This is a genomic window from Bradyrhizobium sp. RD5-C2 (assembly GCF_019972155.1).
Lineage (GTDB): Bacteria > Pseudomonadota > Alphaproteobacteria > Rhizobiales > Xanthobacteraceae > Bradyrhizobium.
The window spans coordinates 56,941-251,561 of the sequence record NZ_BOVL01000013.1; the positions used below are offsets into that span (position 1 = coordinate 56,941).

Annotated in this window: 170 protein-coding genes and 2 pseudogenes (1 of these 172 running past the window's edge); 75 read left to right on the top strand and 97 right to left on the bottom strand. The window is 63.3% G+C overall.

The window, feature by feature from the left end:
• The 3 genes from BraRD5C2_RS17000 to BraRD5C2_RS17010 form a co-directional block, all read right to left on the bottom strand.
• On the bottom strand, window positions 1-58 hold the 5' portion of the coding sequence (locus BraRD5C2_RS17000) for an acyl-CoA dehydrogenase (protein WP_223969868.1). The gene continues 1,157 nt to the left of window position 1, outside the view; 58 of the gene's 1,215 nt are visible here — the first part of the coding sequence; its start codon is at window positions 56-58; its stop codon lies beyond the left edge, outside the window.
• Window positions 59-230: 172 nt separating this feature from the next.
• Entirely contained in the window at window positions 231-1,307 is a 1,077-nt protein-coding gene (gene ribB / locus BraRD5C2_RS17005) for a 3,4-dihydroxy-2-butanone-4-phosphate synthase (protein WP_223969869.1), read from the bottom strand.
• Window positions 1,308-1,489: 182 nt separating this feature from the next.
• Complete coding sequence (locus tag BraRD5C2_RS17010) at window positions 1,490-3,235, bottom strand: cation:proton antiporter (protein ID WP_223969870.1); 1,746 nt, start codon at window positions 3,233-3,235, stop codon at window positions 1,490-1,492.
• A 59-nt stretch (window positions 3,236-3,294) separates the two neighbouring features.
• Here BraRD5C2_RS17010 and BraRD5C2_RS17015 point away from each other — a divergent pair, with 59 nt between their 5' ends.
• Window positions 3,295-3,837, top strand: coding sequence for a DUF3124 domain-containing protein (locus BraRD5C2_RS17015; protein ID WP_374708010.1), 543 nt, complete (start codon window positions 3,295-3,297; stop codon window positions 3,835-3,837).
• A 59-nt stretch (window positions 3,838-3,896) separates the two neighbouring features.
• Window positions 3,897-5,138 (top strand): aminotransferase-like domain-containing protein, encoded by a 1,242-nt coding sequence (locus tag BraRD5C2_RS17020; RefSeq protein ID WP_223969871.1) that lies wholly within the window; start codon window positions 3,897-3,899, stop codon window positions 5,136-5,138.
• Between the two features lie 108 nt (window positions 5,139-5,246).
• Here the strand turns inward: BraRD5C2_RS17020 and BraRD5C2_RS17025 are convergent, their stop codons facing one another.
• Complete coding sequence (locus tag BraRD5C2_RS17025) at window positions 5,247-6,527, bottom strand: amidohydrolase family protein (protein ID WP_223969872.1); 1,281 nt, start codon at window positions 6,525-6,527, stop codon at window positions 5,247-5,249.
• 228 nt (window positions 6,528-6,755) lie between these two features.
• Between BraRD5C2_RS17025 and BraRD5C2_RS17030 the strand changes: the two genes are divergently transcribed.
• Entirely contained in the window at window positions 6,756-6,974 is a 219-nt protein-coding gene (locus BraRD5C2_RS17030) for a hypothetical protein (protein WP_223969873.1), read from the top strand.
• Between the two features lie 92 nt (window positions 6,975-7,066).
• On the opposite strand, the gene BraRD5C2_RS17035 is transcribed toward BraRD5C2_RS17030, so the two are convergent.
• The 4 genes from BraRD5C2_RS17035 to BraRD5C2_RS17050 form a co-directional block, all read right to left on the bottom strand.
• Window positions 7,067-7,885: an aldo/keto reductase gene (locus BraRD5C2_RS17035; protein ID WP_223969874.1), complete on the bottom strand. Its 819-nt coding sequence runs from the start codon at window positions 7,883-7,885 to the stop codon at window positions 7,067-7,069.
• A gap of 164 nt (window positions 7,886-8,049) precedes the next feature.
• Window positions 8,050-9,630 carry an alkaline phosphatase D family protein gene (locus BraRD5C2_RS17040; RefSeq protein ID WP_223969875.1) on the bottom strand — a complete coding sequence of 527 codons (1,581 nt, stop codon included), beginning with the start codon at window positions 9,628-9,630 and terminating at the stop codon, window positions 8,050-8,052.
• A gap of 331 nt (window positions 9,631-9,961) precedes the next feature.
• Window positions 9,962-10,393: a hypothetical protein gene (locus tag BraRD5C2_RS17045; protein ID WP_223969876.1), complete on the bottom strand. Its 432-nt coding sequence runs from the start codon at window positions 10,391-10,393 to the stop codon at window positions 9,962-9,964.
• Window positions 10,394-10,571: 178 nt separating this feature from the next.
• Window positions 10,572-14,045, bottom strand: coding sequence for an indolepyruvate ferredoxin oxidoreductase family protein (locus BraRD5C2_RS17050; protein ID WP_223969877.1), 3,474 nt, complete (start codon window positions 14,043-14,045; stop codon window positions 10,572-10,574).
• A gap of 203 nt (window positions 14,046-14,248) precedes the next feature.
• Here BraRD5C2_RS17050 and BraRD5C2_RS17055 point away from each other — a divergent pair, with 203 nt between their 5' ends.
• From BraRD5C2_RS17055 to BraRD5C2_RS17070, 4 genes are all read left to right on the top strand, one after another.
• The gene (locus BraRD5C2_RS17055; RefSeq protein ID WP_223969878.1) at window positions 14,249-15,199 is read left to right on the top strand and encodes a hotdog family protein; all 951 of its coding nucleotides are present in this window, start codon (window positions 14,249-14,251) and stop codon (window positions 15,197-15,199) included.
• Between the two features lie 47 nt (window positions 15,200-15,246).
• Entirely contained in the window at window positions 15,247-15,801 is a 555-nt protein-coding gene (locus tag BraRD5C2_RS17060; protein ID WP_223969879.1) for a carboxymuconolactone decarboxylase family protein, read from the top strand.
• Between the two features lies 1 nt (window position 15,802).
• Window positions 15,803-16,603: an SDR family NAD(P)-dependent oxidoreductase gene (locus BraRD5C2_RS17065; protein WP_223969880.1), complete on the top strand. Its 801-nt coding sequence runs from the start codon at window positions 15,803-15,805 to the stop codon at window positions 16,601-16,603.
• A gap of 262 nt (window positions 16,604-16,865) precedes the next feature.
• Window positions 16,866-17,084, top strand: a complete 219-nt coding sequence (locus BraRD5C2_RS17070; RefSeq protein ID WP_028334528.1) for a hypothetical protein — start codon at window positions 16,866-16,868, stop codon at window positions 17,082-17,084.
• 37 nt (window positions 17,085-17,121) lie between these two features.
• Here BraRD5C2_RS17070 and BraRD5C2_RS17075 read toward each other — a convergent pair whose 3' ends face one another.
• Window positions 17,122-20,304, bottom strand: a complete 3,183-nt coding sequence (locus BraRD5C2_RS17075; protein WP_223969881.1) for an efflux RND transporter permease subunit — start codon at window positions 20,302-20,304, stop codon at window positions 17,122-17,124.
• Between the two features lie 23 nt (window positions 20,305-20,327).
• Complete coding sequence (locus tag BraRD5C2_RS17080) at window positions 20,328-21,572, bottom strand: efflux RND transporter periplasmic adaptor subunit (RefSeq protein ID WP_223969882.1); 1,245 nt, start codon at window positions 21,570-21,572, stop codon at window positions 20,328-20,330.
• 204 nt (window positions 21,573-21,776) lie between these two features.
• On the opposite strand from BraRD5C2_RS17080, the gene BraRD5C2_RS17085 reads away from it, so the two are divergent.
• Entirely contained in the window at window positions 21,777-22,376 is a 600-nt protein-coding gene (locus tag BraRD5C2_RS17085) for a TetR/AcrR family transcriptional regulator (RefSeq protein ID WP_223969883.1), read from the top strand.
• 12 nt (window positions 22,377-22,388) lie between these two features.
• On the opposite strand, the gene BraRD5C2_RS17090 is transcribed toward BraRD5C2_RS17085, so the two are convergent.
• From BraRD5C2_RS17090 to phnG, 9 genes are read right to left on the bottom strand one after another with little or no spacing between them, the layout of a single operon-like run.
• On the bottom strand, window positions 22,389-23,000 hold the full coding sequence (locus BraRD5C2_RS17090) for a pyridoxamine 5'-phosphate oxidase family protein (protein ID WP_223969884.1): 612 nt from the start codon (window positions 22,998-23,000) through the stop codon (window positions 22,389-22,391).
• 35 nt (window positions 23,001-23,035) lie between these two features.
• Window positions 23,036-23,632 carry a phosphonate metabolism protein/1,5-bisphosphokinase (PRPP-forming) PhnN gene (gene phnN / locus BraRD5C2_RS17095; protein ID WP_223969885.1) on the bottom strand — a complete coding sequence of 199 codons (597 nt, stop codon included), beginning with the start codon at window positions 23,630-23,632 and terminating at the stop codon, window positions 23,036-23,038.
• On the bottom strand, window positions 23,629-24,783 hold the full coding sequence (locus BraRD5C2_RS17100; RefSeq protein WP_223969886.1) for an alpha-D-ribose 1-methylphosphonate 5-triphosphate diphosphatase: 1,155 nt from the start codon (window positions 24,781-24,783) through the stop codon (window positions 23,629-23,631). The genes phnN and BraRD5C2_RS17100 overlap by 4 nt, the downstream gene beginning before the upstream one ends.
• 13 nt (window positions 24,784-24,796) lie before the next feature.
• Window positions 24,797-25,495, bottom strand: a complete 699-nt coding sequence (phnL, locus tag BraRD5C2_RS17105; protein ID WP_223969887.1) for a phosphonate C-P lyase system protein PhnL — start codon at window positions 25,493-25,495, stop codon at window positions 24,797-24,799.
• A gap of 8 nt (window positions 25,496-25,503) precedes the next feature.
• A complete protein-coding gene (gene phnK, locus BraRD5C2_RS17110) occupies window positions 25,504-26,301 on the bottom strand; it encodes a phosphonate C-P lyase system protein PhnK (protein ID WP_050423104.1) in 798 nt (265 codons plus the stop codon).
• Complete coding sequence (locus BraRD5C2_RS17115; RefSeq protein WP_223969888.1) at window positions 26,294-27,178, bottom strand: alpha-D-ribose 1-methylphosphonate 5-phosphate C-P-lyase PhnJ; 885 nt, start codon at window positions 27,176-27,178, stop codon at window positions 26,294-26,296. Before BraRD5C2_RS17115 ends, phnK begins: the two co-directional genes overlap by 8 nt.
• Window positions 27,175-28,278 carry a carbon-phosphorus lyase complex subunit gene (locus BraRD5C2_RS17120; RefSeq protein WP_223969889.1) on the bottom strand — a complete coding sequence of 368 codons (1,104 nt, stop codon included), beginning with the start codon at window positions 28,276-28,278 and terminating at the stop codon, window positions 27,175-27,177. The genes BraRD5C2_RS17115 and BraRD5C2_RS17120 overlap by 4 nt, the downstream gene beginning before the upstream one ends.
• 3 nt (window positions 28,279-28,281) lie before the next feature.
• The gene (gene phnH / locus BraRD5C2_RS17125) at window positions 28,282-28,890 is read right to left on the bottom strand and encodes a phosphonate C-P lyase system protein PhnH (protein WP_223969890.1); all 609 of its coding nucleotides are present in this window, start codon (window positions 28,888-28,890) and stop codon (window positions 28,282-28,284) included.
• Window positions 28,891-28,894: 4 nt separating this feature from the next.
• Complete coding sequence (phnG, locus tag BraRD5C2_RS17130; protein ID WP_223969891.1) at window positions 28,895-29,356, bottom strand: phosphonate C-P lyase system protein PhnG; 462 nt, start codon at window positions 29,354-29,356, stop codon at window positions 28,895-28,897.
• 116 nt (window positions 29,357-29,472) lie between these two features.
• On the opposite strand from phnG, the gene phnF reads away from it, so the two are divergent.
• On the top strand, window positions 29,473-30,198 hold the full coding sequence (gene phnF / locus BraRD5C2_RS17135) for a phosphonate metabolism transcriptional regulator PhnF (protein WP_223969892.1): 726 nt from the start codon (window positions 29,473-29,475) through the stop codon (window positions 30,196-30,198).
• A 78-nt stretch (window positions 30,199-30,276) separates the two neighbouring features.
• Here the strand turns inward: phnF and phnE (BraRD5C2_RS17140) are convergent, their stop codons facing one another.
• The 4 genes from phnE (BraRD5C2_RS17140) to phnC all read right to left on the bottom strand — a co-directional run bounded on the left by phnE (BraRD5C2_RS17140) (window position 30,277) and on the right by phnC (window position 33,912).
• A complete protein-coding gene (gene phnE, locus BraRD5C2_RS17140; RefSeq protein WP_223969893.1) occupies window positions 30,277-31,125 on the bottom strand; it encodes a phosphonate ABC transporter, permease protein PhnE in 849 nt (282 codons plus the stop codon).
• Window positions 31,122-32,006, bottom strand: coding sequence for a phosphonate ABC transporter, permease protein PhnE (gene phnE / locus BraRD5C2_RS17145; RefSeq protein ID WP_223969894.1), 885 nt, complete (start codon window positions 32,004-32,006; stop codon window positions 31,122-31,124). The genes phnE (BraRD5C2_RS17140) and phnE (BraRD5C2_RS17145) overlap by 4 nt, the downstream gene beginning before the upstream one ends.
• Window positions 32,007-32,084: 78 nt before the next feature.
• On the bottom strand, window positions 32,085-33,020 hold the full coding sequence (gene phnD, locus BraRD5C2_RS17150; protein ID WP_223969895.1) for a phosphonate ABC transporter substrate-binding protein: 936 nt from the start codon (window positions 33,018-33,020) through the stop codon (window positions 32,085-32,087).
• A 76-nt stretch (window positions 33,021-33,096) separates the two neighbouring features.
• The gene (gene phnC / locus BraRD5C2_RS17155) at window positions 33,097-33,912 is read right to left on the bottom strand and encodes a phosphonate ABC transporter ATP-binding protein (protein ID WP_223969896.1); all 816 of its coding nucleotides are present in this window, start codon (window positions 33,910-33,912) and stop codon (window positions 33,097-33,099) included.
• A gap of 210 nt (window positions 33,913-34,122) precedes the next feature.
• Here phnC and BraRD5C2_RS17160 point away from each other — a divergent pair, with 210 nt between their 5' ends.
• Genes BraRD5C2_RS17160 through BraRD5C2_RS17170 form a run of 3 tightly spaced genes read left to right on the top strand, consistent with a single transcriptional unit; the run spans window position 34,123 to window position 36,667 of the window.
• Window positions 34,123-34,788, top strand: coding sequence for an LbetaH domain-containing protein (locus BraRD5C2_RS17160; RefSeq protein WP_223969897.1), 666 nt, complete (start codon window positions 34,123-34,125; stop codon window positions 34,786-34,788).
• Window positions 34,785-35,957 (top strand): alpha-D-ribose 1-methylphosphonate 5-triphosphate diphosphatase, encoded by a 1,173-nt coding sequence (locus tag BraRD5C2_RS17165; RefSeq protein ID WP_249788342.1) that lies wholly within the window; start codon window positions 34,785-34,787, stop codon window positions 35,955-35,957. The genes BraRD5C2_RS17160 and BraRD5C2_RS17165 overlap by 4 nt, the downstream gene beginning before the upstream one ends.
• A gap of 20 nt (window positions 35,958-35,977) precedes the next feature.
• Entirely contained in the window at window positions 35,978-36,667 is a 690-nt protein-coding gene (locus tag BraRD5C2_RS17170) for a DUF1045 domain-containing protein (protein WP_223969899.1), read from the top strand.
• Between the two features lie 8 nt (window positions 36,668-36,675).
• Here BraRD5C2_RS17170 and hemC read toward each other — a convergent pair whose 3' ends face one another.
• The 15 genes from hemC to BraRD5C2_RS17245 all read right to left on the bottom strand — a co-directional run bounded on the left by hemC (window position 36,676) and on the right by BraRD5C2_RS17245 (window position 52,977).
• Window positions 36,676-37,647 (bottom strand): hydroxymethylbilane synthase, encoded by a 972-nt coding sequence (hemC, locus tag BraRD5C2_RS17175; RefSeq protein ID WP_223970110.1) that lies wholly within the window; start codon window positions 37,645-37,647, stop codon window positions 36,676-36,678.
• A 103-nt stretch (window positions 37,648-37,750) separates the two neighbouring features.
• Window positions 37,751-38,371, bottom strand: a complete 621-nt coding sequence (gene pncA / locus BraRD5C2_RS17180; RefSeq protein ID WP_223969900.1) for a bifunctional nicotinamidase/pyrazinamidase — start codon at window positions 38,369-38,371, stop codon at window positions 37,751-37,753.
• Window positions 38,371-39,189 carry an aspartate dehydrogenase gene (locus BraRD5C2_RS17185; RefSeq protein WP_223969901.1) on the bottom strand — a complete coding sequence of 273 codons (819 nt, stop codon included), beginning with the start codon at window positions 39,187-39,189 and terminating at the stop codon, window positions 38,371-38,373. Before BraRD5C2_RS17185 ends, pncA begins: the two co-directional genes overlap by 1 nt.
• Complete coding sequence (locus tag BraRD5C2_RS17190; protein ID WP_223969902.1) at window positions 39,189-40,607, bottom strand: M20/M25/M40 family metallo-hydrolase; 1,419 nt, start codon at window positions 40,605-40,607, stop codon at window positions 39,189-39,191. Before BraRD5C2_RS17190 ends, BraRD5C2_RS17185 begins: the two co-directional genes overlap by 1 nt.
• 130 nt (window positions 40,608-40,737) lie before the next feature.
• Entirely contained in the window at window positions 40,738-41,226 is a 489-nt protein-coding gene (locus BraRD5C2_RS17195; protein WP_223969903.1) for a Rid family hydrolase, read from the bottom strand.
• A gap of 19 nt (window positions 41,227-41,245) precedes the next feature.
• Window positions 41,246-41,653, bottom strand: coding sequence for a c-type cytochrome (locus tag BraRD5C2_RS17200; protein WP_223969904.1), 408 nt, complete (start codon window positions 41,651-41,653; stop codon window positions 41,246-41,248).
• Window positions 41,650-43,242, bottom strand: a complete 1,593-nt coding sequence (locus BraRD5C2_RS17205; RefSeq protein WP_223969905.1) for a flavin monoamine oxidase family protein — start codon at window positions 43,240-43,242, stop codon at window positions 41,650-41,652. Before BraRD5C2_RS17205 ends, BraRD5C2_RS17200 begins: the two co-directional genes overlap by 4 nt.
• A gap of 124 nt (window positions 43,243-43,366) precedes the next feature.
• Window positions 43,367-44,119, bottom strand: coding sequence for a 2-amino-5-chloromuconate deaminase CnbZ (gene cnbZ, locus BraRD5C2_RS17210; RefSeq protein ID WP_223969906.1), 753 nt, complete (start codon window positions 44,117-44,119; stop codon window positions 43,367-43,369).
• A 439-nt stretch (window positions 44,120-44,558) separates the two neighbouring features.
• Window positions 44,559-45,779 (bottom strand): ABC transporter substrate-binding protein, encoded by a 1,221-nt coding sequence (locus BraRD5C2_RS17215; protein WP_223969907.1) that lies wholly within the window; start codon window positions 45,777-45,779, stop codon window positions 44,559-44,561.
• Window positions 45,780-45,980: 201 nt separating this feature from the next.
• Window positions 45,981-47,426, bottom strand: coding sequence for an amidase family protein (locus BraRD5C2_RS17220; protein ID WP_223969908.1), 1,446 nt, complete (start codon window positions 47,424-47,426; stop codon window positions 45,981-45,983).
• Window positions 47,427-47,466: 40 nt separating this feature from the next.
• On the bottom strand, window positions 47,467-48,885 hold the full coding sequence (locus BraRD5C2_RS17225) for an amidase family protein (RefSeq protein WP_223969909.1): 1,419 nt from the start codon (window positions 48,883-48,885) through the stop codon (window positions 47,467-47,469).
• A gap of 43 nt (window positions 48,886-48,928) precedes the next feature.
• Window positions 48,929-49,723, bottom strand: coding sequence for a FadR/GntR family transcriptional regulator (locus BraRD5C2_RS17230; protein ID WP_223969910.1), 795 nt, complete (start codon window positions 49,721-49,723; stop codon window positions 48,929-48,931).
• Window positions 49,724-49,796: 73 nt separating this feature from the next.
• The gene (locus BraRD5C2_RS17235) at window positions 49,797-50,297 is read right to left on the bottom strand and encodes a hypothetical protein (protein ID WP_223969911.1); all 501 of its coding nucleotides are present in this window, start codon (window positions 50,295-50,297) and stop codon (window positions 49,797-49,799) included.
• A 357-nt stretch (window positions 50,298-50,654) separates the two neighbouring features.
• Window positions 50,655-51,776, bottom strand: a complete 1,122-nt coding sequence (locus BraRD5C2_RS17240) for an amino acid ABC transporter permease (protein ID WP_223969912.1) — start codon at window positions 51,774-51,776, stop codon at window positions 50,655-50,657.
• A 1-nt stretch (window position 51,777) separates the two neighbouring features.
• A complete protein-coding gene (locus BraRD5C2_RS17245; RefSeq protein WP_374708011.1) occupies window positions 51,778-52,977 on the bottom strand; it encodes an amino acid ABC transporter permease in 1,200 nt (399 codons plus the stop codon).
• A 106-nt stretch (window positions 52,978-53,083) separates the two neighbouring features.
• On the opposite strand from BraRD5C2_RS17245, the gene BraRD5C2_RS17250 reads away from it, so the two are divergent.
• From BraRD5C2_RS17250 to BraRD5C2_RS17270, 5 genes are all read left to right on the top strand, one after another.
• Complete coding sequence (locus BraRD5C2_RS17250; protein WP_223969913.1) at window positions 53,084-53,959, top strand: MurR/RpiR family transcriptional regulator; 876 nt, start codon at window positions 53,084-53,086, stop codon at window positions 53,957-53,959.
• Window positions 53,960-53,964: 5 nt separating this feature from the next.
• Window positions 53,965-55,314, top strand: a complete 1,350-nt coding sequence (locus BraRD5C2_RS17255) for an aspartate aminotransferase family protein (protein ID WP_223969914.1) — start codon at window positions 53,965-53,967, stop codon at window positions 55,312-55,314.
• A gap of 13 nt (window positions 55,315-55,327) precedes the next feature.
• Window positions 55,328-56,338: an amino acid ABC transporter substrate-binding protein gene (locus tag BraRD5C2_RS17260; protein WP_223969915.1), complete on the top strand. Its 1,011-nt coding sequence runs from the start codon at window positions 55,328-55,330 to the stop codon at window positions 56,336-56,338.
• A gap of 183 nt (window positions 56,339-56,521) precedes the next feature.
• Complete coding sequence (locus BraRD5C2_RS17265) at window positions 56,522-57,157, top strand: aspartate/glutamate racemase family protein (RefSeq protein WP_223969916.1); 636 nt, start codon at window positions 56,522-56,524, stop codon at window positions 57,155-57,157.
• Window positions 57,158-57,334: 177 nt separating this feature from the next.
• Window positions 57,335-58,285: a YiiG family protein gene (locus BraRD5C2_RS17270; RefSeq protein ID WP_223969917.1), complete on the top strand. Its 951-nt coding sequence runs from the start codon at window positions 57,335-57,337 to the stop codon at window positions 58,283-58,285.
• Between the two features lie 176 nt (window positions 58,286-58,461).
• On the opposite strand, the gene BraRD5C2_RS17275 is transcribed toward BraRD5C2_RS17270, so the two are convergent.
• The gene (locus BraRD5C2_RS17275; RefSeq protein ID WP_223969918.1) at window positions 58,462-59,796 is read right to left on the bottom strand and encodes an MFS transporter; all 1,335 of its coding nucleotides are present in this window, start codon (window positions 59,794-59,796) and stop codon (window positions 58,462-58,464) included.
• A gap of 313 nt (window positions 59,797-60,109) precedes the next feature.
• Between BraRD5C2_RS17275 and BraRD5C2_RS17280 the strand changes: the two genes are divergently transcribed.
• Window positions 60,110-61,309, top strand: coding sequence for a multidrug effflux MFS transporter (locus BraRD5C2_RS17280; protein WP_374708014.1), 1,200 nt, complete (start codon window positions 60,110-60,112; stop codon window positions 61,307-61,309).
• A 106-nt stretch (window positions 61,310-61,415) separates the two neighbouring features.
• Here BraRD5C2_RS17280 and BraRD5C2_RS17285 read toward each other — a convergent pair whose 3' ends face one another.
• Window positions 61,416-61,874, bottom strand: coding sequence for a DUF983 domain-containing protein (locus BraRD5C2_RS17285; RefSeq protein ID WP_223969920.1), 459 nt, complete (start codon window positions 61,872-61,874; stop codon window positions 61,416-61,418).
• 47 nt (window positions 61,875-61,921) lie between these two features.
• Between BraRD5C2_RS17285 and BraRD5C2_RS17290 the strand changes: the two genes are divergently transcribed.
• Window positions 61,922-63,298, top strand: coding sequence for an aminotransferase-like domain-containing protein (locus BraRD5C2_RS17290; protein ID WP_223969921.1), 1,377 nt, complete (start codon window positions 61,922-61,924; stop codon window positions 63,296-63,298).
• A 107-nt stretch (window positions 63,299-63,405) separates the two neighbouring features.
• Entirely contained in the window at window positions 63,406-64,704 is a 1,299-nt protein-coding gene (locus BraRD5C2_RS17295; RefSeq protein ID WP_374708012.1) for a serine hydrolase domain-containing protein, read from the top strand.
• A 116-nt stretch (window positions 64,705-64,820) separates the two neighbouring features.
• On the opposite strand, the gene BraRD5C2_RS17300 is transcribed toward BraRD5C2_RS17295, so the two are convergent.
• On the bottom strand, window positions 64,821-65,042 hold the full coding sequence (locus BraRD5C2_RS17300) for a hypothetical protein (protein ID WP_223969923.1): 222 nt from the start codon (window positions 65,040-65,042) through the stop codon (window positions 64,821-64,823).
• A 160-nt stretch (window positions 65,043-65,202) separates the two neighbouring features.
• Between BraRD5C2_RS17300 and BraRD5C2_RS17305 the strand changes: the two genes are divergently transcribed.
• Entirely contained in the window at window positions 65,203-66,198 is a 996-nt protein-coding gene (locus BraRD5C2_RS17305) for an NHL repeat-containing protein (RefSeq protein ID WP_223969924.1), read from the top strand.
• A gap of 54 nt (window positions 66,199-66,252) precedes the next feature.
• On the opposite strand, the gene BraRD5C2_RS17310 is transcribed toward BraRD5C2_RS17305, so the two are convergent.
• The 4 genes from BraRD5C2_RS17310 to BraRD5C2_RS17325 form a co-directional block, all read right to left on the bottom strand.
• Complete coding sequence (locus tag BraRD5C2_RS17310) at window positions 66,253-66,720, bottom strand: MarR family winged helix-turn-helix transcriptional regulator (RefSeq protein WP_223969925.1); 468 nt, start codon at window positions 66,718-66,720, stop codon at window positions 66,253-66,255.
• Window positions 66,717-67,142: an EVE domain-containing protein gene (locus tag BraRD5C2_RS17315; RefSeq protein WP_223969926.1), complete on the bottom strand. Its 426-nt coding sequence runs from the start codon at window positions 67,140-67,142 to the stop codon at window positions 66,717-66,719. The genes BraRD5C2_RS17310 and BraRD5C2_RS17315 overlap by 4 nt, the downstream gene beginning before the upstream one ends.
• Window positions 67,139-67,567 carry an SRPBCC family protein gene (locus tag BraRD5C2_RS17320; RefSeq protein WP_223969927.1) on the bottom strand — a complete coding sequence of 143 codons (429 nt, stop codon included), beginning with the start codon at window positions 67,565-67,567 and terminating at the stop codon, window positions 67,139-67,141. Before BraRD5C2_RS17320 ends, BraRD5C2_RS17315 begins: the two co-directional genes overlap by 4 nt.
• Window positions 67,568-67,669: 102 nt before the next feature.
• Window positions 67,670-68,902 (bottom strand): rhodanese-like domain-containing protein, encoded by a 1,233-nt coding sequence (locus tag BraRD5C2_RS17325; RefSeq protein ID WP_223969928.1) that lies wholly within the window; start codon window positions 68,900-68,902, stop codon window positions 67,670-67,672.
• 245 nt (window positions 68,903-69,147) lie between these two features.
• Between BraRD5C2_RS17325 and glgC the strand changes: the two genes are divergently transcribed.
• The gene (gene glgC / locus BraRD5C2_RS17330; protein WP_223969929.1) at window positions 69,148-70,410 is read left to right on the top strand and encodes a glucose-1-phosphate adenylyltransferase; all 1,263 of its coding nucleotides are present in this window, start codon (window positions 69,148-69,150) and stop codon (window positions 70,408-70,410) included.
• Window positions 70,407-71,861, top strand: a complete 1,455-nt coding sequence (gene glgA / locus BraRD5C2_RS17335; RefSeq protein ID WP_223969930.1) for a glycogen synthase GlgA — start codon at window positions 70,407-70,409, stop codon at window positions 71,859-71,861. The genes glgC and glgA overlap by 4 nt, the downstream gene beginning before the upstream one ends.
• Before the next feature lie 7 nt (window positions 71,862-71,868).
• Here glgA and BraRD5C2_RS17340 read toward each other — a convergent pair whose 3' ends face one another.
• The 9 genes from BraRD5C2_RS17340 to BraRD5C2_RS17380 form a co-directional block, all read right to left on the bottom strand.
• Window positions 71,869-72,201 (bottom strand): hypothetical protein, encoded by a 333-nt coding sequence (locus BraRD5C2_RS17340; RefSeq protein ID WP_223969931.1) that lies wholly within the window; start codon window positions 72,199-72,201, stop codon window positions 71,869-71,871.
• Window positions 72,202-72,332: 131 nt separating this feature from the next.
• Complete coding sequence (locus BraRD5C2_RS17345; RefSeq protein WP_223969932.1) at window positions 72,333-73,496, bottom strand: serine hydrolase; 1,164 nt, start codon at window positions 73,494-73,496, stop codon at window positions 72,333-72,335.
• Window positions 73,497-74,023: 527 nt separating this feature from the next.
• Window positions 74,024-74,512, bottom strand: coding sequence for a DUF417 family protein (locus tag BraRD5C2_RS17350; RefSeq protein WP_223969933.1), 489 nt, complete (start codon window positions 74,510-74,512; stop codon window positions 74,024-74,026).
• A 165-nt stretch (window positions 74,513-74,677) separates the two neighbouring features.
• Window positions 74,678-75,895: an ABC transporter substrate-binding protein gene (locus BraRD5C2_RS17355; RefSeq protein ID WP_223969934.1), complete on the bottom strand. Its 1,218-nt coding sequence runs from the start codon at window positions 75,893-75,895 to the stop codon at window positions 74,678-74,680.
• 26 nt (window positions 75,896-75,921) lie between these two features.
• Window positions 75,922-76,896, bottom strand: a complete 975-nt coding sequence (locus BraRD5C2_RS17360; protein WP_223969935.1) for an NAD(P)H-dependent flavin oxidoreductase — start codon at window positions 76,894-76,896, stop codon at window positions 75,922-75,924.
• 2 nt (window positions 76,897-76,898) lie between these two features.
• Window positions 76,899-77,672: a crotonase/enoyl-CoA hydratase family protein gene (locus BraRD5C2_RS17365; protein WP_223969936.1), complete on the bottom strand. Its 774-nt coding sequence runs from the start codon at window positions 77,670-77,672 to the stop codon at window positions 76,899-76,901.
• Window positions 77,673-77,681: 9 nt separating this feature from the next.
• A complete protein-coding gene (locus BraRD5C2_RS17370) occupies window positions 77,682-78,473 on the bottom strand; it encodes an SDR family NAD(P)-dependent oxidoreductase (protein ID WP_223969937.1) in 792 nt (263 codons plus the stop codon).
• Window positions 78,470-80,020, bottom strand: a complete 1,551-nt coding sequence (locus BraRD5C2_RS17375; RefSeq protein ID WP_223969938.1) for a class I adenylate-forming enzyme family protein — start codon at window positions 80,018-80,020, stop codon at window positions 78,470-78,472. The genes BraRD5C2_RS17370 and BraRD5C2_RS17375 overlap by 4 nt, the downstream gene beginning before the upstream one ends.
• On the bottom strand, window positions 80,017-80,673 hold the full coding sequence (locus tag BraRD5C2_RS17380) for a TetR/AcrR family transcriptional regulator (protein WP_223969939.1): 657 nt from the start codon (window positions 80,671-80,673) through the stop codon (window positions 80,017-80,019). Before BraRD5C2_RS17380 ends, BraRD5C2_RS17375 begins: the two co-directional genes overlap by 4 nt.
• 96 nt (window positions 80,674-80,769) lie before the next feature.
• On the opposite strand from BraRD5C2_RS17380, the gene BraRD5C2_RS17385 reads away from it, so the two are divergent.
• Window positions 80,770-81,189: a Zn-ribbon domain-containing OB-fold protein gene (locus BraRD5C2_RS17385; protein WP_223969940.1), complete on the top strand. Its 420-nt coding sequence runs from the start codon at window positions 80,770-80,772 to the stop codon at window positions 81,187-81,189.
• Between the two features lie 18 nt (window positions 81,190-81,207).
• The gene (locus tag BraRD5C2_RS17390) at window positions 81,208-82,347 is read left to right on the top strand and encodes a thiolase family protein (RefSeq protein ID WP_223969941.1); all 1,140 of its coding nucleotides are present in this window, start codon (window positions 81,208-81,210) and stop codon (window positions 82,345-82,347) included.
• Window positions 82,348-82,372: 25 nt separating this feature from the next.
• Here BraRD5C2_RS17390 and BraRD5C2_RS17395 read toward each other — a convergent pair whose 3' ends face one another.
• Window positions 82,373-83,008, bottom strand: a complete 636-nt coding sequence (locus BraRD5C2_RS17395) for a TetR/AcrR family transcriptional regulator (RefSeq protein WP_223969942.1) — start codon at window positions 83,006-83,008, stop codon at window positions 82,373-82,375.
• A gap of 251 nt (window positions 83,009-83,259) precedes the next feature.
• Between BraRD5C2_RS17395 and BraRD5C2_RS17400 the strand changes: the two genes are divergently transcribed.
• The 8 genes from BraRD5C2_RS17400 to BraRD5C2_RS17435 are packed head-to-tail and all read left to right on the top strand — an operon-like array spanning window position 83,260 to window position 92,014.
• On the top strand, window positions 83,260-84,570 hold the full coding sequence (locus BraRD5C2_RS17400) for a phytoene desaturase family protein (RefSeq protein WP_223969943.1): 1,311 nt from the start codon (window positions 83,260-83,262) through the stop codon (window positions 84,568-84,570).
• 5 nt (window positions 84,571-84,575) lie between these two features.
• A complete protein-coding gene (locus BraRD5C2_RS17405; protein WP_223969944.1) occupies window positions 84,576-85,430 on the top strand; it encodes an ABC transporter ATP-binding protein in 855 nt (284 codons plus the stop codon).
• Window positions 85,427-86,218, top strand: a complete 792-nt coding sequence (locus BraRD5C2_RS17410; RefSeq protein WP_223969945.1) for an ABC transporter ATP-binding protein — start codon at window positions 85,427-85,429, stop codon at window positions 86,216-86,218. The genes BraRD5C2_RS17405 and BraRD5C2_RS17410 overlap by 4 nt, the downstream gene beginning before the upstream one ends.
• Window positions 86,218-88,152 carry an AMP-dependent synthetase/ligase gene (locus tag BraRD5C2_RS17415; RefSeq protein ID WP_223969947.1) on the top strand — a complete coding sequence of 645 codons (1,935 nt, stop codon included), beginning with the start codon at window positions 86,218-86,220 and terminating at the stop codon, window positions 88,150-88,152. Before BraRD5C2_RS17410 ends, BraRD5C2_RS17415 begins: the two co-directional genes overlap by 1 nt.
• Window positions 88,153-89,025, top strand: a complete 873-nt coding sequence (locus BraRD5C2_RS17420; RefSeq protein ID WP_223969949.1) for a branched-chain amino acid ABC transporter permease — start codon at window positions 88,153-88,155, stop codon at window positions 89,023-89,025.
• Window positions 89,025-90,071, top strand: coding sequence for a branched-chain amino acid ABC transporter permease (locus tag BraRD5C2_RS17425; protein WP_223969950.1), 1,047 nt, complete (start codon window positions 89,025-89,027; stop codon window positions 90,069-90,071). The genes BraRD5C2_RS17420 and BraRD5C2_RS17425 overlap by 1 nt, the downstream gene beginning before the upstream one ends.
• A gap of 34 nt (window positions 90,072-90,105) precedes the next feature.
• Window positions 90,106-91,266 (top strand): ABC transporter substrate-binding protein, encoded by a 1,161-nt coding sequence (locus BraRD5C2_RS17430; protein ID WP_223969952.1) that lies wholly within the window; start codon window positions 90,106-90,108, stop codon window positions 91,264-91,266.
• A gap of 4 nt (window positions 91,267-91,270) precedes the next feature.
• A complete protein-coding gene (locus tag BraRD5C2_RS17435) occupies window positions 91,271-92,014 on the top strand; it encodes an NAD(P)H-dependent oxidoreductase (protein ID WP_223969954.1) in 744 nt (247 codons plus the stop codon).
• Between the two features lie 432 nt (window positions 92,015-92,446).
• Here BraRD5C2_RS17435 and BraRD5C2_RS17440 read toward each other — a convergent pair whose 3' ends face one another.
• The 9 genes from BraRD5C2_RS17440 to BraRD5C2_RS17480 form a co-directional block, all read right to left on the bottom strand.
• Window positions 92,447-93,640, bottom strand: a complete 1,194-nt coding sequence (locus tag BraRD5C2_RS17440; protein ID WP_223969956.1) for an acyl-CoA dehydrogenase family protein — start codon at window positions 93,638-93,640, stop codon at window positions 92,447-92,449.
• Window positions 93,637-94,572, bottom strand: a complete 936-nt coding sequence (locus tag BraRD5C2_RS17445) for an alpha/beta hydrolase (protein WP_223969958.1) — start codon at window positions 94,570-94,572, stop codon at window positions 93,637-93,639. The genes BraRD5C2_RS17440 and BraRD5C2_RS17445 overlap by 4 nt, the downstream gene beginning before the upstream one ends.
• A gap of 1 nt (window position 94,573) precedes the next feature.
• The gene (locus tag BraRD5C2_RS17450) at window positions 94,574-95,323 is read right to left on the bottom strand and encodes an SDR family NAD(P)-dependent oxidoreductase (protein WP_223969959.1); all 750 of its coding nucleotides are present in this window, start codon (window positions 95,321-95,323) and stop codon (window positions 94,574-94,576) included.
• Window position 95,324: 1 nt separating this feature from the next.
• On the bottom strand, window positions 95,325-96,119 hold the full coding sequence (locus BraRD5C2_RS17455) for an enoyl-CoA hydratase/isomerase family protein (protein ID WP_223969960.1): 795 nt from the start codon (window positions 96,117-96,119) through the stop codon (window positions 95,325-95,327).
• 13 nt (window positions 96,120-96,132) lie between these two features.
• Window positions 96,133-96,630 carry an aromatic-ring-hydroxylating dioxygenase subunit beta gene (locus BraRD5C2_RS17460; protein ID WP_157340290.1) on the bottom strand — a complete coding sequence of 166 codons (498 nt, stop codon included), beginning with the start codon at window positions 96,628-96,630 and terminating at the stop codon, window positions 96,133-96,135.
• Window positions 96,630-97,889 carry a Rieske 2Fe-2S domain-containing protein gene (locus BraRD5C2_RS17465; RefSeq protein WP_223969961.1) on the bottom strand — a complete coding sequence of 420 codons (1,260 nt, stop codon included), beginning with the start codon at window positions 97,887-97,889 and terminating at the stop codon, window positions 96,630-96,632. Before BraRD5C2_RS17465 ends, BraRD5C2_RS17460 begins: the two co-directional genes overlap by 1 nt.
• Window positions 97,890-98,077: 188 nt before the next feature.
• The gene (locus BraRD5C2_RS17470; protein WP_223969962.1) at window positions 98,078-98,587 is read right to left on the bottom strand and encodes a hypothetical protein; all 510 of its coding nucleotides are present in this window, start codon (window positions 98,585-98,587) and stop codon (window positions 98,078-98,080) included.
• Window positions 98,584-99,642 carry a phosphotransferase family protein gene (locus BraRD5C2_RS17475; protein ID WP_223969963.1) on the bottom strand — a complete coding sequence of 353 codons (1,059 nt, stop codon included), beginning with the start codon at window positions 99,640-99,642 and terminating at the stop codon, window positions 98,584-98,586. Before BraRD5C2_RS17475 ends, BraRD5C2_RS17470 begins: the two co-directional genes overlap by 4 nt.
• Entirely contained in the window at window positions 99,642-101,195 is a 1,554-nt protein-coding gene (locus BraRD5C2_RS17480) for an acyl-CoA synthetase (RefSeq protein ID WP_223969964.1), read from the bottom strand. Before BraRD5C2_RS17480 ends, BraRD5C2_RS17475 begins: the two co-directional genes overlap by 1 nt.
• 202 nt (window positions 101,196-101,397) lie before the next feature.
• Between BraRD5C2_RS17480 and BraRD5C2_RS17485 the strand changes: the two genes are divergently transcribed.
• From BraRD5C2_RS17485 to BraRD5C2_RS17515, 7 genes are all read left to right on the top strand, one after another.
• Window positions 101,398-102,621: an ABC transporter substrate-binding protein gene (locus BraRD5C2_RS17485; protein ID WP_223969965.1), complete on the top strand. Its 1,224-nt coding sequence runs from the start codon at window positions 101,398-101,400 to the stop codon at window positions 102,619-102,621.
• 54 nt (window positions 102,622-102,675) lie between these two features.
• A complete protein-coding gene (locus BraRD5C2_RS17490) occupies window positions 102,676-103,791 on the top strand; it encodes an Rv3169 family protein (protein ID WP_223969967.1) in 1,116 nt (371 codons plus the stop codon).
• Between the two features lie 5 nt (window positions 103,792-103,796).
• Window positions 103,797-104,723 (top strand): acyl-CoA thioesterase, encoded by a 927-nt coding sequence (locus BraRD5C2_RS17495; RefSeq protein ID WP_223969969.1) that lies wholly within the window; start codon window positions 103,797-103,799, stop codon window positions 104,721-104,723.
• A gap of 211 nt (window positions 104,724-104,934) precedes the next feature.
• Window positions 104,935-105,168: a hypothetical protein gene (locus BraRD5C2_RS17500; protein ID WP_223969971.1), complete on the top strand. Its 234-nt coding sequence runs from the start codon at window positions 104,935-104,937 to the stop codon at window positions 105,166-105,168.
• A 280-nt stretch (window positions 105,169-105,448) separates the two neighbouring features.
• Window positions 105,449-107,779, top strand: a complete 2,331-nt coding sequence (locus BraRD5C2_RS17505) for a TonB-dependent siderophore receptor (RefSeq protein WP_374708015.1) — start codon at window positions 105,449-105,451, stop codon at window positions 107,777-107,779.
• 1 nt (window position 107,780) lies between these two features.
• Window positions 107,781-108,806 (top strand): extracellular solute-binding protein, encoded by a 1,026-nt coding sequence (locus BraRD5C2_RS17510; protein WP_223969973.1) that lies wholly within the window; start codon window positions 107,781-107,783, stop codon window positions 108,804-108,806.
• Window positions 108,799-110,016 carry a PepSY-associated TM helix domain-containing protein gene (locus BraRD5C2_RS17515; protein WP_223969975.1) on the top strand — a complete coding sequence of 406 codons (1,218 nt, stop codon included), beginning with the start codon at window positions 108,799-108,801 and terminating at the stop codon, window positions 110,014-110,016. The genes BraRD5C2_RS17510 and BraRD5C2_RS17515 overlap by 8 nt, the downstream gene beginning before the upstream one ends.
• Before the next feature lie 9 nt (window positions 110,017-110,025).
• Here the strand turns inward: BraRD5C2_RS17515 and BraRD5C2_RS17520 are convergent, their stop codons facing one another.
• Entirely contained in the window at window positions 110,026-110,553 is a 528-nt protein-coding gene (locus tag BraRD5C2_RS17520) for a DUF4269 domain-containing protein (protein ID WP_223969977.1), read from the bottom strand.
• 225 nt (window positions 110,554-110,778) lie between these two features.
• A complete protein-coding gene (locus tag BraRD5C2_RS17525; protein WP_223969979.1) occupies window positions 110,779-112,407 on the bottom strand; it encodes an isocitrate lyase in 1,629 nt (542 codons plus the stop codon).
• A 144-nt stretch (window positions 112,408-112,551) separates the two neighbouring features.
• Here BraRD5C2_RS17525 and BraRD5C2_RS17530 point away from each other — a divergent pair, with 144 nt between their 5' ends.
• Window positions 112,552-113,991 carry a helix-turn-helix domain-containing protein gene (locus BraRD5C2_RS17530; RefSeq protein WP_223969981.1) on the top strand — a complete coding sequence of 480 codons (1,440 nt, stop codon included), beginning with the start codon at window positions 112,552-112,554 and terminating at the stop codon, window positions 113,989-113,991.
• Between the two features lie 9 nt (window positions 113,992-114,000).
• On the opposite strand, the gene serA is transcribed toward BraRD5C2_RS17530, so the two are convergent.
• From serA to deoC, 9 genes are all read right to left on the bottom strand, one after another.
• A complete protein-coding gene (gene serA / locus BraRD5C2_RS17535) occupies window positions 114,001-115,254 on the bottom strand; it encodes a phosphoglycerate dehydrogenase (RefSeq protein WP_223969983.1) in 1,254 nt (417 codons plus the stop codon).
• A 351-nt stretch (window positions 115,255-115,605) separates the two neighbouring features.
• Complete coding sequence (locus BraRD5C2_RS17540) at window positions 115,606-116,697, bottom strand: ABC transporter ATP-binding protein (protein ID WP_223969984.1); 1,092 nt, start codon at window positions 116,695-116,697, stop codon at window positions 115,606-115,608.
• A gap of 80 nt (window positions 116,698-116,777) precedes the next feature.
• Window positions 116,778-118,217, bottom strand: coding sequence for an extracellular solute-binding protein (locus tag BraRD5C2_RS17545; protein WP_308444432.1), 1,440 nt, complete (start codon window positions 118,215-118,217; stop codon window positions 116,778-116,780).
• A 49-nt stretch (window positions 118,218-118,266) separates the two neighbouring features.
• Entirely contained in the window at window positions 118,267-119,304 is a 1,038-nt protein-coding gene (locus BraRD5C2_RS17550; protein ID WP_223969986.1) for a carbohydrate ABC transporter permease, read from the bottom strand.
• Window positions 119,301-120,176, bottom strand: coding sequence for a carbohydrate ABC transporter permease (locus tag BraRD5C2_RS17555; RefSeq protein WP_176533088.1), 876 nt, complete (start codon window positions 120,174-120,176; stop codon window positions 119,301-119,303). The genes BraRD5C2_RS17550 and BraRD5C2_RS17555 overlap by 4 nt, the downstream gene beginning before the upstream one ends.
• Window positions 120,177-120,183: 7 nt before the next feature.
• Window positions 120,184-121,107 carry a ribokinase gene (gene rbsK, locus BraRD5C2_RS17560; RefSeq protein WP_223969987.1) on the bottom strand — a complete coding sequence of 308 codons (924 nt, stop codon included), beginning with the start codon at window positions 121,105-121,107 and terminating at the stop codon, window positions 120,184-120,186.
• Between the two features lie 4 nt (window positions 121,108-121,111).
• Window positions 121,112-121,567, bottom strand: coding sequence for an RbsD/FucU family protein (locus BraRD5C2_RS17565; RefSeq protein WP_223969988.1), 456 nt, complete (start codon window positions 121,565-121,567; stop codon window positions 121,112-121,114).
• An 80-nt stretch (window positions 121,568-121,647) separates the two neighbouring features.
• Window positions 121,648-124,035 (bottom strand): aldehyde dehydrogenase family protein, encoded by a 2,388-nt coding sequence (locus tag BraRD5C2_RS17570; RefSeq protein WP_223969990.1) that lies wholly within the window; start codon window positions 124,033-124,035, stop codon window positions 121,648-121,650.
• 10 nt (window positions 124,036-124,045) lie between these two features.
• The gene (gene deoC, locus BraRD5C2_RS17575; protein WP_374708016.1) at window positions 124,046-124,963 is read right to left on the bottom strand and encodes a deoxyribose-phosphate aldolase; all 918 of its coding nucleotides are present in this window, start codon (window positions 124,961-124,963) and stop codon (window positions 124,046-124,048) included.
• A gap of 352 nt (window positions 124,964-125,315) precedes the next feature.
• Here deoC and BraRD5C2_RS17580 point away from each other — a divergent pair, with 352 nt between their 5' ends.
• Entirely contained in the window at window positions 125,316-126,110 is a 795-nt protein-coding gene (locus tag BraRD5C2_RS17580; protein WP_223969994.1) for a DeoR/GlpR family DNA-binding transcription regulator, read from the top strand.
• 80 nt (window positions 126,111-126,190) lie between these two features.
• Here the strand turns inward: BraRD5C2_RS17580 and BraRD5C2_RS17585 are convergent, their stop codons facing one another.
• The 3 genes from BraRD5C2_RS17585 to BraRD5C2_RS17595 form a co-directional block, all read right to left on the bottom strand.
• Entirely contained in the window at window positions 126,191-127,342 is a 1,152-nt protein-coding gene (locus BraRD5C2_RS17585) for a substrate-binding domain-containing protein (RefSeq protein ID WP_223969996.1), read from the bottom strand.
• Between the two features lie 74 nt (window positions 127,343-127,416).
• Complete coding sequence (locus BraRD5C2_RS17590; protein WP_223969998.1) at window positions 127,417-128,409, bottom strand: ABC transporter permease; 993 nt, start codon at window positions 128,407-128,409, stop codon at window positions 127,417-127,419.
• Window positions 128,406-129,986, bottom strand: coding sequence for a sugar ABC transporter ATP-binding protein (locus BraRD5C2_RS17595; RefSeq protein WP_223970000.1), 1,581 nt, complete (start codon window positions 129,984-129,986; stop codon window positions 128,406-128,408). The genes BraRD5C2_RS17590 and BraRD5C2_RS17595 overlap by 4 nt, the downstream gene beginning before the upstream one ends.
• A 262-nt stretch (window positions 129,987-130,248) precedes the next feature.
• Between BraRD5C2_RS17595 and BraRD5C2_RS17600 the strand changes: the two genes are divergently transcribed.
• Both BraRD5C2_RS17600 and BraRD5C2_RS17605 read left to right on the top strand, forming a co-directional pair.
• Complete coding sequence (locus BraRD5C2_RS17600) at window positions 130,249-132,081, top strand: outer membrane protein assembly factor BamB family protein (RefSeq protein WP_223970002.1); 1,833 nt, start codon at window positions 130,249-130,251, stop codon at window positions 132,079-132,081.
• Window positions 132,082-132,191: 110 nt separating this feature from the next.
• Complete coding sequence (locus BraRD5C2_RS17605) at window positions 132,192-132,470, top strand: hypothetical protein (RefSeq protein ID WP_223970003.1); 279 nt, start codon at window positions 132,192-132,194, stop codon at window positions 132,468-132,470.
• Window positions 132,471-132,683: 213 nt separating this feature from the next.
• Here BraRD5C2_RS17605 and BraRD5C2_RS17610 read toward each other — a convergent pair whose 3' ends face one another.
• From BraRD5C2_RS17610 to BraRD5C2_RS17620, 3 genes are read right to left on the bottom strand one after another with little or no spacing between them, the layout of a single operon-like run.
• Window positions 132,684-135,695 (bottom strand): FAD-dependent oxidoreductase, encoded by a 3,012-nt coding sequence (locus tag BraRD5C2_RS17610; RefSeq protein WP_223970004.1) that lies wholly within the window; start codon window positions 135,693-135,695, stop codon window positions 132,684-132,686.
• A complete protein-coding gene (locus BraRD5C2_RS17615) occupies window positions 135,692-138,040 on the bottom strand; it encodes an NAD(P)-binding protein (RefSeq protein ID WP_223970005.1) in 2,349 nt (782 codons plus the stop codon). The genes BraRD5C2_RS17610 and BraRD5C2_RS17615 overlap by 4 nt, the downstream gene beginning before the upstream one ends.
• A 24-nt stretch (window positions 138,041-138,064) precedes the next feature.
• Window positions 138,065-142,081, bottom strand: a complete 4,017-nt coding sequence (locus BraRD5C2_RS17620; RefSeq protein WP_223970006.1) for an AAA family ATPase — start codon at window positions 142,079-142,081, stop codon at window positions 138,065-138,067.
• An 837-nt stretch (window positions 142,082-142,918) separates the two neighbouring features.
• Between BraRD5C2_RS17620 and BraRD5C2_RS39395 the strand changes: the two genes are divergently transcribed.
• Window positions 142,919-143,053 carry a hypothetical protein gene (locus tag BraRD5C2_RS39395; RefSeq protein WP_263009980.1) on the top strand — a complete coding sequence of 45 codons (135 nt, stop codon included), beginning with the start codon at window positions 142,919-142,921 and terminating at the stop codon, window positions 143,051-143,053.
• Between the two features lie 1,536 nt (window positions 143,054-144,589).
• Here BraRD5C2_RS39395 and BraRD5C2_RS17630 read toward each other — a convergent pair.
• The 3 genes and pseudogenes from BraRD5C2_RS17630 to BraRD5C2_RS17635 all read right to left on the bottom strand — a co-directional run bounded on the left by BraRD5C2_RS17630 (window position 144,590) and on the right by BraRD5C2_RS17635 (window position 146,617).
• Window positions 144,590-144,970, bottom strand: coding sequence for a DUF1330 domain-containing protein (locus BraRD5C2_RS17630; RefSeq protein WP_223970007.1), 381 nt, complete (start codon window positions 144,968-144,970; stop codon window positions 144,590-144,592).
• 869 nt (window positions 144,971-145,839) lie between these two features.
• Window positions 145,840-145,994: pseudogene (locus tag BraRD5C2_RS39810) on the bottom strand (DUF3147 family protein); the annotation flags it as partial.
• Complete coding sequence (locus BraRD5C2_RS17635) at window positions 145,994-146,617, bottom strand: phosphatase PAP2 family protein (protein ID WP_223970008.1); 624 nt, start codon at window positions 146,615-146,617, stop codon at window positions 145,994-145,996. The gene BraRD5C2_RS17635 and the pseudogene BraRD5C2_RS39810, both read right to left, overlap by 1 nt.
• A 426-nt stretch (window positions 146,618-147,043) precedes the next feature.
• On the opposite strand from BraRD5C2_RS17635, the gene BraRD5C2_RS17640 reads away from it, so the two are divergent.
• Together BraRD5C2_RS17640 and BraRD5C2_RS39400 are read left to right on the top strand one after the other, a co-directional pair.
• Window positions 147,044-147,325, top strand: coding sequence for a hypothetical protein (locus BraRD5C2_RS17640; protein WP_223970009.1), 282 nt, complete (start codon window positions 147,044-147,046; stop codon window positions 147,323-147,325).
• 10 nt (window positions 147,326-147,335) lie between these two features.
• Entirely contained in the window at window positions 147,336-147,521 is a 186-nt protein-coding gene (locus tag BraRD5C2_RS39400; RefSeq protein ID WP_223970010.1) for an SANT/Myb-like DNA-binding domain-containing protein, read from the top strand.
• Here the strand turns inward: BraRD5C2_RS39400 and BraRD5C2_RS17650 are convergent.
• Window positions 147,518-147,850 carry a hypothetical protein gene (locus BraRD5C2_RS17650; RefSeq protein WP_223970011.1) on the bottom strand — a complete coding sequence of 111 codons (333 nt, stop codon included), beginning with the start codon at window positions 147,848-147,850 and terminating at the stop codon, window positions 147,518-147,520. The two genes, BraRD5C2_RS39400 and BraRD5C2_RS17650, sit on opposite strands and share 4 nt — an antisense overlap.
• 513 nt (window positions 147,851-148,363) lie before the next feature.
• Entirely contained in the window at window positions 148,364-148,660 is a 297-nt protein-coding gene (locus BraRD5C2_RS17655) for a transposase (RefSeq protein WP_223970012.1), read from the bottom strand.
• Between the two features lie 871 nt (window positions 148,661-149,531).
• Here BraRD5C2_RS17655 and BraRD5C2_RS17660 point away from each other — a divergent pair.
• Window positions 149,532-149,730 (top strand): annotated as a pseudogene (locus BraRD5C2_RS17660) (TOBE domain-containing protein).
• Between the two features lie 215 nt (window positions 149,731-149,945).
• Here the strand turns inward: BraRD5C2_RS17660 and BraRD5C2_RS17665 are convergent.
• Both BraRD5C2_RS17665 and BraRD5C2_RS17670 read right to left on the bottom strand, forming a co-directional pair.
• On the bottom strand, window positions 149,946-151,529 hold the full coding sequence (locus tag BraRD5C2_RS17665; RefSeq protein WP_223970013.1) for a DHA2 family efflux MFS transporter permease subunit: 1,584 nt from the start codon (window positions 151,527-151,529) through the stop codon (window positions 149,946-149,948).
• A 14-nt stretch (window positions 151,530-151,543) separates the two neighbouring features.
• A complete protein-coding gene (locus tag BraRD5C2_RS17670; protein WP_223970014.1) occupies window positions 151,544-152,809 on the bottom strand; it encodes an HlyD family secretion protein in 1,266 nt (421 codons plus the stop codon).
• Window positions 152,810-153,626: 817 nt separating this feature from the next.
• On the opposite strand from BraRD5C2_RS17670, the gene katE reads away from it, so the two are divergent.
• The 15 genes from katE to BraRD5C2_RS17745 all read left to right on the top strand — a co-directional run bounded on the left by katE (window position 153,627) and on the right by BraRD5C2_RS17745 (window position 170,232).
• Window positions 153,627-155,750 carry a catalase gene (katE, locus tag BraRD5C2_RS17675; RefSeq protein ID WP_223970015.1) on the top strand — a complete coding sequence of 708 codons (2,124 nt, stop codon included), beginning with the start codon at window positions 153,627-153,629 and terminating at the stop codon, window positions 155,748-155,750.
• 14 nt (window positions 155,751-155,764) lie between these two features.
• Window positions 155,765-155,920 (top strand): DUF2934 domain-containing protein, encoded by a 156-nt coding sequence (locus BraRD5C2_RS17680; protein WP_223970016.1) that lies wholly within the window; start codon window positions 155,765-155,767, stop codon window positions 155,918-155,920.
• A 204-nt stretch (window positions 155,921-156,124) separates the two neighbouring features.
• A complete protein-coding gene (locus tag BraRD5C2_RS17685; RefSeq protein WP_223970017.1) occupies window positions 156,125-156,982 on the top strand; it encodes a hypothetical protein in 858 nt (285 codons plus the stop codon).
• Between the two features lie 124 nt (window positions 156,983-157,106).
• Window positions 157,107-157,616 carry a YciE/YciF ferroxidase family protein gene (locus tag BraRD5C2_RS17690; protein ID WP_223970018.1) on the top strand — a complete coding sequence of 170 codons (510 nt, stop codon included), beginning with the start codon at window positions 157,107-157,109 and terminating at the stop codon, window positions 157,614-157,616.
• 516 nt (window positions 157,617-158,132) lie between these two features.
• Entirely contained in the window at window positions 158,133-159,914 is a 1,782-nt protein-coding gene (locus tag BraRD5C2_RS17695) for a methyl-accepting chemotaxis protein (protein WP_223970019.1), read from the top strand.
• Window positions 159,907-161,433 carry a chemotaxis protein CheW gene (locus tag BraRD5C2_RS17700; protein ID WP_223970021.1) on the top strand — a complete coding sequence of 509 codons (1,527 nt, stop codon included), beginning with the start codon at window positions 159,907-159,909 and terminating at the stop codon, window positions 161,431-161,433. The genes BraRD5C2_RS17695 and BraRD5C2_RS17700 overlap by 8 nt, the downstream gene beginning before the upstream one ends.
• Window positions 161,430-162,500, top strand: a complete 1,071-nt coding sequence (cheB, locus tag BraRD5C2_RS17705; RefSeq protein ID WP_223970022.1) for a chemotaxis-specific protein-glutamate methyltransferase CheB — start codon at window positions 161,430-161,432, stop codon at window positions 162,498-162,500. The genes BraRD5C2_RS17700 and cheB overlap by 4 nt, the downstream gene beginning before the upstream one ends.
• Window positions 162,500-163,105 (top strand): HEAT repeat domain-containing protein, encoded by a 606-nt coding sequence (locus BraRD5C2_RS17710; protein WP_223970024.1) that lies wholly within the window; start codon window positions 162,500-162,502, stop codon window positions 163,103-163,105. The genes cheB and BraRD5C2_RS17710 overlap by 1 nt, the downstream gene beginning before the upstream one ends.
• Before the next feature lie 3 nt (window positions 163,106-163,108).
• On the top strand, window positions 163,109-163,960 hold the full coding sequence (locus BraRD5C2_RS17715) for a CheR family methyltransferase (RefSeq protein WP_223970027.1): 852 nt from the start codon (window positions 163,109-163,111) through the stop codon (window positions 163,958-163,960).
• Window positions 163,957-164,346, top strand: a complete 390-nt coding sequence (locus tag BraRD5C2_RS17720; RefSeq protein WP_223970029.1) for a response regulator — start codon at window positions 163,957-163,959, stop codon at window positions 164,344-164,346. The genes BraRD5C2_RS17715 and BraRD5C2_RS17720 overlap by 4 nt, the downstream gene beginning before the upstream one ends.
• Window positions 164,343-166,550 (top strand): chemotaxis protein CheA, encoded by a 2,208-nt coding sequence (locus BraRD5C2_RS17725; RefSeq protein ID WP_223970031.1) that lies wholly within the window; start codon window positions 164,343-164,345, stop codon window positions 166,548-166,550. The genes BraRD5C2_RS17720 and BraRD5C2_RS17725 overlap by 4 nt, the downstream gene beginning before the upstream one ends.
• Entirely contained in the window at window positions 166,547-166,798 is a 252-nt protein-coding gene (locus BraRD5C2_RS17730; protein ID WP_223970033.1) for a hypothetical protein, read from the top strand. Before BraRD5C2_RS17725 ends, BraRD5C2_RS17730 begins: the two co-directional genes overlap by 4 nt.
• Window positions 166,799-166,875: 77 nt before the next feature.
• Complete coding sequence (locus BraRD5C2_RS17735) at window positions 166,876-167,259, top strand: response regulator transcription factor (RefSeq protein ID WP_223970035.1); 384 nt, start codon at window positions 166,876-166,878, stop codon at window positions 167,257-167,259.
• On the top strand, window positions 167,256-167,918 hold the full coding sequence (locus BraRD5C2_RS17740) for a chemotaxis protein CheC (RefSeq protein WP_223970036.1): 663 nt from the start codon (window positions 167,256-167,258) through the stop codon (window positions 167,916-167,918). The genes BraRD5C2_RS17735 and BraRD5C2_RS17740 overlap by 4 nt, the downstream gene beginning before the upstream one ends.
• On the top strand, window positions 167,902-170,232 hold the full coding sequence (locus BraRD5C2_RS17745) for a PAS domain S-box protein (protein ID WP_223970037.1): 2,331 nt from the start codon (window positions 167,902-167,904) through the stop codon (window positions 170,230-170,232). The genes BraRD5C2_RS17740 and BraRD5C2_RS17745 overlap by 17 nt, the downstream gene beginning before the upstream one ends.
• On the opposite strand, the gene BraRD5C2_RS17750 is transcribed toward BraRD5C2_RS17745, so the two are convergent.
• On the bottom strand, window positions 170,226-170,378 hold the full coding sequence (locus BraRD5C2_RS17750) for a hypothetical protein (protein ID WP_223970038.1): 153 nt from the start codon (window positions 170,376-170,378) through the stop codon (window positions 170,226-170,228). The genes BraRD5C2_RS17745 and BraRD5C2_RS17750 overlap by 7 nt on opposite strands.
• Window positions 170,379-170,600: 222 nt before the next feature.
• Between BraRD5C2_RS17750 and BraRD5C2_RS17755 the strand changes: the two genes are divergently transcribed.
• Window positions 170,601-170,966: a response regulator gene (locus BraRD5C2_RS17755; protein WP_223970039.1), complete on the top strand. Its 366-nt coding sequence runs from the start codon at window positions 170,601-170,603 to the stop codon at window positions 170,964-170,966.
• A 670-nt stretch (window positions 170,967-171,636) separates the two neighbouring features.
• Here BraRD5C2_RS17755 and BraRD5C2_RS17760 read toward each other — a convergent pair.
• Complete coding sequence (locus BraRD5C2_RS17760; RefSeq protein ID WP_223970040.1) at window positions 171,637-172,050, bottom strand: DUF1236 domain-containing protein; 414 nt, start codon at window positions 172,048-172,050, stop codon at window positions 171,637-171,639.
• Between the two features lie 1,147 nt (window positions 172,051-173,197).
• On the opposite strand from BraRD5C2_RS17760, the gene BraRD5C2_RS17765 reads away from it, so the two are divergent.
• A complete protein-coding gene (locus BraRD5C2_RS17765; RefSeq protein ID WP_223970041.1) occupies window positions 173,198-173,389 on the top strand; it encodes a hypothetical protein in 192 nt (63 codons plus the stop codon).
• 1,232 nt (window positions 173,390-174,621) lie between these two features.
• Entirely contained in the window at window positions 174,622-174,756 is a 135-nt protein-coding gene (locus BraRD5C2_RS39405) for a hypothetical protein (protein ID WP_263009981.1), read from the top strand.
• A gap of 526 nt (window positions 174,757-175,282) precedes the next feature.
• Here the strand turns inward: BraRD5C2_RS39405 and BraRD5C2_RS17770 are convergent.
• The gene (locus tag BraRD5C2_RS17770; RefSeq protein WP_223970043.1) at window positions 175,283-175,462 is read right to left on the bottom strand and encodes a hypothetical protein; all 180 of its coding nucleotides are present in this window, start codon (window positions 175,460-175,462) and stop codon (window positions 175,283-175,285) included.
• Window positions 175,463-176,646: 1,184 nt separating this feature from the next.
• On the opposite strand from BraRD5C2_RS17770, the gene BraRD5C2_RS17775 reads away from it, so the two are divergent.
• Window positions 176,647-177,036, top strand: coding sequence for a PRC-barrel domain-containing protein (locus tag BraRD5C2_RS17775; RefSeq protein WP_223970045.1), 390 nt, complete (start codon window positions 176,647-176,649; stop codon window positions 177,034-177,036).
• 156 nt (window positions 177,037-177,192) lie between these two features.
• Here BraRD5C2_RS17775 and BraRD5C2_RS17780 read toward each other — a convergent pair whose 3' ends face one another.
• Entirely contained in the window at window positions 177,193-177,396 is a 204-nt protein-coding gene (locus BraRD5C2_RS17780) for a CsbD family protein (protein WP_223970046.1), read from the bottom strand.
• 1,351 nt (window positions 177,397-178,747) lie between these two features.
• Here BraRD5C2_RS17780 and BraRD5C2_RS17785 point away from each other — a divergent pair.
• Complete coding sequence (locus BraRD5C2_RS17785) at window positions 178,748-179,173, top strand: hypothetical protein (protein WP_223970047.1); 426 nt, start codon at window positions 178,748-178,750, stop codon at window positions 179,171-179,173.
• 139 nt (window positions 179,174-179,312) lie between these two features.
• On the opposite strand, the gene BraRD5C2_RS17790 is transcribed toward BraRD5C2_RS17785, so the two are convergent.
• Window positions 179,313-179,957 carry a response regulator gene (locus BraRD5C2_RS17790; RefSeq protein ID WP_223970048.1) on the bottom strand — a complete coding sequence of 215 codons (645 nt, stop codon included), beginning with the start codon at window positions 179,955-179,957 and terminating at the stop codon, window positions 179,313-179,315.
• Between the two features lie 59 nt (window positions 179,958-180,016).
• On the opposite strand from BraRD5C2_RS17790, the gene BraRD5C2_RS17795 reads away from it, so the two are divergent.
• Together BraRD5C2_RS17795 and BraRD5C2_RS17800 are read left to right on the top strand one after the other, a co-directional pair.
• A complete protein-coding gene (locus tag BraRD5C2_RS17795) occupies window positions 180,017-181,444 on the top strand; it encodes a histidine kinase (protein ID WP_223970049.1) in 1,428 nt (475 codons plus the stop codon).
• 1,139 nt (window positions 181,445-182,583) lie between these two features.
• Window positions 182,584-184,848, top strand: coding sequence for a cation:proton antiporter domain-containing protein (locus BraRD5C2_RS17800; RefSeq protein ID WP_223970051.1), 2,265 nt, complete (start codon window positions 182,584-182,586; stop codon window positions 184,846-184,848).
• 124 nt (window positions 184,849-184,972) lie between these two features.
• Here BraRD5C2_RS17800 and BraRD5C2_RS17805 read toward each other — a convergent pair whose 3' ends face one another.
• On the bottom strand, window positions 184,973-185,209 hold the full coding sequence (locus BraRD5C2_RS17805; RefSeq protein ID WP_223970053.1) for a hypothetical protein: 237 nt from the start codon (window positions 185,207-185,209) through the stop codon (window positions 184,973-184,975).
• 1,001 nt (window positions 185,210-186,210) lie between these two features.
• On the opposite strand from BraRD5C2_RS17805, the gene BraRD5C2_RS17810 reads away from it, so the two are divergent.
• Together BraRD5C2_RS17810 and BraRD5C2_RS17820 are read left to right on the top strand one after the other, a co-directional pair.
• Complete coding sequence (locus BraRD5C2_RS17810; RefSeq protein ID WP_223970054.1) at window positions 186,211-186,390, top strand: hypothetical protein; 180 nt, start codon at window positions 186,211-186,213, stop codon at window positions 186,388-186,390.
• A gap of 1,269 nt (window positions 186,391-187,659) precedes the next feature.
• A complete protein-coding gene (locus BraRD5C2_RS17820) occupies window positions 187,660-187,932 on the top strand; it encodes a hypothetical protein (RefSeq protein ID WP_223970056.1) in 273 nt (90 codons plus the stop codon).
• A 112-nt stretch (window positions 187,933-188,044) separates the two neighbouring features.
• Here BraRD5C2_RS17820 and paoC read toward each other — a convergent pair whose 3' ends face one another.
• The 3 genes from paoC to paoA are packed head-to-tail and all read right to left on the bottom strand — an operon-like array spanning window position 188,045 to window position 191,859.
• Window positions 188,045-190,249, bottom strand: coding sequence for an aldehyde oxidoreductase molybdenum-binding subunit PaoC (gene paoC / locus BraRD5C2_RS17825; RefSeq protein WP_223970058.1), 2,205 nt, complete (start codon window positions 190,247-190,249; stop codon window positions 188,045-188,047).
• Window positions 190,250-190,264: 15 nt separating this feature from the next.
• Entirely contained in the window at window positions 190,265-191,215 is a 951-nt protein-coding gene (locus BraRD5C2_RS17830) for an FAD binding domain-containing protein (protein ID WP_223970059.1), read from the bottom strand.
• Window positions 191,212-191,859: an aldehyde dehydrogenase iron-sulfur subunit PaoA gene (paoA, locus tag BraRD5C2_RS17835; RefSeq protein WP_223970113.1), complete on the bottom strand. Its 648-nt coding sequence runs from the start codon at window positions 191,857-191,859 to the stop codon at window positions 191,212-191,214. Before paoA ends, BraRD5C2_RS17830 begins: the two co-directional genes overlap by 4 nt.
• A 387-nt stretch (window positions 191,860-192,246) precedes the next feature.
• Here paoA and BraRD5C2_RS17840 point away from each other — a divergent pair, with 387 nt between their 5' ends.
• Genes BraRD5C2_RS17840 through BraRD5C2_RS17850 form a run of 3 tightly spaced genes read left to right on the top strand, consistent with a single transcriptional unit; the run spans window position 192,247 to window position 194,284 of the window.
• Window positions 192,247-193,164: an alpha/beta hydrolase gene (locus BraRD5C2_RS17840; protein WP_223970060.1), complete on the top strand. Its 918-nt coding sequence runs from the start codon at window positions 192,247-192,249 to the stop codon at window positions 193,162-193,164.
• Between the two features lie 18 nt (window positions 193,165-193,182).
• Complete coding sequence (locus tag BraRD5C2_RS17845; protein WP_223970061.1) at window positions 193,183-193,884, top strand: antibiotic biosynthesis monooxygenase family protein; 702 nt, start codon at window positions 193,183-193,185, stop codon at window positions 193,882-193,884.
• A gap of 31 nt (window positions 193,885-193,915) precedes the next feature.
• Complete coding sequence (locus tag BraRD5C2_RS17850; protein WP_223970062.1) at window positions 193,916-194,284, top strand: avidin/streptavidin family protein; 369 nt, start codon at window positions 193,916-193,918, stop codon at window positions 194,282-194,284.
• Window positions 194,285-194,621 lie beyond the last annotated feature (337 nt).

Below are 194,621 nucleotides of genomic sequence, written 5' to 3' on the forward strand. Positions count from 1 at the left end.
CATCCCACTGGAAGCTGGCGGCAGCCGGCTTGTCCTTGGACTGGGGGCGCACGCTCATGAAACATCCTTTCGTATCGTCACTCGGAATTTGGCGGATAAATTAAAGCGCTATGCTGCGAAGCGCAATTGAATTGGGATCATTGTCATTCCGGGGCGATGCGTAGCATCGAACCCGGAATCTCGAGATTCCGGGTTCGCTCCCTACGGTCGCGCCCCGGAATGAACGATGGTCAGCAGTCCAGCCTCTCGTTCGACACGATCTCGATGCCGAAACCGGACAAACCCTTGTAGTCGTGCACCGAAGAGGTCAGATGCCGGATCGAGGTGATGCCGAGATCGCGCAGGATCTGTGCGCCGACACCGACCTCGCGCCACTGCTTGTTGCGATCGGCCTCCGCCGATTTCTGCTCGCTCACCGGCTGGACCGGAACACCGGCGGCACCATCGCGCAGATAGACCAGCACGCCGCGGCCGGCAGCCTTGAAGTGCCGCAATACGGCTTCCATCCGCGCCGGCCCGGTGAAGAGGTCGGTCACGATATTGGGCTTGTGCAGCCGGGTCAGCACGTCCCGGCCGTCGCCGATGCCGTTGTAGACGAACGCGGCGTGCATGATCTCGTCGAACGGCGAGCGATAGGCATAGCCCTGCAGCGGGCCGATCGGGCTTTCGGTGGTGAAGGTCGCGACCCGCTCGATCAGCTTCTCGCGCGCCTGGCGATAGGCGATCATGTCCGCGATCGTGACATGCTTGAGCTTGTGGGCGGCGGCGAATTTCGCGACCTGCTCGCCCTTCATCACGGTTCCATCGTCGTTCATCAGCTCGCTGATGACGCCGACCGGCGGCAGGCCGGAGAGCCGGCACAGATCGACCGCGGCTTCGGTGTGACCCGAGCGCAGCAGCACGCCGCCGTCGCGCGCGATCAGCGGGAAGATGTGGCCGGGGCGCGCAAAATCATTGGCGCCGGCATTGGGGTTGGCGAGCGCGCGGCAGCAGGAGGCGCGTTCGTCGGCCGAGATGCCGGTGCCGCCATCGGGCTTGTAGTCGATCGAGACGGTGAAGGCCGTGGTGTGGTTGGACTCGTTATGCGCCACCATCGGGTCGAGCCGCAGCCGGCGGGCGTCCTCGGTGGTGATCGGCGCACACACGATGCCGGAGGTGTGGCGGATGATGAAGGCCATCTTTTCCGCCGTGCAGAACGACGCCGCGACGATCAAATCGCCCTCGCCTTCCCGATCATCATCGTCGGTGACGACGACGAGTTCACCCTTCGCAAAGGCTTGCAGCACTTCCTGGATCGTATCGGCCATTGTCCTGACATCTCGCTTTATGCAGGCAGTGGATTAGCCGGGTTCCGATGTTAGCGCCAGTATCATTATGCAACCCGCCATGCGTCCGGCAGGCATACCAGCAGGTAACAAGCACCGTGCCCCCCTTGCTCGAGCATGATCTTGTCGGAAAACCGGTGCCCACTTTTCCGGATCATGCTCGCCTACGGCAGCACCTCGCGCCGGTCACTGAGCTGGGCGTCCAGCTCGGCGCGCTTGTCGTCGAGCAGGCCGGCGTCGGCGGCCTCGATCACCGAATAGAGCTCGCCGGCGTCGCTGAGCCGGGTCACCGTCACGTAGTCGGCGCCGGCCGTGTAGAGGTCGTCGACGCCGGTCAAGAGATCGGCGGTGGCAACAACCTTCGCGGTCGGATTCAGGGCGCGAACGTGGCGTACCAGCTTCTCGTTGTCGGCGCCGACCAGCAGGAAATCCGGTACGCTCAGGATGATGATCTCGGCCTTGCCGATGCCGGCATGGACCAGCGTGTCGACATTGCTGATATCGCCATAGATCACGTGCATGCCGCGGTCGGTCAGCGTGCGGAACACCAGCGGGTTGAAGTCGATGACACTGATCTGCTCGAGCAGCGACTGGTTCTGCCGCTCGATCTGGCTGATCAGCGCGCTCGCGGCACGGAAAAAGCCGAGGATGACGATGCGGCGGATCTCGCCATGTCCCTCCTCCTGGCCGCCCTCCTGCCCGGACTCGCCGCCGCCCTCGCGTCGATGGTCGAGATCACGTAGCCCGATCCGCTTCAACGGACCGATCAGGCCTCGCACGATCTGATCGCTGCGGGCCATCGCGAAGGTCGAGAGCACCGCCAGCACCACGAAGGCGAACGAGACCGCATTCGCGGTTTCGGTCCCGATATGATTGGCGGCGACGCCGGTCTGGATCACCACCAGCGAGAACTCGGAAATCTGCGCCAGATTGATCGCCGGCAGCAGGCTGGCGCGCAGGCCCTGCTTCATCAGATAGAGCGGCGTGAACGTCGTGACTAGGCGGCTCACCACCGTGAAGGCCGCGATCACAAGCGCGAGCCAGATCACCTGCAAGCCCGGGATCGGGATCGTCATGCCGAGCGCGACGAAGAACAGTGTGATGAAGAAATCCCTGAGCGTCGTGACCTTGGCGGTGACGTCGAGCGCGTAGGGAAAGGTCGAGATCGAGACGCCGGCGACCAGCGAGCCCATCTCGCGCGACAGATGCAGCCGTTCGGCGATCTCGCCGATCAGGAAGCACCAGGCGAGCGCACCGAGCAGCACGAGTTCGGGCCGGCGCGCGATCTGGTGGAACAGCCGCGGCAGCACGTAACGACTGAGCACCAGCGCGGTCGCGACCAGCACCGCGACGCGGGCGATCGACAGCAGCACGACGCCGATCTGCAGATTGTCGAGGCTCGGTTGCACCGCCAGGAACAGGATCGCGAAGATATCCTGCAGCACCAGCACGCCGAGTGTGATGCGGCCCGGCAGCGTGTCCAGCTCTCGCTTCTCGTAGAGCACTTTGACGATGATGACGGTCGAGGACAGCGCGCAGGCGACGCAGAGATAGACCGCATCGAACCTGCCGCCGCCGATCGCAAGGCCTATTCCGGCAAAGAACGCCACGCCGATCAGGCAGCCGCCGATCAGCTCGCCGGCGCCGGCGAACAGGATGACCTTGCCGGCACGGATGATCTTCTTGAGGTCGATTTCCAGCCCGATCATGAACAGCATGAAGATCAGGCCGAGCTCTGAGATGACGCTGATCGACTCCTGGGACTTGACCCAGCCCATGCCGAATGGACCAATGAAAAAGCCGGCGATAAGGTACGCCAGTATCAGCGGTTGCCGGGAGCAATGGGCCAACAGCCCAATCCCCCAGGCAAACAGGATACAGAGCGTGATATCGCGAATAAGTTCATGCATGCGTCAAAGACTTCCTGTTGCCGCAACCTAGAGGGCCGGGCGTGAGGATCAACCGAGCAATGTGTCACATCCGCGCAGGCGGCATTTTTCTGGCAGTTCTGCTCTGCCTGCTCACCGTGCGCATGACCGAGGCGCTAGCACAATCCTCCGGAAGTATTGAACAAAATTTTGCGAACTCGCTGACCGCGGTGCCATCGGAAGGCCTCACCGCATCCGGTGCATTCTACGTGCCGGTGTATTCCAGCGTGTCGATGAGCCAGGGCAAGCTCAGGGCCGATTTCTCGGTGACGCTGAGCGTGCACAACGCCTCCGAGACGAGGCCGCTGGTGCTGAAGCGGATCGCCTATTTCGACACATCAGGCAAGATGGTGGAGAGCTACCTCAAATCGCCGGTCGCGCTAAAACCGTTTGCGACCGTCGAGGTCTCGATCGCCACGACCGATACCCGCGGCGGCACCGGCGCGAATTTCGTGGTCGATTGGGCGGCCGCCGGCGAGATCGCGGAACCGGCAGTCGAGGCGTTGATGGTCGGCAGCGTCGGCGCCGGACACTATGCCTTCATCAGCCAGGGTCGCCCGATCAGGCTGACCGGCAAGAACTGATTTCACAGGGGCTCCTCCCACGGGCCTTCTCAACGACAACAACACGGAGCGAAACGTCCATGTCCACCTCAGCCCAGTTCGACTTTGCACCGCTGCTTCCGGCCGGCCTGCCTGCGCCGGCCGCGCGCTGGACCGAGCTCGCCAAATACAGCTTCGTCGGCGGCAACAACGACCCCGAGCAGGTCCCGGTCGACGGGCTGCTGGAGGCGATCAATGCCGTGCTGAAGCGCGAGGGCAGGAATCTGGCGACCTACAACCTCGCGCACGGGCCGCAGGGCTATCTGCCGCTCCGCCAGTTCCTGACCGAGAAGCTGAAGCGCGATGCCGGGATTGCCTGCACGGCGGACGAGATCATGATCGTCTCCGGCTCGCTGCAGGCGCTTGACCTCGTCAATCACACCTTGCTCGCCAAGGGCGACACGGTGCTGATCGAGCAGGAGACCTATCAGGGCTCGCTGAACCGCCTGACGCGGCTCGGCGTCAACGCGGTCGGCATTCCCCTTGATGGCGACGGCATAAGGATCGATGCGCTGGCCGCAGCGCTCGCCGATCACAAGCGGCGCGGTATCACGCCGAAATACATTTACACCATCCCGACCGTGCAGAACCCGACCGGCTCGATCCTCCCCGAAAGCCGCCGCGCCGAGATGCTGAAGCTGTCGAAGGAATACGGCGTGCCGATCTTCGAGGACGATTGCTATGCCGATCTGATCTGGAACGGCGAACGGCCGCCCGCGATCTATGCGATGAGCAAGCATGGCGGCGTGATCCATATCGGCTCGTTCTCGAAGTCGATCGCGCCGGCGCTGCGGGTCGGCTTCATCGTCGCGCCCTGGGAAATCATGTCGCGGATGCTGCCGCTGAAGACTGACGCCGGCTCCGGCGCACTGGAGCAGATGGTGCTCTCGGAGTATTGCGCGCCGCATTTTGCGACCCACGTGCCGCGGCTGACCCGTGGCCTGCGCGCCAAGCTCGACACGCTGATGGAGGCACTGAACGAGCAGTTCGGTACCTCGGCCGAATTCGAGGCGCCGAAGGGCGGCATCTTCCTCTGGGTCAAGCTGCCCGATCATGTCGACACCATGAAGCTCTATCAGGCGGCGCTTGCCGCCGGGGTCTCGATCAATCCGGGACCGGAATGGTCGACCAGCAAGGCGCATTCCGGCAGCCGGCTCCGCCTCTGCTTCGCCAGCCCCTCGCACGAGCAGATCCGCGAAGGCGTCGCGGTGCTGGCCGAAGTGTGCCGCAAGGAGTTCGGCGTGCCCGCGCGCAGCGGCAATGTGGAGAAGAAAAACGGCTAGGGTCTGCCTGAGGCTCGATGGATTGCTTCGTCGCTTCGCTCCTCGCAATGACGGCTGGTTATGTCGCCATTGCGAGCGGAGCGAAGCAATCCATCCCTCCGTTTGCGCCTACCTCACCGAAAACGGCGCCTGATAGGGCCGACCGAACGGCACGCCGTTGACCACGGTCTGCACCGGCTTCAGCTGCAGATTGCCGTCGCGCTTGTTGTTGCGGGTGTCGACGAAGGTGACCGGGCCTTCGATGAGATCCATGATCGCGACGTCGCCGGGCGCGCCGCGCTGCAGCGTGCCGATCTTCGGGGTGCGGTTGATGATCCGCGCCGGCACCGAGGTCGCCATCGCCACCACCTGATCCAGCGAGGAGCCCATCGCCAGGAATTTGCTCATCACGTTGGGCAGGAACGGGATGCCGGGCGAATTGCCGGAGAAGACGTGGATATCGGAGGAGATCGTATCGGGCGTGCAGCCGGCGGGGATCGCGATCTCGGCCACCGTGAAATCGAAGCTGCCGCCGCCATGGCCCACATCGAACAGCACGCCGCGCTGCTTGGCCGCGAGCGCCGCCGGCAGCAGCTTGCCGTCCTGCACGATATTGGTGAAGGCGCCGGACATGTTCGGCGCGCCGGAATAGGCATGGGTCAGGATATCGCCCGGCCGCAGCAGATCGAGGATGTCGGACATCAACTCCTTGGTCTCGACGCCGCCGATATGTACCATCATCCGCGCCGGCCAGCCGCACATCTCGCAAGCCTGGATGCCGCGCTTCAGCGGCTCGATGCCATGCTTGAAGATGACGTTCTCCGACATCCGCACCTTGACCCCGATCAGGAAGTCAGGGTTCTCGGCGAGCGCCATGGCGCAGGCTTCGACCTGGGCGTTGTCGATGTTGTAGAGCTCAGCCACCGGGAACGCCGACAGGCCGTTATTGGCGATATGGAGGAAGGCGTAGATCCGCGTCCGCGACTGCGCCACGATGAAGCGCCGCAGCGCCGCGAGATTGTTGACGCCGGCATCGCCGGCCGAGACGACGGTCGTGGTGCCCTGGAATTGCACCAGCTCGTCGGCGGGAATGCCGATCGCCGATCCGTATGGGTAGACGTGGCAGTGCAGATCGACGAGGCCCGGCATCACGAGCTTGCCCGATGCGTCGATGGTCTTGGCGGCGCGAGCGGCCGGGATCTCCTCTTCGATCGCCTCGATCAGGCCCCAGCGGATGCCGATGTCGCGCTTGCCGCGGAGCGACTGGCTCGGATCGATCACGTCGCCGCTCTTGATGACGAGGTCGAACTTGTCGTCCGGCCCCATCGCCGCAGCGGCCGGCCCCGCGATGACCGCAGCAGCGGCCGATCCCGTACCCTTCAAAAAGTCCCGGCGTGAAAATTTGCTCACAACGTCCCCCCGAACATTGATTTTATGGCGCAATGATGCGTCGGACGCAGTGGTTAGGCAAGACCACCGAAAGACACGGTCACGCTCACGCATCGGTTGTGCAGCGAACGCAAGGCGAGCATTGTGGTGGGGCCGTTGCTGAACAGGTGTTCAGGAAACTCCCCCGGTTCCGCAGGAACGTTTCGATGCCTGCACGGTTGCCTCCTCGCATCATTTGAGGAGGATGAGATGAAAAAGATTGGTTTTGTTCTTGCGGCGATTGGTACGCTTGCAGTGGCCGTTCCGTCGATCGCGAGCGCCGAGACCGTCGTGATCAAGCGCGGTGGCCATCACCACTGGGATCGTGGTTGGGGCGCGCGCGCCGAGATGCGCCATGACCGTGGCTGGCATCGCGGCTGGCACCACGACCACGACCGCGCGATGGTCATCAGGCGGGATCGCTACTAAGCGCCGGCACATACGAAAGACCGACACAACGGAAAATGGCTCCTCGCGGAGTCATTTTCTCGTTCTCCGTCCTGATCAGGTGCTCGCAGGACTCAGTCCCACGCCGGAGCAAAACCCGGATTCACACAGCGCATATCCTTGCGCAACGCAGCGATCGCCTTGCGGTCGTCGTCGTCGAGCCTGACCTTCAGCGCGTCGAGATTGGCCTTCTGGCTTTCGGCACGCGAGGCCTTCGGTATGGCCGCAACGCCATCCTGGTCGAGCAGCCATTTCAGCGCCACTTGCGCTGCGGTCGCGCCATGCTTGCTGCCGATTTTCGCCAGCGTCTCGTCGGTCGCGAAACGGCCCTGCGCCAGCGGGCAATAGGCCACCAGCGGGATAGATTTCGCCGCGAGATATTTCCGCACCGGCGTCTGGTCCAGCATGGCGTGATATTCGATCTGGTTGCAGGCGATCGGCGCCTTGATGTCCTCGACCCCGGTCTTGAGCAGCGCGGTGGTGAAATTAGCGACACCGATCGCGCGGGTGCGCCCCTCCTCCTTCAGCCGCATCAACGTCTCGAAGACAGCCGGCAGCTTCATGCTCCGCGACGGCCAGTGCACCAGATAGAGGTCGACGTGATCGAGCCGCAGCTTGTTCAGGCTGGCGTCGAACGCGTTCCGGATCGCATCCGGCGCCAAATTCTCATGCCAGACCTTGGTGGTCACATGCAGGTCCTTGCGCGCGACCTTCGAGTCCGCGATCGCCGCCCCGATCGCCTCCTCATTGCCGTACATCTCGGCGGTGTCGATATGCCGGTAGCCGAGCCCGAGCGCGCTCTCGACCGCCGCGCGGCAAGCATCGCCCTGCATGCGGAAGGTGCCGAGCCCGAGCTGCGGCAGGCTGATGCCCTGTGTCTGCAGATTGTCCATGGATAGCTCCTGACGCGTGGGACGCCGATGTCATCGACGACGTCACGCCAGCAAATCGTCTGATAGGAATGAAATTGGCAGAACTGCCAACACGCAGTCTGCCCGCAAACCGGCCCTTCGGGCAAGGCGCCCGCAATCAAGATGTCGCGACGGCTTTCGCGAGCCTAGATATGTTCCGCCATGATCTGGCCGGGCCGCGCATCCGGCCGCGGCTCGATGTCGACCGACCAGAGATCGTGGTTGTCGACGTCCTTCAGCGTCACCGTCATCACGCCGGTCTTGCCGTCGATGTCGACGCGGCCGAAGAATTGCAGGCCGAAACAAGGCGCGAGATTGTCGCCCTGCTCGGCCGTGCAGCCCTTCTGGTACATCGCCTTCGGGCCAAAGGTGTTGTCGAGTTCGCCCGGCGACCAGGTGCCGGCATGCAACGGACCGGAGACGAATTCCCAGAACGGCTCGAACTCCTGGAACACCGCGCGGTTCGGATCATAGTGATGCGCGGCGGTGTAGTGCATGTCGGCGGTGAGCCACACCGTGTTGCGGATGCCGGCGCGTTTCATGAAGGACAGCAGATCGGCGATCTCGTGCTCGCGCCTCTCCGGCGGGCCGTCGCCAAGCGCCACGGCATCCAGGCTGACGAGGCCGATCGGCAGATCCGCGGCGATCACCTTCCAGACCGCATCCGACGCCACCAGCTCCCGCTTCAGCCAGGCAAGCTGGCTCTCGCCAAGGATGAACGCCTGGTCCGGACCGCCCTGCTTGTTCCAGCTGGAATCGCGGTAGGAGCGCATGTCGATGACGAAGACGTCGAGCAGCGGCCCGTAGGCGATCTTGCGATAGACCCGGCCGTCGCGCTCCGGCATCAGCCGCATCGGCATGAATTCGTGGAAGGCGCGGCGCGCCCGCGCTACCAGGTGCGAGGTGCCGTCCGTATCGTAGCCGGTCGCGTCGGCGGTGCCGAGCGGCGACCAGTCATCGGCCACCTCGTGGTCGTCCCACTGCGCGAACATCGGGACCTCGGCATGGAAGGCGCGAAAATTCTCGTCGAGCCAGTTGTATTTGTAGTTGCCGCGAAACTGCTCGAGAGTCTGCGCGACGACGGATTTCTCCTCGGTGACGATGTTGCGCCAGACCTCGCCGTTCGGCAGCGTCTGCTCCGACGGCACCGTGCAATCCGCATAGATGTGATCGCCGGAATGGATGAAGAAATCCGGCCGCTCGTTCAGCATGGTGCGATAGCTGCGCAAGCCACCGCGCGCGGGGTCGATGCCCCAACCCTGCCCGACCACGTCGCCGGACCAGACGAACGAGACCGAGCGGCGGTCGGCCGGCGCGGTGCGGAAATGCCCAATGCGGCTTTCGCCGGCTACGCCGTCGCGGTCCTCGAAGCGAACCCGATAGAACAAGTCCTGTCCCGGCGGCAGGCCATCGAGCAGCAGCTTGGCGGTGAAGTCGCGCTCGGGCAGCGCATCGGCGGACGCGGTGCGCAGGATGGTGGCGAAGCTATCGACGCCTGCGCATTCGATGTGCATCCGTGCGGCGCGATCGGCGCGGGCCCAGATCACAGCGGAATCGCTGGCAACGTCGCCGGACTGGATGCCCGCGATCGCAGGACGATCCGCGGCGCGGCTCAGGTAGGGCCTTGCCAGCGCGCCCAATCCTGCCAGAGCGGCCGTGGACGCCGAGCGCACCAGAAGCTGACGCCTCGTGAGGCCTCGCCCCCTCGCGGAGATCGCTGTCGGCATCGAACAACCTTCGTCGAATCGCAACGAAGGTTTTGCCTGCGCCGTTTGACTCCGCCCTTACGGTTTCTTGACTCTGCGCCGACGGTTTTGCGACGGCGGGATGACTCGAGGGAGATGGAGATCTTAACGGTGTCGTCAGGCGCCATGCGCGCAAACGCCAAACCCGTTATCCTGAGGCGCGAGCGGAGCGAGCCTCGAAGGATGAATCGGCCCGGCTTCGAGAGCGTGGCCGATTCATCCTTCGAGACGCCCGCTTCGCGGCCTCCTCAGGATGACGGGTTTGGTATTGGTGCGACGCGCGCGCAAGCCGGCGTGAGATCGCCGAACCGCTTCACCGCTGCCAGTTGCAGATGCCGCCGGTGTGGCACGGCCAGGTCTGGATCCTGGTGTCGCGGGCTTCCGCATCGAGCGGGTTCGTGTGTCGCCGCGCCAGCTTGGCGCGGGCCGGAACCTGCGTCGCTGCGCGCTTCGGCTCACGCGGCGCCGTCACCTTGGCCGTCCGCGCAGCCTTCTGCGGCTCAACTTTCGGCTGATCGACCTGCGGCTCGACATTGGCGCGCTGATCCGGGCTGCGATCGGTCTTCGCCTCGACCGGAATCGGCGCGAACTGCGCCGGCGGGCCGAGCGGCTTCGGCGACAGCACGGCCTTGGAGAGGTCGAGGCTGAAGAACTCGCTTGGACGATAGTCGTCAGCAAACGCCACGCCACCCAACGCCAGGTACGCGGTGCAAACAGTTGCAACAAAAGCGCTTTTCAGGACCATCAACGGGCCTCCTGAAATCACTCGAACAGAACAGCCGTTATGTAGGGGCCCGGCCGCGCGAATCCAGCCGCGACCGCGGGCAGGGTTACCGGTCAACCAAGGCGGCCGTGGAAAGTTCCGCCGCCCACCCGCCTGAAGCCCCGTTCCAACGGGATCGGAACGGGGAAAACGCTCGAGCCTACTCCGCCGCCTGCGCCAGCGGCTGGCCGATCGCACGCTCCAGCCGCGCGCATTCGGTGCGATAGCGGGCGACGTTGCCTTCCTTGATGTGGCCGTAGCCGCGCACGAGGTCGGCTGCCTTCGCCAGCGCCACCAGGCGCGGCAAATCCAGCGGCTTCTTGCCGTCGAGGTGACGCAGGATCATTGCCGCGTAGTCCACCGGCAGCGCGCGCTCCATCTTGCGCTCGGCGGTATAGCCGAAGATGTCGAACGCGGTGCCGCGCAGGCCCTTCAGCCCCGCCAGCAGGCCGAACGCCTTGAAGATCCACGGCCCGAACTCGCGCTTCTGCAACCGCCCGGTGACGGGATCGCGCTGCGCCAGCAGTGGCGGCGCCAGCAGGACCTTCAGACCGGAATTGCCCTCGAACTGCTCCTTCAACGCCTTGCTGAACTCGCCGTCGGAATAGAGCCTCGCGACTTCGTATTCGTCCTTGTAGGCCATCAGCTTGAACAGACCCTTTGCAAAGGCCTCGGTCAGGTCCTGCGAGCCCGGCGCTGCGGCAGCCTCGGCGGAGCGGACGCGCGCGACGTCGTCGAGATAGCGCTTGGCGTAGGCCGCGTCCTGATAGTCGGTGAGGAACTTGGCGCGGAACGCGATCGCCTCATCCAGCGTCTTCTTCGCCGGCGCTGCGCCTGCATTCTTGAAGCGCGCGGCGCTGACCACGCGCTGCAGATCGTGTGCGGCGAGCCGGCCCCACGAGAACGCGGTCTTGTTCATCTCGATCGCAGCGCCGTTGAGCTCGATCGCCTTCAGGATGGCTTCGAGCGACAGCGGGATCGCGCCGCGCTGGAACGCAAAGCCGAGCATGAAGGCGTTGGTCGCGATGCTGTCGCCCATCAGCGCGGTGGCAAGCCCGGTGGCATCGAGGATGTCGAGATCATCCGGTCTCACCGCGCCGTTCAGCGCGTCGCGCATCGAGCCGGCTTCAAAGTCGATATCGGGATCGATCACGAAGCTCGCGGTCGGCAGCAGGTCGGCGTTGACGACGGCGCGGGTGACGCCGCGCTCGGCACGGCTCAGCGCCGGCACGCTGGTGGCAACGACGAGGTCGCAGCCGAGGATCAGATTGGCATTGCCGGGCGCGATGCGGACCGTGGTCAGCATGTCGGACGTGGGCGAGAGCCGGACATGGCTCATGACCGCGCCGTTCTTCTGCGACAGGCCGGTGAAGTCGAGCGTCGAGCAGGCGAGCCCTTCGACATGTGCGGCCATGCCGAGCAGCGCGCCGATGGTGATGACGCCGGTGCCGCCGATACCCGTGATCAGGATGTTGTAGGGGCTGCCCAGCGCGGCCGCTGGCGGCGCCGGCAGGTCCGCGAACAGCGCCTTGGGATCGGCGGCGGTGCGGTCGGCCTTGCGCAACTTCGGATCCTGCACCATCACGAAGCTCGGGCAGAAGCCCTCGATGCAGGAGAAATCCTTGTTGCAGTTCGACTGGTCGATGCGGCGCTTGCGGCCGAGCTCGGTTTCCAGCGGCTGCACCGAGACGCAGTTCGACGCCACCGAGCAGTCGCCGCAGCCTTCACAGACGCGCTCGTTGATGAAGACGCGCTTGGCCGGATCGGGAAACAGCCCACGCTTGCGGCGACGACGCTTCTCGGCGGCGCAGGTCTGGTCGTAGATCAGGACGGTGAGGCCCTCGATCTCGCGCAAGGTGCGCTGCACGGCATCGAGCTCGCGGCGATGGTGGATGGTGGCGCCGGACGGGAAGTAATTGGCGGGATATTTGTCGGGATCGTCGGAGACGATCGCAAGTTTCTTGGTGCCCTCGGCCCAAACCTGATGCGCGATCTGCGACACCGTGAAGCCGCCTTCGGCGGGCTGGCCGCCGGTCATCGCCACCGCGTCGTTGTAGAGGATCTTGTAGGTGATGTTGACGCCGGCCGCGGCCGCTGCGCGCAGCGCCAGCAAGCCGGAATGCGTGTAGGTGCCGTCGCCGAGATTCTGGAACACATGCTGTTCGCTGGTGAACGGCGCCTGCCCGATCCAGCTCACGCCCTCCGCACCCATATGCGAGATGGTCTGGGTGTTGCGGTTGGGCACCGACAGCGCCATGCCGTGACAGCCGATACCGGCCATGGCGCGGCTGCCCTCGGGAATCTTGGTCGACGAGTTGTGCGGGCAGCCCGAGCAGAAATACGGCGTGCGTTGCAGCTTTGCGGTGCCCGCGCCTTCGGCCGGGCGATCGAACGCCTCGAGCTTTGCCAGCCGCTGCTCCAGCAACGGGCTGTGGTGACCGAGCTTGCGCAGCCGCGCCACCACGGCGGCCGCCACCATGGTCGGCGTCAGCTCGCCCTCGCTCGGCAGCAGCGGCGCGCCGCTCTCGTCGCGCTTGCCAACCACCGAGGGACGCTTCGATGCGTCCATGTTGTAGAGGATGCGGACCAGCTGATCCTCGATGAAGCCGCGCTTCTCCTCGACGACCAGCACGTCCTGCAAGCCTTCGGCGAAGTCGCGCGCGCCGCGCGCTTCCAGCGGCCAGGTCAGCGCCACCTTGTAGATGCGCAGACCCAGCGCCTGCGCGTCGGCATCGGTGATGCCGAGATCGGCGAGCGCCTGGCGCAGATCGAGATAGGCCTTGCCGGTCGCCATGATGCCGAGCCGCGCCGGCTTCGAATCCAGCACGATGCGGTCGAAGCGGTTGGCGCGGGCGAAGGCCGCGACCGCCTCCATCTTGGGCCCGTGCAGCCTGCGCTCGGCCTCCAGCGGCGGATCCGGCCAGCGGATCGACAGCCCGCCGGGCGGCATCTCGAAATCGTCGGGCATGATGATCTTGATGCGATCGGGATCGCTGACGATCGAGGCCGAGCTTTCGACGGTCTCCGAGATCGCCTTGAAGCCGACCCAGCAACTGGAATAGCGCGACAGCGCAAAGCCGAGGATGCCGAGGTCGAGATAGTCCTGTAGCGTCGCCGGATTGACCACCGGCATCAGCGCCGAGGCGAACACCTGCTCGCTCTGATGCGCCAGGGTGGAGGACTGACAGCCATGGTCGTCGCCGGCGAGCGCAATCACGCCACCATTCGGCGAGGTGCCAGCGGAATTGGCGTGCTTGAGCGCGTCGAGCGAGCGGTCGACGCCGGGACCCTTGCCGTACCAGATCCCGAACACGCCATCGACCTTGGCCCCGGGGAACATGCCGACCTGCTGGCTGCCCCACACCGCGGTTGCCGCCAGGTCCTCGTTGAGGCCGGGAACGAAGGCGATGTCGTGCTCTTTCAGGAACGATTTCGCCCGCCACAGCGCGTGGTCATACATGCCGAGCGGCGAACCGCGGTAACCGGAGATGAAACCGGCGGTGTTCAGCCCGTGCGCGCGGTCGCGTTCGCGCTGCAACATCGGCAATCGGACCAGAGCCTGGGTACCGGAGAGGAAGATTCGTTTCGTATCCAACCGGTACTTGTCGTCCAGTCCAACTTCCATCAACGCCATCAGTTTCAGGCTCCCCGCCGATCAGGTCACGCCGCTCCGAACCGGTCTCATTGTCTTGCCCATGATCATGCATCAGCATGCACTGATTTTGCTATGCATGAACAGCCCCGTTCCATGGCCGCAGCACATATCTCATGTTGTGTATCCGAGGCTTGCCGAACCCCGGCATCTTTGGAACGGTGGCGCGCAAAGGAAGACCAAGGATGATTAAAGTCGAATCCGCGTTCACGACGGAAATCGTGGAGAACGGCAATTTGCTGGTGGGTCCCTGGCGCAGCCCGAAGCAGATGCTGCAGGCCCAGACCTACGACTCCCACGCCTCGATCCATGACGACGCAACCGCGCAAAAACTCGGCTTCCGCGGCGGCACGATCGAGGGACCGACCCATTTCAGCCAGTTCGCGCCGCTGTGCGAGCGGATCTGGGGCCGCGCCTGGTTCATGACCGGATGCCTGTCCGCGCACTACCGCAATCCGGTGTTCGAGGGCGAAGAGGTGCAGGCCCAGATCGAGAAGCCGAAGCCGGGCCAAACCGTTTGCACGATCGGGATGATCAAGCGCGACGGCACCGAGATCCTGCGCGGCACCGCCTCGATCGACGGCGACGGCACCGAGACCGCGCTGAGCCACCGGCTCAGCGAATTGAAGCCGCTGACCGATCCGGTGATCCTCGCCGACATCAAGGTCGGCATGAAGACGCCCCGGCAGGCGATCAAGATGGATTTCGACCAGAACATGGGCGATCTCTATCCGTTCTCGCTGGCCGACAAGCTCAAGGTGATCACCGAGCCTTCGGACTATTATTCGCTGGAGTACAATCCCTGGGGCCGCGCGATCATCCCGATGGAGATGCTGAGCGTGCTGTTCCAGTACCGCGCGCGCGAGGACCGGCTGCCGGTCCGCGGCCCGGCCGTCGGGCTGTTCGCCGATCAGGAGATCCGGCTTGTGCGCGGGCCGCTGTTCCCGGGAGAGACCTATTGGGTCGAGCGCGAGGTCGTGGCGCTCTCGGGCAGCAAGCGCACCGAGAGCATGTGGATGCGCTCGACCGTGTTCGATGCCGACAACGCCGTGGTTGCGACCATGCTCCTCAACGGCGCCAGCATGAAGGATTCCTACGCCAACTACGAGCGCGAGCACAAAGCCCTCTACGGGTGACGCGACAGCCGCCCCTTCCGCAAGCCGCCGAACCAAGGACAACAACAATGGCCCGCCTGCCCTATCTCGAAGCCGATCAGGTCGCCCCCGAATATCGCGACATGCTCAAGCGCAACACCAATTTGCACAAGCTGCTGGTGAACTCGCCGGACATGGCGCGCGCCTTCAACGGCATCGGCGGCTACATTCGTTTCAAGAGCAAGCTCGACCCGCGGCTGCGCGAGCTCGCGATCCTGCAGGTCGGCTGGCTCGAGAAGTCGGAATACGAGTTCACTCATCATGTGAAGATCGGCAAGGAGTTCGGCGTCACCGACGAGGACATCAAGGGCCTGATCGCCGAGACTGAGGGCAAGCCGTCGAAGCTCGAGCCGCTGGCGAGGGCGATCCTCAGGGGTGCCCGCGAGATGGTGCGCGAGCTCGCGATGTCGGAGGCGACTTTCGCCGAGATCAAGCAGCATCTCTCCGACGAGCACATGACTGACCTGGTGCTGACGATCGCGTTCTACTGCGCCGTGGTGCGCGTGCTCGCCACCATGCAGATCGACAACGAGCCAACCTACAAAGAGGTACTGCAGCAGTACCCGATCCCGGGAGTGAAGTGACATGCGCCTGCAAGATCGCGTCGCCATCGTCGTCGGCGCCGGCCAAAGCCCCGGCGAGGGCATCGGCAACGGCCGCGCCACCGCGCTGACCTTCGCCCGCGAAGGCGCCAAGGTGCTGTGCGTCGATCACAACCTGGCGTCGGCGCAGGAAACCGTCGACCTGATCGCAGCCAACGGCGGCACCTCGGTCGCCTTCAAGGCCGACGTCACCAAGAATGCCGACATCAAGGCGATGGTGGCGGATGCGCATGGCCGCTGGGGCAATGTCGATATCCTGCACAACAATGTCGGCGTCAGCCTTTCCGGCGGCGATGCCGAGCTGCTCGACATCACCGAGGAGGCGTTCGACCGCTGCGTGGCGATCAACCTGAAGAGCTGCATCCTCGCTGCCAAGCACGTGATCCCGATCATGCGCCAGCAACAGCGCGGTTCGATCATCAACATCTCGTCGATGGCCGCGATCACGACCTATCCATACGTCGCCTACAAGGCGACCAAGTCGGCGATGATCGCCTTCACCGAACAGCTCGCCTACCAGAATGCGCAATATGGCATTCGCGCCAACGTGATCCTGCCGGGGTTGATGAACACACCGATGGCGGTGGATACGCGCGCACGCGAATTCAAGAAGAGCCGCGCCGAGGTCGAGGCCGAGCGCGATAGCAAGGTGCCGCTGCGCCACAAGATGGGCACCGGCTGGGACGTCGCCAATGCCGCGCTGTTCCTCGCCTCGGATGAAGCCAATTTCGTCACCGGTGTGACGTTGCCGGTCGATGGCGGCGCAAGCGTGCGGCGCGGTTAACGGACGGCGATTCACCCGGTTAATCATGCTGATTAACCGGGTTAATTGAGACGATTAACCTGTGTGACGATGTGCGGTTAATCACTGTGACGGCAATCACGCGTCAATGCGCCGCAATGATTCGAAAAACTTGAAGTATTCCAATGACACGGCGATGTGACGGCGTCTCCACATAAATCGAAATCCTGACTCGTTGTGGTCGCACGAAATTCATCTGCGCTCTGTATCTCGCACGCCAAGAACTTCTGGAGTGCCTGGACCAATGAGCGAAGAATTCGAACTCAGACCCGATCAGTGGGATGCGCTGAAAGCGTTGCGGGCTCCCGCAGCGAACCCTTCGCGGCTGAACCGGTTCGCCGTCGAGAGCCTGATCACGCTCGGTTATGTCGCCGTGCGCGGCGATTCGTTTGAACTGACGCCCGCGGGCCGCAAAGTGCTGGTCCGCGGTTCGTCACTTCTGCTGCTCGATATCGCAGCCTGATCCCTTCGAAACTGACATCAGGCTTACACACGCGGCATCATGCCGCGTGTGCTTTTCCGGGGATGGTCGCCTCGCCGTGCTGCGTCAACGGCTTCATGCCGGTGACTGTGCGCAGCAGCACATAGAACACCGGCGTCAGGAACAGGCCGAACACGGTGACGCCGATCATGCCGGAGAACACCGCGACGCCCATCGCGCGCCGCATCTCCGAGCCCGCGCCGGTCGACAGCACCAGCGGCAGCACACCCATGATGAACGCCATCGACGTCATCAGGATCGGCCGCAGCCGCAGCCGGCTGGCCTCGATCGCAGCGCGGATCGGTGAGCGCCCGGCGAATTCGAGCTCACGCGCGAATTCGACGATCAGGATGGCGTTCTTGGCCGACAATCCGACCAGCACGATCAGGCCGATCTGGGTGAAGACATTGTTGTCGCCCTTCGACAGCCAGACGCCGAACATCGCCGCCAACAGGCCCATCGGCACGATCATGATGATCGAGAGCGGCAGCGCCAGGCTCTCATAGAGCGCGGCGAGCACCAGGAATACCAACAGGATCGCGAGCGGAAACACCCAGATTCCGGAATTGCCGGCGATGAACTCCTGATAGGTCAGGTCGGTCCATTCGAAGGCAAAACCCGGCGGCAGCGTTTCGGCGGCGATCCGTGTTGCCGCCTCCTGCGCCTGGCCGGACGAAAAGCCGGGCGCCGCAGCGGCGTTGATGTCCGACGACAGGAAGCCGTTGTAGCGGATCGCGCGCTCCGGACCTGCACTCTGGCGGACCTTCAGCAAGGCCGACAGCGGCACCATGTCACCGGACGACGAGCGCACCTTCAACTGCCTGATGTCGTCGGCACGCGCGCGGAACGGCGCGTCCGCCTGCACATAGACCGAATAGGTGCGGCCGAATTTGTTGAAGTCGTTGACATAGTAGGAGCCGAGATAGATCTGCAGCGTGTTGAAGACCTCCGTGACCGGGACGCCGAGCTGCAACGCCTTGGTGCGGTCGATGTCGGCGAACAGCTGCGGCACGTTGACCTGGAAGCTCGAGAACGCACCGGCGATCTCCGGCGCCTTCTGGAGCGCGCCCATGAACGCCTTGGTGGCGTCGTTCAGCGCCTCATAGCCGAGACCGGCACGGTCCTCGATCTGCAGCTTGAAGCCGCCGATGGTGCCGAGGCCGTTGACCGGCGGCGGCGGGAACATGGCGATGAAGGCATCCTGGATGCCGGCATATTTCTTGTTGAGCGCGGCCGCGATCGCCGGGCCGCTCAGCGACGGATCCTTGCGCTCGTCGAACGGCTTCAGGGTCGAGAACACGATGCCGGCGTTGGACGAGTTGGTGAAGCCGGAGATCGACAGGCCGGGAAATGCCACCGAGCTTTCGACACCCGGCTGGGTCAGCGCGATGTCGCTCATCTTGCGGATCACTTCCTCGGTGCGGTCGAGCGTCGCGCCGTCAGGCAGCCGGGCAAAGCCGACCAGATACTGCTTGTCCTGCCCCGGCACGAAGCCGCTCGGCACCTGCTTGAACAGCACGCCGGTCAGGCCGATCAAGAGCACATAGAGGCCGATCACCACGGCCTTGCCGTAGATCACCTTGGTGACGGTCCGGCCGTAGTTCTCCGAGGACTTCGTGAAGACCTTGTTGAAGCCGCGGAAGAACCAGCCCAGCGACTTTTCCATGCCCCGGGTCAGCCAATCCTTCGGCTCGTTATGTCCCTTCAACAGCAGCGCCGACAGCGCCGGCGACAGCGTCAGCGAGTTGATCGCCGAGATCACGGTCGAGATCGCAATCGTCAGCGCGAACTGCTTGTAGAACTGTCCAGTGAGGCCGGAGATGAAGGCGAGCGGCACGAACACCGCGATCAAGACAAGCGCGATCGCGATGATCGGCCCGGAGACCTCGCGCATCGCCTGGTTGGTGGCATCGCGCGGCGACAGGCCGGATTCGATGTTGCGCTCGACGTTCTCGACCACGACGATGGCGTCGTCGACCACGATGCCGATCGCCAGCACCAGGCCGAACAGGCTGAGCGCGTTGATCGAGAAGCCGAACACATGCATCACCGCGAAGGTGCCGACGATCGACACCGGAACCGCGATCAGCGGAATGATCGAGGCGCGCCAGGTCTGCAGGAACAGGATCACGACCAGCACGACGAGCGCGATGGCCTCGAGCAGCGTGTGGATGACGGCCTCGATCGACGACCGCACGAACTGCGTCGGATCGTAGACGATCTGGTACGACACGCCTTCCGGCATGTTCTTCTTGATCTCGGCCATGGTCGCACGGACGTGGTCGGAGATCTCCAGCGCGTTCGAACCCGGCGCCTGGAAGATCGGGATCGCGACCGCCTGCTTGTTGTCGAGCAGCGAGCGCAGGCCGTATTCGGAAGCGCCGAGCTCGATCCGCGCGACGTCGCGCAGCCGCACCACCTCGCCGGCCGAGCCGGTCTTCACCACGATGTCGCCGAACTGTTCCTCGGTCGACAACCGTCCCTCGGCGTTGACGGAGAGCTGGAGGTCGAGGCCCTTGACGCTGGGCGAGGAGCCGACCACGCCGGCCGCGGCCTCGACGTTCTGGGCCTGGATCGCGCGCACCACGTCGCTTGCGGTCAATTTATGCTCGGCGGCCTTCTGCGGATCGACCCAGACCCGCATCGAATAGTCGCCGGCGCCATAGAGCTGGACGTCGCCGACGCCGTCGATCCGCGCCAGCCGGTCCTTGACGTTGAGCACTGCGTAGTTGCGCAGATACGTCATGTCGTAGCGGTTGTTCGGCGACAGCAGATGCACGACCATGGTAAGGTCGGGCGAGCTCTTCTTGGTGATGATGCCGAGCTGGCGCACCACGGCCGGCAGGCGCGGCTCAGCCTGCTGCACGCGGTTCTGCACCAGCTGGGTCGCCTTGTCGGGGTCGGTGCCGAGCCGGAACGTCACCGTCAGCGTCATCGCGCCGTCGGTGGTCGCCTGGCTCGACATATAGAGCATGCCCTCGACGCCGTTGATCTGCTCCTCGATCGGCGTTGCGACCGTCTCGGCGATCACCTTCGGATTGGCGCCGGGATAGGTCGCGCGCACCACGACCGACGGCGGCACCACGTCGGGGTATTCCGAAATCGGCATCGCCACCAGCGAGATCAGGCCGGCCAGGAAGATCAGGATCGATAGCACGCCGGCGAAGATCGGCCGGTCGATAAAGAATTTTGAGAGATTCATGGCTCCGCCCCCGCGTGCAGCGCCTAGCGCTGCACGACGTGCTGGTTGGTTTCAGTGGATGCCTGTTGCATGCCGCGCGCGCCCATCTCGGCGACTTCCATCTTCAGAAGTGCGCCGGGACGCACGCGCTGCAGGCCGTTGACGACGATGCGGTCGCCGGATTTCAGGCCGGTGGTGACGATCCGCAGGCCATCGACCGCGCCGCCGAGCGTGACGGAACGGTACACGGCGCGGCTGTCCTCGCCGACCAGCATGACGAACTTCTTGTCCTGGTCGGTGCCGACGGCGCGCTCGTCGATCAGCACCATCGTCTGCTGCTTGGGCTGGCCCATGCGCACGCGGGCAAACTGCCCCGGGATCAGCCGGCCGTCTTCGTTCTTGAACACGGCGCGGACCCGGATGGTGCCGCTCTGCCCGTTGACCTGGTTGTCGATGAGCTGGATGTGCCCCTTGGCGCTGAGGCCGCCCGACGTCACCATGTCGACCGGGATCTGATCGAGATTGCCGCGCTTGCCGGAAGCGTCCGCGATCGAGTTCAGCGCGCGCAGCACGACCTCCTCATCCGCATCGAAGCTCGCATAGATCGGATTGACCGAGACCAGCGAGGTCAGGACCGGCGACGAGGTGCCTGCCGCGACGAGATTGCCGACCGTGATCTCGATCCTGCCGACCCGGCCGTCTACCGGTGCGCGGACCTCGGTGTAGTCGAGATTGAGCTTTGCGGTCTGCAGCGCGGCTTCGGCGGCCTTGACGTTTGCGATCGCCTCGCGATTGGCGTTGTCACGCTGGTCGAAATCGCGCTTGGTGACGATGTTGTTGCCGACCAGCTGTGCGCCGCGCTCGACTTCACTCGTGGTGAAGACCACGCGGGCCTTGGCCGCCTCAAGCTGCGCCTGGGCCCGGTCGACCTCGGCCGCGTAAGGCGCGGGGTCGATCTTGAACAGGATATCGCCGGACTTCACGAGCGCGCCCTCGGTGAAGTTGGTCGCCAGGATCGCGCCCGCCACCCGCGGCCGCAACTGGACGCGGTCGACGGCTTCGAGCCGGCCCGAGAAGTCATCGAACAGGGTGGTCGGCCGCGGCTGGATCACGGCGACGGTCACCGGCACCGCGGGTTCAGGGGCGGCAGCGGCCGCGGTCGCCTGCGCAGCGTGGAAATAGTGGCCGGTCGCGATCGAACCGACCACCGCGAGGGCGCCGAGAATCACGACGCCACCGACAACGCGTCGGAAACGGCCGGAACGGGGATTTTGGGTTGACGAGGGCATTCACGCGCTCCAGAGATTTGTAGTGTTCGCTACAAATGTGGAGCTGGACGCCGGTTCGCAAGATACTTATGTATCGAGCACTATGAATTTATTATCTCATCCGTGGGGAAATGGGAAGACGCGGAAAAACATCACGTGCAACAATAGGATAAGCCAGAGACAAGCTGTCACGGAACCGGCACCCGGCTTACGGAGTAACTGAAAATGGGAATGGGACGCCCCCGCGCCTTCGACGCCGATGCCGCTTTGGACCGGGCCATGGACGTATTCTGGCGCCACGGTTACGAGGGGACCACGATCGCCCAGCTCACCGAGGCGATGAGCATCAATCCGCCCAGCCTCTACGCCGCCTTCGGCAGCAAGGAAGGTCTGCTGAAGGCCGCGCTCGACCGCTATTCCGAAAAGCGCGACGCCTGGATGGAAAAGGTTGTGGGCGCCTCGACTGCGCGAGAGGTAGCCGAAGGATTCCTGATGGAGCACGCGGACGCCCAGACCGATCCCGCCAACCCGCCCGGTTGTCTGCTGGTCCAGGGCGGCCTTGCCTGCGGCACCGGCTCGGAAAATGTTCCGTTCGAACTGGCGGCGCGCCGCACCCGCACCGAAGACCAGCTGCGCGAGCGCTTTGTCCGCGCCAAGGCCGAACGCGACCTCGGCGAGAACGCCGATCCGGTCACGCTTGCTCGCTATCTCTCCGCGGTCACATCCGGCATGTGCGTGATGGCCTCCTCGGGCGCCGACCGCAACACGCTGCGCGAGATCGCGGCGGTGTCGCTGAAGGCGTTCGATGAGCAGGCGAAGGCCTGAGCGCTTCTTTCGTCACCACATGGTCTGGCGCGCGCGCTCCGGCCATTCGCGATCGTATGTCTCGCCGCCGACCGTGTGCTCGCTCATCTCGGCGAGGATCTGACCTGGTGTCGGCAGCGCCTTTGAATCGACCTGCTTGTCCGGATTCCAGAGGTCGGAACGCACGATCGCGCGGGCGCACTGGAAGTAGATCTCGTCCACATTCATCACGATCACCGTACGCGGCGCCTTGCCTTCCATCTTGAAGGAGGCGAGCAGCTCCGGCTCAGCCGAGACATAGGCGCGGCCATTGACGCGCAGCGTGCTGCCCGAGCCCGGAATCAGGAACAACAGCCCGACGCGAGGATCGCGAACGATATTGCGCAGCGAATCGCAGCGATTGTTGCCGCGGCGATCCGGCATCATCAGCGTTTTCGAATCATGGATGCGCACGAAGCCCGGCAGGTCGCCGCGCGGCGAGCAGTCGAGCCCCTCGGGCCCTGAGGTCGCAAGCGACACGAACGGCGACTTCTCGATGAGCACACGATAGAGCGGCGTCACGTGATCGGCGACCTTCACGGTCGACGCGTCATTCGGGAAGCCGTAGATCGCCTCAAGCTGCTCGATCGTGGAAATCACCGACATTCGTGCTGTTCTCCTTTGTGGCTGGTCGTCTCTTGCTACTCGTCCCAGCGCTCGCCCTTGATGATGCGGACAAGCTGTCGCGCGTGATAGTCGGCGGTGCCGGAATTGACGATGGTGAAATCAGGTATCGACGCGCTTTCGTCGACGGTGCGGGCCAGCCGCTGCGCGAGCAGGCCGTCGCTGCTGCGTGCCCGCGCAGCCAGCCGCGCCGCCAGCACATCCGGCGGCGCCGTGATCGAGACAACCACGGCATTGGCATAATTGCGGCGGGCGGCCGCGATCACCGTGCGGGAGACATTCGCGACCACGGTGCGCCCGGCGCGGATCTCATCGTTGATCGCTCGCGACAGCGCGTAGCGATGGCCATGCGCTTCCCAATGCATGGCGTAATCACCGGCGGCGACCGCACGCTGGAGGGTCTCCGCACTGACCTCTTCATTGTCTTCCGACGCCGAGGCCTGGCGGGTGATCAGGCGGCGGGGAAACACGATGTCGCGGTCATCGGCGCAGGCGGCCTTCGCCAGCCCCAGCAGCGTATCCTTGCCGGCGCCGCTCGGGCCGACCACCAGGATCAACCGGCCAGGACCGATCGAGGTGGCGTGCTGCGCGGTGGCGACAGGGACTTCGCTCATGCGACCCTGGCTCCTTCGCGCCAGACGCTGCGCACAACAGGCAGATCGCGCGCGACGTGCACGCGGATCAGATCGGCGCGCCTGCCGACCGCGATCGCGCCGCGATCGGACAGGCCAACCGCCTCAGCCGGCGTCTTGGTCACGGTGCGGACAGCGGACGCAAGATCGATCGCCGGCACATGCCGCGGCAGTTGCAGCGCCGCCATCAAGAGGCTCGACGGGATGTAGTCCGACGACAGGATATCGAGCATGCCCTCATTGGCGAGGTCGACGGCGGCGATGTTGCCGGAGTGGGAGCCGCCACGCACCACGTTCGGCGCGCCCATCAGGATGTCGATGCCGGCGGCGTGCAGACCGCGCGCCGCTTCCATCGTGGTCGGGAATTCCGCGACCGCGACCTTGTCGTTGACGGCGTCGACCACGTTCTCATCCGTGGTGTCGTCGTGGCTCGCGAGCGGAATCTTGTACTGATGCGCCAGCGCGACGATCGCGCGGGTGTTGGCCACGGCATATTCCTTCTGATAGGCGAAGCGCCGGGCGAACAGCACGTCGAGCTGGGCATCGGTCATGCCACCGCCCTTGCCGCGGTAGTAATCGCGCAGCTTCACCTCGTCGCGGAACTGGCGCTGACCCGGCGTATGATCCATCAGCGACATCAGCCGCACGTCGGGCCGGTCGATCAGCTCCTCGGCCTCGGCGACGACATCCGGCATCGGCACTTCGCAGCGCAGATGCAGGAAGTGATCAGCACGCAGCAGATTCTCCTCGCGCGCGGCCGAGATCGCTGCCGCCAGCACGCCGGCGCGGCCGTCGACATCCTCGGCGCCGTCCTCGCGCCAGACCCGCAGCGAATCCAGCACGGTGGTAATGCCCGAGGTCGCGAGCTGCCCGTCATAGGAGATCACCGCAGCGACCGGGTTCCAGAACACTTTTGGCCGCGGCACGTAGTGCATCTCGAGATGGTCTGTGTGCAGCTCGATCAGCCCGGGCATCAGGAGATCGCCGCCGGCGTCCTCCGCTGCCTCGGGCGCCCTGCCCTCACCGAACTCGGCGATCTTGCCGTCAGCGATCGCAACCCAGCCCTGCTCGATCACGCGATCGGCGAGGACCAGCCGGGCGTTGCCGATGATGGTGTCTTGCTTGGCGGTCATTTCAAACGGTCCTTCAGGCAGCAGCGGCGAACGAGGTCACGTCCACGATACGGTCGGCAATCAGATGGCGGATTTCGTCGTCATGGACAATCGCGACCATCGCGACGCCCTTGGTCTTTTTCTCCGCAACCAGCTCGACCACCACTGCGCGATTCGCCGCATCGAGCGAAGCGGTCGGCTCGTCCAGCAGCAGGATCGGCAGGTCCGAGATGAAGCCGCGCGCGATGTTGACGCGCTGCTGCTCGCCGCCGGAGAAGGTCGAGGGCGGCAAGGTCCACAGCCGCTCCGGGATGTTGAGGCGACGCAGCAGTTTCCCGGCGCGTTCGCGAGCTTCCTCGCGCGCTACGCCGTTGGCGATCAACGGCTCGGCGACGACGTCGATCGTCGCCACCCGCGGCACCGCGCGCAGGAACTGGCTGACATAGCCGATCGTCGAGCGGCGGATGCTCAACACCTGGCGCGGCTCGGCGGTGGCGAGGTCGACCACCTTGCCGCGATGGCGGATGCCGATCCGGCCGCTGTCGCAGCGATAGTTGCCGAAGATCATCTTCAGGATCGAGGATTTGCCGGCGCCCGACGGGCCCGCCAGCACCACGCATTCGCCGGGATCAGCGTGGAACGAGACGCCGCGCACCACGGGCAGCTCGACGCCGCCCTGCAGATGCATGGTGAAGGTCTTCTCGGCGTTGGCAAGTTCGATCATCGCGGTCATTGGCAAGCTCATGGCGGCAGTATCGAGGATACGAGCAGCTGCGTATACGGCTCGCGGGGATCGTCGAGCACCTGGTCGGTGAGACCAGTCTCGATGACGCGGCCGCCCTTCATCACCATCACGCGATGCGACAGCAGCCGCGCGACCGCGAGATCGTGGGTTACGACGATGGCGGCGAGGCCGAGCTCGCTGACGAGGTTGCGCATCAGGTCGAGCAGCCGCGCCTGCACCGAGACGTCGAGGCCGCCGGTTGGCTCGTCCATGAACACCAGCCGCGGCTCGGTGACGAGATTCCGCGCGATCTGCAGCCGCTGCCGCATGCCTCCGGAATAGGTCTTCGGCGCATCGTCGATGCGGCCGACATCGATCTCGACGCGGTCGAGCCAGGTCGACGCGGTGTCTCTGATACGACCATAGTGATTCCAGCCGACCGCCATCAGCCGCTCGCCGACATTGGCGCCGGCCGAGACGCCCATGCGCAGGCCCTGGGCCGGGTCCTGGTGCACAAAGCCCCAGTCGGTGCGGAACAGGAAGCGCCGCTCGGCTTCGCCAAGCTCGGCGAGATCGCGCAGCACGCCGTCGCGCATCCGGTAGGACACCCGCCCCGCGCTCGGCGCCAGCTGCGCGGAGAGCAGTTGCAGCAGCGTCGACTTGCCCGACCCGGACTCGCCGACGATCGCCAGCACCTCACCGGGATAGAGCGCGAACGAGACGTCGCGGCAGGCCGGGAGCCGGCCGTAGTTCTTGGCAAGCCCCTCGGCCACCAGCAGCGGCTGATCGTTGTCGAGGCTCGAGAGCTCAGACATGCGCCTTCTCCTTGTGCGGCGCCGCGCTCTCGGTGCCGTGATGGCCGGCGGCCTGGCGCTGCTCGCAGAAGTCGGTGTCGGAGCAGACGAACATGCGCCCGCCCTTGTCGTCGGTGACGATCTCGTCGAGATAGGAGTCGTCAGCGCCGCACAGCGCGCAGGGCGCGTTGAAGCGGTAGCGCGTGAACGGGTGATCCTCGAAATCCAGCGAGACCACGGTGGTATAGGGCGGGATCGCGTAGATGCGCTTCTCGCGGCCGGCGCCGAACAGCTGCAAGGCGGCACAATTGTCCATCTTCGGATTGTCGAATTTCGGCGTCGGCGACGGGTCCATCACGTAGCGGGCATTCACCTTCACCGGATAGGCGTAGGCGGTCGCGATGTGGCCGAAGCGCGCGATGTCCTCATAGAGCTTGACATGCATCAGGCCGTATTCGGCGAGCGCGTGCATGCGCCGTGTCTCGGTCTCGCGCGGTTCGAGGAAGCGCAACGGCTCGGGGATCGGCACCTGATAGACCAGAATCTGTCCGGCGTGCAGCGACGCCTCGGGAATGCGGTGCCGGGTCTGGATTACGGTCGCGTCCGTCGTCGAGGTCGTGGTCGCAACCCCCGCGGTCTTGCCGAAGAACTTGCGGATCGAGATCGCGTTGGTGGTGTCGTCCGAGCCCTGGTCGATCACCTTCAGCACGTCGTCGGGACCGAGGATTGCCGCCGTCACCTGCACGCCACCGGTGCCCCAGCCATAGGGCATGGGCATCTCGCGGCTCGCGAACGGCACCTGATAGCCGGGGATTGCAATCGCCTTCAGGATCGCGCGGCGGATCATCCGCTTGGTCTGCTCGTCGAGATAGGCGAAATTGTATGTCGGCGCGTTCATTCCGCGGCCTCCTGCATTTCCACGGCCTCGTTGGCCTCCGCGAATTCCTGCCGCAGCTTGCGGAGCAGACCGAGCTCGGACTGGAAGTCGACGTAGTGCGGCAGCTTGAGATGCTCGACGAAGCCGGTCGACTGGACATTGTCGGAGTGCGACATCACGAACTCCTCGTCCTGCGCCGGCGCCGCCGCCTCTTCGCCCAGCTCGCGTGCGCGCAGCGCGCGGTCGACCAGCGCCATCGACATGGTCTTGCGCTCGCTCTTGCCGAAGGCGAGGCCATAGCCGCGGGTGAAGCACGGCGCCTCGGTCGTCGAGCCCTTGAACTGGTTGACCATCTGGCACTCGGTCAGCTCGATCGAGCCGAGCGGCACCGCGAAGCCGACGTCTTCGGCAAAGAATTCAACCTCGACTTCGCCGAAACGGATCTCGCCGGCGAAGGGATGGTTGCGGCCATAGCCGCGCTGCGTCGAATAGCCGAGCGCCAGCAGAAAACCCTCGTCGCCGCGCGCCAGATTCTGCAGCCGCAAATCGCGATCGGCCGGGAAGTTCAGCGGCTCGCGCGTGAGGTCGCCGACCGGCGCGTCAAGATCTGCCTGCGGTGACGATTCGATCAAGCCGTCTCGGCCGAGAATGTCGGTGACCCGCGGCGTCGCCGCCTGCGAGGCTTCGGCGGTCGCCGGCTGCTCCGGCACAAACCCTTCCGCGAGCTGCGGATCGAGCAGGCGATGGGTGTAGTCGAAGGTCGGCCCCAGGATCTGACCGCCCGGAACGTCCTTGAAGGTCGAGGAGATGCGCCGCCGCACCAGCATCTCGCCGGTGTTGACCGGTTCGGTGGCGCCGAAACGCGGCAGCGTGGCGCGGAAGGCGCGAACCAGGAAGATCGCCTCGATCATGTCGCCCCGCGCCTGCTTGATCGCGAGCGCCGCAAGTTCGCGATCGTAGAGCGAGCCTTCGGTCATCACGCGGTCGACGCCGAGCGCGAGCTGCTCGGAGATCTGCGCCAGCGTCACCTCGGGCACATCGCGATCGCCGCGCCGCTCATGCGCCAGCAGCCGATGAGCGTTCTCGATGGCGCGCTCGCCTCCCTTGACGGCTACATACATCGCTCACACTCCGCTTGCGATCAGCCGCGTGGTGCGCGGGATCGCGACAATATTGTCGTCGTGGACCAGCACGACGTCGATGCCGCGCGGGAACAGCGCTTCGTTGATCGACAGCCGCTGGAACAGGTCGCGCGGCTTGATCATCGCCTGCAACAGCGTGCTGCCGTCGATGCCGGGCCCCTTCAGCTCGAAGGCCGGGCCCTGCGTCAGACTGTCGACCTGCAGGATCAGCGTGGTGGAGCGGTCAGGATATTCGTTGCTGCCGAACGCGAAATGCTCCAGCGCCGGCAGGTTCGCGGCATCGCCGATCAGCGCGAAGCTTGCGATCGCGGAATCCACGACCACCGGCGCGCTGGCGTGAAACTTCAGCCAGCGCGCGACATCCGGCGTTGCCGACATCGCGGCATCGAGCCAGACCGGCGTGTCGTGGTCGAACAGCGTCAGCGCGATCGCGGCCGAGCCGCGCATCATGTCGGCGGGCGTTCCGACATCAGCGGCGACGCGCTGCACGCTGCCCGGGCGCGCCATCGCATCCATCACGGAGCGAAACGTGGACTGCGCCGACAGCACCTTGTCGGCAAACCCTGCGGGCATTTCGGCAATCGTCGTCATTGCATCACCCCTCACCGCGCACCATCGTGTAGAAATCAACCCGCGTCGCCGCGGTCTCGGCGGCCTTGCGGCTGCGCTCGGCATTCATGGCGACACGCAGCGGCGCGATCACCTTCGCTTCCACCTCGCCGGACAGCTCCGCGGACTGCACCATGGCGTCGCACAGCGCGATCATCTGCGCCTTGTGCGCGTCGCGGCCGAGCGTGTAGCCGAAGCCGACCTCACCGGTCACAAGCCGCACCGCCGCGCGCGACACCGTCGCCTCGCCGAGATTGAATGGCGCACCGTCACCGCCGATCCGCCCGCGCATCATCACGAGGCCGTTCTCCGGCTCGCGCAGGTTCTCATGGCTGGGCACCGCGATCGCCGCCAGCCTGCCTGCGATGTCGGCCGCAGCGGAGTGCGCCAGCACCGTCATCGCGGCCTTGCGCTGGGCCTGTTTGCTGTCTGGTCCGGTCGAACTCATGGTCGGATTCATGGGCAACCTTGCTTGCATCAAGTTGTCTATGATAATAGACAACTTGATAGCCGAGCGCCATGACTGTTTCGTGACAAACCGAAGATTTCTGGTATCACCGCGCCATGAGCATGCAGGAAAGTTCTGGCGTCGCCTTGTGGCGGCAAGTCGCTGACGGCATCGAGCGCGGCATCGCCGACGGCCGCTTTGCTGCGGGCGAAAAGCTGCCCGGCGAGATGGAGATCGCCGAGACTTACCGGGTCAACCGCCACACTGTGCGGCGGGCGCTCGCCGCATTGGCGGAGCGCGGCCTGGTGCGCGCCGAGCGCGGCAGCGGCACCTATGTCGAAGCTCAGCGCCTTGCCTATCCGCTACGCTCACGCACGCGATTCTCCGAGATCGTCGGCGCCGGCGGCCACGAGCCGCGCGGCCAACTGATCGATGCAGGCAGCGACGTCGCCAATCGCGAGATCGCGCGCGAGCTCGGCCTGAAGATCGGTGCGCCGCTGATCCGGATCGAGGCGGTGCGGCTCGCCGACCGGACGCCGATCTGTGTTTCGACTACCTGGCTGTCGGCCGAGCGGTTTCCCGATGCCGGCAGCGTATTCGCCGATGTTCGCTCGATGACCAAGCTGCTCGGGCATTTCGGCGTGAGGGACTACCGCCGCGCCTCGACCCGAATTACCGCGGCGATTGCCGATGCGACCGACGCTGCACGGCTCGATTTGCCGCTGGGCCGGCCGGTGCTGGTGGTCGACGCCACCGACGTCGACATGCTGGATCGCCCGCTGGTGACCAAACGCTCGCGCTTTGCCGCCGAGCGCGTCGAGTTTCTCGTCGAGAATAGCTGAGCGTGCCGCCACACTGACGGTGCACCGCTTTCGCGCCACCTTCTCCCACAAGGGGAGAAGGATTGAGCGCGCGGCAAGCTACACCACGGCCCGTTGCCCGATGATGGCAAAGCGCAGCTTGCTCGAGATGAAGTCGATCGCGGCGACCGCGATCAGGATCATTAGGATCAGGAACGACACCTTCTGCCATTCCAGCACGCGGATCTGCTCGGCGAGCTGTAGCCCGATGCCGCCGGCGCCGACGATGCCGATGATGGTGGCCGAACGGGTGTTCGACTCGATGAAGTAGAGCACCTGGCCGGCGATCACCGGCAGCACCTGCGGCAGCAGGCCGAAGCGGATTTCATGCAACGCGTTGCCGCCGGAGGCGCGGATGCCCTCGACCTGCTTGCGATCCGCTGCCTCGATCGCCTCCGAGAACAGCTTTCCGAACGCGCCGAAGTCGGAGACCATGATCGCCAGCACGCCGGCGAACGGGCCGAGGCCGACGACGTTGATCCAGACCAGCGCCCAGATCAGCGTATCGACGCCACGGATCGAATCCAGGAAGCGGCGCACCGGAAAGCGGATCAGGTTCGAGGGAATGACGTTGCGCGCCGCCAGCAGGCTGACCGGCAGCGCGAACAGCGCCGCAAGCGTGGTCCCGAGCAGCGCGATCGACAGCGTCTCGCCGAGCGCCTGCATGTAGAGCGGGAACGATGCGCCGGGATTCGGCGGGATCATCATCATGGTGATCCAGCCGAGTTGGCTCATCCCCGTGATCAGCTTCGTCGGCGAAAAATCGAGATCGACCAGGCCGTAGACGAAGATCCCGACCGCCGCTGCGATCATCGCCGGCAGCGCCAGCCGCGCCGACGCCGGGCGTTCGAACACGCCGGGATATTTCGCACGCAGTTCCGCGGTGTCCGGCTTCGGCAGCTGGCTCATCGCCGGGTCTCCTTGCCGAACAGCCGGCCGCGCAGCCAGCCGGTCGAGATGTCGATGATGAAGACGGTGACGATGATGGTGACGAGAATGGCGCTGACGTCGGAATAGTAGAACTTGCGGATCGCGACCACGAGCTCCTGCCCGATGCCGCCGGCGCCGACGAAGCCCATCACCGACGCCTCGCGGACGTTGATCTCGAAGCGCAGCAGCGCGTAGCTGGCGTAGCCCGCCGAGACCTGCGGCAACACGGCAAAGCGCATGCAGGACAGCCAGCTCGCGCCGGTGGAGCGGATGCCCTCGACCGGCTTCATGTCGGCATTCTCGACGATCTCGGCGAACAGCTTGCCGAGCGCCCCGGTGGTGTGGATCGCGATCGCCAGCACGCCGGCCATCGGCCCGAGGCCGAACGCGATCACGAAGATCAGCGCGAACACGATGCCCGGCACGGTGCGGGCGAATTCGAGCAGGCGACGGATGACAAAGCGCACCCACGGTCCCGGCGAGGTGTTCTGGGCGGCGAAGAAATTCAGCGCGAAGGCGAACACGGCGCCGGTCAGCGTGCCGACATAGCTGATCAGGATCGTCTCGCCGAGCATCTTCAGCCATTTCTGCCAGCCCCAGAACCATTCGGGAAAATCGGTCCAGACCCGGGCGCCCGATTCGAGCGTCAGGATGCGGTCGAAATAGCTGACGAAGTTGCCGAAATAGGTGAACAGCGTGCGCAGGTTCACCTCCGCGCCGAACGCCGCGATCAGTAGCGCCGCGCAGAATATCGCCGTCGCCAGCGCAGCTTTCAGCCGTTTGCGCGCCACGGACCTGCGGTAGGCGTCTTCCAGCGTGGCCAGTTGCTGCGCCGGAAGAATGGATACGGCGGTCGCCATCGGCGCGTGCCAGTCCGGTTCGGAGTTGAGAGGAGAGAAGGCCGGGCGATCGAGCCCGGCCTTCGTGACGTCAGGCGATCAGCTCGCCTTCTTCTTGCGCAGATTGTCGACGAACTTGATCAGCTCGACGGTGCCATCCCAGTCCTTGGTGGTGGCGGGATGAAAGCCCTTCTTCTGGCCGTCGGAGAGACGCTCGAAAGCCGCCTTGTCCTTGGTCGGAGCCTCGAAGAAGGCCTTTGCGATCGCAGCCTTCAGGTCTTCCGGAAGATCGGCGTTGTAGGCGTACGGCCCGTTGATGATCGGCGCCGACTTGTGGATGATGCGGAAGTCGTCCTTCTTCATCGCCGAACCGTCGGCGTTCTTCAGCATGCCCTTGGTCAGCATTTGTGCGAGTGTGGAATCGTCGTCGCTGGTCCACTGGTTGGCGGCCATGTCGACGGTGCCCTGCGCCAGCGCGAGGACCGCATTCTCATGGCTGCCGGTGAACACGACCTTGCCAAAATAGGTGTCGGCGTCGGCGATGCCCATCTTGTCGAGCTCGAAGCGCGGCACGTTGTTGCCGGAGGTCGAGTTCGGATCGACCAGGCCGAGGTTCTTGCCCTTCAGATCGTCGACGCTCTTGTACGGGCTCGACGCCTTGACGAAGAATACAGAGTAATAGCCGGTCGAACCGTCAGCGTTGATGTCGTTGGCGAAGGCATCGGTCTTGACGCCGGTCAAGCGGGCCCGCGCGAACGAAGCCGAGCCGTAGCTGGCGATCTGGATGTTACCGGCGCGCTGCCCCTCGATGACGGCCGCGTAGTCGTTGGCAATGCGAAGCGTGACCTTCACGCCGAGCTCCTTCGACAGATAGGCCACGAACGGCGTCCAGCGCTCGGTGACGCCGGAGGCGTTCTCGGCCGGCACCACCGCGAAGGTGAGCTCGGGATATTTTGCTTTCCAGTCCTGCGCGAATGCCGAGCCCGTGAACGCCAGTGCGGCGGCGCCGGCCAGAATGATGCGACGAGTGAACATGACTACCCCTCTTTTGCAGTTATACCTGTTGGCCGGGCAAGACGCCCGGCCTCGCAGATTGGAAGATGCGCGCCGCTCAGGCTGCGGCAGCGGTGCCGAGCGCCGGAACGGTCGCGCCGTCCGGCGCGGGCATTGGCGCGCCGCCCATGACATCATTGGCCTCGAGGTCATAGAGTTCGCGGGCGATATGGTCGGTCAGCGCTACGGGGGCGCCGTCGAACACCACGCGTCCTGCCGCCATGCCGACCAGGCGGTCGCAATAGGTCCGCGCCAGATCGAGCGAGTGCAGGTTGCAGAGCACCGTGATGCCGAAATGCTTGTTGATGCGCAGCAGCGCGTCCATCACGATCTTGGTGTTGCGCGGATCGAGCGAGGCGATCGGCTCGTCCGCAAGAATGATGTCGGGCTCCTGCACCAGCGCGCGAGCAATCGCGACTCGCTGCTGCTGGCCGCCGGACAGCTGGTCGGCGCGCTGCGCCGCGAGCTGGGCGATGTCGAACTGATCGAGCGCGGACAGCGCGAGCGCCCTGTCCTGCTCCGGCCAGACCTGCGCCAGCGAACGCCATGACGGGATCTGGGCAAGCCGGCCCATCAGCACATTGGTCAGCACGTCGAGACGGCCGACGAGATTGAACTGCTGGAAGATCATCGCCGAGCGCGCTCGCCACTGCCGCAGCGCCTTGCCGCGCAGCGCGGTCACATCGGTGCCTTCAAACAGGATACGGCCGGAGGTCGGATCGGCGAGACGGTTGATCATCCGCAGCAAGGTCGACTTGCCGGCACCGGAGCGGCCGATCACGCCGACAAAGCTGCCCGGCGCGATCGAAAAGGATGCGTTATCGACTGCGGCTTTTGTGCCGAACCGGCACGTCAAACCTTCCACCACCAGCATGCAATGCTCCAACCGCGTCGTGTTGGGCCATCGCTATCCCCGGTGCTTGACAGTTATGTGACGTGGCGTTGCAGTGCGGCGATCGTCCACACCCCTGCCTCGTCGTTCGTTTGACGTCATCGCAGCGTCATGATGTTGTCATCAAGCATCTCGATGACGAGCGCGCATCTCCCCGGAAGCCAAAGACTTACAAGATTTGCGGAGGCCCCGATGGCCGGAAAAACACTCTCGGTTGTGCCGACGATCGACCCGACCGCGTCGGTGCGCGAGAGCAAGCTCGGCAAATATACCGAAGTCGGCGCGCGCACGATCCTGCTTGAAGTCAGCATGGATGACTATTCCTACGTCGTGAACGACAGCCAGATCACCTACACCTCGATCGGAAAATTCTGCTCGATCGCGGCGATGACCCGCATCAATCCCGGCAACCACCCGATGCATCGCGCGACGCAGGCACATTTCACCTACCGCGCCAGCGCCTATTTTCCCGGAGAGAGCGACGACACCGACTTCTTCAACTGGCGACGTGCGCATCGCGTGCATATCGGCCATGACGTCTGGATCGGTCATGGCGCGATCCTGCTGCCGGGCCGCAACGTCGGAACCGGCGCCGTGGTTGCCGCCGGCGCGATCGTGACCAAGGATGTGCCCGCCTACACCATCGTTGCCGGTAATCCGGCGCGTCCGGTCAAGCGGCGCTTCTCCGAGACAACAGCGGATCGCCTCACAGCGCTCGCGTGGTGGGACTGGGATCACGAAACACTTCGTCGTGTCCTGCCCGACTTCCGCAAGCTCGCGGTCGAGGAATTCCCCGACAAGTATGAGGCCGAGGCCGTATCCCAATCACAGAACAAGCAATGGAGCGCCGTAAGGTGACGGACATTTTCATTGAAGGCGGACGCACGCTGGTTGACGGTGCGTTGGTCGAGACCTCGCTGCGGACCTCAGGCCGCGACATTGGCGCGCTCGACGCCGAACAGGGCCGCGCGGCGCTCCACATCAATGCCGGCGGCCTCTTGGTGCTGCCCGGCATCATCGATCTGCACGGCGACGCGTTCGAGCGGCAGATGATGCCGCGCCCCAGCGTCGATTTCCCGACCGACGTCGCGCTAATCGACAGCGACCGGCAGGCGATCGCCAACGGCATCACCACCGTGTTCCATGGTACGACCTGGTCGTGGGAGCCCGGTCTACGCAGCGCGGAGAATGCACGCAAGCTGCTCGATGCGATCGAGGCGCTGCGGCCACAGCTCGCCGCCGATACCCGCTTCCATCTGCGCCACGAGACCCACAATCTCGAGGCCGAGGCCGAGATCATTCAATGGCTCAGCGAAGGCCGCATCGACCTGTTCGCCTTCAACGACCACAGCAACGTCAAGCCGAAGAAGCGCAACCAGCTCGCCGAACGCACCGGGCTCTCCATCGAAGCCGTCAACGACATGCTCGATCGGATCGTGGCGCGCCGTCCCGAGGTGCCGGCCTCGATCGCGCGGCTGTCTGCGGCTGCACGCGCGGCCAACATTCGCATGCTCTCGCATGACGACAACAGCCCGGCGATGCGCCAGGAGTTTCGCGCGCTCGGCGCCACGATCGCTGAATTCCCGGTCAACGAGGAGACCGCGCGCGATGCCGCCGCCGCCGGCGACTTCATCATATTCGGCGCGCCCAATGTGGTGCGCGGCGGCAGCCACACCGGCTGGACCAAGGCATCCGACATGATCGCACAGGGCCTCTGCTCGGTGCTGGCGTCGGACTACTATTATCCGGCACAACTGCTCGCCGCGTTCCGCCTCGCCGCCGATGGCATCCTGCCGCTCACCAAAGCCTGGGACCTGATTTCGTCGGCGCCGGCACGCGCGGCGGGGCTTGCCGATCGCGGCATGCTCGCTGCGGGCCGCCGCGCCGACATCATCGTCGTCGACGACAAGGTGCCGCTGCGGCCGCGCATCGTCGCCGCGATTGCAGCCGGACGGCTGGTGCATCTGGCGGATGCGAGCTGCCTCGTTCATTCGCTCGCACCGCGCAAGACGGTTGCGGCAGCATAGTCAGGACCTATTCTGCCGCCATGGCCAACACTCCGCGCTACGCGATCTATTATGCGCCGTCACCCGACAGCGTCCTGCACCGCTTCGGTTCGGCACTGCTCGGCTACGATGCCGTGTCAGGCGACGATCTGCAGTTCCCCGATGGCGTTGCGCCCGACTGGCGCGAGGTGACGGAAGACCCGCGCAAATACGGTTTTCATGCCACGCTGAAGGCGCCGACCGCGCTCGCCGATGGCCGGAACGAGTCCGAGCTGCTTGACGCCTGCGCCGCCTTCGCCGGCCGCGCGCGGCGCATTCCGGCGATCGAACCTGTTGTCGATGCCATCAGCGGCTTCATTGCCGTGATCCCGGCGCGCCGCTCGGAGGATCTGCAACAGCTCGCCGCCGATTGCGTCACCGAATTCGACGCGTTCCGTGCGCCGCTGACGCCGCAAGATCGCGCGCGCCGCAAGCCCGAACGGCTCACGGAGCGGCAGCGCGACTACCTCGATCGCTGGGGCTATCCTTACGTCATGGAGGAATTCCGCTTCCACATGACCCTGACGGGACGGCTGAGCGACGAGCGGCGCGGCCCGATCGTGGCGCGGCTGCGCGAACGGTTCGCGGCGATCGAGCTTGCGACACTCGCGATCGACCGCATCGCGCTGTTCAAGCAAGCCGACAGCGCATCGCGCTTCCGCATCATCCGCAGCTGGCCGTTGCGGGCGTAACGGCGGCGCTACTCTTCCACCCGGGTGCGGGCGATGATCTCGGCGGCGCCCTTCGCGAGCAGCTCCATGCCGACGGCGCGGCCCAGCTCGCGCGGCCGGTCCGCCGGTCCGCGCCGCGTCACCTCGATGAAGCCGGCCCCGGCCTCGTCGAGCACGGAGGCGCGCAACGTCAGTTCGCCTCCGGCGAGCGTGGCGTGACCGGCGATCGGCGAATTGCAATGGCCGTTGAGCACCCACAGCACCTCGCGCTCGGCCTCGGCGGCAAGCCGCGACGGCGCGTTGTCGATGCCGGCAAGCCGGGCCCGCGTCGCCCAGTCGGTCTCGACGCATTCGACCGCGACGATGCCCTGGCCGACCGCCGGCAGCATCTCGTCGACGGAGAAATCATGCGCGATGCGCGCGGTCATGCCGATGCGCTCCAGGCCGGAACGCGCCATCACCAGCGCATCCGCCGGCCCCACCTCGCCGCCACCGGGCAGCCGCTGCTTGTCGCCGCGATCGAGCTTTGCAACTCGCGTGTCGGCGGCGCCGCGATAGTGGATCACGGTCGCGTCCGGAAACAGCCGGCGCAGATAGGCCGCGCGGCGCACGGCGTTGGTGCCGATCATGAAGCCCTTGCCACGCGCAGCGCGAAACGCATCCAGCGTCAGGCCTGGCCGCAGCACCAGGCTGTCATTGGCCGCATCGCGCGCCAGCATGGCCGCGAGGACGAGACCCGGCGTTTCCTCATTGCCCGGCACGTCCTTCAGCGAATGCATCGCCGCCTGCAGCGCGCCTGATCGCATGGCCTCGCGGATCTCGGCGACGAAGGCGCCGCCCTTACCGCCGTGACGCAACAGCTTGCTGGTCTGGTCCTGGTCGCCGCGGGTCTCGAACTTGACGATGTCGACGGCAAGGTCCGGCGCCGAGGCGCGCAGTAGCCGCGCGACCTCGTCCGTCTGCGCGAGCGCCATCGCGCTCTTGCGCGTCCCTATCCGCAAAACCTGTCCCGACACGAAAGCTCCGCTGGCGTGATTATCAACGGCTGGGGATTAGAACAAAAGGCCAGTCAAAACAATGGTTTTTGCCCTGGCTTGGCTGCGTTCAGGGGATCTCCTCGACCAGCGCGACACCGGCGTCGCGCATCGCCACCGTGGCGGCAGCAAGCGAACCGCCGAGATCGATGGCACGGCAGCCCGGCAGCACGACCGCGATCTCGAAGCCGAGCCGCCGCGCATCGAGCGCCGAATACTGCACGCAGAAATCCGTGGCGAGCCCGGCCATCACGACGCGCCTGAGGCCGCGCTCGCGCAGATAACCGGCGAGCCCGGTCGAGGTTATCCGGTCGTTCTCGAAGAACGCCGAATAGGAATCGATCGCACCGCGAAACCCCTTGCGGATCACGAGCTCGGCCCGGTCGGTCGCAAGATCAGGATGAAACGCGGCGCCCGCCGTGCCCTGGATGCAATGATCCGGCCACAGCGTCTGTGGCCCATAGGGCATGGTGACTGAGGAGAACGGCGCCGCGCCCGGATGCGAGGTCGCAAACGAGCTGTGGCCGGCCGGATGCCAGTCCTGGGTCAGCAGGACATGATCGAAGCGCGCCGCGAGCCGGTTGACCACCGGCACGACGGCATCGCCGTCGGCCACCGCCAGCGCGCCGCCGGGGCAGAAATCGTTCTGCACATCGATGATCAGCAAGACATCGTCGGGCCCGATCTTCATCAGGTGCCGATCCGCAAGGACGCGCGCAGCTTGCGCAGGCAGGCGATCACCGACAGCGCCGTGATGCGGCCGGTCTTCGGATTCTCCGAGGGGATGTTCTCGATCATCATCGAGAACCGCGCGGAATCGGAATCGACCTCGATGCGGTGGACGTTGCGCGTCACCGTCGGATCCGCCCAGATCTCGACCCTTGTGCGATCGGGGCCGATGCCGGCGAGCGACAGCGCCACCGCGACGTTGAGATTGGCCGGAAAGCCCTTTGCCGCGTCGCGCGCGCTGCCCTCGAAGATGCGCAGCGGCTCGGTGATGCCCTCAATCCGGATGTTGTTCTCGACCAAATGCGGCGCGCCGACGAGGCCCGCGATCGGCTTGCGCGACACCAGCCTTGCCGAATGGATGGTCCCGACCGCGGCCGCCGTCACCGCATCGAGCCCGATCAGCGCGCCGGTCGGCACGATGATCTGGCCGCCATGCGCCTTGGCAAGGTCGACCAGGTCCTCATTCTGCAACAGCGCGCCGACGCTGAGCACGACCGCGGTCTTGCCGCGCTCGACCACCGGCGCCACGATCGTGCGCACCAGCTTGCTCGGCGCACACTCGACCACGATGTCGGCGACCTCGGCCAGCTGCTCGATCGGCAGCAGCTTCGGCGCAGACTTGAGACCTTCGACCCAGCCGCGGTGCTTGTCCGGACTGTTCGCGGACACCGCGACCAGCGTCAAGCCCTCGATGCCCTGATCGAGCGCCTTGACGATTTCGGTGCCGATCGCGCCGAGGCCGGCGACCGCAACCCGCATCTTTGTCTTTCCGTCAGCCATCATTTCCCGCCGGCGAGCATCTTGACCAGGCGATAGAGGTACTCCTCGCCTTCGTAGAACGATTTGACGAGCACGCGCTCGTCCTTGCCGTGAGCCCGGTTGTCATCGACATCGGATCCCAGCCCGGAATGACCATAGGTCGGAATCCCGGCATTGCGCAGATAACTGCCGTCGGTGGCGCCGGTGCTCATCACGGGGACGATTTCGGCATTCGGCCAGAACTCCTTCGACAGCTTCTCGACCGATCCCATGATCTCTTCGTTCAAGGGTGACGGCGGGCTCAACACGGCCTTGCCGGTCGGGGTCACCTCGATCTGCTTGTCGGCGAGCACGCGCTCGATCGTCGCCTGAACGCCTTCGACCGGCTCGCCGGGCAGGATCCGGCAGTTCACCTTGGCGGTTGCCAGCTGCGGCAGCGCATTGATGGCGTGGCCGCCCTCCAGCATGGTCGCGACACAGGTGGTGCGGAGCTGCGCGTTGTAGCCGGGATTCTCCGACAATCGCGCCAGCGCCGCCGGGTCAGGCTGCGGCGCCAGGATCGCTTTGATATCGTCGGCATGCGACTTGTCGACCTCAGCGGTCTTGGTGAAGTAGATCCGCGTGGTCTCGTTGAGATTCATCGGGAAGTCGTATTTGGAGAGCCGCACCAGGCCTTCGGCGAGCCGATAGATCGCATTGTCCTTGCGCGGCAGCGAGCTATGGCCACCGCGGTCCTTCACGGTGAGCAGGTAGCCGATCGAGACCTTCTCGCTGGTCTGCACGCTGTTGCGGATCGCCTTGCCGTTCTTGAGGCCGACGCCGCCGCCTTCGTTGAGCGCGAACTCGGCGTCGATCAGGTCGCGGTGGTTCTTGATCAGCCACTGCATGCCGAGACCGTTGGCATCGAGGATCTCCTCGTCGGTCTCGAGCGCGACGATGATGTCGCGGTCGGGCTTGTAGCCCTCCTTCTTGTAGCGGATCAGGTTGGTGATGAAGGCCGACGCCATGTATTTGTCGTCGCCCGAGCCGCGGCTGTAGAAATAGCCGTCCTGCTCGGTGAGCTTGAACGGATCGACCGACCAGTCCTCGCGGAGGGCCGGGACAACGTCGATATGGGCGACCAAGAGGATCGGCTTGCGCGCGCCGGAGCCGTGCAGCCGGGCCACCAGATTGCCCTTGTGCGGGGCCGGCGAGAACACGTGCAGGTCACTCTCGGGGAAGCCCGCCGCGCGCAGCCGCGCGCCCATCGCCTCCGCGGCCTTCTGGGTATCGCCGGTCGCAGTGGTCGTATTGATCTCGACCAGCTCTTGGTAGATGCCGCGGGCAAATTGCTGCTGCTCGGTCAGGCCCTGCGCGCCGGCGCCGGACGCGAGCAGGACCGGAGCGAACGCCGCCGCGAGCTGCAGCGATCGAACCATGTTTCGGGCCTTGTGCAACATCGTGCTCTCCCAGAATTCCACCACCTGATTGGGTATGAATTCAGACAGGCGGCACGCGCTTTGGCAAGACGCCGAGCCCTTCAATTTCCGCGCGCATGCTCCGCGCTTTCGCGCACGCTATTTGGAGTCCTTATTTAGCGTCCTTGGCCGCAATCACCTCGATCTCGACCAGGAAGCCGGGATTGGCGAGCGCGGCGACGCCGACCACCGAGCGGGCCGGCAGATTCGGCTGGCTGCCGCCGAAGAACTGGGTGTAGCCCTCCATGAAGGCCTTGAAGTCCATCGGCGCAGCCGTGCTGTGCACCAGGAACACCTGCATCTTGACGACGTCGCCCATGCCAAGCCCCTGGCCCTCCAGAATGGCCTTGATGCGGTTGAGCACGCCGACAGTCTGGGTCTTGGTGTCGCCATAGGCCTGCGGGCTCGACGGATCGGCATCCTTGTTGGCGACCGGCGGCACCTGCCCGCTGACATAGACCGTCGTGGTGTTGCCGGTGACGGTCACGGCCTGCGCGATCGGGAAGGTCGAGTTGGGAATCGGATGCCTGACCACGTCAGCCGAGGCAACGGTCGCCATCGCCGACAACGCGGCGCCCAGTGCGATACCGATGAACTTCATCGAACTCTCTCCAAAATGGTTAGCGGCGGGCGTCCTGGACGTCCTTGGTCGTCACCGCGTCCTGATAGGTGTTGCCGAAGTGCGTCCGCAGATAATTCACAACGGCGGCGATCTGACCATCGGTCATCATGTCGCCGAACGCCGGCATGCCGCGTCGGCCGTTGATGACGAGGTAGATCGGATAGCTGCCGGCTTCGAGATTCTTGTTGCCGGCGAGCGAGGGATAGCTGCCGGCGCCGCTCGCACCCGTGGCATCCGGCATGTGGCAGCCCTGGCAGACATTGCCGAACAGCTCCTCGCCGGTCATCTCCACGAAACGGTAGCCTGACGAGAAGGTGCGTTTGGTCACCCCGCTGTCCTGCCCAAGGGCCGAGGTCGCCGACAGCAGCGCCAGCACCGCGATGACCGATGTTCCTGCCCGCATCATGTCTTCACCACGCGTTCGTGCAATCGGGTAATGGCATCGAGCGCGGACAGGATGGCGCCCTCCTGCCAGGCCGGCAGCTGCGAAGCGTGCTCGCCCGCCAGCGCGATGCGGCCGTCGATCTGGCAGAGATTGCGGTAATGCTGCGCCCGCCCGGCTTCGGTCCACTCACCGGCGCAGCCGAGCGTGAACGGCACCCGATGCCACGCCACCGCGACGCCGTTCTCGAACTCGCTCTTGTACTGCGGATGGATCTTGGCGCCGAACTCGACCGCACTGGCAACCCGCTCGGCCGGCGTCATCGCGGTGAACTCGAAGGAATTGGCGCCCTCATACAAATAGGCGCCGAGCAGGACGCCGCGGCCGCCGCGGTTGAAGCCATAGTTCGGATAGCCGATATTCCGGATCGGCAGGTCGGTGTAGCTGATGCCGCCATAGATCGCCTCATCCTCTTCCCAGAACCGCCGCTTGAACTGCAGCCCGACCTTCACCGAGGCGGCGTAGGGCAAGGAATCGATCGCATTCTTCATCGGCCCACCGACGTCGACAGGCAGCTGGCTCAGGATCGGCAGCGGAATGGTGCAGATGCACCAGTCGGCGGTCGCCTGCTGGACTGTGGGCGGACTGGCGGTGTCGACAAAGCTCACGGTGACGCCCGAGCCGTTCTGCTGGATCTGCGTCACCTTGGCATTATAGCGGATGAGATCGCCGACCTCGTGCGCGAACGCCTTGCCGATCATGTCCATGCCGCCGACCGGCTGGAACATGGTGGTCTGGAAATCATAGTGCGCAAAGCTCTGGACGTAGCGCCACATCCGCGAGCGCAGCAGTTCCTGGAGCGAGATCGGATCGCTGGGCAGCGGATCGCCCATCAAGCCACCGCCGGGATCCCGCGCATAACCGCGGACGTCGGCGGAGCGGAGATTGGCATTGTACTTGTAGTCGCGATCCAGCGCGCCCCAGTCGCGCAGCGCCTGCAGCAGGATCTCCTGGTCTTCCTTGCTGACGAACTCGTCGAGCCTGCCCTGCTGGCTGACCTTCGCGAGCAGCTCCGACACGCCGCCCTGGAAATCCGCCTTGATGCTGCGAAAGCGCTGCGGCTTGCCGTCGAATGCACGTGTCGCGTGCAGATAGGCATTGTGGTTGAGCTGGATGAAGGGTTCCAGCGTCACGTTGAGCCGGCGACAGTAATCGAGCAGCGCACGGTGATGATAGGGAACCCGCCACGGACCGGGATTGAGGTAGAGCCCCTGCTCGAACTGGCAGGTCTGCTTGAAGCCGCCGAGCTCGGTAAAACTGTCGCCACCGCGGATCGACCAGTTGCGGCCGCCGGCGCGGTTGTTGAATTCGAGGATCTGGACCTTGTAGCCGGCCTTGCGCAGTTCCAGCGCCGCCGTCATGCCGGCAAGCCCCGCGCCGAGAATCAGCACCGAAGCGCCCTTCACGTCGCCCGTGAGCTTGAGCGGCCCCTGGTAAGCGGACTCGGAAGCGAAACCGAGGCTCGTCATCGCTTGATACATCGCCGAACTGCCGGCGATGGTCCCGATCAGCGCCAGCAAATCCCGCCGCCTGATCACAGATTGGTTCTGCACCCGCGTTCACCCAGCCGCTGATTTCGATGGCGAAGGGAAACGGTTGACGCGACCGGTGTCAAGAAAGGGCACGCGCTTACACATGCGCCCACACGCGCTTTTGATGCATCACGCGATCGATACATCACACCACGCGTTCGAGTTGCACACGCCGGCAATCCATTTCATAGTCGAGTCCAACCACCGGCGGCCGGTCGAAATGCCAGGTCAGGCCGTTGCGAAGCGCGCCACGGCGGCCGAGCTCGCTTTCGAGCACCGGATAGACGTCGTGGACGGTATAGAGCTGCACCGCGGTGGTGTCGCGCCAGGAACCGCCGAACGCGCTCATCCGGCGTTCCATCTCGCCAAGCACGAATATCGCCTTCGCCAGGATGCCGGCCGGGCTGGTATCGCCGAGCGCGACTGTATGATCGCGATAACTAGCCTTGCCCTCGACCGACTCGCCGCTGCCGGCCACGACGAAACTCGTCGGCGCATCCTTCGCCGCCGGCACCGTGTAGCAGAAGGCGTGGAAGCTCGGCTCGGTGGGCGGATCGAGCTTTGGACAGACATTGCTGCGCGCCACCGGATTGACGCCATCGCGCATCACGCCCCATGCGATCAGCGTCTTGATGTAGATTTCGTTGAAGGCCTTGAACCCGTCCTCGGTGAACGGCGCCGGCGAGCGCAGCTCGCAGGCAGCGAATGCGGTCAGCGGACGGCCGGCGTCGCTGATGATATCGGCAATCCGCTCAAACCCCGCGCTCAACGGCACCGGTTCTGAGAACCTGACCCGCTCGATGGCATAGCCGGGTAGCGCACCGACGCCGCAGGAATACTGACTGACGCCGGGCATGAAGCGGTAGCCGCCGTCGGGAGCCTCGATGGTGTTGGTCATGGTGCCTCTGCTGGATGATGGATGCGGTCGTCGCGATGACGGTTCGCGATGGAGGGTATGCGCGAACTGCTCGATTTCATCACAGCCGTCGTCCCGGCGAAAGCCAGAGTCGATATCGCGCCACATCCTCCGCTGTCGTCCCGGCGAAGGCCGGGACCCATACTCCGCAGCAGGTGTCGTGAGAGAAGGACTCGTTGTTCCAGCGTCGAGCAACAATTGTCATTCGTGGTTATGGGTCCCGGCCTTCGCCGGGACGACGGCGAGTGTGTGGCGTTGCCCGTGAGTCACGCATCCGCATTCTCACGGCATGAGGCGCGCCCCGGAATGACGTATGGAATCGTATGGCGGGTTAGCCGAAGGTGTAACCCGCCGACGGCGTATCGCGAGAATGGTGGGTTACGCTTCGCTAACCCACCCTACGGACCACGTCTCGCGCCCCTTAATGCGCCTTGGCGATGTAGGGGCAACCGCCTTCAGCGAGCGGACGGAAGGCCTGGTCGCCCGGCACCGTCGCGAGATATTCGTAGAGATCCCACTTGCCCTTGGACTCTTCCGGCTTCTTGATGCGCATCAGGTACATGTCGTGCACCATGCGGCCGTCCTCGCGCACCACGCCGTTCTGGGCAAAGAAATCATTGACCGGGGTCTTGCGCATCCGCGCGATCACGGTTTCCGAATCCGCCGAGTTGGTCGCGGCGACCGCCTTGAAATAGTGCCGCAGCGCCGAGTTGACGCCGGCCTGGTAAGCCGTCGGCATCGCGCCATGCCGCTTGAAGAATTCCTGGGCGAAGACCCGGGTTTCGGGCGTGCGATCCCAATAGAAGGAATCGGTGAACAGCAGATCGTGCGCATGCGCGAGGCCCAGCGCGGGCACGTCGGTGAGCGTCACCTGCAACGCGACGAGCTGCATGCTGGCACGGATGTTGAACTCGTCGGCCTGCGACACCGCGTTGCGGAAGTCGGAGCCGGCATTGGCCAGCGCCAGGATTTTGGCGCCGGACGACTGCGCCTGCAGCAGGAAGGACGAGAAATCGGCGGTGTCGAACGGATGACGGACCGCGCCCAGCACCTTGCCGCCGGCCGTTGTCACGGCCTTGCTGGCGTCGCGCTCCAGCGCCTGGCCGAACGCATAGTCGGCGGTGAGGAAGAACCAGGGCGTGCCGCCGCGCGCAACCACGGCCTTCGCCGTCGCGTTCGAGGACGCGTAAGTGTCGTAGGTCCACTGCACGCTGGTCGGCGAGCATTGCTTGCCGGTGAGATCGGATGAGCCGGAGCCCGAGATCAGGAACAGCTTCTTGCGTTCGCGCGTCACGGTCTGGATCGCGAGCGCCACCGCGGAATTGACGCCTTCGGCGATCACGTCGACACCCTTGTTGTCGATCCAGTTACGCACGATGCCGGTCGCGACGTCAGGCTTGTTCTGGTGATCCGCCGAGATGATCTCGATCTTGCGTCCGCCGACCGTGCCGCCGATTTCCTCCGCGGCCCTTTGCGCCGCGATCACCGACCCAGGGCCGTTGCCATCGGAATATTGCCCGCTCATGTCGGTGATGATTCCGACCCGCAGGACGCCGTCCTCCGCGCGAGCAGCGCCGGCTGCAAAGGAGAGACACGCGGCAGCAATTGCGATCAGGACAGGCGAGCGTTTCGTGATGGACATTTCGTTCCCAAAGGTTCGGATGGTTCGGACGAACTCCTGAAGGAATCAGGGATCGCCGACAACCCCGTGGCCGGCATGGCGCTCTGCGATTCCGCGCACAAATTCCGGGTGGAGGAACACGGCGCCTCGCCGATCATGCGAACGCCGCGACGAGATTTCGCCGCGGCGTTCCTTACAGTGCTGGATGGTTTCGAAATCGCCTCAGCGCCGCTCCCACAACTGCCGCGTCAGAATGCCGACCTTGCGTTCGATCGCCTCGGCCGCATCGAGACACATGTCCTCGCGATAGCGCGAGCCGACAATCTGGACGCCGACCGGCAATCCCTCATGCAGGCCGACCGGCACCACGGCCGCCGGCAGCCCCAGCACGTTCATCGACGAAATGAAGCGCAAATCGTTCCAGAACAACTCCTTGACGCGCTGATCGCCGCCGAGATCGGCATTGACCTCCGGCGTCCTGCGCACCGAGGTCGGCATCAGCACCAGCGGATATTGCTCGAGGAACGTCATCCAGTTCCTGATGTGGCGCGACCGCTCGGCGATCGCCTTCATGTAGCCAGCCTGGTCGAGCGGGTTGGCCAGCGCCATGAAGCCGTGGAACGTCTTCTGGAAGTCGGCGCTGGAGGTCGCCAGCATCTGGTCCTGCTGCAGGATGCGGGTCTCGGTCATGATCAGGTCGCACCAGAGCTGCCAGACCTTGTTGAGATCTGGCACCTCGACCTCGCTGACCGCGTAGCCCGCATCGGCCAGATGATCGGCCGCCCTGCGCTGAAGCGCGATCACGCCGCGATCGGTCGTCATATCTTCGGGGATCTTGGCGAGCGCGACCTTGACCGGTGCGGCAGGCTTCGGCCCCGTCAATGGCGCCGGCACATACCAGGGATCGCGCGGGTCGCGCTGCGCCATCACCTCGAGGCCGAGGCGCACGTCGGCGACGTGGCGCGCCAGCGGTCCTTGCGACGACATGAACTGCGCCATCAGCGGCCGTTCTGCCGTGGCGCTGGGATTGAACGCCGGAATGCGGCCCTGGGTCGGCTTGATGGTGGCGATGCCATTGCAATGCGCCGGCCAGCGCAACGAGCCGCCGATGTCATTGCCATGCGCGATGGTGCCGATGCCGGCCGCAATCGACGCGCCGGCGCCGCCCGAGGATCCGCCGCAGGTTACGTCCGCGTTCCAGGGATTGCGCGTCAGGCCGTGCAGCGGGTTGTCGGTGAAGCCGCGCAGCGAGAATTCCGGCGTATTGGTCAGGCCGATGATGATGGCGCCGGCGTTCTTGAGATTAGCCGTCACCGGCGAGTCGCCCGGTGCGATATTGTCCTTGAAGGCGACCACGCCGTTCGAATTGGCCTGGCCTTCGACGTCGATGTTGATCTTGATCGTGACCGGTACGCCGTGCAGCGGTCCGACCTCGCCGCCCTTCCCTTTGCTCGCCGCCAGCGCTTCGTCGGCGGCCTTGGCCGCCTTCAGCGCAGCGTCGCCGAGATCGACGACGACGGCGTTGAGCGCCGGGTTGGCCTCCTGCTTGCGGTCGAGATGGGCGCGAACCACCTGCTCCGACGTCACTTCGCTTTTCTTGATGGCCGCCGCCGTGTCTACGGCGGACCATTGCCAGATCGGTGCATTCGTCACGTTGTGCTCTCCCATGATGCTCAGTGTTTGTTGTTGGTTTTGAAACCGCGTGCCTTCAGTCTCGCGGGTCGATCGGCGTCAGCGTCGACGCACGCGCCTCGATCACCTCGGCGACGGCGAGACAGACATCCTCGCGGAAGCGGCCGGCGATCACCTGCACGCCGACCGGCACCCCGCCGGCGGTGCCCGTCGGCACCACGACCGACGGAAAGCCGAGCGCGGGGACCGCGAGCAGCGGCCGCTGCGCATCGAGCAGCGCACGCACCACCGTTGCGTCTTCCTGATCCTGATCGAAGCGGAACGGCAGTTGCGCCGAGACCGGCAGGATGATGACGGGGCAACGTTCCTGGAACAGCTGCCAGGCCCGCACGATCGAGAGGCGCTGCTCGAAGCAGGCCAGCACCTGATCGCCGTCGAGCTCGGGCGCATACGCAATATGGCAGTCGAGATTGTAACGGCTCCGATCGTCGCCGAACTTGCGGATCATCGGCGCCAGCACGCGCCGCTCCTCATTGATGACGAGGCGATGCCAGAGATCGGCGGCCTCCGCGAGGCGCGGCGGCAGGGTCTCCTCCACCGCAAAGCCGGCCTCGGCGAGCCAGCGTCCGGCGGCGCGCACCGCTACGCTGACTTCCGGCGCCTCGTCGCCGAACGGCACGGGCGCGATCGCAACGCCGACCGGACGCTTGAGCGGCCCACCCTGCAAGGGCACCGGCAGCCATGTGCCGTCGCGCGCGTCGGCCTGCGCCATCGCGGCGAGGCCCGTGCGCAGATCGGCGATCGAGCGCGCGAGCGGCCCCTGCACCGACATCATCTGCGCCGTGATCGGACGATCTGATGTCGCCGACGGATTGAACGAGGGAATTCGTCCCGGTGTCGGACGCAGGCCGGCAACGCCGCAGGCGTAAGCGGGATAGCGGATCGAGCCGCCGAAATCATTGCCATGCGCGATCGCGCCCATTCCGGAAGCAACGGCGGACGCGGCGCCACCGCTGGAGCCACCCGGCGTCAGCCGGCGGCTCCACGGATTATAGGTCGCGCCGTGCAGATCGTTGTTGGTGAACCAGCGGTGCGAGAAGGCTGGTGTGTTGGTGCGGCCGACAATGACGGCGCCCGCCTTGCGGAAATTCGCGACCACCGGGCTGTCGTCGGTTGCGATCACGTCGCGGAAGGCGACGACGCCGTTGGTGGTGGCGTGGCCGCGCTGATCGACATTGACCTTGATCGTGACCGGCACGCCATGCAGCGCGCCAAGCTCCGCACCGGATTTCACCGCGGCGTCCGCCGCATCCGCCGCGGCCAGCGCCTCATCGGCGAGCACCTCGACGATGGCGTTCAGCGCCGGATTGACCTGCGCGATCCGGTCGAGGCTCGATTGCACGGCGTCCCGGCTCGAGATCGCACGCGTCGCGATCGCACGCGCCAGATCGACGGCCGACCAGCTCCACAACTCATTCTCGCGCCGCGTGACCATTGTTGTTTCCTCCAACGCGTATGCAACTATCAGCCGATGCCGTTCAGTCGAGCCGCAACGGCTGGTGAAAGACGGGCAGATCCATGCGCCGGTCCTCCGCGGGAACCACCACGGCTTCGGCGCTCAGCACATGATCGAGCATCACGCGCCGGGCGCGCGCGGCATTGCCGGAGCGGAACGCAGCCATCAGGCGCTTGTGAAACTCGATGTTCTCGCAGGTGAAGCTGGATGCGAATTCCTGCACGCCGAGCTTGCCGATCAGATGCCGGATCGCCTCGTTGACGAAGCGGGCGACCAGGCCGAGCAGCGGATTGGGACAGGCCTTGATCAGGATGTCGTGGAAATCGATCTCGGCGTGGCGGTGGTGCTCCCAGTCCGCAATGCCACCGGGATGATGCTCCTGAACCGCGATCGCCTTGTCGAGCACCGCGAAATGCGCCGCCGTGAGGTGGCCGACTACACTGAAGGCGAGCTCCGGCTCGATCAGGCGGCGGATCTGGTAGATCTGCGCGGTAGAGATCGACTGGAAATAGAAGTAGTTGCTGAGCAGGCCGACGATCCGGTTGATCGACACCGGCGCCACCCGCGCGCCGCCGCCGGGCCCGGTGCTGTTCTGCACCAGCCCCTGCACCTCCAGCGATTTGAGCGCCTCGCGGATGGTCGAGCGGCTGCACCCGAACATCTCGATCAGCTCAACCTCCTGCGGCAGCCGGTCGTTCGGCTGCAAGCCGGCCTGGAAGATGTGGCTCCGGATCAGGTCGGCGACCGCGTCCGAGCGCTTGCGCTTGATCGAGGCGCGCCGCGAGGGATCCAGGGACGGTAAAGCCGATTTATCCATTTTATGATCATAAATCGGCCGGGACGCCTCTGCAAGCCCTCGGTGGCCCCAACCAGGATGCTCTTAAAGCCGGCTATTGGTTCGGCGTGAGGCGCATCCGGCGACAGAATCCGTCAATGAACCGTGCGAGCGCTTCGAAATCGGCGAGCAGCCTTTCGGCCAGTTCTCGATCAACCGATCCGGGGGCAAACGATTCCGTCAGACGCCTTTGACGATCTGCCCAAGCCCGGCAGGTTGCGGCCTTGGCTTCGGCAAACGCAACTTGCTCCCTTCGGCGGCCGAACCTGCTTTCTTCCTCAGGCAACCGCTTGTTGGGGATTGATCTGATGTTGTCCGGGACGTCCGGGCACTTGAGCGGATCCGGGCAGCGATCACTGTTTGCGCGCGCGATGGACCCGTTCATGTCCGTGCCTCCCGCCAGTCGCAGTCCTGGTCGGCGCGGCTTAGCTTCAGGACTCAAGAACTGCTCGATCTCTGTCAGGAGGTCACGAAGCTCATCGGTCGAAAATCCCTGCAGGGCATCGTCGACCTGGCTTCGGGTACTCTCCGGATAGACGGCGTTGTCTTCGGCCATTGGCGTACAGCAAAATCGAAATAAGCCTGTCAGGCAGGCACCATGCATTCCTGTCAAAAGGTAACGGCAGCCGTTGCGCGGCGCTCAGTCCACATCGGACGATGCCCACGCGGACAATAATTTTTTTTATCGCGCGCGTTCGCGAATCGAATGGCACTCAAAATAGGTTAGGGACGGAACAGCGCCTAGTGCACTCTGTGCCAGCCGCGCTCGGCGCCGACCATCGGCCAAATCTTGGTTGCTGCAACCTTAAGGCCAGAACAGGCCGTTGCAAAAATCAAAGGAGGACGCTGCGGATGCGGTTGGCATCGGAGACGCAGCATGCGAGCGAAGCAAGCGACGCCGAGGCCAGCTCGCTCAGTTCGTTCCGCGCTGTGCCTCGAGGCCGCGGCTGTAGCGCGACATCGCAAAGCAGAACACGAAATAGATCACGCCGACGAACACATAGACCTCGACGCTGAACGACTGCCAGGCAGGATCGACGATCGCGGTCTTGGCGGTGGTCAGGAGATCGAAGATGCCGATGATCAGCACCAGGCTGGTGTCCTTGAAGAAGGCGATGAAGGTATTAACCAGCGGCGGGATGACGTGGCGGATCGCCTGCGGCAGCACGATCAGCGCGTTCTTCTCCCAGTACGACAGCCCGAGCGCATCGGCGGCCTCATACTGTCCGCGCGGCACCGCCTGCAGGCCGCCGCGCACCACTTCCGCGAGATAGGCACCGGCATAGAGGATGAAGGCGATCTGCGCGCGCAACAGTTTGTCGATGTTGACGCCGTCGGGCATGAACAGCGGGAACATCACGCTCGCCATGAACAGCAGGCTGATCAGCGGCACGCCGCGGATCAGCTCGACATAGAGCACGCAGAGCGAGCGGATTGCCGGCAATTTCGAGCGGCGCCCGAGCGCCACGACGATGCCGAGCGGGAAGCCGAACGCCAGGCCGAAGGTCGCGAGGATCAAGGTCACCGGCAGCCCGCCCCAGCGGTCCTGCGTCACGAAGGACAGGCCGAGGAAGCCGCCCCACATCAGGCAGCCGATCACGATCAAGGCCGCGGCCCACAGCAGGAACAGCTCCTTGTGCCAGAAGCTGCGGCGGCTCGAGACCGCGAACAGCGCAATGAAGATCACGACCGCGAGCGCTGGCCGCCACTGCTCGTCGAACGGATAGGTGCCGAACAGGATGAAGCGGTACTTCTCGGGGACGACCGCCCAGCAGGCACCGGCGCCGCGCAGCGCGCGGCAGGCGCTGGTGTCATTTCCGGAGACGGTCCAGATCGCGTTGGCAATGCCCCATTGCCAGAGTCCGATGAACGCCTTGCCGAGCACGAACAGCATCAACAGCGTCATGATGCTGGACGGGATCGATGCGAACAGATTGGCGCGCAGCCACGCGGTAAACTGACCGCCGAGCGCCCGTGGTGCGGGCCGCGGCCCGATCGGCAGCGGATCCTGCGGAAGGTGCACGACCGAGCTCATCTCAGCGCTCCACCAGCGCGATCCGCGCATTGTACCAGTTCATGAACAGGCTGATGCCGAGGCTGATGGTGAGGAACACCATCATGATCAGCGCGATCGACTCGATCGCCTGCCCGGTCTGGTTCAGCGTGGTGTTGGCGATCGAGACGATGTCCTGGTAGCCGACCGCGACCGCGAGCGAGGAGTTTTTGGTCAGGTTCAGATACTGGCTGGTCATCGGCGGGATGATGACGCGCAGTGCCTGCGGCAACACGATGTGCTGCAAGACGAAGCCGCGCTTCAGCCCGAGCGCCTTGGCGGCCTCCGACTGGCCACGCGGCACCGCCTGGATGCCGCTGCGTACGATCTCGGCGATGAATGCCGAGGTGTAGGTGACGAGCGCGATCAGCAGCGCAAAATATTCCGGCGCCAGCGTCAGCCCGCCGACGAAATTGAAGCCGCGCAGCTCGGGCAGCATGATGCTCCAGCTCGCGCCCAGAAGCCACGACACCAGCAGGGGCAGCGCGACCACGAGGCCGAGCGCGTAGGGCCAGGCCGGCCGCGCTCTGCCGTCGAGCATCTGCTGCGCGACCAGGCGGCGCCTGATGAGATGGAGCGTGATAAGACCCGCGACCAGCGCAAGGATCGTCCACCAATTCGCCTCATACAGCGGGACCGACGGCAGGATGAGCCCGCGGTTGGAGAGAAACACGCCCTCGACCGGCTTCCACGCCTGGCGCGCCGCCGGCAGGCCCTGCATCAGCACGTACCAGAACAACAGCTGCAGCAGCAGCGGCAGATCGCGCAGCACCTCGACATAGACCGCGGCGAGCCGCGCCAGCAGCCAGTTCGACGACAGCCGCGCGATGCCGACCAGCGTGCCAATCACAGTCGCCAGCACGATGCCGATCGCGGCGACGCGCAGCGTGTTGACGATGCCGACGATGAAGGCGCGCAGGTAAGTGTTCTTCGGCGAGTAGTCGATCCAGGAATCCGCGATCGGCATGCCGGCTTCGCGGCCGAGGAACGCGAACCCGGTCGAGATGCGCCGCACCGAGAGATTATGGACCGCGTTCGACCACAGCCAGGCGACGATGGCGACCGCGACGGCGACCACCAGGACCTGCCAGAACAGGCCGGCGACGCGGGGATCGCTGAGCGATAGCCGCCAGGGCCGGCTTGGAGCTCGGGCGGGAGGGTGGTTCGGCGTCGATGTCGTCACAGCACAGGATCCTCTGAGAAGCGATCTTCTGCCATGCGCAAGAGCGTATTCCGGGCTGCGCACTTCATATGTTGCACCAAATCTATATTCGTGCAACATATGTTTCATGGCCCAGGCTCAGCCGAAACCATCGCCCCTGAACGAATTGTGCAGCGCATTGCCTTCGCTGCCGATGCGTTTGCAGGAGGTCGGGCGTTTTGTCGCAGCCAATGATTACGACGCCACCACCCGCTCGATGCGCGAGCTCGCCTCGGTCGCCGGCGCCGATCCTGCATCCTTCACCCGTCTTGCCAAGGCGCTCGGCTATTCCGGCTGGGACGAATTGCGCGCCGCACTTACCGAAGCGCGAAGGCCGGCACAGGGCTCGCCGTTCTCCGGCCGGGCCAAGAGCCGCCGCGCCGGACCCAATGCCGATGTCAAACTGGTGCACGATAAGATCGAAGCTGAAGCCGCGGGGCTCGCGCGGATTTCCGCGAGCGCGATCGCGGAGGCCGCGCGTGCGCTGCACGCCGCCAACCGGATCTGGATCACGGGCTTTCGCAGCTGCCGCAGCGTTGCAGAACTGCTGACCTACCAGCTTCGCCTGTTCCGCCCCGACGCCGTGCAGCTGGTCGGAGGCTCCGGCCCGTTCGATCTCGACCACGGCGCCTTCCGCTCAGGCGACGCGGTGGTCGTGATCGGTTTTGCGCCCTACACCCTGGTCAGCGTCGAGACGGCGCGTGCAGCGCATCAGGCGCACGCCACGCTGATCGCGATCGCCGACACGATCAGCGCGCCGATGGCCGAGGGCGCCAATCATCTCCTGCTGTTCGAGGCCGCCTCCTCGCCCGGCTTCTTCCCGAGCCTCACCGGCGCGATCGCCGTCGCCCAGTCGCTGGCCGCCGTCGCCTTCACGCTGGGCGGTGCGAGCGCGAAGCGCAAGCTGGAGCAGACCGAAGGCCGGCTTGCCGAGCTGTCGCAATATTTTGTCGAGAAAGGATGAGTATCATGGCAGCCAACAAGAGCCGCGTGATGCATCGCAGCCTGCGCGAGACCCCGCCGAAGGCAATCGGCGGTGACGGCGTCTGGCTGATTGCGGAAGACGGCCACCGCATTCTCGATTCCTCCGGCGGCGCCGCCGTCTCCTGCCTCGGGCATCAGCATCCCCGCATCCTGGCCGCGATCGCAAAGCAGGCTTCAAAGCTAGCCTATGCGCACACCGGCTTCTTCTCGTCGGAGCCCGCGGAAGAGCTCGCCGAGCGGCTGGTCGGCCACGAGCCCGGCGGTCTCGGCTATGTCTATTTCGTCAGCGGCGGATCGGAGGCGATCGAGGCCTCGATCAAGCTGGCGCGGCAATATTTCATCGAGCGCGGCGAGCCGAAGCGCGCCCGCTTCATCGCGCGCCGCCAGAGCTATCACGGCAATACGCTCGGCGCGCTGTCGGCCGGCGGCAATGCCTGGCGCCGCGAGCCCTACGCGCCGCTGTTGTCGCCCTCGTTCAGCCACGTCACGCCGGCTTTTGCCTATCACGAGAAGCGCGACGATGAATCGGAGGCCGCGTTCGTCGCGCGGCTCGCCGCTGAGCTCGAGGTGGAATTCCAGCGGCTCGGCCCCGAGAATGTTGCGGCCTTCATCGCCGAGCCCGTGGTCGGCGCCACCGCTGGTTGCGTGCCGGCGCCGGAAGGCTACTTCAAGGCGGTGCGCGAGATCTGCAACCGCCACGGCGCGCTGTTGATCCTCGACGAGGTGATGTGCGGCATGGGCCGCACCGGTACGCTGCATGCGTGGGAACAGGAAGGCATCTCGCCGGACATCCAGGCGGTCGCCAAGGGCCTCGGCGGCGGCTACCAGCCGATCGGTGCGATGCTTGCGAGCGGCGCCATCGTCGATACCGTGCGCAACGGCTCCGGCGCGTTCCAGCACGGCCACACTTATCTCGCGCATCCGCTCGCCTGCGCCGCCGCGCTCGAGGTGCAGAAGGTGATCAGCGAGGAGAAGCTGCTGGACCAGGTCAAGGAACGCGGCCGCCAGCTCGAGCAGCGGCTCACCGAGCGCTTCGGCAATCACCGCCATGTCGGCGACATCAGGGGCCGCGGCCTGTTCTGGGGGATTGAGCTGGTCGCCGAACGCGGCACGCGGCAGTCGTTCGATCCCAAGCTGAAGCTGCATCAGCGGATCAAGTCCGCGGCGTTTGCCGGCGGGCTCGGCTGCTATCCGTCGGGCGGCACCGCCGACGGCCAGCGCGGCGACCATGTGCTGCTCGCCCCGCCCTATATCGCAACTTCCGACGACATCGACATGATCGTCGAAAGACTAGGCGCTGCGGTAGACAGCGCGCTCAAGGACATTGGTCATTAGCAGGAGGTGTAAAATGTACAGGGGATTGATCACGACAGCTGTTCTCGTCGCAGGCATCGCGAGCGCAAGCGCGGCGACGCTCGACACCATCAAGCAGCGCGGCACGCTGGTGTGCGGCGTTTCGACCGGCTTTGCCGGCTTCTCGGCGCCGGACTCGCAGGGTAATTTCAAGGGCCTCGATGTCGACTATTGCCGCGCGCTCGCCGCGGGCGTGCTCGGCGATGCCAACAAGGTGCGCTACGTCGCGCTGACCGCGCAGAACCGCTTCACCGCGCTGCAATCCGGCGAGATCGACGTGCTGTACCGCAACTCGACGCAGACCTATCTGCGCGGCACCACGCTCGGCCTGCGCCAGGGCCCCGTCAATTTCTACGACGGTCAGGGTTTTGTGGTGAAGAAGGACCTCGGCGTGAAGGAGCTGAAGGATCTCAAGGGCGCCACCGTCTGCGTCGCGCAGGGCACCACGCATGAGGTGACGCTCGGCGACTACGGTCGCGCCAACGGCATCGACTGGAAGCCTTTGGTGTTCGATCGCCCCGACACCATGTACCAGACCTTCTTCGGCGGCCGCTGCGATGCCATGACCCAGGACGCCTCGGCGCTCGCCGGCGCGGTCGCAACTGCGGCGCCGAAGGCCGACGACTATGTCGTGCTGCCGCAGACCATCAGCAAGGAGCCGCTCGGCCCGTTCACCCGCAACGGCGACGAGGTCTGGAGCGACATCATCACCTGGCTGCATTACGGCCTGGTCGAAGCCGAAGAACTCGGCGTGACGCAGGCCAATGTCGACGAGATGACGAAGTCGCAGGTCCCGGCGATCCAGCGCCTGCTCGGCGCGTCCGGCGATCTCGGCTCGCGGCTCGGCCTCGACAACAAATGGCTGGTCGCGGCGATCAAGGCCGGCGGCAATTACGGCGAGATCTTCGAGCGCAATGTCGGCAAGGCGAGCCCCCTGAAGCTCGAACGCGGCCTCAACGGCACCTGGAGCAAGGGTGGCTTGATGTATGCGATCCCGTTCAAGTAACGCTTCTTGTTACCTCTCCCGCTCGCGGGGAGAGGTCGTCGTTCAAGCGTAGCTTGAATGACGGATGAGAGGGAGCCTCCGCATATCCCCCTCTGACTTGTTACGACGATAGAGCCCCTCACCCCTGCCCTCTCCCCGCGAAGGGCGGGGAGAGGGAGAGAAGGCAGAGGCAGTAGCAACCCCATGCGCATCACGCTCATTCACGCCCTAAAGCACTCGATCGTGCCGATCGAGGCGTCATTCGCAAAACATTGGCCGGAGGCGCGGCTGATGAACCTGCTCGACGACAGCCTGTCGGCCGACCTTGCGCGCGACGGCAAGCTCAGTGAGCGCATGACCGAGCGCTTCCTCACCATGGGCCGCTACGCGGCAAGCACCGGCGCCAACGGCATTCTCTTCACCTGCTCGGCGTTCGGACCCTGCATCGAGGCAGTGGCGCGCGCGCACGCGCCGATGCCCGTGTTGAAGCCGAACGAAGCGATGATCGAGCAGGCGGTCGCGAAGGGAAAGCGCATCGGCCTGCTCTCGACCTTCCCGCCAACGCTGGTGTCGATGCCGCTGGAGTTTCCAGCGTCGGTCACGCTGGTGCCGAAACTCGCCGAGGGCGCGCTGGCGGCGCTGGATCGCGGCGACCGCGCCGAGCACGACCGCATCGTGGTCGAGGCGGCGAAGGATTTGCGCGACTGCGATCTGATCGCGCTCGCGCAATACAGCATGGCGCCGGCGGCCGAGCGCGTCGCCGAGATCACCGGCCGCGAGGTGCTGACGACGCCCGACAGCGCGGTCAAGAAGCTGAAAGCGCAGCTCGGAATCAAGTAAGCGCGCCCATCATCGCCGGGTACCGGCGGTAGTGGCTTGCGGCCCGTAGCCGACAAATAAATCTATCGATAATGTGCCGCGCGGCCTCGGTGGAGGCTCGTGACGTAATCTTCTGCTGTCACATTATTTTCCTAGGCTGAGGCGGCCGACTTCCGGCCGAGATGAGGCAAACTCCCGATGCGAAATACCTCTTTCCTTGTGATTGCAGCCGTCGTTGCGCTTCTCGAACCGGCCGCCGCCCAACAGTCCCCGCCCGCGTCGTCGGCGAGCGCCTCCTCCGCGCAATTGACGCAAAAGGTGAACGCCTATGTCGGGTGCATCAACCGTCTCTCGGCGCGATCGTACGAATCCCGCGAACGCTACTTTTCCTGGGCCGCCAAAAGCGGTCCCACTGGCAAGGAGCGGATCATCTACGGCACCTACACGATCTACGACACATCCGACTGCAAGGCGGGCGTCGCAGCCGCCAATGCAATGGACCCGCATGATGCCGGGCTCGAAGCCGCGGCGAATGCATATGTTGCGGCCGTCACCACGCTCGAGCCGCTGTTGAAGGAGGCGGACGACTACTACACCCAGGAGAACTACAAGGACGACAAGATGGCCAAGGGCAAGGCGCTGCATCCGCGCCTGGTCGCGGCATGGGATGCGTTTGCCAGCGCCGACAAGGCGCTGCGCGCCGGCGTCGAGGCAATCAATGACAATCGCGCAGCCGAGCAGCTGGCCGCAATCGAGGCGAGCGAAGGCCGCAAGTCGCACTACTATGTCGAGGCCCTGATGATCCAGGCCAAACGCGTGCTTCGCGCGCAGCAGGCCGACAAGCCCGACCTCGACGCGATCACCCAGGCGCTCAACGAATATGAGGCCGCGGTGAAGGCAACCGAGGAGGCCTCGGGCAAGGACGGCGACGTCAAGCTCGGCTCGATGTTCATCGGCAGCGCCAAATCATTCCTCACCACGGCGAAGCAGCTGATGCGCCGCGTTCGCGACAAGGTGCCTTACAGCTCCGGCGAGAAGATGATGCTGAGCAACGCCGGCGCGGGCTGGATGGTGGAAGGATCGCCGGCCCGGCTGATGCGCGACTACAATCAACTCGTCGACGGCTACAACCGCGGCGCCCGCATCTGAGTGGCGGCACCCGATGTTGCGGGCTGGGATGGCCGGCGATGCTCCTGGGGTGATCATCACTGTCATTGCGAGCGCAGCGAAGCAATCCATCGCGCCGCATATGCGGATCAATGGATTGCTTCGTCGCTATCGCTCCTCGCAATGACGGATCCAGCTGGCAGTCCGCGCAGGAGTGCTCACGCCCCCGCGTCGTTCACGTTCAGATCGACGCCCTGCGGATCCTTGATGGTCGACACCGTGATCAGCGAGATCAGCGACAGCACCGCGATATAGACGCCGACCCGCCAGGACTGGCCGTAGGTGCCGATGATCCATTGCGCGATCATCGGCGCGAAGGCGCCGCCGAAGATGGCGCCGAGCGCGTAGCCGATCGAGACACCGGAATAGCGCACCTTGGCCGGAAACAGCTCGGCATAGAGCGCGGCCTGCGGGCCATAGGACAAACCAAGCGCAATGGTGAGGCCGACGGCGCTGATGAAGAACAGCAGCAGATTCTTGCTGTCGATCAAAAACCACATCGGCACCGCCCACAGCACCATCAGGGTGTAGCCGATCTGGAAGCAGCGCACGCGGCCGATCTTGTCGCCGAGGATGCCGCCCAAGAGCGTAAAGATGAACCAGCTCACTGCCGCCAGTGTGCCGATCAGCAGCAGCTGCTCCGACGGCATCTTCAGCGTGTTGGTGCCGTAGCTGATGATGAACGCGATCAGGATGTATCCGGCCGCATTGTTGGCCATGAAGATCAGCGCGGTGCGCAAAATCTCCTTGCTGTGCTTGCGCATCAATTCGCGCAGCGGCGCGGAGGATTCCTTGTGCCGCCGCTGCATCGCCAGGAATACCGGGGACTCTTCGACCGTACGGCGGATCACGATGCCGACCACGATCAGGAGGATCGAGAGCAGGAACGGAATCCGCCAGCCCCATTCGATCATCGCCTGCTTGCCGAGCGTAGCCGTCAGCACCCACAGCACACCGGTTGCCAGGATCATGCCGAGCGGCGTGCCGATCTGCGGGAACGAGCCGAAGAAGCTGCGCTTGTCGCGTGGCGCCGATTCCACCGACATCAGCGCCGCGCCGCCCCACTCGCCACCGGCCGAGAAGCCCTGCAGGATGCGGAGCAGAATAAGGAGTGCCGGCGCCCAGGCGCCGATCTGCGCATACGTCGGCAGCAGACCAACCAGCGCAGTCGCAGCGCCCATCAAGAGCAGCGTGACGACCAGCATGTTCTTGCGGCCGAAGCGATCGCCGAGATGACCACAGACGATGGCCCCGAGCGGACGGAACAGGAATGAGAGGCCGAGCGTCGCGAACGAGATGATCTGTGCCAGCAGCGGATTGTTCGCATTCATCGGCGCGAAGAACAGTGCGCCGAACACCAGGCCCGCGGCCTGGGCGTAGACGAAGAAGTCGTACCACTCGATCGTGGTGCCGACGAGCGTTGCGGTGAGGACCTTGCGCTCCTCATCCGACAGCGTCGCGCCGCGCGAGCGCGCGGAGATTTCGATGGACATGTGGCCTCCCCAAACCCGTTCTTGGCCGTACGGGCGTGATCGGCCGCGATGCGCCTGCCCGCACGGATGCTGGTACCGGGATAGCAGAGCTTCCGGCGCGGGACGAGGAAAATAGTTGCAGCAGCAACGATAATGCGCCAACCAAGGCCTCGGGGCCGGTTCCATGACCCGGCTACCTCACCCGCCGCCGACGGTCTCCCATCCCAAAACGCCGATTGTGCAATGCAGCAAGACCGCTATGCTGGGAGTTTCCAAGAGGTTTTAAGTGTCTGACATCAATGCCGATGCCTGGGTGTCCTCAGGCCACCGCCCGATGGGCTTTCCGGAATTCGTCGTCGTCATTGCCTCCATCATGGCGCTCAACCCGCTGGCGATGGACATGATGCTGCCGGCGCTGCCGAACATCCGCTCCGCGTTCCAGATCGCCGACGCCAATCGTCCGCAGATGGTGCTGTCGATCTTCCTGGTCGGCTTCGGCGTCGGCCAGTTCGTGATGGGCCCGCTGTCTGATCGTTTCGGCCGCCGCCCGGTGCTGCTCGGCGGCATGGCCGTCTACACCATCGCCGGGCTGCTCGCGATCATGGCGCCCTCGTTCGAGACGCTGCTCTTGGCGCGCGCGCTGCAAGGGCTCGGCACCGCGGCAACCCGCGTGATTGCGACGTCGATCGTGCGCGACTGCTACGCCGGACGGCGGATGGCGAGCGTGATGTCGCTGGCGATGATGGTGTTCATCGCGGTGCCCGTGATCGCGCCGTCATTCGGCCAGGCCGTGATGCTGCTGACGCACTGGCGCGGCATCTTCGTGCTCTTGATGATCTATGGCGTGATCGCGCTCGCCTGGAGCGCGATGCGGATGCCGGAGACGCTGCCTCTCGAGCTGCGCAAGTCGCTCGCAATTCCGGAGGTGCTCTCAGCATTCCGCCAGACCGTCACCAACCGCCAGACGCTCGGCTACGCGCTCGCCGCCGGCGGCGTGCAGGGCTCGCTGTTTGCCTTCGTGTTCTCCTCGCAGCAGATCTTCACCGAGGTCTTCAAGCTCGGACATTACTTCCCGGTCGCCTTCGCCGCCTGCGCGGTCGGGGTCGCGATCGCCGGCTTCCTCAATTCGCGCATTGTCGGCCGCATCGGCATGCGGGTGATCTCGCACGCCGCGCTGACCGGCTTTGCCGTCGTCGCCGGCGCGCTGTTCCTCGCGGTGAAGACCGACACGCTGTCGCTGCCGCTGTTCATGGTGTTGGCCAGCCCGATGATGTTCGCGTTCGGGCTGATGATGGCGAACTTCACGGCGCTCGCAATGGAGCCGCAAGGCAAGATCGCCGGCACCGCCTCCTCGCTCTACGGAACCATCACCACCCTGCTCGGGATCGGCATCGGCACCACGATCGGCCAGGATTACGACGGCACCCTGCTGCCGTTCGCAACCGGCTTCTTCCTCTGCACGCTGGCCGCGCTCGCCGTGGTGCTGGTGACGGAGAAGGGCCGCATGTTCCGGCCGCATCATCATCCGATTTGATCATCCGTAGCCCGGATGGAGCGAAGCGCAATCGGCGGTTCGTCGCACTGGCACAACTGCCCCGGATGTCGCTTCGCTCATCCGGGCTACACTTCCGTGGTTGGTTTCAGGCTTCGCGAGCTCGCCCGGCATTGCTTCGCGCCCGCACCGGCGCCGCTGCACGCCGCGTCGCCGCGAATCCTTCCATCCCGAGCTGCCATTGCAATCCGACGATCGCGCCCTTGGTCGGCTGCAGCAGCCCGAGTGCGCTGAACAGCGTGAACGGCAGCCAGATCGCCAGTTGCAGCCAAGCCGGCGGCGCGTAAGTCATTTCCATCCAGAGCAGCGCCGGCACCACGACGTGGCCGACCACCACGATCACGAGATAGGCCGGGAAATCGTCTGCGCGCTGCGGGGTGAAATCCTCGCCGCACGCCTCGCAATGATCCGCCACCTTGAGGAAGCGGCCGAACAGATGGCCGCGCCCGCAGTTCGGGCACTTCATCGCAAAACCGCGCCACATCGCCTTGGGCAGGGAAACCGTCTCGGTCATTGTCGTCATCCTTGACCTGATCTGATCATCCATACAATATGCCTCATAGAGCATACAATCAAGACAAAGCGCTAGATTGCATGGATTGGATCCCTACAGTTTCGGAATGGCACGGCCCGATGTTCCTGCGCATCGTCGATGCGCTCGCCGCCGACATCGCAAGCGGCCGGCTGGTCCGCGGCCAGCGGCTGCCGACCCATCGTGCGCTGGCGTCGGCGCTCGATATCGATCTCACCACGGTGACGCGCGCCTATGGTGAGGCGCGGCGGCGCGGGCTGCTCGACGCCCGGGTCGGACAAGGCACCTTCGTCTCGGAGACCACCGCGCGCGCGGCGTCCGAGCTATCAGCCCCCGTCAACATCGACCTCTCGATGAACCTGCCGCCGCAGCCGGTGGAGGCCAATCTCGATCTGCGCATCGCGCAAGGGTTGGCGACCATTCGCTCCGAGGCCGGATTTTCAGCCTATCTCGGCTATACGCGTCCCGGCGGCACCGCCGACGAACGCGAAGCCGGCGCCGCGTGGCTGCAGCCGCGCGTGCCACAGGCATCGGCCGACCGGATCGTGATCTATCCGGGTTCGCAGGCGATCATCTTCAACGCCCTGCTGGCGCTGACCTCGCCCGGCGATGTCGTGGTGACGGAGGCGTTGACGTTTCCCGGCATCAAGGTGGCTGCGGCGCGGCTCGACGTCCGCCTCGTCGGCGTTGCGATGGACGCCGAGGGCGCCCGTCCCGACGCGCTCGACGAGGCCTGCCGCAAGCACAAGCCGAAGGCGGTGTATCTGGTGCCGACGCAACAGAATCCGACCACGGCGACGATGGGCGCGGCGCGGCGCAAGGCGATCGCCGACATCATCAGGAAGCGCGGCTGCGTCCTGCTCGAGGACGACGTCTACGGCCCGCTCGAACCGCAGGTGGCGCCGATCGCCACGCTGATCCCCGAACGCACCTACCTTGCCGCGAGCATCGCGAAGTGCATCGCACCGGCCTTGCGCGTCGCCTATCTGCTGGCGCCCGATGCGAGCGCCGAGCAACGGATGCGCGCCGGCATGCAGGCCACCATGCAGATGCCGCCATCGCTGATGGTCGCGCTGGTCACGCAATGGCTGCGCTCCGGCATCGCCGCTGACATCATCCGCGCTATCCGCAACGAGGCGGCCGCGCGCCAGCAGCTCGCGGCCCGCTTCCTCAAAGGCGTCGCCTATGCGGCGCGGCCGGCGAGCCACCATCTCTGGATGCCGCTGCCGAAACATTTCGACGGCACCGACCTGCTGTCGCATCTGATGCGCAACGGTCTCGCGGTGGTCGGCGAAGACGCCTTTGCGGCAGGCGATGCCGCGCCGCGCGGCCTCCGCGTCTCGCTCGGTGCCGCCCGCAACCGTGCCGAGCTGAGCCAGGCGCTGCAGGTGCTGTCGAATGCCGTGCGCACGCCGGTCGGCGCCACGCAAATTGTATGAGTTTCGACCATCGTTAGGGAATAAACTCGCCCGAAAATGATTATGGTGCGGGGGCGCCTGCGCTAAAACCGCGGCGTTCATGGCATCAGGCAGGGGCGGGCTTTTCAATGTCGTGCAGATATGACCGGACAGCGCGGCGTGCCGTGCGGACGCTTCGCGGGGCTGGGACCGCGATCTTCTGTCTTGCACTTGTCACATCAAGTGTGGCCCGCGCCGCCGATGCCCCTGCCCCATCGCCGGAGAAGCTCGAACGCATCACCGCGTTCTTCGACAACGAGGTTGCGACAGGAAAAATTCCAGGCGCCGCCATCCTGATCCAGCAGCACGGCAAGCCGGTCTATCTGAAGACCTTCGGCTATCGCGACGTCACGACCAAATCGCCGATGCGGCCGGACACGATGTTCGCGCTGCATTCGATGACCAAACCGATCACCAACACCGCCGCGATGATGCTGGTCGACGAAGGCAAGCTGTCGCCGCAGGACCCGCTGTCGAAATACATTCCGGCGTTCGCCGACGTGAAGGTCGGTATCGAGCCGGATGGCGGCAACGATCTCGGCAAGCTCGAGCTGGTGCCGCCGATCCGCCCGGTCACGATCGAGGACCTGATGCGGCACACCTCGGGCATCACCTACGAATATATCGGCGCCGACTGGATCCAGAAGCTCTACCGCAACGGACATCTGTTCGACGGCAAGTTCGACAACAAGGAATTCGTGGCGCGGCTGGCCAAGCTGCCGCTGTCGCGCCAGCCGGGCACGATGTGGCGCTACGGTCATTCCACCGACGTGCTCGGCCGGGTGGTCGAGATCGTCGTGGGCAAGTCGCTCTATCAGTTCGAGAAGGAGCGCATCTTCGATCCCCTGAAGATGAACGACACCAGATATGTGCTCGATGCGGAAACCGAACGGACGCGGCTGGCCGAACCATTGCCCTCGGACACGATCCTGATCGAAGGCGAAAACGACCGGCGCGCGCATCCGGAGTGGGAATCCGGCGGCGGCGGCCTGGTGTCGACCATCCTCGATTATGCGCGCTTCGCGCAAATGCTGCTCAATGGCGGCGAGCTCGACGGCAAGCGCTATCTCAGCCCTGCCGCCTTCAAGACCATGACAACGGATCATATCGGACCGGGCTCCGGGGTCGGCCGCGACTATTGGTACTTCCCTGGCGACGGTTTCGGTTACGGTTACGGCATCGCTGTGCGCACTGATCCTGGCATTGCCAAGCCACCGCCGCCCGGCTCGATCGGCGAATTGAAATGGGACAGCGGCAGCGGCACCTATTTCGGCGTCGATCCGAAGCTCGACATGATCTACATCATGCTCGAGCAGACCCAGAACGAACGCCAGCGCATCACGCCGACGTTCCGGAAACTGGTCTACGACGCGTTTAGCCCGGACTAAGTTCCGCAGCAACTTCGTCATTGCGAGGAGCGAAGCGACGAAGCAATCCATCTATCCGCGAGCAAACGGATGGATGGATTGCTTCGCTCGCAATGACGGGATTGAGAGCCCCCGCCCTACGACTTCCGCCGAACCGGTTCCTGTCTGCGCCGTGCTGCTGCCGCGATCAGGCTCGTGGTGCATTCGTTGCAGACGAACGCACATTCATCCGTAAACAAGCCGATCCGTGGTTCGAATCCGATCGCACCATCGTCGGCGAGCCCGTCGATGACACCACCGCAGCACACGCATTGGTGGCACGCCGCCAATTCCCGTTCCATGCCGAGCCCTCCGGCCATCGCTGCTTCCCTCACGCTATATACTATCGTATATATCGAGACGACAAGGCAGGCGGGTGAACAATCCGGTCGGGAACCCTGCAGACAACAACCATCGACCGGAGACGATCGCCTCACAATTCCTGCCTGGTCCAACCAGGTTCATCGAGGAAACGCGATCATGATAAGAAAGAACGGCGACGCGGCACATCCGCGCGCAATGGGAGAACTGCTCAATATCCGCCGCGCATCGCTAGCGGCTATCATCCTTGCGCTCGGCACGGCCGGCATAGTGCGCGCCGAAACCGCTCCGGTCGGAGTTCCCGACAAGAGTTTCCCGGAGAGCGTGACCTCGACCTCCGACGGGACGCTTTACGTCGGCAGCTTCAACCTCGGCGGCGTAACGAAGATATCCGGCGGCAAGGCCGAGCAACTCGTCAAGCCGGGTGCCGGCGACAGCCGCTCGACGCTCGGCGTACTCGCCGACGAGAAGAGCGGCACGCTCTATGTCTGCTCCAACGACATCTCTGGATTCGGCGTCGCGGGGCCGAGTGACACCAAGGGCGCCTGGCTGAAGACCTTCGATCTCAAGAGCGGCGCGCCGAAGGGCAGCTTTGCCCTGAGCGATCCGAAATCGCTTTGCAACGACATCGTGGTCGGCGCCGACGGCACCGCCTATGTCAGCGATTCCTTCACGCCGATCGTCTACAGCCTGAAGCCGGGCGGCACCGCGCTGGCGACGTTCGCCACCGACCCGCAGCTCGCGCCGGCCAAGGACGGCGTCGGGCTCGACGGCATCGCGATCGGCGCCGACGGCAACCTCTATGTCACGACCTTCGTTCCGGCCAAGCTGTTCAAGATCGAAATCAAGGACGGCAAGGCGGGCGCGGTGACGGAGCTGAAGCCGTCGCGGCCGCTCGACCATGCCGACGCGCTGCGCGCCTATGGCGGCGGTCTCCTGCTGATCGAGGGCAATGGCAAGCTCGACAAGGTCACGGTGAAGGGCAGCGATGCCACCATCGACACCATCAAGGATGGCCTGGCCGAGCCAGTCTCGGTGACGCAGGTCGGCGATGTCGGCTGGGTCGCCGAAGGCAAACTGTCCTACGTGATCGGCGACAACAAGGGCAAGGACCCCGGCCCGTTCAAGCTGACGCCGGTGGCATTGCCGAAGTAAAAAGTCAGATTCGGCGATCGGCGCGCGGGATGGGCGAGCAGCCTGCCCCGCGCGCTATTCGTCCGTTGCGAGCACCTGCAGGAGCTTGACAAGGCCGCCCGCATCATCGGCAACCGCACGAAAGAAGGCGGCATCGGTTTGCTCGACGACCACCACCGCCCTCTGCGCCAGTGTGCGCCCGGCGCTGGTGACGACGATCATCTTCGCACGCGGATCGTCGGGGTGCGTCCGTCGCGTCAGATATTTCAGGGATTCGAGCGAGCGCACAATTTGCGATGTCGTCATCGGATCGACACCGGTGAGTTCGCCGATCCGCGCCTGAGTCAAGGTCTCCTTCTCACCGAACCAGGTAGCGCAGGCCAGGATGACGAACTGGGAATGTGTCAGGCCGAGTGGCTGCAGCGCCGCACGCTGCCGGCGCTGCCAGGCGTTCGAGACGCGCCACAGCAGGAAGCCCGGGCTCTCGGCCGGACCGGAAAAGCGCGTCGGCAACGGCGGGTCGGTGGGTTTTCGGGTATTCATGCCGCCGCGGTACCTCTCACGTCCATGGCGCGCGCAATGGTGGCAAAATCACCTGCTGTCAGCAACAGATGTCCCCGACGCAGGGCCATGCCCCAGTTTGGGGAAGCACAGAGCGCGAGGCGGTCCTTGAGATCGTCCAGCATCACCTCACGTGTGGCCTCGTAGCGCACGCGGCGGCGAAACGGCACGAAGCCGCCGCCCATATTGTATTTGTGAACCTCGTCATCGGCGATCCGGCCGATCGCCGTGAATGCGCGCAGCGCTTCGCCGCCCAATTCGATCGTCGGCGAATAATAGATCAACCAGTCGCGCGCCTGCATTCGCCGCAGCGCCTGCGCCTTGCCGTGGCACAATTGTGCAAAGCCGCCCGCAAGGCCGCGTTGCACGTGGCTGCGCGACACCACACCGAGCCAGCCGGTCATGACCGCTTGCCCTCCGCGGCGGCCACGAGCGCCGCCAGAACGGCGGGGAAGTCGGCCGAAATCATCGGGCCGATCTCGGCTGCGCCCTCGCCTTGTGCGTCGACCGCGTAGGTGATGCGCGTGCGCGACGAATCCAGCCGCTCGATCCGATGCGCGACCGCAATCACGAGATCGCCGACGCGGGTCTCGTCGACGAAGCACTCGTTCTCGCGCACCTCCGTCAGCACCGACCGAAGCGCCTCCTCGCCGGGCGGCTTCATGACAAAGCTGGTGCCGACGGCAAACGGCCCCTCGAGCGCGATCGACTCGATCCCGGCGTTCCAGCGTGTCCACCCGGGAACGTCCTGGAACAGCGCCCAGATCTCCTCCGGGCTCGCGGCCGTCTCGATGCCGAATTGGGTCTGCCAGACAGGTCGTGCGGTCATGCGCTCTCTCCGTCTATACTATGTGTGCATATTATAAGCACGCATAGTATAGGAATGCAAGCGCTTCCCGACGCCCCGCCTGCCCGACCAAATCCCCCGTTCTCAGATCACGTAGAATCCATGCGTGCCGTCACGGCGCAGCTGGTCGACCAGGCCGTATTCCCAATCGAGATAGGCCTGCATCGCCTGCTCTGCGACGCCGGTGCCTTCATAGGGACGGCGGTAACGATGCGCGGGATCGGGCCTAGGCACGACGCGCGGCGGTCCGACTTCGAGCCGTCCCTCATAGCCGCCGTCGAGCACATAGATTTCCCAGCCCATCTGCGCGAGCCAGGACGCCGTCATGTCGGCGCGGATGCTCCTGTCGTCGGTCAGCACGATGCGCGCGCCGCGCACCGGCGCGGCCATGTCGATTTCCTGCACCAGCTGGCCGCCGGCGTAGTGGCGGAAGCCGGCAAGATGACCGGCGGCGTATTCCTCGGCGTCGCGCACGTCGAAGCGATACAGCGTGCGGTGTGCGTCCCCTTCCAGCACGGCAAGTTCAGCCGCGCCGATGTGGCGGACGCCGGCGCGATAGGCGACGTCGCGCGCATTGTCGGCGGCGCCCTCGAACGGCCCGACGTCGCCGCGCTTGCCGGCGCCGTGTTCGAGCTCGTGTTTCGCCAACGTCCAGCCGATCGTGCCGTTGCGCAGCGCCCGCACCTTGTTCGGCAGTCCGGCATTGATCAGCGACTGCGTGCCGATGATCGAGCGGGTGCGGCCGGCGCAGTTGACGATGATGGTGGTGTCGGGATCGGGCGCCGCGCTCCCTGCACGCAGCACCAGCTCCGCGCCGGGCACGCTGACCGAGCCAGGGATGTTCATCGTGGCATATTCGTCGAACCGACGCACATCGAGGATCGCGATGTTGGCCTTGTCCGATATCAGCGCGGCGACCTCGTCGGCGCTGAGTGACGGCGTGTGCCTGCGCGACTCGACCAGTTCGCCGAACGCCTTGGCGTAGGAATTGACGTCCTCGAACACCTCGTAGCCGGCCGCCTTCCAGCCCTGCAAGCCGCCCGCGAGCGCCGCAGCGTTTTCATAGCCCAGCGCTTGCAACTCGCCGGCCGCGGCAGCGACCAGTCCCTCGCCATTGTCATAGAGAACGATCGGCACGTCCTTGCGCGGCAGTCGCAGCTCGGCTTCGAGCACGATCCGGCCGGCCGCCATGTTGGCGGCAAACAGCGGATGGCCGGTGGCGAATTCCGCCTCATGCCTGACATCGAGCAGCGCTATCTCTTGGCGCAGCAACAGCGTTGCACGGATGTTCTGGGGTGTGACGGACAAAACTGTCATGAGAAGCCGGCCTTGGGCGGGAAAATTCGCAGGCCTGCTCTAGGCCGAAATCGCGCGCCGTCAATAGCCTTAACCGGTCCGCAACCCCGATCTTCGCGAGCCACGGTTCGGGAACGAAAATCCGCCATCCCGCTTTGCCCAACCGGGGCGCGCTTGCTACGTTCCAATCGGCCCCGTTGCGCCCGATCAGGCCTTCCGGACAAGAGAAGGTAGCGGGGCCAGCCTGAAGTCCTGGGAGGATGACCATGAGACCAGTCGGAAATGAACCATTGTCGCGTCACGCCCTCGCTTTCGTGCTGGCCGGCGGACGCGGCAGCAGACTTCAGGAGCTCACCGACAAGCGCGCCAAGCCAGCGGTGTATTTCGGCGGCAAATCCCGCATCATCGATTTCGCGCTCTCCAATGCAGTGAACTCCGGCATCCGCCGCATCGCGGTGGCGACCCAGTACAAGGCGCACAGCCTGATCCGGCACCTCCAAGGCGGCTGGAACTTCTTTCGCCCGGAGCGGAACGAGAGTTTCGACATCCTGCCTGCGAGCCAGCGCGTCTCCGAGACGATGTGGTATGTCGGCACGGCGGATGCGGTCTATCAGAACATCGACATCATCGAGGCACACGGCACCAAGTACATTTTGGTGCTGGCCGGTGATCACGTCTACAAGATGGACTACGAGATCATGCTGAAGCAGCATGTCGAAAGCGGCGCCGACGTCACGGTCGGCTGCCTCGAAATGCCGCGCACGGAGTCCTCTGGCTTCGGCGTCATGCATATCGACGAGAACGGCCTGATCCAGTCGTTCCTGGAGAAGCCGGCCGATCCGCCGCCGATGCCCGGCAAGCCCGACAAGTCGCTGGCCAGCATGGGCATCTATGTCTTCAATTCGGAATTCCTGTTCGACGAATTGCGCCGCGATGCGGCCGACCCGAACTCAGCCCACGACTTCGGCAAGGACATCATCCCCTATATCGTGAAGCACGGCCGGGCGATCGCGCATCAGTTCAACGATTCCTGCGTCCGTTCCGGCGACGATCCCCGCTCCTACTGGCGCGATGCCGGCACCGTCGACGCCTATTGGGGCGCCAACATCGATCTCACCGATGTGGTGCCCGAGCTCGACCTCTACGATCGGTCATGGCCAATCTGGACCTATGCCGAGATCACGCCGCCCGCCAAGTTCGTCCACGACGAGGACGGACGGCGCGGCCAGGCGGTGACCTCGCTGGTCTCCGGCGCCTGCATCATCTCGGGCGCGGCGCTGCGTCGGTCGCTGCTGTTCACCGGTGTCCACGTCAATTCCTACGCCAGTGTCGAGAACGCAGTGATCATGCCCTATGTGAATGTCGGCCGCGGCGCGCGGCTCCGAAACGTCGTGATCGATCGCGGCGTGCGGATTCCGGAAGGGCTCGTGGTCGGCGAGGATTCCGAATTCGACGGCAAGCGCTTCCGCACCACCGAGAACGGGATCACGCTGATCACGCAATCGATGATCGACAGGCTCCCGACATGACGCCGATCCGCGTCCTCGCGGTCGCCTCGGAAGTCTACCCGATCGTCAAGACCGGCGGCCTCGCCGACGTGGTCGGCGCGCTGCCGGCGGCGCTTAAGCAGCACGGCGTCGCCACGCGGACGCTGGTGCCCGGCTATCCCGATGTGCTGAAGGCGCTGGCCTCGGCGGAAACGCTGCTGCACTGGGGCGAATTCTACGGCGGGCCGATCCGCGTGCTCGGCGGCTCGCATGGCGGCCTCGACCTTCTCGCCCTCGACGCGCCGCATCTCTATGCGCGCCCCGGCAATCCCTATGTCGGCCCCGACGGACGCGACTGGCCCGACAACGGCATCCGCTTCGCGGCGCTGTCGCGGATGGCGGCCGAAATCGGCCGGGGTGCAATCGAGAGCTTCGTCCCCGACATCGTGCATGCGCATGACTGGCAGGCCGGGCTCGCGCCGGCCTATCTGCATTACGGTGGGCAGCCGCGGCCGGGCACGGTGATGACCGTGCACAACCTCGCCTATCAAGGGCAATTCTCGCCGGACATGCTGGCTGCATTCGGCCTGCCGGGCGAGGCCTATTCGCTTCACGGCGTCGAATATTACGGCACCATCAGCCTGTTGAAGGCCGGCCTGCAATTCGCCGACCGCATCACCACGGTGTCGCCGACCTATGCGCAGGAGATCCAGAGCGACGAAGGCGGCATGGGGCTCGGCGGCCTGCTCCGCGAACGCGCCGACGTGCTGAGCGGCATCCTCAACGGCATCGACATCGATGTGTGGAATCCCGCCACCGATCCCGCGATCGCGGCACGCTTCAGCGCCGCGCAAATCGCGGAGCGCGCAGCCAACAAGGCGGCGCTGCAGCGCCGCTTCGGGCTCGATCCGGCGCCGGATGCGATGCTGCTCGGCGTCATCAGCCGACTGTCATGGCAGAAGGGCCTCGACCTGCTGCTGGAGAACATTCCGACGTTGCTCGGCGAAGGCATTCAGCTCGCGCTGCTCGGCAGCGGCGATCGCGATCTGCAGGATCGCTACACCGTGCTGGCGCGCGACAATCCGGGGCGGATCGCGGTCGTGATCGGCTATGACGAGGCGCTGGCGCATCTGATCCAGGCAGGCTCCGATGCGCTCGCGGTGCCCTCGCGGTTCGAGCCGTGCGGCCTCACCCAGCTCTGCGCGCTGCGCTACGGCGCGGTCCCGGTCGTTGCCAATGTCGGCGGCCTTGCCGACACCGTGCTGGGCTTCGACGAAGCCGCGATCACCGGCAGTGCCGCAACCGGCGTCAAGTTCGCACCCGTGACCTCGGAGGCGCTCGCCCACGGCTTGCGCACGGCGAACCTGCTGTTCAACGACAAGGTGACCTGGCGCCGGCTGCAACAGGCCGGCATGGCCACCGATGTCTCCTGGCACAATCGCGCCGGCCGCTACGCCGCGCTCTATCGCGAGCTCGCCGCCGCGCGAGGATGACGCGCGATCAGTTCAACAGATCGCAGGACGCGATGCGGTTGATGTCGGCCAGGCGCCGATCGGGATTGCCCTTGAGATCAAGGCTCGCGACGAGATCGAGCAGGCGGCCATAGGCGCGGTCGGCGATCGCGACCGGCAGCGGCTCCTCGTCGAAGATTTCGACGTAGTTGCCGACGAGGCCGCTCAGAAGCCGGCAAACGCCGCGTTGCTCCGGGTCGTCCTTGCCTAGGGTCTCTAGTTTTTGCTGGAAAGTCCTGAAGGTTCGCAAACCGTGCGGCTGTTGCGAAAGCCAAGTATGCAGATCAGGAGCGTGCAAATCAGAATTTTGTAAATCAGTCATATCAGCCTCTTCAAGTAGGAGAAGAAGCTACCGGTTTATATAGCCGATCACGGTTCTGCGCCACGACGATTTTTGCATGCATCCCCTGCCCGGCCGCGCAGGCCGTGTCATCCGATTGGCACGCCGCACCGCTAATGTATCTGGGTTTTGATGAGATCCGCGAGTGCCGGCAGGATCCTGTAGCGCGTGATCTCGTGCGGATAGTCGCCGCGATTGGCGAGCAGCACGATGCCGAACCTATGCGCCGGGACCAGGCCGATATAGGCCGAGGCATTGTTGAGGCCGCCAGGCTTGTCGATGACGGTGACACCGTCCAGCCGTACATGCTCCCACGCCATCGCCTGCCCGAACTTCGCATCGACACGAAAACTCTCGTGCATGGTCATCTGCAATGCGGCGCGCAGTTCGGGATCGATCACGGCGCCGTCGAGACAGGCGCGCAGCAAAATGCCGAGATCGCGCGCCGACGAGAACATCTGGCCGGTGCCGGGAAAATCGTAATAGCTCTGCTGATTGCCGGGCGGGCCGATCGCCGTGCCGTCGTGGGAGTACCCCTGGACCATGCGCTGCATGATCTGCTGCGCCAGTGCCGCGCGATTGTCCTCGCCACGATCCGGAACGAAGGTCGAAGTCATCCCGAGCGGCTTGAGGATACGGCGCTCGATCAACGTCGCGATCGGCATGCGATAGCGCTGCTCCAGCACCAGCTGCAGCAGGACATAGCCGGAATGGCTGTAGATGCGCTGCTTGCCCGGCTGCTCTCCCTTCTGGGGCGTCCAGGCATTGAGCATCGCCATGAACTGATCGCGGCTGTAGGTCTCGTTCGGCCATGGCGGATGATCGGTCGGCAGCAGCAGCCCCGATGTATGGTTGACGAGCTCGCCGATCGTGATGCGGCTGATATAGTTGCCTTGCAACTCGGGCAGATATTGGCCGACGGAATCGTCCAGCCGCAATTCACCGCGCTCGGTGCCGAGCGCGACCAGCGTCGCCTCGAACAGCTTGCGCAGCGAGGCGAGGTTGAACAGCGTGTCCGAGGTGACCGGCCGCTTGGCCGTAGTGTCGGCGAAACCGTAGTTGAAGAAGGCGAGCCGGCCCCCGGCATAGACCGCCGCGGCAAGGCCGCCCGGATCGGCCGCGGTCGCGGTTGGCCCCAGCTCCGTCGTGACGATGTCCCTGATCTGCGCATCCATGTCGGAATCAGCCCGCGCCGCCGTCAGCATGCTGGCGGCAAGGGCGAGCAGGACCGCCGCGATCCGGGCGAACAGCCGTTGTCTCAAGAGCCATTGTCTCATGCAGAACGAATTCTGGACGATGTTGCGATGTGACCCGCAGGACCTGTTCAGCCATCGCGAGATGGCGACATCGCGATCCTAGCGATGGAACCCACACGTCCGAATTCACGATCGCGCGTTTTGCACCGTTGCCGGTTCCGCTGGGGAACGGGCGGCCCGATCGCTGTTCCGGCGGTCACACCCGGAAACCACGATCGCGACCGCCCTCCCACTCCAGCCACGGCGCGGGAACTGCAATGGAACTAAAAAATGCTGCGCGTTTGAAAATACGGGGAGCGTGCTTCGACAGAGAGGAAATGCCGACGCTTGCCGGGCTCGCCGCCGATATGTCTGGCTTCGTCACATTCCGCTCCCAACCGGGGACGGTTTCTTACTAGCAACAATTCGTCAATCAAGGGTTGCGTAGGCCCATGAGATTCGATTGACAAGATACTGCTGCCTGCGACGGATTGTCCTGTTCCCGATGCAGGACGCGCGCGATGCCGTGGTTAAGCATGGCTTAACTATCGAACGCGCGGCGCGCGCGCCTATCCGGTTCGCGACCGCACGATCGACCGCGGCAACGACGCCAGCAGCAGCACCAGGCAGACGCAGAGCAGCACGATGTCCTTGAACAGGAACTCGCCGGCCAGGTTCCAGGCCATCGGATCGGTCGACAGGCTCCACTTCACCACCCCCGGTGTCGTGAAGAAGAACGACCAGGTCACTGTAAAGGTGATCACGCCCATCAACGCGCCGATTGCAGACAGGATCGGGCTGAACGCGCCGACGGCAAGCAGCACGGCGATGCCGAACTCCGTGACGCCGAGCACATAGGCCTCGCCGCGAAGGCCGAACACCGACAGCCACGAAACGAACGGGCTGTTGCTGATGAATTGCGCGATGCCTTGTGCCGATTGCAGCGTGAACTTCTGCATGCCGAACGACACGAAGATCACCACCATGACCCAGCGCAGGATCGCGAGCAGACGGTAAGACCCCTCGCCGTGTTCGGCGATGTTGAACGACAGATTCATGCGGATGTTTCTTCCCTTGCTGCGATGCCAGCATCGACCGCGGTTGCGGCGTTCGTGGCAGGATTACGCAGCGCACCCCGCGCCCGTTACGCGCGGGAGGCCGTCACGTCCTTCACAAGGATGTGCAGATGAGGTGATCGGCGCGGCCGGCGGACGGCAGCAGCCTCAAGCCGCCGAGAGCAACTCGCCGACCTTCTCGTAGGCCTCGCCCTTGAACCGCATCAGCTGAAACTGCTTGATCGGCACATAGTCGCTCGGGGTGGTGTTGAGGGTGATCCCAGGAATCAGCAGTGGCGCGGGGAAGCCCTTCAGGCTGGTCGCCTGGTGCAGGATATTGGCCCGCGTCAGCTGGTCGCCACATTGCCTGATGACGTGGGCGGCCGTTGCCCCGGCGGTGTAGCCGATGGCGTAAAGGTCGTCGGCGCGATCGGCGTTCGGGACGTAGCGGTCGAGGAACGCCATGTATTGCTTCATGTCCGACGTGTCGGCCCAGAGCGGATTGCCGGGGTCCATCCGTGTCGCAAACGCGAGAATGCCTTGCGCGGTCTCGAAACCCGCGGGCTGCAACGTCGCGCGCACCGAGGCGTTGCCGGCACCGAGGAAGATCTGCGGCCGCCACGCGAGCGCAGCCATCTTGCGCAGCGCCTGGCTCGCCATCTTGGGGATCGTGATGAGGAACACCACGTCGGCGCCGGACAATTTCATCTGGACGATCTGGGAATCGATAGTCGGGTCGCCGACCGAGTAATTCAGCTCGGAGGTGATCTGCGCGGTCCTGGCGCCCAGACCGGACTTCAGCCCTGCCAGCGTTGCCTTGCCGGCATCGTCGTTCTGATACAGCAGGCCGATCTTCGCATCGGGCATGGTAGCGGCGATATAGCGGCCGACGACGCCTCCCTCGATCTCGTAGGTCGATCCGCCGACCATGGTCCACGGATTGGCCGCCGGGTCCGACAGCTTGCTGGCGGCCGCTGCAAGGAACAGCTGCGGGACCTTGCGCGCATTCATGTATTTCTGCACGGCGATGTTGCCCGGCGTTCCCATCGCGCCTGCGATGAACAGCACCTCGTCGCCTTCGACCAGGCGCCGCGCCGCCTCGACCGATTTCGGCGGGCTGTAGGCGTCGTCATAGTTGATGAACTTGATCTTGCGGCCGTTGATGCCGCCGGTCTCGTTCAGCATGCGGAAATAGGCATCCATGGCGTTGGCGAGGACGCCGAACGACGACACCGGGCCGCTGAGCGGTCCGAACTGCCCGATGCGGATCTCCTGATCGCTGGCGCCGGGATCATAGGAGGCGCCGGCAAATGCCTTGCCGCCAATGGATGCCGCGAGCCCAGAAGCTGCCGTCCCGAGCAGCGTTCGACGGCTGATCGTCTTCATCGGTTTCCTCCACTGGATTGGACGCCTTATGCGGCGCCTCGTTCGAATGCCACGCGATATTGCGCGGCGACCTCGTCGATGATGTCGGCGGCCCCCGTCACCGCCTGCACGCCCGAGACCGAATGACCCGCGCTCCAGACGTCGGCCCAGCGCCGCGGTCCTGCCGCGTCGTTCTTTCCGCCGAACTTTTCGCGCGCGCGCGCTTCCGACACCTGCTCGTCGAGATTTGCGGGATCGAGGCCCGCGGCGACGATCGACGGCCGCAGCATGCTGGCATCGAGGCCGGTGAAGGCCTTCGTCAGCATGATATCGTCGAGCGTGCTGTCGACCAGCATCCTCCGATAGGCCTCGCTCGCCATGCTCTCACGCGCCGCGATGAAACGCGTTCCCATATAGGCGAGATCGCAGCCGAGCAGCCGCGCTGCGGCGAGCGCGGTACCGTCCGTCACGCCGCCCGCGAGCACGACTGGCCCGTCGAACATGGCGCGCACCGCGCGCACGAAGGCGAATGGATTGGCCCAGCCGGTTTGGCCGCCGGCACCTGCGGTAAGCAGGATCAGACCATCGGCGCCCGCCTCGATTGCCTTCTCGGCATGACGAAGCGAGGCGATGTCTGCGAGCACGAGACAGCCGACATCATGCAGCGGCGCGACCGCCGCCGCCGGCGAACCGACGCTGGTGATGACCATCTCGACCTTGTGCCGGACGAGACAGGCGAGATCGTCCTTGAAGCGCGGCTGGCGGATGATGAGGTTCGGACAATGCGGCGCTGCCGGCCGGCCAAGATCTGCGACATTGCGCCCGATCCGGGTAAGCCAGGCATCGAGCTCCTCGACCGAGCGGGCGTTCGCGGTCGGAAACGCGCCGATCGCGCCGGAGCGGCAGACCGCCGTCACGAGATCGACGCCGGAGACGCGCAGCATGGGAGCTGCGATCAGCGGCAGACGAAGCCGATCTGCGATCGCAGCGGGGAGCGCGCTCCGGCGGGCAGCGGCCTGCATGATCAGCGTCCCTTCCAGACCGGCTTGCGCTTCTCGGCGAAGGCCTTCAGTCCTTCGTTGCGATCCTCGGATTTGAGCGCGCGTTCGGCGATCGGCCCCTGCGCGGTCCACCCCTCTTCGTCGGTCCAATTCGCGGCCTGGAAGATAATCTCCTTCGATGCGGCGAGCGCCGTCGGGCCGTTGACGAGGAGCTCGTTGCCGAAGACAACCGCCGCCTCCAGCGCCTGTCCGGATTCGACGAGCCGGTTCACGAGGCCGAGGCGTTCAAAGTACTCCGCGCCCTTGAACTGCCCGGTCAGCGCCAGCTCCATGGCGACGTGATAGGGGATCCGCTTGGGCAGCCGGAACAGGCCGCCACCGATGGCAACGACATTGTGCCGGACTTCCGGCAGCCCCATCTTGGCGTCCCGCGCGGCGACGATGAGATCGCAGGACAGGCAGAGCTCGAGCCCGCCGCCAACGGCATAGCCCTCGACGGCCGCGATCAGCGGCTTGCGCGGCGGCCGGCGAAACAAGCCGAAACCGCCGCGTTCAGTCACGCCGCGCTCGCCGCGCGCAACCGCCTTGAGATCGGCGCCGGCCGAGAAGTTGCCGCCCGCGCCGGTGATGACACCCGCGAACAGTGCATCCTCCGCGTCGAGCAGATCCATCGCATCGGAGATGCCGCGCGCCAGCGCCGCGTTGCAGGCGTTGCGCGCTTCGGGACGGTTCAGCGTGACGACCAGGATGTGGCCGCGCCGCTCGGTCAGAACGACCTGTTCGTTCTCAGTACTCATCGATGCGCCTCACAATGCGAAGGTAAAGCCGCCATTGACCGGATAGGTCTGGCCGGTGATCCACGCGCTCGCGTCGGAGGCAAGGAACAGCACCATGTTGGCGACGTCGGACGGCAGGCCCGGGCGGCGGATGACGTACTTCTCCATCATCTTCTTCTGCCGCTCCGGATCGGCCTTCAGCCGCGCCTCGATCGCCGGCGTTAGCGTCGCGGCAATCGCCACGCAGTTCGCCGTGATGTTGTGGCGGCCGAGCGAGCGCGCGACCGCGCGCGTGAAGCCCGCGGCACCCGCCTTCGCGCCCGAATAGACCTCGAGGCCCGCCTCGCCGGCGCGGCCGGCATCCGAGATGATGGTGACGATGCGGCCACCCTTGCGCTCGATCATCTGCGGAATGCAGGCCGAGGCGCAGTTGATGACGCCGTAGAGGTTGACGCCGATGAAACTGTTCCAGACCTCAGGGCCGGTCTCCCAGAACGGCTTGCGCGCATCGGGATCGGGGGTCGCGCCGGCATTGCCGGCATTGTTGACGAGCACATCGGTCGGGCCGAAGGCCTGCTGGGCTTTGCCGACCATCGCCTTCACCGAGGCGAGATCGGTGACGTCGGCCTGCACCGCGACCGCCTTGCCGCCGGCGGCATTGATTTCCCGCGCGACCTGCTCGGCGCGATCGAGGAAGTAGTCGTTGACGACGATGCCGGCAGCGTTGTGCGCGGCGAAATGCAGCGCGATCTGGCGCCCGACGCCCTGGCCCGCTCCGGTGATCAGCGTCACCTTGCCGTTCAGATCAAGAATATCACTCATACGTTTCTCTCCCGTCCCTTCCAGTAGGGCTCGCGCAGTTCGCGCTTGAGCAGCTTGCCCATGGTGTTGCGTGGCAGTTCATCGACGATCGACAGCGTCTTGGGCCGCTTGTAGGAAGCAAGATGCTCGCGGCAGAAGGCGAGGATCGCTGCCTCGTCGGTGATGTGGCCCGGCTTCAGCTCGCAGAACGCCTTGACCTGCTCGCCGAACTCGTCGTCGGGGATGCCGATGACAGCTGCGTCCTGCACATCGGGATGCCTGAGGATCGCGGCTTCGATCTCGGCCGGATAGATGTTGACGCCGCCGGCAATGATCATGTCCTTGGCGCGATCGGTGATGAACAGATAGCCGTCGTCGTCGAGCATCCCGACGTCGCCGACGCGGAAATATCCATCGTCGTCGCGCGTGTCGGTTCCGAGCGGCTTGCCGTTCAGATAGGAGCGGATCGTCACCGGCGTCCTGATCCAGATCTCGCCGGACTGGTTGCGCGGCAGTTCGCGCCCCTCGGCATCGCGGATCGAGATGTCGACATGCTTGTGCGGACGGCCGCTGGAGCCGGGCTTGCGCTCCTGCATCTCCGGCGGCAGGAAGCTGATCATGCCGACCTCGGTGGCGCCGTAGCCTTCGCCAAGCACGCCTGCGCCGAAATAGCGGATGATCCAGCGCTTGAGCTCGTAAGGCACCGGCGCTGCGCCGACCGATAGGGCGCGGATCGACGACACGTCGTAGGCGTCGAGCACATCCTTCGGCAGCGCTGCGAGGCGCTTGTACATGGTGGGAACGCCGGTCCAGTTGGTGACGCGGTGCCTTGCGATCAGGCGAAGCGCGCCTTCGGGATCGAAGCGGCGCATCAGGATCACCGGATTGCCGAGATGGATCGCACCCCAGACCTGCGACGGGCCGGCGCCATGATGCAGCGGCAGCGTCAACAGCGAGACGCCGCCCGGCTGACCGCGCCGGGTCTGCGCCACGTCGCTGAGATATTCGCTGGTGCGTTGATCCATCTGCACACCCGGCTGCACCGCCGAGACCACGCCCTTGGGCAGGCCCGTGGTGCCTGAAGTGTAGAGGATCAGCGGCGGCCGACCGGTGGAATGCAGCGGCGGCTCCGCAAACGTGTCGAGCAGTTCGGAGAATGCGACGAAGCCGGGCGACACTGTGCCGATCGAGACCGCGAGCTTGATCGGTAGACCTTCGAATGCGGGCTTCAGCGCCGCCGGATCCTCATCGTCGCAGACGATGACCTGGGCGCCGCTGTTGGACAGCACGTACTGCGTCTCCGACGGCGTCAGCCGCCAGTTCAGGCCGAGCAGCGAGCAGCGCAGCTTGCCGATCGCCTCGCTCAGGATCGGCCACTCGATCCGGATCTGGGTCCGCAGCACCACGATGTCGCCGGCGACGACGCCGCGGGCCGCGAGGCCATGCGCAACGCGGTTCGCCGCATCGTTGAGCTGCGACCATGTCATCTGGTGATCGCCCTCGATGAAGGCGACATCGTCGGGGCGATTGGCGGCCCAGTATTCGACGCTGTTCGGCAGGATGCTCATTTCGTCAGCCTCCGTTCCAGCGTCGCGATGAAGTGCGCGCTGATGACCTCGAGATCCAGTCCCTCCGGATCGACCAGCCACTGCGCCACCGATCCGCGCAGCGTGGCGTGGATGAGCGCGCTTTCGATCTCCGGATCGATATCCGCGCGCAACCGCCCCTCGGCCATTCCCGCCCGCAGCGCCGCGGCGATCTCGCCTCGCGTTTCGCGATTGAGTTTCGCCACGGTAGCCGTGATCGGCGGCACGGTGAGCGCGCCGGCCAGCACGGCGTGAAAGGCGCGCGCCATGGCAGGATTCCGCGCCGGCATCACGAAGTAGTATCGGCACGACGCAAGCAGGCTGTCGTAGCCGGTCAGTCCCGGTGCGGAAGCGCGGCGCTCGGTGATGAAGGATTCGATGATGTAGGTGCCGAGCGCCGACAGCAGATCGGCCTTGGTCTTGAAATAGTGCGACGGCAGACCGCGGCTGTAGCCGGCGCGCTCGCCGGCCTCCGCCAACGTGATCGCCTCGAGCCCGTTTTCGGCCACGATCAGCGCGGCCGCTTCGAGGATCCGCCGCTCCGCTTCATCGCGCCGCTCGACCTGGGTCCGCCGCGACACCGACACGGGCGCGTCATCTCGCTGCTCCTGCGCGCGTCGAACTGCTCGTGCCATTCAGCTTCGCTCCCTTTGCCGTGCGGCGACTTCTTGCTTGCATTCAAGCTAGAATAATGTTTGTTGGTTGGTCAACAAGTTTCTTGGAGAAAACGCATGCAACCGGGTGAGCTACTGAAACCAGGGCTGTATTCCGCAGCACCTAATGACCGGGCGGGGGCCACGGTCCGCCTCAAGGGCGGCCGCTGCCGCTGCGGATACTTCTTCTTCCCGATGCAGACCTATGGCTGCGAGCGCTGCGGCAGCCATGGCGACGCGCTGACGCCTTGCGAGCTCTCGGCCGATGGAACGCTACTCGCCGAAGCAACCGTTCACCTGCACGCCGACAAGAACCGCCCGACCCCCTTCACCATCGTCAAGGTCGCGCTCGACGACGGGCCCGTGATCCGCACCCTGCTGGCCGAGGACAGCGCGCCCGTCGCGCCGGGCCGGCGCGTGACCGGCAGGCTCGCTCCAGTCGGACAAAGCGAGAGCGGCGAGACCGTGCTCGATCTCCGCTTCAGCATCGCATCCTGATTGGTCCGGAGGTTTGACATGACACGATCACTCAACGAGCTGCGCCCGGTCTACGTCGTCGGCATCGGCTGGCACCGCTATCAGAACCCGAGCGAGACGCCCTATGTGGAGCTCGGCCTCACCGCGATCCGCGCCGCACTTGCAGATGCGCGCGTCGAATGGCCCGTGGTGGAATCGACCTATGTCGCGACCGCGCTGCTCGGCATGGCGTCGGGGCGGCCGATGCTGCGCCATCTCGGCGCGACCGGCGCGCCGCTGATGCATGTCGAGAATGCGTCGGCGTCCGGATCGACCGCGTTCCGCCATGCCTGCATTGAGGTCGCAAGCGGCATCTCCGACGTTGCACTGGCGGTTGGCGTCGACAAGCGCAATCCGGTGCGGCGTCCGGACACCTGCCTCGGAAACCTCGCCGAGGACGCCATCGTCCCCTTCACGCATTTCGCGCTGCTGACCAATGAATACGCGGTCCACAACAACGCTTCGACCGAGGACATTGCACGGGTCGCGGTGAAGAACCACCGCAACGGCGCCAAAAATCCCAATGCGCAGCGGCAGCAGGAGCGCACGCTCGACGAGGTGCTTGGCGGCAAGCGGGTGTCGGGCTCGCTGACGTCGTTGCAATGCACGCCGATCGGCGAAGGCGCCGCGGCCGTGATCGTCGCATCCGAGGACGGCATTCGCCGATTAGGCATCGACGCCGGCCGCGCCATCCGCACCACGGCCTCGGTCGGCCGCAGCGAGCGGGTCTATCCGCCCGGCGCCGGCTTCGACGCGGCGCTCACCAAGGAGACCGCCGACCTCGCATTGGCGCAGGCCAAGCTCACGCCGAAGGATCTCGACATCATCGAGCTGCACGACGCATTCACGGTCGAGGAGCTGCATTACATCGAAAGCATCGGCCTCTGCCCCGAAGGACACGGCGTTCGCATGCTGAAGGACGGCGCGCTCGATATCGGCGGGCAATGCGCGATCAATCCCTCCGGCGGCCTGATCGCGATGGGGCACCCGATCGGTCCCACCGGCATCGGCCAGATCGGCGAGATCGTGATGCAGCTCCGCGGCGAGGCCGGCCCGCGCCAGCATCGCGGCGCGCGGATCGGGCTGGCGCATATGGTCGGCGTCGGCGCGGTCTGCTATGTGCACATCCTGCAACGGTGACGCCGCCGCTCGAAAACGCGCCAGCTCACGCGCGCTGGCGCAGCGGCCGCGCGGCGTCCTTTGCCGGCACCGGCATCGTGAAGCCGTACAGGAACAGGTCCACCACCATGTCGGCGAACTCGCTGGGATCGACGCCGCCCTTCGGGTCGTACCAGGTGTGGCTGAAGTTCAGGATGCCGAACAGCATCATGCTGTAGATCTTCTTGGTCCGCTTGACGATCTTGCCTTCCTTGTCGAGCGTGACCAGAAGATCGGCGATCGTATCGACCAGCTGGCGCTCCAGCGCCTTGATCGCATCCTGCTCGGTCGCCCCGAGGAACGAGAGGTCGTTGAGGATCACGCGCTGCTCGTCGCTCGAGCGCGCATTCAACGCGACAATGGCCTGGATCGCGGCGCGGAACTGCTCCAGCGTCGCCGCCTTGCCGGACATCGCGGCCTCGACATCGGCGATCATCTCGCGGATATGCGCATCGAGGATCGCGAACAGGATCGCTTCCTTCGAGTCGAAATAATGATACAGCGCGCCGCGCGACAGCTTGCAGGCATCCGCAAGATCGGCGATCGAGGCGCGCATGTAGCCCTGCCGCGCGAACAGGCCGCAGGCGGTGGTGAGAATGCCCCGCTGGATCTCGTCGTAATTTTCTGAGCGCGTCCGCGCCATTACATTCTCTCTCGTGCACCATCGGCGCCGCCGGAATCGGACGGCACCCGTCTCTCTATACTACTGCCGCTCCGCGCCCTCCTCCCCTTTACGGGCACCATCCACCAGAACTCTTCCATCGCTCACCATGACGCGCGACCTGCGTCAAAAAATAATTTGAACGACCGGTCGGATTATATTAGAGTGCCTGCCATCAAGCAAGCGGATTGCGCACGTCGGGACCAACCCGGCGGCATTGAGGGAGGCTGCGCGTGGATTCTCAAAAGGTCGATGCTGTCGTGATCGGGGCCGGCGCCGGCGGGCTGTGCGCCGCGGCGCGTCTCGCCCATGGCGGGCTGCATACGCTCGTCGTCGACGACAAGGACCGGCTCGGCGGACGCGCCTCGACCGAGGAGATCGACGGCTTCAAGGTCAATATCGGCGCGATCGCGATCGAGTTCGGCGGCGTGTTCGAGGAGACCTTCCACACCGTCGGCGCGCCGCTTGATATCCGCGCGCCGGCGCCCGCGAGCTCGTTCTTCATCGACGGCAAGGTGATCGATGTCGGCCGCGGCGGCTGGTCGCTGTTGCTCGGGCAGCTCACGAAACAGGCCTCGCGCATCCTGGAGAAATTCGCCGACGCCCGTTCCGGCAACCTGCCCGACGGGCGGCAATCGACCGAGGATTGGCTGAAGGGCTACACCAGCAACGCCACGGTGCACGCGCTGTTCCGCAATCTCTGCGCGGCAATCTTCGCCTGCAACGCCGCCGAGCTGCCGGCCCGCGCCTTCCTCACCTATTTCACCAGCAAGGGCGCCTTCAAGAAGTTCGGCTTCTGCCCGCAGGGCACGATCGGCGTCTGGAACAGCCTCGGCAGCGCGATCAGGCGCAATGGCGACATCTGGCTCGAAACGCCGGCGACCACGATCCACACATCAAATGGCCGCGTCGAAGGCGTCACCGTGCTCCGGAACGGTGAGAAGGTGCGGATCGAGACCGATCTTGTCGTCAGCAACGCTGGACCGAAGGCCACCGTCGCGCTCGCCGGCAGCAAGGCATTTCCGGCGGATTATCTCGCCAAGGTGAGGAATGACCTGCGCCCCGCCGCCAACATCGTCATCAATGTCGCGAGCCGCGAGCCGCTGATCAACCACCCCGGCATCGTCACCTTCGGCAAGACGCGCCGACTCTGCAACATGGCGAACCTTTCCGCCACGTGCCCCGAACTGGCCCCGCCCGGCTGGCATCTCTATGTCGCCTACGCCGTGCCGGTGCCCGCGCTCGGCGATTTCGACGCGGATGCCGAGGTCGCGCTCGCGCTCGAAGATCTGCGCGAGCAGTTCCACAATTTCGATCAGGCGAAGATCCTCTCGATCCGGGTGATGCGCGACGACTGGCCTGCGCAACGCAGCTGCGCCGGTTATGACCTGCCGCGCGAGACTGGCATCGAAGGCCTGTGGTGCGTCGGCGATGCGGTGAAGCAGTACGGCAATGGCGGTACCCAGGCTTGCGCCGAGACCGCCAAGATCGTGACCGATGCGATCTTCGCCGAGCGTCCGCGCCGATCGGTTGGCCGGGTCTGAGCGCGATGCCGACGACGATCCCGCATCCGACGTCGCAAGCAACTCCCCAGGCCGCGCCGGCGCCGGAATGCCTGCTCGAATTTCGCAACATCCGGATCGTCTACGACAACGCGATCGAGGCTATCCGCGATGCCTCGATCGCAGTGCCCGAGGGCAGCATCGTCGCGCTGCTCGGCTCCAACGGCGCCGGCAAGTCGACATTACTCAAAGCGATGTCCGGCATCCTCTACACCGAGGAGGGCGTGATCGAAAACGGCAGCATCCGCTTCCGCAATGACGAGGTGCATCGCCTCGCGCCGGACGAACTGGTGCGCCGCGGTATCGTGCAGGTGCCGGAAGGCCGACGCGTGTTCGCGGCGCTCACCATCGACGAGAATTTGCAGATGGGCGGCTACACCAGGACCGGCGCCGAGGCGCGCGGGCGCCGCGACAAGGTGTTTGCGCTGTTTCCGCGGCTCCATGAGCGGCGCGACCAGATCGCCGGCTACATGTCCGGCGGCGAGCAGCAAATGCTCGCGATCGGCCGCGCGCTGATGACCGATCCGGTGCTGCTGGCGCTCGACGAGCCGTCGCTCGGCCTCGCGCCCTTGATCATCGACCGCATCTATGAGGTGATTGTCCGGCTGCGCGATGAGCTGAAAATGACCGTGCTACTGGTCGAACAGAACGCGCAGCGCGCGCTCGACATCGCCGACTATGGCTACATCCTGGAGACCGGTCGCGTCGTGCTCGACGGCACAGCTGCGCGGCTCACCGCCAATGAAGACGTCCAGGAGTTCTACCTCGGCGTCTCTTCCACCGGCCGCAAGAGCCTGCGCGACGTCAAGCATTACAAGCGCCGCAAGCGGTGGCTGTCGTGACCGCGCTGCTCATGGTCGAGAACCTGTCAAAACGCTTCGGCGGCCTGCAGGCGGTCGCCGATGTCAGCCTTCAGGTAAGCCCCGGCGAGATCTGCAGCGTGATCGGCCCGAACGGCGCCGGCAAGACCACGCTGTTCAACATGATCTCGGGCGTGCTGCGGCCGAGCGGCGGCCGGATCATCTTCGACGGCATCGACCTTGCGACCATTTCGCCATGGAAATTCGCCGCCGTCGGCATCGGCCGCACCTTTCAGAACCTCGCGCTGTTCAAGCACGGCACCGTGGTCGAGAACATCCTGACCGGCCGCCACACCCATCTGCGCTCGACCGTGCTGGACGCCGTGGTGTTCTTCGGCCGCACCCGCAAGGAGGAGATCGCGGCCCGGCAGCGCGTCGAGCACATCATCGAGTTCCTCGAGATCGAGCATATCAGAGACGCCGTGGTCGGCACGCTGTCTTACGGCCAGCAGAAGCGCGTCGAGCTCGCCCGCGCGCTCGCCTGCGAGCCGAAATTGCTGCTGCTCGACGAGATGGTCTCCGGTATGAACCAGGAGGAGACCGAGGATATCGCGCGCTTCGTGCTCGACATCCGCGACGAGCTCGGCATCACCGTCGTGATGATCGAGCACGAGATGCGCATCGTGATGGACATTTCCGACCGCATCCATGTGCTGAATTTCGGGCGCAAGATCGCAGAAGGCGCGCCCGACGAGATCAGGCGAGATCCTGCCGTCGCGGAGGCCTATCTCGGTGGCCAGCGCGCCGAAGCGATGAAGGCGGGCGCGTGATGTCGACGATGGACAGCCTGCGCACCGCTCACCCGCCGCTGCGGGCCAACGCCGCGCGCAGCGCACCCGCGGCAGGCGCCGACGCGCTGCAGGCGCCGCTTGCGGATGCCGCCATCACCATCCCGCAATTGCTGCGGCAACGCGCCGCCATACATGGCGATGCATTGGCGCTGCGGGAGAAGGATTACGGCATCTGGAATCCCTATTCGTGGCAGCATTACTACGGGACCGCGCGCGCGGTCGCGCTCGGCCTGCTGTCGCTCGGCATCAAGCCCGGCGACCGGGTCGCTATCGCCGGCGAGAATACGCCGGAATGGCTTTACGCAGATATCGGTGCCCAGATGATCGGCGCGGTCGCGGTCGGCATCTATCCGACCAATCCCTGGGTCGAGCTGCAATACATCGTCAAGCATTCCGGAGCCCGAATCGTCATCACCGGCGATCAGGAGCAGACCGACAAGGTGCTCGACGCGATGGCCAACAATGGCGGCCTGCCGGATCTGGAAGCCATCGTCTGCATCGACATGAAGGGGCTGCGGCACTATCGGCAATCGGAGCTGATGTCGTTCGCCGCCTTGTGCGAACGCGGCAAGGGCTACGCCGAGGCGAACCCGGAGGCTGATGCTACCCTCGATCGCCTGATCAACCAGGGCGCGCCCGACGATGTCTGCATCCTCGTCTACACCTCGGGCACGACGGGCCCGCCCAAGGGCGCGATGCTGACCCATCGGAATCTCGTCTACGCCGCCTATGCCTATGCCAAGACCGTCGGCATCGCCGACAAGCCGTTCGCGGCGGTGAGCTATCTGCCGCTCTGCCACGTCGCCGAGCGCTGCTACGGCACGGTGACGCATCTGGTGCTCGGCGGCACGGTGTCCTTTGCCGAATCGATCGACACCGTCGCGATCAACATCCGCGAGATCGCGCCGACGTTCTTTGTCGGCGTGCCCCGCATTTACGAAAAACTGCAACAGGGCTTTCTGTTCAGGCTCGGCGAGAGCGGCCGTCTGCGGCAAGGCTTCACCAAGGCCTGCCTCGCCTGGGGCCGCACGCTGTCGGATCGCCGGCAGGCCGGCAAGGAGGGCTGGCTCGATCGTGCCGCCTACGGGCTGCTCTATCTCCTCATGTTCCGCAATCTGCAGCGCCATCTCGGCTTCGCTTACAGCCGGCACCGGCTCTGCGCCGGCGCCTCGATCTCGCCGGAGACGTTGCGCTTCTTCGACATCATCGGCCGCCCGGTGTCGCAGGGCTATGGCCTCACCGAAAGCGGCGGCGTCGCCTTCATCCAGACGGAAAGCCACCACCGGATCGGCGGCTGCGGCGTGCCGCTGCCGCAGACCGAATGGAAGTGCGATACCGACGGCGAGATCCTGCTGCGCAACCCCGGCGTCTTCAAGGGCTACTTCCTCGACGAGAAGGCCTCGACGGCCTCGCTCGAACAGGGCGGCTGGCTGCGCACCGGCGACATCATCGACGTGCTCGACAACGGTGAGATCGCCGTCGTCGACCGCAAGAAGGCGATCATCATCACCGCCGGCGGCAAGAACATCGCCCCGTCGGAGATCGAGAACGCGCTGAAGGATTCCGAATTCATCAAGGAAGCGATCGTGGTCGGTGAGGCCAAAAAGTACCTCGGCGCCATCCTCCAGGTCGATTACGACAATGTCGGTCGCTGGGCGCGCGACCGGGCGCTGGCCTATACCAATTACAAGTCGTTGTCGCAGCTGCCTGAAGTGCACGAGCTGGTCGAACGGATCGTGGGCGACACCAACAAGCGCTTCGCCCGGGTCGAGAATATCCGCCGCTTCGCCATCCTCGAGAAGGAGCTCGACCATGACGACGGCGAGCTCACCGCCACGCAGAAGGTGCGCCGCGCCATGATCGAGAAGAAGTTCGCGCGCGAGCTCGCCATCATCTACCAGTCGGAGGGCTGAATGCAGTATCTCATCCAGCTTTTGATCTCTGGGCTCGCGATCGGCGCGATCTACGGCCTGATCGCGATGGGCTTTGCGGTGATCTACAAATCCACCGGGCTGGTCAATTTCGCGCAGGGCGAGATGACCATGATCACGGCCTATATCGCCTGGACGATCTCGACCACGGTCAGCGGCAATGTGTTCGTCGTCGCCATCGGCGCGATCCTCGCCGCGGTCCTGCTCGGCCTCGTCATCGAGCGCCTGGTGATGCGGCCGATGCTGGGCGAGCCGGTGTTCGCGACCGTGATGGTGACGATCGGGCTCGCGGTGATCCTGCGCTCGGCCATCAATTTCATCTGGGACGCCTATCCGCACGGGCTGGATATCAGCATGGGGCGCGGTATCGTGCATCTCGGCGGCATCGGCGTGCGCACCGGGCAAATCGCCGTGATCGTCACGCTGCTGGCGTTGCTTGCCGCGATCTGGGCGTTCTTCCGCTACAGCAAGGTCGGCGTCGCGATGCGCGCGGTCGCAGCCGACGACCGCACCGCGCTGTTGATGGGCATCAGCGCCACCAGGGTCCACGCGCTGGCCTGGGCCGCATCCTCGGTGATCGCCGGCATCGGCGGCGTGTTCTTTGCACTGTCCTACGACTTGTCGCCGGCGATGTTCCAGCTCGGGCTGAAGGCGTTTCCGGCCACGATCCTGGGCGGTCTCGATGCGGTGCTGGGCTCCGGGCTCGGCGGCCTCCTGATCGGCATCACCGAAAACCTCGCCGGCGGCTATCTCGGCTCCGGCATGAAAGAAGTCGCGGGCTTTGCCATGATCATCGTGGTGCTGATGGTCCGCCCGTTCGGCATCTTCGGCGAACGCGATATCGAGAGGGTCTGATGCGCACCGGCGACTACAAGCAGAGCTATGGCGAACTGGTCGCGCTGGTCGATTCCCCGCCGGTGTGGCTCTGGTCGGCCGTGCTGCTGCTGGCACTGATCGCAGCGCCCTATCTGCTGAATTCCTACGCGGTGTCGTTCCTGATGATCATCCTGATCACGGTGACCGGCGCGCTCGGGCTCAACATCCTGACCGGCTACACCGGTCTCATTTCGCTCGGCCATGTCGGCTTCCTCGTCACCGGCGCCTATGCCTATGCGGTGCTGGTCTCGAAGTACCACATGCCGCCGCTGGTCGGCTTCCTCGGCGCCGGCGTGGTGCCGGCGCTTGCCAGCCTGATCGTCGGCGCACCATCGCTGCGGCTCAAGGGGCTCTATCTCGCGATCACCACACTCGCCTTCTCCTTCATCATCAACACCGTGATCCTGGAGATGCGCTGGCTGACCAACGGCGCACGCGGCATCCAGGTGCAGCGGCCGGAGATCCTTGGGATCAACTTCGACAGCGATGCCGCCTTCACCTATCTCTGCCTCGCTTTCGCAAGCTTGACGCTGTTCGCCACCCTCAACATCCGCCGCAGCCGGGTCGGACGCGCCTTCGTCGCCATCCGCGACAACGACACCGCGGCACGCGTGATGGGGATCAACCTGCACGCCTACAAGCTGTTCGCTTTCGTCACCTCGGCCTTCATCACCGGAATCGCCGGCGCGCTCTACGGCATCTATCTCTCCTTTGTCAGCGTCGAAGGCTTTCCGTTCCTGCTCTCGATTGAGGCGCTGGCGATCCTGATCGTCGGTGGCCTCGGCTCGGCGCTCGGCGCCGTGCTCGGCACCATCCTGATCGTGCTGCTGCCGGAGGCGACAAGGCTCGTCTTCAGCCTGTTCAGCGCCCACATGGACGCGACCTTCACGACCGGCGCGCAGGAGCTGAAGAGCATGCTCTACGGCCTCGTCATCATCCTGTTCCTGCGCTTCCAGCCGAGGGGGCTGGTCGGCGCCTGGCACGACATCAAGCGGACCTGGGTACACTGGCCGCTGCGCTACTAATCAAAAAAAGACGCAACACCATGAGGAGGAGACAATGATCAGACATCTGGCGGCAGCCTCGCTGCTGCTCACCACGGCCTGCCTTGCCATCGGTCCCGCTACCGCCGCCGACCCTGGTATCACCGACACCGAGATCCTGATCGGCGACGTCGAGCCCCTGACCGGCCCGCCGGCACTCCTCGGCGTCGCGGCCTCGATCGGCCACAAGATCGCGATCGCGGAAGCCAACGCCGCGGGGGGCGTCAACGGCCGCAAGATCAAATACGTGCTGGAGGACGACGGCTACGTCACGGCGCGCACCATCCAGGGCGTCAAGAAGGTGATCGACGTCGACAAGGTGTTCGCGATGATCGGGATCTCCGGCTCGGGCCAGTCGATCGCGGTCATGCCGGTGCTGGAGAAATCCGGCATCCCGACCGTGATCGACGTCGCGCCGGTGAAGTTCCTGTGGGAGCCGCCGCGCAAGAACGTGTTCGTGGTCGGCCAATCCTACGAGGAAGGCATCATCCACCTCGTCAACTTCCTGGCCGACAAGAATCCCGGCAAGAAATGGGGCCTGATCACCCAGGACGACGATTACGGCATCACGGTGCGCGACGGCTTCGATACCGTCGTCAAGGCCAAGAAGCTGAACGTCGTCTACAGCGGCAACTACAAGAAAGGTCAGCAGGACTTCTCGTCCGACATGCTGCAGCTGAAGGATTCCGGCGCCGAAGTGTTCCTGGCCGGCGGCATCATCGGCGAGAACATCGCGATGATGAAGGAGCTGGAGAAGCTCGGCATCAAGCCGGTGACCGGCATCTTCTGGCCCGGCCGCATCGAACCGGTGCTGAAGCTGATGGGCCCGGCCGGCGACGGCATCTATGCCGTCGACTATGTCGAACCGTTCGCGGGCGCCGCCGGCAAGGCGTTCCTCGAGAAGGCCAAGCCGCTGGTATCGGAGGCCGAGTTCAAGGGTATCAACCGCTACACCATGACCGGCTATGCCGCCGCGAAAGTCCTGATCGCGGCGATCGAGCGCTGCGGCAAGCAACCGACCTGGGCCTGCACCATCTCGGAACTGGAGAAGACCAGGAATGTCGAGACCGGCGTGATGGCGCCGATCAGCTTCGGCCCCGGCGTCCGCTTCTCCAACCAGAAGCTGCAGATCATGCAGGCTGATGCGGCGACGCTCAGCTTCAAACCGGTGAACTAGAACGATGAAGGTCCTGATCGTCTTTGCTCATCAGGAGGCGCAGTCGTTCAACGCTGCGCTGCTGGCGCGGTCGGTGGCGGAACTGACCGCGCTCGGGCACACGGTCAGGATCTCCGATCTCTACGCGATGCGCTTCAACCCTGTCGCGACCGCCGAAGACTTTGGCGAGCGGCGGTTTCCCGACCGGCTGCAATATGACCGCGAGCAGAAATACAATCTGCAGCAGGGCGCGCTCAGCGGCGACATTGCCGCCGAGATCGAGAAGCTGTTGTGGTGCGACCTCTTGATCCTGCAGTTTCCGCTGTGGTGGTTTTCCGTTCCCGCCATCATGAAGGGCTGGATCGACCGCGTGTTCGTCAACGGCGCGGTCTATGGCAGCGGCCGCCGCTACGACACCGGCGGCCTCGCCGGCCGCCGCGCCATGGTCGTGACCTCGACCGCAGCATATCCCGGAATGTGCGCGCCCGACGGGCTGGTCGGCGCGCTCGACGTGGTGCTGTGGCCGATCCAGAACGGCATGCTGGCCTATGCCGGCTGCAAGGTGTTGCCGCCCTTCGTGTCGTATTCGGTGAATTTCGTCGACGAGGCGACGCGGCATCGCTATCTCGACGACTATGCCGAACGGCTGCGGCGGATCGAGAGCACCGAGCCGCTGTTCTTCCATCCGCTCGAAGATTTTGGCGAGGACTGGCGGCTGAAGCCGGGGATCGTGGCGCGCACCATCGGTCAGGGCAAGCCTATCGGCTAAAGCATTTGCTCCGACTGCACGCAACGTAACGGTGCATAAACTTCATACATTTATCGTTGTGCGAAGGTTCGTTTGTTAACATTTGGACGGCATTCCTGAAGCGCCGCACGGCCGCAAGGTGGAGACGTTCAAATGCATGGCGATTGGATATCGGTTTTGCTCTCGTGGTGGCCGTTCGTCATGCTCATCGGCGCATATATTCTGATTGTTCGCTTGAATCGCCAACGCTCCGCCTCTGGGCTCACAGCCATCGAGCTTTGCGAGCAACAGGTCGCGGAAACCCAGCGAACGAATGCTATCCTCGAGAAGATCGCAGCGGCCCTCCATAAGGACCCGGTGAATTAAACCGACAACGCGGTAGTTTGCTCGGATTTGGGCTATAGCGAAACCGGCACTCGGCGGGAGATGCGATAGAGGTCGCGCCGGCGCCCCTCACATCCGCTTCGCCACCTCTTCCAGCATCACCTCGGTGGCGCCGCCGCCGATCGTCAGCACGCGGGCGTCGCGCACCATACGTTCGATCGGGGTGCCGCGCATGAAGCCTGAGCCGCCGTGCAGTTGCAAGCAGCCATGCACGACCTCGTGCAGCACCTCCGGCGACAGCGCCTTCACCATAGAGACTTCGCGCAAACAGTCCTGCCCGGCCGCCGCAAGCTCCGCGGCTTGATAGGACAGCGCCCGCGCGGCGGCCGCCTTCGCGGCGAGCTGGGCGAGCTTCAACCGTACGCCCTGCTGGTTCCACAGCGGCCCGCCGAATGCCTGCCGCGTCTTCACATAGTTCGTCGTCAGCTCGATCGCCTTGGCGGACTCGCCGGCGCAGATGCCGCCGATGCAGATGCGCTCGTTCTGGAAGGTCTCCATGATGCCATAGAAACCCTTGTTCTCCTCGCCGAGCAGATTTTCCGCCGGCACGCGCACGTCCTGGAACGAAATCTCGGCGGTGTCCGAGCAGAGCCAGCCGTGCTTGTCGAGCTTGGTTACCGTGATGCCCGGCGTGTTGCGCTCGACGATGAACAGCGAGATGCCGCGGCTGCCCTTGGCGTGCGGGTCGGTGCGCGCGGCGACGATCAGGAGATCGCCATAGACTGCATTGGTGATGAACATCTTTGCCCCGTTGATCACCCAATGATCGCCGTCGCGCCGCGCGCGCGTCTTGAGGCCTGCGACATCGGATCCGGCATCGGGCTCGGTCACCGCGATCGAACAGACCGTCTCGCCGCGGACAATCGCAGGAAGATATTTCTGCTTCTGCTCCGGCGTACCGCGCAGGCTGATGTGCACCGCCGACATGTCGGTATGAACCAGGATCGACGAGGTGAAGCCGCCGAAGCTCGAGCGGCCGAGCTCCTCGGCGAACACCATCGAGGCCAGCGGCCCCATGTCGGTGCCGCCATAGTCGGCTGCGTGGCGCATGCCAAGGAAGCCGAGCGCGCCCATGCGGCGGTAGATCTCGCGCGGGATCTTGCCGTCGCGCTCCCACGCCTCGGCATGCGGCACCACTTCCTTCTCGACGAAGCGGCGAACCTGCTCGCGCAGCATGCGCAGTTCCTCAGGCAGATTGGGCGGCTCCGGAAAATGGAATGCGGTCTCAGAGAGCTGGCGCGGATCCGAGGTCATGACGTTCATTGTGGCGCCCTCTCATGGCCGATGTGAAGATGGTTGCGCAGAAAAACTGCGAGAGATGCGATCGCCTCTTGCGCCTGCGGAATCTCGGGGAACATCTGGAAGACGTGGATCATGCCGTCCCAGACCTGCAGTTCGACGTCGGCGCCGGCCACTTTCGCCTTTGCGACCAGCTCCGTCGAGTCATCGCGCACGGTTTCGCGGTCGCCGACCTGCACTAGGAGCGGCGGCAGCCGACTGAGATCGGCATAGAGCGGCGAGGCCAGCGGATCGCGGGGATCACCGTCCTTGCCGAGATAGTTCTTGGCGAGCGCCAGGATCATCGCGCGCTGGTGGATCGGGTCCGCCTCGGCCCGGCTCTCGTAGCTTGCGCCGCTCGCGGTGAGATCGGTCCAGGGTGACATCAGCGCGCCGGCGGCGGGAAGCGGCAGGCCGCGATCTTTCGCCGCGAGCATCGCAGCGAGCACGAGATTGCCGCCGGCAGAGTCCCCTGTGAAGGCTATATGGGCAGGACGCAGTCCCTGATCGCGTAAATATTGATAGGCCGCCAGCGCATCATCGAGCGCCGCCGGAAACCGGTACTCCGGCGCAAGGCGATAATTGACCGAAAGCACGCGACAGCCGGATGCATCTGCGATCCGCGCGGCAAGGTCGCGATGCGAGGCGACCGAGCCGATGCGAAAGCCGCCGCCGTGAAAATAGAGCACCGCCTTGTCGCGCGGTGCGCCGGATGGCACGAGCCATTTACCGTCGACACCACCGGCTGAGACCGGCTCAATCATTACTGGCACCGAGCAGCCGGCAAAGGCTGCATCCCAATCGCTGCGCATCTGCGTCACCGATGTGTTGCGGGTCCAGCCGCGATAGATCGCACGCAGGCGCTCGATGGCGCGATCGACCGGCGTGATAGCGATATCGTCGCCTGTGCTGGCCATCTCAGCCGCCGATGCCCATGCCGCCGGACACGCCGAGCGTCTCGCCGGTGATGTAGGCGGCCTGGTCGGAGGCCAGGAACAGCGCGGCGGCCGCAACCTCCTCCGGCTCGCCGAGCCGGCCGAGCAGCGTCGCGCCGGTCATCGCCTGCAGGATCTTGTCGCCGCCCTTTGCCACCGCCTGCTCCAGCATCGGCGTGCGGATCGGTCCCGGCGCGATCGCATTCGCAGTGATGCGAAAGCGTGCATTTTCGCGCGCGATGCTCCTGGTGAAGGAGATCACGCCGCCCTTGGCCGCGGAATAGACCGCGCCACCCTTGGAGCCAAGCCGTGCGGCCTCCGACGTGACATTGATGATGCGGCCGAACCGCGCCGCCTGCATCGCCGGCAACGCGGCGTGCGTACAGGCGAGCACCGAGATGAGATTGACCGCGATCAGCCGGGCCCAATCCTCCGCATTGGTGTCGGTGAAGAAGGCGTGCTGATCGACGCCGGCATTGTTGACGACGACGTCGAACGGGCCGTCCTGCGCGATCACCGCCTGTACGGCGGTTGCATCGCAGACATCGAGCCCGGCGACGCCGGCGCCGGTCTCCCGCGCAAGTTCGGAAGCTGCCGCCACGTCGAGATCGGCGATCACGACCCTTGCGCCCGCCCCAGCGAAGCCGCGCACGATCGCAGCCCCGATGCCGCGCGCGCCGCCGGAAACGAAGGCACGTCGGCCATCGAGACGTCCGAATGGCAAGGTCGCCACGTCAGCGCCCCGTGAAGACAGGCTTGCGCCGCTCGATCACGGCAGCGAGCCCTTCGCGCGCGTCGGCCATGCCGGAAAGTTCGGCAACGGTGCGCGCCTCCTCCGACAGGCACTGCTCGATGCTGGTGCCGGTGCCGGCCCAGACCAGCCGCTTGGTCGCCGCCAGCGCCTTCGGCGCACCAGCCGCGAGCTCCCGCGCCAGCGCGAGCGATGCATCGGCAAGCTCGGCATCGGGCACGACCTTGGTGACGATGCCCATCTGCAACGCTTCGGCCGCCGGGATCACCGGGTTGGTCAGCAGGATCGACATCGCCCGCCGCAGACCGACGAGCCGCGACAGCGTGACCGAGACGCCGGCATCCGGCGCCATCGCCACCCGCGTCGCACCGCCGAGGAATTTGGCCGATTCCGCCGCGATCACGATATCGGAGGCGCAGACCAGGCCAAAACCGCCGCCACCCGCCGCGAAGCCCTGCACCGAGGCGATGACCGGCGCCTCCAGCCGCAGCAATCCAGTCACCGCATTCTGCAGATACGCGGTGGCCTGGCGGATATAGTCGGGCAGCTTCTCGCCCTTGGAGGCAAAGGCGCGGACATCGCCGCCGGCGCAAAAGTTCGTGCCCTCGCCGCTCAGCAGCACGACGCGCAGATCCGGATGGCCGTGGCAGACCATGATGGCGTCGCATAGCGCGCTCAGGAGCTCGGCGCTCATGCCGTTAGCAGCATCGGGGCGGTTGAGCCGCAACCGCGCGATGCCGTCGGTGATGTCGAGCAGGACGGGGCCCTTGTCGATCATGGCGAGACCTTCCCTAAACGAGGAACGAGAGCGTGTAGATCGCCTTGTCGTTGTTGACGAGGATGACCTTCTTGCTGGCCATCCGCAATTCACCATCGACATGGCGCAGCCGGTATTCATTGCGCGCTGCCCACAGCGTGTCGTCGCGCAGGCTCGACTCGAAAATCAGGCTGTTGCTGGCGACCGCGATGTCGCCGTCGTCCGGCTGCTCGTCCATCAACTCGATGTTGGAGATCAGCCGGCGCAGGTTCGACTGCGGCGTCTGGGTAAAGTGCTTGCCGGTCATCAGCTGCCGGACCCGCAGCGCGATGCGCGAGCGGTTGTCGTAGATGATCGACATCTGCCGCTCCGGATCGATGTCGGCGCCGTTCGCCGGCACCCAGTAGACGCCGTCGTCGGTCCAGAGCTTTTCCCAGGCCTCGTATTGATGCTCGTCCTGCAACCGCGCCTCGCGATAGAGGAAGGCGGTGATGGCGCTCATCAACGTGGCGCTGCTCTCGCGCGACAGCATCAGGCCGGCTCCATCAGCTTGCGATAATGGGTCCAGATGCCGCGCGACGGCACCTCGTCGGTGACGTGGCCGACCGTGAAGCCGAGCTCATCCTGCCGCTGGCGCTTCTCGCCGCGGCCGAGGAAGATCCATTCCGGATTGCGCGCCAGCACGCCGCGGTGGCAGCGCTCATACATCTCGGAATCATCCGCCAGCAGGAAGCCGGCCGGGCCGACCGAGCCCATGGTCTGCTGGCGCAGCCTCCGGTTCAGATCGGGCGCGCCCTTGAATTGCAGCGCGGTGACGTGCTGCACGCTGTCGTCGACGCCGAGCGGCTGGATCACGAACATCTGGATCTCGGCAATGAACAGGTTCGGAAAGATCATCACATGCGGCGTGCCGTCGATCATGATCTCGCGCGCCGCGGTGTCGCCATAGGCGGCCTTCATGCGCGCGGTGTAGTCGGGCAACCGTTCCTCGCTGGTGCCGAACCAGCTCATCGGCGCATCGCGCTTGCGGAACTCGGGCCGCAGGTCGATCTCGGTGTGGCCGTTGCCGTAATCGCGGGTCAGCGCGGTCGAGGCGCCGCCATAGAGCTTGCCGATCATGCTGTCGGCGACGCCGAAGATCGAGGTGTGCACGAAAGCCGGATGATAGCCGTCGCACTCGTTCTCCAGGATGAACTTCCAGTTCGCCTTGACGCGATGCTTGAGGAAACCCGCGGTGATCTCGACCTCGCCCTCGGGCGAAGCGCGCACCAGCCGATCGATGGTCTCCGCGGCGCCGCCGAGATGTTCCTTCAAGGTCAGGCCGTCGGCCGCGAACGAGCCGAACACGAAGCCGCGATAGGACTCGACGCGCGTCACCCGCCCGAGCGCGAGCTGCGACTTGTCCTGCCCCTCGTAGCCGTCCGGGAAGGCGTAGCCGACCAGGCGGCCGTCATTGGCGAAGGTCCAGGAGTGGAACGGACAGGTGAACGAGCGCGCATTGCCGCGCTCAAAGGAACAGACCTGATTGCCGCGGTGCGAGCAGCGGTTGAGCAACAGATTGACCTTGCCCTGCTCGTCGCGCGTCATGATCACGGATTGCGGACCGATCGACTTGACGACGTAGTCGTTGGCGTTCGGGACCTCGCTCTCGTGCCCGACATAGACCCAGGTCCGGTACCAGATGTTCTTGAGTTCGGCCTCGAAGATCTCAGGGTCGGTGTAGAGCGATCCGTGCACCCGGTCGGGCCGGATCAGCCGCTCCCATGGCGAGACGCCGGTCATCATGTTCATCGCTCCGTCTCCCTCGCCGGCCGCTTGCCGCGGATGCCTTCACCGGCCGCCAATAATAATCCGAACGACCGTTCGGTCAATGGATAACACGTGCGCCGTCGGCCGGCAAGCTTCTTTGCAAACACCGCGGCTCAGTTCCGGAGCGGCGTGCAACGATGCAATCCCCGGTGGATCGCTGCGTGACTGCCTCAGCCCTGCGCCGCGCCGCCATCGCGTTCGCCGCCTGCGATCTGCTGCAACATCGACTTCGGCGTCGTCGCGAGCTCGATCTTGAGCTGGTCGCAGATCGACCGCCGCAGCAGCTGCTCGATCCCGGTCGCGAGATCGCGATTGGCTGCGCGCGCGTCCGCGCCGCTCGCCCAGAGCAGAAGCTGCCCCAGCCGCCGGTCGCCATCGTCGCGCAACGCCTCGATCGCGGCAGCGTCGGACAAGTCGCTCGGGAGGCGCGGCATCGCTGGAATCTCCGGATGCGTTATTCCATCGGCCAGTCGTTTGACCGCAGCAAAAGTATCGTCCTGCAAGCGCACCTGCTCCAGCAACGGCCCAGCCTTCCAGTCGGCGGCGAGCTTCAACCCGTTCAGTGCGTAGATCGCGGAGAACACCTGCCCGCGGACGAAATCGTCATTGCTGTTGGGCACGACATGGCTTTGCAGGGCATCGATGATGCCGTCGACCAGCCGCTCGAAGGATGCACTCATGCCGCGGCCTCCAATGCGCGCTCGAACGCACGCACGATCGAGGGCATCTGGCTTGCCATCACCGCAAGCCGCATATCGTTGAAGCGATCGACCTCAAAGGCGCGCACCGCGCACATCTGGATCGCCGCCGCCTGATACAGCGCATAGGCCTCGTAGAAGGCGAGGCTCTTGTCCGAGACCGCAATGCCGGAGGCGCGCTGATAGAGATCTATCACTTCCGCGCGCTCGAGCACGCCATAGAGCTTGCGGCTCCTGGCATTGAAAGTCGGCATCATTGCCCAGGCCAGATCTTCATGGGGATCGCCCAAATGAGTGAGCTCCCAATCGAGGATCGCAGCAATCCGCCCGTTGTACTCGATGAAATTCCCGATCCGGTAGTCGCCATGCACGATGGTGCGGCACGGCGGTTGCGGGCAGTTGTCCTCAAGCCAGCGTCCGCCCCAATCGAGCAGCGGATAGTAGCGCGCGGTCGGGCGTGCCAGCGACGCGCGCCAGCCGGCGATCGCGCAGACTTCGGCGCGTTGGCTGCCCTGTTGCAGCGATGCGAATGCGGTTGCGCCTGGGTCGATCCGGTGCAGCGATGCCAGGATCTCGACGAACTGCCGGGCGATCGTGCGCTTATGGTCCGGATCAAGTTCGCTCGCCGCCCAGGGTGCGGGAACGTCGCCCTCGACGTGCTCGCAGATGAAGAAGGGAAAGCCGATCCCGGCACCATGCTGTTCTGATGACACCAGCGCCGGGACCGGCACACCGGAGCCGGCCAGCGACTGCAATGCATAGACCTGCGGCAGCACCGAGTAAGGCGCAAACAGCCCGTTCGGCGGACCGACGCGCAGGATTAGCTTGCGGTCCCCTTCAGCCGCAGAGCGCGCCACGAAAGCATAGGTGATCCAGGAGAATCCTGACGATTTGCGGCCGAAACTCGCGATCTCGGTCCGGCTGCCGGATATCCGCGACAGATGCTGCGCGAGCGCCGTCCGCACCGCGTCGTCGCTCACCACGGCCGGGCGAACGGGCTCCGGCACATCATCGGGTCGTTTGGCAACGTCCTGCATCAATTGACCGACCTCGTATAGCCCTGCCACTTCTCCTCGCGTAGCGCCGACTTCATGATCTTGCCGGAGCCAGTCAGCGGCAGCGGCTCGAGGCGGATGTCGACCGAGCGCGGGCATTTGTAGCCGGCGATCAGGGTGCGGCAATGCGCGATCACCATGTCGGAATCGAGCCGCGCACCGTCCTTCGGCACGACGATCGCATGCACCGCCTCGCCCCATTGCGGATCGGGCACAGCAATGACGGCGCATTCCCTGACTTGCTCGTGCTGGAAGATGGCGTTCTCCACCTCGCCGGAATAGACGTTCTCGCCGCCGGAGACGATCATGTCCTTTAGTCGGTCGACGATATAGACAAAGCCGTCCTCGTCCATCCAGGCGCCGTCGCCGGTGTGCAGCCAGCCGTTGCGCAACACGCGCGCGCTCTCCTCGGGCTTGCGCCAGTATCCGAGCATCACGCCGGCGCCGCGGATCGCGATCTCGCCGACCGTGCCGCGCGGCACCTCCGCGCCTGCCGCGTCGACGATGCGGATTTCGACGCCCGGCGCCGCCCGCCCTGCCGATTTGCGCTTCGCCGCCAGCGGACCTTCCAGCGCGTGATATTCCCAGGGCAGGATGGTCGCCAGCGCCGCGCTCTCGGTCATGCCGTAGCCCTGGTGAAAGCGCCAGCTCGGCAGCACCCGCATCAGCCTGACCAGCAGCGCATCCGGCATCGGAGACGCGCCATACTCGCAATCCCTGACGCTGCTCAGATCATATGTCCCGAAGGACGGATGATTGAGCATCATGTTGAGCATGGTCGGCACGAACAGGCAGTAGTCCACTTTGTGCTCGGCGATGGTCCGCATTGCGAGCTCGGGCTCGAATTTCGGGATGGTGACGTGAGTGCCGCCGACCAACGTCAGCGCGATCATCGGTGAGGTGCCGGCCAGATGAAACATGCCGGCGGAGTGCAGATACCTCGTGTCTTCGCGGAACCGGAGCGCATAGATCCAGACCAGCGATTCATAGATGATGTTGGCATGCGACAGCATCACCCCCTTGGGGAAGCCGGTGGTGCCGCCGGTGTAGAAGATGCCTGCGAGATCGTTGTAGGCGCCGGATGCATCCTCGACCGGCGCGTGCGCAACGAGCTCGTCATAGCCCTGCATGCCGTCGGGGACCCGTCCCTCGTCCAGATAGACCATCGCGGTAAGTGATTTCGCACCGCGCAGGCCTGATGCGATCTCGGCAAAGGCCTTGTCGACCAGCAACAGCTTTGGCGTGGAATCGTCGATCGCGTAGGCATTCTCAGCCACCGCCCAGCGGGTATTGAGCGGCACTGCGACCGCACCGGCCCAGGCGATCGCATAGAGCGCCTCGATATAGAGGTCGCTGTTGTGCGCAAGAATCGCAACGCGATCGCCGGCCTCGACGCCGAGCCGCCGCAGCCCGCCCGCGGCGCAGGCAACGCGATGGCCGATCTCCTTCCAGCTTCGCGACCGTCCCGCATGGATGGTGCCGGGCGCATCCTTGCGCAACTGCACCGCCGAGATGAGTGCCTGCGTCAGCTTCATGTTTCCTCCTCGCCGCCATGCGGCCGCGCACGCTTGCGGATGTTTCCGTCATGCGTGAAGCCGATACGCCGCCTGGATATTTTAGTTGATAATCCGGACAGACGGTCTATTATTACACAGCCAACGCGACAGGTAAAGCCCTTGAAGGCACCGCCGCAGGGATCAACGAGCCTCGCAAAAGAGGACGTCATGGGAGGGGAAGATGCGGAAGCCAATCACAACGCTTGCCGTGTGGGCGCTCGCGCTCACCGGCGCGCTCGGAACAGCGAACGCGCAGAAGGCCTATGGTCCCGGGGTCAGCGACACCGAGATCCTGCTCGGCGCCAATGCGCCCTACAGCGGACCGGCGTCGATCTATGCGAGCTTCCCGAAGACCATGCTCGCCTATTTCACAATGCTGAACGAAAAAGGCGGCATCAACGGCCGCCACATCAACTTCGTAACCCGCGACGACGCCTATAGCCCGCCAAAGACCGTCGAGGTGACGCGCGCGCTGGTCGAAAACGACAAGGTGCTCGCGATCATGGCGCCGTTCGGCACGCCGACCAACGCCGCGATCCAGAAATATCTCAACAGCAACGCCGTCCCGCAACTTCTCGTGCAGAGCGGCGGCACCCGCTGGAACGATCCCAAGCAGTTCCCCTGGACGACGCCCTACTCGCCGACCTACGTCAACGAGTCCCGGATCATCGCCCGCTACGTGCTGCGCGAGAAGCCGGATGCCAAAATCGGCGTGCTGCTGCAGGCCGACGACATCGGCAAGGATTTTGTCCTTGGCCTGAAGGAAGGGTTGGGCGCGAAAGCCGACACGATGATCGTCAAGGAGGCGATGTATCAGTCGACCGAGCCGACGATCGACTCGCAGATCGTGAATTTGAAGGCGTCCGGCGCCGACACCATCCTGATCGCCGCGCAGAACAAATTCGCCTCGATGGCGATCCGCAAGATCCACGAGCTCGGCTGGAAGCCGCTGATCTTCCTCGGCTCGACCGCGAATTCGATCGCCGGCGTGTTGGTGCCGGCGGGGATCGAGGCTTCGACCGGCATCCTGACCACGACCTCCTACAAAACGCCGAACGATCCAGCCTGGGCCAATGACAAGGGCATGACCGACTATCTCGCCTTCGCCGCGAAATACATGCCGGGGATGGACCCGAACGACGTGATCGCGGTGACCGGCTACACCACGGCCCAGCTCGGCGCGATCATCCTGCAGCGTTGCGGCGACAACCTCACGCGGGAGAACGTACTGAAGCAGGCCACCAACCTCAGCGGCATCGAGCTGCCGATGCTGCTCCCGGGCATCACCATCCAGACCATGCCGCAGGACTACGCGGCCATCACCGAACGCCGCTTCGCCCGCTTCGACGGCAAGACCTGGGTGCTGTTCGGCGACATCGTGGGCGCGGGCCTGGCCAAGGACTGATCCCGCACCACCCATCCGACCGACCGAACCGGCTCAAACATAAGGACAAGAACAATGCTGACAGCCCAGGACGATCTCATCGGACACCAGACGCCGCAGCCGTTCGCCAATGCCGGCGGCGGCGATGCAAGGTTCACCGAGCGCTACTGGTACACCGCGCATCCGATCGATGGCAGCGAACTGCTGATCGACATCGGGCTCGGCTATTACCCGAACCGCAACGTGATGGACGGATTCGCCGGCATCACGATCGGCCGCCGCCAGCACAATTTCCGTGCCTCGCGCCGGCTCGGGACCCGTCCGCTCGAGACGGAGGTCGGCGGGCTCAGGATCGAGATCGTCGAGGGCAACAGCCTGCATCGGCTGTCGCTCGCCGACAATCCGTCCGGAATCAGCTTTCAGCTCGAGTTCAAGGCGAGCTTTCCGGCGGCGCAGGAGAAGCAGAATTTTCGCGAGCGCAACGGCGTCGTCGAGGAGGACCTCGCGCGCGTCTCGCAATTCGGCCGTTGGCGCGGCTGGATCGTCGCCGACGGCAAGCGCTACGACATCGCGCCCGAACTATGGTGGGGACAGCGCGACCGCTCCTGGGGCCTACGATCGGAGATGCGCACCGACGAGACCAGGCCGCCGGTTGCAACCCATCGCAATTTCTTCTGGACCTGGTCGATGTTCCAGTTCGAGACGTCGGCGCTGTCGGTCTTCATCAAGGAGCGCACGCCCGGCAAGCCGCATTACCTCTCGGGCACCGAGTTCCGGCGCGAAGCCGACGGATCGGTTTCGCATCGCGAGGTGACCTCGGTCGAACACAAGATCGAATGGGCCGACGATCCGCTCGGCCAGACCATCGCGGTGGCCGACTTCACCTTCGTCTTCGAGCGCGGCGAACCGCGCCATGTCAGAATGCGTGGGTTGCCGATCCGGTTTTATCTGAAGGCCGGCATGTATGGCGGCCTGCAAGGCTGGACCCATGGCGACGACCGCGGCGAGAATCATGCCGCGCACGACGTTTGGAATCTCGACGACGCCGCGACACGCGCCGTCGCACGCACGCTGTCGGACCACGTCGTCCGGCTCGAGAGCGGCAACGAGACCGGATTCGGCATCAGCGAATACGGCGTCGCCACCGGCTATCCGCTTTATCCGGGACCGCAGAAATTCCCGGCGATGTGACCGGGATGGACGGGCAAGGCAAGCGCGTCGCGGAAGGGCACGCCGCCGCGTGCGATCCGTGGGACAACAAGGCGGCCGAGGCGCTGGTCTCGCTCGAGACGATCGTACCGCTGCGCTATCGCAGCCGCTTCGGCGACGGCAATCTCAATGGCCGATCCTATGGCGGCCAGATCCTCGGCCAGGCCATGATGGCCGCAACGCTCAGCGCGCCCGAAGACCGCCCAGCGGCGATGCTGCAGCTCTTGTTCCTGCGCGGAGCCGATCCCGACCGCCGCATCACCTTCGAGGCCGAGGTGCTGCAGGACGGCAAGCGGTTCTCCTCCCGCCATATCGTCGGCAGCCAGGGCGACGGACGCACCGTGCTGAGCGCACAGGCCACGTTCTGCGCTGCTCAGCCGGGCCCGCGGCACACAGTGCCGTTTACACGATCAGAAGATCCCGAAAGCCTGCCCGATCTGACCATGATCCCCGACGCACTGATGGCGCAGTTGCGACCGCTCGGTCCTTATTCGCAGCAGATCAAGCCCAGCATGGATTTCCGCATCCCCGAGATCGAACGTCAGCTCTCGGCTGCGACGGCAGAGCCGCGCCTGCGCTTCTGGATCAGATGTCGGCAGCCACTCGCCGCCGGTTCCCGCGCCCAGGCCGCGGTGTTCGCCTATCTCTCGGATTGGTGGCTCAATTTCTCCAGCGTCGGAGGCCATCTCCGCGACTTGCAGGCGCGCGCGCCGCTCTATCTGTCGAGCCTCAACCATTGCATCTGGTTTCATCGTGCATTTTCGCCCGACGCCTGGATGCATGTCGAAACCGAGAGCCCCTGCGCCGATGGCGGCCGCGGGCTGTCGATCGCCCGCGTCCATGACCGCGATGGGTCGATGCTTGCGACCTCGATCCAGGAAACCCTGATGGTACATCCGGATGGCGATGCGTAGGTCACGCTGCAACAGTTGAGACGGCGCCGTGATCGCGGCTGAGTTGCAGCCGCTGTTGATCACCGGTTCCATGACCTGTTGAATCCCGGCAACACCGCCGGACAAAATGCGCAATCGTGCAGATTGCGCATTTTGAACCACGACTGTGCCGCATCTCGGTCCAATCCTGCCTGCGGATGGCGCAACAAAAACACGATTGGGGAAAACCACCATGCAGCAGGCACCGTCGGGCGCACGGAGCGCGGAACCGTCCGGATATGTTCTCTACTTCCAGCTTGCCAGCAATGGCGCGAGACGCGCGTGCAGTCTGACGATCCAGGCGGAAAGCGCCAACGAGGCGGCCCGAATCTTCCGCGAGAACTGGAACGCGATCGAAACGATGGCACGCGACGGCGTGAGCACGGGGATGGTCGGCACGGCGCCCGTCAGCCTGGCGATGTCGTGAGGCGCATCGCGCCCTACACGAGCGATCCTACGCTTGAGGCGTGACAGGATAACGACCGCTCACTTCAGACCAGGATCGCGCGACCATTTGACGCGCTAACGGCACATCAAGTCATGAGATGAGGGGCTCGCGCACACACGCGAGCCTCGTTGCGTCCTAGAACGATTCAAATCCAACCCGGTTAGAGGGATTCAAGTCTGCTCCGGTTCTTTTCGCGCGCGCCGACTGCTAGAGGCGCGGCGTGAATGAGTTCGCGTGAATCGGAAATGCAAGAGTGCCTGTGAATGCTGATGGCCGGAATGTCGGCGACCGTGGAAATGCTGCCGACAAGGGCCGCACCCATCTGCTGATCGGCGCAGCATTCCTCTTCGCCGACGTCTCCTCCGCGGTGACGCCGGCAAGCGCTCAATCGAGCGTCCCTTTGCCGCCGGTCACGGTCGAGCAACCGACGCAGAAGCGCAAGCCCGCCGCTGCGGCGAAGCCGGCACAGCGAACGCAATCGGCCGCCGCGGCACGGCAGCGCAGCCGGAATGCACAACCGGAGCCACCGACACCATCGGAGCGCGCGGCCGCTGCCGCCGCCGTGTCGAACGAGGCCAAGCTGCACTATCGCGCGATGCCGAGCTCGACCACCCTGCGCAGCGGCGCCTCGCCGCTCGACACCGCGCAAACGGTCAACGTCGTGCCAGAGCAGGTGCTGAAGGACCAGTTGCCGCGCAATCTCGACGACGCGCTCGCCAACGTCAGCGGCGTCACCCAGGCCAACACGCTGGCCGGCACCCAGGATGCGGTGATGCGCCGCGGCTTCGGCGACAACCGCGACGGCTCGATCATGCGCAACGGCATGCCGCTGGTGCAGGGCCGCAGCCTCAACGCTGCGGTCGAGAGCGTCGAAGTGCTGAAGGGCCCGGCGTCGCTGCTCTACGGCATCATGGATCCCGGCGGCATCGTCAACACGATCAGCAAGCGCCCCGAACTCTACCAGCACGGATCGGTCGCCCTGCTCGGCTCGACCTACGCCAACAACAAGAGCGGCGCCGACGGCACCGTCGACATCACCGGCCCGATCGGCAATGGCGGCCTCGCCTATCGCTTCATCGGTTACGGCGTGAGCGAGGACTATTGGCGCAATTTCGGGCGTCATCGCGAAATGCTGGTCGCGCCGTCGCTGGCCTGGTACGGCGACAACACCACCGTCCAGCTCAATTACGAGCACCGCGAGTTCATCACGCCGTTCGACCGCGGCACCGCGTTCGATTCCGTGACCAAGGCACCTCTGGCGATCCCCGCGACGCGCAGGCTCGACGAGCCCTTCAACAACATGTGGGGCAATTCGGACCTGATGCAGGCCTCGGTCGAGCATCGGCTGAACCAGGACTGGAAGCTGTTCGCGGCCTACAGCTACAACACCGAGACATTCAGCGCCAACCAGCTCCGCATCACCGGCATCAACACCAAGACCGGCGCAGAGACTCGCAGCAATGACGGCACGCAGGGTTCACTCAGCAATTCGAGCTACGGCACCTCCTATCTGCAGGGCAACGTCTGGCTCGGCGGTTTCCGCAACGAGGTGCTGTTCGGCGGCGACGGCCAGTACCGCACGATCTACCGCGACAATCTGATCCGGCAAGCGACCCCGAGCTTCAACTTCTATAATCCGGTCTATGGTCTGATCACGCCGGGCACCACGGTGTCCGCCGCCGACAGCGCCCAGACCGACAAGCTCGGCCAGTGGTCGCTGTTCTTCCAGGACACGCTGCATCTAACCGGGCGCTTCGCGCTGGTCGGCGGCGTGCGCTACATGGAATACGACCAGATCGCGGGCAAGGGACGGCCCTTCATCACCAACACCAACGTCTCGGGCGACAAGGCACTGCCGCTGGGCGGCGCCATCCTCAAGCTCACCGACGAGGTCTCGCTCTATGCGAGCTACACCCAGTCGCTGAAGCCGACCTCGACCATTGCAGCGCTCACCGGCGGCGTCGTGATCGGCTCCAACATCGCCCCGGAAGAGGGCACCCAGTGGGAGACCGGCGTCAAGTTCGACTTCAACAAGCGGATCTCCGGCACGCTTGCGCTTTACGACATCGACAAGAAGAACGTGCTGGTCTCGCAGCTCAACCCTGCGACAAGCATCGTCGAGTATCGCACCGCCGGCAAGGTGCGCTCGCGCGGCGTCGAACTCGACGTCACCGGCCGGCTGACCGACAATTGGAGCATGATCGGCAGCTATGGCTATACCGATGCGCGCGTCACCGAAGATCCGACGCTCGCCGGCAAGGCACTGCAGAACGTCGCGCTCAACACCGCCTCGCTCTATTTGGTCTATGATTTCGGGACCACCCTGCCCGGCCGGCTCCGTCTCGGCGGCGGCGCGCGCTATGTCGGCGACCGGCCCGGCGACGCCGCGAACAGCTTCGTGCTGCCGGCCTACGCCGTCGCTGATGTCTTTGCGACCTACGAGACCAAGGTCCAGACGTTCCCGGTGATCTACCAGTTCAACGTCAAGAACCTGTTCGACACCGTCTACTATCCCTCTGCTGTCAGCAATCTGGCCGTGGCGATGGGCGACGCACGGCGCTTCTCGCTCTCGGCGACGGTGAAATTCTAGCATGGCTACGGCACGGACAGCGATCGGACTGCTGGCCGTCCTGGCCGCGCTCACGTGCGCCTGCGCCCCGGTCCGCGCCGACGAACTCACGCTCTACTCGACCCGCGAAGCCAATCTGATCGAGCCTGTCGTCGCGGCGTTCACGGCGGCGACCGGCACCAAGGTCAACACCGTCTTCGTCGAGGACAGCTTGGTCAAGCGCCTGACATCCGAGGGCGACAATTCGCCGGCGGATGTCCTGCTCACCATCGGCCTCGACAAGACGACCCAGCTTGCCGCGCGCGGGCTGACGCAGACGACTGCATCGCCGGCGCTTGACCAGGCGGTGCCGGCGAACCTGCGCGGCAGCAACGGTCAATGGATTGCGCTCGCCATCCGTCCGCGCGCGGTGTTCGCACGCAAGGACGATCCTCTCGCCGCGATCACCTATGAAGAGCTCGCCGATCCCAGATGGCGCGGCAAATTGTGCATGCGACCAGCCGCGCACCAGAACAATGTCGCGCTGATCGCTGCCTATCTTGCGCATCACGGAACAGATGCGACGCAGTCCTGGCTCGTCGGGCTGAAGGCCAACCTCGCCCGCAAGCCGGCCGGCAAGGACAATGACGTGGTCCGCGAGATCGCGGAGGGGCGCTGCGGCATCGGGATCGGCAACACGGTCGCGCTCGCGCAACTCCGTGACGGCCGCGAGGGCAATGACTTTCGCATATGGGCAGACGCCGTGAAGGCGGTGCCGACTGCGTTCGCGGACGGCGGCAGTCACGTCAATCTGACGGGCGCGGCGATCGCCCGGCACGCACCGCACCCGGCCGCGGCACGCGCGTTCCTCGAATTCCTCGTCACACCCGAGGCCCAGACGATCTTCTCCACCGCCGAGCTGGAACACCCCGTGCTGGCGACCGCAAAGCGGGCGCCGATCGTGGAAGAAATCGGATCGTTCGCCGCCGATGCCCTCCCGATCGACGAGATCGCCGCACATCAAGCGGCCGCAATCGCACTGATCCGAAAGGCCGGATTCGATGAATGATGTCCGCCGCCCGATCAAGGCCGCGCTGCTGCAGATCCATTCCCTCGCCGGCCTGGCGCTGGCGCTGCTGTGGGCCGTGGTCGGCCTCACCGGCGCGACGATGGCCTTCGAGGACGAGATCGAGGCCACCCTGAACAGCCACATCATGCGCGTCGACGCCAGTGCGACGCGGCGGCTGACGCCCGACGAATTGGTGGCGCGGCTTCAGGCTGACAGTGACCTGGGCAAAGTCTCGTCCGTGACGATGGCAAGCGACCCGTCGGCCGCGGCACGGATCCGCTTCGCCCGCAGCGAAGGCGGCACGCGGCCGTCCTCGGTCTATGTCGATCCCTATAGCGGACATGCGCTCGGCTCGCCGCGCGGCGAGGACTTCTTCGCGACTGTCCGCAAGCTGCATCGCTGGCTGCTGTTGCCCGGCGACGGCAACGGCATCGGCCGCAAGATCACCGGGGCGGCCGCGATCTGCCTGATCGTGATGCTGATATCAGGCCTCGTCCTGCGCTGGCCGCATCGCGCGCGCAGCGTGAAGATGTGGCTGAAGCCAAATCTGGGCTTGCGCGGGCGCGGCCTGCACCGCTCGCTGCACGCTGTGATCGGCACCTGGGTGCTGCCGGTCTATCTGGTGATGACGCTGACCGGCCTGTGGTACTCGTTCGAATGGTACAAGGCCGGCGCCAACTGGCTCCTGGCGCGGCCGGAGGCCACGGATGCGGCGGTGCAGCCCAACAAGCCACCACGGGGCGCGGCGGCCGCCGCGGAAAAGGGCGAAGCCAAAGCCGAAGCGAAGGCCGACGCAAAGCCGCTCGCCTTCGATCGGGTCTGGACCGCGTTCCTGCAGCAGGAGAATAACGATTACGGGCGGGTCCTGCTGACCCTGCCGGCCGGCGCGGGCACGGTGGTGCGCGTGCGGTCATGGTCGCGGGATTCCTCGCTTGAGAGCGTGCGCGACGAATTCCGTATCGACGCCGTCACCGGACGCGTCATCTCGTCGGATCGCTACGCCGACAAGACGTTCGGCGAGCGCGTTCTTGCCGGGGTGCTCGACATCCATCGCGGCGCCATCCTGGGGTGGCCCGGCAAGCTCGCCTTCATGCTGGCCGCCGCGATGATGCCGCTGTTCGCCGTGACCGGCCTGCTGCTCTATCTGTCGCGCCGCAGGCACCGGCGCCTCGCGCGCCCGCCGATGGGCCACCTCGTTCCAGGCGAATGAACCTCGCGATCAGCCGAGGCCGCACGCCGCAAGCCGGGCGCGCAACGCGGCGTCCGTTTCGGCCGCAAGCTCGAGCAGCCCAGGATAGGGATCGCCCGGTATCCCGAGCGCGGCGGCGAACGCCGGCTCGGTCTTGAGACCATCTGCCCGCAATTCGCTGACGGCTCGCCGCAGCCGTCCGTCATCAAGCGCGAGCAGCCGCCGCTCCACCTCGAAATGGATCCAGCCCCGCTGCTGGCGCACGGGAAGCTGATCGCCGAACAGTTCGAACGGCCAGCCATCCCACACAAAGCGGGCAATCGCCGGCCGCGTCCCCGAGGTCCATCGGTAGAGCACGAAATCATCGGCCGATTGATAGTGGGACCAAACGATGTCCGCGAACGCGTTCGGATCCAGCGCATGACAGACGATATCGACGTCCCTGCCCGACACGGCAAGGCCTAGCGGCAGCGTTCCGACGATATGGGGATCGAACGGCCTGAGCAGCTCCATCACGGCGGAGCTGGTGACGGCGGATGCATAGTGCCCGATAGTCATCGCGTGGCGTGCCCTCGAGATCGCGGCGAAGCAATACCACGCTCGCGCGGAATGAGGGAACCTCGACAAGCCGGGCGAAGCCTGACGGAAGCGGTCTTGTAAGCGCTACGGGGCGATTTCGACCCCGTCACCGTGGTCGAAATCGCCCCGCCAAACGAGCAGACAGGCGGGACTGCCTCGCAATCCCGCCTGTCCAGCCGATAGTCGCTTTGATCGTTCGATCGATTAGCCGAACTGGTTCATCGTGTTGTGGGCGCCGCCCGCCTTGAGGGCAGCCTCACCGGCGAAGTACTCCTTGTGATCGTCGCCGATGTCGGAGCCCGCCATGTTCTGATGCTTCGCACAGGCGATGCCCTGACGGATCTCCGCGCGCTGCACGTTCTTGACGTAGCCAAGCATGCCTTGCTCGCCGAAATACTCCTTCGCGAGATTGTCGGTCGACAGCGCAGCCGTGTGATAGGTCGGCAGCGTGATCAGATGGTGGAAGATGCCGGCGCGCTTGGCCGAATCCGCCTGGAAGGTACGGATACGCTCGTCGGCCTCGATCGCCAGCGGCGTGCCGTCGTATTCCACCTTCATCAGTTCGGCGCGGTTGTACTTGCTGACATCCTTGCCGGCTTCCTTCATCGCGTCGTAGACCTGCCAACGGAAGTTGAGCGTCCAGTTGAACGACGGCGAGTTGTTGTAGGCCAGCTTCGCGTTCGGAATGACCTTGCGGATGCGATCGACCATCGAGGCGATCTGCTCGATATGCGGCTTCTCGGTCTCGATCCACAGCAGGTCAGCGCCGTTCTGCAGCGAGGTGATGCAGTCGAGCACGCAGCGATCCGCACCGGTGCCGGGACGGAACTGGTAGAGATTGCTGGGCAGCCGCTTCGGACGCATCATCTTGCCGTTCTGGTTGATGATGACGTCGCCGTTGCGCGCATTGGCAGCCGTCACTTCCTCGCAGTCGAGGAAGCTGTTGTACTGATCGCCGAGGTCGCCGGGCTTGTGGCTCACGGCGATCTGCTGCGTTAGGCCGGCGCCGAGCGAGTCGGTACGGGTCACGATGATGCCGTCTTCGACGCCGAGCTCGAGGAACGCGTGGCGGCAAGCGCGGATCTTCGCGATGAAGACCTCGTGCGGCACGGTGACCTTGCCGTCCTGGTGGCCGCACTGCTTCTCGTCGGAGACCTGGTTCTCGATCTGCAGGGCGCAGGCGCCCGCCTCGATCATCTTCTTGGCGAGCAGGTAGGTCGCCTCGGCGTTGCCGAAGCCGGCGTCGATGTCGGCGATAACAGGCACGACGTGGGTCTGGAAGTTGTCGATCTTCTCGATCAACGCCTTCTCCTTGGCCTTGTCGCCTTCCTTGCGCGCCGCATCGAGCGCGCGGAAGGTATCATTGAGCTCACGGGAATCCGCCTGGCGCAGGAAGGTGTAAAGCTCTTCGATCAGGGCCGGCACCGAGGTCTTCTCGTGCATCGACTGGTCGGGCAGCGGGCCGAATTCGGAGCGCAGCGCCGCAATCATCCAGCCGGACAAATAGAGGTAACGGCGATCGGTATTGCCGAAGTGCTTCTTGACCGAGATCAGCTTCTGCTGCGCGATGAAGCCGTGCCAGCAACCGAGCGACTGGGTGTACTTGGTGCTGTCGGCGTCATAGGCGGCCATGTCGGCGCGCATCAGCGCAGCCGTGTAGCGGGCGACATCCAGACCGGTCTTGAAGCGGTTCTGCAGGCGCATGCGCGCCACGGCTTCGGCGGTGACGCCGTTCCAGGTGTCCTTGGTCTTGAGCAGCGCCTCGGCCGCCTCGAGCTCGCTCTGATACGAAGCCGGCCCCTGGATGCTGATCCCGCGCGGTTGGAAGTTCATGTCCGTGATCCCTTCGGTGACGAAATAACTGGTCTCTTTGTAAGCCCAGCCTCACCGGGAGCTAGACCTGGCGTGGAAAACTTGTCATAACTTACAAGAAACCGATGTATTGTTGTAAGAATCTTACAAACCTTGGATGAGGCGATGGTAACCTCAAGCGCCCGTTCCGTTTTCATGGGCCCGCGGCTGCGGCGGCTGCGGCGCGATCTCGGGCTGACCCAGGCCGACATGGCGGCCGATCTCGAAATCTCCGCCCCCTATGTCGCGCTGCTGGAACGCAATCAACGGCCGGTGACGGCGGACATGCTGCTTCGGCTTGCCCGTACCTACAAGATCGATCTGGCCGATCTCGCCGGCGACGGCGGCGCCGATCACACCGCGCGCATGCAGTCGGTCTTGAAGGAGCCAATGTTTGCCGACATCGACATCCCCGCGCTCGAGGTCAGCGACCTCGCGGTCAGCTATCCCGGAATGACCGAAGCGTTCCTGCGCCTCTACACCGCCTATCGCGAGGAACAGCTGGCGCTTGCGGAGCGGAGGGCTCCGGACCTGGTGGGCGGCGGGTCGCACCTCGGTCAGGAGAACTTTGACGCCAACGATCCCGTCGCGGAAGTCAGGCGATTTCTCGCCGCGCGCCGCAACAATTTCGCTAACCTCGACGATGCGGCCGAGCGTCTCGTCCACGAACCGGCCGGACCAGCCGGATTCATCGAGCGGCTTCGCGAGCGTCACAAGCTCCAGGTCCGCTATCTGCCGCCCAACGTCATGCTTGGTTCGGTCCGGCGACTGGATCTCCATCGCCGACAATTGCTGCTCGAGGACTCGCTCGATACCGCGGGCCTCAATTTCCAGCTGGCCAAGCAACTCGCCTATCTGGAACTGGAAGGCGAGATCGGCGCGGCGGTGGAAGACGGCAAGTTCACCAGCAAGAGCGCCGAGTTGCTGGCCCGCCGCGCACTCGCGGCCTATGCCGCGGCCGCGCTCATCATGCCGTATTCGGTGTTTGCGAAAGCGGTCGAGACGCGGCGTTACGATCTGGAGGCGCTGGCACGCCAGTTCGGCACCAGCTTCGAGCAGATCGCGCACCGCGTGACGACGTTGCAGCGGCCGGGCCTCGAGAAGGTGCCGTTCTTCCTGATCCGCGTCGATCCGGCCGGTAACATTTCCAAGCTGCTCGATGGCGCCGGCTTCCCGTTTGCAAAGCACGGCGGCGCGTGTCCGCTATGGTCGGTCCACGACATCTTCAAGACGCCACGCCAGATCGTCACGCAATGGCTGGAATTGCCCGACGGCCAGCAGTTCTTCTCGATCGCCCGCACCGTGACCGCCGGCGGCGGCGCGTTCGGTGCCATCCGCGTCGAGCGGGCGATCGCGATCGGCTGCGCCGCCGAGCATGCAGGCCAGCTGATCTACACGCGCGACGGACAGGGGCCGAACGCGGATGAGCCGACCCCGATCGGCGTCGCATGCCGGGTCTGCCATCGCCCGAGATGCGCGGCGCGGTCGGCGCCGCCGATCGGACGCGAGATTCTTCCCGACGATTTCAGAACCTCGAGCGTTCCGTTCGGCTTCTCGGCGGATTGACGCCGCCGATCACCCCTGCGGCCGGTTCGCGTCATACAGCACCCGCACGCGGATCGTGCCGTCGATGTCTTTCAAATCGGCCAGCAGTCCCTCGCCCTCGCCGCCGACAACGTCGGTCTCGAGCACGACATAGCCGACTTGCGGATCAGTCTGGAGATATTGCGCCAGGATGTTGATCCCGTGCCGGGAAACCGCGTCGTTGACCTGACGCATGACGCCCGGAACGTTGCGGTGAACATGGATGAAACGGGTGCCGGTCGGTCGCGCCGGCAATTGCACCTGCGGAAAATTCACCGCGCCGAAGGTCGACCCGACATCGGAATAATCAATCAGCTTGCGCGCAACTTCGCCGCCGATGCGATCCTGCGCCTCTTCCGTCGAACCGCCGACATGCGGCGTGAGGATGACGTTGGGCAGGCCCTGCAGCGGCGAGACAAAGCGTGCCTCGTTCGACACCGGTTCGACCGGGAACACGTCGACTGCGGCACCCGCCAGCCGCTCCTCACGCAGCGCGCTCGCCAGCGCATCGAGATCGACCACGGTGCCGCGCGAGTTGTTGATCAGATAGGCCTCGGGCTTCATCAGCTGGAGCTGGGCTGCGCCGATCATGTTGGCGGTGGTCGGCGTCTCCGGCACATGCAGCGAGACGACGTCGCTCGCTGCGAGCAACGCGTCAAGCGACTCGGCAGGCTCGGTATTGCCGTGGCGGAGCTTGTCGGTCTGATCGAAATAGATCACGCGCATACCCATGGCTTCCGCGAGGTTCGACAGCTGCGAGCCGATGTTGCCGTAGCCGACGATGCCGAGCGTCTTACCGCGCACCTCACGGCTGCCTTCGGCGGACTTGTCCCAGCCGCCGGCATGTGCGGAGACGGAACGCGGAAAGATCCGGCGGAACAGCATGACGATCTCGGCGATGGTCAGCTCCGCCACGCTGCGGGTGTTGGAGTATGGCGCATTGAACACGGGGATTCCGAGCTTTCGCGCGGCGTCGAGATCCACCTGATTGGTGCCGACCGAAAAGCAGCCGACAACGAGCAATCGGTCGGCGGCCTCGAGGATTTCCGCAGTCAGCTGGGTCCGCGACCGAATTCCCAGCATATGGATACCCGACAGCGCTTGCTTGAGCTCTTTGGGCCCCAGCGCCTTGGGCAGACGTTGCAACTCGGTATAGCCGTTCGCCTCGAACATCCGGACTGCAGAATCATTCACGCCCTCCAGCAGCAGCACGCGTATTTTGGTCTTGGGCAGCGACAGCATCATCAGGATCCGGGCTCGTGGGTTCGGGCAAGTCATGCACGAACGCAGTTTCGACGGATCAGGTGATAACATGGAAAACAATCGCATCAGAAGCCGCCATCGGCGGCACGTCCTGCGATTTCCGATGAAGCCCGCTCGATCGGCGCGCCCAGATGCAGGAGCAGGAACCGATTCAGCCAAATGTCCTGCCAATTCGCCGGTAAAGCCCCTGTAGCGCCTCCCAAGGCGTTCAAACGCCCGCTCTGGCTCACCGGCTGCAGGTCAGTCAAACTCGGCGCCGAGGGTTATATCCAGAGCGCTGCCTCACTTCCCCGGTTCCGGCGCCCGCAAGCCTGCCACCGTCGCCGGAGCAGATCAGGAAATCGCCATCCCTGACGTCTTGTCGAACAAATGCGTTCGCTCAAGATCGAGCGCGACGTCGATGACGTGATCCGGCTCCGCGGCGACGCCAACCGGCATTTGCGCGGTGAACGCAAAGCCCGCGACCGTCCCGATCACCAGCGTGTGCGGCCCCAGCGGCTCCACGTCTTTCACGAGCAACCGGACGGAAGAACCCGCCGGCGCGCCTTGCCGCAACACATGATCGGGCCGCACGCCGAGCACCACGGGCTTGCCGACGCTTGCTGCGTAGGCCGCCTCGCGGGACTTCGGTATGCGCAAAGCCGTGCCGGATGGGGCGGTGAAGGTGAGCGCGCCGTCGCTGGCAATGATCTCACCATCGATGAAGTTCATGCTGGGCGCGCCCATGAAGCCCGCGACGAACAGATTAGAGGGCTTCTCGTAGATTGTAATCGGATCGGCCGCCTGCTCGATCCGGCCTTTGTTCATCACCACGACGCGATCGGCCATCGTCATGGCTTCGACCTGGTCGTGCGTGACATAGACGATCGTTTTGGCGAGACGGCGATGCAGCGCCTTGATCTCGGTCCGCATCTCAATGCGGAGCTTGGCGTCGAGATTGGACAGCGGCTCATCGAACAGAAACACATCCGGGCTGCGCACGATGGCGCGGCCGATCGCCACGCGCTGGCGCTGCCCGCCGGAAAGCTGCTTGGGCCGACGTTGCAGGTACTGTTCCAGGTCAAGGACGCGTGCCACGTCGTTGACGGCCTTCTCGATGCTGGCGCGCGATTCGCCGCGCACTTTCATGCCGTAGCCGATGTTCTCGCCGACCGTCATGTGCGGATAGAGCGCGTAGTTCTGGAACACCATCGCGCAATTGCGCAAGCCGGGCCGCAACTGGGTGACGTCGCGGTTGCCGATCCGGATGGTGCCGCCGGTGACGGCCTCCAGTCCCGCGATCATGCGCAACGTCGTGGTCTTGCCGCAGCCGGACGGGCCGACCAGCACGACAAACTCCTCGTCGGCCACGTTGAGGTCGAGCCCTTCGATGATCTTGTAGGGCCCGTATGCCTTGCTGACGTTCTCGATCTCGACGTGCGCCATGGAATCCTTTTCCGTCCCTTCGACGGCTAGTCAAGCCCCGGATGACGCTCGCGCATCATCCGGGACGTCTCACTGGAAAGCTAGTTCTTGGGCGGGAGGCCCATCGCCGCGCGATAGGCGGCGAGCTGCTTGGCCCGGCCGAACTCGTCGGTCAGGCGATTCCACTCCTTCGCCATCGCGTCGAGCGCCGCCTGCGGCGTGGTCTGGCCGGCCAGCGCCTTGCCGAGTTCGATCTCCACCACCTCGGTGTAGGAGAAATAGCCGGGCAGACGCATGTCGAGCGCGACGTTCTTGGCGTTGATGGAGTCCGATTGCGCGCCGAGATATTCCTTGGCCTCTTTCGGCGAGAAGATCTTGCTCCACAGTTGCAGATTGGCGGTGTGCGATTTGCGATAGGGATTGACGCCGCTGCCGCCGGTGATCGCCGCCTGGCCCGACACCTCGGGGCTCGTCAGCGTCTTGACGAAGTCCCACGCCGCCTGCTGGTTCTTGCCGGCCTTCGGCACCGCGATCTGCCAGCCGCCGAACGCCATGAACGGTCCCGGAATGACGCTCGGGAACTTGTCCCATTTCTTGGTCTTGGCGTTCCAGATCTCGTCCGAACCGGGCAGCATCGCCGAGCCGACCTTGCCCGAAATCTTGGACTGCTTCGGATCGGCGGCGATCACACCGGTGTCGCCCCAGCCGATCGATTCCGCCACCTGCCCACCGGCCACGGCTGCGTTCACCTCGCCGAACGAGAAGTTCAGCGCGTTGGGCGGCCCGAGTTTCGATGCCCGGATGTATTCCTCGAGCCCCTTCACCCAGCCCGGGTTGTTGATCTGCGCGTCCATCGTCTCGGGGTCGAAGAACATCGCACCCGGATAGTTCGGACTGTTGGCGTAGGCCGCCGCATGGCTGAAGAAGAACCAGAATTGCTGACCGCCGCGACGAAACGCTTCCGCCGTTCCCCACAGGCCCTTGTCGGGCCGCTGGAAGAACTCCGCGATGTCGAGATATTGCTTCCAGGTCTTCGGCGGCGCGAGGTCGTAGCCGTATTTGGCCTTGAACGCGTCCTTCTCCTTGGGATCGCTGAACAGGTCGGTGCGGTACGTATAGGTGTGGACGTCGCCGTCCATCGATTGCGAGTAGATCTTGCCTTCCCACACCATCAGGCGTTCGCGATAGGCCGGCTCGATATCGTCCCAATCCTTGCCGGACTGCATCTCCTTCGGCATCTCGCTGAGATAGGGGACGAAATCCGGCAGCCAGGCCGGCGCAAAGCTGACGAGATCGAACGTCGCGTCCGACGCCGTGAGCGATGTCGCGATCTTCGGATAGAGCTCGGACCATGGAAACTCGACGACATTGACCTTGCCGCAGGTCTTCTTGGTCCATTCGTCCGCGCCTAGCTTGAGCGCGGATGCGATATACGGTCCGGTCTGCGACGCCACCGTCAGGGTGACGCCGGTGTAATCCGGGCTACAGGCAGCATTCGCCTGACTCGCGGCGCAGGCCATCGCGAGCGAGGTGGTCAGCATCAGGAACGTCCGTCGCAACATCGTCTAGTCCTCCCTACAAGGTTTTTTGCTATTTGATGGCCCCGAGCAGCAGGCCCGACCGCATCATCCGGCTGAGCAGGCCCGCCATGATCATCATGGGAACGATGGCGACGAGCGCCGCAGCCGAGATCGCCCACCATTCGTCGCCGCGCTGGCTGTTCTGTCCCGCCACCAGGATAGGCAGCGTCTGCCATCTGGAATTGGTCAGGAACAGCGCGAACAGAAACTCATTCCAGACGAAGGCCAGCGTGATCATGAACGTCGCCAGCAGCCCGTTCATCGACATCGGCACCACGATGCCGAAGAAGATGCGCCAGCTCGGCACGTTGTCGACCATCGCGGCCTCCTCGACCTCGATCGGCACCGCCTCGAAGAAGTCGCGCATCAGCCAGACCACGATCGGCAGCGAGAAGGCGACGTAGCACAGCGTCAGGCCGACGAAGCTGTCGATCAGCTGGAAACCGAGCCGGCCGATCTCGCTGTAGAGCAGATACAGCGCAAAGGCCGTCACGATCGGCGGGAACATGCGCTGGCTGACGAACCAGAACAGGATGTCCTCATTGCCGAGGATCGGTCCGGGCAACGGCAAACGATTGGCGGCGACGGCAGCGATCAGCGCGATAGGAAACGCGAGCAACAGCGCCTGCGGGCGGGTCAATCCGAACGTCGCGTTGAAGAACAGATAGCCGCCGAGCGCGAGCAGGAAGAACACGAGCCCCGCACCAAGGCGTACCCTGAACTCGAAGCGCACCAGCGCGTAGGCCGCCATTGCGCCGATCGCGGTGGCGATGGCTGCCGCCGACAGGCCGACGATGGTCGAATTCAGGAAGGTGTGGAAGAACTCGCCGCGGATTCCCTGATAGAGATCGATGAAGGGCTGCAAGGTCGGCGTGAAGTCGATGAACGGCATATAGGTCGGCCCGCCGACCACGCCCGGCGGCGTCTTGAACGCGGTCACGACCACCCAATAGAGCGGAAACACCGTGATCAGACACCAGACGAGGACGCCGACCGTAACCAGGCGGCGGCTCCATGGCGATAGTCCCGTCAAGCCCTGCCCGCTCATCGGCGCTTCTCCAGATGAGGCCGCAGCAGCGCCAGATAGGTGACGCCGATGATCGTGATCGCGATCAGGAACAGGAAGCTGAGCGCCGACGTGTAGCCGAGATTGAACTTCTTGAAGCCTTCCTGATAGGCGAACAGCGTCAGCGTCTCTGTGTCCACGCCCGGCCCGCCGCCCGTCATCACGAACACCGTGTCCATGATCTTGTAGCTCTCGATCAGGCGGATGAAGACGATCGCGGCCGAGATCGGCAGCAGCATCGGAAAGGTGATGCCCCAGAACTGCTGCCAGGCGCTCGCATTCTCGAGCTCGGCAGCCTCGTAGACGTCTTCGGGCAGCGTTTGCAGGCCGGCCAGCATCATCAGGATCACGAACGGGGTCCACTGCCAGACCTCGACCGCGATGATGCAGGCGAGCGCCCAATGTCCGTTGGTGAGGAACGGCAGGTTGACCAGGCCGAACTTCGACAGGAACTGGTTGAGCGGCCCCATCGTCGGGTTGAACATCATGCGCGCGACCAGCGCGACTGCGACGGGCGCGAGCAGCATCGGCAGCAGCAAGGCGACACGAAACAGCCGCTCGCCCGGCACGCGCGCGTTCAGTGCCAGCGCGACACCGAAACCAATCGCGTATTGCAGCCCGACGGCGATGAAGGCAATCAGCGTCGTGGTGTAGATCGCGTTCCAGAACCGCGGCTCCTGCAACAGCGTCGCATAGTTGCCGAGCCAGACCACCCGCGGCGGGATCGGCGGGATCAGGCGATAGCTCAGGAAGCTCGTGGTGAGCGAATAGATCAGCGGAAAGATCGAGATCGCCAGCACGACGAGCACCGCCGGCCAGATGAAGACATGCTTGATCGGATCATTCCGCATCATCGCGCGATCATCCCTTCAGCAGCGCGTCGATCTCCGCGCGCCGCGGCATCGCGGGCGCCGTGCCCGGTCGGGTCACCGAGATCCCGGCCGTGGCCGAGCCGAACCGCGCGGCCTCGAGCGGATCGGCGCCATCCGCGAGCGCCGCCGCGAAACCGCCGACGAAGGCGTCGCCCGCGCCGGTTGTATCGACCACCTTGCCGGCGGCGAAGGGCGGCACGTGCAGCGAGCGGTCCCGCGCATGAAACAACGCGCCGCGCTCGCCGAGCGTGATCAGCGCCGTGCCCGCGCCTTTCGCCAGCAGCGCACCGCCGGCGCGGCGGGCACCGGCGAGATCGCTCACCGCGATCCCGGTCAGCGCTTCGGCCTCGGTCTCGTTGGGGACGACATAATCGCAGAGCGCAAACAGGCCAGCGTCGAACTTGATCGCCGGCGCCGGATTGAACACGGTGATGCTGCCGGCGGCGCGTGCGATCTCGAGCCCGCGCCGCGCCGCATCGACGGGCTGCTCGAGCTGCGTCACGAACACGCTGGAGTCGCGAATCGCGTCCGCCACCGCATCGACATCGGCCGGGCCGATCCCGCCCGCTGCGCCCGGCACCACGATGATCGCGTTATCGCCGCGCGTCTCGTGGACGTAGATGAACGCTGCTCCGGTCGGCGCGTCCGCCGTCCTGGCGACGCGCGGCCGGATTCCTTCGGCCTCCCAAGTCTTGATTGCAAGCTCGCCGAAGGCGTCGTTGCCAATCCGCGAGATGAAACTCACGCTGGCGCCGGCCCTTGCGGCGGCGACGGCCTGGTTGGATCCCTTGCCGCCGGGCCCCATGGCGAATCCCGAGCCGGCGATGGTTTCGCCGATCGCCGGCATGTTGCCGGCGCGGAACGCCAGGTCGACGACGAAGACGCCGAGGACGGCGACGCCATTCTTGCTCATGTCGTCACTCCCCGTCCGGCGCGATGACGCCCTTGCTGAACAGGAAGCAGCCGTAGAAGCGCCGCTCGCCGGTCGCGATCACGCAATAGGCCGCCTTGGCCTTCTCGTAGAAGGCATGGCGCTCGACGCCGACCAGCGGCCAAGATCTTCCCTCGGCGCGGTCGATCGCGGCCTGCACCTCGCGCTGCACCGGCGGCACTTCCTGAGCCTGGCCGACGATCTCCATGCGGATCGCGGCATCGTCGACAAACGTATCGAGCGGCATCACCGAGAGAACGGCCTCGACCGCCTTGGCAGCACTCACATTGTCGATGCGCAGCAACTCGCCAAGCACGCTCTGGCGCGCGATCGAGTCGGCCGGAAAATTGGTGTCGCACACCACCAGGCGATCGCCGTGCCCCATCGCCCGCAGGGCGTAGAGCACGTCGGCATTGAGCAGTGGATTGATGCCCTTGAGCATGTTGCGTCCCTCCCTTGTCGTCAAACTAGCCGAACTCTGACGGTCCGGACCCCGATCGATATCACCGCAAGGTGACATCCCTAGTCGCCATATGGAATCCAGATGTTCTTCACCTGCACGGCATGGCGGAGCAGGATCGGGCCCTCGCTCGCGGCCTTGTCGTACCAGTCGAGCGCCAGGCCATGATCGACCAGCGTCCGCTTGAGATTGCCGATCGAGTACCGTTCGGCCGCCGTCGAGGCGTCCTGCGACCCAAATGCCCAGAGCGCGTCGACATCGTCATGCTCGGCAAGGACCTTGACCAGTTCATCGCGGTCACCAGTGACGATGTTGACCACGCCGCCCGGCACGTCCGACGTCTCGAGCACCTGGTAGAAGTCGGTTGCGGCGAGCGGATGCCGCTCGCTCGGCACCGCGACGACCCGGTTGCCCATCGCAACCAGCGGCGCGACCAGACTGATGAAGCCGAGCAGCGGCGCCTCGTCGGTACAGACGACACCGACCACGCCGATCGGCTCGTGCATCGCGAGCGCCACGCCGCGCAGCGGCGGTGCGTGGATCGTCCCTTCGAATTTGTCGGCCCAAGCGCCATAGCTGAACAGCCGCCCGATGCTCGCATCGACTTCCGCGCGCGCCTTTGCTGCCGAGACGCCGGTCATGTCGGCGATCCGCCGGGCGAACTCGTCGCCGCGCGCGGAAAGGTTTTCGGCTAGATAGTAGAGGATCTGGGCGCGATTATGCGCCGTCGCCCGCGCCCAGCCCTCGGCGGAGCGCGCCGCGGCCACGGCATTGCGGATATCCTTGCGATTGCCCTCGCCGGCCTCGCCGAGACGGCGGCCCTTCGGCGAGAGCACCGCGCGTGAATAATTGCCGTCCGGACGGACCTGCTTGCCGCCGACGAACAGTTTTGCCGTCCGATCGATCGGCGGCACGTCGAAGCCGGCGCTGGCGCCGGACGCCGTCGGCAGCGGCGATGCCTTGGCCCTGGCCTTACGTCCGCTCCAGGCCTTCGGCTTGAGATACTCGTACATGCCTTCGCGGCCGCCCTCGCGGCCGAAGCCGGACTCGCGATAGCCGCCGAAGCCGACGCTGGCGTCGAACAGATTGGTGGCGTTGACCCAGACCACGCCGGCCAGGAGTTTCGGCGCGATGTCGAGCGCGAGCCCGATCGTCTCGCTCCACACGCTGGCGGCAAGGCCGTAGCGCGTGTTGTTGGCGAGCATCACCGCCTCGTCCGGCGTGCGGAACGTCATCGCCACCAGGACCGGGCCAAATATCTCTTCGGTCGCAACCGTCGAGGACGGATGCACGTTCCAGAGCAGGGTCGGCGGATAGAAACATCCTTCCGACAGCAGCGCACCGGACGCCTGATATTTCTCGGCGCCCTCCTTCACCCCGGTCTCGACCAGCGACTTGATCCGCTCGAGCTGCACCGGCGCGACGACAGCGCCCATGTCGATCGCCTTGTCGAGCGGCATGCCGACGCGAAGCGTCTCCATGCGGCGGATCAGACGCCTGCGAAATGTCTCCGCAATGCCCTCCTGCAGCAGCAGCCGCGAGCCGGCACAGCAGACCTGGCCCTGGTTGAACCAGATCGCATCGACCACGCCTTCCACCGCGCCGTCGATATCGGCATCGTCGAACACGATGAACGGCGACTTGCCGCCGAGCTCCAGCGTTAGCGATTTTCCGGTCCCTGCGGTCTTCTGGCGGATCAGGCGACCGACCTCGGTCGATCCAGTGAAGGCGATCTTGTCGACGCCGGGACTTTCGACCAGCAATGCGCCGGTCGCACCGTCGCCGGTGACGACGTTGAGCACGCCCGGCGGCAGGCCGGCCTCGGCCGACAGCTCGGCGAACAGCAGCGCGGTGAGTGAGGTGAACTCCGCCGGCTTCAGCACCACCGTATTGCCCGCGGCGAGCGCTGGCGCGATTTTCCAGGCCAGCATCAGCAGCGGGAAATTCCACGGAATGATCTGGCCGATCACGCCGATCGGCACCTGATCGGCGAATTCGCGGTCCTGCAACTGCGCCCAGCCCGCGTGATAGAGGAAATGGCGCGCGGCGAGCGGCACGTCGAGATCGCGGGTTTCCCGGATCGGCTTGCCGTTGTCGATTGCCTCCAGCACGGCGAACAGCCGGGCGTGACGCTGCAGCATGCGCGCCAACGCGTAGAGATGACGCGCGCGGCCGTGACCGCCGAGCTTTGCCCAGGCTGCCTGCGCGGTGCGCGCTGCGCTGACCGCGGCCTCGACATCGGTAGCGTCGCCCTGCGCGATGCGCGCCAGCGTTTTACCGGTGGCGGGCTCGGACGTCGTGAGGTGCTTGCCCGCGTGCGGCGCTGTGAATTTGCCGGCGATGAAATGCCCGAACGTGGCGTCATGCCGCGCCAGCCAGGCCCGCGCCTCGCCGTCCGCCTCGGGCGCGGGGCCATACTCCATGGTCTCGAAATAGCTTGCGACGCTCATCGCTGGAGTCTCATCCCACGGGGTGGCGGTTGAAAGCCGAGTAGTGGCCGGTCACGTGATGCTCGAGCTGCCGCTCGATGTCGGCGAGCAGGCTGGAGGCGCCGATGCGGAACAGATCCGGCTCGAGCCAGTCGCGGCCGAGCTCCTCCTTCATCAGGAACTGATAGGTGAGCACGTCCTTTGCCGTCGAAATTCCACCGGCCGGCTTGAAGCCGATCTTGTAGCCGGTGCGCTCCTGATAGAGGCGGATCATCCGCAGCATCGCCAGCGTCACCGGCAGCGTCGCGTTCACGCCCTCCTTGCCGGTTGAGGTCTTGATGAAGTCGGCGCCGGCCATCATGCAGACCATCGATGCCTTGGCGACATTGCGCAGCGTCTTGAGATCACCCGTGGCCAGGATCGTCTTCAGATGCGCGTTGTCGCAGACCGCGCGGAAATCCTGGACCTCGGCGTAAAGCGCCCGCCAATCGCCCGTCAGCACATGCTCGCGCGTGATGACGATGTCGATCTCCTGCGCGCCGTCCCGCACCGACGCCTCGATCTCCTTCAGCTTCAGTTCGTGCGGCACGAGGCCTGCGGGAAACCCGGTCGAGACCGCAGCGACCGGGATGCCGGATCCATCGAGCGCTTCGACAGCCGCACCGACGAACCGATGGTAGACACAGACTGCGCCGGTATGCAGGGCGCGCCCGGCAAAGCCAAGCTTCTCCATGACATCGCCGCGCACAGGCGCCTTGGCCTTGGCGCAGAGGCGCTTCACCCGTTCGGCCGTATCGTCGCCGTTGAGCGTCGTCAGGTCGATGCAGGTGACTGCCTTGAGCAGCCACGCCGCCTGCGCGTCCTTCTTCACGGTTCGCCGGCCTGGCAGGCTCGCAACACGCCGTTCGGCGGCCGACAGGTTGATCCTGATGTCGTCGACCCAGTCCATCTCGAGCGCACGGCCGCTGTTGCGCGGCAGCGAATGCACATGCTCGCCGCCCGGGGAAGGCGATTGCACGGCCAACGGGGACGGATTCTGTATGAAGACGCTCTGCGTCATGGCGGCGCCGTGCGGTCCTAGCGAATCGAGGAGGTGGCCAGATAGATTGGATGTGTCGATCGCAACATGTGATCCTCCCCTGACCTTACCGCTGGGTCCGCCGACCGCCTGAGGAACGACGCCGTCCCCAACGCTCGATCAGCCCGCCGGACTGGATGTTATTATTTTAACAAAACGACGTTGATAAACTCACAACATTGTAAGATCATTGTCAATCGGATAAGCAAGCTCGGCGATCAAAATGGCTGAAACTTCCAACGCACGACCAAGCGAGACACGCGTCCAGCGCCTGCAGAGGCTGCGCCGCGCCGTCGAATCGAGTGGCGCGCTGCATCTGAAGGACGCCGCCGAGCTCCTCAAGGTTTCCGAAATGACAGTGCGGCGCGACCTTGCCGGGCCGGAGGCCGCACTCGCGCTGCTCGGCGGCTACGTCGTCAATGCGGCGTCTCCGACCGGCATCAAGTACACGTTCGAGCAGGAGATCGACCAGCACACCCAGGACAAGCGCCTCGCCTGTCGGGCTGCCGCCGCGTCCATCAAGGAAGGCGACACCATCTTCATCGACTGCGGCACCACGATGCAGTCGCTGGCGGATTGCCTGCCCGAGGATCTGCCGCTCTCGGTGATCTGCTATTCGATGAACGTGGCGTCGATCGTGACGCACCGGCCCAAGACGCAGGTGATGGTGATGGGCGGACTCTATCATCCCTCGTCGCAGTCCTTTGCGTCCGACGACGGCTTGTCCTATCTGCGGCGGCTCGGGATCAACAAGGCCTTCATCTCCGCCGGCGGCGTGCACTGGACCCGCGGCGCGAGTTGCTCGAATTTTCACGAGGTCGCCGTCAAGCAGGCCGTCATCGAGACCGCGATGGAGAGCATCCTGGTGATCGACGCGAGCAAGCTCGGCAGTCTCAAATCGGCATTCTTCTCGGATATCCGCGCGTTCTCGCGGATCATCGTCGGCGGCGCGGCGTCATCGGACATGCGCAAGCACTTCCGCAGCCTTCCCGTCGAGTACGTCACCAGCGCAACCTGATCCGAGCGGGGGCTGGCACACCCGGATCAGGCTGCTCACGATACGCGGGCTCGCGGGACCACGCATCGAACTCGTGCGGCTCAGTTGCAGGCGGGCTTAGCCTTGTTGCAGGCGTCGGTCAGTTCCTGCGGCGGCTCTTTCTTGAACACCGTCTTGTAGGATTCCAGCACGTTCGACTGCGTCACCGGCAGCGACTGCACGCCGATCCAGCCGGGCGTTTCCTTGCCGAGCAGCGCGTTCATCATCGCCATCGCTTCCGCGACGCCCTGATCATAGGGGCGCTGCGAGCCGGTCGCCTTCAACGGACCGCCCTTGGCGATCTCGATCGCCGATTGCAGGCCGAGGTCGACGGTCGTGACCGGAATGTCGATGCCCTGCGCGCGCATCGAGCTCAGCGTGTCGAGCGCCGGCTGATCCCAGACCGCGAACAGGCCCTTGATGTCCGGATTGCCGGTGAGGAAGTCACCCGCGATCTGCGACACCTTCGGCGGGTCCGTGAAGTCGACCTGCTTCATCTTGATGTCGGGACGGTTCTTCTGCATCCACTCGCGGACACCTTTGGTGCGCTCGTTGGTGCTGAAATAGTCGACGCCGAAATTGACGAGGCCGATGGTGCCGCCCTGCGGCATGCAGGAGGCCAGGATCTGGGCCGCGATCTGGCCGTTGCCCTGACTGTCCGCCGAGATCATCGAGGCATATTCCTCCGGATGCTTGAGGCCGGTCGGAATGCTGTCCATCAGCACCAGCTTGATGCCGGCCTTGGCGATCTTCTTGTAGGTCGGCGCGGTCGCGGTGAAATCGACCGGGATCGAGATGATGCCGTCCGGATGCTGCTGGATGGTGTTCTCGATGTCGGCGATCTGTTTGTCGACCTGATATTCGGCGGACGCGACGCCCGTCACCGTCACGCCATACTTCTTCAGCGTGTCGGTGATGCCCTGGATCTGCAGCTGCGCCCAATCGAGATTGACGGTCTGCATGGAGATGCCGACCTTGAAATGCTTCTCCTTGACCTTGGCGGCGTCGGCGTCCGACAGCGCGAGCACCTCGGGCGAGGCGGCCTTCTCGCCGTGCGGTCCCTGGCCGACGATGGATTTCGGTCCAAGCGTCGCGAGGTCGACGCCCTTGACGCAGCTCGCTGGCACTTCGGCGCGCGCCGAGGGGGCAATCGAAATGGCCGTCGCCGCGATCAGCGCGGTCAGCGGCAGAGTTTGTCGCAAGATTGACTTCATTGTTTCCTCCCTTTTTTGGTCGCCGATTGACCGGAGGCCGGCGACCTTGCCCCTACATTTTCGAGGATCGTGCTCTAGCGTTTCGTGAAGGCGACCGCGGCCACAATGATCGCTCCCTTGATGACGAGCTGCATCGGCGAGCTGACGCCGAGCAGCACGAGGCCGTTGTTGAGCGTGCCGATGATGAGGCTGCCGAACAGCGTTCCCAGGATGTAGCCGCGGCCGCCGAACAGGCTACAGCCACCGAGGATCACGGCGGCGATGACGTCGAGCTCCATTCCCTGCACGACGTCGGGCCGCGCGGCGTGTGAGCGCGCGGACAGCACCAGCGCCGCAAGCCCGGCCAGCGCGCCGGTCAGCACGAAGGCCGCCGTCGTCACCCATTTGGTGTTGATGCCGGAATAGAGCGCCGCGGTCGGATTGCCGCCGACCGCATAGATGCGGCGGCCGAACACGTTGTAGTGCAGCAGCAGGATGCCGACGATCATCGCCACCAGCGTCCAGGCGATGGGAACGGGGATGCCGAGGAACGTGCCTTCGCCGAAAATCGCAAAGTATGTCTCGTTGGTGATGATGACCGGCTTGGTGTTGGTCACCATCATCGCCAACCCCCGCGCCATGCTCAGCGATCCCAGCGTCACCAGGAACGACGGGATCGAGAGCTGCGTGGTCAGGATGCCGTTGAGCAGCCCGACCAGCGCGCCAGTACCGAGCCCGGCAATCGCACCGACGATCCAGCTGTTGCTGATCTGGCTCATGGCGAGCGCCGCGGCCATGCCCGACAGCGCCAATGTCGATGCGACCGACAGATCGATCTGGCGCGCGATGATCACGAAGGTCATGCCAACCGCGATGATCGACACCAGCGTCGTCTGGCGTCCGATATTCAGGAAATTGTCGACCGACAGGAACCAGGGCGAGGACAGGCTGAACACGACCAACAGCACCACAAAGGCGATGTACAGCATGTAGGGCCGCTCGCCGCGCAGCAGGTTGTGCAAGAGCTTGCGGCGGCGATCGGATCGGGTCGACGAGGCGACGACATTGGGCGCGGTGAGTTCAGTCATGCGGGCAGCTCTTGCAATACGCCTTGTCCGGAGGCCTGGTATATTTGCAGCAGATGATGGAGCTCTTCGGCATCAACGATCTCGCCGCGCACAAGCGTTCGCGCCACGCGTCCGTCGACGATCACCGAGATGCGGTCGCAGAGCTCGATCAATTCGACGAGATCCGAGGAGACGATCAGGACGCCACTGCCGTCGCGGGCGGCATTGCGGATCACGCCGTAGATTTCCTCGCGTGCGCCGACGTCGACGCCGACCGTCGGCTCGTCCAGCAGCAGCACGCGCGGCCGCGGATCGTTCCATTTTCCGAACACGACCTTCTGCTGGTTGCCGCCGGACAATGTCCTGACCAGGCTGGAAGCGCCTTGCGCCTTCACGGAAAGCCGCGCGACCGCAGCGTCCGCACGCCTGAAGGCAGCGCGTTGCTGCATGAAGCCCCAGCGCGAGAAATGCGGAATCCGCGGCAAGGTGATGTTGCGTTCGATCGAATGGTCGAGGACCAGGCCTTGCACGTGCCGATCCTCCGGCACCAGTGCGACGCCCTGGTCGATTGCATCCGCCGCGCTCTTCGGCAGCCATGGCCGGCCCTCGATCTCGAGCGTGCCGCTTTCCGCCGGCCGAAGTCCGAAGATGGTCTCCAGAATCTCGGTACGTCCGCTGCCGATCAATCCGGCAAGGCCGTGGATCTCCCCCTTCATTACCGACAAGTCGACGGCCGACAGCCGGTCATTCGACACACCCGACAGCGACAGAACCGGCGATGAATCGAACGAACGCGCCGCCGCGGGCGTGGCACGCGACGCTGCCGGCGCCAATCGATCGGTTCCGATGATGGCGTTCACCAGCCGCTTCATGTCGGTATCGGCGGTGACGAACGTGCCGGCATTGGCGCCATCGCGCAGCACCGTGACACGCTGCGAAATCTCGAACACCTCGTTGAGGCGATGGGTCACGTAGATCACGCCGACGCCGCGGCGCGTCGCCTTGCCGATCGCATCGAACAGGATGCGGACCTCGTCCGACGTCAGCGAGGATGTCGGCTCATCGAGGATCAACAGCCGCACCTCGCCCATCAACGCCTTGGCGATCTCCGTCATCTGGCGGTAGGCGAACGGCAGCGAGCCGACCGTCGCTTTGGTATCGAGGGGAATGCCGAGCTCACCCAGGAACGCTTCGGCCCTGGCCATCAGTTCGCGCTTGCGGACGAAGCCGAACCGCGCGCGGGGCTCGCGGCCAAGCAGCAGATTGTCGGCGACGCTCAGGGATTCGACGAGACTGAGGTCCTGATAGACGACGGCGATCCCCGCCTCGCGCGATCGTGCCGGGCTGTCGAACGTCGCCGGTTTGCCGGCGATTTCGATCGTGCCGCTGTCGGCGGCATGAACGCCGCTAAGTATCTTGATCAGAGTGGATTTTCCGGCGCCGTTCTCGCCCAGCAACGCGTGCACCTCGCCGGACACGACCTCGAGGTTGACGTCGCGCAGCGCGCGCACGCCGCCGAAGCGCTTGCTGATGCCATCGACCATCAAAAGCGACGCCGACGGCTGAGGCTCTGCCGCGATCGAACCGGACAATTCCATTTTCCTCCCATCGCCGCGCGGAACGCTGATGCGATGATGACATCTTGTTATTTTTGCAACTTATTGTGTTATAATTCTATCACATCAAGCGACCTGTCAATGGGAGATCACGCCGTCAGGCGCTCCAATTGGGGACGGCCGGCCGCGATCAGGTTCGGCCCTGCCCGGCACACGCCGCCGGCCTCCCACGCGCGATGGAAGCCGGCAGGTTGTGCTAGGCTTCAGTCGCTCATCTCATCAAAGCCAACGCCGGTGAACCGCGATGAAACTGAGTGCTGCGATTGCCGTCGTCCTGATCTGGTCGTGCCTTCCTGCGACTGCGCAGCAAGGCGGTGCCGCCCTCTACGCGCAGCGCTGTGCGCAGTGCCACGACAGCACCAACACCGATATTCGCGCGCCGAGCCGCACCGCGCTGCAATCGAAGTCGTTCGATGAAGTTCTGGGTGCGATCACCACCGGCGCGATGTCGTCCTTCGCGCAGGGACTGAGCAATGACGAGCGGGCGGCGATCGCTTCACTCGTCACCGGCAAGGCTGCCTCGCATGCGTCGGCCGCCAGTGCAGGCCAATGCGCGCAGAGCGAGGCCGGTTTCCCGCAGCCGATCGATGGACCACGGTGGAACGGCTGGGGCACGGATCTCAACAACAGCCGGTTTCAACCGGCGGCCATGGCCGGCCTCACGCCAGACCAGGTCCCGCGGCTACGTCTGAAGTGGGCGTTCGGGTTTCCTGGTACGTCCGCTGCCTACGCTCAGCCGGCGGTCATCGGCGGCTTGCTGTTCGTCGGCGGCGGCGATCGCAAGGTCCATGCCCTCGACGCCAAAACCGGATGCACCCGCTGGGTGTATCCGACCGAGGCGCCGGTCAGGGCGGCCATCAGTCTTGTCCCGATGGAAAATGGCCAATCCGCCATCGTCTTCGGCGATGTGCTCGCCAACGTCTACGCGGTGAATGCGACGACCGGCGCGTTGATCTGGAAGAGCAAGGTCGAGGATCATCCGGCCGCGCGGATTACCGGTGCGCCGACCTTCTATTCCGGCGTTGTCTATGTCGGGGTGTCATCGATCGAGGAGGCGACGGGGTCTCGGCCAACCTACCAATGCTGCACGTTTCGCGGCAGCGTCGTTGCGCTGAAGGCCGAAACCGGTGCGCAGATCTGGAAGACCTACACCATCGCTGAAGCGCCGCATCCCACGCGGACGAACGCGATCGGGACTCAGCTGTTCGGGCCGGCCGGCGCGTCGGTCTGGTCCGCACCGACGATCGATGCTCAGCGCCAGGCGCTCTATGTCGCGACGTCGAACAGCTATGCCGATCCGGCAACCGACACCAGCGATGCCATCCTCGCATTCGATCTCGCGACCGGCAAAATGCTTTGGCATCAGCAGGCCACGCCCAAGGACAGCTTCGTCGTTGCGTGCTTCGGCACCGACCAGAGCAATTGTCCGCAGGACCGCGGTCCCGACCACGACTTCGGACAATCGCCGATCCTGGTGACCTTGCATGACGGACAACGCGAGTTGGTCATCGGCCAGAAATCCGGCGTGGTGCACGCGCTCGATCCCGACCATGAGGGCAAGATCCTGTGGCAGACGCGGATCGGCCAAGGCGGCCCGTTGGGAGGAACCGAGTGGGGCTCCGCCGCGGACCAGGACCGAATCTATGTCGCCAATTCCGACGTGCGGTTCCTGCGGGACGGTTCGAGGCGTCTTAACTCAAGCGAAGGCGGCGGCCTGTTCGGCCTCGATCTTGCGACCGGGAAAATCGAAATGCAGGTAGCGCCGGTTGCCTGTGGCGATCGCCCACAGTGCAGTCCTGCGCTATCCGCCGCGGTCACCCTCATTCCGGGCGTCGTTTTCTCGGGCGGCGTGAGCGGCTTCCTGCGCGCCTACGCCACCGATGATGCACGGCTGCTTTGGGAGATCGACACCGCGCGCGACTACGCCACGGTGAATGGCGTCCCGGCCCGTGGCGGCGCCATGGACGGCCCCGGCGCGGTCGTCGTCGACGGCATGCTGTATGTCAATTCCGGCTACGCGCAATGGGGCGGCCTGCCCGGCAACGTTCTGCTGGCCTTCGAGGTTGGCAACCCCTGAGAAGCGCAATGTCAGCATTTGCGACGGCACGTTGAGCACTACTCGCCGCGGGCTATTCGTGCTTTGATGTCGGCCAGGATCGGCTGAGAGATCCGGCGGGAGGCCTTCTGGTGCTTGGTGACGTGCTACGCAACATCACGTCAGGCGCCTTTACCCTCGCGCCCAACAATCGTCGCGTGTCAGGTTCCGAACGGCGTCGAATCGAATCGACGGACATGGCTGCCGCGCCGCAAATCGATGCGCATTTCGTTGCGCACAAAAAACACAGAAACTATAAGTGCTTGGAAGAATGGTCGGAGTGGCAGGATTCGAACCTGCGACCCCTGCGTCCCGAACGTAGTCAGCGGCCGAAAAAATCAACAAAATCAATGAAGATCGATCCTGATTGACCACCGTTATCGGTGTTTGTTCACGGGGTTTCGGTGGTCAATCGGTGGTTGGCTTCTCTTTCGCGCAACAGAAGGTCGCCCCTTCGGCCCGTATCCGGGAGGTTCGAGCCGTCGGCGCGCTACGCCGCTAGGTTCGCTATTTCGCAGCGCTATTTTCTGCAGCGGGGCAGCTGTTGTACTTGGCTTCAGCCATCCGAGCAGATCGTCAAGCCATCAAGGTTTGTAAATTGAAAGAAGCTTGCTGGCGAACTCCTGAAGGTCTGGGGGAACGACGTTCGATTGCTCGTCCCCGGCGGAGAGCGGTACACTCAAACTCCAGTTCGTCTCGAATCTGAACGCACCGTATTCTTCATCGAGAATACTCTTGACCTTGGACGTGCCCAACGCGTCTGCTGGGTCGGGATCGAACGGGGGAAGGATAGCGACTTCTCCATGCACGCCCTGAAACGTTGCCGTGTCGAAGAAAAAATCGAGATGAGAGTAAACAAAGATGCCATTCGTCGTTTGAGAGATTAACGGATGCTCGAGCATCTGGCGCACCAGTTTCAAGCGCGAAAAGCGCGCCGTACCGGCTCTTCCCGGTAGTCCCTTTGCGGATAGATCGGTGCTTATCTCGCCGAGATCACAATTCAGCTCGAAGGCTCCCCCCGCCGACGCGATACGGGCGAGCCGCTTGTTGTAGCCATAAAGATTGACGCCGATCAAAACGGGCGCAAGCTCGTCAAGAAAGAGATGCGGCATATAGCTGAACGGACCACCGCTTGGGTCATCGGCATCTTTCCTCTTCACGAAGGGAACGAGCTCAATGATCTCGTGATAATTCACGCCGCCAATCGGGACGAAGCCGGGCCGAACATTCTTCTGTCGACAAAAAAGAAAAACAATCGGGTGCTGATCTTTCTTCGGGTCCGGAGTGACGATGCCGCGCGGAGGGGCGAGCGAGAGGTTCGGCGGCAATAACGTTTGAACCAGTTTGGTATCGCGCCAAATCGTAATGCAGTAACCTTCCATCGTCCCTACGCCGCCGGCGGCGCGTGTCTTCAACCGCTTGAGCAAATTGACGAAAGGCAGCAGCGTGATGGGAACGGGAATCTTGCGATAGTTGCCGTAACCGGGAATATTCATGCTCGCTCCTGTTATCGCTCTCGCTGCTACACGGCCGGACATGACCGCCGCTTCAATACATCCGGAATCCAATCCGGTGCGGGTCCAATCGCCCGCGAGAAATAAGTTTGAGATACCCGATCGATCCGGCCAAAGGCGCCATTGAAGGGTGCCGGGCTTTGAAAGGACGTAGCGTTCCCACGGATTTATGTTCGGGCGGATATATTGAGAGTCGAGCCGCGCCTCGCCCTGCTGCTGCACCGACGCCGGAACGACCAGCAGATCCCAGTCGAACTTCGGCAAATTGGGATCGCGACACTTGGGCCAGATCTCCGGCAAATCCTTGTTCATCCACTTGATGATCAGCGACTTCGCCCGAGCGAGTTCGGAATTCGGATAGCTTGGCCCGGTGGACGACCCATCTTCGGGAAAGACACCGACAAAGTAGCCCAACGATCGCGACGCATGTGCGCCCTGCCCGGTCTCGTTGGCGAGCAACGGCGAGTTGTCCTGCCACGAATTCAGCGGTGTAGAACCTGGTCCTTCGCTGTCTGGTTCAAAGCCGACCATGACGGTCCGCGGATCCGCCCAGCCAAGCTGGGCCGTATCTTTCTTCAACCATAGTTGCAGGGCCAATGTCGGGATCGTCTTGATATTTGCTAGGCACTTGCCCCAGGTGTCCGGATAACCGGTCGAGAGATCGCACGCGGTCTTCTCGAGCCCTCCAAAGCCGGTCGCAAGGATCGCAATGTCGAACGTCTCGTCGATCGGGGTGCCAGGGGCTGGACGTCGCTGTAGCGTCAGCGACCCCGCATCTTTCCATTTGGTCCAGAACGATTCCAGATCGTATCGCTTTAACGTACCGTCGTCGTCGATCTGTTTGTAAAGAGGGTGGCAAGGCCAACTCTCGAGACCGGTCTCCTGATTCTTGATCAGCGGTTCATAGTCGCATTCTGGATTTTGTAGCTCGACCTGGCGGCGGAGCTCGATGCTTTGTATCGCACTCTCGTCGGTCGATAGTACGAGCTTCTCCAGTTTGTGAAAGAACTTGAACTTTACTCCCTTGTCTCGAAGGTATTTGTAGAGCGGCACGAACAGAAAGTCGCCCATCGGCTCACGCAGCGTGTAGAAAATCGATCCCCGGTAGGTAAGTAGCAGCCTGAGCAATCCCACCGTCCCGACACCGGCTCCGACCTCGCATACGCCTTTGACGCTACCAAAGACATAGTCGTAGCATCCCCGAACGACGCCGGAATTCAGGCTCTCGCAGGCGCACCCATTTTTCTCCATCCAGCACGACCATTCCAAATGGTCGATAGCGTCCAAACCATCTCGGAGCACCTCCTCTGACAACAGTCCCTGTATCAGTCCCGCCGCCAGGTCGAAGAGAATCTGGAGGCGGCGAGCCTCGTCATCTTTGGCCTGCCCCAAGGCCGCATCTTTCCCGTGCATGGCGGTGCGAGCGCTCCCCAGCTGCCTCCGGAATCCAGCGACGAGCTGCTTCACATCGCAACTGATCGTGTTGATTGCCGATGTGGGTCTATCGAGCAGCACCGCTATCGCGGACAGCGGCGTCGGAAACACTTCCCGCGTTCCGAGCACGTCCATGGTGTCCTGCTGGATTTGCCGTCGCACGTTTGGTTCTTCGGAGCTTCCGAGTACCGAATCAAGGAAAGCCTGCTCAGCCCAGGACAACAGATTCTTCACGAGAGTCGTCGGAGCCAGATCCAGCAGTCCGATCCCCGGATCGAACGCGTTCGGACGTGCTTGAAGCACCCATGGCTTCCACGCACAGTCCACGTATTCCATCACCGTAAAATGATTCAGGCCCTCGAACTTGCTGCGCCATTCCCCCGCCGGGCGGTTCAGCCGAGCGTATAGGCGCTGCACTAGGTCGAATGCATTGTCGTAGAATCCGGCCCAAACGTGAAGGCCATGCTCAAGCCCGCGCCAGTTTCTGGTCTCGTCACGGCCGACGCTGGCCTTGCCGCCGAGGCGCCACCCGAGTGTATAGATCGTGATGTCGAAGCGCTCATCCGAATCCTGCTCGATCAGCTCGAAAGCCGCCGTGAGCGCGCCAATACCGCCGCCGAGAATTGCAATTCGCGTCTTCTCCGTCATCGAAGTCTCGTGCGTTGTTCGCGTGACCGTCCATGCCACAGTTGGAAGTCGACGTCGACGTCGTCGGATGCGGCACCGACCGCAGCTTCCAACAACGAGGTCACTCCGTTAGCCACCAGCGCAGCGAGCGAGGAAACCCCGTCTCCAAATCTCAGGAAATCTTCCCCCGTGATTGCAAAGCTCGCACCGGAAATGGCACGGGCTGCCTGCATCCCTGATATTACCGCCGCTTCGATGCACTCGGTGTTGAATCCAGTGTCAATCCACGTCCCTGCCAGGTAAAGATTGTCAAAACCGGACGCTTCGGTCGCCAGCCGCCACTGCGTCGAGCCGGCCGCCGATACGACGCAACAGCTCGATGGATCAACATTTGCTCGACAGACTTGCTGCTTGATCCGACAAGGGCCTTCGGCATGAGTGTAAGCGAAAAGGTTATCCCAGTTGAAGCCTCCCCCGTGCGAAATTGCGTCGGGCCACACATTGAACGACTTATGGTTCAGCCAGCTGATCGCGAGATCCTCAGCGAGCTTCTTCGCATCAGCAGGTACGTTGGTTCGGTCGGGAGGTTGGCGGAATAGCTCAGTCTCGAGCACTCCACACAGGTATTGCAGCGACTTCGGCTGCTCCTGGTCGTGCCGCCGCTCGTACTTCAAGACTTGAGACATGTCTGCCCATATGTCGAGCGGATCCGGTCCAGTAGATATTACGGTCTTCGCCGGCGAGCGTGACGGGATTGCCTGCCTTGGCGGATAGCCCAGTCCGGTCGCCGTCGGCACAGAGCACCACAGCTGAACCGAAATGCTCGGAACCAAAATCGCAGTCTCCGTCATCGTGCGAAACCTGTTGTTGGCTGCGATGAGTTGATCGCACGGACCCGGCGCGGCATTCAACTTCTTGAACGCACCAACGGGAATGGCAAGGACGACGGTGTGAAAGTGATTTCCCCACTCGAGGGTTTCTTGACCAACGTTGTGACAGCACCAGTGCGATTCGAGATCGACTCCCTGCTCCTGAAGCCTTCGCCCATTGCAAATCTGGCTCCATAGCGGCGTCTCCGGCCAGCATTCCAGATTTCCGTTGCAGGGTTGCGGGCGGATGGTCGGACAATATTCTTTCTTCGTAAGATTCACTTGTCGATCAAATACGATCCGGGCAACAGATCCTTCTTGCGGATCCAGCTCCAGACGCTTGAGTTTCCGGAAGAATTCAAACTTCACGCCGCGCTGCTTCAAGACTCGATAAATCGGCACTACGACGACTTCACCCATCCCTGATTGCATTTCAAAGGCGAAGGATTCCCGGTAGGTACCGTAAAGCCGAACGACGGCCTGGGCTGCGGTCCCGGCCCCATAGCTTGGACGCCGCCGGTCTCCATCACAGTATTGCAGCATGGAATCGTAAAGTGCCTGAACGATTGGCGAGCCATAGGTCGAATCGCGAGCCGCCCCACAGACCGAAAGCCATTCGCGAAAATCCATCAGATCCAGCTCGCGAATGGATATTCCACCAAGCATCATATCGATGATGATGCCCTTTATGGTTGCCGTTCCGACGTCTATGAGTTGCGCCATGAACATTCCGGCGCCATCCTTTACGAAGGTCGGCGATAGCACGGCCTTGGCAAAGCTCCTGATGAAGTTCACAAAGGCGCGCAGTTGAACCTCGCTAGGATCGGCAACCACGCTCGCAAGCGCTTTTGACCAGTCGCGCGCGAGCGACGCGCACCACTTGACGTCGATGGATACTTTTGTAGCGGGATCGAACCGGAGCAGGTCGGTCTTTGGCGTTGTGTACTTGCGGTAGTCAACGTCCACCGCATCCAGAAGCGTTCTCGTGTCGTCGTCCAGATCCACCTTAGTCGATATGCCCGGCATCGAACAAATTAGCTGGTCATAGAAGCATTGCACGACGCAAAGCATCTGCGCGAACGCACTGAACGGCGAAAGGTCCGCGTTCCCGTCGCCGGGAAAGCCGGCCGCGCCGGATGGCCAACTCAGACAAATCACATCGGGAGCATCGCCACTGCCAATGGCCGAATCGCACTGAGCTTTCAAAGCATCCGCTACCGACCGAATCTGCTGGCCGCATTTAGGATTCCACTCCTCGTAGGCCGCCCTCAACATACTAAATGCGTTCTCGTAGCAACCGAACCAGATATGGAGACCGTGCTCGACGACGCGTCCTTTATCGTCGCGCCCAGACGCCCCCTTTCCTCCGAGGCGCCAGCCCATTTGATAGATCGTAATCTCGAAGCGATCTCGCAAATGCTCACGTTGCGTCAGCTCGAATGCCGTTGCGAGCGCAGCCATTCCTCCACCCAGAATGGCGATCTTCTGCTTCGTCATGCACGAACTCCTCGGCTCGATCTTCTAGATCGACAACGCCTTGCGGATGGCTACGAGATCCGGTTCGGCTCCTACGCTCATCAATATGTCTTGCGCTCGAATGAGGTTCGATGATCTCTCCGGATCACCGAGAGGTCTCGTCTGGGCAATCTGGTAGAGCGCGAGGCCAAGCTCGCGAGGCATGTGCAATCTGGCCGCCGCCCGCGCAGCCGCTCCCCAGAGACGCCGGGCCTTTGCCTGCCGGCCAGATAGTAGCGCGGCCCGGCCTCGCAGGAGCAGCGCCTGCGGCCGGCACACGGGTGACATTCGAGTAACCCGAGCCGCGTGCTTGCACGCAAGCAGCGCGCGCGGCATCGCGTTCGAACCGGCGCCCTCTTCGGCCCACTTTGCCAGGAAGACCTCGGCTACCCCTACGACCCCATAAACATAACTGCCCCAAACGACATCGACCTCCTGGAGAACTGCAAGGGCGCGTTCGGCGACCTTTAAAGCCGCTTCGGCCTCGCCGCGATGTTGAAGCGCAGAAGCCAGGATACCAAGGCAAAGCAATCGATCCGCGCGGATCAAGCGCTTTTCGGTGAGCTCATCCAGACGCCGCAATTGATCCGGATCTGTCCTGTTGCGCATCAAATTGGAAAGCACGGTTGCCGCCGCAAGCCATGCCCCTGCCTGATGCGTGGACTCCGACGACACCATCGTCTCCAGATCCGACAATAACGCTTCAGCAACTACTAGATCGCCGCGCAAAATCGCCGAGAAAGCCAGAATTGTCACCGGGGCGTGCCAGCGAGAGCGATCGCCGAGTTGGCGGTAAAGTTCGAGCGCGTGCTGTGCACAACGCTCCGTCAAATCCCACTCGCCCGTGCCATAGCCGAACACCGCTGCAAGAAGATGCGCGCGAGCCACTGCCGGCAGACTTCCCGCCTCACCCGCAACCCGCAAGGCGCGCGAGCGATAGTAGCGGCCAACCCCGCGCAATCCCGACATTCCCAGGCCCAATCCCAAGGCACTGTAGCCGCTGATCGCTTCGTCGGCGGCGCCGCAGCGCTCCGCAAGGTTGAGTGCCGACAAGGTTTCATCGAGCACCGCCAGCGACTCGTTGAGGAAGAAGTGCCGCTCTGCCAGCCGTTCCCGAATATGCGCGGTCCGCTCAAAGTTTCTCTTGTCGATCGTCGAGTAATGTTCGGATGATGGCGACCATAGTCGCAATCGAACTTGCCGCAGCACGTTTACCAAGACGCGGGCCAGCCGGCCAACACTCCCCCGCGGGGACGTCTGCTTCAGAAGCGCCATCGCCCTGGCGAAGTGGAGGAAAGCTTCATCGTAGTCGGCCAGTTCGTTGTTCGCGTCACCAAGGATCCACTCCCATTCGGAGCGGAGCACGTTACTGCTGACGACCGAAGCCGATTCGATCAGGCCGAAAGCCCTTTGCACATAGCGTATGGCGTCGCGATTAGCGTAGCTCCTCAACGCCTGCTTCGCAGAAAGCTCGAGATACCGTATCGCTCGATCGCTTTCGTTTGCTCGCTCCCAATGCTGTGCAAGTCGCGAGTAGTAGGGCTCGAGCCATTCGGCGTTCTCGCGCTCGATGACGTCCGCGATCGTCTTGTGAAGCGCGACCCTCTGAGCGAACGACAGTAGCCTGTAGGTAACTTCCTGGCTGATGGCATGGCGAAACGAATAATGCGCGGAAACTCCTCCTCTGTCCTCAATGACGAGAAAGTCCTGCGCGGTCAGCTCATCGAGCATCCCGCCAACGTCCATCAACGCGATCTGCGCGGGATAGATCGCTTGGGCAATTTCGGTAGTGAAGTCGCCGTCGATCACGCTGGCAACTTTTAGCAGAAGCTGTGCTTCGACACGAAGTTCATCGATGCGACTGACGATCGCACCCTCAAGATTCGCAGGAAGGGTCCGCTTTGCCGGATCATGAAGATCGGCCAACACTTCGCAAACGCCTCGATTGACATTGACCGAGCCCGTATCGCGAAGCGCTAGTGCCAGTTCTTCACAATGAAACGGGTTACCTTCACCCTGTTGATAGACGAAGTCCACAAGGGCTTCGGGAAGTTTGTTCGCGCGGAGGCGCCTACAAACCAGCTGTTCAATCGTCTGCTTGCTCATTGCGGCGAGATTGATCTCGGTGGCGAACTCAATTCCCTCCTGGCGCGCCGGTGCAATCATTAGAGGGCGGCAACTTGCGACCAGGAGAAGGTCGGGCACCTGCCGTGCGACGGCCGTCAAGAGGTGCATTGATGCGCTGTCAAACCAATGAAGATCCTCGAAGATCAAAGCGCGTGGGCTGCGTTCACCATCCGAGAGCAGCGCAACGACGAGAGCTTCGATGCATGCGGCGCGAGCCGAGCCGACGATCTGTCGCGTGAGGACGGTTTCGGAGCGATTGATGTTGACGATGTCACGTAGCAGCGGCAGCCATGACAGAAGCGTCCGATCATGGCTCAACTTTTCATGCGCAACGCGACCGATGTGTTCTGGCGAGTCGCCGCCGAGCAGGTCGTAGATGACGTTCCGCCAGGCAAAGTATGGCGTGAACCTTTCGATCGACGTTGCAAAGCCTCGCAGGATCCGGGCGTCGTGTGACCGGGCAAACATTGCCAGGTCATCCAGCAGGACGGACTTCCCAATGCCGGGCTCACCTCGAACGACGATCGCGCCCCCCGCACGACTGTCAAGCGCATCGTGCAACTTACGGCGTTCACTCGTTCGACCGACGATCACGCCGTCGTGATGGTCGCGATGGGCTCGTGAGACCGCTATCGGGCGATACGCTGTGACCAGGACGTCACTGCCCTTGATGTGTTGCGGAGGCAATACCGAAAAGCTGACAGTTTCCCGAACTGCCTCCGCCGTCGTGGCATCACAGAGAACCCTCCCAGCGGCCAATTCCATCAGCCGCGACGCCATGTTGATCGCGGGTCCCATAAGGCAGTATTCACGGCGCTCGCGGCCGCCATAATCGCCGCAGAACAGTTTTCCCGATGCTATGCCGATCGAAATCCGCACTCCCGTGGATTCGAGCTCCTTGAATATTTCAAGGGCCGCCTCGATACCCCGCTGCGGGTCGTCCTCGTGGGCCTGTCGTGGAAGACCAAAGGCAAGCGATATGCTGAAGCCTTTGTCGTCCATGATGATCTTGTGGATCTCGCAGTGAAATCTGTGAGCGGTGCGTTGAACCTGCTTGACCGCAGCCTGAAGCTTTTCCGCGAAGGGCTGGTCAAACGAGAGTTCGAACAAGCTGACGTAGACAACGGTAATGTTCCTGAATTCCGCCAACCATCGTTGTTCACCAAATCGAAGATGATCAACGACGATGTCTGGTACGAGCGCTTCGAGCTGCAGGGAACTTGTATCGATGCGAAGCCGGCGTGTCGGCGTCGTGCTGTCGCCCGACATTCCGATGAGCGTAAAAAGTTCTCGCGAGAGAGCTCCCTCACAATGATCCTGTATCGAGCTATGCAACTCGCGGGACAACACGACATCGCCGATTTGCGCGTTGCGATAGGCGTCTCCAAGGCGCCCGAATAAGGATCCAACGATCACGAAATACCATTGATCGTGGAGGCCACCGAGTTTGCAGCAGTCTACCTGACCGATGTCGATTGAAATGCGCGGCCGCAGCTGATGTTGCCCCGCCTGCACTTGCCTGTTCATTTCGGCTTTCAGCGCAAGGCCGCAGCGTGCGGCAAGAAGAGACGCCTGACCGAGGGCTGCAGCGTCATCCCACATGGCGAGAATGCCATCGCCGACGAATGCGATGATATCTCCTCCGTGCTCCGCGATGATTTCGGTAAGCGGTCCGAAGCTCGAGCTTAGCAGATCGGAAACGTCCTCGGCACCGCTGGGTCCCCGACGCGCCAATTGGTTCGTTGTCTCGACAAAGCCGGCTATGTCCAACAAAAGGATAGTGGCGAATCCGGACTCGAGAACCGGATCGTCTGGGCCGTGGCGGCGACTCTCGGCGAGCGCGGTCCTAACCCATCCCGGAACGTATGCGCTGACGTCCACGCTGAGTCGGTCCATAGACATGACCTCAGGTGATCAATAGCAATATCGTGCCGATGGAAAGGCTCAAATGGCCTCCCCCTCCACGACGTTTCCACTCTCAAACGTATCGGGGTCCATTAAATAGACTTTCGTCCATGGCTTCAACCGTGGTGGAACGGGAAAACCCCACGGAACGGCATAGCTTGCGCCCCAGTAGCTGACCCTTCGCCAACTGCAGCTGCAGTCCTGCTAATTGAGGCGGAGCAGACAAGTCGTCTACGTCCAGCACCAACTGATAAGCTTTGTGCAATTTCCTTGTCAGTCTGCGAACGAGTGCCCTTGGGGATGATAGCGATCTCGTGTTCGGGTCGTCCGGCACGATGCGGTCACCGCAGACTCCCACCGAGCTGGGCGAGCGTCCCCCAATCTGCGCATCGACCTCATAGGTGAGGATGGTCGCATCTGGGCCATCCGATGCAAGTCTCACTGTGGCCCCGTCCTTGGCAAAGCCAGCAATGCCGCCAGAGCCTTCCCCAGAGATCCGGTAGCCATTGGGTGGGCCGGGTGGTGAGCACTCTTGCCGTATCCATTCGTTCCTAGAAACAACGATCAGCGAGCCCCCCTCAGGGGTAAGAAATTGCGCGCCTGCGCAGTATTCTATCCCTCAGGATTTTGCACTTTACATCCTGGGGTCAGAGCCAACGCTGCCCGTGTGTATTTTAAGCGGGCGGCGTTGCGCACTGAATCTCCGCGCTGACTACATTAGCTCGGTCCGAAAATCCTATAGATCAGCATCGTGCCCACAACAGCTGTCCAGCCGATCGAAGTGGCTAGCGCCCACGCCTGGATTGGCATTGGAGTATTCCTCCTGCAATGAAAAAGAAAGAAATGAAGAGGCCGCTGGCCGCCGACAGCGGCCTCTTAGACCCGATCTCAAATGAACGTCTTGGAAATAAAATCGCCGCCGCAGGTCCGGCATTCTTAAACGATGAATTGGCAACCCCGTGAAGTCCAAACAAGTCTATCCACAAAAGGAACTGTCGTGACGTTGCGGAGCCGACACAGTTCTGTGACCTCGAGCTCGCGCGTGGAGGCAGCTTTCTACGCAAGAAGTGGGTCAAAACGCCGGCTGCCCCAGCCCGGCTGGCTGGGGGCCGGGGGCGGCCGAGCCGGGGCAACGCCTCGCTGGGCGGCGGGCCAGCCTGGCGCTCCCCTACGCTACGCCGCGCGTTGCGCTATTCAACGGAGAACGGTAGCGAAAAGCGGCGGTTGCAACGCGACGCGCAGCCCGGAGGAGCGCGATCGCGGCTGGCGGTGCAAGCGCTTCACTCCGGGCGCAGTCGCCCGCGCGCCTGCCCCGCGCTGACTTGCTACTATGCCAATCTCAGAATGAGGCGAAGCTACGACCTTCGTCTTGTGGACCGTTGCCAAAAAACGGCAGAAGCCGTCGCCGTGCTAACGCCAACCTGAGGTGAAGTGCCTCGGGTGCGAGACGCACCACAATATAGTCGCGCCGCGGGCAACGGCCGAAGGCTCAAGACCAACCTGCCGAACAACAAAATTCCGATGCACGTCCGCCAGGGCAGCCGCCGGATATCTTCGAATCCCGCACACGAAAGACAGGCTCTGACCCCGACAGCAAAGATAGTTCTCCCGGTAGTGGCGACTGGCCGGCCGCGCAAACACTCAAGCAACCGCGGCACGACACTGGGCCCGTCCGCCCGCGACGTTCGTTGGCCAGACTTCGGTCGCCGCTGGCGATCACCAGCGATAGCCATACCCGCGATAGTACCTGGGGCCGTAAGCGTATGCAGGGCGAATAACGCGCCGGTACACTGGACGAGCGTAGTACGACCGGTATCCGCCGTAGTATGCGGGGGCGTAGCCATAGTTGTAGTATGCCGGTGCATAGCCGCCGTAATACGCTGGGGCGTAACCCCCGTAATAGCCATAACCCGGTCCGCCGTAGTAGCCGTAACCTGGGCCATAGGCGAAGGCACTGGAGGCTATGCCACCAACCACCGCCGCTCCGATTAGTCCGGCCGCAAGTCCAGCGCCCCAGCCGCCACCGCGCCACGCTTGGGCCGGCGATGGGGCCACCAAGGCAGAGACACCGATGGTGGCAGCGGTCACGAACGCCAATGCTGCTTTCTTCATTTCCGAAGCCTCCGTTGTTCCCGGAACTTCAACCGACAATCCAGCAATAGTTTCCTTCGATCGCCGTTGGCGGAACGGTTTCGGTGAAATTTAATACTGATGAACGGCTTGGGAAAGCAAACCACGGCGCCCCAATGCCCGTGTCGGGTCAATCGCGGCGATCAGCGACGGACTTCCGGTCCGTTCCCATCAGGAGATAACTAGCTGCAGCACGTCACCGGAAGCGATGGGCCAGGAGGAGACCCAGCACACCGCAAAAGCAATCAAGGAGGCGGCTAACGGCGGGCCGCTAGCGTAGCCCGCCGCCTTCAGCGTTAGCCCTCAATCCCGCCTGCCGGGGGGCGCACGTTGCGCGGTGGAAATCGGCAACGATATTCGCGCAACAGGCTACTTTTCGGTTTCGACGACGTAACGTCGTATGACCTTGGTTGCCTTGTCTCGCTGGGGTGCAAGATCCGACCAGGCCTTCGACTTGTAGAATGCTACGGCGTCATCCATGCTGTCCCATTCGACGATGGCCGCACTCTTGGGAGGCGACGCGCCCTCAATTTGAACCACCCGTCCCGCTGCGGTGCGTAAGGCTCGACCATGGGCCGCCTCAATCGCCTTCCGGGCGGCCGGCAGGTATGCGGCTTGGGCTGCGGGGTCGAGGACTTCAACTTCGCTGACCGTGTACGCTTTCAATTTGGTTCCTTGAGCGTGGAGGCCCTGGACTGCGATGGCCCCGATGGTGACACCTGCGAGCAATGCCATTGCGTAAGCTTTCATGACTGACTCCCGGGTTGCCGTGCCGATAATCCGGCGGCCAATAGTACTGCTATTCGAGACCGTGTAGTTGGCAATGTAGGGTTAGGCTTGGCACCCAGTGTCCATGGAAGCGCAACATGGTAGCTGCGTGGTAGTCACGCGGACGTAACGGCCGCTAAGGGTCAAAAGCAGACTCATGCTGCGCTGCCGTCCGATTGACAACGGCAAGTTCGAATAGGCGCAAGGTGCTCGATCCGATTATTCGACATGGATTGTCGCAACTAGTATCTGCTATCTTCCGTTAGTGCGCACGAGATTGATTGCCGGCTCTCGCGAAGGACGCTCCTGTCCTTCTGAACCATTTGCCGCGCTAACGTTAGCGAGCAAACTTTGTGCGCCGATGAGTTGGGTCGTCAGGCTGTGATCGCGACCCGGCCCGAGATTGCCTTCCCTGTCGTAGCGTGCGTCCACGCCTTGAAACACTTCTTCTTCAATCTCTTTGTCTGATTGGAAGCAACGCAGCGACCCGGCCGCTCACATGGTGATACGGGGTATATGATAGAGCGCCGCTATCGCGATCCAATCACCCGCATGCCAATGGCGGATGTAGTCGTCCAGAAGCTTTCTTGTTTCATTTGAGAGCACCTGATCCGAGATATGAGCACCTCATGTGGCGTTAGCAAACGCGATCGTTGGGCGTCAGATCGATCGTCCGTCACGATATCCAGACGTTCGGCAACTTCCCTCCCAGCCATTTCGCAAGTGCACTGTTCACTGCAACCGGGCATTCCTGCATCATCCAGTGGCCAGACTGGATCATGACTTCAGTCAGATCATCGCACTTCATGCGCATCGGTTCTGCGAGGCGAGAGCCACCGGTAGTCAAGCAGATGCTGGCACACGGTGATGCCGAGCGTCGCCAGCGCAACGGACGGCGTCGCTCCGAGCAGACCGGCGAAGCTCGTCGGGCGCAGAAGTCTCCCAGCGTCGCGGAGGTCAATGCCACGGCTCCGCCCTGTGGAAAGCGGAGGACGTATTCGGTTATCACGTCTTGCTCCACCGCTCGCCAACCGTCGGATAGCCGGTCCAGAATCGCAGCAGTCGCTCAAGAACTGCTCCGAGCGCGAATCCTGCGACCACGTCGCTCGACCAGTGTGCGAGAACCAAAACCCGCGTCACGGAAAGAGCGACCGCTACTGCCTGTGTTGCGCGGCGCGCGCCGGCGGGCAGTGTTCCTGCCGCTGAAGCCAGCGCGCCCATGTGCAGCGCGTGGCCGGATGGAAATGCGTCCTCACGGTTGCCCGAAACGGAGATACCGTGGGCGTGGCCGACCACAGTCAGGCGGTCTGGGCGGGTCTGGTTGAACAGCAATTTAAGACCGTGCGGCAGGAGCGACGCCGCGATCGTCACCAACAGCGCGTGATTGCCGGCGCGCTGCAGCGAGGTATCGTGACCGCGCGAGGCGATCCAGCCGGCGGCGGCGAGAACAAGTAGAACCTTTTCGTCAGCGCCCCAGGTCAGCCCGCGCGCGATTGCTTCGGGAGCGGGCGCGGTGTTGCGGCTGATCACGCGCGCGATTGCGGCATCCGCCGCTGTCGGACGAACGGTTATCGGGAAAATTGGTGCGCCTCGAATGCGGCTTGCTCTAATGCGCGCGGTCGTAGGCATGGTTCTCAAAGCCGGATCTCCATCTAGCCCAACGCGCCAGCTTCGACCTGGGTCCTAATGCCCGTGCCGGGAGCGTCAGGAGAGCGGTGAGAGGGAACCAATGGCAGTTTCAATCAATTTGGGTTTTACTAGTCGCTTAACTGAGACACGCATCGATGCTTTGCACAGTCGTAATGTGCGGCGGGGGATGTTGTCGACGAAGGCGTTGTTGCCCGCGACGTCAGGCTGTTATTTCTCGCGACGAACGCCCGTAAACTCTTCGCGCCGATTTTTGGATAGGCCTGAACTAGCCACCATTTTATTGTGCCTGGTAAGCGGGTTTCTTCAATTGCGAGCGCTTCTTCGCGGCACCGTTAGGGGATCATGGAACTAGTCGCTTCGGTACTGGTTACGCCACGGTACAATTAATAATTGCCGGAGGAGCCCATGTTACGCATTTCGTTCGCGCTATCGCTTGCGCTGCTCGTGTCACCAGCGCTGGCCGATGACAAGGGGGTCGACGCCTCTGCCCTGCAAGCCTGCAAGCCTATCGGCCAGTCTGCCAAGGGTGAGCTCATCTACGGCATGGACTGCGCCGCGCTCAAGCCGGAGAACAAGGTCGAGGTACTGCCCAACATGCCTCCCACCAACATGAAGGACACCGTGATCCCGAAGTCTGGCGGGGCGCAGAATCCAGAAAACACGCCGACTACAGGCGAAGCAAAATAAGCGTGCGCCTATGCGTCACGTTGAAGGCGGCTGGAGAATTGTGCGCTGGAGTGCCGAAGAGGAACGCAAACTCCTCGAACTCCGCGCGCAAGGCAAAGACATGCGTGAGATCGCGCAGCAGCTCGGGCGCACCGAAGCATCATGTGAAGGCAGACTCCGCAAGCTAACCGCGGCACGTCCGATCCCGGAGCTCTAGCCTTCAGGGTCATCTCCCAAGTCCTTGAAGAAGGGTGTCGGAGCAAGGTTATTGGGGTAGAGCCGAAGCAACTTGCCGAGATCGAGCACCCAGCCAAGTCCTCGGAGGGCGCCCGAAACTGGCGGGGTTTTCTTGGTTTCGGGGCGTAACGCCTCTTCCGGAGCGTTGGAACCAATACCGCGTGGACGACGTTTTTGGTTCAAGGGCAGGTCGTTCAGGGTCACGCGATGCACGGTTACACAGCGTACATCCTCAGTCCCGACAACCGCATATTGTGGCGGGTCGATCTGTTCTGCAGCAATGACGATGATGCGCGTGAGCAGGCTCAAAACTTGACTACTAATGCTCAGCCAGTCGAACTTTGGGACGGCGCGAGGAAGATTGGTAAGTTTGCAGCCTCTCGCTTGAATTAGCTTGCAGTCGGCGGACTGGATCAGCGTCCGTCGGGAGCCCCGGGGACGGTCGCAGGTCTGACGAACAGCGCCTCCACCCAGAGAACCCCTTTTGCGGACCGGATCAACACGGCCAGAGCTATCTCGTACACTCGAAGCCCCCTCGCCAGACCTTCGCCCATATTTCGGCAGGTCCATGCAAGGGACCGCACTACCTTGGCACTGGACTGTCAGGCCCTGTGATGTCGAGCATGCTACTGTTCATACGTGCTCGTTATCACAGCCAAAGGTAGTTCTCTCAGTTATTGCGCAGTGAGATTCGTTTGAGATGATCGAGGGCCCTACCATCTTGCCGATCTCAGAGGGACGCGGGCGGTTGAAATACCGCTCGGCCTGATTGGTGCGGCTCCATCAAAGGAGTAAACTTCTTGGCGGTTGATTCGTTTCGTTTCAAAACATTTGTGATTCATCCCAAGAAGCGACTTCGTCGGCATGAACGACAGTCCCCTTCGCAATGCGGGCACGGATGAAAGCGGGGGCTTGGCCTTCAGAGCCAAACACTGCTGGCACCGAATTGCCGCGGCGCTCATTGATGACGACGACGACCTTCCATTTCCCATTTTGATTGCGGGCATATCGACGCTCGCGGCGATATTCTTTCTGGCTTGTTGGCTTTACGTGACCGCCAAAATAACGGCCATCCACCTCAGCCGCTTTGCCTTGGCCACCGATGACGCGGCCCTTCAATTCCTCCGCCCTTGCCTCCCGCAGTTGATCTAGGAGGAAGAAAGCAGACTTGTAGGGCAGACCAGGTTGCAGCCGAGCGCCAGCGCCGCTTGTCAAGGATCGCCTGCGAAGCGTCGAGGCCCCAAGCGAGCTCAAGGACGAGTTGATGGGCCACGACACCAAGAATCCAAAGTACGGCGACGGGCACGGGCTGGATCTCCAGTATCGAACTCAACGCGCTGGCTCCAGGCATGCAAGTTGTTGCCCCGTTGCAGCTAGCGGCGATGAGATAACAAAATCGCGTGTGACAGTGAACAGAAGTATGATCTCGCGGCAAGGCTCGCACTTGAAGCCCCGCTCGATGAGCTGCATCAGCTTCTCGCATCGAGGGCACGTCATCGGAGCCTGCGAGCCCGCGAGCGTCTCGGGCCACGAAGATGCCCGATGGCCTGAACCACCAGGGCGTTGTCGTCCCGTGTCTCGCCTCGAATGAATTCGATAGCGCGCCGCCGCCCCAACTACACTTCTGCGGCGCTTAAGCCCGCAATCATCTCGTATGTTGGCCTTCTCGACAATTTTCCCATGCAATTTGTCCGGAAAAAATCGAAAACGTCATAGAGGAATCTTTCCTCGCAAAAGTTAGCGCGGGCAAAGAGAGGAAGCAATTGACCTGACTGGTTGCCCGCGCTGTGGAAAAGCCTCAAATCGGTTTTGGCTTTAGACGCACGAACCGAACTCCGCTGCATGTTTTGCAAAGGGATTGCCCCGCTAGAGACCGATGCGTCGCTATGGACCCAGGGTCCGCTGCTGCCCCTAGGCGAGCCCACTGAGCGAGCGGGCGGGAATAGCGAAACTCCGTCAATCGAGTTGCGACGAGTGACCGGGAAGCACAATGCGCATTAGTGCCCGCAATCAGATCAAGAGAACCGTCCGGGACGTAAAAAGGGGTGCCACCACCTCTCACGTCACGGTCGATGTCGGCGGCAGCAACGTGGATCACGAATGTGTCCGTTGACGAACTCGGCATCAAAGTCAAAGGCGACGTCATCGCAGTCATCAAGGCTTCTGACCCCATGATAGCTGAGGACTGATACAGCGGATCGGCGGCGGCAAGCCCTGAAGCCGGCTCGCGCGAGACCCTGATGATCGCGGGTTTCGCGCTCGACGGCAACAAATGGGATGGCATCGATGTCGGCTGCCGCAAAGGCGATGAGCCAATCATTGAGTACCGCCAAATCCGCTGATGGCAAGGTCGGCATCCGTTCTTCCGCGCCTTGCGGGAAGACTTATCAGCGAGAGCCGCATTCTAGTGGGCAGATTTCGCACCGACGTTCCGATTGACTGTGCGCAATGTCAGGGCCAGCGGCACCATCACTGCGGCGATCACGCCCAGCGCAACAAATACATCGATATATGCAAGGAGTGTTGCTTGGCTTTGCACCATCTGATTTACGATCGCCATGCTTGTTCCGGATGAGCTGCCGGTGGCCGCGCGCCCATTCAAATATCCCTGTATGCGGCCCAGCGCATCGTTATAAATCGGATTCCAGGAGCCGACATGTTCGATCAGACGGCTCTGATGAAACTGCTCGCGCCGCGCCAGTACCGTCTGGCTGAGTGCAACGCCCATCGATCCCCCAAAATTTCGCGCAAGATTGATTAGCGCCGAGGCCTGATCAGTTTTCGACGGCGGAATGCCGTCGTAGGACGCGGTCGTGATCGGAATGAAGATAAGCGGCAAGCCGATTCCGAGATAGATACGTGACCAGGCGAAGTACCAATAATCTGCATCAGCGGTGACGCGAAGCAGATCAACCATTGCGTAGCAAGCTATCGCCGCCCCAGCGGCGATCAGATATCGCGGCTGAACGAACCCAAGACGACCAACCACTACCATCATCAACATCGTCACCGCGCCACCCGGCGAGATGGCAAGACCAGCCAGCGTGGCTGTATAACCGAACTCTTCCTGCAACAGTTGCGGCATAATCTGCGTCGTCGCGATTAGGAGTGCGCCCGTCACCAGCATAATGAGAAAGCAGGTGCCGAACTGGCGACCGGTCAGCATCTTGATGTCAATGAGTGGTTGGGGCCGATTGAGCTCCCATGGGATGAACAGCAGCAGCGCGGTGGAGGATATCGCCGCAAACGTCACGATGAACCTCGAGTCGAACCAGTCGTCGATCTGGCCGCGGTCAAGAACCAACTCCAGGCCACCGAGGAAAGTGACGATCAGCAGAAACCCCACGAAGTCAAAGTCGAGGCCCCTGGCCCAGCTCCGCTCACGCTCTTTTTTCTTCTTCGGCGAGCTGGGAACAATCACGTAGATCAGCACGAGCGAGATCAGTCCGACCGGCACGTTGATGAGAAAGCACCAGTGCCACGACAGATTGTCGCTCAGCCAGCCGCCAAGGGTCGGCCCGACTGCCGGCGCGACAACCACTGCGATGCCGTAAAGCGCGAACCCCTGGCTCCGCTTTGCAGGTGGGAAGGCCGCGGCCAGAATTGATTGCGCCACCGGCGTCATGCCGCCGCCCGCCAGCCCCTGAACCACGCGGAAAACCAGCAACGACTGCAGATTCCACGCGAATCCGCAAAGTAGAGAGCTCACTGTGAACAGCGCAATGCAAACCAGAAAGAAGTTCTTGCGGCCGAACCGTTCGGCGATCCAGCCGCTGGCGCACAGTACGATGGAGTTGGCCACCAGGTAGGTGGTAATGACCCAGGAGGCTTCGTCGCTGCTGACCGCGAGGCCGCCCGATATGTAACGCAGGGCGACGTTGGCGATGGTGGTATCGAGTACTTCCATGAAGGTTGCGATCGCAACCAGCACGGCAATGATCCAGGGATTCGCGTTGCCGTATTCGCCCTTGTCGGGTGCGTCAGGCATTTGCCACGATCCGCTCAGGGACGGACGGTGACGGTGGGAACGACTGACATGCCCGGTCCCAATTCAACGTCTGGACGCTGGTTGAAGGTAATCTTCACCGGCACGCGCTGCACCACTTTCACATAGTTGCCCGTAGCGTTTTCGGCCGGCAAAAGACTGAAAGCGGTTCCGCTACCCGCTTGAACGCTGTTGACCTGGCCAGGGAAGTTGCGGCCCCCGAACGCATCAATCCTGATATCGACGGGCTGCCCGACGCGCATGTCGGCCAGTTGCGATTCCTTGAAATTGGCTGTCACCCAGATGTCGAGCGGCACCACAATCATGATCGCTTGCCCCGGCACAGCGAGGGCGCCGACAGCCCCCGTCAGTTTGGTTACGCGCCCGTCGACTGTTGCGCGCAGCTCGGTTCGCTGTAGATCGGCATCAGCACGATCCTTTTGCGCCTTGGACTGATCGAGTTGCGCCTCTGCCGCGACCTTTTGCGCGTTCAGAACATCGATCTGCCGTTCGGCCGACACCTTGGCCGCGGTTGCTGCGTCAAGGGCGGCATGCTTGCCATTGAAGTCGGATGAAGCCTGTTGCGCGCGCTGAACCGTCCCAGCGCCCTTCTGTACCAGATCCTGGTAGCGCGTGTTTTCGTCGGTCGCGAATTTGAGTGCCGACGCCGCTTCCGTCACCTGCTGGGTGGCTTGATCGACCTGTGCTCTCTGGCCTGCAATCTGGGCTTCGAAGTTTTTCTCAGTTGCTTTGTTTTGGCGGATTTGCGCGTCAGCCTGATCGACCGCGGCTCTATAGTTTCTTGCATCGATGGTCGCGAGCAGATCGCCTTTCTTCACGACCTGGTTGTCGGTGACATTGACGCTGATGATGCTGCCGGTGATTTGCGGGCTGACCAGCACCGGCCGACCGTCGATAAAGGCATCGTCTGTACTCTCGTAGTGACGGGCGTGGAGATACCACGCGATGCCCGCAACGACGCCGACGACGATTAGTCCAAGGCAGACAACGATCGCGATCGGGTGCTTTCGGTATGCCCCCTTAATGCCCTTCGGGCCCTGGTCCTGGCTTTGATCAGTCTCCGCTGGTCCTCGGTCGGCTTCTCGACTTTCGGGATTTGCCTCCGGATCTGCTTGAGGTTTCTCGGACGTAACGTCACGGTGTTCTGCAAAGATAGGATCCGATATACTTTTAGGCCTGTTCTCGAACGAACGGCCCTTGCGCGACGCATCCCCCGTCGCTGAGTTGGACGAACCCACATCTGTCGGATCTGCAGAACTCATTCCGCCTCGCTCCATTCCGTCATTGCGATTGCCGGCTTCTGTGCATGGCCGAAGCGTGGGAAACGGACCGGATCGCCGCTTGTTCCCGCTAGGGTGTCCTTGTTCTTCGGAAAGGACAGGGAAGCTGGGAGTGGCCGAGGCCAACCAGGTAGCCAAGGGTGCGGACGCGGCCTTCGCCTTCGTCCCCCGAGGCGCAAATTCGGGCGCGTCGGATCGAGCGATTGATCGTTCGTCTGCCCGCTCCGAGCAGACAGACGATCGAGAACTCCGCCACCCAGAACAGCACGAAGCAAGAGATGCGGCACTGGACGTCGGCCCCGGAATCCCTTTGCCAGAACCTGCGCCAGTGGTCAGCAGCCGGAGCACGCCAGCCGAGACATGCAGGCCGTGACACGTCGCGGTTCGCGCCACGTTCGCCTGAACAGCTTCCGGGGATGACCAGGCCAGGCCGTCTACGCTTCCCCAACTTTCCGGACGCTCTCCATACTCCCGCAACGCAGACTGACGTCAACTCCCGGAAACTCGCCTCTGCCCAAGCGAGTTCACCCCGCTGAGATAGTTTCAAGCGAGACGCAAAGTTCCTAAGTTGGTTGCGGGCGAGCTTGTGCGGAGGCGGTGGACGGATCGCCATCGGACTGAGCGCACCGGTGTCAGCATGATCGATGGACATGCTGGAGCTCCCTTGCCGCTACCGTGGGCGACCGGTTTCGATGTCGCTGTAAGCATCCAGACGGCATCACGATCATGCTCGAAATAGGAACAGCACCGCACCTCGTCGGATTAAGGATTCCTCAATTCCGTCCCGGGAAGCAAAACAATGACGAAGACAACGAAAAAGGCCCGCAGATCTGGCGGGACGGCAACGATCCACGATCAAAAGCTTGACCGTGGTGAAGGAGGCGAACTTCATCAGGTCGCATCAGATAAAACGCCGGTGCTCACGACAGCGCAGGGCGGTCCCGTTTCCGACGACCAGAACTCCCTGAAAATCGGCCCGCGCGGTCCGACGCTACTCGAGGACCTGCACTTTCGGGAAAAAATCTTCCACTTCGATCACGAACGGGTCCCAGAACGAGTCGTGCACGCACGTGGCTACGCGGCGCACGGTTTCTTCGAGAACTACAAGCCGTTGTCGAAATACACCAGGGCTGACCTGTTCCAGCGCGCCGGCGAAAAAACGCCTGCGTTCGTGCGCTTTTCGACCGTGGCCGGAAGCAAGGGCTCATCCGACCTTGCCCGGGATGTCCGCGGCTTCGCCGTAAAGCTCTACACACAGGAAGGCAACTGGGACATCGTCGGCAACAACGTCCCGGTTTTCTTCATCCAGGACGCGATCAAGTTTCCCGACCTGATCCACGCGGTAAAGGAAGAGCCGGACTGCGCCTTTCCGCAGGCGCAATCGGCACACGATAATTTCTGGGATTTCGTCAGCCTCACCCCCGAGAGCATGCACATGATCATGTGGGTGATGTCCGATCGCGCCATTCCACGCTCGTTCCGCTTCATGGAAGGTTTCGGCGTCCATACCTTCCGGCTTGTGAACGCGAAGAACGAGTCTACCTTCGTCAAGTTTCACTGGAAGCCCAAATTGGGCATGCAATCGGTAGTCTGGAACGAGGCCGTCAAGATCAATGGTGCCGATCCTGACTTCCATCGCCGGGATCTCTGGACCGCCATCAAGAGCGGCAACTTCCCGGAATGGGAACTTCAGCTGCAATTGTTCGATCAGGCCTTCGCTGATTCCTTCGATTTCGACGTGCTTGATCCGACGAAGCTCATACCGGAGGAAATCCTGCCTCCCCTCCCTGTCGGTCGGCTGGTGCTCAATCGGATGCCCGACAATTTCTTCGCTGAAACCGAACAGGTCGCCTTCATGACCCAGAACGTTCCGCCGGGGATCGACTTCTCCAACGATCCGCTGCTACAGGGACGCAACTTCTCGTACCTCGACACGCAGCTCAAGCGGCTCGGAAGCCCGAACTTTACGCACATCCCGATCAATGCGCCCAAATGTCCGTTCGCCCATTTTCAGCAGGACGGTCACATGGCCATGCGCAACCCGGCCGGGCGCGCCAATTACCAGCCGAATTCCTTCGGCGAAGGTCCGAGAGAGTCGCCACAGCGCGGCTTCACGTCATTCGCCGACGTCGAACAGGGCCCAAAACGTCGTCTGCGTGCCGAGAGCTTCGCAGACCACTACAGCCAGGCGCGTCAGTTCTTCATCAGTCAAACCATGGGAGAGCAGGCACACATCGCCGCCGCTTTGACGTTCGAACTCAGCAAGGTCAAAACGCCCGCGATCCGGGAACGGATGGTCTCGCATCTCCTGAACATCGATGAGGCTCTGGCCAACAAGGTCGCCGGCAAACTTGGTCTGCAGAAGATGCCAAAACCGGCAGACGCTGCTGTGCCAACGCGTCAGGATCTCGATCCCTCGCCGGCGCTCAGCATCGTCGAAAACGGACCCAAGCGCTTCGAGGGCCGGAAGTTGGGTATCCTGATTTCCGATGGAACAGATGCCAGTCTCCTCCAGGCACTTGAGGCCGCGCTCGAGAAGGCCGGAGCGACGTACGAGATCATCGCGCCGACGGTCACGGGAGCCGAAGCGATCGACGGCAGCTGGATCGAGGCCGATCAAATGATCGATGGCGGCCCCTCGGTGTTGTACGATGCCGTTGCCTTGCTGCCGGCCCAGGCAGCCATGGACGACCTGCTCCATGAGTCTTCAGCACGGGACTTCGTCGCCGACGCGTTTGCTCACTGCAAGTTCATCGGATACGTCGGCTCTGCGCTGCCGTTGCTCGAGAAAGCCGGCATCGCCACCGAAGATTTTGATGAAGGCTGTGTCGCCTTGGAAAGCGCCAAGGATGCCAAATCGTTTGTCGATGGCCTCGCCAAGCTCCGCGTCTGGGAACGTGAGCCAAACGTCAAGATGCCCTAGGAATGGAGACGGTTATGACCAGCCTCGAAGACAAGATTCGACAACGCGCCTACGAGCTTTGGGAGCAAAGCGGCAAGACCGAAGGGTCGGAGATGGATTTCTGGTTGCAAGCAGAGCGCGAAGTCCGCACGGAGGCCGCACCTGAACCGCCGCAAGACAGATTAGAGTAACGAACGGCATCGCCAGCACCCGCGTGTCGTTCAGCACTTCCACGCGGATTGAGCCGGCTCAATCCGCGCCGGCTTCACTTTAGTGACCTGTAAACGGTGACGCTTGGATGCCAAATCATAACGTGTTCACCGAGGAACCATTGCCACGGCTGCCTATTGTTGCGGCACGATGAGCTGATCTCATCGCAAATTGGGATGAGCATCATGATCGATACCGTCGTCGTCCAACCAGCATCCGATGCCGGTGAACCTTCCGTCTCGGGCGTGTCGTGGGGTGCAGTCACGGCCGGGGCCGTGGTCTCTTGCGCATTGACCTTGGTCCTGTTGGCATTCGGCGTCGGATTTGGCTTATCTGTCGTCTCTCCGTGGACCGGCGCCGGCGTCTCCACCACCACTTTCAAAATCGGGACTGGCCTCTATCTGATCGTCATCGCCATGTTGACGTCGTCGATCGGTGGCTACATTGCAGGCCGATTGCGATCCCGCTGGATCGGCATCCACACGGATGAGGTTTATTTCAGGGACACGGCTCACGGCTTTATCGCCTGGGCGCTTGCATCCGTCGTCGGCGTAATTCTCTTAGCCACTCCCGCAACCAGTTTGATCGGCGGTGGACTCGGCGCCGCCGGCCAAGGCGCGGCTTCGTTTGCGAACCGATCCGGCCCAATGGACGGCTACGTCGACACCCTGCTACGGCCGAATACTCCATCGGCGCAAGCGACAGCAAACGACTCTCGCCTCGAAATGCTCCGATTGTTCACGTCGAGCTTCCAGGCGGGCGGCGAGATGAAGGCGACTGATCGGGAGTACGTCTCAAAAGTCGTGGCAGCGCGAACCGGGCTCGACCAGTCCGCGGCCGACAAACGCGTCAACGACGTCGTCATGCAGATCAAGGCCGATACCGATGCGGCACGAAAGGCTACGGCCCAGCTTGCGTTCTGGCTGACCGCGTCGCTGCTATTGGGAGCTTTCTGCGCCAGTCTTGCCGCGACCGAAGGTGGTGGCTTGCGGGACGGCACATGGGGCTCTCACTCCCGGCTTAAACCCGCAATGCGCACCTGACAGGAGCAAAATAATGCCGATTCTTCTCTGGTTAGTTGGAATACCGATCCCGCTCATCATCCTGATCCTGCTCTTGCGCTAGGCCGGATTCGGACTCGGACAGTTCTCAAACTAAGGAAAACCCATGGCCAAAAAGCCAATGCTGCTGAGCGACCTTTTCCACGAAACGCTCAAGGACATCTATTTTGCCGAGAACAAGATCGTCAAGACACTCCCGAAGATGGCAAAGGCGGCACAGTCGAAAGACTTGCAGAAGGCCTTTACCAAGCATCTGCGGGAGACCGAGGGCCAGATCAAACGGCTCAATCGGGTCTTCAAGATCATCGGCAAGCCGGCACGCGGAAAGACCTGCGCTGCCATCAATGGCATTACCGAAGAGGGTGCGGAGATCATGAAGGCCTTCAAGGGTATGCCCGCACTTGACGCCGGTCTGTTGGCGGCGGCCCAGGCCGTCGAGCATTACGAGATGTCGCGTTACGGTACGTTGCGGACATGGGCCGAAGAGCTCGGAATGCCGGATGCCGTCCAACTTTTGCAGGCGACGCTGGACGAAGAGCGGGCCACGGATTCGGCCCTCTCCAAACTCGCCGAGACCCTGGTCAATGTCGAAGCTGAACACGACCTTGCGGCATAGCAACGCCTGGGTCCACTAAACGGGTTCTTGCGGTTGCCGGGCTTTCGAACGAAGCCCGGCGATCCCATTGAGTGAGGCTTTTCCTGCCTGCAGGCCAACCGGCAAGTTGCGAGGCCGAACTTGCTGTGGTGGATCGGTGCGCTTGCTGCTCTTCTCGCTGCTCTTCTTACGTCGGTGTCCCGCAAGCCAAGGCGTTGCCGTTCGGGGCACTCAGGCACCGTGCATATCCCAGTGCCGGTAGATCATTCACTCGCCTCTCCTTCAGTTCAAGCGGCGCGTCGGATCAATGGCAATACCCAATCTGTGCAAATATGGCGTATGGTCCGGCTCGTGAGCCCGGCGCCCGTTCAAGCGAGATTCCATATGGCCCTTGTAAAGACGTCCAAAATAGCAGGTTCGGCGGCAAAGGCCCGGCGCTCGGCCGAAAGTCAGCGCGCAGCTGGGGCCGTGCAGCCTCCGGCACGGCGGACGACGAGGGCCGGGAATGCTTTAGGCAAGGACAAGGTGTCCGAGAGGGTGGCCGCCGCCACGGAAGAACTGTCCAGCGGCCTCTCGGAAGCCTCGGCAGCCGCGGAAGAACTTAGGCGCTCCATGGAGCAGATTGCGGCGGGTGCCGACGAGGCGGCGGGCGCTTCCCAAGAGCAATTGGCGGCGATCAGGCAGGTTACAGCCAACCTGACAACGGCCCGCGGAGAAGCCGACAATTCCCGGCGCAGGACGGAAACCGCCCAGGTTCTGCTTGCCGAGACCGCGGCCCAGATCGGCGCGTCAATTCAATCCATCGAGCGAATTTCCGAACGCCAGGTCTCCTCGAGCGCGATTATACGCGAACTTGAACGTCGGGCGAAGGATGTGAGCGAAATCACCGGCGCGGTTAGCCGAATTTCAGATCAAACGAACCTGCTTGCTCTCAACGCTGCCATTGAAGCCGCACGTGCTGGCGATCATGGGCGCGGTTTTGCCGTCGTCGCCGAAGAGGTCAGAGCCCTCGCTGAGGTTTCGGACAAGAGCGCCATTGAAGTGCAGGGACTGGCGGAGGACATCCAGTCGAACGTTCGCGAGACGGCCGGAACGGTCAAAGCGGCGGCGGATATGGCCGTCGAACATGCCAAGACAGGGCAGTCTGTCGTCGAAATTCTGGGCAGGCTGCGGGCCGGCATGATTGAGCTCGCCGACGGCAGCCAAGAAACGCTCACGGCGGCCATCGAAGCCGAGCGCGCCATCCAGGAGGCACAAAAAGGTGCCGAACTCGTTGCTGGAGCGGCCGAGGAACAGGCTTCCGCTGCAAACGAGGCCCAGTCGGCGATCCGTCAGCAGGCTCAATCGCTGGATCAAGGCCAGGCAGCCGCCCAGTCCCTCGCGTCCATCTCGGAAAGTCTTCGCACCGGCAGCGCCGGCGCTTCGGCGGCCGAGCAGATCGCCAGCATGGCGGAGCAGCTTTCGGCGACCATACAGGAGCTGTCCAGCGCAGCCAGTCAGATCTCGACCGCGGTCGAACAAATAAATCGCGGGTCGCAACAGCAGGCTGCGGCCGCGCAGCAGACTTCGGCCGCGCTGGCCCAGATCGAGAAGAGCGCGCGGATCGCGCAGGAAAAGGGGCGACTGGCTACCGACCGTATCACGATCATGGTCAAGTCGCTCGCAGATGGTCGCGAGGCTGTCGAAAGCCTGATCGAAGGTGTAGCCAAGGCCCTCGACAAGACCCGTGCGAGCCTCGAAACAATCATCTCCCTCGAAGCGATCGGCCGCAAGATTGAGAAGATCGTCGATGCGATCGCCCTGGTCAATATTCAGACCAACATGCTTGCTGTGAGTGGATCCGTGGAAGCAGCGCGCGCCGGCGAAGCCGGCCGGGGCTTTGCCCTTGTGTCAAATGACATTCGCTCCCTCGCCCGCGAGGCGTCGGAAAGCGTCGAACGCATCAAGGATACGGTACGCGGCATTCTTGATCATATCGCGCTGCTTCGGCGCGATCTCGAACAGATCATCACCGCGGGAGAAGTCGAAGTTCAGAACAATCGTTCGGTCATCAAGGCGCTCGAAGATGCCACCGGCGAGTTCGCGGCATTGGGAAATGCCAACAAGCTCATCCAGCAAGGCGCCGGCGCAATTTTGACCGCGGCGGGAGAGACCGCGGCCGCAGCCCGACAGATCGCATCCGCCGCGGAGGAAGCAAGCACAGCCTCGCGGCAAGCCGCGACGGCGTCCGCCGAGCAAGCTCAGGGTGCGGACGACCTTGCAGCCGCGATCGAAGAGATTGCATCCTTATCTGAGGCATTGACGAAGCAGAATGGCTGATATTGTCGAAGCCAGAGAGTTGACCGACGAACGTTTTCTGACGTTCAAGAGCGAGGGTCGTTTTTACGCCCTGCCCGCCGCGCTGGTGTCGGAAGTAGCCCGGATGCCGCCTCTCGCGCGGATCCCGCAAGCCCCCGGGAGCCTTTTGGGTCTCGCCAACCATCGCGGCGCGGTGCTCCCCGTGGCGAGCGTCCGGAGGCTTCTGGGACGCGAGGAAGCCGCTTCGACACCGACCACCCGTCTGATCGTCCTTGCTGGCGCATCGCCCGTCGCGTTGGCGGTGGACGAGATCGCGAACCTGGTTCGTGTTGTGCCAGGACAGGTCAAGACAGCGGAGGCCGAGATGGCGTCCGAAGCCGGCGAACATCTGACCGGGGTTTTCGACAGCGGCACTCACGTCACCAAGATTCTGGACGTTGCCGAACTGTTGCGCCGGGGCTTCGCGCAGAGCACAACAAAACGGCAAATGCGGGCTGCGCCGATCGGAGCGGCATCCATACGCGATGCCGCGGTCGAGACCATCCGGCAGCGTCTGGTCACCTTCGAGGTCGCCGGTCAGGAATATGCGCTTCCACTCGAGGCGGTTCGGGAGATCGTCACTGCGCCCGAGAGCTTGACGTTCGTTCCCGGGAGCGACGAGGCGGTACGTGGCGTCATGCCCTACCGTGACGGGCTGTTGCCATTGCTATCGTTGCGGCGGCTGCTAGGGCTGCCGTCGGCCGTCCTTTCGCGAGAGAAGGTGCTGATCGTCGCCATTGGCGACGTCGTGGTCGGATTGGTCGCCGATCGCAGCCGCGCAGTTCTTTCGGTCGATCCCAGCCGGGTCGAACCCGCGCCCCCCGTTCTCGCTGCCCGCGCCGGCGGGGAAGCGCAAATCAAGGAAATCTATCGTGCAGCGCAAGGCAGACTCGTTTCGATTCTGGCGCCGGAGCGCTTGTTTCGCGAGGATATCATGCAAAAGCTCATGCAGGGCGATGCAGCCATGAAAGCGAAGGTCGAGGACAGTCACAGCGAGGCTAAGGCCGCGGAGCTACAGTTTCTGGTCTTCCGGCTCGACGGCGGTGAGTTCGCACTACCCATCGAGGCAGTCGAGGAAGTCGCAAGGGTGCCGGATCGCATGACCCGTCTTCCGAAGACGCCGAAGTTCCTTGAAGGCGTGGTCAATCTTCGGGGAGAAGTCCTTCCGGTTGTCGATCAACGACGCCGCTTTGACATGACCGCAACCATCGCGGGAGAGAACCGCCGGCTGGTCGTGGTTCGGACCAAGCAACATCGTGCCGGCCTGATCGTCGACAGCGTACAGGAGGTCCTGCGTTGCGCGCCTGAATCGATCAAGCCATCCCCCGATCTAACCGGGGATGCACTCGGCGTTGTGCATTCGGTCATCAATCTCGAGGCGTCGGGCAGGATCGTCCTGCTGCTCGACCCTGCCGAGTTATTGACCCGGACCGAACGAGGGCTGCTGGATTCCTTTGACAAGGAAGCCCTCAACAAAGAGAGCCGGCAGACGAAGCTGTGATCAAAGTCCTTGTCGTCGACGATTCCGCGCTCGTCCGGAAATTGATCGGCCAGGCGTTTTCAAGAGAGGCCGATTTCGAGGTCGGCTTCGCCCGAAACGGGCGTGAGGCGCTTGCCGCGATTACGGACTTTCGGCCCGACGTGGTGACGCTAGATGTTCACATGCCGGAAATGGACGGCCTCTCCTGCCTCGACAGGATCATGATCGAGACGCCCTGCCCGGTCGTCATGGTGTCGTCGATGACGGCGGCAGGGGCTGACGCCACGCTCGAGGCGTTGCGGCTCGGCGCGGTCGACTTCGTGGCGAAGCCCACCGGCGCGGTTTCTCTCCGGTTTGACGATGTCGGCCGCATGCTGATCGAGAAAGTCCGGGCCGCCGCGGGGGCCCGCCTGAAATCCAGCTTGAGGCTCCGCGACAGGGTCCGCTTCCGGATCGGCGAAGGCGCCCGCGCCCCCGCGTCGTCACCTGGCAGAAGGGCCAAGTCAGTCCGCAAAGGCGAAGGTCTGGTGCTGGTCGGGACCTCGACCGGAGGCCCCCCGGCACTGGAGGCCCTGCTCTCGGGACTTCCTCCGTCCTTCCCGTGGCCAATCCTGGTTGCCCAACATATGCCGGCCACCTTCACCGGGCCATTGGCGCGCCGCCTGGACGGAATGAGCGCGCTTCGCGTTCAGGAAGTCCGTGATCCGATCGCGGTCCAGCCCGGGCACGTCTACATCGGCCGCGGCGACGCCGATGTCATCGTGTCAAGGCGGGGCTCGGCTCTTCTCGCCATGGCCGCTCCCGCACAGGCCGACTATCCGTGGCACCCAAGCACGGACCGGTTGGTCCGGACCGCACTGAACCATATGGCCGCAAGCCAGTTGATCGGCATACTCATGACGGGCATGGGGAATGACGGGGCGGAGGCAATGGCGCTGATCCATGCAGGTGGCGGCAAGACCATCGCGGAAGCGGAGGAAACGGCCGTCGTTTGGGGTATGCCCGGAGAACTGGTCAAGGCGAAGGGCGCCGACTTCATTATGCCACTCAACAAGATTGCAGCGCAGTTAAAGAAATTGGTGAGCTGATGCCGCTGGTACGCAAGCCGTCATCCCCAACAGTGCCCGCGCTGGACGACCGCCGATTTTCCGAAATGCTTCTCGGGGGGGCGTTGGAGGACCGATGGACGGCTGCACGAAACGCTCCGGCGGTTCCGAACGCGCTTCCATTGCTAAGCGAAGCGCTGTCAAAGGAGCGCGCGCCCCGAGTCCGCGAGGCCATCCTGACGGCTCTTGCCAGGATTGGCTCGCCGGAAAGCGCCGCGGTTACCCTGCCCTACTTGCGTTCCGACGATGCGGCTCAGCGAACCGCAGTTCTTGATGCGCTCCGCGCCATGCCAGCTGCGGCCGCTACGCATCTTCCCAGCCTATTGAGTGATGCCGACGCGGATGTTCGGTTGCTCGCATGCGAGATTGCGCGCGGCCTTCCAACTGAGGACGCAAGCCGGCTGCTCGGAGATATGATGGATCGTGAGCTCAACCCCAATGTATGCGCGGCCGCTATCGAGGTTTTGGCCGAGACTGGCGATGCAACGAGCCTGCCGGTGTTGGCACGATGTTCCGATCGCTTTCCAGATGACCCGTTTCTGAAATTTGCAATCAATGTCGCGCGCGATCGTATCGGATCACGCTGAGATATGTCTGTCGCACCGCTTCACATAACCGAGGACGAATACCGGAAGCTCGCTGAGTTTCTGTACCGGCGGACCGGCATGGTTTTCACGCAGACGAAGCGGTACTACGTCGAACGCCGAATTCTTGATCGAATAGACGCGACATCGAGCCAATCATTTGCAGCCTATTTCGCCTATCTCCGCAGCGAGCTTCGCGACGAGGTCGAGCATCTCATCAACGCGTTCACCGTCAACGAGACTTACTTTTATCGTGAGGACCACCAACTTGCGTGCCTCAGCGCAGATCTCTTGAAGGAACGCACGGCAGCAAAGCAGCTCGGCGACACCATCCGGATCTGGTCGGTACCCTGCTCGACCGGAGAAGAACCCTATTCAATTGCAATCTGGCTGCTCGAGAACTGGAAGGACGTCGACGCTTACGACATCGAGATCGTGGGATCGGACATCGATACCCGCGTTCTCCAAGCGGCGGGAGAAGGCATCTTCGGCAAACGGGCGCTCATGAGAATGTCGCCCGAACTGATCGGCCGTTACTTTCGTGGGCTGGACGCCGAGCGATGGCAAATTCTAGACGACCTACGTCAGTCGGTCCGCTTTTCCCGCGTTAACCTGATCGAGACCAGAGAAACCAAGCCGCAGGGCCAATTCGATGTGATTTTCTGCCGCAACGTTCTGATCTACTTCGACGACGAATCCCGCCGCATCGCCGCGGAAAACTTGTACGATAACCTGCTGCCAGGCGGTTTCATCTGTCTGGGACATACCGAGTCAATGAGTCGGATCTCGCCCCTGTTCGAAGTCTGCCGATACTCGGGCGCGATCGTTTATCGAAGGCCGGAGGAATTGCGCCCGTGAACGGCTCTTCCAAAAAAAGAATCCTCATCATCGATGATGCCGCGCTCATCAGGACATATTATCGCTCGGCCCTGGAGGTGCGTGGCTTTATCGTGGAGGAAGCTCTCAATGGTCTGGAGGGTCTGGAGAAGGTGTTGTTGCAGTCCTTCGACCTGGCTATCGTCGACGTCAACATGCCGCAAATGGATGGAATCACGTTTCTGCTCGAGTTGCGCTCGAAGCAGCTTCCCGTGTCGGGTGTACCGGTCCTGGTGATCAGCACGGAGGCCGGAATACAGGACCTGGCCGCGGCGCGACGCGCCGGCGCCAATTACTATCTCGTAAAGCCGATCAAGCAGGAAGTTCTGGCGGAGTATGCAGCCGTGTTCTGCGGAGCGCCGCAATGAACGAGTTTATGGAGCAGTTTCTCCTGGAATCGAGGGAGCTTATCGTCCAGGCGATCGACGATTTGATGGCGCTCGAAGCGAAACCCGGTGACAAGGAAAGCCTGGACGGTGCATTCCGAGCTTTTCATACGCTCAAGGGGGCCGCTGGCATCGTCGAATTCGCCGCCATGGCAAGAACACTGCATGCTGCCGAAGACATCCTGGCGTTGCTACGTTCCTCGACAGGCGCCGTCTCTCCAAACGTCCTCAACGAGTGTCTGGCTTGTCTCGATCTTACGTCGCGATGGCTGGATGCGATGCAGGCGAATGGCGGGACGCCTCCCACTGCGGAGGCAGACGCGGACGAAATGATCGCCCGACTCGCCGGCTCGATGGATATCGACGAAAGCGAGAAGGCCGTCGCTGCCATCCCGCCTGGCGGCGATTGGCTGAACAGGTTGCAAAATGCCGCCGGCGACCAGTTCTTCGGGACGCTGACTGCCGTGCGCCTGGTACCGGATCCGGAAGCCTTCTTTCATGGGAAAGATCCAATCTCGGCCATCGCGAGCCTTCCGAAGTTGCTGATCGTCGATTTGGCTCCGACAGATCCGGCGATTTCGCTCGAAGCGATGAACACATTCAGCTGCAATCTCGAAATTCTGGCACTGACGAGAGCCCCCATCGGGGAAATCCGGGAGGCTCTTCATGGTTTCGGTGACAGAGCAGAAATCTGCCAATTGATTCCATCCCAAATGCCTGCATTAGACGCGGACCATCTCGCGCGTGCGACCGCAATCCTCGAAGCCCAAATCGGGCTGTTGCGTGAGGAAGAGCTTGGCGGTCTTTTGGGCCGCCTTGCATCCGCGGGCCGCGCGTCCGCCAACACCTTGCGGTACATCGGCAAGAGTGCGCTCGCCGCTGAGATCGAGGCGGCGTCGGCTGTCGCGCTGGCGCAAGGGAAGGCGGGCCCATTGATTACCGCCATCGAGACCGCGCTGCAAAGGGAAGCTACGTCAACGCAGTCGACCAATACGCCAACCGCTCAGATCGCTGCTTCACGTGCTTTGCGGGTAGATATGGACCGGATCGATGCGCTCGTGAGGCTCACTGGCGAGTTGCTTGTCGTGAAAAACACGATTGGGCATCTGGCAAGAAAACTTCAAAATCATGAAGGCCCGGAAGCAGTCAGTTCAGCCCTGCACGATCAACATGCGCGGTTCGACCGATTGACAGCCGAACTTCAGCGCGCGGTTCTTCGCATCCGCGTGCTTCCGCTGCGAACTGTTTTTCGTCGATTTCCGAGGTTGGTGCGGGAGATTGCCGGCGACGTCGGCAAGACCGTCAGGCTGATCATCGAGGGCGAAGGCACTGAGGCCGACGCCACCATTGTCGATGCGCTGTTCGAGCCATTGCTGCATGTGCTGCGCAATGCGGTGGATCACGGCATCGAGACGTCGGCGGGGCGTGAGTTGGCCGCCAAGCCTGCGATGGGCACGGTCATCGTGCGCGGACGCCAGGACGCCGAGAACATCCTCATCGAGATCGAGGACGACGGGGCCGGCATCGACGTCGACCGGATCCGCACGGTCGCCGCCGCGAGGGGAATAGCTTCGGAGGAAGCGCTGTCAGCCATGCCAGATGCGGAGGCGGTCGACCTGATCTTTTCGGCTGGCTTTTCGACTGCGGCAACAGTGACTGGCTTGTCCGGCCGCGGGGTCGGAATGGATTCGGTCAGAGCGGCCGTAGGACGCCTGGGCGGCACGGCCGGGGTCCGCAGCCGGCGCGGCATCGGAACCACGGTTAGTTTGGTGCTGCCTTTCAGCCTGATGATGACCCGGGTAATGACCGTGGAAGCGGCGGGCCAGGCTTTTGGGCTCCCACTCGACAGCGTTCTTGAGACAACAATTGTCAGTCGCAGCGCAATCGCCCCAATTGGATCGGGCCGGGCGTTTGTGCTCAGGGAGCGGACCATCCCCCTGATCAACCTCGCGGAAGCGCTCGGCCTTACATGTGATGAAGCCGATCGGCAGTCGGCAAAGATCGTGGTTGTGTCCACAAGTGGACAGATCGGTGGATTGGAGGTCGACCGCCTCGGCGAGCGGCTCGACGTCATGCTCAAGCCGATGGAAGGGCTCCTGGGCGGTATGAGGTCGGTCTCCGGAACCACCTTGCTGGGCGACGGACGCGTTCTGGTCGTATTGGATCTGCAGGAGTTGTTCGCGTGACTATCGCACTGCAAGATAACGTCATCCGGTTGATCGGCTCATGCCCCGCCGAGGACGGCGAAACGCTGTTGCAGCACTTGCTGACCAATCCGGCGGCTCAGATCGACTGGCAGGGCTGCGAGAGCGCCCACACGACAGTGATCCAGGTTCTTCTGGTTTCCGGTCGTACGGTCCGGGGGCCCGCCGGCGGCCCTTTTCTCGAACGGTTTATCGGCCCCGCTTTGGCGCGTTTCAACCGTCAAGTTTAATCTTTCGCCGCCCCGCCAAAGATGCGAAACCACTGAGAAATTCGGTTCCAAGCGAAGGAACCACAATCGGAGAAGTTATGTCTTACAGGCTCCTGATCGTTGATGACAGCAAGCTCGCCCGGATGTCCGCTGCCAAGGCATTGAATAGTTTGCAGCCGGATTGGGCGCGACTGGAAGCTTCGAATGCTGACGAAGCCCTTTCCTTGGCCACGCAGACTGCGTTCGACGTCGCCCTCCTCGACTTCAACATGCCCGGGCGAGACGGACTTGAGCTTGCGGCCGCATTGTTGGCCCTCCGCCCGTCGATGCCGCTTGCCGTGGTCTCTGCCAACCACCAGGAAGAAATCGTGCGCCGCGCCCGCGAGATTGGCGCCACATTTCTTGTCAAGCCGCTGAACGAGCAAGCATTGGGCGCTTTCCTTGAAGATGCCGTGCGGCGGCTCAAGCAGGCGCAAGCATGATCGCTGCGCAAACGGATCTGCTCAATGAGCTACAACTCGACGCTCTCACCGAGCTCGTCAATATCGGCGTGAGCCACGCGGCTTCAAGCCTACGGGAGATGGTCGGCTCGCAGGTCCATCTCTCAGTACCCAACGTCTCGCTCGAAACCCGATCTCGGGCCATAGCCATCCTCTCTGAAAGGGAGGTCTCGAACCTGGTCGCGGTGCATCAGGTCTTCGAAGGCGACTTCACGGGGCGAGCACTCCTGATATTTCCCGAAACCAAGAGTCTCGAACTCGTCCGGGCGATCACGGGTGGTGACCTTCCGCTGGAGGACATCATAGAACTGGAGCAGGAGGCTTTGGCTGAAACGGGCAACATCCTTCTCAACAGTTGCCTCGCGACCATTGCCAACATGCTCCACCGGAGCTTGAAGATGTCGTTGCCGGAAGTGCTCCGCGGCAGCGCCGCAACTTTCTTCAACCTCGCGCCGCCGCCGGAAGCGGGTGACGTCGTGATGTTTCTCTACATTAACTTCGCGGTTCGCGAGCGTGACATCAGCGGTTACATCGCAATGATCATGGACCTTCCCTCGCTCACGGCTTTGACGCTTCTTCTCGACGAATTTATCGAACGAGCGACCGGCAAAACGGCACATTCAATTGACGATCCGGCTTGAGATAGAGGAACTTGTTGCAGCTTTCGATGCCTTGGATTCCGGCGTCGTTGTGCTCGATCGCGACCAGCGCGTGATCGGCTGGAATCACTGGTTTACGTCGGCCAGTGGAATTTCCCCGGCACAGGCCGCTGGCAAGAGTCTGACAGAACTTTTCCCGGGCCGCCCGCTCGGTCGCCTCACGATGTCGGTCGCAGAGGCGCTGAGCCTGGGCTCCTCAGCGTTTCTGACATATTTGCTGAACCGCGACCTGCTGCCCCTTCGAACAAGGGCGGGTCTGCCGCTGATCCACAACGTGTCGGTGCGCCCCTTCGGCCAGCGCCCCTATTCGTACTGCTTGCTCCAGGTTTCCGATGTCACCGGCTCCGCCCATCGCGACCGGGTCCTCCGCGAGCGGCAAAACGCGCGCTACGACGCAGTCGTCGAAAGCGCATCGGATGCCATTCTCACGTTGGACGCAAATGGCCTCGTTCAGTTCGCCAACTCCTCATCGTTGCGCGAAACAGGTTTTGAGCGGAACGAACTGGTCGGTCGCGCCCTCGGGCATTTGTTCGAAGAACCGCAGCAATGGGACGAACTTTGGGATAAGGTGCTTTCCGAGGGCCGCTCATTGCGCCCGATCGAGATCGTTGCACGGCGCAAGGATGGATCGCGCATCTTCCTGGGCGTATCGGCATCTCGATGGACGAGCGACGGTCGCATGTTCGTAACCGCCATTTTGCGGGACATTACTGAACGGCATACTGCGGAGGAGGCTCTTCGCGAATTGAACGCGAGCCTCGAACAGCGCGTTGAAGAACGCACGCAAGAACGCGACCGGATCTGGCAGGTCAGCCGAGATATGCTCGGCGTCGCCATGTCCGATGGGACCTGGATCAGCGTCAATCCGGCGTGGACAAAAGTGCTCGGATGGCAGATCGACGAGATCAGAGGAAAAACATCGGAATGGCTTGAGCATCCGAACGACAGGCGCAAGATGCGCGATGCTGTTGCCTCACTTGCGTTGCCGGAACAGAACGCAGAATTTGAAAGCAGCTTCCGGACCCGGGACGGCGACTACCGCGACCTGGCCTGGACAGCCGTGAATGTCGATGGATTACTCTACTGCGTCGCCCGGGACGTCACAGAGCAACACCGCCAACAGGAAGCTCTGGACAAGGCTGAGGACGCGCTGAGACAAGCTCAGAAAATGGAAGCTGTTGGTCAGCTTACCGGCGGCCTTGCCCATGACTTCAATAATCTGCTGACGGGCATTTCAGGCGCGCTTGAACTTCTCCAGATCCGGATATCCCAAGGCCGTTACAAGGACGTTGAACGCTATATATCGACCGCCCAGGGCGCCGCGAGCCGGGCGGCGGCATTGACCCATCGACTATTGGCTTTCTCGAGACGTCAGACGCTCGACCCGAAAGCAACCGATGTCAACCGACTCATCGCCGGAATGAAGGACCTCATCAATAATACATTGGGCCCGGAAATCGAGATGAAGATGACCACCGGAGCGATGCTCTGGACGACGCTGGTCGATCCGAACCAGTTGGAGAACGCCCTTCTAAATCTCTGCATCAATGCTCGCGACGCAATGCCAGATGGCGGCAAGCTGAAAATTGAAGCGGCCAACCGGATGGTCGACAGTGTCGATGCTTTCTCGTTCGAGATGCGACCTGGCGACTACGTGTGCTTGAGCGTGACCGATACAGGGACCGGGATGAGCGACGAAGTCGTCGAGCGCGCCTTCGATCCGTTCTACACGACCAAACCGCTCGGGCAAGGAACTGGGCTCGGCCTCTCCATGATCTACGGCTTCGCCAAGCAGTCGGGAGGCCAAGTCCGTATTTCCTCGGTTCTTGGCCGAGGCACTACCGTCCACCTTTTCCTGCCGCGACATTCTGAGCAGGAGGAGACCACCACTGGCTCAGCCGATTTCTCGACGGCCCCGCGTGCGGGAGCAGGCGAAACCGTGCTCATCGTCGATGACGAGTCTTCTGTGCGAATGCTCGTTGCTGAGGTTCTCGCTGAGCTTGGGTATACGGCAATCGAGGCGGCCGATGGATCCAGCGCCTTGCAGGTTCTCCGGTCAGATACACGCATCGACCTCCTTGTGACCGACGTCGGACTACCCGGGGGAATGAACGGGCGACAACTTGCGGATTTCGGACGAACTGCGAGACCCGCGCTGAAAATCCTCTTCATTACCGGCTATGCGGAAAAGGTAGTGATGGACGCGGGCGCATTGGACAAGGAGATGGCTATCCTTACCAAACCGTTTGCGATGGACGGGCTGGCGGCCCGCATACGGGAACTCTTGCGTCAATGACCTGCCTTGGAAAGAGCGCGGACAGATCTCATCGTCGAGCAGGTGACTGCGAGGCTGACCGTCAGCAGCATCCGTACGCTCGGTCCATTCAGCTTGGCGCGCCAGGTTGATGTTTCGACAATCCGCCCGCTCTCAAGTTTGGCCATTGATCCCTCGTGATGGGATTAAGAGAGGTGGTTAGTTTTCCTGCTCCGGCAGGGATGGGCTCCGGCCGTAGGTTGGCGTGGCCAACTCGCCTTGAAGCGGTTCCGGATTTTACCTGCTGTGCGGACATCAAGCTTAACAGCCGAACCAGGGTACGACGAGAACGCGTCCAGTTAAGCTTATAGAATTCGAATTGGCTCGACAAAAAAGGCAGACATTTCACGATGACCCGACCGACCTATTCAGTTTTTGTCGTTGAGGACGAGACGATGATCAGGATGATGCTTGTGGAAATGCTGGAAGAGCTAGGTCACACCGTCGCGGCCGAAGCTGGTCACCTCGAGCAGGCCGTTCATCTAGCAAACCGGAGCGAGTTCGACTTCGCCATGCTAGATGTAAATCTCGCCGGCAGGTCAAGCTCTCCCGTGGCGGAGATTATCAGAGCGCGTAAGCTCCCCTTCATCTTCTCAACCGGCTACGGCGCGAGTGGAATTCCACCCGAATTTGCCGATGTACCTGCAATCGAGAAACCCTTCAGCATTGAAGCGCTGGGGCGCACTGTTGACGAACTCATGAGAGTCGAGGATTAGCAAAGGGCTCCAGCGAGGGGGCAAGCTTAGGGCCCAGTTTCTACTTTGCTCGTTGTCCGCAGCTTTCCGCAGCGAACGAAGAACCAGCGAAACGACCCCGACGCCGCTGTTCGTTAGCCAATTCTCAGATTCCTTGCCGACGTTTTGCCCCCGGTTTTCTCTCGATTCGTAGCTAATGGTTGCGGCGCGCATCATCAGACGCTGAGCTGTATCCCACTACTTTTGTACGGTGGTGCCGTCTTCAGCAGAAACCACAAGCCTGAAGAGCACCTTTTCCAACGCGTTGGTTACTTCAAAGTTCTCGATGGCGAAGTTGTGTGGCCCTCAGCGAGCCTCCCTGCGACTCGAGCAAGATTGTGTTGGTCGCACTTGATCTTCTGTTTCACGGCGTGACCTGACCTGCGAAAGCTGCCACTGATCGAGCTGAAGGCCGCCTGAAGACTCTGTCGCAGGCACGAACATTCGGTTCAACCGGAGCTTTTGAAGGTGGGCCTCGAAAGGCGTCGTGTCGACGGCCAGGGACAGCGTCTATCGGGCCCACGCGCTCAGCCGCGAATGCGACCTTGGCAGGCGATCTACCGACCACGGCGCCGACGATCACGCCCCCGCCCTCAGCAACACTGGCCGAAGCGGTCGAAAGGCCAGTCGCGATTGCGACTGGCCCGACAGATTACTCGACGACCTCGACGATGCGGTGTGTGCGAGGATCGACAAGGACCGTTCGGCCATTGACTACGGTGTAGCGATAATCGCGAACTCCGTACTCCTGCGGGACGTCATAGTAGGTTACGCCATCGCCAGGCAGATCCGCGCCCACCCGCACGTCACCGTCATATGAATAGGACGGATGATGTCTCTCGACGACATAACTGTGAAAACGAGGCCGCTGATCAACTCCAAGCACCCCGTTCACACCACCGACAACGCCACCGATGGCGCCACCAACCACTCCACCAATCGGACCTGCAGCCCGTTCACCTTCGCGGGCTCCCCGCTCGATGCCTCCGGGCACGCCTTGGGCGAGCACGGCCGCAGGAATAAGCAGCGTCGCTGCAACCAGCGACCCCATGACAGTTCGTTTCATCGTACGTCCTCATTTGCTAAGGGAACGCACGACAAGCCAACTGCCGACCATTGGTTCCTCGATGGTCAGCTCCAGCCGCGCGACTTCCCCGCGGCTAATCCTCGTTGGCCGGTCAAGTGTCTTGGAACGACGGAACGAACCGGAGGTCCTGGCCAGCAGGGCGCTGATCAATCAATGAGGATTGCATGGCTAGAGACGAGCACAACAAGGCAGCCGCGCACCATGAGCAGGCTGGGGAGGCACATCGCGCTGCCGCCGAACATCACGGCAGGGGGCGACCACGCCAAAGGCAAGGAGCACGCAGCGAGTGCGAAGCAGCACCCGCAATCGGTACATCAACACTCAGATGACGAGCACTCCAAGAGCCAACAGCAGAAGAAATCGAGAAAATGAAGGCCGGCAAAAGCCGGCCTTCATCGATTCACCTGCACTTAAGTGATGATTGGCGGCTATGCGGCTCGGACCTTCGCCTTGCAGCGCGTGTGGCTTTACCATCGAGATTAGACCAAACCGCCACTCAAGATGCTCGCGGTAGAAGCGCTCGCGCCATACTTTTCACTTCTGGTCGCGATGAGCCTCTCTCAATCACTTCGGGCTCGTTTTCAGCCAACCGCGTCAATTCCGAACAAGCGCACTCGATATACGCGAAGAAGCCGGATCGCCGAGCCGCGGCTCATCGAAACTTGCGGCTTGAACAATACGAAACGAAGATTAGCTCGGCCCGCGCTCCGGATCATCCAATGATCTCCGGTTCCGCAAACATCATGAGGGAAAAAGCCGGGGTCCTGTCAGCCACCCAGGGTTTGGCTTGTTACCGGAACCTATAACGAGCGAAGAAATTGACTCCTCAGGGAGATTCATATGACACAAAAACGTCGGACGCCGCCTCCGTCAATCACAATAGATTCCGTTGGCTCCGGATCCGGGCAGGTTCCCGCTCACCCGCATGACTCCGGCAGTTAGGCAAACGAGACCCTCGACGGACTCGACGCTACCACCGAGTCGTTGCGGCGCGCCGCCGAAGATACGCCTTCGGGGAGCGGCTCAAACGATATCGAAATAACCCCGGTTTTTGACAGGGCCGGTGCTGCGCAGAAAATCTGAGTAAAAAGGCGACCCAGCGAGCACACGCCAGAGCCGAGCTTACATGCGTTATCTGACGTACCCGGCGGTGACGCCGGACATGCAACCGTCAGCCAACACGCCGCGTTCCATTTTTGAATTGATGAATCGCAAAAGCAGAAGCGGCCTCAGCACCAATGCTGAGGCCGCCTTCATTCCACTGTCACCGAACCGCCGCTTGCCGAAAATAGACGGCCGCTCTGGGTTTGTAAGTTGATCTTAATGAAACGCCTTACCCAGTTCCGAGAGCATCGAACCGGCGGACGGTTCCAGAAATCACCTGTGTGAATCGAATGCAAATAAGGTGCCGCTTTTTCCCAGGTCGACGGGCGTCCTAATTCCCAGCGGAGATGTTCCAAGGCAGCCCCATTCCATCTTCTCCGTGATCCGCTTCGACGCAGGCATCGGAACTTCTAATTTTGGGCTCGCATCGAACGATTGGCAGATCGCGAGGGTTCAGTCGCTCCGTGATTTCACGCCTGTCCTAATTGTCGCGGCGAGTGTCCGAATTAGAACGGCGCCCGCGCGTTGGTATAGAAACTTTGTGTTTCACCGCGAATTTTCAGCCCTTGTCACGATCACGCTCAAAATCAAACTGGTACTGTTCGCCGAATCTCGGAAATGTGCGGATACAACCAAAGAATAAGTCCGAGCGCCCCGGGGTTGGGCGCTGGGACTGAATGGCGACGGCGGACCATAAGGCAGGATTGCGCCGTCACCGATTGCCCAATTTTCCCGACACTGAATCGTTCCTATCAAGTGGCTGCTTTGGTTCGGCGAGTGACCTTTTTCGGCTGCGCCCGACGATCGTCAACCGTGCGCTGACAGCAGCTCGCATGCGACACAGCGCGCCTTGACCAAAAGCTCGCGCGGCGGTCGCTCGCGCCCGCAAGGCCTATCGGCTTCTCTCGCGCTGGATTCAGCGCGATCGTAGACCACCCCACTCAGGCGGCGACCGCAAGGCGTTGACCCAAGAGCCTGCGCGCTCGCGGTGACGACGATCCCACCACACGCTCGGTGGAAAAGCGCACTACTGGTGCGTGAGGGAACGAGTTCCAGAGCGCGCGCAAAATAGGGTCGCCCGAGACTGGGATAGACCGGGCGACCCTAATCAGCCCGGAGTGCCAAGAAGAGTGGGCCGACACTCAAGCTACGTGAGCGCCGGACAATGGTTTCCAGTTTTCGATAGAGAACGTCCGGAACGGACTTAATTTTTGACAGTTGGATAGACATGGTTTCGCGTCTGGGGATGATGCCGATGTTCAAAACAGAATTGCCAGCTATAGGTGCGGACAAGAACTAATCTCCGATCCTTTCCAGAAAAGCCAGAAGGTACCCGCCTTCTCACCGAGCGCTGTGAGCAGTGAGGCGCGATCGCCGTGATCCTGGTGGATCAGAAACGGGTGACGCGACGAGTTGGAAGATTCAATGTGTGAAAAGTGCGCGGAGTTGGACGAGAAGATAACGCACTACAAAACACTGGCCGCGCGGCTCACGGACCAGCAAACCTTGGACGGAATCGCTCGCCTGATCGCGGAGCACCAAGCCGAAAAGCAGGCGCTCCATCCCGAGCCGAAAGAGTAAGGCCGTCATTTCTATCCCGCTGCCTTTGCGTATCGTCTTAGAGGCTGCGAGCCAAGCTCGATCCGCCAATTCCACTATACGGAGAACGACCACGGCCAACGTCCGCCCTCCCGCCTCGCTTCCGATGCGGTCGCGGGAACGAACCGCGTTTGCTTGAATTGCGGCTTTCGCGCGTCAGCCTGGTGTCAGGCTTCGAGCGCATCCTCCCTTCTAAGGCGAACCGCAACCCATGCCAGCCCCTCATGATCCGAAGATAATGATAACCGGCTGCTGAGCTCCGACGACGCCACGGGCTGACCTGCCGTGAAAGTCGCCCTCGACCGAACTCAGACGCACCGAGGCTGCTGTCACTTGCCGCATCCAGCCATGGGCCAAGTGAAGGATGTGATTTCGCGTGCTCGCGATCGGCGATTGAGTATCTCGCGAATTTGGCCGCGCTCCAACGAGCGAATGATTTTAGATCGGCTTGTTGTGATGCTCGGTCGGCCGATCTTGTTAATGCTGTGAGCCGTCTGACGCAACGCGCTCACGGCGCAGTCTCGGGGTAATGAAGTGGCGCGGCTTCAACATTTTCATCCTGTGCCAACTCTGCCCTGCACTCGGCGACAAAAGACTTCAACCGATCAACCGTGAGTTTGTCCAAGGCTCCATTGGCCATCCGTTCGCCGCGGGCGATTTGCTCTTTCAGGTACTCGATATGATCCATGATGCCGATCCTCCGGTCCCGACAACTTGAAGAAAATTGTCTCGTTCCAAACGTGATTTTGACGTGCTTAACGGAGTATGAAGGGGATCGCGCTACTGGTCTTCCATTTTAACGATGGTCAGCCTTGAGATCGCGCAGGTCGCCGGAAACGATGTGCATGGCGCTGTTGACACCATGCACATCGCTCCGAATTGTCGTGACATGGTAAGTCGGTAAGTCACCAGACGCTATTCACAGAGAACTGGAGATCGTGATGGAGCCGGCTGCCAGCCGGTTAGCTGCGAGCCGTGGGCTGCCAGCCGCGGCAACGCCTCGCTCGGCCGTTGTGAAAAGCGGCGCGCGCAACGCGAAGCGCAGCCCGGAGGAGCGCGAACGCGGCTGGTCGTGCAGGCACTTCACTCCGGGGCGCGGTCAGCCGCGCCTGCCCCCGCGCTGACTTGCTAACCATGTCAGCCAAAGATTGAGGCGGAGCTTCGACCCGTGCCCTGTTCATCAATGTCGGAAAATGGCAGATGCGCCGTAGCAACGTTGGCGCAAAAGCTGCCATCCTGTCAGCCTCTCTCGCGCATCCCAGGGCGACGCATCATTGACGCGCGCTAGAGCCAACGTTGTGCGTGAGTATTTTGAACGGGCAGCGTTGGACCCTAAGCCGGTTGACGACAAGGTCGGCTTCTGGGTCTAAGCAGAAAACACAGGCTATGCCCGCGTTCGCTCAGGCTGCCGCGGATCGCGGCCAGACCTCGTCGGGATCCATCGTCGCATCGTGCTCTGCTTTACCTCGCAGAAGACCGGGAGCACCTCGTCGGACTCCCGCTTGGATCAAATTGGGAGCCGGCCAAGGCTCTCGACGCGATGGATGCGCGAGGTGTTGCAACTCCATCCTGTCGCTGGCTCCCGGTGTCCGCTCGGCGTCCTCGCTCATCTAGGCCTGCAAAAGACCGTCGAACGTTCGAGGGCTGGGTGGCGGATATCACCGTGCTGCCGGACTTCGCTACCGGGTAGAGGACCACTTGGAGACGGCCGGCAGACTGCACCTGAGATACGCCCCTGACGAGGATCCGCCGTGTTGAGTTGGGACTAGCCGTCGGCCGCACGCCTCGGGCGAAAAACTTCCAGCAATCCCACTGAGCAGGAACTTCCTTAAAGGCGTGAGGTTACAGGTGCGTGATATGGAGGAGAATAAAATGAACAGGTTTACTATAGGCTGCATCGTTGCAGCTGGCATGATGACAGCAACGCACGCGGCAGAGACAATGTCGGCTGCCCCCGCCGAAAGTTGGACCGTGACCAACTACTACAAGCAATCGGTGTACGATCCGCAGCAAAATAAGATCGGTGATATCGATGATGTCCTCGTCGACAAGTCCGGCAAGGTCAACGGTCTGGTGATCGGCGTTGGTGGCTTCCTCGGTGCGGGAGAGAAAGATGTCATCGTTCCGTTCACCGCCGTGAAGACGGCGAAGAAGGACAACAAATGGTGGTTGACCCTGAACGAGTCCAAGGACGGCTTGAAGTCGGCCCCGGGGTTCAAATACGACAAGGCGAGCACGACTTGGGTCCCGGAAGGCAAGTAGCCGATCCCGGCGCAATGATCTGACATCGCAAGGGACTCGCGGTCACTGGAAAGCGGGGTCTCATAAAGACCCCGCGCTTGACAGAGATGTCCCCACATCATCTCTCTCGGGCCGAAATTGCCGCAGAAAAAAGCCCCGCGAGTGCGGGGCCTTTGCTCACCACTTCTGGCGGCCATACCAGTCGTCGATTTCCTTCTGGGCCTGGTCCTTGGCATAGCCATACCGCTGCTGCAGACGGCCCTCGAGCTGGTCCTGCTTGCCAGCAATGACGTCGAGGTCGTCATCGGTCAGCTTGCCCCATTGCTCTTTCACCTTCCCCTTCATCTGCTTCCAGTTTCCTTCAACCCTGTTCCAGTCCATCCTGAATCTCCGTGATTTGGAGACCGATCAACCGAGGCGAGATGCCTTCGTTCCTAGGCTGCCGTGCGACAAGTTTGCTGTATGACCCGCGCTGCCCGGAGATATGCGTCGCCGGACGGTCACCGAAGTGAAAACTTGTCCTCAGCTGCCCCCATGCTGGGTCAGTTCTTTTCAGAGAATTTGGAAGGCCCGGCTTTCGGCGGGCCATCGGGGGTCCATGCTGAGAGCGGCCTACACTGAAAATGATTTGGAACGATTCAGTGTCGGGAAAATTATGCAATCGACGACGGCACGATCCTGCCCAAAGCCTGCCGCCGCCATCAGTCCCAGCGCCAACCTTCCCCGGGGCGCTGGGACTAATTTTTTACAAGGGAATCGCCGCGTTGAGCCCGTTTTCTTTCGCCGCCCTTCACCTAACCGCATTCGAAAACAACGTCCGCGCGTCAGCCCAGTGTCAGGCCTCGAACCCGTCCTCGGTACGCCATGCCGACGAAACCGCCCCCTTCGAGGACCATAGAAGATAATGCTTGAGCTCCGACGACGCCCGGGCTGACCTGCCGTGAATTGCCTTCGCGCTCAAACGCACCGAGGCTGCCGTCAGTTGTCGGTTGTCGATCCTGAGGAAGCAGGGCCGCAGCTTCCCAACGACTGAGCCACTCCAGGCCCCAAATCGTTCCCTTGACCCAAATCATAGGGGGACTAACCCATGTTAATTGAATTGTAGCGCATCACCAGCCGCATGTGCCGGGGCCGGCGCTCACACAGGTCATGGCCAATCAAAACATTGCATGTTTTTCCCGACCTCAGGAACGAACCAATTTTTGCCACGTTCACCGTTCGAAGCAAACACGGAGTGGCTGAGATGGGCGCTGGTGATCAGTTCGCATGCATGTCGGTGGTCGCATTGTTCTCACTGGCACTGATCGTGACATCCAGCCTGTTCATAGAATCGAGGGCAGCAAAGAACATCGCTCTGCCGGCCGCGCTGCAGGTTCGGGCTCCGCTCTGACTGCTTCGTCTCTGCTGCTTTTGTCCATGTCGTCCCTAAGCCGTTCGAGCAACGCCAACCTAGCAGCTCGCTTCACTTCCGCGCGCCGCATAAATTGGCTCCGGCGCAGCCGCGCCGGAGCTGGCGCTGGGGGCCGCACGAGCGGTTCAGCTTCCGTGAGCACGAGGGCCGCGGCTGTTGGTGCGGCGACAAATGGACCACTTGGTAGTTTGCACCGGTCAATCCTAGGAGGCCGCCGATCGGTGACCTCCTTTTCGCGAGCGAAGCGTCAGGAACGATTGCCGTTTTTTCCCGTTGTCGAGCGCCGGCGTCGATACGCGATCCGGGATGTGGTGAAGATTGATGCCCCTGCTTCGATATGTTCTGTTTACCAGCGCGATGCTGCTTGGCCTGGTGTTTCTCGTGGATTGGTATTTTCCGGCAACGTCAGTCGCGGTCGCTCATGGCAGCATCGACCGCACAACCATTCGCATTCACTCGCAGCACAAATGGCCGGAGGCGATACGGATGGATACGAGCACCCCGCTCGTCACCGCCTCACCGGCCCCCATCGCCGCCGAGGCTTCGGTGCCCGAAGCGCAGCCTGCAACTGTCGCGCTGGTCGCGCCTCACTTGATTCCGACGACGGCGACTGGGCAAGCCACGCGTCGCGCCAGATCCACCCGGCACGCGCAGCGTGAGAGAAGCCGGCGATTTGCGCAACCTGGCCAGCGCTACGCGAGCTATCGCGCACCGGACTGGCAGGGCTGGTCGTTCCCCAACTGGTGAGCCGACCACGATGTGCCGGATAGGAATTGCCGGAGGGCTGCGTTCGTCGCTTCCATTGCCCTAACGAATGTCGCCTTATTTTCCGGCAATAAGGGACTGGCCGCGTGCGATCACGCGGCCAGTTCAATTCCTGCAGGCGTCAGGCAAGTTCCATCTCGACGGCGATCCGCACCAAGTCGGAGTGGTTCTTCGCGCCGAGCTTCTGCTTGAGCAGGGACGTGATGTTGGCGACCGTCTTGTAGGAGATGCCGAGCGCCGATGCGACGTCGACGATCTTGTCGCCCCGGCCGAGCAGCCGCAGGATTTCCAGCTCCCGCGCCGACATCTGCGAGGCGGGATTGGCCTTGATCGCGGCGCCCGAGAAGGCAATCGCCTCCGCGAGGTGCGGCGAAATGAACCGCTCGCCGGCGGCGACCTTGCGCACCGCCCTGACGAACAGGCGCGGGTCGTCGCTCTTGGAGAGATAGCCTTGCGCGCCCATTTCCACGGCCCGCACCACGAATGCGGGATCGTCATTCATGCTGAACATGATGATGCGGGCGTCCGGATCGTCCTTGCGGATCCTGCGCAGCAGCTCGAACCCGGAAACGTCGGGAAGCTTGATATCGATGACAGTCACATCCGGCCGCTTCTGCATGAAGGCACGATGGCCGGTCTTGGCATCGGCGGCCTCGTCGATCTTTACCGTCTTGTCGGCGGCGAACAGGGATCTGCAGCCCGACACCACCACCGGGTGGTCATCGACGATCAATACCCTTGTAGCTGATTTGGCCGTATCGTGCACGACTGCCTCCGCTGTCTAAATAGAACTTCGCGCGGGAATTGAAAGAGAAGAATCGTCGAATGGAGCCCGAATTGCCAAGACTCTCAAAAAGTCTCTCGACCAGATTCTCGGCTCAACTCTGGAACCGACTCTCCCTGCGCGCACGGCTGTTGCTGCCATTGGCGGCAATGGTCGTCGGCGCGTTGCTGCTCGGCGGGCTTGCCTTGCAGACCTTCTCACCCGAGCAGTTCGAGGACGAGAATGCCCAGGGCGCGCGCTCCGCCCAGCTCGTGGCCGATGCATTGAACGCCGCGCTTGCGGCCGCGAGCAATCCGCAGCAGACGCTCGATGCTTTCGCGGGCGGATTGGGCATGCCTGCCGCCATCGAGTTCGTGCCGGCGGGATCGAGGCCGCCCCGCATCGCCGCCGACACCTATCGCAGCAACGTTCCCCTCTGGTTCACCGCTCTTCTGCGGATTCCCCAGCTTGGCTCGACCCATCCGATCAGAATAGGAACGGCACATGCCGGCGACATAGTCTTCAAACCCGACCTCTCGGCCGAGATCCTGGAAAAATGGGTGGGCTTTCTGGCCATCGTCGCGGCCAGCGCGGCGCTGATGCTGCTTGCTGGGCTCAGCGCCTATTTTACAACAGGCACTGCACTGCGTCCGCTGGCGCAGCTCGGCGCCGGGCTGACCCGGATGCGAAACGGCAACTATGATGCCGCGATCCCATTGGCCGGCCCACCTGAGATCCGCCAGAGCTGTGCAGAAGCCAACGAGCTCGCCGCGACCCTGAAGCGCCTCAGCCGCGACAATCGAGACCTGCTACGCAAACTCGTCGCCGTGCAGGATGACGAGCGCCGCGAGCTGGCACGGGAGCTGCATGACGAGATGGGGCCGCTGCTGTTCGCGATACGCGCCAACGCCACGGCGCTGTCCGACCCCGAAGCTGAGGGCCCTCCCGAGCCCGGTTCGCCGGCGTACGGCATCCTCAACGCGGCTGAGGCCCTGCAACTGGCGAACCGGCGCGTGCTGGAGGGCCTGAGCCCGGTCTACGTTGCGGAACTGGGACTGGCCGCGAGCATCCAGGCGCTGCTGCGCAACGCCCAATCCCAGGCTCCCGGACTGCGCGTCACATCTCGGTTCGATGATCGTCTGAACGAGCTCGACAGCCTGCTCTCGCAGACCACCTATCGACTGACCCAGGAGGGCGTGACCAATGTGCTTCGGCATGCGCAGGCGACCACAATGGGCGTTGTGGCGATGGTCGACGGAAATCAGATCCAGATCGAGATATCCGACGACGGCATTGGCCTGCCGCAGGACCTCACGTTCGGAAGAGGCCTGACCGGCATGCATGACCGCGTGCGCGCGCTCGACGGAAAGCTGCAGGTGCTCCGCGAGCACAACCGGACCGTCGTGCGTTGCCACCTTCCGCTCGACCACCCCGTTGGGCAGCGAGATGAAGGCATCACCTCGACGACGGGGCGCAGCGCATGCTTGTAATCTTGCTTACAGGTGACCCCGGTCGTTTCCATACTGCGCTTGCGATTTAGACACGTCCTGATGAATGAAACACATCAATCCGGCCGCCGGTTCGAGGACGTACAGCCTTACGAGAAACGATCAGTTCGAATGCTCCAAAATTAATCTGCATGCGCCTGATCAGATGAAATGCTGGTGGTCTCATGCGTTGGGTGTTTCGAAGGAAGAGCTTCGCAAGTAAGGCCGTCGACAAGGTCGGAAATTTTGCCGCGGCCATCCGCAAGGATGCTGGGGGCGAATCATGACGAAAGAACAAGAAACTAGCGGTGAATGTGCACGCGAGGCGCGAAAGCAGGCCGCGCTTCTGCCGCTTGGCCCTGTCAGAGATGCTGGAACAGGCTCGCTACTTTACCTTCCCCAAAAGGGGATTCAGGCGTAGCGAAAATCCGAAGGCACTTCATCATTTTCCTCCATTGTACTTTGCCGCCCGGCAGCGACGCTTTCCAACGTGTCTGCGCATCTGTCAGAAATTAGAGGGCCTGCAAGGAGCTCGCGTTGCGACCGACGCGGCCCGCCTACCCTAATGTGCCTCTGCGTCGGCTTTGCGTCACAAGCAGAGATGACGGATTTCAAGACAAAGCGTAATGCGACCACAGCCTCCGTTGTCACAACATGAGTTAAACGCCAAATGGACATGCAATGATAGCCCGCGAGCTGCAGGTTTTGGGCGCCCGCGATGCTATCTTGAACGCTTGGAGGCGAAGTGGAGTTCTAGCCGGCTAAACGCCGGCCAACGCTGCGAGTAAGACGGGTGAGATGAATGTACTTGTTGCAGTCGGAATTCGCGCATCGAGCCACCTCGCATCCAGGCTTGGACGTGCCACTCCCGAATTCCTGACGCCAGCGCAAACAGGCCGCTCATGATCCAGGCGCTGCGCGGTGCGATTGGAGGCAAGCTCGGTGCGGCGGTCGGCGCTGTCGCTCTCCTGACGCGCACCGTCGGCAACCTTCGCGCTCTGCTTTCGACAGCTGCTACGGTTGCTTCTCGACCATTCCGCCGCTGACGATTGATTAACCAGTGAACCAGCCGGCCGCGGAAAGGCTCGGGAACCTTCTGTGCCGCTCGACAGTTGATCCGAACGAGCCGGGGGAAACAACCGATGCGATGGACATGTTTCCCGTCGCTGCTTCGGGCAGGAGTTGTACTCCTGTTTACAGTGACGATCGCGGGGGCTGAAGGCGACAAGGCCGCCCGCCCGTCCGAATTCCTGTTGCTGTTGCAGATATCGCTCTTGATCGCGGTTGGCCGCGGCCTCGGGGAATTGATGCAGCGCATCGGCCAGCCTTCGGTGATCGGCGAACTCTTGTCGGGCCTGCTGCTCGGCCCGTCGCTATTCGGCTGGTTGTGGCCGGAAGCCCAGCATACGATCTTTCCTGCCTCGCCCGAGCAGAAAGCCCTGCTCGACGGCATCGCGCAACTCGGCATCCTTTTGTTGCTGCTGCTGACGGGCATGGAGACCGATCTTAAACTCGTGCGCAAGGTCGGCAAAGCCGCGGTTGCCATTTCGATCACGGGTATTGTTGTCCCCTTCATCTGCGGCTTTGCGCTCGGCCAGTTTCTGCCGCAAAGCCTGCTGCCGCGTCCGGAAACACGGTTAGTGTCTTCGCTGTTCCTCGGCACGGCGTTGTCGATCTCGTCCGTGAAGATCGTCGCCGTTGTCGTCCGCGAGATGAACTTCATGCGCCGCAATGTCGGGCAGATCATCGTCGCCACCGCGATCATAGACGATACGATCGGTTGGATAATCATCGCCATGATTTTCAGCCTTGCCTCGGAAGGAAGGCTCGACGTCTATGCCGTCGGCAAGTCCCTGCTCAGTACACTCGCCTTCCTTGGCCTCAGTTTCACGATCGGACGCTGGCTGGTGTTCCGCCTGATCCGCTGGGCCAATGACCATCTCGTCAGCTCAGCCGCCGTTATCACTGTTATCCTGCTCATCATGAGCCTGATGGCAATGGTCACACACTTGATAGGCGTGCACTCCGTACTGGGCGCTTTCATTGCCGGCGTGCTGGTCGGAGAGTCACCCATCCTGTCGAAGCAAATCGACGAGCGTCTGCGCGGGCTGATCTCGAGCTTATTTATGCCGGTATTCTTCGGCCTCGCCGGGCTGACCGCCGATCTCACCGTGCTGAAGGATCCCAACCTGCTGATGCTGACCGCAGCGCTGGTGCTCATTGCCAGCATCGGCAAGTTCGGCGGCGCATATGCTGGCGGTGCACTTGGCGGCTTCACCCGCCGCGAGTCTTATGCACTTGCCAGCGGTATGAATGCCCGCGGCTCGACGGAGGTCATCATCGCCACCATCGGTCTTTCGATGGGTGTGCTGAGCCAAAATCTGTTCTCGATGATCGTCACTATGGCGATCCTCACTACCATGGCGATGCCACCGATGCTGCGCGCCGCGCTGGCGCGGCTACCACTTGAGAGAGAAGAAGAGCGGCGTCTCGAACGCGAAGAGTTCGAGCAGAACGGGTTCGTCGCCAATCTGGAACGGTTGTTGCTCGCGGCCGACGAAAGCGCGAATGCCAAGTTTGCCTCCCACATCGCCGGCCTGCTGGCCGGCTGGCGCGGACTTCCTATCACGGTGCTTCACGTCGAGCCGCCACCAAAGGACGACGAGAAGCAGGACGGCGGGCAAACACTCGAAACCGTAGTTAGGAATGCTGCTAGAGTCATTGCAGGGGCCGACGAAGACAGCACGGGCCACGTCGACCTCGTGAGCCGTACGCCGAAGGAGAGGGAAAATCCCGTCGATACCCTCGCTGAGGAAGCGCGGAAGGGCTTCGATCTCCTCGTGGTAGGCAAAGAGAAGACCCTTGGCGGCAAAGACTTGTTCGATCGTACGATCGAAGATATCGGTGCGACCTTCAAGGGGCCGCTGGCGCTCGTTGTTGGCAAAGGCGATCACCTCAAAAAGCTGGCGCCTTCGGGATTAAAGATACTTGTTCCCGTTTCTGGCAGCGCTGTGTCTCGACGCGGCGCCGAGGTAGCCATCGCTCTAGCACGCATCAGCCCCGATCCGCTCAAAGTGGTCTATGTTTCCACCACGCGAGACAGTGGTGCGAAACGCAGCAATACCAGACTTTCGCTCGCGCGGGAGGAAGCAATTCTGAAGGACATTGCGGCCGCCGCGGCGCGCTACAATGTCACCGTCTCCACTGCGCTGCGCGCCAATACGGCACCGGACAAGGCCATCCTGCATGAGATCGGCTTCGGCGGCGCCAATTTGGTAGTACTTGGCGTGGACCGCATCCCGGGCGACAGGCTCAATTTCGGCAGCGTTGCGCACACCGTACTGAGCAAATCGAAGGTTTCCGTTCTGCTAGTGGCGGACGGAGAAATGAGCAAGTTGGCGCCGTAACGCAACTATATCGATCTTTGCCGCGATCTTCTCGCGCCTCATGAACCCTCCGGCCTTTGTACAACGCATCTTTGGGAGCTTGACCGCGAATGCTCATCACCCAATAGGGTGAATCTGACGGCGTTCAATCGAGCGGAAGAGAAAGCGCCGAGGGCGACTTTTGCTCGCAACCCGTTCGTTTGTTGAGTAGTAACGTTGCAGTGGTAACCTTGGTGGTTCGGCCCATGAACTGGGCCAGATTGGTGTCCGACGACCACTCCACATAGCCAACCACCGCAAAGGCAAGCACCCCTGCGATGAGAACTCCGGCTACCGAAGCGGCGGCTGTTCCCGACCAGTTTTGGCTGCTGAACAATGTCATCGCGATGCTCCGACAACGAGGGTTGCCGGGTCAATAAATCGAGACGCGGTTTTTGGATGTGATCGGCCTCACATGTCACGCTCAATTGATGCAGTGACATAAGTTACCAGCGGCAGGCGTAAACGGACAGCGACCCCGGCGCTGGGGGCGCCAGGGCCGCCACTAAACTCCCGGTCGGGGGGCAACCTGATCGCGGGAGCATAGGCATGACTCCTTGCATTGCCACTTGTTCCCGACCCGTTGCCGCAACGCACCGAACGGTCGGAACCGCATTTCCGCTCGGCTCGCCGGAAACCGATATCCATTCTCGGCCGGCCAACGTCGCTGTTAGCAAATCGGCAAGCCGGGTCGGCACAGTGTTCCTGAGGGACGGGATCGGTTTGGGGAACAGACGGTCACGTTTCGGGAGGGCTGGTGCGTTTGCCACGACGCGCCGGCCCCTCTTTCGTTAACTTGTGCGAACGAAGCACAGTCACGCGCCGGATGCCTCTGCTAAACGACCCTTTCGGTGCCCAGGGCTGGATAGACAAGCCGCCGGCACAAAGCATTTCGAGCCTGGCGGCGTAGTTTTTTCAAATCAGCCTTAGAAACCGGATCAGCCGATCAATCTCGCTCCGGGCTTCCCTATGCAGTGGCCTATGGCAATGAAGATCTGCTCCGGGGAAAGGCCGGTTTGAAACAAAGCTCACCAGCGGAATCCGCTGCGGGTCCTGCAAGGCGTCCGTGCTGTGATTGCTGGTAGTGGTCGGCCTGATTGGCCGGCGGCCCGATGTCCAAGACGACCCAGCCTCAAACCCAGTCCCAAGCCGCAGCCCGAATTGTCGCCGCTGCCGGGTGTTCTTGGCTCGGCCGCGAACGTGCCTGCGTAGAACGCCGGCGAAGCCACCGAGAAAAGGCAGTCGGTCCGCCAACAAAAATAGTTCTGCCCAATAACGATGTTCACCAAGAACTAATCTAAATAGTAGCCTGGTTAGTCCCTCAGGGAGCGTCAGGGGAATCGCATGACTACCTTGCTGGCCAAGCTAGAACGATTTGAGAATCTCGCTACGGAGTGCGACTTGATCGCTGGCCGGCAGGCGGATGGAGGCAAGCGAGATCTCTACCTGCGCCTGGGGGCGCACTACCGCCAGTTGGCCTGCGACATGCGCAGTGTCATTGCGACAGTCGACGCCGCCGCATGATGGCGTTCAATTTCAGGTAATCTGGTTCTCAAGCACGACCTCAGGTTGATCCATTAGTCTTGGAAAAGAGGTCACCGGGAGCTAGACGACGATGGAAACCATCGGCACGATGGCTTTTCTCGTATTTCTCGGCGTAACGGTGCTCGCCAAGGCGCGCGCGGCCCACCGACAGCAAATGACCGACAACACTCGTCACTCAATGGACAACTAGACCAATCTGTTGTGTTCGCCCTGTGCAACAGCCCACACTTCTAGCGGCTTAACTCTGTACGCGATCGTCGCGATCATTCGCCGATGCCCCGCCGATATACGAAACTGTCCGGCCGCTGCTTCCCGTCTGGCAGCGCTGCGGGATGGCTCGCTGACGGCCAGGTCACCTGCAACATTCGATGCCATGGCGGCTGCGATCGGACGGTGGATGTTCGTATAGATTCCTTCCGCAAGATCTGCCTTGGTCACGCGTCGGATGGCGCCTGGTCTGCACTGGGCGCGGTGGGCGCCGTCCATGTCGTTCCGAACTGGCGTGACATGGGGGCCGCGTGCCATTTTCAGAAAACTGGAAGTCGTGATGGGCCGGTTGCCCAAGCCCGGCTGGCTGGGGGCCGTGGGCGGCCGAGCCGGGGCCACGCCTCACTGGGCGGCGGGCCAGCCTGGCGCTCCCCTACGCTACGCCGCGCGCTGCGCTATTCAACGGAGAACCGTAGCGAAAAGCGGCGGTTGCAACGCGACGCGCAGCCGGAGGAGCACGATCGCGGCTGGCGGTGCAAGCGCTTCACTCCGGGCGCAGTCGCCTGCGCGCTTGCCCCCCATCGCTGACTTACTGACCATACCAACCCGAGAATGAGGCTAAGCTACGGCCTGCGTCTTGTGGACCGCTGCCAAAAGACGGCAGAAGCCGCCGCTGTCGCCGTGCTGCCGCGGACTTGAGGTGAAGTGCCTCGGTTGCGAGACGCACCAAATGGCCGCGCTCGACATCGTCAGGCGGCCGACGTGGACGCCGACGAGCTTAAGCGATACGTGCAGTGCAAAGAGTGTTCGCCGGCCCAAGGCTATTCGTTCAAGCGCAGCCAGCTTGTGGCGCTGCGCACGACGAAAATCTCGACCATGAACCTGCCTTCGACATGGTGCTTAGGAGAGCGATAGGTCCGCTATGCAAGCTCCGCGCAGATTGCAACAATGTGTAACGACCAAGACGCTTGATCTAGGAGATGCACATCGAAAGAATACAACTCTACCGGCCCGAGGGCGAGCCGAGGCGGGACTTTAAGAATGACCGACGAAAGACGTGGAAGGGCGACCGAGTACAGTCCCGCCTTTGTCATCTTGGTGGATGGCTACATCGCCCAAGGAAATCTAACCGCGCTTCACTGCCTTCGGTCTATCTACATTGCGGCCACGCGCAGACCGCTAGTCTTCAACCGGCGGGACAATCTGGACTTGATGTCGATCTTCGAAACTCGTCTCGATCTTCTGGACGAGGCCATTACGATGGTCAGCTTGGACGCTCTCAAGCGGCGCCTGACTCAAGATCAGCCATTATGAAATATAATGGTGACCGCCCATACTCCGATCCCGAGCGGCCCGCAGGATCACGGAGCATGCCAGGGCATTTCCGCCGTCACGCTCAATGGCCTTCATCGACCAAGGCAGTTGCTCAATCGACTTGCAGTGCGTAAAGCAGCTTGTCGAGCGTGATCGGATACTCGCGGACGCGGACGCCGGTCGCGTTTTGGACGGCATTCGCGACCGCGGCGGCGACGCCGCAGATGCCGAGTTCGGCAACGCCTTTGGCCTTCATCGGCGACGAGATCGGATCGGTCTCGTCGAGGAAGACCATGTCCTGATGCGGGATGTCGGCATGAACCGGCACCTCATAGGCCGCGAGGTCGTGATTGATGAACAGGCCATGGCGCTTATCGACCACCAGATCCTCCATGAGTGCGGCACCAACGCCCATCGTCATCGCGCCGATCACTTGACTCCGCGCCGCCTTCGGATTGAGGATGCGACCCGCCGCGCAGACCGCAAGCATCCGCCGCACGCTAATTTCAGCCGTGTCGGCGTCGACACCGACTTCGACGAAATGCGCGCCGAAGGTCGATTGCTGATAGGTCTTGGCGAGATCGCCATACTCGATGGCGTCCTCCGCCACGAGCTCGCCCTCACCCGCCGCTTGCGCGAGCGGCACGCTGCGATTGCCGGAGCGGACCAAGCCGTCGGCAAACACCGCCTCTTCGGAATTGAAGCCGAGTTTCTGCGTGATCGTCTCGCGCAGCTTGACGCAGGCCGCGTAGACGCCGGCGGTGGAGTTGTTGCCGCCCCACTGCCCGCCTGAGCCGCACGACACCGGAAAGTCGGAATCGCCGAGCCGCACGGCGACCTTCTCCAGCGGTATCCCCATCATTTCGGCCACGGTCTGCGCGATGATAGTGTAGGAGCCGGTGCCGATGTCGGTCATATCGGTCTCGACGGTGACCATTCCCTGCCCATCAAGACGGACGCGCGCCGCCGATTTGGTCACGAGGTTATTACGGAAGGCGGCGGCAACGCCCATGCCGATGAGCCAGCGGCCGTCGCGGACCTGGCCGGGTTTCGGATTGCGCCTGCTCCAGCCGAACCGCGCGGCGCCGTCGTTCAGGCACCGCACCAATTGTCGCTGCGAGAAGTGCCGCTCCGGATGTTCCGGATCGACCTGGGTGTCGTTCTTGATGCGCAGCGCGACCGGATCGATGCCGAGCTTGTCAGCGAGTTCGTCGATTGCAATCTCGAGCGCCATCATGCCGGAGGCCTCGCCGGGCGCCCGCATCGCATTGCCCTCAGGCAAATCAAGCGCCGCGAGCCGCGTCGCCGTCATCCGGTGGGCACCGGCATAGAGCAGCCGCGTCTGGCTCACCGCCATCTCGGGCTCGCCGCCGCTGACATTGCCGGACCAGCTTTCGTGGCCGATCGCGGTGATCGTGCCGTCTCGTTCGGCGCCGATCCGGATGCGTTGAATCGTGGCCGGACGATGCGTGGTGTTGTTGAACATCAGCGGACGTTGCAACGCCACCTTGACCGGGCGGCCTGCCGCGCGAGCCCCCAGCGCGGCGAGCAACACGTCGGCGCGCAGGAACAGCTTGCCGCCAAAGCCGCCGCCGACATATGGCGACACCAGACGGATATTCTCCCTGGGGATGCCAAGCGTCTTCGCCATATCCTCAACGCCCCAGGCAATCATCTGGTTGGAAGTCCAGACCGTAAGCTTGTCTCTGTCCCAGGCCGCGATCGAGGCGTGCGGCTCCATCATCGCGTGGCCCTGATCGGGCGTGGTATAGTGGGCGTCGAGTTGCAAGGGCGCAGCGGCAAAGGCGGCGATAAAATCGCCGACCGCGGTATCGGCCGGGCCGCCGATCTGCGGGTTCGGCGTGCCCGCTCGATGCCGCTCCGCGGCGAGATCGAATTTGCCGTCGACCCTCGCGTAATCGATCCGGACCAGTTGCGCCGCGGCGCGCGCCTGCTCGAAAGTCTCGGCGACGACGACGGCGAGCGCCTGATGGTAATGTGCGATCTCGGGGCCGCCGAGCAGCGGCGCCACGTTGCGCTCGCCCTTGCCGAGCTTGCCCGCGTTCCCGGCGGTGACGATGGCGAGCACGCCAGGCGCCGCGTTTGCAGCCGCAAGATCGATCGCTGCGATCTCGCCTTTACCGATGCCCGACCCGACCACATAGCCGTAGGCCTGGTTGGGCACGACGTCGTGCCGCTCGTAGGCGTAAGGCGCAGTGCCGGTAGTTTTCAGCGGCCCATCGATCCGGTTGGTCGGATGGCCGATCACCTTGAGCTGGTCGATCGGATTGAAGGTCGCAGGATGTTCAAAACGCATGATCTCAAGCCCTCATCAAGCTCTTGCCTCGCGCAGCACCGCCGCCAGCGTTCGCTCTGCGAGTGGCAGTTTGTACGCATTGTCCCTAGTCGGCTTTGCATCATCGAGCAGCCGCGCGGTGACGGCTTTGGCACCGCGTGGCAGTTCCGCTTCCGCGGCCTCCACACGCCACGGCTTGTGCGCGACGCCGCCGAGCGCGACGCGGCCAGTGCCGTCGGGTTGCACGATGGCAGCGACCGAGACCAGCGCGAACGCATAGGATGCGCGGTCGCGCACCTTGCGATAGGCCTGCGTGCCGCCGACGGGTTTCGGCAGCGTCACAGCCGTAATCAATTCACCCGGCTCCAGGACGGTCTCGATTTCCGGGTTGTCGCCGGGCAACCGGTGCAAGTCGGCGATCGGGATGCTCCGCGTCGCGCCATCGGGCCGCACCGTCTCCACCGTCGCATCGAGCGCGCGCATCGCTACCGCCATGTCGCTCGGATGGGTCGCGATGCACGCTTCGCTCGCACCGACCACCGCATGCTGACGGCTGAAGCCGCCGATCGCGGCACAGCCGCTGCCCGGCTTGCGCTTGTTGCAGGGCAGATTCGTGTCGTAGAAATAGGGGCAGCGCGTCCGCTGCAGCAAATTGCCCGCCGTCGTCGCCTTGTTGCGCAACTGGCCCGAGGCGCCGGCAAGCAGCGCGCGCGACAGCACGCCATAGTCGCGCCGCACCCGCCAGTTCGCAGCCAGATCGGTGTTGCGCACCAGCGCGCCGACCCGCAAGCCGCCATCAGCTGTCTCCTCGATGCGGTCGAGCGCAAGGTCGTTGACGTCGATCAGATGTGCCGGTGTCTCGATCTCCAGTTTCATCAGGTCGAGCAGATTGGTGCCGCCAGCGATGAATTTTGCGTTCGCAGTGGCGGCGGCGGCAGCGGCCGCTGCGCCCGGCGAGGTGGCGCGCTCATAGCTGAATGATCTCATGCGTCCCTCCCGGCGACCGCACCGATCGCCTCGGCGATGTTGGAATAGGCGCCGCAGCGGCAGATGTTGCCGCTCATGCGCTCCCGGAGTTCAGCATTGGTCAATCGCACCGGCGCATTCAAGTCGGCCGTGACATGGCTCGGGACGCCGGCCTTGACTTCCGCCAGCACGGCGACCGCCGAGCAGATCTGGCCGGGCGTGCAATAGCCGCATTGATAGCCGTCGTGCTCGACGAACGCCGCCTGCAGTGGATGCAGCGCGTCCGGCGTGCCAAGGCCCTCGATCGTAGTGATCTCGTTGCCCTGATGCATCACCGCAAGCGTCAGGCACGAATTGATCCGCCGCCCATCGACGATCACCGTGCACGCACCGCATTGGCCGTGGTCGCAGCCTTTCTTGGTGCCGGTCAGGTGCAGGTGCTCACGCAGGGCATCCAGCAGCGTGGTTCGGGTATCGAGCTCAAGCCGATGGGCTTCGCCGTTCACGTCAAAGGACACTTTCGCCATCACGGGGGCTCCGATCGGGGCTGGTCGGTTGGTCTCCGCCAACGATCCGCGCGGCGCGAAGGACGACGCGGCAAGCGTAGCGGCTCCCGTCATCAACAAGCAGCGGCGAGATAGTTCCAAACCTGCTGGAGCGGGCATGCACTTCCCTCCCTTAGGCGGCGGCCTGCGTTCCTGCTGAGCGCAGCGCATACATGACCAAGTGAAGTGACTGGACAGCAAATAGTTGCAATCCAGAACACTTGTGCTCGTCGAGCCCTCTCTAATCCGAACTGTAAGGTCTGGGGCCTTCCGCGTTGCGGATGCTGCGCTGCGCTACAACGTCACTTCGACCGGCATCGAATTGGTCTGCTGCAACTCACGATTTGAAGAAGCGTTATCTGCCCAAACCGGCAAGCCTCTCCGATCTGCAAGCCCTTTCTGAAATGCGAAAATGACAGTTGGAATGCGAAAATGACAGATTATTCAAAGGCGGCGCTACTGGATCCGAAGGAGCAGCACTTCCGGATTCCCGGCCCTCGCGACGGGTTGTCGCTTTTTCTTCGGCTTCTTCCGACAACCAGCCAGGCCGGCACGGCCGGCAGCCCTGTGCTCTACGTGCATGGCGCGACTTTCCCTTCCGCTCTGTCGATCGCGCATCGTTTCGACGGTAAGTCGTGGCGCGATGCCCTGAACGAGGCCGGCTTTGATGTTTGGGGTCTGGACCTCTACGGGTTCGGGCACTCCGACCGATATCCGGAGATGGACCAAGCGGCAACCGAATATCAACCGCTTTGCGTCGCCGAGGACGCCGCCAAACAGGTGGCGGCTGCGGCCCGATTCATCCTCGGGCATCAGAGCCGGGACAAACTTTCATTGATCTCCCATTCATGGGGTGCGATGCCCGCGTGCCTGTTCGCCTCGGCCCATTCCGCGCTGGTCGATCGTCTCGTCCTTTTCGCACCGATCGGACGCCGGCCATCTCGCCGCTACGAAAACCCGCCGACGTTCCCGGCATGGCGCATCGTCACGTCGGAGGACCAGTGGAACAGGTTCGTCGAGGACATCCCCGAACACGTTCCTCCGGTGCTCTCGCGGGTCCATTTCGATGAATGGAGCAAGCTCTATCTGGGCAGCGATCCCGAGAGCCGGTCGCGCGACCCCACCGGAGTGAAGACTCCGCTCGGCCCATTCAGCGAGATCATCAAGGCCTGGCACGGGCAACCTGCCTACGATCCCTCGCAAGTGAAGTCGCCGGTCTCGATCATCCGGGGCGAATGGGATGGCCTAGTCCAGGACGACGACGCGCGATGGCTGTTCGATGCGCTCTCCAACACACCGACCAAGCGCGACATCAAGATCGGTCGCGGCACCCATCTGATGCATCTGGAAGCGATGCGCTTCGCACTCTGGCGAGAAAGCATCGATTTCCTGAAAGGCGAAGACATCGCGCCAATTCCGAGTTGAACCACGAAAGGAATCGATATGTTTTCAGTGATTTTCGAAGTGCATCCGAACGACGGCAAGAAGAACGAGTATCTGGATCTCGCCAAGCACCTGAAACCGATTTTGGAACGCATTGATGGCTTCGTCGACAACGAGCGTTTCGAGAGCAAGCTGCGTCCCGGGTGGGTGCTTTCCCATTCGACCTGGCGGGACGAGAAGTCGGTCGTACGTTGGCGGACCGAGGCCGAGCATCACGTCGTCCAGGGCAAAGGCAGGTTCAAGATCTTCTCGGACTATCACTTGCGGGTCGGCGACGTGACGTCCGATACCCATCCGCCGAAGGAAGCGCCCGTCCGCGAACGGCGTTTCGACGAGACCGAGGTCGGCAAGGGAACGTTGGCGACGTTCACGGAAATCATGCCGGCGAAGGGCGCCGCACTCGCGAACCAGGTCGATCTCCTGCCTGCACATCTTGGTCTTGACCTGAACGATCCGGGCGTCATCGACCACGACGTTTGGGCGAGCATCTACAATCCTGGAAAAATGGCACTACTTGTCAGCTGGAAGAACCCGACGGCAGCGGACTCTTGGATGCCGAAGATGATCGATGGCGTCGAGCAGTTGCGACATCGCAAGGTGCGGGTTGTACGCGACTATGGCCGCTTCGACCGGCGCGAGACGCCTCAGTTCTACCCTGACATCGAAGGTCGTGAAAATAAGCATCCGTGGCCAACCCACTAGCGACCGGAAATAGCGGAAGGGCACGATTGCCATGAACTGGAAAGGGAAATGGCGCAACCAGTACGGCTCGATCGTCGAGATCACCGATGACGCGCGCAACCGGATCGAAGGGCTGTTCACGACCGCCCTCCGGGACAGCGGCTTTTTCGGTCAGACGGTTCCGGTGATGGGTGCGCATCAAGGCGATTGCATCAGCTTCGTCTGCGGGGGCGTGACACCCACCGGAGATTCGGTGGTCTCCTACACCGGCCTCTTTCGGGAAGGGAAGATGGAGACGCTCTGGTTCGTCGCGGCCGACGCCGCGGTCAAAGCCGAAGTCGGCAAGCCGGGTGAGACCCGTAAGAACAACTGGTGGCGAGCCATGACGACCGGCGCGGACACGTTCGAACGTGTTCTCTGAGTTTCGTAAGGCCGCACCAACTTGCGTGCGATTCTCGGCAACTATGCCGATTGCAACCAGTTGCTTGGGTACCGGAAGTCGATCCCAAACCTTGGATCCGACGCATGAATGCCTGGACGGGGGACACCATAAGAGTGCGGCGGGTTCCGCTTCCCTGTGGTTCATTTCAGTCCTTCAGCTTCGGTTCACGTAGACGATCCTAGAACCCGCAGCTGACAATGGCATGTAGGTGACGAATATGTCTTTTGACCCGATGGCCACTGCGGTTGACTGGCTCGACGCCTACCGCGCTGGCGATGTTGAAACCATCCTCGACATGTTTGCCGATGACGCAGTG

Coding starts and splice junctions, on each gene's coding strand:
- ribB (WP_223969869.1), bottom strand. CDS start 1,307: ATGGCCGATACGATCCAGGAAGTGCTGCAAGCCTTTGCGAAGGGTGAA.
- BraRD5C2_RS17010 (WP_223969870.1), bottom strand. CDS start 3,235: ATGCATGAACTTATTCGCGATATCACGCTCTGTATCCTGTTTGCCTGG.
- BraRD5C2_RS17015 (WP_374708010.1), top strand. CDS start 3,295: ATGTGTCACATCCGCGCAGGCGGCATTTTTCTGGCAGTTCTGCTCTGC.
- BraRD5C2_RS17020 (WP_223969871.1), top strand. CDS start 3,897: ATGTCCACCTCAGCCCAGTTCGACTTTGCACCGCTGCTTCCGGCCGGC.
- BraRD5C2_RS17030 (WP_223969873.1), top strand. CDS start 6,756: ATGAAAAAGATTGGTTTTGTTCTTGCGGCGATTGGTACGCTTGCAGTG.
- BraRD5C2_RS17035 (WP_223969874.1), bottom strand. CDS start 7,885: ATGGACAATCTGCAGACACAGGGCATCAGCCTGCCGCAGCTCGGGCTC.
- BraRD5C2_RS17040 (WP_223969875.1), bottom strand. CDS start 9,630: ATGCCGACAGCGATCTCCGCGAGGGGGCGAGGCCTCACGAGGCGTCAG.
- BraRD5C2_RS17045 (WP_223969876.1), bottom strand. CDS start 10,393: ATGGTCCTGAAAAGCGCTTTTGTTGCAACTGTTTGCACCGCGTACCTG.
- BraRD5C2_RS17050 (WP_223969877.1), bottom strand. CDS start 14,045: ATGGCGTTGATGGAAGTTGGACTGGACGACAAGTACCGGTTGGATACG.
- BraRD5C2_RS17055 (WP_223969878.1), top strand. CDS start 14,249: ATGATTAAAGTCGAATCCGCGTTCACGACGGAAATCGTGGAGAACGGC.
- BraRD5C2_RS17060 (WP_223969879.1), top strand. CDS start 15,247: ATGGCCCGCCTGCCCTATCTCGAAGCCGATCAGGTCGCCCCCGAATAT.
- BraRD5C2_RS17065 (WP_223969880.1), top strand. CDS start 15,803: ATGCGCCTGCAAGATCGCGTCGCCATCGTCGTCGGCGCCGGCCAAAGC.
- BraRD5C2_RS17070 (WP_028334528.1), top strand. CDS start 16,866: ATGAGCGAAGAATTCGAACTCAGACCCGATCAGTGGGATGCGCTGAAA.
- BraRD5C2_RS17075 (WP_223969881.1), bottom strand. CDS start 20,304: ATGAATCTCTCAAAATTCTTTATCGACCGGCCGATCTTCGCCGGCGTG.
- BraRD5C2_RS17080 (WP_223969882.1), bottom strand. CDS start 21,572: ATGCCCTCGTCAACCCAAAATCCCCGTTCCGGCCGTTTCCGACGCGTT.
- BraRD5C2_RS17085 (WP_223969883.1), top strand. CDS start 21,777: ATGGGAATGGGACGCCCCCGCGCCTTCGACGCCGATGCCGCTTTGGAC.
- BraRD5C2_RS17090 (WP_223969884.1), bottom strand. CDS start 23,000: ATGTCGGTGATTTCCACGATCGAGCAGCTTGAGGCGATCTACGGCTTC.
- phnN (WP_223969885.1), bottom strand. CDS start 23,632: ATGAGCGAAGTCCCTGTCGCCACCGCGCAGCACGCCACCTCGATCGGT.
- BraRD5C2_RS17100 (WP_223969886.1), bottom strand. CDS start 24,783: ATGACCGCCAAGCAAGACACCATCATCGGCAACGCCCGGCTGGTCCTC.
- phnL (WP_223969887.1), bottom strand. CDS start 25,495: ATGACCGCGATGATCGAACTTGCCAACGCCGAGAAGACCTTCACCATG.
- phnK (WP_050423104.1), bottom strand. CDS start 26,301: ATGTCTGAGCTCTCGAGCCTCGACAACGATCAGCCGCTGCTGGTGGCC.
- BraRD5C2_RS17115 (WP_223969888.1), bottom strand. CDS start 27,178: ATGAACGCGCCGACATACAATTTCGCCTATCTCGACGAGCAGACCAAG.
- BraRD5C2_RS17120 (WP_223969889.1), bottom strand. CDS start 28,278: ATGTATGTAGCCGTCAAGGGAGGCGAGCGCGCCATCGAGAACGCTCAT.
- phnH (WP_223969890.1), bottom strand. CDS start 28,890: ATGACGACGATTGCCGAAATGCCCGCAGGGTTTGCCGACAAGGTGCTG.
- phnG (WP_223969891.1), bottom strand. CDS start 29,356: ATGAGTTCGACCGGACCAGACAGCAAACAGGCCCAGCGCAAGGCCGCG.
- phnF (WP_223969892.1), top strand. CDS start 29,473: ATGAGCATGCAGGAAAGTTCTGGCGTCGCCTTGTGGCGGCAAGTCGCT.
- phnE (WP_223969893.1), bottom strand. CDS start 31,125: ATGAGCCAGCTGCCGAAGCCGGACACCGCGGAACTGCGTGCGAAATAT.
- phnE (WP_223969894.1), bottom strand. CDS start 32,006: ATGGCGACCGCCGTATCCATTCTTCCGGCGCAGCAACTGGCCACGCTG.
- phnD (WP_223969895.1), bottom strand. CDS start 33,020: ATGTTCACTCGTCGCATCATTCTGGCCGGCGCCGCCGCACTGGCGTTC.
- phnC (WP_223969896.1), bottom strand. CDS start 33,912: ATGCTGGTGGTGGAAGGTTTGACGTGCCGGTTCGGCACAAAAGCCGCA.
- BraRD5C2_RS17160 (WP_223969897.1), top strand. CDS start 34,123: ATGGCCGGAAAAACACTCTCGGTTGTGCCGACGATCGACCCGACCGCG.
- BraRD5C2_RS17170 (WP_223969899.1), top strand. CDS start 35,978: ATGGCCAACACTCCGCGCTACGCGATCTATTATGCGCCGTCACCCGAC.
- pncA (WP_223969900.1), bottom strand. CDS start 38,371: ATGAAGATCGGGCCCGACGATGTCTTGCTGATCATCGATGTGCAGAAC.
- BraRD5C2_RS17185 (WP_223969901.1), bottom strand. CDS start 39,189: ATGGCTGACGGAAAGACAAAGATGCGGGTTGCGGTCGCCGGCCTCGGC.
- BraRD5C2_RS17190 (WP_223969902.1), bottom strand. CDS start 40,607: ATGTTGCACAAGGCCCGAAACATGGTTCGATCGCTGCAGCTCGCGGCG.
- BraRD5C2_RS17195 (WP_223969903.1), bottom strand. CDS start 41,226: ATGAAGTTCATCGGTATCGCACTGGGCGCCGCGTTGTCGGCGATGGCG.
- BraRD5C2_RS17200 (WP_223969904.1), bottom strand. CDS start 41,653: ATGATGCGGGCAGGAACATCGGTCATCGCGGTGCTGGCGCTGCTGTCG.
- cnbZ (WP_223969906.1), bottom strand. CDS start 44,119: ATGACCAACACCATCGAGGCTCCCGACGGCGGCTACCGCTTCATGCCC.
- BraRD5C2_RS17215 (WP_223969907.1), bottom strand. CDS start 45,779: ATGTCCATCACGAAACGCTCGCCTGTCCTGATCGCAATTGCTGCCGCG.
- BraRD5C2_RS17220 (WP_223969908.1), bottom strand. CDS start 47,426: ATGGGAGAGCACAACGTGACGAATGCACCGATCTGGCAATGGTCCGCC.
- BraRD5C2_RS17225 (WP_223969909.1), bottom strand. CDS start 48,885: ATGGTCACGCGGCGCGAGAATGAGTTGTGGAGCTGGTCGGCCGTCGAT.
- BraRD5C2_RS17230 (WP_223969910.1), bottom strand. CDS start 49,723: ATGGATAAATCGGCTTTACCGTCCCTGGATCCCTCGCGGCGCGCCTCG.
- BraRD5C2_RS17235 (WP_223969911.1), bottom strand. CDS start 50,297: ATGGCCGAAGACAACGCCGTCTATCCGGAGAGTACCCGAAGCCAGGTC.
- BraRD5C2_RS17240 (WP_223969912.1), bottom strand. CDS start 51,776: ATGAGCTCGGTCGTGCACCTTCCGCAGGATCCGCTGCCGATCGGGCCG.
- BraRD5C2_RS17250 (WP_223969913.1), top strand. CDS start 53,084: ATGGCCCAGGCTCAGCCGAAACCATCGCCCCTGAACGAATTGTGCAGC.
- BraRD5C2_RS17255 (WP_223969914.1), top strand. CDS start 53,965: ATGGCAGCCAACAAGAGCCGCGTGATGCATCGCAGCCTGCGCGAGACC.
- BraRD5C2_RS17260 (WP_223969915.1), top strand. CDS start 55,328: ATGTACAGGGGATTGATCACGACAGCTGTTCTCGTCGCAGGCATCGCG.
- BraRD5C2_RS17265 (WP_223969916.1), top strand. CDS start 56,522: ATGCGCATCACGCTCATTCACGCCCTAAAGCACTCGATCGTGCCGATC.
- BraRD5C2_RS17270 (WP_223969917.1), top strand. CDS start 57,335: ATGCGAAATACCTCTTTCCTTGTGATTGCAGCCGTCGTTGCGCTTCTC.
- BraRD5C2_RS17275 (WP_223969918.1), bottom strand. CDS start 59,796: ATGTCCATCGAAATCTCCGCGCGCTCGCGCGGCGCGACGCTGTCGGAT.
- BraRD5C2_RS17280 (WP_374708014.1), top strand. CDS start 60,110: ATGGGCTTTCCGGAATTCGTCGTCGTCATTGCCTCCATCATGGCGCTC.
- BraRD5C2_RS17285 (WP_223969920.1), bottom strand. CDS start 61,874: ATGGATGATCAGATCAGGTCAAGGATGACGACAATGACCGAGACGGTT.
- BraRD5C2_RS17290 (WP_223969921.1), top strand. CDS start 61,922: ATGGATTGGATCCCTACAGTTTCGGAATGGCACGGCCCGATGTTCCTG.
- BraRD5C2_RS17295 (WP_374708012.1), top strand. CDS start 63,406: ATGTCGTGCAGATATGACCGGACAGCGCGGCGTGCCGTGCGGACGCTT.
- BraRD5C2_RS17300 (WP_223969923.1), bottom strand. CDS start 65,042: ATGGCCGGAGGGCTCGGCATGGAACGGGAATTGGCGGCGTGCCACCAA.
- BraRD5C2_RS17305 (WP_223969924.1), top strand. CDS start 65,203: ATGATAAGAAAGAACGGCGACGCGGCACATCCGCGCGCAATGGGAGAA.
- BraRD5C2_RS17310 (WP_223969925.1), bottom strand. CDS start 66,720: ATGAATACCCGAAAACCCACCGACCCGCCGTTGCCGACGCGCTTTTCC.
- BraRD5C2_RS17315 (WP_223969926.1), bottom strand. CDS start 67,142: ATGACCGGCTGGCTCGGTGTGGTGTCGCGCAGCCACGTGCAACGCGGC.
- BraRD5C2_RS17320 (WP_223969927.1), bottom strand. CDS start 67,567: ATGACCGCACGACCTGTCTGGCAGACCCAATTCGGCATCGAGACGGCC.
- BraRD5C2_RS17325 (WP_223969928.1), bottom strand. CDS start 68,902: ATGACAGTTTTGTCCGTCACACCCCAGAACATCCGTGCAACGCTGTTG.
- glgC (WP_223969929.1), top strand. CDS start 69,148: ATGAGACCAGTCGGAAATGAACCATTGTCGCGTCACGCCCTCGCTTTC.
- glgA (WP_223969930.1), top strand. CDS start 70,407: ATGACGCCGATCCGCGTCCTCGCGGTCGCCTCGGAAGTCTACCCGATC.
- BraRD5C2_RS17340 (WP_223969931.1), bottom strand. CDS start 72,201: ATGACTGATTTACAAAATTCTGATTTGCACGCTCCTGATCTGCATACT.
- BraRD5C2_RS17345 (WP_223969932.1), bottom strand. CDS start 73,496: ATGAGACAATGGCTCTTGAGACAACGGCTGTTCGCCCGGATCGCGGCG.
- BraRD5C2_RS17350 (WP_223969933.1), bottom strand. CDS start 74,512: ATGAATCTGTCGTTCAACATCGCCGAACACGGCGAGGGGTCTTACCGT.
- BraRD5C2_RS17355 (WP_223969934.1), bottom strand. CDS start 75,895: ATGAAGACGATCAGCCGTCGAACGCTGCTCGGGACGGCAGCTTCTGGG.
- BraRD5C2_RS17360 (WP_223969935.1), bottom strand. CDS start 76,896: ATGCAGGCCGCTGCCCGCCGGAGCGCGCTCCCCGCTGCGATCGCAGAT.
- BraRD5C2_RS17365 (WP_223969936.1), bottom strand. CDS start 77,672: ATGAGTACTGAGAACGAACAGGTCGTTCTGACCGAGCGGCGCGGCCAC.
- BraRD5C2_RS17370 (WP_223969937.1), bottom strand. CDS start 78,473: ATGAGTGATATTCTTGATCTGAACGGCAAGGTGACGCTGATCACCGGA.
- BraRD5C2_RS17375 (WP_223969938.1), bottom strand. CDS start 80,020: ATGAGCATCCTGCCGAACAGCGTCGAATACTGGGCCGCCAATCGCCCC.
- BraRD5C2_RS17380 (WP_223969939.1), bottom strand. CDS start 80,673: ATGGCACGAGCAGTTCGACGCGCGCAGGAGCAGCGAGATGACGCGCCC.
- BraRD5C2_RS17385 (WP_223969940.1), top strand. CDS start 80,770: ATGCAACCGGGTGAGCTACTGAAACCAGGGCTGTATTCCGCAGCACCT.
- BraRD5C2_RS17390 (WP_223969941.1), top strand. CDS start 81,208: ATGACACGATCACTCAACGAGCTGCGCCCGGTCTACGTCGTCGGCATC.
- BraRD5C2_RS17395 (WP_223969942.1), bottom strand. CDS start 83,008: ATGGCGCGGACGCGCTCAGAAAATTACGACGAGATCCAGCGGGGCATT.
- BraRD5C2_RS17405 (WP_223969944.1), top strand. CDS start 84,576: ATGCCGACGACGATCCCGCATCCGACGTCGCAAGCAACTCCCCAGGCC.
- BraRD5C2_RS17415 (WP_223969947.1), top strand. CDS start 86,218: ATGTCGACGATGGACAGCCTGCGCACCGCTCACCCGCCGCTGCGGGCC.
- BraRD5C2_RS17420 (WP_223969949.1), top strand. CDS start 88,153: ATGCAGTATCTCATCCAGCTTTTGATCTCTGGGCTCGCGATCGGCGCG.
- BraRD5C2_RS17425 (WP_223969950.1), top strand. CDS start 89,025: ATGCGCACCGGCGACTACAAGCAGAGCTATGGCGAACTGGTCGCGCTG.
- BraRD5C2_RS17430 (WP_223969952.1), top strand. CDS start 90,106: ATGATCAGACATCTGGCGGCAGCCTCGCTGCTGCTCACCACGGCCTGC.
- BraRD5C2_RS17435 (WP_223969954.1), top strand. CDS start 91,271: ATGAAGGTCCTGATCGTCTTTGCTCATCAGGAGGCGCAGTCGTTCAAC.
- BraRD5C2_RS17440 (WP_223969956.1), bottom strand. CDS start 93,640: ATGAACGTCATGACCTCGGATCCGCGCCAGCTCTCTGAGACCGCATTC.
- BraRD5C2_RS17445 (WP_223969958.1), bottom strand. CDS start 94,572: ATGGCCAGCACAGGCGACGATATCGCTATCACGCCGGTCGATCGCGCC.
- BraRD5C2_RS17455 (WP_223969960.1), bottom strand. CDS start 96,119: ATGATCGACAAGGGCCCCGTCCTGCTCGACATCACCGACGGCATCGCG.
- BraRD5C2_RS17460 (WP_157340290.1), bottom strand. CDS start 96,630: ATGCTGTCGCGCGAGAGCAGCGCCACGTTGATGAGCGCCATCACCGCC.
- BraRD5C2_RS17465 (WP_223969961.1), bottom strand. CDS start 97,889: ATGAACATGATGACCGGCGTCTCGCCATGGGAGCGGCTGATCCGGCCC.
- BraRD5C2_RS17470 (WP_223969962.1), bottom strand. CDS start 98,587: ATGAGTGCATCCTTCGAGCGGCTGGTCGACGGCATCATCGATGCCCTG.
- BraRD5C2_RS17475 (WP_223969963.1), bottom strand. CDS start 99,642: ATGCAGGACGTTGCCAAACGACCCGATGATGTGCCGGAGCCCGTTCGC.
- BraRD5C2_RS17480 (WP_223969964.1), bottom strand. CDS start 101,195: ATGAAGCTGACGCAGGCACTCATCTCGGCGGTGCAGTTGCGCAAGGAT.
- BraRD5C2_RS17485 (WP_223969965.1), top strand. CDS start 101,398: ATGCGGAAGCCAATCACAACGCTTGCCGTGTGGGCGCTCGCGCTCACC.
- BraRD5C2_RS17490 (WP_223969967.1), top strand. CDS start 102,676: ATGCTGACAGCCCAGGACGATCTCATCGGACACCAGACGCCGCAGCCG.
- BraRD5C2_RS17495 (WP_223969969.1), top strand. CDS start 103,797: ATGGACGGGCAAGGCAAGCGCGTCGCGGAAGGGCACGCCGCCGCGTGC.
- BraRD5C2_RS17500 (WP_223969971.1), top strand. CDS start 104,935: ATGCAGCAGGCACCGTCGGGCGCACGGAGCGCGGAACCGTCCGGATAT.
- BraRD5C2_RS17510 (WP_223969973.1), top strand. CDS start 107,781: ATGGCTACGGCACGGACAGCGATCGGACTGCTGGCCGTCCTGGCCGCG.
- BraRD5C2_RS17515 (WP_223969975.1), top strand. CDS start 108,799: ATGAATGATGTCCGCCGCCCGATCAAGGCCGCGCTGCTGCAGATCCAT.
- BraRD5C2_RS17520 (WP_223969977.1), bottom strand. CDS start 110,553: ATGACTATCGGGCACTATGCATCCGCCGTCACCAGCTCCGCCGTGATG.
- BraRD5C2_RS17525 (WP_223969979.1), bottom strand. CDS start 112,407: ATGAACTTCCAACCGCGCGGGATCAGCATCCAGGGGCCGGCTTCGTAT.
- BraRD5C2_RS17530 (WP_223969981.1), top strand. CDS start 112,552: ATGGTAACCTCAAGCGCCCGTTCCGTTTTCATGGGCCCGCGGCTGCGG.
- serA (WP_223969983.1), bottom strand. CDS start 115,254: ATGATGCTGTCGCTGCCCAAGACCAAAATACGCGTGCTGCTGCTGGAG.
- BraRD5C2_RS17540 (WP_223969984.1), bottom strand. CDS start 116,697: ATGGCGCACGTCGAGATCGAGAACGTCAGCAAGGCATACGGGCCCTAC.
- BraRD5C2_RS17545 (WP_308444432.1), bottom strand. CDS start 118,217: ATGCTGACCACCTCGCTCGCGATGGCCTGCGCCGCGAGTCAGGCGAAT.
- BraRD5C2_RS17550 (WP_223969986.1), bottom strand. CDS start 119,304: ATGAGCGGGCAGGGCTTGACGGGACTATCGCCATGGAGCCGCCGCCTG.
- BraRD5C2_RS17555 (WP_176533088.1), bottom strand. CDS start 120,176: ATGATGCGGAATGATCCGATCAAGCATGTCTTCATCTGGCCGGCGGTG.
- rbsK (WP_223969987.1), bottom strand. CDS start 121,107: ATGAGCAAGAATGGCGTCGCCGTCCTCGGCGTCTTCGTCGTCGACCTG.
- BraRD5C2_RS17565 (WP_223969988.1), bottom strand. CDS start 121,567: ATGCTCAAGGGCATCAATCCACTGCTCAATGCCGACGTGCTCTACGCC.
- BraRD5C2_RS17570 (WP_223969990.1), bottom strand. CDS start 124,035: ATGAGCGTCGCAAGCTATTTCGAGACCATGGAGTATGGCCCCGCGCCC.
- deoC (WP_374708016.1), bottom strand. CDS start 124,963: ATGGACTGGGTCGACGACATCAGGATCAACCTGTCGGCCGCCGAACGG.
- BraRD5C2_RS17580 (WP_223969994.1), top strand. CDS start 125,316: ATGGCTGAAACTTCCAACGCACGACCAAGCGAGACACGCGTCCAGCGC.
- BraRD5C2_RS17585 (WP_223969996.1), bottom strand. CDS start 127,342: ATGAAGTCAATCTTGCGACAAACTCTGCCGCTGACCGCGCTGATCGCG.
- BraRD5C2_RS17590 (WP_223969998.1), bottom strand. CDS start 128,409: ATGACTGAACTCACCGCGCCCAATGTCGTCGCCTCGTCGACCCGATCC.
- BraRD5C2_RS17595 (WP_223970000.1), bottom strand. CDS start 129,986: ATGGAATTGTCCGGTTCGATCGCGGCAGAGCCTCAGCCGTCGGCGTCG.
- BraRD5C2_RS17600 (WP_223970002.1), top strand. CDS start 130,249: ATGAAACTGAGTGCTGCGATTGCCGTCGTCCTGATCTGGTCGTGCCTT.
- BraRD5C2_RS17610 (WP_223970004.1), bottom strand. CDS start 135,695: ATGACGGAGAAGACGCGAATTGCAATTCTCGGCGGCGGTATTGGCGCG.
- BraRD5C2_RS17615 (WP_223970005.1), bottom strand. CDS start 138,040: ATGACGAAGCAGAAGATCGCCATTCTGGGTGGAGGAATGGCTGCGCTC.
- BraRD5C2_RS17620 (WP_223970006.1), bottom strand. CDS start 142,081: ATGGACCGACTCAGCGTGGACGTCAGCGCATACGTTCCGGGATGGGTT.
- BraRD5C2_RS39395 (WP_263009980.1), top strand. CDS start 142,919: ATGAAAAAGAAAGAAATGAAGAGGCCGCTGGCCGCCGACAGCGGCCTC.
- BraRD5C2_RS17630 (WP_223970007.1), bottom strand. CDS start 144,970: ATGAAAGCTTACGCAATGGCATTGCTCGCAGGTGTCACCATCGGGGCC.
- BraRD5C2_RS17635 (WP_223970008.1), bottom strand. CDS start 146,617: ATGCCTACGACCGCGCGCATTAGAGCAAGCCGCATTCGAGGCGCACCA.
- BraRD5C2_RS17640 (WP_223970009.1), top strand. CDS start 147,044: ATGTTACGCATTTCGTTCGCGCTATCGCTTGCGCTGCTCGTGTCACCA.
- BraRD5C2_RS39400 (WP_223970010.1), top strand. CDS start 147,336: ATGCGTCACGTTGAAGGCGGCTGGAGAATTGTGCGCTGGAGTGCCGAA.
- BraRD5C2_RS17665 (WP_223970013.1), bottom strand. CDS start 151,529: ATGCCTGACGCACCCGACAAGGGCGAATACGGCAACGCGAATCCCTGG.
- BraRD5C2_RS17670 (WP_223970014.1), bottom strand. CDS start 152,809: ATGAGTTCTGCAGATCCGACAGATGTGGGTTCGTCCAACTCAGCGACG.
- katE (WP_223970015.1), top strand. CDS start 153,627: ATGACGAAGACAACGAAAAAGGCCCGCAGATCTGGCGGGACGGCAACG.
- BraRD5C2_RS17680 (WP_223970016.1), top strand. CDS start 155,765: ATGACCAGCCTCGAAGACAAGATTCGACAACGCGCCTACGAGCTTTGG.
- BraRD5C2_RS17685 (WP_223970017.1), top strand. CDS start 156,125: ATGATCGATACCGTCGTCGTCCAACCAGCATCCGATGCCGGTGAACCT.
- BraRD5C2_RS17690 (WP_223970018.1), top strand. CDS start 157,107: ATGGCCAAAAAGCCAATGCTGCTGAGCGACCTTTTCCACGAAACGCTC.
- BraRD5C2_RS17700 (WP_223970021.1), top strand. CDS start 159,907: ATGGCTGATATTGTCGAAGCCAGAGAGTTGACCGACGAACGTTTTCTG.
- BraRD5C2_RS17710 (WP_223970024.1), top strand. CDS start 162,500: ATGCCGCTGGTACGCAAGCCGTCATCCCCAACAGTGCCCGCGCTGGAC.
- BraRD5C2_RS17715 (WP_223970027.1), top strand. CDS start 163,109: ATGTCTGTCGCACCGCTTCACATAACCGAGGACGAATACCGGAAGCTC.
- BraRD5C2_RS17725 (WP_223970031.1), top strand. CDS start 164,343: ATGAACGAGTTTATGGAGCAGTTTCTCCTGGAATCGAGGGAGCTTATC.
- BraRD5C2_RS17735 (WP_223970035.1), top strand. CDS start 166,876: ATGTCTTACAGGCTCCTGATCGTTGATGACAGCAAGCTCGCCCGGATG.
- BraRD5C2_RS17740 (WP_223970036.1), top strand. CDS start 167,256: ATGATCGCTGCGCAAACGGATCTGCTCAATGAGCTACAACTCGACGCT.
- BraRD5C2_RS17750 (WP_223970038.1), bottom strand. CDS start 170,378: ATGGCCAAACTTGAGAGCGGGCGGATTGTCGAAACATCAACCTGGCGC.
- BraRD5C2_RS17755 (WP_223970039.1), top strand. CDS start 170,601: ATGACCCGACCGACCTATTCAGTTTTTGTCGTTGAGGACGAGACGATG.
- BraRD5C2_RS17760 (WP_223970040.1), bottom strand. CDS start 172,050: ATGAAACGAACTGTCATGGGGTCGCTGGTTGCAGCGACGCTGCTTATT.
- BraRD5C2_RS17765 (WP_223970041.1), top strand. CDS start 173,198: ATGCGTTATCTGACGTACCCGGCGGTGACGCCGGACATGCAACCGTCA.
- BraRD5C2_RS17770 (WP_223970043.1), bottom strand. CDS start 175,462: ATGGATCATATCGAGTACCTGAAAGAGCAAATCGCCCGCGGCGAACGG.
- BraRD5C2_RS17775 (WP_223970045.1), top strand. CDS start 176,647: ATGAACAGGTTTACTATAGGCTGCATCGTTGCAGCTGGCATGATGACA.
- BraRD5C2_RS17780 (WP_223970046.1), bottom strand. CDS start 177,396: ATGGACTGGAACAGGGTTGAAGGAAACTGGAAGCAGATGAAGGGGAAG.
- BraRD5C2_RS17785 (WP_223970047.1), top strand. CDS start 178,748: ATGCCCCTGCTTCGATATGTTCTGTTTACCAGCGCGATGCTGCTTGGC.
- BraRD5C2_RS17795 (WP_223970049.1), top strand. CDS start 180,017: ATGGAGCCCGAATTGCCAAGACTCTCAAAAAGTCTCTCGACCAGATTC.
- BraRD5C2_RS17800 (WP_223970051.1), top strand. CDS start 182,584: ATGCGATGGACATGTTTCCCGTCGCTGCTTCGGGCAGGAGTTGTACTC.
- BraRD5C2_RS17805 (WP_223970053.1), bottom strand. CDS start 185,209: ATGACATTGTTCAGCAGCCAAAACTGGTCGGGAACAGCCGCCGCTTCG.
- BraRD5C2_RS17810 (WP_223970054.1), top strand. CDS start 186,211: ATGACTACCTTGCTGGCCAAGCTAGAACGATTTGAGAATCTCGCTACG.
- BraRD5C2_RS17820 (WP_223970056.1), top strand. CDS start 187,660: ATGACCGACGAAAGACGTGGAAGGGCGACCGAGTACAGTCCCGCCTTT.
- paoC (WP_223970058.1), bottom strand. CDS start 190,249: ATGCGTTTTGAACATCCTGCGACCTTCAATCCGATCGACCAGCTCAAG.
- BraRD5C2_RS17830 (WP_223970059.1), bottom strand. CDS start 191,215: ATGAGATCATTCAGCTATGAGCGCGCCACCTCGCCGGGCGCAGCGGCC.
- paoA (WP_223970113.1), bottom strand. CDS start 191,859: ATGCCCGCTCCAGCAGGTTTGGAACTATCTCGCCGCTGCTTGTTGATG.
- BraRD5C2_RS17845 (WP_223970061.1), top strand. CDS start 193,183: ATGTTTTCAGTGATTTTCGAAGTGCATCCGAACGACGGCAAGAAGAAC.
- BraRD5C2_RS17850 (WP_223970062.1), top strand. CDS start 193,916: ATGAACTGGAAAGGGAAATGGCGCAACCAGTACGGCTCGATCGTCGAG.